Origin of the sequence: Vulgatibacter sp., from assembly GCF_041687135.1 — a bacterium.
Lineage (GTDB): Bacteria > Myxococcota > Myxococcia > Myxococcales > Vulgatibacteraceae > JAWLCN01.
Genome location: NZ_JAWLCN010000003.1, coordinates 1 through 226,984, shown reverse-complemented (window position 1 = coordinate 226,984; position 226,984 = coordinate 1). Strand labels below are relative to the sequence as shown.

Genomic DNA, 226,984 nt, shown 5'->3' with positions numbered 1-226,984 from the left:
CGAGAAATCGACGAGGTTCTGCAGGAGGAGCGCGAACGCGCCCGCGGCGGCGCCGGCCTCCGCCCAGGAGAGCCGCCCGCGGCGGACCAGCCCGAGCCAGGCAGCGGCGAAGCCGAGCACCAGAAGCGCGCCCACCGGCAGGCCGAGCTCGGCGAGGGCCTGGAGTGGCTCGTTCTCCGCGTGGGTGAAGGTCACGCGCCAGGGCTGGGAGAGGTAGAGCGCCTGCACGCTGTGGAAGGCGCCGCGGCCGATGCCGAAGAAGGGATGGGCGAGGGCCGCGTCCCAAGCGATCTTGTAGGCCTCGAGCTTGCCCTGCTCGTCGGCGACGTTGAAGTCGAGGAGCGAGGCCACTTCGCGCAAGAGCCGCGGAAATTCGCTGTAGAGCCACCACGCGATCGCCGAGGCCACCGCGGTGGCGCCGCCGATGGTGGCCCAGCTCCGCCAGCTCTCCGCGCTCCCCTCGCTCTTCCGGGCCCGGGATCCCCAGCCGAGGATCGGCAGGAGCAAAAGCCCTGCGAGCAGCGCCATCGCGCCGCCGCGCGAAGCGGTGAGGATCGAGCCGCCGACGCAGGCGAGGAAGACCGCGCCCCAGGCGACCCGCCACTGGATCCGGTCGGCCTGCGCCGCGAGGCCGAGCGCGAGGAGCCCGCCGAGGTTCAAGAAGCCGGAGAGGTTGTTGGTATTGCCGAAGGTGGAGAGGAAGGGCTTCGTGCCGGAGAACTCGTAGAGCCCGAGGAGGGACTGCTTCTCGCCCACCACCCAATTGCCGAGTCCGACGAGCGCCACCAGCGCTGCGGCGCCGGCCACGTAGGCGAAGATTCGCTTGCGCGCGCGCTTCGACTCCCCGGCGCGGTGCTGCAGCACGACGAAGAGGCAGAGCCAGCCGATCCCCTTCGCCACCTCCGCAGCGGTCGCCGCGGCGTCGAGGGAGAGCGGATGCCAGCCCTTCACCCCCGCCGCCTGGTAGAGCGCAGCGGTCTCCGGGGCGAGGAGGCCGACGAGCCCGGGCGGCAGCGGCAGGAGCTGCAGCGCCGCCACCACGTTCACCAGGAGGAGCAGCGGCGCGAGCCAGCCCACGTGGAGCCGGCGGCCGCGCAGCGAGAGCGCGAGCAGGAGGAACGAGAGGCAGCCGAACGCCGCCACCACGAGCGAAACGGAGAGATGCACCGCCCCAAGCGCGAGCGGCGCCCCGACGAGCACCGCTGCTGCCACCGCTTCTGCCGCCGTCCCGAGGTTCTTCTGCTGCGCTTCCACGGCTACCCCAAGCGGCCAGCCGGCCGCCTGCTCGTTCGCTTCCGACGAGAGACGCCGGACCGCCGCATCGCTACCACGGCGGGCGCAGGAGCCAAAGAGGCGAGGGAGCGTGGTTCAGCCGCAGGCTTCGGGGCCGACATTCACTCGTCGAGCCGTTCCTCTGGCTTCTTGTTCCGCTTCTTCTTCTCCTCGACCAGGTCGAGGTCCGCGTCGGGCCCGCCCTCGGCCCTGGGGCGGGGCGGCTTGCGCACGAAGCGGTAGGCCACGAGCATCGTGCCGAAGGAGAGCAGCTTGTTGTCCGAGAGGCCCAGCGGCACGAAGATCTGCTGCAGATCGCCCAGGTCCGGTCGCGCCTCCGGCGGCGGCAGCCCCTCCACCTCGGCGATCTTGCGGGGCACGGCCACCCACAGCGAGGAGACCTCCGCCAGCTCGTGGGCATAGGCGGCCAGCGCCGGCACGTCGTCCTTGGAGAGGGCGAGGACGATGGTGAGCGACGCGCTTCCCACCGGCTCCCGGGCGGAGACGACGCGGCATCCGGAGATGCGCAACGGCCCAGCGAGCAGGAAGAGCTCGGGCGCCAGCGCAACCTTGCAGCCGGGACCGACGCCCAGCTTCGGCACCAGCTCCGATGGATCCCTGTCGATCAAGCAGCCCTCCGCAAGCGGCCCCGAGGGGCACGCAAGAGGTGTGAAGCTTGCACATCTTCGCGAAAGCGCAAGGGGCCGCTGGCATCGCCTGCCCGGATGCGTTGGCTTCAGAGCACGGCGTCACCAACCCGAGCAGCGGAGCGTGATTGCGGCGGCGGGAGACCCGGCCGACGGTGGTCGGATCACTTCGGGCGCGGGGCCTTCGTCGGGGTGGCGGTGGTCTCGCCGCTCTCGGCCTTGGCGGGCGTCGCCTCCAAAGGCGCCGTCGTCGTCTCGGCGGTAGCTGCGGTCGAACTGGCGGGCTTCTTCCGCTTCTTCTTCGTCGCCTTCTTCTTCGACTTGAGCCCCAGCTCCTCCGCAGCGCGATCGGCGGCGCCGTCGAGGGTGCGATCGGCGGCGTCGTCCAGGACCTCGCCCGCCTTGCCCCGGGCCTTGTCGGCGAGGCCGTCGAGGCCGCTGGCGCCGGCGGTCGGCGCAACGAAGAGAACGGCGGCGAGAACGAGACCGAAGGGGCGGGGCATGGCTTGGCGCTCCGGGTAGCGGGAGAGCCCAGCCTGCGACGGCCAGCGGCGGCTGGCAAGCGGTTGCGCTACGGCGATGGCGCCCAGAGGTGGCGGAGCTGGAGCTCGAGATCCGTGAAGGGAGCCGCCCGAACGGTCTCGTTCTGCTCCCAGGCACCCAGCCTGTTCCAGCCCGATCCCTCCCGCCGATAGGCCTCGAGGGTCCGCGCCGCCGGGTCGACCAACCAGATGAACTCCACGCCGTTCGCAGCGCAGCTTCGCATCTTGCTGATGCGGTCGAGCCGGGCCGTGGAGGGCGAGAGGATCTCGCACAGCCAGTCGGGCGGGAGCTCGAAGTACTTGCCGGTCGGGGAGGGAAGCCGCTCCCGTCGCCAGCCGGCAAGATCGGGGACGAGCACGTCCGCGGCGAGGTGGAGCTCGGGCTCGCCGATGAGCCACCAGCCGCCGATTGGCCCCAGGTCGAAGGGACTCAGCAGTTGGGTGAGCCGGGAGGCGGCGAATCCGTGCTCGCCCGACGGGCGCGGCAACGCGATCAGCTCGCCGTCCACAATCTGCCCGACCTGGTTCTCGGGCAGTGCTTCGATGTCCTCGTAGGTCGCTGGCCTGGCCATATCGCCCCAAAGATTAGCACTCGTTTCCATTACCACCCCTCCCGCCGACGAACCCTATCGCGGGGGTCCGACACTGGCCGGTTGGGCAGCGGCGAACGCTTCGCGCCTCCCGCCCATTGACCTGCAGCGAGGCAGGGCGCTGATTGGCCCCATGGGCGTCAACGTCGGCCAGATCCTCCGCCAGAACGCCGTCCGCCATCCCGCGCGCGTCGCGCTCGTGGAGGGCCGGGGCGCCTCGCGCACCACCAGCACCTACGGCTCGATCGACGAGCGGGCCCGCCGCATCGCCGGCGGCCTCCTCGCCAGCGGCGTCGGCGAGAACGACCGCGTCCTCCTCTGCGCCGGCAACCACGAGGGTTTCGTCGCCGCCTTCTTCGGCATCGTCTACGCCGGCGCGGTGGTGGTGCCGGCGCCGATCCTCTCGGCCCCCGACGAGATCGCGCTCCGCGTCGACCGCGCCGGCTGCCGCCTCGCCCTCTGCGATCCCGAGCGCGAGGCGCTCCTCCGCAGCGCCGGCACGCACGGCATCACCATCGATGCCCTCCCCGAAGCAGCGCCCCTCGATCTACCGCGCGAGCTCGATCCCGGCGCCGACGCGATGATCCTCTTCACCTCCGGCACCACCGGCGAGGCGAAGGGCGCGCGGATCTCGCACGCCTCGCTCCTCGTCCACACCGCGACCCTCGTCCACCACACGCTCCGCCTCGACATCGACGATCGCGTGCTCGGCGCGCTGCCGCTCACCCACTCCTTCGGCTGCAGGATGGCGCTGCTCGCGCCCTTCTTCGCCGGCGCCGTGGTGCAGCTCGTCCCCCGCTTCGACGCCGCCGCCACCCTCGCCCTCCTCGACGAGGAGTCGATCACCTGGGCGCCGGTGGTCCCCACCATGCTCGCCGCCTGGCTGCGGCAGCCGAGAGGCCCGCCGCCCCGCGCGCTCCACTGGGTGCTCTCCGCCGGCGCGCCGCTCCCCGCCGAGCTCGCCTGCAGCGCCGAGCACCGCCTCGGCGTCCCGGTGCGCCAGGGCTACGGCCTCACCGAGGCTACCTTCTCCACGGTGGACGGGCCACCCGACGCGCCGGTGCTCGGCTCGGTGGGCCGGCCGGTGTGGGGCGTCGAGGTGCGCATCGTCGATGCCGACGGCGCCACCGTGGGCCACGAGACCGACGGCGAGATCGAGGTGCGCGGCCACAACGCGATGACCGGCTACCTGGACGATCCGGAGGCGACCGCAGCGGTGCGCGACGGGGCGTGGCTGCGCACCGGCGACGTCGGCCACCTCGACGCAGCGGGCCGCCTCTACGTGGTCGATCGCAAGAAGGACCTCATCCTCCGCGGCGGGAACAACGTCTATCCGGCCGAGGTCGAAGAGGTGCTCTGCAGGCACCCGGGCGTCGCCGAGGTGGCGGTGGTGGGCAGACCCGATCCCTACTACGGCGAGGAGGTGGTGGCGGTGGTGGTGCCGCACGACGGCGCGGACCTGCGCGACCTCGGCAGCTTCGCCGCGGCGCACCTCGCGCGAACGAAGGTGCCTCGCGAGCTGGTCGTCATCGACGAGCTGCCGCTCGGGCCGTCGGGCAAGGTGCTCAAGCGCGTGCTGCGCGATCGGATCGCGCAGGGCGCCCTCGCACCTCGGCCTCTACCGCATCAGAGCTGATCGATCGCGCCGCTCGTCGCCCGGGCGAGGGCGTCGGCGTCGTCGAAGCGGTTCTGCAGGGTGACGATGGTGTTGCCCTCGTCGGTGACGATCCACTGGGCCATCCAGCCCGGCACCGCGCCGTCGTGGCCGATCCAGCCGTCGCCGATGATGATCCCGTAGCCGTACCGGAAGGAGCCTGCGTCGCCGACCGGCGTGATCATCTCGCCCAGCGACGTGTCGGTGAGGAGCTCGCCCTGGAAGAGGCCGTGGCTGAAGCGGAGCATGTCGGCGGTGGTGGAGACGATCGCGCCGGCGGTCCAGGCAGGCGTGCCGTTCCAGTAGGGGATCATGTCGAGCTCGCCGACCGTCTGCGGAACGTACCCGTGGACCTCGAGGCTGCCCTCCTCCTCGCCCTGGAGGAAGGAGTCGGCCATGCCGAGGGGCTCGAAGATCCGCGCGCGCAGCTCGGTCTCCACGGGTGTACCGGTGACCGCTTCGATCACGAGGCCGAGGAGGACGTAGTTGCTGTTCGAGTAGGCCCAGCGGGTGCCGGGCTCGAAGAGCGGCGCCTGCTCGGCGGCGAGCTCCACCATCTGCGCCGGCGTGACCTCGGCGTGATCGAGGAGCCAGCCGTTGAGCGTGTTTGCCTGCAGGTATTCGGCGATGCCGCTGGTGTGGCTGAGCAGGTGGTGCAGGGTGATCCGCTCGGCGCGGGGAAAGTCGGGCAGCCAGGTCGAGAGCGGATCGGAGAGCGCGAGCTTCCCCTCGTCGCGCAGCTGGAGGACGAGCACCGCGACGAAGCTCTTGGTGATGCTGCCGATCGGGAAGCGATCGCCGGGGAGCAGGGCGCGGCCGTCCACTGCCACCGTGCCGCTGGCGAGGGTGGCGACGCGGTCGCCTTTGGTCTCGATGCCGAGGGCGAGGGCGCCGACCTCCGAGCCGCGGGCCTCGTCGAGTTTTCCCTGCAGGCCCGCTGCGAGGACGGGGCCCACCGCGCAGTCGCTGTCAGCGAAGTCGTCGGCGCCGTCAAGGTCGTTGTCGATCCGGTCGCCGCAGATCTCGGGGACCGGCTCCTGCCCGCCACCGCTCCCTCCGCCGCCGCCGCTGCCGCCGTGGCCCGCGTGGCCGCCTGGCGTCTCCGCTCCGCAACCGGCGCCAGCAAGAAGCGCCGCAATCACCACGAGATACCGCATCGAACCGAACATGGACCGTCCCCCCGGGAAGCCAGACGGCGGAACCTACGCCGCTCGAGGGGAAGTGGTTCGTTCGTTCGGGCGACCGCGCGCGGACGACCGAGCGGGCAGGGGGTTACTGGAAATTCTCCAACTCTGTTGTAGAGTCGGCGCCATGCGCATCCCATCCGCCCTTCTCGCCGCTCTGGCCCTGCTTCTGGCCGCTCCCGCCGCACAGGCGCTGACGCAGCCCGACGGCAGCCCGATCCCCTCCAACCAGAACCTGAAGAACTACCTGGCTGGGGAAGGGGAGTCGATCGAGCCCGCCACCGCCGCGGCGATCACCCCGGAGACTTTCGACCCCAACTGCGAGCTCACCTTCAAGGTGATCGCCCGCGGCGGCGGCCAGAAGAACTCCTTCGGTTGGTACAACGTCACGGGCTCCAAGCCGGCGCCGTCGGAGCTCTACGAGTTCCTCGGCTGCAACGACGGCGTGGGCACGGTGAAGTCGCTCCACATCAAGGACGATCCCCGCTACGAAGGCGGCCGGATCGGCTTCTTCATGGCGAGCACCGAGGGCAGGACCAACGTCAACTGCGTGCGCTTCACCGCTGCCGGGCCGGATGCCTCCACCCTCGGCTACCTCTACTACTCCGAGCGCCAGTACAACGACGACAACGAGGGCGAGGACAGCTACATCCACCTCGTGACCATGGATTCCGGCGTCTACCCCCAGGCCTTCTACTTCGGCTGGGAGGATCTCTTCGGCGGCGGCGACAACGACTTCGAGGATCTGCTCACCCGCGTCGAGGGGATCACCTGCGCCGGCGGCGGCGGCGATTGCGACACCGGCACGCCGGGTGTCTGCGCGGCGGGCACGATGCAGTGCCACAACGGCGCGCTCACCTGCATGCCGCAGGTGCAGGCCGGCGCCGAGAGCTGCAACGGGCTCGACGACGACTGCGACGGCGCGGTGGACGACGGTGAGGGCTTGTGCGGCGCGGGCAAGGTCTGCGACCGAGGCCAGTGCGTGAACGGCTGCTTCGGCGGCGAGTTCGACTGCCCGGCGGGCCTCGCCTGCAACGACCGGAACTTCTGCGTGGAGCCGGCCTGCGTCGACGTGGAGTGCCCCGCGGGGCAGGTCTGCCAGGCGGACGGCAGCTGCAAGGCGGCGTGCGACGGGATCAGCTGCCCGCTGGGGCAGGTGTGCCGGGTGGGCGCGTGCGTCGACCCGTGCGACGGCGTCGCGTGCGACGCCGGCCAGGTCTGCGACGCCGGCGTCTGCAAGGGCGATTGCGATTGCACGCCGTGCCCCGACGGCGAGGTCTGCATGGCGGATGGGCGCTGTGTGGACGCGGGCTGCGAGAGCGTGAACTGCGACGGCGGGCAGATCTGCATGGGCGGCGCGTGTGTCGATCCCTGCGAGGGCGCGGTCTGCCCGGCGGGGCAGAGCTGCCAGGGCGGCTCGTGTGTCGACGGCAGCGGCGGCACGGGGGGCAACGGCGCCGGTGGCAGCGGCGGTACGGGCGGCAACGGTGCTGGCGGCACCGGCGGCTCGGGCAACGGTGGCTCTGGCAGCGGCGGAACCGGCGCAGGCGCAGGCGCAGGCGGCGGCGAGAAGAAGTCCGGCGGCGGCTGCAGCGCGGCAGAGGGAATGGCGGCGCTGGGCTTCGTGGCAACCGGGCTCGCGCTGGTGCGCCGGCGGCGCTGAAACGCCCGCCCTGCCCTGCAAACGAAAGACGCCCCGGTCGCCTCTGCGATCGGGGCGTTCGTCCTGGTGGCGCCGGGCGCGTCGGCGTGTCCAGACGGGGGGCGGGGGTTCACGCCAGCGGGAGAGCCCCCGCCTTTTAAGCATCTTTTAGGCGGCCCCTGCGTGACGGCCCTGCGAGCATCGAGTCTTCTGCAATCGAGAAGGCGAGGTGCGCGCATGATCACGCGATCTGCAGGGCTGGCAGTGCTGTCGGCCATGATGTTGGCAGTGGGCTGCGGCGGCGAGTCCGGGCCCGGTTCGGTCGGAGGCGGCGGCACGGGCGCTACCGGCGGCGCTGGCGGCACCGGAGGCAGCGGTGCCACCGGCGGCAGCGGCGGTGAGGCGACCGGCGGCGCCGGCGGCTCGGTGATCGAGGAGCCGGAGCTCCTCGTGGTCGCGGTCCGGGTGCACGACGACGTGGTCTGCATCCAGGACCCCTGCAACAATGTGCCGCGGGGCTACACGCTTCCGCTCTCCGTGCGCCTCATCGACGTCGACGGCCAGGTCCGCGAGGACGTCGCCGTGCGCTGGAGCAGCGCGGACGAAGCGATCGCCACCGTGGACCAGAGCGGCCTGGTGAAGGGCCTTCGCACCGGCTCCGTGGACATCGTCGCCGAGGCCGGCTCGAACGACCTGCAGGGTTCCCTGCGCGTCTCCATCACCCCCGGCATCGTGCTCCGGATCGAGATCGTCGAGCAGAACGTCGCGGTCGCAGCCGGCGAGTCGGTGCAGCTCAGCGCCATCGCCTACGACGAATGGGACGAGCCGATCGACGACGCCGTCTTCAGCTGGTTCGTCGGCAACCCGCTCCTCGCCTCGGTGGACGAGCAGGGCGTGGCGACGGGCATCGCCAGCGGCAGCACCGTGGTCCAGGTGGCGGCCGACACCGGCACCGCCACCGGCTGGACCCGCCTCGACGTCACCACCGGCGACGCGCCTCCCGCTCCCTTCGCCCTCACCGTGGCGCAGCCCGGCGGCTGCGGCCTCGACGCAGCAGGCCAGGCCTTCTGCTGGGGCTACAACCACTTCGGCGAGATGGGCGTGGGCCGCCGCGATCCCGGCCACGTGCACTTCCCCTTCCCCGAGGCGGTGCACACCGAGGTGCGCTTCCGCTCCCTGCACAAGGGCCGCTACAAGACCTGCGGCGTCGACCTCGACGGCCTGCCCTGGTGCTGGGGTACCAACGCCCGCGGGCAGATCGGCATCTCGCTTCCCGGCGACGCGATCGGCGGCTCGATGGTCCCGGCGCCGGTCTATGCGGACACGGTGACGGAGCTCACCCTGGGCGGCTCGCACAGCTGCGCGATCTCCACCGAGGGCGACACCTACTGCTGGGGCATGGGCCAGGAGGGCGCGCTCGGCAACGGCACCACCGTGGACCAGTGGACCCCGATGCAGATCGAGGGCTTCGACTTCGTGCGGATCAGCGCCGGCGAGAGCCACACCTGCGCGATCGACAGCGCGGGCGCCGCCTGGTGCTGGGGTGACAACAGCCTCGGCAACCTCGGCAACGCGGCGGAGCGCGACGGCGTGAACCTGGGCGATCTGCTCATCCCCGCCCTCGAGCCCTCCCTGGTGGTGGGCGGCCACACCTTCGTCGAGATCGACGCCGCCAACCACACCTGCGGGATCACCACCGCCGGCGAGACCTGGTGCTGGGGCCACAACATGCTCGGCCACCTGGCCGACTCGGCGCTGCAGGAGATCACCACGCCGATCCAGGTGCCCACCGACATCGTTTTCGTGCAGGTCGAGGCCGGCAACTTCCACACCTGCGGCCGCACCGCCGCCGGCGAGGCCTGGTGCTGGGGCCTGAACGAATACGGCCAGCTCGGCGACGGCACGCTGGTGCCGAGCCGCACGCCGGTGCGCGTCGACTTCGATCTGCCCTTCGAGCGGATCGAGGTGGTGGACAGCGCCACCTGCGGCGTCGTGCAGGGCGGCGGCGCCTATTGCTGGGGCAGCAGCGCCCACGCGAATCTCGGCGGCGGCTTCACCCCCGGCGTGAGCGCGGTGCCGTGGCCGGTGGCAGAGCCGCTGCCGGTCGAGGTGATCGAGTGAGAACACATCCGAGCGAGGAGAGCGTCATGCGCAAGCATTCGAATCGGACCGCGACGAAGTTGGTGTTGCTCGCGGCCTGCACCCTGGCCCTGGCGGCCTGCGGCGACGACACCAAGCCGAGCGGCCAGCCGGGCGGAAGCGGTGGCAGCGGCGGCAGCGGCGGCACCGGTGGGACCGGCGGAACGGGAGGCACCGGCGGCACCGGTGGGACCGGCGGTACGGGTGGTACCGGTGGCAGCGGCGGTAGCGGCGGCGAGGCGGCGGTCCTCGAGGAGATCCTCGTGGGCGGCGCCTCCCTTGGAACCGCGACGGCGAGCGTGCTCGACGGCACGGTGGTCCACGAGCAGATGCTCGACGCGGGCGCCGAGCTGAAGCCCACGGTCACCTTGCGCTTCGGCGGCGATCCCTCCAGCGTCGCCGTGCAGCTCGCCTCCGCCGACGGATCGCTCTCGGTCTTCGACGGCGAGCTCGCCGTGGAGGATGGCGAGGCCAGCCTCGAGTTGGACGCCGACCTGCTCGTCGACATCCCCTACCGGCTGCAGCTCACCGCGGCAGGGGAGGCTCTCCACTACGGCGCCACGGAGATCGACGGCGCCAACTTCTGCTTCTTCGTCCAGGACGGCTACACCACCTCGCCCGGCGCCGACATTTTCGGCCCCGCGGTGAGCCACGCCGCCTTCCTCACCGCCGTCTCCAACGGCGGCGCGCCCTTCGGCGTCGAGGCGGCTGCCGCCGATCCGAGCGGCGTGGAGAGCGTGATCGTCGGGATCGGCACCGCCGACCAGGGCGCCTGGGGCCCGACCGTCGACGTGGCGCTCGCCTACGATCCCGCGAGCTGCCTCTTCCGCGGCGAGGGCTCGATCCCGACCCACCTGCCCAACGGCACCTGGCAGATCCACGGCGTGAGCGCGGTGGACGCCATGCAGATCGGACCCAACGCCAGCGCCGTCTACGGCGAACCCTACTCCTCGAACCTGTCGCTCGGCGGCGCGATCGCCTTCGGCCTTCCGACCATCGAGGTGGTGGGCGGCGTCACCGACCACGAGCCGCCGGTGCTCGAGGGCGTCACCGCCGCCTACGCTGGCGGCAACGTGACCGTCGGCATCGATGCCACCGACGCGGGCAGCGGCCTCTCGCGCGTCACCGCGGTGGTCGCCTCCGATCTCGGCGGCTGGCTCGAGCTCGTGCTCGAGGAGACGGGCGGGAGCTGGAGCGCCACCCTGCCGATCCCGTCGTGGAGCCCCGGCACGAACTGGTACGTGAGCGCGCTGTCGATCGAGGATCACGCGGGCAACCGCCTCACCTACGAAGGCCTGCCCGGCGGGACCTTCTACACCTTCGTCTGCAACCTCGGCTGCACCGAGATCTACACCGAGGTGGACGTGCCCACCTTCGAGCGCACCGACGGCGTGCCCGACCGCGACATGCCCGAGGTGAGCGGGATCGACCTGATCGTCGACGGCGCCATCACCCACGCGCCGGCGGAGGTGTCCTTCGAGGTGCAGGCCACCGACGTGGGCAGCGGGCTCTACTCGGTGAGCGCGCTCTTCGTCAGCAACGCCGATTGCTCCACCGCGGGCATGGCGACGCTGCGCAGCGTGGAGATGGCCGAAGAGGAGGCCGGCAGGTGGACCGGCGTGCTGCGGCTCTGGGGCACCGACGTGCGCGGCACCTGGACGCTCTGCCAGGTGCGGGCGATGGACGAGGCGCGCAACGACGTCCAGCTCGACGCGCGCGGGGAGACCTACGTCATCGCCGGCGGCGCGGCGACGACCATGCCGGTGCAGTCGTTCGAGTTCTCGGCGCCCGAGAACACGGTGAAGACGACCATCGACGCGATCGCGTTCTCCTCCACCGGGATCGAGGGGCAGGGCGTGGTCGGGCTCTCGCTCGACGTGACCGAGGGCGGGGCCGGCGTGGTCCGGGCCACCGTCACCGTGTCGACGGTCGCCAACGACGGGGCCTCGTACGTCGCGGTGCGGCCGGCGCTGCACCGGGTCACCGAGGGGGAGTGGGCGGCGCGGTTCTCCGTGCTGCCCGGCTACACCGCCGGTGAGTGGACGGTGCGGCAGATCGAGTTCGTGCACGCGGATGGATCGATCGTCCGCTACGCGCGCAACGAGACGAGCGGCAACTTCGACCGCACCGACGAGAACTTCCGGCAGGAGGCGACCGAGCTGGCCGTGCCTGTTTTCGTGAAGGATTGAAAAGCCCGGCGCGCGGGATGGGGGCGTTTCCCATCCCGCGCGATCGCTCCCCGGCCGAAGGTGCGCTACCGTCGCAGGTATGGCCACCATCGCTGCCTGCAACACCGAGCGCCTCCGCCAGTTCCTGCTCGACGCCGGTTACACCGTGCTCGAGCGGGAGCTGGGCTGGAACGAATGCCTGATCGTCGGCAACGACGAGCGCTTTGGCGGCGCCGGCCGGAGCGCGGAGGAGGCCCTGCTCTATGCGGCAGGGGCCCTCTTCCCCTCGGCGGCGGCGCGCCGGCTCCTGCTCGCGGCGCTCGAGCCGGCGCCCGAGGCGCCGGTTGCGGACCAGCCGCCATCACCCCCACAGCCCGAAGTCGTCCTCGCGGTGACGTGGACCGAGGAGGAGGACGCGCCTGCGCCCGCCCCCGAGCTGCTCGCCGAGGTGGAGGCGCTGCGGGAGCGGATCGAGCGGCAGAAGGACGAGCTCGCCCTCGTGGCCCCGCAGCGGCAGCGTCTCGTCATCCTCGGCTGGCTCGCCCTGGCGCGGGCCTGCCAGGAGGAGGCGCCCGGCGATCTGGAGGTCGGCGCTGCGGTGCGGGAGCTGATCAACACCGTGCTCCGGGCCCTCTGCGATCGCTGGTGGCCCGGCCACATCGCCGCGTTCGGCAGGGACGCACGGCCTTCGGATTCGCGGCGCGACATCGGCGTCGGCCCCGAGCCGGAGAGCTGGCGGGAGGTGGCAGCGCTCGCAGCGGAAGCGCTGGTGATGCTCGAGGAGGCGGACGACGGCGCAGGCCGCGATCCTGCGGGCTGGGCCGACGCGGCGCAGCTCGTCCCGTCGGCGGCGGAGCCCGAGGTGGTGCTCGCCCAGCTGCGCACGGCGATCGAGGCCCGGGGCGGGCCGGTCCTGGGCAGGCAGCCCAAGCACCTCGAGCGCCCGGAGGCAACGCAGCTCCTCGATTGGGCCCGGCGGCTGCGCTGGCTGCGCGGGGGCACCGAGCCGCAGCTGTGGGCGGCGATCGCCGGCAGGCTGCGCTTCTGGACCCAGAACGGCGCCGATTGCGCTGCGGCGCGGGAGGCGCTCGATCCGGCTTTCGTCCCGGCGAAGAGCTGGGCGAGCCTGGTGCGGACCGCCGTGGAGGAGGAGCGCGAGACGGCGGCGCTCGCCGAGGTGCTCCGCACCGTGCCCGCTGCTGGCGCGCTCGAGGACGAGGTGGTGGGCTGGCTGCGCGCGGCGCTGCCCCTGACCGGCGCGCACCAGCGGGCGATCGTCGAGGCCGCCGGCCACCTCCGCACGGCGATCGCGTCGGTGGAGGAGGTGCACTTCCCCGGCGCCGAGAACAAGCTGCGCAGGAAGCGGCTGCACAAGCTCAAGGCGGCGCTGGCCGAGCCCGCGCCGGGGCAAGAGCCGCAGCCTGCGGCGCCGGAGGACGAGGTCCGTGAGCCCGAGCCGGCGCAGCCGGTGGCCCCCGAGGTGCTCGCCAGGACCCGGGGCAAGCGGGTGCTCTTCGTGAGCAACCGGAGCGAGCCGCGGCTGCAGGAGGTGCTGGTGGAGCGGCTCGAGCTCGCCTGCATCGACTGGCGCGAGGCCTCGCCCCGGCGGCTGGACGCTGCGGTGGAGGCGATCGTCGGCGGCAGCTACGACGTGGTGCTCGCGGCGACGGGCTTCCTCGACCACGCGGCAGACGGCGTGCTCAAGCGGGCGTCGAAGCGCGTGGGCGTGCCCTATCTCGCGGTGGAGAAGGGCAAGCCGGCGCGGGTGGAGGAGCTGATCGGGCAGTTCCTGCCGGGCGCAGCCCCGGACGCCGAGCGCTGCGTGCGGCGGTGACGCTGCCCACCGCCGCCGCCATCCTCGCGCGGTCGCTCAGCGATCGGCGCGGTGGACGCCGAGCGGCAGATCGGCCCGCTCCGACACCGCGTTGAAGAGCAGGTAGGGCCCCACGTCCCAGAGACCGTCCACCGCATCCGCCTCGGCGATCGGCTCGACGCCGGCGTCGGTCTCCGCCAGCACCTGGCCCTCGCCCACGTAGACGAAGCGATCCCCTGCGGTCGAGAGCGCGCCCACCGACGCAGGCCCGAGCACCCGCCGCCCGCTGCCGTCCACCGGCACCGAGACCAGCTGCCACGTCCCGTCGACCTTCGCGTTGGCGAGGATGCGCTCGCCGTGCTGCAGCCACGCGCCGGTCGCCATCACGTCGTGGGCGAGCGAGGTCACCGAGCGCGTGTAGGGATCGACGAGCACCAGCTCGCCCGTCCCCGCCAGCTCGTCGATGCCGCGGGCGAGCACCAGCTCGCCGCTCCAGGCGTAGCTGTAGTTGCTGCCGAAGGCCGGCCCGAACTCGGCGAGGCCGCCGGGCACGCCGAGGTCGATCCGCACCAGCCTGCCCTGCTGCCCGTCGAAGTCGGCGAGAAGCAGGCCCTGCTCGAGCGCACGGACGTTGCTCGCCGCGACGTGCAGGCCCGTGGCGTCGATCCGCAGGATCTGGCGACCGACCTCGTCGAAGCCGAGGCCCAGGGCTGCCTCGTAGTCGACGTACATGGAGTAGCTCATCCCCGGCGGCAGCTCGTCGAAGTCGCCGTCGGTGAGATCGACCATGCCATCGCCGACGAAGTACTCGTCGCCGCTGCCCAGCTGCATCCACATCGGCACCGACCGCACCGGCGTCACCGTGCCCAGCTGCACGAGCGAGGTCCCAGCCCCGTTCCAGGCGAAGGCGTAGTTGCCGCCGTCGCCGATCACCTGGAGCTGGAGCGACGGATCGAGCTGCTGCACCGCGACCGAGATGTTTCCCACGGCGCCGAAGCCGAGGATGCTGCCCTGGGTGGAAGAGTAGGTGCTGAAGACGTGGCTCTCCGACGCCGACCAGACCGGCGTCATCGTCCCCTGGAAGAAGAGCTTGCTGCTGGTGCCGACGGCCCGGTCGAGGGTCACCACGCACTGCATCGGCCCGCTGGCTCTGCAGCCCCACGGATGTGCCGTCTGCGTTTCGAGGCCGTAGGTGCAGAGGATCCGGTTGCCCGAAGGCGAGACGGTGCAGCTGGTGACGTGGGGCCCGCCGAGCGGCAGCGTGCCCGCAGGCGCGAGCAGCTGGGCGCCCGCGCCGGTGGCGAGGTCCATCCAGGCAGGCGGCGTGTACGCGCTGGCGCAGCCGTAGGCCACCACCGGCGCATCCCGGGCGGCGGAGAGCGCGTTCAGCCACGACGAGGCGCAGAGCGTCCGCTGCTGCGCCGGGTGATCGATGTGGGCGGCGCTGGTGGCGCCGCTCGTCGCGCTCCGCCAGGCGATCACCGGCCCCATCGGTGCCGCGACGTCGGCATCGCTCGCCAGCTGGGTGATCGTGTCGGTCTGCGCATCGTAGTGGTGCACTTCGCCGCCGCCGATAAAGAAGACATCGTCGAACGAGGCGCCGAACCAGCTGGACGGCACGGTCCCCACCGGGCGAACCGCGCCGGTGCTGAAGTCGGCGACGTACTGCATGCCGTCGGCGCCGGAGACCACGCCGTGGCGCCCGTCGCCCAGCGGGATGCTGCTCGGGCTGTCGGCAACGAGCAGCACCGGCTGCAGGGTGGCGAAGGGCAGGGTGTAGCGATCGCCGTCCACCTTGTAGCGGGCGAAGTCCGACTCGTAGTCGTACTCGAATTCCTCGACGTCCGAGACGATGGTGCGTGCGGTGGCGACGTCGAGAGCGACGTGGATCACGTCGCCCCCGGGGAGCCAGCTGAAGATGTCGACGAGCACCAGCGCGTCGGTGTCCGAGACCCGGCGGACGTCCGTGCCAGCGGCGGAGACGAAGCCCGTCTCCGCGTCGAAGAGGCGGAAGGTGCGCCGCGAGGAGCCGTCGCTGCAGGTGGCGAGGTTCATGATCCGGTACCAGCCATCGCCCCACCCGAAGATCCCGTGGATCAGGGACGTGGCGGAGCAGGCCGGGGCGCCCAGGGAGATGCCGGCGGTCTCGCCGGAACGGACGACGAAGAGCTCCCGCCCCTCGGTCTCGTAGAAGACGAGATCCCCGCGGACCCGCACCACGGCGGCGGAGGGCGGCTCCACCCGGTCGAAGGCGAGGGTGGTGCGATCCATGCGGTAGAGGCGGTTGCCGATCGAGACGTGGGCGTGGAGCTCGCTCGAGGCGTGCAGCGTCACGCGGCCGGGCAGCTCGGTGAAGCTGCCGTCGGCGGGGCGGTAGAGCACGCTGTGGAGCTGGCCGGCGAAATCGAGGATGGCGTCGTCGCCGAGCGGCTGGGCGTCCGCGATCCGGCCCTCGCGCAGGAGCGCGCCAGGGCGCAGGACGAGATCGGGAACGAGCAGCTCGCCGGCGGTGACCACGAGGCCTGCGCGGCGGACGTCGGGGTAGCCGTCGCGCGCGGCGGTGAGCTCGTAGCGGCCGGGCGGCAGATCGGCGAAGGCGAAGCGGCCGTCGGCTGCGGTCACCGCGGTGCGGCTCGCGGGGCCGGTGAGGCTGAGCGCGATGCCGTCGTGGGCCGCGAGGCCGAAGAGGCGGGCGGTGCCGGCGATGGCGTGGGCGCTGCCCTCGGCGCGGTCGAGGTCGAGCGCGGGCAGGGTGCGGGTGGCGCCTGCGGCCACCTCGACCGGCGTGGTGGCGGTGAGGAAGCCCGGGTGCGCGGCGACGAGCTCGTAGGCGCCGGCGGGCACCTCGGGGAGAAGGAAGCTGCCGTCGCCTGCGGTGTGGGCGGCGAGCGAGGTGCCGGCGAGAAAGACGGTGACGCCCGCCTGCGCCTGGCCTGCGAGGGTGACGCTGCCCTCGATGGTGCCGGTGGTGGGGGCGAGGCGCTCGAGGTGGATCTCGTCGAGGTGGGCCGTGCCGGCTGTGACGGGGAAGGCGGGGAGGCGGTGGTCGGCGTAGCCGTCGTGGCGGGCGACGAGCTCGTAGGTGCCAGGCTCGACGGTGAAGGTGAAGCCGCCGTCGGCGGCGGTGGTGGTGGCGAGGTGGCCGAGGAGGACGACGGTGCCGGTGTGGTCGGTCTCGCCGGCGAGGAGGACCCTGCCGCTCAGCGTGGCCTCGGGGGCGTCGCGCTCGAGGCGCTGCTCGGGGACGGTGACCACGCCGTTGCCCTGCACGGCGACGCTGGTGCGGACGGCGCGGTAGCCGGGGGCGCGGAGCTCGACGGTCCAGCTGCCGGCGGGCACGTTGCGCAGGGAGAAGAGGCCGGTGTCGTCGGTCGCGCCGACGCGGTCGGTGCCGAGCACCAGCACCGAGATGCCGCCGTGCGCGGTCTGGTCGGCGAGGCGGGCGTTGCCGGTGAGCGTGGCGCCGTCGAGGAGGCAGACGTTGCCGTCGGCGGTGAAGCCGGTCGGGCAGCTGGGCGCTTCGGCCTCGTCGGAGCAGGCGGCGAGGCCTGCCACGAGGGCGAAGGTGGCGAGACTGAGGCGAATGGCTGCGCGCATGCGGACCCCCCCGGGACGCTGTAGAGGCGCGCAGTTTTGGAGGGCAGGGGGGCGGGCGTCAAGCTATCGAGCGGTCGAGCCCGCATCCGAATGCCGGCGACTGTCGCCGGGAGATGTCCGCCAGCAGTGCCTGTCCTGCGGATGCGGACAGGGCATCGTGGCGGACATGCGCGCCGGCGAATCTATCGAAGGCTAGCTCGAGGAAAGGTGGTCGAAGTCGAGCAGATCGCTCTCGACGTAGTCCTGGGCAGTCATGTCGGCCAGTGAGACCACCTCTCCGAGGATCGGGTCGTACGGGGCGCCGGACGGAGGTACGAGCGCCAACCACGCGTCACGCTGTGACTCCCAGGCGATCCCGTGCTGCTCGCTGTTTTCGTCCTTCACGAAAAAGAAGGTGATGTCGATGGCTTCGGCGTCCCAGGATGGCGCGGCTCGCACGCGGATCTCGCGCAGCGCACGGAGTGCCTGCCCTTCCGGCGTGTTCTTGTCGTGCTTCCCGAGAATGCGCCTCTGCAGATCATGAACGCGTTCGACGAAGGACTCCGGAAAGGCTGGACGCAGACGTTTGCGAGCGAGGGCTCTCGCAAAGTCGCGCACCTCGGTGTCCGAGCGGCATCCGTCGATTCGCTCCAGGTGGAGCAGGACGGACTTCTCCAGCGTCATCGTGCGGTCGAGGTCCGCGACGAGCGAGCGGCCCTCGAGCGCGGGGACGAGAGCCCTCGCTGGCCGGCGTCCCCTCTTGATTTCGTGAAGCTCTTCGGGGGGCCGACCTGGACGAGTGGCGCTACCTCTACGAAGGGACGTACACCGCAAGAGCGCACGATGTCGCAGGTCTGTGTCAAGATCACGATCCCAGCGACTTCACTCTCGACGTGGTGCAGGCCCGCTGCGTTCCCCTGCTGGGCAACCGCCTCTGCTGGTGGAGTCAGTGGCTTCGTGCTGTCTGCGAGGTGCGCAAAGACGGTGAGGTCGAGCGAGGCGTCGCCCTGACGCCAAGCTCGCACCGCAAGGTCGATCGCCGCCACGGCATCCGGATCGAGCCCGGGCACCTACTTCCCCTGCTTGTCCTGGCGGAGCCACGAGCCCGCCGGTCGGCTGGCGACCAGGCGACCCGTCTCCATATGCGGGCGATCAGGTGCCGTGTTCAGGAGACGTGCAGGCGATGGCGGCCTGCGAGAGGCGCGCTCCTGCCGGGACAGGGGCTTCCTCGGCGCCGGGGAGGGGGTCGCTCCAGTCGTTGCGGACTTGGCGAGCACCTCCTCGTAGCGCCCGTGCGCCAGCAGATCGAGAAGACTTTCGCCGCCGCTGGCAGAGAGCAAGAGTGCGCGAGTAGCGTCGCCGCTACCGCGGTCGAGCTGCCTTACCGCCCCGAGCGTCCGGAAGAGATGCTCTTCGTGTGCAGCGTTCAGCGGTCGCCCGGTGGCCCAGAAATGGATGGTTCGGCGGCTCACGGAGAACAGCCGCGCCAGCTGATCCCACGTGAGACCCGAGCGGCTTCGCAGCTCGAGAAGTGCCTCCTGCGAGCGCCGGTCCGCCTGAAGCACTGCACCGCTACTCGTGCCCCGAATCGCCTGCGCGTGCTGCAGCAAGGGATTTGCGGACGCAGCGCTGCTGGTCCCGAGGCCCGCGACGAGCATCCCGGCGACGATTGTCGCTCGCGCGGGCGACCAAACCGCCGTACCGGTGGACGTGCCCGCTGCTACATAGTTCATGGCTGCCCCCCGAATCGCCGCAGAAAGTCGTCCGTAACCGCCCAGCGGAAGAAGGTGTAAATCCGCTCGGCATACCGCTGCGCCTCGCCCAGCACGTCCTCGACCCGAAACTCCCTCGGCTCCTTCGAGAACATGTCGAGGTCGAGGATCCAGCTCGGCTCCTGCACGCTTCCGAGCACACCGGGGTCGATGGTAGCGCCAGGCGGCAGCCGTCCCCACCGTGCGACGAATCCATCCGAGCCGATCGCAAAGACGTTCTCGGCGACGGAGCTCTCCGCATGCCGGTCCAGCGGTGTCCCCGTGACCCCGAGAACGTGCGGGTTGACGAGCGTCGCCAACTCCTCGAGTGCGTCGCCGGTGATCCGGTCTACGTAGCGGACGCCGACGCGGTCCACCGTGCCGGGGTGGATGGTAATCGCGAGAGCCTGAAGAACCTCACCGAGTCGCTCGAGAAAGTCGGCCCTGCTCCGGTAGGCGGTCGTCTCGAGCGCGACGAAGTCGGGAGCGAGGGAGACCCTCCACTCGCCACCGCCGTCGTGGAAGCGCCAGAGCGCCTGCGGGGCAACCTGCTGGGGACCTGTCGGGCCGACCACGAAGCCCTGCAACTGCTCGGGACGGAGTACCGGGTACCTCCCACGGATCGCCTCCTGAAACGGAGCGATGAACCCGGACTCGTTCACCGAGAGTACGATCGGAAAGCGGACCTGGCCGATGACGCGCACCAGAGGCGCGTTCGGCAGAGGTACCTCAGCGGGCGGCTCCGCGCGGAATGGATCGGCGTGGGTTTCCACGCATTCCAATCTAAGTCAGCATTCCTCGCTTGTGAAGTAGAGTGTGAACCGAGCCCGACTCGCTCCCCTGAACGGGGAGCGACGCCAGGTGGGTAAGTGCCCACTGAGCGGTTCTCATGGCCACGAGCCTTTTCGTGGCCACGAGCTCCGGCCGCTATCGATCGGCGCGCCAGGTGCCGCGGGGCAGGTCGGTGCGCTCGCTGGCCACGGTGAAGAGCAGGTGGCTCTCCGCGTCGACCACCGTGCCCAGCGCGTCCGCCTCGGCGATGGCGTCGGCGCCGGCCGGCGTCTCGGCCCAGAGCAGCCCGCCGTCGCCCACGTAGACGATGCGGCCAAAGGCGTCCGAGACGAGCTCGGTCATCGCCGGCCCGATCTCCGTGGCGCCGCTGCCGTCCAGGGGCACGGAGACGAGGCGCAAGCTCCCGCCGCTGCGGGTGGTGGCGAGGAGGCGCTCCCCGTGCTGCGTGAGCGCCAGCTCCGGCACCACCCCTTGCGCGAGGGGGGTGAGGCTGCCCGCGCTGCGCTCGTAGCGCACCAGCTCTGCCGTGCCGGTGAGCGGGTCCCGATCGCGGAAGAGCACGAAGCGCTCCGCCCCGAGGGCGAGGAGCTCGGTGCCGATCCCCGTCGCCACCTCGACGAGCTGCGCCGCCTGCCGGTCGAGGCGAAGCAGCCGTCCCTGCCCGTCGGTGGTGTCGGCGAGGTAGAGGTCGTGGCCCAGCTCGATCACACTCGAGGCGACCGTCGTCGCGTAGCTCGGCGTCACCCAGAGGAGCCTGCCGTCGTACGCCAGGGCGGCGCTGCCGTCGTCGGCATACCAGCGCAGCGCAGCGGCGCGGGGCAGCGTCTGGAAGACGCCGTCGGTGAGCCGGATGAGGGTCGTGTCCAGGATCCACTCGTTCCGCGAGGAGAAGGGCCACGCGCTCGCGCCGTGGACGATCACGGTGTCGGCAGGCAGATCGATCCAGTCGATCCCGCCATCCGCCGCGTGGGCCAGCGCCCAGCGGCCGCCGTCGCCGAGGGCGAAGACGTCGGGAGCGCGGCTGCCGGCGTAGCTCCCGTTCGTTGGCGAGGCGCCGAAGCCCACCACCAGGCTGCCGGTGGGGTTCAAGGCGAGGTGCGCGTCCTCCGACGGCGACCAGATCGAGGTGGGCAGGCTGTCGCCGCGGAGGACCCGGCGGCTCGAGGTGGCGGTGTCGTAGGCCACGGTGCAGAACTGCGTGGCGCCCGCATAGCAGCTCCACGGGTGCCCGCCCACCACGTAGGCCTCGTAGGAGCAGACCACCCGCGTGCCCGACGGCGAGAGGCTGCAGCCGTGGACCGAGAGGAAGGTGCCGGAGGCGGCGCTGGCGAGGATCCCGTGGCTGCTGCCGGTGTCGAGATCCCGCACCTGCGGCACGGGGCTGGGACCGCAGACGTAGCCCAGCACCGGCGCGTCCCTGGCGCGGAAGAGGCGGGCGGCGCTGCCCGTGCAGAGGAACTGGTCCTGCCCCGGCCTGCCGAAGCGGGCCACGTGGGTCTCGCCGGCGGAGACGTAGGTGGCGATGTCGCCGAGGACCTGCACGTCCGAGACGCCGCCCACGTAGTCGAAGAAGTCGCCGGTGGCGGCGTCGTAGCCGGAGAGCACCTGCGCGCCGTCGTCGGCGACGAGCCAGAGCCGGTCGGCGGTGAGGGGGTGGGCGCTGACCGGATCGCTGCCCAGCGAGCGGGCGGTGCCTGCGGCAAAGTCCGCGATCCAGCCCTGGCCCGTGGCGCTCGTGAGCAGCGCGCGCTCCCCGCCCGGGAAGACCGTCTCCACCGCGGCGGCGCTGGCGAGGAGCACCGGCTCGAAGTCGGTGAAGGGCATCGCGTGGATCTCGCCGAAGGCGTCGCCCTCCGCGCCGACGCGCCAGCGCGCGAAGGTGGAGCCGACGAAGAGATCCCGCACCCCCACCGCCCGCGAGGCGACGAAGCCCCCGGAGAAGCTCGCCCACTCGATGTCGAAGGTGCCGGGCTCGGTGCCGGGGAGGGCGAGGATCGCGCCGTCGGGGACGGGGAAGACCTGCGCCGCTGCGGGCAGTGCGATGCCGCTGGCGAGATCGACGAGAGCCGAGCGGCGCTGGGTGCCGGCTACGCCCTCGCAGCTCCCCTCCATTTCCACCGTCCACCAGGTCCCGGTGAAGGGCGCAAGGGTGAAGGTCCACGGGCCGGTGGTGGCGCAATTCGGCGCGCCCACCGAGATGCCCTCGGTGGAGCCGGGGCCGACGCGGAAGATCCGGTTCGGCTCGCGCAGGTAGAAGACGTGCCCTTCCGCCTGGCCGATCACCGCGGCGGAGCGGGGGAAGACCGGCACGGCTTCGCCGGTGACCCGGTCCATGCGGTGGAGCACGCCTGCGATCGAGACGTGGGAATGGTGGGCGCTTGCAGCGTGGAGCTCGGCGCGGCCGGGGAGCGCGGCGAAGGTGGAGTCGGCGCCGCGGTAGAGGGTGGTGGCCACCTCGTGGGCGAAGTCGAGGAGGAGATCGCCGTTGCCCAGGGGCTGGCTCCGTTCGATCGCGCCGTCGTGGATCGGGCGGGCGGGGCGGAGGAGCAGATCGGGGAGGGTGAGGGTGCCGCCGGCGACGACGAGGTTGGTGCGCACGACCTGCGGGCCGCGGGGGATGATGGCGGTGAGGGTGTAGGTGCCGGGCGAGAGCTCGTCGAAGCGGAAGGCGCCGTCGGCCGCGGTGTCGAAGGTGGCGAGGATCGGGCCCTCGAGGGCGAGGGTGATCCCTTCGTGGCTGCCTTCGCCGAAGCGGCGGGCGTGGCCGACGAGGCTGCCGGCGAATGCGTCCGGGGCGTGGGCGAGGTTGAGCTGGCCGATGTCGGTGGTGGCGCCTGCCTCGGCGATGACCGCGGAGGTGGCGGTGACGTAGCCGGGGTGGGCGGCGACCAGGGTGTGGAGGCCTGCGGGAACTTCGTCGAGGGTGAACGAGCCGTCCGCCGCGGTGTGGGCGGCGAGCGAGGTGCCGGAGAGGAAGACCGTGGCGGCTGCCTGCGGCAGGCCGCCCAGGAGGATGGTGCCGGTGATCTGGCCGGAGGTGGCGGGCGCGGGCTCGAGGAGCTGATCGTCGAAGGTGAAGGTGCTGCCTCCGATCTCGACCTCAGGGAGGCGGAGCTGCTCGTAGCCGGGGTGGCTCGCCACGAGGCGGTAGCGGCCCGGGGGCGCGAGGAGGAGGAAGCTGCCGTCGGCGCCGGCGAGGCCGACGTGCGACGTGCCCTCGAGGAGGACGGTGGTGCCGGCGTGGGAGGCGGCGTTCCTGAGGCGGATGGTGCCGCGGATGGTGACCGTGGCGGGGGTCTCGCGCTCGAGGGTGCGGGGCTCGAGGACGACGGTGCGGCCCTGGGCCACGGCTACGCCTGCGTGGCGGATGGGGGCGTAGCCGGGGGCGCGGAGCTCGACGTCCCAGAGGCCCGGGGGGACGGAGCCGAGCTCGAAGAGGCCGGAGTCGCTGGTGCTGGCGGAGCGATCGGTGCCGAGGACGCGCACCTCGATGCCGCCGTGGGCCTGCTGATCGGCAAGGTGAGCGGTGCCGGCGATGGTGCCGGCCTCGGCGACGCAGGCGCCGCCCTGCTCAGTGAAGCCCGTGGGGCAGCTGGTGGCTCGCCGCGCCTCCTCCCCCTCTCCACAGGCGGAAGCGGTGAGGAGAAGAGCGAGGACGACAGGAAGACGAAGTACCGCGCGCATGGAGGTCGCTCCTTGGGAACGCTGCGCAGTTTCGCTGCAATGCGACCAAATCTGTCAAGCGGGCGGCGCGACCTCTGGAGAAGCGGCACGCTGGGACGACCTGCCGTCACACGATAGGGCTCCCGTCGGTGCGGAGATGGTTCCCGCCGGCGTCGGACGAAGCGAGCCGAGAGTCCTACGCGGCACCGCGCCCAGATCGGCCGTGCCACGCCAGCCAGGGGAGCGTGACAGCGAGCAGGTAGAATTTGGAGGCATGCAGCTTGTTTCCAAGGTATCGCCTGTTCGCTTCGAGCCAGGATCGTGCGCCGGGAAGAAAATCCGAGAGCTCACAAGCCAGCGCATGCACTTGGTCGAAGCGTCTCGCCGCGAGCCCTCGGACGTCGAAGCGGAAGGAACCCTTGCCCTCGACGTACGGAAGCGAGTGGAAGTGCCGGGCGATGTGTTGCCGCACAACCACCTTGTTGGTGCCACTATCGGCGTCCATTCGCAGATCGTCGGGGAGTTCCCTGTGTACCCAATCGATGAGGTTCCGATTGCAGTAGGGGTAGGCACTGCGAATGCCGAGCGCGGACGCTGTGTAGATGCCCTTTGCGAAACCAGCGCCCGCCTCGACCAAAGCGACGGCGATTGCCCGACGCGCTTCAATCGATTCGGCGCCTGACCAAGCCTCTTCGACGATGGACAGGCGAGCTCGGGATCGCTCCGCGATCGGTGACCCGAAGAGGAGATCGACCTCGGAATCAGCGAAGCGCGAGCCTGGGAAGAATCGCTCGAGCGGAAACATCTGGAGCGAGTTCATCGCATACGAGAGTGCGAAGCTAGATCGCATGAGCGGGGCCCTGGAAAGCGCGGCAGGGAGGCGAAAGCCCCGCGCGATTGCCGACAGCATTCGCTGCTGCCGGCTCACCGGTGTTCCGAAGTACACGTCTGAGCCCAGGCCATCGAAGACTCCGTCGCCCCCTTGAGAGGAGAGTTCATGGAGCAGGTCGGCGTAGGAGAGCGTCGCGAAGTCGCCAGTAAGCAGCGGCAGCGCGGGAACTAACGCGAGATAGCGCTCGTAGGCTCTCTCGGGATCGCAAACGAGGGATTCATGGCGGAGGCCCAACTTCCTTGCAACGGCGCGCGCCGATTCAACCTCGTCTTCCTCACGACCTCCTAAATAAGTGAGGCAGGTCGTTTCCGGGCGGGCCTCCGCTATTGCGATGGCGAGAGATGTTGAGTCCTTGCCACCACTCTGAAGCATCCATGGGGCCGAGATGTCGCGCGACGATTCCGTTACAGCAGCGCAGAGCAGCCGGTGGTACTCCGCGACAGGATCAGCCCGGCACTTGCTGGGGCGAGGGGTAGCTGGCGGTTCGAACTCGAAACGGAAGGACGGGCGGTCAAATAGGTCATCGTAGACACTAAATCCCAAGCTGGCCACTTTGGTTCGAAGGAAGATCGAATGAGGTGGACAGACGAACGCGTATCGCAGCAGATCGGCGATCGATATTTTATCGATCGGCTCCTTCGCGGCGGCCTGCTGCGGGCAATCGATGCTCGTCCTGTCGGCGTACGGGGAGAGGACTATCTGCCGCTTCGCCTCTAAGTTTGGTGCGTTGTTCATACGTACGGAGAGGCGCGTCGCCCGCCTAGATGATGATCGAGTTGGTAACCAAGAAATAGAATATGCAGGTCGCGGCAGCCAGGCATAGGCGGAGAAGCAGTGGGTGTCTGAGAAAAGGAGCGGGGCTGTCCTGGAGCAGGGCGGCGAGTAGCAGCGAGACGCTTAGCCATGCAGGTAGCAACAAGCGGTTCGAAAAGTTGCCCCAGCCCAGCGCGAAGAACGGCAGCATCAGTACCAGATAAACAGCGGCAGCGTCGCGGATGCGCTCACGGGCGCGTGGCTGCATGAACGTGGAGAGGGCGTAGGGAAGCGTGAACCAAAAGATAGAAAAGATGGCGAAATCGATGCGGACGCCAGCTCGATAGTCTGTCTGCGCATGGTAATCCATTACTGTCGCGTAAACGGCGGGAGCAAACGACGCGACGAGTGCCATCGACACGCCGGAACAGTACAGAAAGAAGGCGATGATCGATATCGCAAGCCGAGTTCGCTGTTTGAGCAGCAAGACCGGTGCGCACGCGACGTAAAGTATTGCAGAGTAGTGGACACTTACGGCCATCGCTCCTAGCCCCACGAACCATGCCCACCTGCGTTGGTGGAAGCAAAGCAACGCAGAGAAGACGACGAGAGAGGCGAGTCCTTGCCTGATTGCGTTGATCGACGCGTTCACGAAAACGGGCGAGACGAATAGGAAGGCCAACGTCGACGTCAGGAACGTTAGGTAAGATCGTCTGTACGGCAACTCTCGGAAATACGTCCTGGTCGCCAACCCCACCGTTCCCAGCAAGAGGCCGAAGAGCGCAGTTTGATAGCCCACCACTCCGAGGCCCAGCGTGCGCAGGGCCTGTGCGATCAGAACGAAGCCGGGCTCCAGTCGAGTCGACACCGACCCGTAACCGAGCGACAGGAAGAACTGGGCGTAGTTCCTCGTGTCAGTCCCGGTGTCGGCACTGCGTGTGCCGATGATGAAACTGGCAGATAGCATCGCGGCTCCGAGCAACAAGGCGCTCGAGAACGTCCACAAATATGTGGTCGACCGCGTGCCTGCATAGTTCTGCAGCCGGTGCTTCACCGTAATGGCTCCCGGTCGACGCCACTTGGCCGCGGCGCCCTGTAGCGGCAGTATTGGAGTATTACGCGCCGCCGGGCATGTTTCAGCGCGGCAATCGCGTGCGCCACCTTGGCCTGGACCGGCGTCAGGAGGCCCGCCGCAGCGAGCTGGTTGCGAACCTCTCGCCCCGCTTGATACATCGCTTCTATGTCGCCGCTAAGGCCTGCGGACCCGAATGCCGGCTTGTGCAAGTGGGCCAGCGCAAGGTCGAGAACCGCGGCTCGATGGCCCGTCAGCACGATTTGGGCCCAAAGGAGATAGTCTTCGACGCGCCTACGGCCCTCATCAAAGCGAAAGGGAAGATCGCGCCGCAAGAGGACGGAGGGCGTCGGAAATGGATTGCGGAGAAGCAACTCCGGCAGGCCGACGAATCGCAAACTCCCGGGCAGGAGGAGGGGGGCAGGAGCTGTATCTACCTGCCGAATGTCGGCCCGGTGACCGAGCAGTGCGATGGTTGGATCCGCACGAATGGCTGCAAATTGCAGTTCCAGCTTGCGAGGATGCCACGAGTCATCGGCATCAAGAAAGGCGAGATACGGCTGTGTGCTTGCCTCCCAACCGCGGTTGCGAGCCCTCGATGGACCGCAGTTCATGCCAAGCGCAATTACGCGGATCCAACCTGGCGCGTATGCCGAAGCCAACTCTTCGAGAATTTCGAGTGTGCCATCTCCGCTCCCGTCGTCCACGAGAATGACCTCTGCCGCGGGGAGGGTCTGGCTGTGGACCGACGCGATTGCGCTACGAATGCTCGCCTTGCAGCGGTAGCACGGCACGACGACAGAGACGGGGGCTGGCGATATTGCTCCCGGCATCGCCATCAACTCCTCCACCATGGGCTTTGCCGAAAGAGATCGAGCGCCTCCTCTCCGTAGCGCTCGGCGGAAACGGCCGGCGTCAGTTCACGGCCGAGCAGGACTTCTACTGCGGACGCCAGGTCCGAGTGTCGGTCAGACGTGATCCGAAGTACGCTTGGCAGGCCAATATCGTCTGCGAAGTCTCGGCACTTGGGGTGATAGTCGACGATCGCGAAGGGAACCCCTTGCATGTAAGCTCCGAGCGCGCCGTGAAGCCTCGCGCTCACAAACGCATCGCATTCGCCGATGCGCCTCACCATCTCCAATGGCCCCTTGTCATTGTAGAAATGAGCCTGTGTTGGGACGCTCTCCTTCCGCAACGCCCGCTCGAGCGCGAGGCTCAACTCCATGTCGCCATGACGCGGGTGCTGGTTAAGGCTGAAGATTGCCACCTCAAGGCCTCGAGCTCTCGCCAAGGGCACAACGCAGGCCTCAAGGTTGCCCAGGAACCGGATCGGGTCCGGGGCAGCGTACTCCGGACCTACGCGATAATTGCAGAGAGCTATCCCGAGTCGCCTCGGCCCCGCGTCGACGTAAGGACGATGCTCCGGTGCTGCCTCCGGCATGTAGGCCAGGAGACCAGCTAGGTCTCTTCCGAGCGCGGTGATGTGACCGAGTCCCATCTCGGTGGCCAGTTCGAACGACCTTCGGTCGCGCACTGCTATGTACGAAAAATTCGCGAGAAAGTCGGCGGCCGCCTGCTTGCTCTCGGCAGAGTCGAATGGCCCGATCGAGATGCCTACCGCTGCGAGCATGAGGCCACATCTCCGCTTTGCAGAGATCATGATAGGCTGCCGGAACGATTTCCTCGAGTGGATGACCGAGCCGCCGCCGAGGACGAGCAGGTCTGTGGGCCCGTACGCAGCGCGAAGGAAGCTGTAGACACGGCTCACCTGGCCCGGCAGTCCAGAGCTTCCATAGGCCGTGATGGGGAACCACCGAGGCATTGTGTATTTTGCGCTGACGCCGGCGATGGCTGGGCCGACGAGTGTCGCGCTGCTGCCCCAGAACCTCGCGGCGGATGAAGTACAAATTGCGCCAAAAAGGTCGTCGCCGAAGTTCCCCATTCCATAGTAGCCCGAGAAGGCAGATAGCAGCTGGCGTGTCATCGAGCGACTCCGCTCGCCGGTCTTCTCGGCGCAGCGTTGGTGTACCGTGCGCCTGCGTACAAGAGAGCAAGCAGCACGACCTCTGCAGCGAGAGTAGACAGTGCCGCTCCTGTTACGCCGAGACGTGGTATGAATATAATATTCAAGCAAGCGGCGGCTGCCGTCGCGATGCCCATCGCGAGCACGCGAAAGCGCATCTGCTGCTCATTCAAGAGCGCTGACCCGACCGCCGAGGCGAGGAATCGAACGGGCACGCAAATGGCCATCAGCGAGAGGATTCTAGCTACATCAGAATAGGCGACGCCGAAGACGACGGGGACTACCACTGGCGCGATGAGAGCCAGGAGTCCCCCCACGCCGATGCCTGCGGCGAACATCAGAATGATGCCTTGGCGGTAGACCGTCTGAAAGCGCGCCTGATCGTGTGAAGCCCAGCGATGCAATTTGGAAAGCAGATATTTCTGATAAACCGTAGCAGGAAGAAGATAGATCGCTGCGAGGACTGCAACGGCAATGCCGAACATGCCCGCATCGGCGTCGCTCCCGAGGTACTTGAGCAACACAGTACCCACCTGGAAGAAGACCGGATACAATGCGGCCAGAAGACCGTAGGCCCATGCACCAGACCACAGCTCCATCGCGCTTGGTTGCGAAGAACCTGCGATCTCGATTGGCGCCGCGCCGTGTCCACGAAGAGCGAAGTCGCCGCGGGCCATGACCCTTAGCTGTGGCAGCGCCAAGGCGGCCATCGCGAGCGAAACCAGCCCGTACCCGACCACCGCAAAGGCCCAACCGAGCGTCGGGACTGCAACGAGGAAGAGCACGAGGACCAACCGGCTTCCGGGTGTACCAAGTTGCCAGAGCGCTAGCGCACGATAGCGTTCCTCGAGGCGGAGCTTGCTGCTAGCAAGTTCGGTACCCAGTACGCCCAGTACGACCGGCGACAAGCCGAGCAGGGAAAAACGAGTCGCGGCGTCGCCTGCGCCGAACAGCGCCCAGAACAGGAGCGCCGCGAGCGAGAGCGTCGTTGTGACTCCCACAATCCGGATGGAGGGGCGCAGCCATCTAGCGGCCCGCCAGCCCTCGACGCCGTAGGCTCTCAGCCAGAACTGCGCCAGACCGAAACCTGCGAAAGGCGCCACGATCGATACCGTGGCGAGAGACGATGCGAACAGCCCGTAGCTTGTCGGCCCGAGTTCACGAGCCAGAAGCACACTCGAGAGAAAGCTCGCACCAGCCCCGCCGAAGGTCGCTATCGATAGCGTTGCGAGGGCCGAAAATGCGCGCCGCCACCTCGGAAGCGCTTCCTCTGCTGACTGCTGAGCCGCATCCATTACGCAACGTCCCTCGCAACGGCAACGGCGACGGCGTTCCCGTGGAGACGCGCGACCACACGCGCGAGCGCTGGCAGGAGTTGCTCGATTGCGATTTCTTTATCGCGCGGCAATCCAATGGAACCGCACCACTCGGTCGTAAGGCAGAGCGAGTCAAGCCTGCGTACCGACGACAGCGTTGGTCCCGTGTTCGCTCCCCCCAGTTCACACGCGAGAATTGTCTCGTCGCCAAGACGCAGGCTGAAGCGCATAGAGCCGAGGCTCTCGAGGAAGTATCGCAGGTGACGCTCGACCTCCCCGGTGTCAGGAGCTAATTCGATCGCTCCCCGCACAGCCTTCGTCTGCTGGTGCAGCAGCAGATTTCGCGGACGGGCCTGGGCACCTGCGAGCAAGCCCATCCCATATCCCAACCGGTTGAATAGCACCGCAATCGTGATGCTCGCACCAAGCAAGATGAGCAGCGCCTCCACCCCTCGACTGGAGGCTAGAAGAAGCCCAGCCAATGCGAGCAGCACGCAGACACCGTACAGGACCAGAACCGAGGCCCGATGACTCAACCCCGCGGACATGAGCAGATGGTGCACGTGCTCCCTATCGGCAGCGAACACCGGGCGACCTGCGACGGCACGCCTGACGAACGCGAGCAACGTGTCGGCGATCGGCAAACCTAGCGCGATGATCGGCACAAGCAGCGAGACCGCAGTCGAACTCTTCGTGTTCGACATGATCGCCGTCGTCGCGAGTGCGAATCCGAGAAACATGCTGCCGGTATCACCCATGAAGATCGACGCGGGATGGAAGTTGTAGACAAGGAATCCGATTGTCCCACCTGCGAGGCATGCCGTGAATAGCATGTTGAAGTGGAGACCGCCGGAGAGGGCGAGGATGAAGTTGGTGGCCAGACCGGCGATTGCGACTCCTGAGGCCAAGCCATCGAGTCCATCGATCAGATTGATCGCGTTGATCAGCCCGACAATCCAGAGGACTGTAAGTGGGAATCCGAAGAGACCTAGCTGGATAGCCTCGCCGAAGGGATTGGCGAGGATCTCGATTCGTACGCCGACGGCCCATACCCAGAGCGCGATCAGGCATTGAGCGGCGAGCTTGATCCTCGCTGGCACGCCGCGCAGGTCATCCCATAGCCCAAGAGCGGCGATCGCTGCACCGCCGCCGAACAGCGCGAGAACGTGGCTCCGGTCGCCGGCGAACCTGTGACCCAAGTCGGTATGCACGACAAACAGGCCAGCAAGTGGAACGAAGAACGCGAGGACAATCGCAATTCCACCGAGCCGAGGAACGGGCTGGTCATGGACCTTTCGCGAACTCGAGCCGTCGTCCACTAGCATACGCCCAATGGCGAAGTCGCGGATTCGAGGCGTCAGAGTAACGCTGACAGCGAATGCCACCAGAAATGCAACAACAATGGTCGTCATGTCGTCACCGGGTCGTCGGAGAAGAGCTCTTCGTACAGAGCCAGCGTCCGCGAAACTACCGAGTCGAGAGAGAACTCTCGCTGAACAAAACGGCGACCGGCTGCGCCTAAATGCCAGCAGCGCTCCGGATCGCCGAGGAGCTCAGCGATTGCCGAAGCGAGGCGCTCGACGTCTCCAGGCGGGACGAGGAGTCCGTTCTGTCGGTCCTTCACGATTTCGCGGCATCCCGCTACGTCGCTGCTAACGAGCGCACGACCACACGAGGCCGCCTCGATCAAGACCTTCGGAACGCCTTCTCCGTACGAGGACGGCAAGCATACGATCGTCGCCTTGTTCAGCACCGCGTGCATATCGGTGCGACGCCCCCACCACTCGATTACACCCTCATCCTGCGCGGCTGCCAGTTCCGCCTCCGTCATCGAGGTCGGGTTACCATGATCCGGACTGCCCACTACAACGAATCGAGCCTGGTTACCTCTGGATCGGAGCACACGAGCGGCTTTGATGAACTCGGGCACACCCTTCTCACGTAGCAGGCGGCACGCAATCAAGACGATAGGTGTACCTGTCGGTCGCGGGCCCACGGTGTAGACGCTCGGGTCTACCCCCGATCCCCTGATTAGGCGGGTACGCGAAGGAGGAAGAATCCCCGCATCGAGCAGGGTGGAGCGGTCATCGGGATTCTGGAAGAGTGCTACTCTACGTCTGCCTGCAAGCGCGATTCGATAGCCGGCGCAGACGGCACGCCGTCGGAGCCTCGCAAGCGTTCCCTGTGCCGTGAATACATAGCCTAGCCCGCAGAGCGCGCTTACGCTACGGGGCACACCGGCCAATCGAGCCGCGATTCCACCGTACAGGATGGGCTTAATTGTGATCAGGTGCACGAGCTCCGGCTTCAGGCGGCGGAGGAGCCGTAGGAGCGCCATGAGCGAGCGCAGCTCAGTCAACGGGTTCGTGCCCTTCCTCGTCAGCGGAATGGAGTGGTGTCGCAAGCCGAGGGCTTCGACCTCCGTTGCTCTATCGGACGAGGGCGTAGCGACGTGCACGCGGTAGCGAGCGGCCTTCGCCGCCAAGGCAACCGGAAGCCTGTGCGAGAGGAAGAAATCGAGATCATTAACAACGAACAACAGAACGCGTTCTTCGCGCTCGATCGCCTGACCGCGTGGCCGTTCCACGCTGGTGAGAGCGATTTCGTCTGTCCTAAGGTTCTGTGCCACCGCCTAGCCTCTTTGGCCGCATCCATACCATATTATCGGCGAGTGAACATACTCGGGGTCCTGATCGTGGTGGACCTTCGAGAATGTCGGTGGCACTCGGGACCTGTTGACAGGCCCGGGGCGACTGGGCATGAAGGGCCCCCAGCGCCGCGATGTCCGAACGGGCGAGACGCTTCGCGGGCGAGCAGGTTGCCGCGAGCCTCCAATATCCGAGCGTGAGGCCTTGGCTAGACAGCAGACCCGATCTGCCCTCACCTCCCGCCGGTTCGGCGTATCGACGCTCCGAGGGAATCCACATGACCGCAGCTCGCGCACGACGCTCGAATAAGTTCATTTTCGTAACCGGCGGGGTCGTCTCCTCGCTCGGCAAGGGCCTGACCGCCGCCTCGATCGGCGCCCTGCTCGAGAACCGGGGGATGAAGGTCACCTTCATCAAGCTCGACCCCTACATCAACGTCGATCCCGGCACCATGAGCCCGTTCCAGCACGGCGAGGTCTTCGTGACCGACGACGGCGCCGAGACGGACCTCGACCTCGGTCACTACGAGCGGTTCACCTCCGCCCACATGACCAAGGCCAACAACTACACCACCGGCCGGATCTACAACGCCGTCATCCAGAAGGAGCGGCGGGGCGAGTACCTGGGCAAGACGGTCCAGGTCATTCCCCACATCACCGACGAGATCAAGGGTGTGGTCCGCGAAGCGGCCGAGGGCAACGACGTCACCCTGGTCGAGGTCGGCGGCACCGTGGGCGACATCGAGTCGCTGCCCTTCCTCGAGGCGATCCGGCAGATGCGCTACGACGTGGGCGCGGAGAACTGCCTCTACCTCCACCTCACCTACGTGCCCTACATCGCGGCCGCAGGCGAGGTGAAGACCAAGCCCACCCAGCACTCGGTGATGAAGCTCCGCGAGATCGGCATCCAGGCGGACGTCCTCGTCTGCCGCTCGGAGAAGCCGCTCGCCAAGGAGCTGAAGGACAAGATCGCGCTCTTCTGCTCGGTCGATCCCGGCTCGGTCTTCTCCGCCCAGGACGTCTCGACCATCTACGAGCTGCCCCTGGCGCTTCACAAGGAAGGGCTCGACGACAAGATCGCCGAGCTCCTCAACATCTGGTCGCGCGCCCCCCAGCTCGACAACTGGGAGCAGGTCTTCGAGCGGATCACCCGCCCCAGCCGCGGCGAGGTCCGCATTGGCGTGGTGGGCAAGTACGTGGAGCTTGCCGAGAGCTACAAGTCGCTCAACGAGGCCCTGACCCACGGCGGCGTGGCCAACGACGTCAAGGTGAAGCTCGAGTTCGTCGACTCCACCGAGATCGAGCAGTCGGGCGCCGAGAAGAACCTCGCCGGCCTCGACGCCATCCTCGTCCCTGGCGGCTTCGGCATCCGCGGCACCGAGGGCAAGATCGCCGCCGTCCGCTACGCCCGCGAGAACAAGGTGCCCTTCTTCGGCATCTGCCTCGGGCTCCAGATGGCGGTGACCGAGTTCGGCCGCAACGTGCTCGGCCTCGAGGGTGCCAACTCCCTCGAGTTCGACGAGAAGGCCAAGCACCCGGTGATCACGCTGATGGAGGCGCAGAAGACCGTCCGCGAAAAGGGCGGCACCATGCGCCTCGGCGGCTACGAGTGCGCACTCAAGGAAGGCACGCTCGCCCGCAAGCTCTACGGCCAGGAGACGGTCCTCGAGCGCCATCGCCACCGCTTCGAGTTCAACAACGCCTACCGCGAGCAGTACGAGGCGGGCGGCATGGTCTTCTCCGGCCTGAACCCCGAGCTGAACCTCGTGGAGATGATCGAGCTGCCTGACCACCCGCACTTCATCGGCTGCCAGGCGCACCCCGAGTTCAAGTCGAAGCCCACCGAGCCGCACCCGCTCTTCTCTGGCTTCGTCCGCGCCGCCCTGGAGTTCCGCGACCGCAAGGCCGCCCAGCCCTCGAACGTGGTCCCGGTCCGCCCGGACAACAAGGTGAAGGCGTGAGCGCCATCTCCTGCCGCATCCGCGACGACGTGGTGGCAGGCGACGGCCAGCCCCTCGTCCTCATCTGCGGCCCCGACGTGGTTGAGACCGAGGAGCAGGTCCTCGCCACCGCCCACGAGGTGAAGCGGGTCAGCGAGAAGTACGGCGTTCCCGCCGTCTTCAAGTGCTCCTTTGACAAGGCGAACCGCACCTCGATCACCAGCTACCGCGGCCCCGGCCTCGAGAAGGCGCTGCCTCTCTTCGAGCGGGTGAAGCGGGAGACGGGCCTGCCGCTCACCACCGACGTGCACGAGTCGTGGCAGGCTGAGCCGGTGAGCCAGGTCGCCGACCTCATCCAGGTGCCCGCCTTCCTCTGCCGGCAGACGGATCTCCTCGTCGCCTGCGCCAAGACCGGCCGGGCGGTGAACGTGAAGAAGGGCCAGTTCGTCGGCCCCCGCGACATGCGCCACGTCGCCAGCAAGCTCCGCGAGGCAGGCGCCACCGAGATCATGCTCACCGAGCGCGGCGCCTCCTTCGGCTACAACAACCTCGTGGTCGACATGCGCTCGCTGCCCTTGATGCGGGAGCACGGCGCGCCGGTCTGCATGGACGCGACCCACGCGGTACAGCTCCCCTCGGCGGCTGGCGGCACCTCCGGCGGCGAGCGGCGCTTCGTCGCGGCCCTTGCCCGCGGCGCTGCGGCGGTAGGGATCGACGCGCTCTTTCTCGAGATCCACCCGGATCCCGACAAAGCGCTCTGCGACGGGCCCAACTCCCTCGACTTCCCGCTCTTCGAGCGGGTCGTGTCCGAGGTGGTGGCGATCCGCAAGGCGCTCGGGCAGGCTTGAGCCGTCCCGGCATGCACCTGCAGGCGCTCGCACGCCGATCGGTCCTGTGTTAGCTAGGGACCGATCGGCCCTGCGTGGCACGGGCCAGCAAGCATGCGTTCCCTCGGGGGGACACCGGGAGAGCGGCCGCCCAGCGTGCCGCTGCTGTCTCTATGAGCGAAAAGATCGGCGTCGTCGGGTTGGGCTATGTGGGACTCCCCGTAGCGTTGGCGTTTGCGCGGAAGTTCGAGACGATCGGCTTCGACATCAGCGAGAGCCGGGTCGCCGCGCTCCGCGAGGGCCGGGATCCCAACGGTGAGACCGAGTCCGAGGAGCTGAAGGGCTCGTCTCTGCGCTACACCACCAGCGCCTCGGACCTTGCCGACTGCAGCTTCTTCGTGGTGGCGGTGCCCACGCCTGTCGATGCGAGCAACCGTCCCGACCTCACCCCGGTGATCAAGGCCTCGGAGACCCTCGGCAAGGTGCTCAAGCCCGGCGCCGTGGTGGTCTACGAGTCGACCGTCTTCCCGGGGTGCACCGAGGAGATCTGCGGGCCGGTGCTGGCGCGCGTGTCGGGGCTGCGCCAGGGCGTCGACTTCAAGCTCGGCTACTCACCCGAGCGCATCAACCCGGGCGACAAGAAGAACACGTTCGAGACGGTGACCAAGATCGTCTCGGGAGAGGACGCCGAGACCCTGGAGCGGGTCGCGGCGGCCTACGGCGCCATCGTGCCGGCGGGCGTCTTCCGGGCTGCGAATCTCAAGGCCGCCGAGGCGGCGAAGGTGATCGAGAACGCCCAGCGCGACATCAACATCGCCTTCATGAACGAGGTGGCGCACATCTGCGACCGCCTCGGCGTCCGCACCGCCGACGTCATCGCCGGCATGAACACCAAGTGGAACGCTCTCCGCTTTACCCCGGGCCTGGTGGGCGGCCACTGCATCGGCGTCGACCCCTACTACATCACCTCCAAGGCGGAGGAGCTCGGCTACTTCCCCGAGGTGATCCTCTCCGGTCGCCGCATCAACAACGGCATGGGCGCCTTCATCGCCCAGCGCCTGATCAAGATGCTGGCGAAGGGGGGCAAGCCGATCACCGGGGCGAAGGTCGGCGTGCTGGGCCTCACGTTCAAGGAGAATGTCTCCGATCTCCGGAACAGCCGGGTCCCCGACATCATCACCGAGCTGCGAGCATTCGGGGTCGAGGTGGTGGTGACCGACGCCTTCGCAGATCCGAGGGAAGCCCAGCACGAGTACGGCCTCGAGCTCTCCCCGCTCTCGGCGCTTCGCGACCTCGATGCGCTGGTACTCGCCGTTTCCCACCAGCCCTACCTCGACATGCCCCGCAGTGATCTGCTGGGGATGTTGAAGGGTGGGGGCGGCGTGCTCATCGACGTGAAGTCGCTCTTCGAGCCGGCATCGCTGCCGAACTCGATCGCCTACTGGAGCCTCTAGCCGTGCAGGTCGCCGTAATCATCCCCGCCCGGCTGGCGAGTGAGCGCCTGCCCGAGAAGCCCCTCGCCGACATCTGCGGCAAGCCGATGGTGGTGCGGGTGCTCGAGCGGGCGAAAGGAGCCCGCGGGGTGGGGCAGGTGGTGGTGGCGACCGACTCCGAGCGCATCGCCCAAGCGGTGAGCGCTGCAGGCGGCACGGCGGTGATGACGCCGGCCGACTGCGCCTCGGGCTCGGACCGCTGCGCCCACGCCGCCAGGCAGCTCCCCGCCGCCGACGTGGTGGTGAATGTCCAGGGCGACGAGCCGCTGCTCGCGCCCGAGGCGATCGAGCAGCTGCTCTCGGCCTTCGAGGACCCCTCGGTGGAGATGGCGACCCTCGCCCGCCCGCTTGCGGAGGGCGAGTTCACGAACCCCAACGTGGTCAAGGTGGTGAGCGCGGCAAGCGGCGACGCGCTCTACTTCTCTCGCGCCCCCATCCCGCACCAGCGCGGCGGCGGCGTCCCGCCCCTGGCCCGCGCCCACGTCGGCATCTACGGTTTCCGCGCCGCTTTCCTGCAGGCCTTTACGAAGCTTGGACCCACGCCCCTCGAGCAGACCGAGAAGCTCGAGCAGCTTCGTGTGCTCGAGCACGGCCACCGGATCCGCGTGGTCCACACCGCCTACCGTGCGGTGGGCGTGGACACGCCCGAGGACCTCGAGCGCGTCCGGGCGATTTTCGGGGGCGGCTGATCAGAGCTGCGCGCTGGCCTCTACCGGCCGCGACCAGCTGCGCCCCTCGCGCTGAATGAGCTCGACGATCCGCTCGCTCGTCCTGCCATCCCAGAGCGCCGGGCACCGCCCCCGCTTGCCCTTGCCGGCGAGCACCTTCTCGAGCTCCGCCACGATCCGCGCAGGCTCGGTGCCCACGATCGTGTTGGTCCCCTCGCTCACCGTGATCGGCCGCTCGGTCTCCTCACGAAGCGTAAGGCAGGGCACGCCCAGCGCCGTGCTCTCCTCCTGCAGGCCGCCGGAGTCGGTGAGCACCACCGCCGCATGGGCGGTGAGATCGACCATCTCCAGGTAGCCCTGCGGTCCGACCCGCTTCACGTGCGGCATCCGCTCCATCCGCTCCATAAGCCCGAACGCCTCGAGCTGCTTCTTCGTGCGCGGGTGGATCGGAAAGACGATCGGCAAGCGCTGCTGCACCCGATCCAGCGCCTCCACCAGCCGCTCCAAGGTGGCCCGGTCGTCCACGTTGCCGGCGCGGTGGATGGTCGCCACCGCGTACTTGCCGGGCGTAAGGCCGAGCTTTGCCACCGTGCCGCTCACCTTCGCCCGGGGCAGGCAGGAGAGCAGGGTGTCGATCATGATGTTGCCGACGAGGTGGATCCGCTCCTCGGGCAAGCCCTCGCGCCGGAGGTTCTCGTTCGCGTCCTCGGAGGGCGTGAGCAGCAGGTCGCTGATCCGGTCGGTCAGCACCCGGTTGATCTCCTCCGGCATCGACATGTCGTTCGAGCGCAAGCCCGCCTCGACGTGCGCCACCCGCACGTGCTGCTGGGTGGCGGTGAGCGCCGCGGCGATGGTGGAATTCACGTCGCCCACCACCACCACCAGATCGGGACGGTGCTCGCGCAGCACCTTCTCGAAGCCGATCATCGCCTGGGCGGTCTGCTCGGTGGGGGTGCCGCCGCCGACGCCGAGGAAGACGTGGGGCCGGCGCAGGCCGAGCTCCTCGAAGAACACGTCGCTCATCGACGCGTCGTAGTGCTGGCCGGTGTGGACGAGGATCTGCTCTGCGATCCCCGCACGCTCGATCGCTGCCATGAGCGGCGCGACCTTCATGAAGTTGGGACGGGCTCCGACGACGTGGACGATCTTCATGCCCACGAAGGTGGTGCCCGCCCGCCGGGCGAGCAATTCGGTGCCACCCTATCGAGGGGACGCCCCGGGGCGCCTACTCGGCCAGCCCGCAGGCGGTTGAGTTAAGCCAACCGCTGTGGTCCTTCTTGGCGCCTCGAGTGGAAACCGTAGACCAGATCATTACGAGGTTGGCCGGGGATCCCAGTGACCGGGCGGATCAGGGCGAGCGCGAGGCAATCGTCTCCGCACTCGCTTGCGCTCGTTTTTCGGCGCAGGTGCGGGCTGCCGAGCGTTGGAGCAAGCCCCGCCGCTCCATTGTTGGAGAGCCCCGTCCAGGGAGTCCGCAGGAGCGGATCGAGCCAGGGACCATGCTCAATAGTCTCGAGGCACACGTGGCGGGCAAGATCGTGGAGAGAAAGTGGCGCCAAGGAACTTCTCCGGCACAGTATCTTGCCGACCTCCATGCGGCGGTCCAAGACCCTCTTGCCGAGGTTTGGGTCGGCTTCGATGATCTGGCGGGCTCTCCGGTTGCGGCGACCCTCACGCCAGTTCCCGTGGGCGGGGGCGGCTCGCTTCACCTGGTGCCCCCACGGGAAGCCGCTTGCTTGTTCGTGGTTTACGATGCGAAAAGGGCGCACCTTGCCACGGGGTACGTTGTTCCTTGGAGGAGCCGCGAGCATTTCGTTAGGCAGTGGAGGAATGCTCGGCCGGTTCCCCTCCGTTGATGAGGCAGCAAATGAACGTTAGCGAGATCGCCAGCTTCGTCATCGAGTTCGAGCGTGCGGTTCGTCACGAGCTCCCAGCGCTGCTCTCCGAATGGGAGCTCCTCGACGGAGAAGAGCGAAGCGACGCAGCCACACAGTTGCGGCTCCTACTCGTCGATGAGGAGGAGGCAACCGCGTCGGCAATCGCGAGCAAGCGCCGAGACCTGGCCGACCGGCTGGTGGAGACCCGCACGCTCTTCGTCGCCCTGAGTGCGCGCTATGCCGCCGTACATCGTTGGCTGACTGAGATTGCGGCACTGGCGGCGGTGCGCTCGCCCGATCGCGCATCCTGCGAGGCCCGGGCAGGCGACTCTGACCTCGCTTGGGCAGCGTGATGCGATCCCGCCTCGTTGCCACGATTCTCGCAGAATCAGCAGCGCTCGATGCTTTCTCGAATCGCTGGACGGCCTTCAATATGCTCGAAACGGTCTTTGCGCCGCGGGTACCCGCGGGCCTGGCAAAGCTCGCCGTCTTGAGCGTGTACGAGCCCGGCGACGAGGATGAGCGGTTCCTTGAGCGCGTCGAGATCGTCGAGCCAGACGGCAGCCAGATGCTCGTCTCGAATGCTATCAGCATTTCCATTGGTGCCGCTGGTCCCGAGGCACCTGTAGCGCACCGCAGCCTGCACATGTTGTGGGGCGTGCGCTTCAACAGCTTCGGCGACCACCTCCTTTCGATTCAGAAAGCGGCTGACGAGAGTGGCCCCTGGGAGTCGGTCGGACGGCGCGTTATTCGCGTGTCGCCGGGCTCCCTGCCACTTCAGCCACAGGGTCAGCAGCCGAGCGAAATCGCGAATGCTGCCAGCGTCGAACAGCCCCCCGGCGCCTGAGCGATCGCGATTTGGCCCGGGTTGCCTACTCGGCCAACCCGCAAGCCCGCTTGCCCGCCGCCGTATCGAGCTCGTTGCAGTCGCAGCTCTCGAGCAGGGCCTCGCAGCGGTCCTGCTCGGCCTGGCTGGGCTCGTCGACGTCGCTCTGCTGCTTCGCCCGGCGCTCGCAGGCGTCCTCGGCGGAGCGGCTGTCCTCGCAGGCGCAGATCTCGGCTGCCAGGTCCTCACAGGGCGTGGTGCACCCGCCCAGGAGCAGAGGGCCAACGAGAGCTGCGGCGAGGACGAGAGCGCGCTTCATGACGTGAGCCCCTTCTAGACCGGCGCGAGCGGCAGCTTGGCCTTCCGGGGCCGCCGCCGCTTCCAGACGTACTCCATCGCCACCTCGGGACAGTTGGTCGGTCCGGGGTAGCGGGTGCAGTTGATGCAGCCGGTATAGATCTTCGAGAGGATCTTTGCCTTCGGAATCTCCACGAACCCCAACTTGGTGAAGAAGGGGGGGGAGAAGGTAAGGCAGATGATCTTGTCGGGATCGAGGGCCCGGAGCTTGCGGAGCATGTGCTTCACGAGGCCTGAGCCGATGCCAAGCTTCTGGTACTCCGCGCGCACCGAGAGGCTGATCACCTCGATCCAGAGCTCGGGATTCTCGATGTCGGTCTGCTCGGGCAGCACCTTCCAGGAGGCCACGCCCCGCAGCACGGAGGGCTGCTCGGGATCAGCGTCGACGTAGAAGCGGTCGATCTGGGTGAGGATGTCGGGGAACGAGCGGGGGACCACCTCGCGCGGGTTCGAGCGGATGATCTCGTAGATCTGCTTCACGTCCTCGACGCGGGCCCTGCGGATTGCCATAGGGGGCGCGATCTACTCCTCGCGCGACTGTTCTGCAATGGGCAGACAGGCGTCCGCCCATCGCCGTCACGCCTGCTCGCGGAGCCAGCTTCCAAAGCGCCGGATCCCTTCGCGAAAATCCGTCCGGGGAAGCGTCCCCAGGAGCTCGTTGCAGCGCTCCATGCTCGCCCAGGTCTGGGGCACGTCGCCGGGCTGATTGGGGAGGCGGTTCAGCTCCGCCTTCACGCCCAGCTCGTCCTCGAGGATGGCGATGAGCTCCCGCAGGGTGATCGTGCGGTCGTTGCCGAGGTTGATCACCTCGAAGAGCGAGCGGTCATAGTGGATGGAGCGGACGATGCCCTCGACGATGTCGTCGACGTAGCTGTAGTCGCGCCGGGTGCTGCCATCGCCGAAGAAGGGCAGCGGCTTTCCGGCGCGCATCAGCCGGGCGAATTTGTGGATGGCGAGATCCGGGCGCTGCCGCGGGCCGTAGACAGTGAAGAAGCGCAGGCCGACGAAGCGCATGCCATAGAGGTGGCTGTAGACGTGGCCGAGGAGCTCGCCGCTCAGCTTCGTGCTCGCGTAGGGGCTGATCGGGCGCAGGTCGTGGTCGTCCTCACGCCAGGGCACACGGGGATTGATCCCGTAGACGCTGCTGGAGGAGGCGAAGACGAACTGCTTCACGCCCCACTCACGGGCGAGCTCGAGCAGGTTCTGGGTGCCGCGTACGTTCACCTCCTGGTAGCCGACCGGATCCAGGATGGAGGGGCGCACGCCGGCCCGGGCGGCCAGGTGGACGATCGCGTCGTACTCGGTGGGGAGCTGGCTCCGCATTCCATCGAGGTCGCGGATGTCGAGCTCGTGGAGGCGGTAGTTGGCGCTTTTGCCATGCGCTGCGACGAAGGCCCGCTTGATCGCTGGATCGTAGAAGGGGTCGAAGTTGTCGACGGCGGTGATCTCGTGGCCTTCGCGCAGAAGGCGATCGACGAGGTGGCTGCCAATGAAGCCGGCTGCGCCGGTGACGAGGTAGTGGGCCATGTCGTTCCTCTAAGCGGCGGGGTTTCCCGCCTCGTTTCGAATGCCGTTCGCCAGGGCGGCCATGTCGGCGGGCAGGGGCGCCTCCACACGCAGGGCTCTGCCGTCCCGCGGGTGGGGCAGGGTGATCGCCGCTGCGTGGAGCGCGTGGCGCGGGAGCACCAGCTCGGCGCGGGCCTCGTCGGCGAGCACGCCGTCGGCGAAGTCGGCGAAGTAGCGGTCGGAGGGGCCGTAGATCTTGTCGCCGACGATCGGGTGGCCCACCGCCGCCAGGTGCACGCGGATCTGGTGCTGGCGTCCGGTGCGGGGAAAGCAGCGCACCAGCGCCAGCTCCGGCCCTCGCCACGGCAACCCCTCCACACGGAAGCGCCCCTCCACCTTCATCCCGGTGAGCGAGGGCTTTCCCTCCGGCTCCGGCACCACGCCCATCTTCACCCGCAGCGGGTGATCGAGGAGCGCCAGGGGCAGATCGATCTCGCGGTCGGCAGCCGGCCACCCGTGCACGATCGCCAGGTACTCCTTGCGGATGGTGCCCGCCCGCTCGAAGGCCATCTTGAGCTTGCGCGAAACCTCGGGCCGCTTGCCGCAGACCACGATGCCGCTCGTCTCCCGGTCGAGGCGGTGGGCGATGTCCCACTTCTCGCCTTCGGGCTGCCGCTCGCGGAGCAGGGTGGTCAGCGTGTTCAGGTAGTAGCGGGCGCTGGGATGGATGGCGAGGCCCGCCGGCTTGTCGACGACGAGAAGATCCTCGTCCTCGTAGACCACGCCGAAATCCCGCGGCCCGTCGGGCTCGGGGTCGCGCCTGCGGCGGAGGCGAAACTCGAGCCCCGGCCACACCTGCGTCGAGGCCTTGAGCGTGCGCGGCTCGTCGTGCACCAGGTGGGTCTTGATGATCTCCTGCACCTTGGTGCGGGAGAGCCTGCGGATCTTCTCGGCCAGATAGCGGTCGAGGCGCCACCCCGCGTAGTTCAGCTCCACGCGGAACGGCACCTCGTACTCTTCGCTTGCCTCGTCGATGGGCTCGTCGCTCATCAGCCGTTGGCGGGCGTGTCGCCGTAGTAGCCGTAACGCTCGTAGGAGGAGTAGCCGTAGGCCCGGCTCTGCAGATCGACGTCGTTGAGCACCGCGCCCAGCACCGGCGCGTTGATGTCGCGCAGGGTGCGGAGCATGCGCTTGGCCAGATCCTTGGTGGTCTTCTTGAAGCGGGTGACGAAGATCACCCCGTCGACCACGGTGGAGAGCACCGCCGCGTCGGCTGCTGCCAGCACCGGCGGCGAGTCGAGGATCACCAGGTCGAACTGCTCGCCCAGCTGGTCGAGGAGCGCCTGGAACTTCTCCGAATGGAGGAGCTCCGCCGGGTTCGGGGGCACCGGGCCGCAGGGCATCAGGTAGAGGCCGTTCACCTCGGTGTTCTTCACCGCGTCCTGCACGGCGGTCTCGCCGAGGAGCACCGTGGAGATCCCCACCTCGTTGGCCACGCCCATCGAGCGGTGCAGGCGCGGGCGGCGCATGTCGGTGTCGACGAGGAGCACGCGGTTGCCCGCAGAGGCCATCGCCGAGCCGATGCCGATGGCGGTCATCGACTTGCCCTCCTGCGGCGCCGAGGAGGTGACCATCACCCGCTTCACCTTCCGGGCGGTGGACATGAAGAGCAGGTTGGTGCGGATGGCGCGGAAGGCCTCGGCCTGCGAGGAGCGGGTGTTGCGGGCGGCGAAGAGATCGCGCTCGTGATCGACGCTGCGGTCGTCGGCCTTGGCGTTGGCCAGGGCGACGGAGGGCACCAGGCCGAGGAAGGGGAGCTGGAGCACGCTCTCGATGTCGTCTTCCTGCTTGAGCGTGTTGTCGAGCATCTCGACGAGGTAGGCGAGGCCGACGCCGCCCAGGGCGCCGAGCAAAAGCGAGAGCGCCGCCACCAGGGCAGGGCGGGGCTTCACCGGCTTGTCGGGCGTGGTCGCCTTGTCGAGGAGGCGGACGTTGTTGTTCTTGAGCATCACCGCCAGGTCCGAGTCCTTGAGCCGGGAGAGGACCAGGTCGTAGAGGCGGCGGTTGTTCTCGGTCTCGCGCTCGAGCTTGCGCTGATCGATCTCGCGCTTGTTGATCTCGAAGGCCTCGTTCTTCAGGCCGTCGATGAGCGCGGTGAGCTCGGTCTCGGTGGTGGCCACCTCGCGGTACTGCGAGCGCAGGCTCGCGACCACGTTCTTCAGCTCCTCGGCCAGGTTACTGCGCAGCTTGGCGAGCTTTTCCTTCGAGGCGAGGAGCTGCGGGTGGTTCTCGAGGTAGCGCTCGGTGAGGCCCGCGTGGGCGCTCTCCTGCTTGACCACCTCTTCGCGGAGTTTGGTGATGGTGGGGTGGGTGGCGACGCGGCCGAGGCCCAGCGCCCAGTAGGGATCCTTCTTCGCGCCCTTCTCGACCCGGTCCACCTCGGCGAGGGCGCTCTGCAGCTCCACCCGCTGGGCCATCACCTTGGTGAGTGACTCGTTCAGCGCCACGAGGCGCTGCGAGTTGATGTTCTGGCGGTCCTCGATCGAGGTGGCGAGGATGTCGTTCTCCCGGCGGAAGGTGTAGAGCGCGACCTCGGACTGCTCGAGCTTGCCCTTGAGATCCAGGAGCTGATCGGAGAGCCACTGCGAGGCGGCGCGGGTGCCGTCCTGCTTGGTGTCGAGGCCCGCCTCGATGTAGGCCTCGACGATGGCGTTGGCGAGCTCGGCGGCGCGCTCGGGGTTCCTATCCTCGACCACGATCTTGGCGAGCTGGGAGTTCTTCACCGGCTCGACGCGCATCATTTCCGAGAGGACGAAGACCGGGTCGATCTCCTCGAGTCTCTCGGCGCGCTTTTCCTCGTTCTCGATCCCGGCGACGCCGAGGAAGTCGAGGTCGCGGGCGAGCCCCTTCTTCTCCACCACGCGCGAGAGCACCTCCTTCGACGCCAGCACCTTGTACTGGGTCTCGAAGTACTCCTTGTTCGACCAGTAGTCGGTGGGGCCGAAGTCGACCGCCTCGGTCTTGTCGCCGAGGATCCGGCCGCCGGAGGCCTCGATGATGATCGAGGCCTCGGCCCGGTAGACCCGGGGCGCGAGCAGCAGGTAGACGGCGCCGATCGCCACCACGGAGGCCGCCACGCCGACGATGAGCCAGAGGCGCTTCCGCAGGATCTTCAGGTGCTCGCGAAGATCGATCTCGAATTCGGGCCCGCCCTGCTGCTGGGCCTCTTCGAACTGCGGCTCTGCTGCTCTCATTGCACGTCCTTGCACCCGATGCCCCTGGCATCGGCGCGGAGTCTAAACGGAGGGGCCCTTCTGTTCAATACACGAAGAGTTTCGCCGCTTTACAGTCGGTTCCCCACCCGAGGGCCGGCGCCGGCGGGTCCTGCTTGACCCGAGAGGCGGCTTCTGGCCCGTGGGGGCGCTCTGTAGCGGTTCTTCTTACGGGGTGCAACTTCGTGGGCAGAGGGGCCTTGTGGTGGCTATAAGACGCCGCATGGCCGAACTCCCCTCCGCCGCCTGGCTCGCCGACGTCACCCGCTTCGATCCACCCAAGCACATCGACGCCCCGCCCGACTGGGACGAAGCGGTGCAGGTGCTGGCGCACCACGGCCTCGCGCCGATCGCCGCCTACAACCTGAACTACCGGATGCCGGAGACGGACTGCCCCGATTTCGCCAAGGAGATGCTCCTCGGCTTCTTCCAGGGGATCTCGAGCGACAACGTCTTCAAATTCGTGATGCTCAAGAACCTGGTGGGCAGCCTGGGCGTGCAGGTGGCGATGCTCGACGGGGCGGCCTTCGCCGAGAACCTCTACCCCCACATCGCTTTCCGGCCGGTGCCGGAGCTCAAGCTCCTGGTGCCCCGGGAGGACGTGCCGATGATCATGGAGGCGATGCGCGAGGAGCGCTTCGTCGACGTGGAGCCGGACGAACCGGATCCGGAAGCGCCTGCGGTGACGCTCTTCAACGAGCGCTTCTACACCAAGCTCTTCACCTCGATTCTGCCCAACGAGAAGGCGATGCCCGGCCTCTTCGAGCGGGCGGTGGCGGCGAAGGCCTATGGCGCGTCGGTCACCAGGCTGGCTGCGGAGGATGCGCTCGTGGTCCATGCGCTCACCCTCGCGCGCCACGGCTTCGCGGTGCCGCTGGTGCAGCTCATCGACCTGCGGGAGATGGTGAAGGGCGAGTCGCCGATGGCGTTCCGGGGCGGGCCCGGGGCGGCGATCGATCCGAAGGTGGTGAAGGAGCGGGCGAAGGCGTTCGGCGCGGAGCGGGCGCTCTGGGCGGCGCTGGAGATCCTGGTCCACTACCACCCCGAGGTGGAGGACCAGGCCCGGGCGATGCAGCCAGATCTCTCCTTCGCCAGCCGCAAGCTGCTGGAGACGGCGGTGGTGGTGCCGGCCTACGACTACATGCGCGACCGGCAGCTCAAAGCCGTGGGCAAGCTGCAGCAGCTGCTGCTCGGCTGATTCCGCGATGCTCGTCCTCGTCGCCGGTGGCGCCGGCTTCATCGGCTCGCACCTCTGCGAGCGGCTGCTCGCAGGCGGCCATGCGGTCGTCTGCCTCGACGACTTCTCCACCGGCTCGCGCTTGAACGTCGCGCATCTCGAGGGCCTGCCCGGCTTCGAGCTCCTCGAGCGGGACGTGACCGGGCCGGTCGAGCTGCTGGGCGTGGATCGCGTGTTCAACCTCGCCTGCCCGGCGGCGCCGGCCCGCTACCAGGCCGATCCGGTCCGCACCTGGAAGACCTCGGTGCTGGGGACGATGCACCTGCTCGATCTCGCCGCGGCGAACGGCGCCCGCTTCGTCCAGGCCTCCACCAGCGAGGTCTACGGGGATCCCCAGGTCCACCCGCAGCGCGAGGATTATTGGGGCCACGTGAACCCCATCGGCCCGCGGGCCTGCTACGACGAGGGCAAGCGCGCCGCCGAGACGCTCTGTTTCGACACCGCCCGCACCAGAGGCCTCGATGTGCGGGTTGCCCGGATCTTCAATACCTACGGGCCGCGCATGGCCCGGGACGACGGGCGGGTGGTCGCGAACTTCGTGGCCCAGGCGCTGGAGGGCAGGGCGCTCACCCTCTACGGCGCCGGCTCGCAGACGCGCTCGTTCTGCTACGTGAGCGATCTGGTCGAGGGGCTGGTGCGCCTCATGGATTACGAGGGGCAGATCCCCGGCCCGGTGAACCTCGGCAACCCGGCGGAGTTCACGGTGCGGGAGCTCGCCGAGCTGGTGCTCGAGCTCACCGGCTCCTCCTCGCCGATCGAGGTGCAGCCCCTGCCGGTGGACGATCCGGTGCGCCGCTGCCCCGACATCACCCGGGCGCGGACCCTGCTCGGCTGGGAGCCCGCCGTGCCGTTGGTGCAGGGCCTCGGCCGCACCATCGCCGCGGTCCGCGCGCTGCGCTGAACGGCAGGAACGAAGAAGGCCCGGTCGGCATCATCCGCCGCCGGGCCTCCGTCATGCTTCGCGCGGCGCCTACTGGTCCTTGCCGCGACCGATGCCGAAGTATTTGAAGCCGCGCTCCCGCATCTTCTTCGGGTTGAAGACGTTGCGGCCGTCGAAGACCACCGCCTGCTTCATCAGCGACTGCATCCGGTCGAAGTCCGGGCGGCGGAACTCGTTCCACTCGGTGACGAGGAAGAGCCCGTCGACCCCCTCGACCGCGCCGTAGGGCGTGTCCGCGTAGGCGATGCGGTCGCCGAAGATCTTCCGCGCCGACTCGTGCGCCACCGGATCGTGGGCGACCACGCGGGCGCCCTTGCCGAGCAGCCCTTCGATCAGCGTGATCGACGGCGCCTCGCGCATGTCGTCGGTCTTGGGCTTGAACGCCAGGCCCCACACGCCGAAGAGCTTGCCCTCGAGGTTGGTGCCGTAGTGGCGCAGGGCCTTCTGGAGCAGGATCCGCTTCTGCTCGGCGTTGACGCTGTTCACGGCGCGGAGCAGCTCGAAGTCGAGGCCGTTCTCGCGGGCCGTGCCGTACAAGGCCTTGATATCCTTGGGGAAACAGCTCCCCCCGAATGAGGCGCCCGCAAAGAGGAAGGATAGCCCGATGCGGCTGTCGCTGCCAATCCCCTGGCGGACCATCTCCACGTCGGCGCCGACCCGCTCGCAGAGCCGGGCCATCTCGTTCATGAACGAGATGCGGGTCGCGAGCATCGCGTTGGCGGCGTACTTGGTCAGCTCGGCCGACCGGGTGTCCATGAAGATGATGCGGTCGTTCTTGCGGCAGAAGGGCGCGTAGAGCTCGCCCATGATCTCCCGGGCCTTCTCGGTCTCGGCGCCGATGACCACGCGGTCGGGGCTCATGAAGTCGTCGATCGCCGCGCCTTCCTTGAGGAACTCGGGGTTCGAGACCACGTCGAACTCGACGTCGGTCACCGCCGCGATCTCCTTGCGGACGAGGTCAGCGGTGCCGACCGGGACGGTGCTCTTGTCGACCACCACGGTGTAGCGCTCGATCACCTTGCCGATGTCGCGGGCGGCGGCGAGCACGTACTGGAGGTCGGCGTCGCCGTTCTCACCCTCGGGCGTGCCCACGGCGATGAAGACCACCTCGGCGGGCTTCACGCCCTCGGCGAGATCGGTGGTGAAGGAGAGGCGGCCCGCCTTGGCGTTGCGCTCGACCATCTCCTCGAGGCCGGGCTCGTAGATGGGGACGATCCCGTTCTTGAGCCCGTCGATCTTGGCCTTGTCGATGTCCACGCAGACGACGTCGTTGCCGCCCTCTGCGAAGCATGTCGCTGCGACGAGACCCACGTAACCCGAACCGATGACTGCAACTCGCATCTCAATCGTCCCCACTCGGCCATCACGGCCCTCGTGTGCCCTCTTAGCACAAGACTTCGCTGTGCGTGATCCACCGAACATCGTGGGGCCTGCTCGGCCGGCCGCTTCCGCGGTGCGCCCCCGCGCCGCGCCCTGCTAGGCTCCGGCCCCATGCCCGTCCGCCTGCTCCTCCTCTGCGCCCTGCTGCTGCCCGGGGCCCTCGCCCTCGCGCAGGCGCCGGCGCAGGACTTCCCCCTGCTCCGCGCCTGGGCAGGCGGCGCCGAGCTCGACGGCGAGCCTTCCGGCCCGCCCCCGGGCAGCCACGAGGAACGCCTCGCCCGCGGCAAGGAGCTCTTCGGCCCCACCTGCGTCCGCTGCCACGGCTTCGACGCCCGCGGGGGCGGCGCCGCCGGCTACGGGATGGAGCCCCGGCCCGCCAACCTCGCCGACCAGCCGGTGAAGTTCCGCTCCACGCCTGCCTCCGCGAAGCCCACCGAGCTCGACCTCTTCCGCACCATCACCCGCGGCCTCCATGGCACCGGCATGCCCGCCTACGCCGATCTGCCCGAGGCCGACCGCTGGGCGCTCGCCGCTTACGTCCGCTCGCTCCAGCCGGGCAGCGATGCTGAGCCCCTCGCGCCCACGCCGCCCCCGGACCTCGACACCGCGCCCCGCATCACCCGTGGCGGGAAGCTCTTTGCCGCGGAAGGCTGCGCCGCCTGCCACACCGGCGCCGCCGCCCCCGATCTCGCCAAGCGGATCCCCAAGCGCAGCCGCGCGCCCGCCGAGCTCTACGCCACCATCACCCTCGGGCTCCCTGGCACCGCCATGGCCCCGCGCGCACTTCCCGCAGGCGACCTCTGGGATCTCGTGGCATACGTCCGCTCGATCCTCCCCGCCCCCGGCTCGCAGGGCATCCACACCCAGGAGCAGGAGGCGATGACCCAGGTGATCGACTCCTGCGCCAACAACCTCTGAAGGGACGACCGATGGCCAGCCTCCACAAGCGCGCGCAGGGGATCTCGCTCCTCGTCATGGACGTCGACGGCGTCCTCACCGACGGCGGCCTCTACTACGGCCCCGACGGCGAGGTGATGAAGCGCTTCGACGTGAAGGACGGCCACGGTTTGGTCATCCTCCGCCACCTCAAAATCGCCTCGGCGATCCTCACCGCCCGCAGCTCGAAGATCGTCGAGACCCGTATGCGCGAGCTGGGCGTGGCCCACATCATCCAGGGCGCCCGGGACAAGAACGCAGGCCTGGAGCAGATCCTCGCGGCAGCAGGCGTCACCCGCGAGCAGGTGGCCTACATCGGCGACGACATCAACGATCTGCCGGTGCTCACCCAGGTCGGCCTCTCCGCCTGCCCCGCCGACGCCCGCCCCGAGGTCCGCGAGGCGGTGCACTACGTCTGCGCCACCCCCGGCGGCCGCGGCGCCGTGCGCGAACTCGTCGAGGTGATCCTCCACGCCCAGGGCCGCTGGGAGGAGGCGCTCGAGATCCACGCCCGCCACCCCGACACCGCCCGCAGCGCCGACCTCAAGGCCGCCGAGGCCAAGCCGACCAAATAGCCCCGCGGTGACGACGGCCTCCCTGGTGCTGCGTGTCAGCCGGGAGGGATCACCACTTCGCGTGAGCCTCGACTTTCGGGCCACGTTGCGGCACTTGCCTGCCTGACGAACCGCGGTCGGTTGGCCGTGGTCTACGAATGGAGCAATGCATGGCAATGCGACCGCCGGAGAACCGCCCCAAGCTCACTCGCCACGACATCCTCCGCTTCGCACGGGCTTGCGCCGCGGCGAAGCAGGGCCTCTTCCATGCCGGGAAGGATGACCGCCAGCAGCCCAACCTTCGCGACTGGGCTGAGACCGAGAAGCTGGACGTGGGCGGGGGACGCATGGGGTACGGCAAATTCTTCTCCGAGGAGGTCGCCGCCTTGATGCGCCGGGGCTTCATCGTGCGTTGGCGCGCGGGCGAGCGCCCCACGGACAAGGTCTGGTACTCCCTGGCCGAGCAGCAGGATCCCGAGGCCTTCGCCCTGGCCCAGGCTGAAGCGAAGGAGCTTGGCCTGCGCCTCGAGACTTCGCCGGCCGCCCGCTGACGCACGGGCGCGACGGTTCGGGCAACGGAGAGGGGCAGGGCGCGAGCGCGCCCGCCCGCCTGTTGCCCGCCACCGCCCGCACCGCCGACCTCGAGGCCGCCGAGGCGAAGCCGGACAAATAGCCCGCCGCCTGGATGCGGAAGGCTTGCTCTTCCGCATCCGTCGATCAGCCGGGGCTTGCCGCGAGCGGCTCCGCACCCTCGCCAAGCAATGCCACGTAAGGCGTATAGACAAAGACCTTGTCGCGCTTCCGCCCGGTGATTTCCGTCACCAGCCGATCCGACTGCATCTTCTCGAGCGCCTGCGTGACAGCGGGGACCGAGAGAGACGTCGCCTCCGCCGCTGCGGCGATCGTAACGACGGGCCGCCGCTGCAAGGCCTCCTGCAGCCGGAGCACCGAGCCCGCTGCCCTACCGTGGCGTTCGAGGGTCCTACGGTGCGCTGCGAACATCTCGACGATGCGGCGCGCTGTCGCGACCGCCTGGTCCGAAGTCTCGAGAACGCCCTGCAGAAAGAAGCGGACCCAGCTTTCCCAATCGCCTTCGTTTCGCACGCGCTGGAGGAGGTCGTAGTACGTCGAACGATGCTTCTTGAAGAACAAGCTCAGATAGAGCACGGGCTCACCAAGAGCACTTTCGGCGCAGAGCAACAGGGTGATCAGCAGGCGGCCCAGTCGCCCGCTGCCATCGAGAAAAGGTAGTTCGATACTTCCTGAACGTCGCTGAGCGGGACGCCGCGGAGCTCGTCGCTTTCGTAAAGAAGGAGATCCGAGAGAGAAGATTGGGTGCCCTCGATCTGGGAGGACAGGACCGCTTCCTTTCGTACGTAGAAGTAGATGAAGAGCGAGGTATCGGGCAGCAAGATCGACAATCCGTCCAACCGGCCGAGCGCTCGATTCGCACGCTCGAGGAGATCCTGATCGCTGCCTGTTAGCGAAAGGGGCGGATTGGGGGGAAGCGGGCTGGGGACGAACGCCCGTACAGCCTCGCCGGCCGTCGCCGTCGGAACGAGAATGCCCGTTTCCCGAGTCATTTCCGAAGCCTCCACGCTAGAGCGTGTCGACACTTCGGCGGCTCAATCGGGGCGCACGGCTGCACTTGACGGACGTTCAGTGCGCCGCCATGCTTTGGGTGTGACCGACCGAAGCGCGATCTCGAATGAGCAGTGGGAGCGCATGGCACCGCTGGTAGCCTCCCTGCACCGTCGGGGCACGCGAGGAAGAAGCGACCGACGCTTCGTCGAAGCCGTCGTCTGGTTGCTACGTACAGGCTCTCCCTGGCGGGACCTGCCAGCCTCGTTCGGCAGGTGGGGTTCCGTGTACCAGCGCTTCCGCCGTTGGGCTGCGGCGGGCCGTTGGGAGGCGCTACGCCAGGCGCTTGGAGCGGATCGCGCGGTCGACGAGCTGCTGCTGATCGACAGCACAATCGTAAAGGCGCATCCGCATGCGGCGGGAGCGCGAAGCGGACAGAGCAGCGAGGCCCTCGGCCGGTCGCGCGGCGGGTTCACGACCAAAGTGCACGCCGTGGTTTCGAGCGGAGGGCGTCTCGTGCGCTTCGTGCTGACTGGGGGCCAGGTGAACGACGTTACGCAGGCCACCAGGCTCGTGCCTGGTCTCCAGGGCCGAGCGGTGGTCGGCGATCGCGCCTACGACAGCGACGAATTCCTGGCGTGCATCAGAGAGCAGGGCATGGCAGCGGTCATCCCGTCACTAGCGAACCGAAAGATCCAGCGAGCCCTCGAGGCGAGGATGTACGCGCTCCGAAATGTGATCGAACGATTCTTCGGGCGCCTGAAGGCCTTCCGCCGGGTCGCCACCCGGTACGACAAGACCGCAGCCTCGTACGCTGCAGCGTTGGCGCTGGCCGACTCGATGATCGTGCTCTCGGGGTGGGCCGCATGACGTCCCTCCGCCACACGACCTTCCGCTTCACGCTGCTGCCCACCGCTACGCAGGAGCAGACGTTGTGGCGGCACGCAGGCGCGGCGCGCTTCGCCTTCAACCAGGCGCTCCGCCTCGTGAAGGATGCGCTCGAGGCGAAACGGCGCGGAGAAGACGTCTTCGTCCCCTGGACTGGCTTCGATCAGATCAACTCCATCAACAAGTGGAAGCGCTCGGCCGCGGCGGGCCTGGGCGAAGATGGCAAGCCGGGCCTTGCGTGGCGCGGCGAGGTGCTCCAGCAGGTCTTCGAGGAAGCCGCGGTGGATCTGGGGCGTGCCCTCGCGAATTTCTCTGCACGCCGGACCAACGGAAGTCGGGGGGCCGGCTTCCCGAAGTTCAAGAAGCGCTCCGACGCGCGGCAGGCGTTCCGCATCCGGAACAAGACGAGCGGCGGGAGATCCGCCGTCGAGGTCGGCGACGCTGGCTCTCCGCGCAGCATCCGGCTGCCGAAGCTGGGCTTGCTGGCGGTACGTGAGGACACACGGAAGCTGCGCCGCATGATCGCCAGGGGCCGGGCGAAGATCCTCTTCGCCACCATCTCCCACGAGACCGGCGGCCGGTGGACGGTAAGCCTCAACCTCGAGGCGGCAGCGCTGCATCCTGCGAATCGACACGAGGTGGTGGCCAATCCCATCGGTATCGACCGTGGGCTGCAGACATTCGCCGTTCTCGCCGACGGGATGGGACGCGAGGTCGAGCGAATCGAGGCTCCACGGCCGCTACGGCGTGCACTACCGAAGCTCCGCAGGCTGAGCCGCGACTTGAGCCGCAAGAAGAAGGGTTCGCGCAACCGTCACCGTGCACGGCTGCGCCTATCGAAGTTCCACCAGCGGATCGGGAACGTGCGCCGCGCGTTCGTGCACCGCGTATCGAGCCGGCTGGCCAAGACCCACAGCCACCTGGTGGTCGAGACGCTGTCCACGGCGGGGCTGATGCAGACCCGCATGGCCCGCTCCCTCGCCGACAGCTCGTGGGCGAAGTTTGCCGATGCGCTTACGTACAAATTGCAGTGGCGGGGGGGAGCTTTGCAGCGGGCCAACCGCTTCTACCCGAGCACGCGCCGCTGCAGCGCGTGCTCGGAGGTAGGCGAAGCGATTCCACTGTCGGAGCGGACCTTTCGCTGCCGTTTTTGCGGTCACGAGGCCGATCGCGACACCAATGCGGCCGCGTGCCTCGCGCAATACCCGGGGGTGCAGTGGCCTCCCGTCGCCGCCAAGCAGGCGGAGACGAAAAACGTTTGCCGAGAGGAGAGCGCTGGCGCGTGGGCTCGTCCCACGCGTGGAACTGTCCTCGTTGAAGCAGAAAGGGCTTCGGCCCGACGCCCGAGGAGGGCGGTGTTGGCAGCCTGAAACTGTCAACACGCTTTAATAAGCTCTTCTTAGTTCGGCACGGCGCTATTAAGATTTAGGCGCAAAGATTAAATAACACGGCGGCGGTCCATAAGCCCGCCCGCCTGTTGCCCGCCACCGCCCGCTCCACTACGGTGCGCCGCGTGGTAGCCCCAGCCTCCGCACCCCCCGCCCCAGCGGCCCCGCCCCTGCGCAAGCGCGTAAAGCGCGCCCTGCGCTACCACGCGGTGCGCGCGCTCCTCGGCCTGGTGCAGCTGCTGCCGCTCGCCTGGGGTCTCGCCATCGGCCGCGCCCTCGGCGGCCTCGCCTACCACCTCTTCTCCCGCGACCGCGGCCTCGCGCTCGCCCACCTCGCCAAAGCCTTCCCCGACAAGCAGGCGCACGAGCGCGAGGCCATCGCCCACGCGATGTTCCGCCACCTCGGCATGCTCGGCGCCGAGATCGCCCTCATCGCCAAGATCGATCCCGGCACCTACGTCGAGGTCACCCCCGAAGCCCACGCCGCCCTGGAAGGCGCCCTCACCGGCAACGGCGCCATCGCCGTCACCGGCCACATCGGCAACTGGGAGCTCCTCTTCCGCCGCTTCGTCCACACCGGCTGGCGTGCCTACGCGGTGGGCAAGGAGCAGCCCGACCCCCGGGTGACCGCGATCATCGAGGGCCTGCGCGGCCCCGGCCGCACCATCTGGCGCGGCGCCGAGGGCTCGACCCGCAAGCTCCTCCGCGCCTTCCGGGAGAACGCGCTCCTGGCGATGCTCATCGACCAGGACACGAAGGTGCAGGGCGTCTTCGTCCCCTTCTTCGGGGAGCTTGCCTTCACCCCCAGAGCCGCCGCCGACCTCGCCCTGCGCACCGGCGCCCCGGTGGTGGCCGTCTTCATCCACCGCAAACCCGAAGGCGGGCATCGGGTCGAGGCCCGCCGGGTTCCCTTCACGCCGGGCGAAGACGCCGAGGCCGACACCGTGGCCCTCACCGCCGCGATGACCGCCGCCATCGAGGCCGACATCCGCCGCGTCCCCCATGAATGGGTCTGGATGCACCGCCGCTGGAAGACCCGCCCGCCCCTCGCCTGAAGGCAACCCAAATCGGATGGCCCGCGAATTGCGCGGGATCCTCCGCGGTTGCTTAGCAAACTCCGTGCCCCCTTGCCCCACTGGCCTTTACGACCAAGGGGTCGGGTGCTACCGTTTCAGGCGAATGAGCGAGCCCTTGCGCCCAAAAATCACGAAAAAGCGCACCCTTGCCGGGCTTGGCGCAATCCTTGCGAGCTTTGCCGCCTCCGGGCTGCTGGCAGCCTGCGGCGTGGAGAAGCCCGAAGGCGGCAAGCCCCCGGCCATCGTCTTGGACGAGGTCACCCTCCGCCACTACGCGGCCGACGGCACCGTGCGGGTGGCCCAGGCGGACGAGGTGATCTACGACCGCAAGGGCGGCCGCCTCGACGCCCATTCGCTCTCCGTGGACACGCCCCCCACCGAAGGGATGAAGCGGGGCGGCGCCCATCTCGAGGCAGCCCGGGGCAGCGCGGATCTCAAGGGCAAGGGCGCGAGCCTCGAGGGCGGGCTCACCCTGCGCACCGGCGTGGGCGACTTCGGCAGCACCGAGGCCGCCACCTGGGACGGGACCACCGAGACCTTCGAGGGCGACGAGCCCCTCGAGGTCCAGGGCCCCGGCTACCGCGCCAGCGCCGACGGCTTCCGCTTCCAGGTGCCGGGCCAGCGGCTCGACCTGAAGGGCAACGTGAAGATCCACACCGAGCCGGACACCGCCCGTGCCGCAGCCGAGGTGGCCGAATGAAGAGCCTGCTCCTCGCCGCCGCCCTCGCCGCAGCCCCGGCGGCGAAGTCCCCGGCACCGATCGACATCCGCTCCGAGACCCTCACCGTGGAGCACGGCAAGCGCCGCGCCGTCTTCGCCGGCGGCGTGGTCGCCACCCGCGGCGATCTCACCCTCGAGTGCCCCGAGGTGGTGGCCACCTACGACGCCCAGTCGCAGGTCCGTGAGGTCACCTGCGTGGGCGCGATCACCGCCAACCAGGGCGAGCGCCGGATGACCGCGCAGCGCGGCGTCTTCGACAACGCGACCGGCCTGCTCACCCTCGAAGGCGAGCCGACCCTCACCGAGGGCGACCGGCGCCTCGTCGGCGAGCGGCTGATCTACGACGCCAACCTGGCGAAGGCCGAGCTCACCAACGTCCAGGGCGAGCTCCCCGCAGCCGAGGCCCCGAACCTCCCCGGCGCCGCGGGCCGCGGCCCCCTGCGCGTCAGCGCCGCCACCGTGACCCACGACTTCGCTGGCCAGCGCACCGTCTTCAGCGGCGGCGTCACCGCCACCCGCGGCGACCTCGTCCTCCGCGCCCCGCGCCTCACCGCCAGCTACGACGACGAGGGCCAGCTCGCAGGCGCGATGACCTCGGGCGGCGACGTCACCGTGCGCCAGCGCGATCGCAGGGGCCAGGCCAAGCGCGCCGTCTTCACCGCCGGCGCCCGCACCCTCGTCCTGCAGGGCGAGCCGCAGATCACCGAAGGCGCCTCCTCGCTCACCGGCACGAAGGTCACCTTCCTGCTCGGCCAGGATCGGGTCGAGGTCGAAAAGCCCCGCGCCGTCTTCCCCCTGGGCGCGGCACTTCCCGGGAGGTCGCCGTGAGCGTCGCCGCCCACATGCAGCCGAAGCCTGTCGCCGTGCAGGCGCCGCCCCTCGTCGCCGAGGGATTGGCCAAGGTCTACCGTGGCCGCCGCGTCGTCGACGGCGTGAACCTCTCCATCCGCACCGGCGAGGTGGTGGGCCTGCTCGGTCCCAACGGCGCCGGCAAGTCGACCACCTTCAACATGGTGGTGGGCATGGTGCGGCCCGACGCGGGCCGGGTGCAGCTTGGGCAAGCCGACCTCACCGGGATGCCGATGTTCAAGCGCGCCCGCGCCGGGATCGGCTACCTGCCGCAGGACGCCTCGATCTTCCGCAAGCTCACCGTGCGCGAGAACTTCATGGCGGTGCTCGAGGGGCAGAAGCTCACCCGCGCCGAGATGCGCGAGCGCTGCGACGAGCTCATCGCCGAGTTCGGCCTGCAGAAGGTCGCCGACTCCAACGGCGAGACGCTCTCCGGCGGCGAGCGGCGGCGCTGTGAGATCGCGCGGTCCCTCATCCCGCGGCCGACCTACATCCTCTTCGACGAGCCCTTCGCCGGCGTCGATCCGATCAACGTCGGCGAGATCCAGAAGCAGATTGCAGACCTGAAGCACCGCGGCCTCGGCGTGCTCATCACCGACCACAACGTTCGGGAGACGCTGGGGATCTGTGACCGCGCGTACATCATCGCCGCCGGGAGGATTCTCGAAGAGGGGACGCCTGCACAGGTTGCTGCCTCCGAGCGCGCCAGGGCGATGTACCTCGGGGAGAACTTCCGCCTCGATTAGGGCGGGCCCCGGATTCGTTTGTGTCGCCCGAGGGGCGAGGATCTAGACTCGAAGCATCAGCACCGGCTTCGACGAGAGAAGGGTAGGCGATGGGCCTCGAGCTGAAGCAGAACCTCCGCATGCAGCAGTCGCTGGTGATGACGCCGCAGCTGCAGCAGGCGATCAAGCTCCTGCAGCTGTCGCGCATGGAGCTGGAGAGTCTGATCCGCGACGAGATCGAGCAGAACCCCGTCCTCGAGGAGAACACCTCGAGCCTCGAGCAGGACCGGATCGAGGCCGTGGCGGAGAAGCCCTCCATCGACCGCTTCGAGGAGGCGCAGCTCGAGCCGCCGAACGTGGCCCGCGACGCCACCGCGCAGGTGAGCACCGACGCCCAGCCCAACGAGATCGACTGGGAGAACTACCTCAACAACTACCAGCTCGCGCCGCCCACCACCTCGAACAAGGGCCTCTCCGACGACCTCCCCTCCTTCGAGGCGAACCTCACCCGCTCGACCACGCTCGACGAGCACCTCCTCGGGCAGGCGCGCCTCGCCGACTTCACCGAGGAGGAGGGCCGGGTCGCCGAGTACATCCTCGGCAACCTCGACGACGACGGCTACTTCCGCATCGAGGTCGAGGGCGATCCGCTCATCCTCGCCGCGTCGCAGGCGGGCGTGTCGCTGGCGGTCGCCAACCGGGCGCTGCAGAAGCTGCAGAAGCTCGAGCCGATCGGCGTCTGTGCCCGCGACCTGCAGGAGTGCCTGCTCATCCAGGCGCGCCACTGGGGCGAGGAGAACTCGCTGGTGGGGCAGATCATCCGCCACCACCTCAAGCACCTCGAGACCCGGAACCTGAAAGCGATCGCCCGCGATCTCAAGGCCGAGCTCGAGGACGTGATCGAGGCGGTGAAGACCATCGCCGAGATGAACCCGAAGCCGGGCCGCGAGTACGCGAGCGACGACGCGCAGTACATCACCCCCGACGTCTACGTGCACAAGGTCGGCGACGAGTACGTGGTCGTGGTCAACGACGACGGCCTCTCCAAGCTGAAGATCAGCTCGCACTACCGCGATGCGCTCAAGAGCGGGGAGGCCAAGGCCAACGGCGCCAAGGACTTCATCCAGGAGAAGCTCCGCTCGGCGCAGTGGCTGATCCGCTCGATCCACCAGCGGCAGCGCACGATCTTCAAGGTCACCGAGTCGATCGTGAAGTTCCAGAAGGACTTCCTCGACAAGGGGATCAAGCACCTCAAGCCCCTCATCCTCCGCGACGTGGCCGAGGACATCGGGATGCACGAGTCGACGGTCTCCCGCGTCACCACGAACAAGTACGTGCACACGCCGCAGGGGATCTTCGAGCTGAAGTATTTCTTCAACTCGGGCATCGCGAAGACGGGCGGCGACGAGGTGGCCAGCGAGGCGGTGAAGGACGAGATCAAAAAGATCTGCGCCGCCGAGGATTCGTCCAAGCCGTACTCCGATCAGAAGATCGTGGAGCTGCTCCACGACCGCGGCATCGAGATCGCGCGGCGCACGGTGGCGAAGTACCGGGAGATGCTGGGCATCCTCCCCTCGAGCAAGCGCAAGAAGCTCTATTGATGGATGGACGCGCCCCTGCAACGGGCGCTTACAGGTGGCCGGGATCGGGGCTAGGGTGGGGGAATCGGGGCTTGATCCCTTCTCCTTCACGGGTGTAGGACGCCGCCCCGAGCGTCGTTCCTCCAGGGCGGTCCAAATGAAGATCACCGAGTTTCTCAGCCCCGACGCCGTGATCGGGTCCCTCGATGCGAGGGAGAAGAAGGACGTGCTCGAGGAGCTGTGCAGGCCCCTCGCTGCGCGAAATCCCCAGTACACCGCCGAGCGGCTTCGCGAGGTGCTCGAGGACCGGGAGAAGCTCGGCTCGACGGGCATCGGCGAAGGCGTGGCGATCCCCCACGGGAAGCTGCCCGGCCTGCCGGCGCTGACCGGCACCTTCGGCCGGTCGGTGGAGGGGGTCGACTTCGAGGCGATCGACGGCAAGCCCACCCACTTGTTCTTTGCGCTCTTTGCGCCGGAGAATTCGGCGGGGATCCACCTGAAGGCTTTGGCGCGGATCAGCCGTCTCTTCAAGAACGCGCAGCTTCGCAACGCGATCCTGAAGGCATCCGACGAGCGGGAGATCTTCCGGCTCATCGCCGACGAGGACGCGAAGTACTAGCAGGGCCGGGTGGCGGGGGGCGCCGCCCGGAGCGTTTGGGGGAAAGAGTGCAGCCCGCAACCAGCACGAGCAGCGTCCTGTCCGATCGCATCCTCGTGGTCGACGACGATGTGAACTTCCATCGGTTCGCGGAGGCCTCCCTCGGCGAGCTCGGGCTGAAGTGCGTCTGCGTGCGCTCCAGCGAGGAGGCGCAGCGGCTGCTCACCGGCTCGGTGCCGAAGGCGGTGCTGGTCGACGGTCTGCTCCCCGGCCTGCGCGGCGACGAGTTCGCGAGGCGCCTGCGCCAGAAGTACCCGCAGGGCGTGCTCCCGATCATCTTCGTCTCCGCCTTCTACCGGGACATGAAGAGCTACAAGCTCCTCACCCAGGAGTGCGGCGTCGATCTCGTCCTCCACAAGCCGATCACGCCGCCGCAGCTGCGCGGCGCGGTGGAGAAGCTGCTCAAGACCGAGCCCGCGGTGACCGCGGAGGAGGAGCTCTCCCTCGACGACGAGATCGATCTCGTCATGGAGTCGCTCTCCGAGGCGGCGGACGAGGACGAGCGCGAGAGCCCGGAGATGATGCAGCTCCGGGCCGAGTACCTCGTCACCTCCAAGGAGCGGGCGCTCGAGCTGCGCAACGCGCTGGGCGCGCTCTCGGGTCCCGGGGCCGAGGACGCGCTCCACATGATCCGGGTCGAGGGCCATCGCTTCCGGGGCTCCGGGGCCTCCTTCGGCTTTCCCGAGATCTCGCGCCTCGGCGGCGCGGTGGAGGAGCTCATTCTCCAGAACGACGACCTCCACCGTTCCGGGCAGCTCAAGGCGCGGCTGATGGGCCTCGTCGACGCCCTCGCCGACAAGGTGCTGCAGGTGGCGGGCTCCGCGCCGATCCCGCTCGAGCGGAAGGTCGGCGGCAAGCTGCGCCGGGTGCTGCTCGTCGACGAGGCGGATTCGAAGCTCCTCGCCGACGCGAGCGCCGCTGCGGAGCGGAACCAGCCGATCGATGCGGTGACCGGCATCGACGCCGCGCTCAAGAGCGCGATCGAGCTGCGGCCGGACGTGATCTTCCTCGCTGCCGCTGCGGGCGAGATCGCCGGCGCGATCCAGCGGCTGCGCGCCGGTACGACCGCGCCGGTGGTGGTGCTGGGCAGCAAGGACCAGTTCGAGGATTGGCTCGGCGCGCTGCACGCCGGGGCGGTGGGCTACGTGGCGCCGCCGCCGGACGTGGAGTCGCTCTTCCGGATCGCGGGGATCTACGCGCGGCCGCGGGTGACGGGCAGTGTGCTCGCGGTGGGCGGGGATCGGTCGAGCCTCTCGGGGCTGGCGGAGATCCTCGCGCCGAAGGGCGTGGCGGTGGAGCCCTGCGCCTCGACCGAGGAGTTCTTCGCGTCGCTGGAGCGGGCGGCGCCTTCGCTGGTGATCCTCGACGGGGATCTGCCGAAGGCGAAGGGGATCGACCTGCTCCGCGTGCTGCGGGCGGACCTCAACTTCCGGCGGGTGCCGGTGATGATCTTCTCGCGCCTCGGGGCGATGCAGGAGCGGATCGCCGCCTACGAGGCGGGGGTGGACGACTGGGTCGCCCGGCCGATTCCGCCGGACGAGCTGGTGGTGCGCATCCTCGCGCAGCTGGCGCGTGCCGGGGCGGGGATCGAGGAGCAGGTGCGGCGCGGGCGCGAGCCGGTGACGGGGCTCTTCGACCGGAGCTATCTGCTCGAGGCGACGACGCGGGCGCTCCAGCTCGGCCGCCGCGAGGGTCGCCAGGTGACGCTGCTCGGCATCGACCTGCGGCTGGACGGCCTGCGCAAGGAGCGCGGGCGGCTGGCTGCGGACGAGGTGCTGATGTCGATCGCGGCGCGGCTCATGGAGTCGTTCCGGACGAGCGACGTGGTCGCGCGGGTGGGGCCGGGACGGATCGTGGCGCTGCTGCACGGGGCCGGGAAGTCCGACGCGGAGCGGCTGCTGGCGGTGGAGCTCGAGGAGATCGCGGGGCGGTCGTTTGCCGGGGGCTGGAAGCCGCAGCCGGCTGGCGCCGTGGCCGTGTTCCCCGAGATCGCCGGCGGCGCCGAGGCGCTGCTGGATTCGGTCGAGTCGCAGCTGGGGAAGTGAGCGGGGCGGCCGGGGTGCCGGCCGCCGTTCGCTCCGCGATTAGTCCGCGCCGACGACAGCGATTCGATTCTCTTCAGTGCAGCCGATCACAAGAAGGTCGTCCGCGGTCCGAGGGATGGTGCCAAGCGGCTTGCCGACGCTGCAGTGAGGAATCGCCGTCCGTACCAGCGTGCCATCCTCCGCATCTCCAGCCTCCGTCAGCGAGAGCTGAAGTACCTCTCCGCGACAGTCGAGAGCGTAGAGCCGCTGTGTGCCCACGGTCACTGCCGTAGGACAGGCTCCCTCCCCGAGGGAAGTCACGAGCGGCGCACCATGCGACGCAAGGTCGTTTCCGGTAGTCAGCGTCGCAAGGAATCCGCCGCTCTCAGACACGCCCGCAACGTAGAGCAGTGATTCATCATGCGAAAGGGCGAGGGCAGTTGGCGTCGAGTCCTCTGCGACCTCGAGCAGACCGGAGGTGCCGGCAGGTAGCGAACCATTGCTCCGATTGACCTGCGCGACAGCGAGGCGATCGTCTCCCTCGAAAATCGCGTACGCCTGCGGGTTTGCGATGGAAGAAGTATGACGCACAGCCATTTGCGCAATCAGGGCGCCGCTGTTCAGGGCGGTCGAACCATCTGAAAGCATCGAGAGATCGACCGGTTTGCACGCTGCAATGGGGCTGCAGCTTACCTCGCCGAGGCCGCCTCCAATGCCAGAGGGTGAGAAGAACTCCGCACCCACCACATCTCTATAGGGGACAAAGCCCGCGGTACCGGCGTGCGAGATTGCAACGGCGCCATGCATGACGCTGCTCGGGACCATGGCTCCGGCTTTGCTGTCTCCGCTTGGGGAAAGCGCGCGCACGCGATTCGCCACTCGGTCGACGAGGTAGAGTCCCGACTCGGAGAGGCCACCTGCGCCGAACGCGAGACCCGCCGGAGCGTCGACCGTCAAGTCGGTCAGAACCCTTGTCGAACCAAGATGCGAAACCTCGTAGAGGGCTCCGGCCGCCTCGGGCGAGTCAACTGCTGCGACGCAGACGCCGCCCTCGCAGTCCAACGAGGTGACCAGGTTGCCCTCCGGCAACATCACAATGCAGACGCCATTGGGCGCGCAATCCGCATCCACCCCATCACAAATATCCAGCGCCCCCGGGTACACCGCCGCGTCGTCCGGCGCGCAGTCGAGGCCATCCGCCGCCTCGTCACCGTCGTAATCGAACGCCGTCACCAGCGCCGCCACGACGACCGCCTCGACGATCTCCCCGTCGACCGCCTCGACTTCGACCGTCCCGCTCGCCACCGCAAACGGCGCCAGCGCGCCATCCGCCAGCAGCGCCCGGGCTTCGACCTCCACCGCGAACACCGCCGCCCGGCCCTCGGCCGCCTCGGCATCGACCACGAAGCGCAGCGGATCCCCGCCCTCCTGCCCCTGGAGCACGTAGCTCTCGAAGGGCGGATCCGCGAAGACCTGCTCCACCGGCTCCCCGTCGCCGACCCGCACGCGCACCGTGATCTCGCGCACCTGCCGCTCGTTCGCCGCGAGGAACGCCGCCAGGCCCGCATCGGCGAAGACGTCCACCCCCACCGGCACGCCGATCGGCATCACCGCGCCGCCGCTGCCACCGGTGCCGCCCGCTCCACCCGTACCGCCCGTGCCGCCGCTGCCGCCCGTGCCGCCCGCCCCCCCGGCCCCGTCGGCCACGCAGATCTTCACCCCGTCGAGCACGCAGCGCGCCCCCGGGCCGCAATCCGCGTCGGTCTGGCAATCGCTCGGAATGTCGTCGAGGCATCCGGTCCCGAGCACGACGGAACCGGCGAACCCGAGGCCGAACAGGACCTGCACGAATCGGCGCATCTCTCCACCTCGGCAGCGGTTGTGCAATTTGCACCTGCTGTAGCATGGCCCCCCACGTGCGCTCAATCGGCCGGTTGCCCGATGGCGGCACGAACTGCCGGCCTCTCACACGCTGTGCGACACTTGACTCGATTGGCCGAGACGTGAAAGGGAGGCGCAGTGAACTGGATCAAGGTGGGCAGGCTCCTCGACGAGGGCGGCGACGACCTGAAGCTCGAGCTCATCGCCGGCGCCGCAGGCCTGGACCGCAAGATCACGCACAACCGGGTGCAGAAGCACGGCCTGGCCCTCGCCGGCTTCTTCAAGCACATTCACCCCGAGCGAATCGAAGTCTTCGGCAACACCGAGCTCGAGTTCTTCGGGGGCCTCTCGGCGAGCCGCCAGGTGGAGATCGCCGACGGCTTCTTCGCGCAGCCCCTCGCCTGCGTCGCGGTGACCAAGGGCCTGCCCATCCCCGAATGCATGGTGCGGGCGGCGGAGCGGAACGGCGTGCCGCTGATGCGGACGACGCTCCTCTCCTCGACCTTCATCGTCCGGGTGCAGGACTTCCTCGCCGACGCCCTCACCGCGCAGGCCTCGATGCACGGCGTCCTCATGGACGTCTTCGGCGTGGGGATCCTCCTCCTCGGCAAGAGCGGCATCGGCAAGAGCGAGTGCGCCCTCGATCTGGTGATGCGCGGCCACCGCCTCGTCGCCGACGACATCGTCGACATCAAGCGCAAGAAGCTCGATGCGGTCTACGGCTCGGGCTCGGCGATCATCAAGCACCACATGGAGATCCGCGGCCTCGGGATCATCAACATCAAGGACCTCTTCGGCGTCGCCGCGGTCCGCGACCGCAAGAAGGTCGAGCTCGTGGTCGAGCTGGTCGAGTGGGATCCGGTGATGGAGTACGACCGCCTCGGCATCGAGGAGCGCTACTCCACCATCCTCGACGTGGAGATCCCGCTGATCACCGTCCCCGTCCGCCCCGGCCGGAACATCACCACGATCATCGAAGTCGCCGCCCGGAACCAGCTCCTCAAATTCCAGGGCCACCACTCGGCACAGGCCTTCCAGGATCAGCTCAACCGCGAGATCGCGGAAGTGCGTACCCGGCGTCTGCTGGGGGACGAGGTCGAATGAGCTCCGCCACCGCCACCAGCAGCAGCAACCCGCGCGTCCTCCTCATCACCGGCATGAGCGGCAGCGGCAAGTCGACGACCATCCGCGCCCTGGAGGACGCGGGCTGGTTCTGCATCGACAACCTCCCGGTGCCGCTCCTGCCCAAGCTCCTCGAACTCGCCTCGCACGCCGGCGACATGCAGCGGATCGCGGTGGTCACCGATGCCCGCGAGTCGCGCTACCTCGAGCTCTCGCCCCGCGCGGTCCACGACCTGCGGGCGCAGGGCGTGAAGGTCGAGGTCCTCTTCCTCGACGCCTCGGACGACGCGCTCATCCGCCGCTTCTCCGAGACCCGCCGCCGCCACCCGCTCTCGCCGGACGGCTCGGTCCCGGCGGGCATCGCCGAGGAGCGGCGCCGGCTCAAGGACCTCCGCAACCTCGCCGACGAGGTGATCGAGACCTCGGCGGTCACGGTCCACGAGCTCAAGCGCATGGTCCAGGCGCGCTTCGCCGACGTCGCCGGCACCCAGCTCAACGTCTCGGTCCTCTCCTTCGGCTACCGCTACGGCCTGCCCCCGCAGGCGGACCTCGTGGTGGACGTGCGCTTCCTCCCCAACCCCTACTTCGTCGAGGGGATGCGGCACCGCACCGGCCGCGAGGCGGACGTGGCCAGCTACGTGCTCGACCGCGAGGAGGCCCAGGGCTTCCTCGACCGCGTGGCGGACATGGTGCAGTTCCTCCTCCCGAAGTACCGCAAGGAGGGGAAGAGCTACCTCACCGTCGCGATCGGCTGCACGGGGGGCAAGCATCGGAGCGTGGCCTTCGTCCGCGCCCTCGCCGAGCGGCTGCAGGGCGACGAGGCCCTGGTGCGGGTCTGGGATCGGGACATCGAGAAGGAGTGACCCGCCCCGCCAGGGCCCGAAGCGCCGGCACGCCTCGAGAATCTTTCCCATCGGGCAACGGTCGGATAGATCGCTCGGGCAAGGGATCTGTTCCGGGCGGTCCGGTTGTTATGGTAATTCGGGCGTGCCGATCCGGGGGGTAGGCGCAAGGAACCGGGGTTGGCGGTTGCACTGCCTGCCCTACGGAGCTGGACCATGGTGGGCGTCGTCGTCGCTGCACACGGAAAGATGGCGGAAGCGCTGGTCGCAGCCGCCGAAGGGATCGTGGGCCGGCTCGAGAACCTGCAGGTCGTGAATCTGCTCGCCCACGAAGGCATGGAGTGCGGGCAGGGCAAGATCGTCGACGCGATCAAGGCGGTCGACACCGGCTCCGGCGTGGTCGTGCTCGCGGACATCTTCGGCGGCACGCCGTCCAACTGCTGCCTGCAGCTGCTCGGCGCCGGCCAGCTCGAAGTGGTCACCGGGGTGAACCTTCCGATGCTCTTGCGGCTTGCTACCAGCCGTCTGGAAGGGCAGAACCCCAAGCAGGTGGCCGAGAACCTGGTGCAGTACGGTCGCCAGAACATCACCAACGCCAGCGAGCTCCTCCGGTCCCGCTGCCAGGTCGCCCGGGGCTAGAGCCTCCCTGCGAAAGGGCGTCGAAGCCATGATCGCCCTCGTCCGTGTCGACAACCGATTGATCCACGGGCAGGTGGTCTCCACCTGGATCCCGCATCTCAAGGTCGACAAGGTGGTGGTCGTCGACGACGACGCCGCCGCGTCGCCGCTGATCCAGGCGGCGATGACCATGGCGCTTCCCCCGCATCTCGAGGCGGAGATCGTGCCCCGCGCGCAGGCGGATCTGCCGGCGCTCGCCCGCTCGTCCAAGCGGATCCTCGTCCTCGTCCGCGACGTGGCCAACGCGGAGGCGGTGGTGGGCCAGACCCCGATCGCCGTCCTCAACCTCGGCAACGTCCACTTCGGCGAGGGGCGCAAGGCGATCTCGGCCTCGGTCTTCCTCGCGGAGGACGAGGTGGAGGCGCTCGGCCGGATCGCCGCCGGCGGCACCGAGATCGAGGCGCGCGCCGTCCCCACCGACCACAGGGTCGGGCTCGAGGAGCTGCGGGCCCGCTACCGGGCGGCGTCGTGACCCAGGTCGCCCAGCTGCTCCTGGCTGCCCTGGTGGCGGGACTGGCGGCGGTGGAGCGCAAGGGACTCCTCCAGGCACAGCTCTCGCGGCCGATCGTGGTGGCGCCCCTCGTCGGCTGGGCGCTGGGCGATCCGCTCGCCGGCCTCTACGTGGGCGCGCCCCTCGAGCTCATCTGGATCGGCGCCGCCAACCTGGGCGCTGCGCTCCCGCCCCACGAGACCGCTGCCACCGCCGCGATCACCGCCGCCGCGGTCGCCGCCGGCGGCTGGCTCACCGACTTTCCCGGCGCCACCGCGGCGATGGCCTTCGTCGTCTTCGGCCCCGTGGCCGTGATCGGCAGGCGCCTCGAGGGCGTCGGCGAGCGGGCCAACGAAAACCTCGTCGCCCACGCTGCCGTCGCGCTGGGCGAGAGCCTGCCGCGCCGCGCCTTCCGCCTCCACCTGCTCGGCCTCTGGCGCCCCTTCGTCACCAGCTTCGCCCTGGTGCTGGTCGCCGGCGGCGTGGTGGGGCCGCTCCTCCGCCTCGCGCAGAACCGCCTGCCGGATTGGAGCCTCGCCGGCTTCGAGATCGGCTGGATGCTGCTCTGGGCCGTCGGCGGCGCTGCGGCGGTGCGCGCGGCGCGCCTGCCCCGGGGCCTCGGCCTCGCCGCCGCCGGCGCTGCAGGCGCCATCGCCCTCTGGGCCGCCGCCTCGTGGTTCGGCTGGGTGGGGGTGATCGGCTGATGGAGCGCGCCGAGGCACAGCACAGCGCCACCGTCGAGCGCGTCCGCCTCGGCAAGGCCGTGCTCCTCCGCATCTTCCTGCGCAGCCTGCTCCTGCAGGCGACGTGGAACCGGCGCGGCATGCAGAACCTCGGCTTCGCCTACGCGATCTGGCCCGGCCTCAAGGCGCTCTATCCCGACGAGGCGAGCAGGGCCCGTGCCGCCGCCCGGCACCTCGCCTTCTTCAACACCCACCCCTATCTCGCCTCGGCGATCCTCGGCGGCGCCCTCTTTCACGAGGAGCGGGTGGCGCGGGGCGAGGAACCGCCCGAAGCCGTGGAGCGTTTCAAGAGCGCGCTGATGGGGCCCTTCGCCGCGGTGGGCGACTCCTTCTTCTGGCTCTCGCTGCGCCCCTTCGCCGGCATGATCGCGGCGCTGCTGGCGCCGTGGATCGGGCTCTGGGCGGTGGCCGCCTTCCTCGCCCTCTACAACGTGCCGCACGTCGCCTTCCGCCTCTCGCTCTTCCTCGAGGGCTACCGCCGCGGCGATCGCGTGGTGGAGCGGGTGGCGCGGGCCTCGCTGCCGAAGTGGGGCGCGCGGCTGCGCCGGGTGAGCGCCGTCGGCGGCGGCGTCGCGGTGGTGGTGGGCGCCTTCCTCGTCACCGGCCCCGGCCTGCCGGTGGATGGCGCCGTCTGGCTCGCGGTGATCGGCGGCGTCTCGCTGCTCGTCTTCCTGGGCACCTGGGCGCTGCTCGCCCGCAGGGGATCGTTGTGGGCCGGCCTCGTGGCCATCGGAATTGGACTCGTGTTGGCGCTGCTCGGCGCCGGATGGTGACCCGACTGATGAAGACCGCCGAACGCACGTTCACCATCGTCAACAAGCTGGGCCTCCACGCGCGCGCAGCAGCGAAGCTGGTGCAGACCGCTGCGAAGTTCCGCGCCGACATCCACGTGGAGCGCGAGGGCCAGCAGGTGAATGGCAAGAGCATCATGGGGGTGTTGATGCTTGCAGCAGCCCAGGGCACGCAGATCACCGTCAGCACCGAGGGCGAGGATGCCGACGAGGCGCTCGCTGCGATCGGCGCCCTGGTGGAGGACGGCTTCGGCGAGGACAGGGGCTGACCGCCAGGGGCCCCGCAGCAAGCAACTGGATCACCGGCCGCCGTGGTCGGATAGGATGGAACGCGAACCTTGAGCAATCGATCCGCCATCGTCCTCACCGGGATCGGCGCCTCCGGCGGCGTGACGGTGGGGTCCGCCTTCCTGCTGGACAGGCGGCGGCTGCGCACGCCGCGCTACCACCTGCCGCCAGGGCAGGAGGAGGCGGAGCTGGCGCGGCTCAGGGCGGCGCTCGAGCGCTCGGACCAGCAGCTCGCCGAGATGAAGGAGAAGGTCGAGGCGCTGCAGGGCGACGAGCACACGCTCATCCTCGAAGCGCACCGGCTGATGCTCCAGGATCCCGCCTTCATCACCGAGGTGCGGCGGCTGATCGAGGTGGAGCACGTGAACGCCGAGTGGGCCGTGCGCCGCTCGGCGCGCAGGATCCGCAACGCCTTCGGCAAGATCAGCGACGAGTATTTCCGCGAGCGCAAGCAGGACGTCGACTTCGTCGCCGACCGCGTCGCTCGCAACCTGATGGGCGAGACGGTGGACGCGGAGCCGGGCGAGGTGCCGCACGGCGCCATCGTGGTGGCGCGGGACCTCTCGCCTGCGGACGCGGCGGTGCTTCTCCAACCGGGCCGGATCGCGGGCCTGGTCACCGATCGCGGCACCAAGACCTCGCATACGGCGATCGTCGCCCACGCCCGCGGCATCCCCGCGGTGGTGGGCGTGGTGAAGGCGAGCGAGCTCGTTGCCGGCGGAGACGAGCTGGCGATGGACGGCGACCGCGGCGTGGTGGTGCTCCGGCCCACGCCCGAGCAGGTGCGCCGCTTCAAGGCGGCCAGGCGCAAGGCGCAGGCGGTGGAGCGCACCCTCGAGGAGGAGCGGCTCCTCCCCACGGTGACGGCGGACGGCCACGAGCTCCGCCTCCTGGCGAACATCGAGTTCGAGGAGGAGGTCGGCGCGGTGGAGCGGGTGGGGGCGCAGGGCATCGGCCTCTACCGCACCGAATTCCTCTACCTCGGCCGCCGCACCCTCCCCACCGAGGAGGAGCACGTCCACGCCTACCGCTCGGTGCTCTCGTCGATGAAGGGGCTGCCGGTCACCATCCGCACGCTGGACGTGGGTGGCGACAAGGTGCCGCTCGAGCCCAGGGGCCGCCGCAAATACGAGCCCAATCCGGCCCTCGGCCTGCGGGCGATCCGCTACTGCATGCGCCACACCGCGGTCTTCCACACCCAGCTGCGCGCGCTGCTGCGCGCCTCGGTGCACGGGAAGCTGCGGATCATGTTCCCGATGATCTCCGGCCTCACCGAGGTCCGCGACGCGAAGGCGGCGCTCGAGCAGGCGAAGGAGGAGCTCCGCACGGAGGGCGTGCCCTTCGACGAAGAGGTCGAGATCGGCGTGATGATCGAGCTGCCGTCCGCAGCGCTGATGGCGGATCGGATCGCGCAGGAGGTCGACTTCTTCTCGATCGGGACGAACGACCTCATCCAGTACTCGCTGGCGATCGATCGGCAGAACCGCGACGTGGCCTATCTCTACCGGCCGCTCCACCTGGCGATCCTCCGCATGCTCCAGTTCGCGGTGGAAGCGGCGCACGCCCACGGCAAGCGGGTCTCGATCTGCGGCGAGATGGCGGGCGAGCCCCACTACGCCATGGTGCTGCTCGGGCTGGGGGTCGACGATCTCTCGATGGCGCCGTCGTCCATTCCGCTGATGCGGCGGATGGTCCGGGCGGCGACCCTCGAGGCGGCGCAGGAGATGCTCCGGGAGGCGATGGCCTTCGACACCGCCGACGAGATCGAGCGCCACGTGCGCGGGGTGATGCTCGACCGCTTCGCCGACGTGCTGGGGATCGGCGAGGAGCTCGAGGATCTGCTGCAGCAGGCCTGACCGGGGTCCCGAAGCCGGCCCGCTGTCACCACCTTCGTTGGGCGAGGAGGGCGCACGATGACGACTTGGACGATGCGGTTCCGTGGCAAGGACGAGCGCGACACGCTCGCCAAGGCGGACCTCTTCTACATCGAGAACAAGCAGGCCCTCGGCCTCGACCGGGCGGAGTTCTTCGCCCGGCTCGTGATGAGCGACGAGGGCACCGAGGCGGCCTTCGTGGCCACGGCCGAGCCGCTCTGGAACGTGCGGCCGGACAGCGGCGCCTACGGCCAGCGGCCGGTGGGCACCGAGCCTGCGGTGGGCGTGGGGCCCCGGGATGCCGAGGAGGGCTGGCTGGGGGCGGAAGCCGCGTCCGAAGGAGAGGGCGGCTGGTCCGGCGGCGAGGTCGGCGGCGCGGAGGACGAGGGCGAGCTCCGCGGCAGTGGCCCCGAGTCGGCGCAGGAGGAGGACGCGCTCTGAAGTTCTGCTGGCTGCGGGACGAATCCCCGGCGGGGTGGCGTGGCTCCAATTGCCGTGCGAGGGGGCAGCGCGGTAAAGCGCATCGCAGGAGGACCTACCCAATGCCGAAGCGGATTTCGCCGAAGGAAGCCCACGAGCTGATGAAGCAGGGCTACGTCTACGTCGACGTGCGGAGCGAGCAGGAGTTCGAGGCGTCGCATCCGGAGGGGGCGGTGAACATCCCCTTCATGCACAAGGGCGCCATGGGGATGAGCCCGAACCCGGAGTTCCTCCCGGCGTTCAAGAAGGCGTTCAAGCCGGGGGACAAGGTGATCCTCGGCTGCGCCGGCGGGAACCGCTCGATGCGCGCGGCGGAGGCGCTGGAGCGCGACGGCTACGACGAGCTGGTGGAGCAGCGCGCCGGCTTCGGCGGCGCCCGCGACATGGCGGGCCAGCTGGTGGAGCCGGGCTGGGAGAGCTGCGGGCTGCCGTGTGAGGCGGGCGCGCCCGAGGGGCGCAGCTGGAAGAGCCACCAGGCGCAGCTTTAGTTCGATTGGCCAGCTGGAGCGGGAGCGACAACGAGGGATTCGTCCCCGGTCGCTCCCGTTTCGATCCAGGCGACGCGGCCGCCGGACTTGTCGGCGGCGAGGGTCCAGGGCCTGCGCGCGGCGCTGAGCGTCTCGGCAGCGCCGGTGGTGCGGTCGATGCGGTGCAGCGCCTGGCGGTCACCGACGATCAGCGTGGTGCCCGCCTCCTCCAGTTCGTTGGCGGTTCCGGGGACCGTAACCTGCACCGTCCCGGTGGGATCGGCGAGCCAGGTCGCAGGGGTGGCGACGGCGGTCCTGGTGGCGACGAAGGAGCCGTCGTCGCCGAGCCAGCGCACCCAGCCGTCGACCTCGAGCCAGCCGTGGTCGGGGTGGTGGACGAGCTCGCCGCCCTGGCTGGTGAAACTCCAGGCGCTGCCGCCGGGGCTGGGGGTGGCCGCGAAGAGCCCCTCTACCTCGATCGGCGTGCGTTCGCCGGTGCGGAGATCGAGCCAGACGAAGTTCGGCCTCCCGTCGACGAGCTGGCCCTCCTCGGCGACCACGCGATCGGTCGCGATCGAGAAAATCTTCGCTTCCTCGAAGAGTGGCGCCGGGGATGCGAGGTCCCGGAGGAGAGCCGAGCCGCCGCCGTTCTGTACGACGAGGCCGCGCCCGAGCTCGGTCGCGTCGAGCACCGTCACCGGCGCTTCGGCGAAGGGGCGATCGTCCTCGAACGCGAGCGGGAGCCCGGTGGCGACATCGCGGACCGTGACGTTCGAGAGCGCCCGCCAAATGCCGCCCGCGGTCGAAGCCGCCTGGTGCACGAGGAGGCGGCCGTCGTTGGAGAGGTGGACGAGGTCGCTGCGTCCCTCGTCTACATCGCTCGCCATTCCCGTGGTCGCGACGGAGCCGTCCTCCAGATCGGCGACATGGAGGGTGCCCGCTCCGTCGGCGAAGACGACCACGGGCGCGGAACGGGCGCCGCCCAGGCGCCGATCGCAGGCCACGTTGGCGGAGACGACCTGCGGCTCGGCTCCGCGGTGTTTCGCGAGGAGGAGTCCTTCGGCGCACCACCAGAGGATGGAGCTGGTGCGATCGCGGCGGGGGACCCAGCCGGCGGTGGCTGCGTCGTCGACCGGCAGCGATCGGGACGTCCACGTTGCCAGGTCGACCAGTGTGAGTGACGGGCTCGTGGTGGAGCCGAGGAAGACGGCCTCCCCGGTGGGTGCGAAGAAGATCACGTTGCCCGGCTCGTCGCGGAAGGTGTGGATCGCCGTGGCGGCGGGATCGGCGAGGCGCTGCGCGTCGATGACGAGGTGGCCGCAGGGGCCGAAGTGGAGCCAGCCGGCGGTGAGCTCGTGGCGCTGCGTGCCTGCGGGCTGCGGCGCGTCGAGGACGCAGCGCGGCGGGGCGAGCGCTGCCGGCCAGGGGCCGGGTGGGGTGGATGGGCCGGTGGCGGCGGTGTCGCCGCAGGCGGCGAGCGCTGCCGCGAGCAGGAGCGAACGGGCGAGGGTGGGCATCGGCGCAGTCTACGGGGCTGTCGCTCGGCGTGAAAGCGGCAAGGCCGGCTGCCGCGTGGGCGCCGGCCCTGCCGGTGTGGATTCAGATGGTCTCGTCGTCGTCGTCGTCGTCCGAGTCGTCGTCGTCGTCATCGTCGTCGTCGGAGTCGAAGCTGCAGGCGTCGTCGAGTCGGTCGCGGATCATGCCCTCGAGCTCGCTGCAGCCGGTGTCGTCGTCGATGGAGAGCACGCCGTCGACCACCGCGAGCCCCTCCTCGTCGACGCAAGCCTGCAGCGGGATGCCGTCGAGCCAGGTGGTGGCGTCGAGGAGCAGGAGGAGATCGGCGCCGGCCTGCAGGGCGACGCCCTCGGGCCGCTCGATCTCCACCTCGAGCGTGCCGTCGAGGCGCAGGTCGAGGGTGGCGGGAGCGCCGCCGTCGTCGAAGGTGGCGCGCAGCGCCAGGGCGTTGCCGTCGAGGGCGCCGTCGCCGGGGCCCTCCACCAGATCGAACTCCACCTCGCGGTAGGTGAGCGCGGGGACGCGCACGTCGGCGAGGCTCGGGGTCGAGGTCCCGGCGAGGAGGTCGACGACGAAGGGGCCGGCGATCTCGATCTCGTCGTCGTCGTCTGCCTCGTCGTCGTCCGAGTCGTCGCAGCGGGCGCCGCCGGCGAGCTCGGGTTCGATGTCGGAGCAGCGCACACCGTCGGGGAGCTTCAGCTCGATGTCGCGGACGCGGACCAGGAACTCGGTGGCGGTGAAGGTGCGGCCGGTGTCGTCCTCGAAGGTGACGGCGCCGGCGGAGGCTGCGGGCGTTGCCTCGGTGACGGCGCGGATCGCGATGCCGGCGCCGGCGCCGGGGGCCTCGGCGCCACAGGCAGCGAGGGTGAGGAGGGCTGCGGGGATCCAGCGGGTCGTGGTCATCTTCGTTCTCCTTCTCGGCGGTTTTTGCGCTGGCGGGGTCGGGAGGGAAGGTGTCCGACCAGCGCATGCCCAGAAGATACGAGCGGCAGCCCGCCTGGCTACGGGGCGGGAGGGCTTTCCGTATACGCGTAGAATGCAACGCTCCCGGTGAAGTGCTGGGAAATCGGAGCGTCTAGGTGGCGGGGATTCGGGCGCCGGTATGCGACCTGCGCGCCTTTCGTCCCACATGCGCGGCGGAACGGTGCGCGGGGCGGGAGGGCTGCCGATCCACCGCGTGCGATCGGGCCGCGGGCGGCCCTCGAGGCTACGTGCGATCGCGGCGCAAGCCAACGGATCCACGGGTGATCTCCTGTGGATAAGCCGCGCTTGTACCGGGGATCCGTGTCGTGTAGTTTGGCACCGATATCATCCCGCCCGCCCCGCCGATCATGATCTCGGCGCAGGCGGGCGTTGACGATCTTGGGGGACGAACGGTTCCGATGGAGCGAGCCCGCACCAGCGAGACGGAAACCGCGCGACCGGATCGCGAGGGAAGACCGATGCCGTCTTCGGCACGTGGTACCGCCGAGGCGCTGGAAGCGGCGCTGTCCCGGATCGCCTTGCTGGAGCGCCGCGAGCTCGCCTTGCGCGCCGCGCTCGCCACCGCAGGGGTCGATCCCGACGCCGTGCTGGCGCGCCTCGATCTCCTCGAGTCGGCGCGTGCGCCTGCACCCGTCGTTTCTTCGCTGCCGGAGCGCCAGCCTGCGTGGACGGCGCCGCCGCCTGCCCCTGCGCCCGCACCCGACTTCGCCGGGATGCCGACCGACGCATCGCGCTCGCTGGCGCGGCGCCTCGCCGAGGAGGTCGTCTCGGGTCCCGCCACCTTGCGCCTGCGCGCGGCGATCCGTCTCGTCGAGGTGGCGGGGCAGGGCGCGGTGCCTGCGCTGCTGGCTGCCGCCCACGAGGCGGAGGGCGCGGTGCGCGCTTCGCTGATCGAGCAGGTCGGCCGCTGCGGCGATGCACAGGCGGCGGAAGAGCTCGCGGAGTTCCTCGCCGACGAGACGGCGGAGGTACGCGCCGCAGCGATCGAGGCGATGGTGCGGCTCGTCTCCGGCGCGGAGCTCGAGGCGGTGCTGCGCATGGGCCTCGAAGACGGCGACGCGCGGGTGCGGCGCCGCACGGCGCTCTGCGCTGCGTCGGCGCGCAACTTCGACGCGGGGGCGCTGCTGGTGCCGCTGCTCTCCGATCCGGATCGGCAGGTGCGCCGGGTCGCATGCACCGCGCTCGGCGGCAGCCGGGATCCGATGGCGGCGCTGGCGCTGGTGGGCGCGCTCCTCGACGACGAGGCGGCGGTGCGCACCGCTGCGGGGACGGCGACGGAGCGGCTCTTCGGCGAGCAGGCACGGGGCATTTCGCAGCTGCCGGCGGGGCAGCGCCCCCGTGCGGTGGCGCGGCTCCGCTCCTGGGTGGCGGCGAACCTGGTGCGGCTCGCGCCCGGCGGCAGGATGCTGCCGGCGGAGGAGCCGAAGCAGGCGGAAGCTGCGCCGCTGGAGAGCGTGCTCGACGAGCTGATGGCGACGGGGCATGCCGGCGCCGGCTTCGAGGACGATCTGCCGGGCTGGACCGAGGAGAACGATCCGGAGCTGCACGCGGCTTTCGCCAGGATGGCGGGGGCGGTGGAGCCCTGGGCGGAGACGCAGTGGGCCGAAGCGCCGGCACTCGAGGACGAGGCTGCGTCGATCTACGCCGAGGCCGAGGAGGCCTGGGAGGCAGCGGGGATCGAGGCGGCGCCGGTGGTCGCGTTCGAGCCGGCGGAGGCGATCGACGAGCCTGTGGCCACCGACGCGATCGACGAGCCCGAGTTCGCCGAGACGCTGCAGACCGAGCCCGACGAGGAGCCTGCTGCAGCCGAAGCCGACGACGCGCTCGCCGCTGGGCCCACCGAGACGCCAGGCGACGACGCTGCCCCCGCGCAGCTCGAGCTCGGCACCGCGGACGAGGCCGCGCCGGTCGAGCCCGAGCCGGCGCCGGAAGACGAAGCGCCTGCGGCGGAGGCCGCCGCACCGGAAACGATCGACGAGGGGGAGGCTGCACCGGAAGAAGTGGTGGCAGCAGAAGCAGAGGCAGGCCCGGGCCTCGAGGCGATCGAGGAGGTGCTGCGCGCAGCGCTGCGCGGCTGCACCGACGCCGATCTCGCCGGCGAGCTGGGCTGGAACGAAGCGGATCTGGCGCCCGTGGTCGAGGCCTACCTCGCCGACGGTCGCCTGGTCCGCAGGGGCAGGAAGCTATTTCTGCCCTGAGGGTGGAAGGGAGACGCCGTGGAAGAAGTCCGCTACCCCCGCAAGCGCTTTGCCGAGCTGCTCGGCTTCTCGGAGTCGGAGCTCACCATCGCCGACAACCTCGAGGGGCTCGTGGAGCTGGGCGGTCGCCGCGACTCCTACGGCCCCGGTGATCTCTCCGCCTACCGCGCCGCCCTGGGCGCGCACCCGCCGCGCCGGCAGATGCGGCGGCAGCTCTTCCTCAACTTCAAGGGCGGCACCGGCAAGACCAGCCTCTCCACCTCCTACGCCTACCGCCTCGCCGAGCTCGGCCACCGGGTGCTGCTCCTCGATCTCGACTCGCAGGGCCACGCCACCAAATGTGTCGGCTTCGAGGGTGAGGAGCAGAAGTACACGCTCTTCGACGTGCTGGTGAAGAAGCTCCCCATCGCCGACGCGGTGATCCACACGCCGCTCGCCGAGCTCGATCTCGTCGCCTCGAACCTGCGGATGAGCACCATCGATCTCGCGCTGATGCCGATGTCCGGCCGCGAGTTCAAGCTGCGCAAGGCGCTCGAGGACGTGGCGGATCGCTACGACTTCTGCGTGCTCGACGCGCCGCCGTCCTTCGGCCTGCTCAACTTGAACGCGATCATGTCGAGCGACGATCTCTTCGTGCCGGTGCTCCCCGACTTCCTCAGCTTCCACGGCCTCAAGCTCCTCTTCGAGACCGTGCACGAGCTCGAGGAGGACCTCGAGCACTACCTGCAGAACGTCACGATCCTCCTCAACAACTTCAATCCCACCACGCGGATCGCCCGCGAGGCCCGCCAGGCGCTCGAAGAGCACTACGGCGAATACCTCTCGAAGACGGTGGTGCGGCAGTGCACGAAGTTCGCGCAGGCCTCGAGCGAGGGCACGCCGATCTTCGCCTTCGATCCGTCCAGCAAGGGCGCCGAAGACATCCAGTCGATCATCGACGAGTTCATGCCGCGGCTCGCGGCAAGGGCACAGGAGCGGAGCGCATGAAGCGCGCGTTCGATGCCAATGTTTCCAAGGCCCGTCCCCGCACGCGCACCACCTCGGTGCTCGAGGTGGAGAAGGAGCCGCCGCTCTCGAAGGATCTGGCGGCGGCCCTGGTCGGCAACCGCAGGCCGAAGCCCTCCCGCGGCGCCGACGTGGCGCGGGCGGTGGCGGAGGCCGCCGGCGCTGCTGCCGCCACGGTGGCGCGGAGCACGACCGAGGCGCCTGCGCGCCGCGACGGGCTGGCGCACACCGAGGACGAGCTCGCCCACCAGGCAGGCAGCGCCGCCCACGTTGCGGCCCGTGCGCCTGCTGGCAGCGCGCGGAGCGAGGGGCTCGCCCGCGCGCTGCGTTTTGCCGCTGCCCGTGCGGCGGAGGCGGGCGCGGAGAGCAGCGCCGCGCCGCAGCAGCGCAAGGCCGAGGCTGCAGCGGGGACGCCGGCGTGGGTGGTTCGTGCGGCGGTGCCGGTGGATGCCGACGACATCCTCGACGAGGAGCTGCTGGCGGAGGAGGCGGCGCCGGTGAAGGCCGCTGCGGCGCGGCTCGAGGCGGCGAGGACTGCGGTGGCGGCGAAGCAGCCTGCTGCCGAGGCGCCGCGGGCAGCCGTCGAGGCGAAGGCACCGGTCCGGGCGGAAGCAGCAGCGGCGGTGGCGCCGGCAGCGAAGCCCGCTGCGGCAGAGCAGCAGATGGCCCGGCAGGGCCCCGTGGCGGAGGCGCCCTCCGCGGATCTGGCGGCGACGATGAAGCAGGATCTGCGTGCAGCGGCGCCGAAGGCCCGCACCCTCGAGACCACGGCGCAGCCCGCCCGCGAGGAGGCGATCTCCGCCGACCTCGCCCGCACCCTGGCCACCGCCCACGCGGCGCGGCCGCGGATGGCGGCGCCCGGCGAGGAGACGGTCCACCAGGGCCGCGCCCGCATCGCCGAGCTGCGCGGCAGGCTCGCCGCTGCGTCGCGGCCCAGGCCCACCGCCGAGGAGGTCGCTCCCGAGAACGCCACCGCGGCGGTCCGCCGGGCGGTGGAGGAACTCCGGGGCAGGCTCTCCGCCGCCATCGCCGACCGCGACGCCATGGCCCGCACCCTCGAGCTGACCCGGGACGAACTCGCCGCTGCGAACCGCGAGCTCACCAGCCGCACCCGGGCCCTCGATTCGGCGCAGGCCCTCGCAGCAGAGCGCGCCGGGGTGGCGGAGGAGCTCGCCGCCGAGGCGGAGGCCCTCGCCGAGGAGCGCGACCAGGCCCTGGCCCGGATCCTCGAGCTCAAAAGCCTCGACGAGCAGCAGACCCGCCTCCTCGCCGAGGCGGAGGCGGCGCTGGCCGAGCGCGACGGCCTCCTCCAGGCGGCGGAGGCCGAGCTCGGCGAGCTGGCTGGGACCCTCGACGCCAGGGCGGCGGAGATCGAGGAGCTCGGGGCCCTGCTCGAGGAGCGCACCCGCGAGCGCGACCAGCTCGGCCGCAAGGTCGAGCAGCTCCAGGCAGAGGTCGCCCGCCTGGCGGGCACCCGCGAGGCCCTCGCCGAGATCCAGCGGCTCGTGGCCACCTCGCCTGCGCGCTGAGGCGGGGCCTGCCGTGCAGCCGGGCAGGCGCCTTCTCCCCCAGGTCCCCGGCATAACGCCGGGGCCTGTCACGATTTCCCTCCTGCGGACTCTTGCGTAGGCTGCCCCGGTCGCGTGGGTCCGTCGTGCGCATGGATCCCTTGCAACCGCGGTCGATCCGAGGCATCGGAGGGGGCGCGCAACGGAACGTGCCCTTGCCCGGGAGGAGAGCCAGAACATGCAGCAGCCGAATCACCTCCCACCGTTGACCGCCCTCGCCCGCGCCGAGCTGCCCACCGAGCAGGGGCTCTTCGAGGCGATCGTCTTCACGGTCGGCGACGATCCGCGCGAGCACGTGGCCCTGGTCCACGGCGACGTCGAGGGCGGCGAGCGGATCCCGCTCCGGGTCCACAGCGAGTGCCTCACCGGCGAGGCCTTCGCCTCGCTCAAATGCGACTGCGGCGCCCAGCTCGACAGCGCGATGCGCGAGGTGGTGCGGCGGGGCGCCGGCGTGGTGCTCTACCTGCGGCAGGAGGGCCGGGGCATCGGCCTGGCCAACAAGATCCGGGCGTATGCGCTGCAGGCCCAGGGCGCCGACACGGTGGACGCGAACCGGCTCCTCGGGCTGCCGGACGATGCGCGGACCTACGAGGCGGCTGCTGCGGCGATCGAGCACCTGGGGATCCGCTCGGTGGAGCTGATCACCAACAACCCGGCGAAGGTCGAGGCCCTCGAGGCGCTCGGCGTGCAGGTGGAGGGCCGGGTGCCCTCGCTGGTGCCGGTGGGTGAGCACGCGCGCCGCTACCTCGACGTGAAGCGCGAGCGGATGCGGCACCTGCTGCCGGAGCGGCCCGCGGTGCCGCAGAGCGTGGCGCACGCGGGCTCGCGGCGCGGGAAGAGCTGACCCACGCACGGCAGCGCAGAACACGAAGGGCCGCACCGGAGAGCCGGGCGGCCCTTTCTCGTCGCGGCGCCCGCAGGCGATCAGAAACGGTCGATCCGCTCGGCCCGCCGCGAGCGCAGGGTGCGGTCGATCACGCCGCCGAGCTCGACGACCAGCTCGACGAGCGCGGCCACGTCCTCCGGCGTGCTGTTGAAATTCACGACGCAGGGGCGGAGCACGTAGCGACCCCGGACGATCGCGTTGGAGACGAAGGCCTGCCCCGAGCGCTGGATGCGATCGAGGAGCGCCTCGTTGAGGCGATCGAGGTAGCGCTCGATCGCTTCGCCGCGGGGAGCCTCGGCGAGATCCTGCGGCACGTAGCGGAACGTGGTGATGCTCAGGTATTGGGTGAAGAGTTCCAGTTCCGCCTCCTGCCGCACCAGCGCAGCGAGCGTCTGGGCGAGGCGGATGTCGTCGCCGATCATCTGCACGTAGCCCGCGCGCCCGACCTGCCGCAGCGCGAGCCAGACCTTGAGGGCGCGGAAGCCGCGGGAGTTCTGCGGCCCGAAATCCACGTAGTTCGTGGCCTCCTGGCCGAAGTGGTAGTAGGGCGGGTGGTAGGAGAAGGCCTCCCTGAGCCGTTCGCGATCACGGACCAGCACCGCGCCCGCCTCCAGCGGCGCGTAGAGCCATTTGTGCGGATCGAGGGCGACCGAGTCGGCGAGGCCGATGGCGCCCAGGTCGGCTGGCGTCCCCGGGACCGCGGCGGCGAAGCCACCGTAGGCCCCGTCGACGTGGAGCCAGGCGTCGTGCTCCGCGCAGATTGCGGCGATCGCGTAGAGCGGATCCACGGCGCCGGTGCTCACCGAGCCCGCGGTGGCGACCACCGCCACCGGCACGTCGCCGTTGGCGCGGCCCTCGGCGAGGGCGCCGCGCAGCGCCTCGGGATCCATGCGCCCCTCGTCGTCGGTGGGCAGCCAGCAGATCGCGTCGGTCCCCAGGCCGATGAGGTCGGTGGCCTTCTGGATCCAGGTGTGGGTCTCGCGGGAGGTGTAGACCCGGAGCCGCTTCGCCCCCTGCGCTGCGACGCCCTCCTTGCGGAGGTCCCAATCCGCGGCGCGCTTGCGTGCGGCGAGGAGCGCGATGGTGTTGGCCATGTTGCCGCCGCTGGCCAGCAGCCCGCCGCAGTCGGTGGGAAAGCCGACCAGCTCGGCGAGCCAGCGCACCGTCTGTGCTTCGATTTCGCTCGCCATCGGTGCGAGCCTCCAGGCGCCGACGTTGGCGTTGATCGCTGCGGCGAGGAAGTCGCCGAGGATCCCGATCGGTGCCGGTGATGCGGTGATGTACCCGAAGAACCGCGGGTGCCCGTTGAAGAGCGAGTGATCGAAGAGCAGCCCGGCGGCGGCGCGCAGTAGCACGCCCGCCTCGGTCCCGGCTTCGGGCAGCCGGGCCTCCGCCCCCAGGATCCCGCCCAGCTCGGCGGGGGATTCGTCCGGCGTCACCGGACGCGCGGACAGCGTGAAGAGGAAGTCGGTGACGACGTCCACGAGCTCGTGCGCCGCAGCCGCGAACGCTTCCCGGCTCATCGCGAGCGGTGCGTCGCGACCGCCGCCAGGGCCAACGTCTCTCTCGGCCATCTCGTCCCTCCTCTTTCCACTGCACTTCGTGTGACGAATCCCCCGCCAGCCGCCTACCTCCGCACTTCGTAGACGGCGTGGAGCGGCGTCTCGCTCGCGCGCCGGAACCGGCGGAAGCCCATCCGGTCGGCGATGGCGCGGATCGGCGCCTCGCCGGCCTGCGCGCCGAGGGCGAGGCCGACCTCCTGGCTCAGCGAGCCGGGGGTGCAGACCAGGGTGGAGGCGGCGTAGTAGACGCGGCCCACCGGGTTGAAGTTGTCGGTGACGCGGTCGCCGGCGCGGGGCTCGACGATCATCCAGGTGCCGTCGGCGGCGAGGCTGTCGCGCACGTGCCCCGCGGCGCCCATCGGATCGCCGAGGTCGTGGAGGCAGTCGAACATGGTGACCAGGTCGAACTGGGTCCCGGGGTAGTCCTTGGCGGTGGCGCGCTGGAAGGTGACCCGCCCGAGCAGGCCGGCACTGGCGGCGGCGGCGTTGGCCGCTGCCACCGATTCCTCGTGGTAGTCGAACCCGATGAAGGTCGAGCGCGGGAAGGCCTTGGCCATGAGCAGGGTGGAGACGCCGTGGCCGCAGCCCACGTCGGCCACCAGGGCGCCGGCGCGGAGTTTTGCCTCCACAGCCTCGAGTGCCGGGATCCAGTTGGAGACGAGGTTCGCCCGGTAGGCGGGGGCGAAGAAGCGGGCGGTGCCGCAAGGCACGCCGTCGTCGTGCTCGTGCCAGCCGATGCCCCGACCGCTGCGGAAGGCGTCACCGAGCCGCGGCTCGATCTTCCCGGCGGCGAGCGCGATCTCGAAGCCGCCGACCAGGTAGGCCGGCCCCTCCTCCATCGCGAAGAGCAGGGCCTGCTCCGGGCTGAGGTGGAAGCGGTCGTTCGCGCTGTCGTAGGTGACGTAACCCGAAGCCGCCTGGCAGCGGGCCCACTCCCGGACGTAGCGCTCGGTGCAGCCGGTGCGCGTTGCCAGCTCGGTGGTGGTGAGGGGCCCTTCCGCCAGCGCGGCGTAGAGGCCGAGCTTGTAGCCGAGCACCACGAGCGGCGCCTGCATCGCCGCCCCCAGGTCGACCACCGCGCGGCCGAGCAGCTCGTTGAACTTCCCCTCGTCGAACATCTGCGTCGTCATTCGTCTCTCCGTTCATCGGTCGCGTGCCGCGCGACCCGCGAAAGCCTCCGTGGCTTCCGGGGACGAATACGAATGGGCGGTTGCGCCCGGCTGCCGGGGGCATCTCGCGGGGATTTCAAGACCGTTTCATGCTGCCGGGCCGGCGACGGAATCGACGACGTCGGCAAGGGTGAGCGCACGTCCCTCCTCCCACAGCACGCGGTGGACCTCGGGTTCCAGCGCTTTAGCGACGGCGCAGGTGGCAGCGCGGTGGCGGGATTCCTCGAAGGAAAGAAGGGGCGCGCCGATGCGCTCGCGGATCGCCTCCGCAGCGCCGAGGAGGCGCGCCGCGTCCGCCGCCTCGCCCTTGTGGGCGAGCACGCTGGCGAGCCCTTCGATGCTTCGTGCGATGAAATGGGGCTCGCCGGCGCTGCGCAGGAGCCCGACGGCCTCCCTGCAGAGCTGCTCCGCGCTGTCGAGCGCGCCGCGCTCGAGGTCGAGCATGGCGAGGCCGTGGAGGATCATCGAGAGGCCCCAGTGATCGCCCGTTCCCTCCCACAGCGTGCGCGCCTCGCTACCGGCTGCGCGGGCCTTCTCGGCGAGGCCTGCAGTGATCGCGGCGGACATCTGGATCCAGAGGGCAAAGCCTAGATCGCTCGCGGGCAGGGCGTTGCTGCGGGCCACCTCCACGCACTCGTCGGCGTGGGCGTTGGCGCCGTCGTGATCACCCAGATCGCGCAGCGCCCAGACGGCGGCGCTCGAGGTGACCATGAGCAGCGCCGGTTCGCCGACACGGCGGGCGAGCGCGATCGCCCGCTCCGCGTGGCGCACCGAAGCCCGCGGATCGCCGACGAGCCAGCAGGCCATCGCCGCGGTGAAATGCGTGCGGGCACGGAGCCGGTCGGGAACGTCGCCGGCGACGGCGAGGGTCGACTCGGCCCACTGCCGCGCCTCGCCGAAGCGTCCCACCGCGTGCCAGTACCACCACAGGGAGCCGGTGAGCCGGTACGCCTCGAGCAGTCCATCGCGTTCGGTGAGGGCCCAGGAGAGGGCAGCGCGGATGTTCTCCTGCTCGAGCAGGATCCGGCGGGTGGTGGCCGCCCGCTCGTTGCGGACGAGCCAGGGCTCCGCCTCCTCGGAGAAGGCGGCGTAGAACGCCGCGTGGCGGGCGAGGAGCGCGGGCTTCTCGCTGCGGACGAGGAGCCGCTCCCACGCATAGCTGCGCACGGTCTGGAGGAGCCGGTAGCGCGCCACGCCGCCGCGGGGCTGGGGAACGACCAGTGATTTGTCGACGAGGGCGGTGAGCAGGTGGAGGACCCGCGACCTGGTGATGGTGCGGCCGTCGCCGCAGACCGCCTCCGCCGCGGCGATGGTGAAGCCGCCGGAGAAGATGGCGAGGCGCTCGAGCAGGCGGCGCTCCGGATCGGAGAGGAGATCGTAGCTCCAGTCGATCGCGGTGCGGAGGGTCTGGTGCCGGGGGAGCGTGGTGCGGCTGCCGCTGGTGAGCACGTCGAGATCCGCTTGCAGGCGGGCAGCGATCTCCTCCGGCGGGAGGATCCGGACCAGCGCCGCGGCGAGCTCGAGGCAGAGCGGCATGCCGTCCACCTGCCGGCAGATGTCGGCGACCGCCGCCGCGTTCTCGGGCTCGATCGCGAAGCCGGGGAGCGCGTGGCGGGCGCGGTCGACGAAGAGCTGCACCGATTCGCAGGCGCAGATCTCGTCCAGGCCCGTCGCCTCTTCGGCGGGGGTACGGAGGGAGGGGACGGGCCAGGCGGTCTCACCGCCCACGCCCAGGGGCTCGCGGCTGGTGGTGAGGATGGTGACGCCCGGGCAGCGCTGGAGCAGTGCCTGTGCCACCACGGCGCAGGCTTTGATCAGGTGCTCGCAATTGTCGAGGACGAGAAGGAGCGTGCGCCTGGCGAGGACGTCGATGAGCGCCTGGGTGGCGGAGCGGCCGGGCTGTTCGCGGATCCCCAGCGACGCTGCGATCTCCTGGGGGACGAAGGCGGGATCGGTGATCGAGTCGAGCGCGACCCAGACGACCTCGGTACCCGCTTGCTGGATCCGCTGGGCGGCTTCGAGCGCAAGGCGCGTCTTCCCGGTGCCGGCGACGCCGGTGAGGGTGAGGAGGCGCATGCCCTGCACGAGGCGCAGCACGTGGGCGAGGTCCGCTTCGCGGCCGATGAGGCTGGTGAGGGGCAGGGGGAGCGGCGAGTCGGGCTGGGGCGGCGCGCCGTGGGAGAGATCGGGGGCGAGGGTGCCGTCGGTACCAGCGCCGTGCTTGAGGATCTCGGCCTGGAGCCGGACCAGCGCAGGCGAGGGCTCGAGCCCGAGCTCCTCGGAGAAGAGGCGCCGGAACTCCTGGAAGGCGGAGAGCGCCTCGTGCTGCCTGCCGGCGCGGTAGAGCGCCTCCATGTAGAGGGCGCGGGGGCGTTCGCGCAGGGGATCGAGGCGGAGCAGGGGCTCGACCGCGACGATCGCGTCGCCGGTGCGGCGCAGGGCGATGAGGCATTCGACCCGGCGCTCGGTGGCGCCGTTGCGCAGCGCCTCGAGGCGGTTGGTCTCGCCGGTGAAGGCGGGGTGATCGGCGAATTCTTCGAAGGGGCGGCCGCGGAAGAGATCGAGCGCGCCACCGAGGAGATCGAGCTCGTCGGTGGGCGAGGCCGATTGGCGCGAGCGGGCGAGGAGCGCTTCGAAGTGGGCGATGTCGACGGTTTCGCGGGGGAGGACGAGGCGGTAGCCGTGGGGCTCGCTCTGCAGCGCCGTGGCGCCGGGGCCGATCTCCTTGAGGTAGCCCCGCAGCCGGGAGAGTTGGGTCCGCAGCGAGGCGGCGGGATCGTCGGGGAGCTCGTCCTCCCAGAGGAGCTCGATCAGCCGCTCGGTGGAGACCACCCGCGGCGCTTGGAGCAGCAGGATCGAGAAGAGGAGGCGCTGCTTTCGTCCTTTCGGCAGCTGGAGGGTGCCGGCGGACGTCTGCACCTCCAGGGGGCCGAGAACGCGGATCTGCATGATTCGGATACGGTACGCCCGCATCCGCGCCTGCGGAACCTACGGGGAGCGGAGTTCAGGGTCAGCGCCGGGCGGCGGGCCAGGCTTCGATGCGGGTGCCGGTGGGGAGGCCCATCGCGCGGAAGAGGTGGGGGCCGATCCGCCAGGCGTTGACGCTGGTGGCGTCGCGACTGGCTGGCGGGAGGTGGCGCTCGTCGAGGAGGGCGCCGGTGCGGTCGAGGGTGCAGAGGGCGGTGGTGCCGAAGGTGAGCTCGACGGCGTTCTCCGCCTCGAGGGCACGCAGGTTGCGCGGGCTGCCGGGGAGCCGGAAGAGCACCTCGCCGGTGGCGAGATCGAAGGCGCGCAGGTCGCGGGCGGACATGTCCTGCCAGCGCACGGTGAAGCCGGTGTCGGCGGTGTGGACGAAGTCGATACGCACCGCGCCGGGCGCCTGGTAGCGCGGCGTGCCGGTGCTGCCGTCGAGGGCGGTGCCGTCGTCGGTGAGCACGGCGTGGGGCAGGAGGTGGATCGGGCCGTTCACCGCCTGGCCGGGGTGACCCCAGGTGCCGGTGTTCGCGCTCCAGAGGCGCGAGCCGGTTTCGTCCCAGCCGTCGACGTGGCCGGCGCGGTAGCCGTCCCAGGCGCCGACGAAGGTGCGGCCTTTCGCGTCGACGAGGAGGCGCTGCGCGCTGCCGTCGCCGCTCGCTGCCCAGCGTTCGTTGCCGGTCGCGGGATCGAGGGCGAAGAGCGCGTAACGATGATCGCCGGTGGGATTCGGAGAGCTGCCGCTCACCGCGAGGCGGAGTTCGTCGCCGTTCAGGGCGACGACGATGCCGCCGGGATAAAGCCTCTCGCGAAGCACCGACCAGGCGCGGGCGCGCACCTCACGGCTCCAGCGCGGGGCGCCGGTGGCGGGATCGATTGCGTCGAGGTGGAGGCCGCCTTTTCCGTCGCCGCGCTCGAAGATCAGGAGGCCCGGGTCGACGAGCAGCTGGTAGCCGCGCTCGCCCTCGAGGCTCCAGGCGGTGGCGCCGGTGCGGACGTCGATCGCCATCCAGGTCTCGGTCTCGGGATCCTTGCCGACGAGGAGGTGGAGCTCGGGGAGGTCGCGCTCGAAGTAGAGCCGGGTGGCGGGCATGCGCCACAACACGTCGCCGCTGGGGCCGAGGCGGATCCAGTCGCCCTGGGCCTCGACGAGGAGCGTGCCGGTCTCGTCGCTCTGCCTGGCGTAGAGGTAGTGTGCGGGGCTCTCGAAGCTCCACAGCTTTCCGTCTTCCGAGGGCTTGGTCGGGGCGCAGGCCTCGGCGGCGCAGGCGCCGCGCGAGCCGCACATCGTGTCGCAGGCGGCGCCGTCGCGGAGCGGGGCGGGGATGCAGGCGCCCGCGCTGCAGAAGGCGCCGTCGCTGCAGTCGTGGGCGTTGCCGCAGGCGGTGCCGTCGGGGGAGGGGAGGCAGCTCTCGCCGTCGGGGCCGCGGACGGTGCAATCGTCTCGGCAGCCGATCTGGCTGCTGCCCCGCAGCCAGATGGCGAAGGTCTTGCCGGCGGCACGCACCGTGGCGAGGCCGTCGTCGGGCTGGGTGGGATCCGGACTCCAGTGGGGCCGGTAGAGGAAGCGGAGCTGCCTCGTCTCGCCAGGCGCAAGGGTGAAGCGGCGCAGCTCGGGACCGAAGGGCGGGCGGGCCTCCACCTCGACGGTGAGGGCGGTGGGGCCGGCGTTGCGGATCGGCCCTTCCGCCGCGGCGCTGCGGTGCTGCTGCGTGGGCGGGAAGTCGATGCGTGCGGGGAGGTCGAGCGGGAGCGCCGGCTCGGGGCGCGGCTCCAAGGCGGAGGGGCCGGCTTCGCTGCAGGCGGCGAGCAGCAGGAGGATGGCGGCGGCGCGGCGCATGGGGCCTCCCTGGGGGGAAGCGGCTCAAGCTGCGGATCGGGCGCCGGTGGGGCAAGCCCTTCAGAGCTGGGGCGGCTTTTCGCCGGCGAAGCGGAGCAGGAACGCGCCCCAGCTGCGCATCGGCCGCCACCGCTCGCCGACCTGCGCGAGGCTGGCGCCGGGGCCGTAGGCACGCTCGGCTGCGTGCTGGGCGCGGGCAGCGGCGAGGGGGAGCAGGTCGGGGGCGCCGGCGCCGCGGATGAGCACGAGCTCGGCGCTGAAGGCCCCGATGCCGGGGAGCTGGCGCAGCGCCTTCACCGCCTCGTCGGTGGGGAGGGCGCGGAGGCGGGCTGCGTCGAGCTGGCCCCGCAGCGCGGCGTGGGCGTCGTCGTGGAGCCAGTCGAGCTTCTGGGCGACGACGCCGGGGATGCCGCGGATCCTGAGGAATTCCTCGGGGCCCGGGAAGGCGTGGAGCGTCTCGCCGGCCACCTGGACTTTGGCGCCGTGCTCCTCGGCGAGGCGGCGCATCTTCGTCGCGGCCTGCGCCATCTGCACCCGCTGGGTGAGGATCGACCAGACCGCCGCCTCCCAGGGCGAGCCGAAGAGCACGGGGCGCAGGCCCGGGTGGCGGGAGGCGATCCGGCGGAGGACGGGGTCGTTGGCGAGGATCCGCTCGAAGGCGGTTGCGTCCTGATCGAGGGAGAAGATCCGCTCGAGCGCCGGGCGGGCCTCGGCCGGCGCGTCGACGTGGACGGCGCTGCCGTCCTGCGTGAGCGCGGCGCCCACCGCCTCCCAATTTCCTTCGAGGGCGAAGGCGATGCGCAGGGTGGTGCCGTCCCACGTCGAGGTGGGAACCGGGAAGCTGGCGAGGACCCGCGCCGCCTGCTCGAGGGAGAAGGGACCTCTGGGGTGGAGCGTGAAGCTCACGGGAGCCAGGGCGCGAGGAAGGCCCTCGTCTCCTCCCAGATCGGCTCGGTGACGTCGAGGAGGCCGTGGTCCGAGTCGTATTCGACGAGGCGCACGTTCGGCATGCCCTCGGCGAATTTGCGCGAGGTGCCGACCGGCACGTCCTCGTCGTTCACGCCGTGGAGGATGAGCGTGGGGGCGTCGACCGGCGGGTAGGGCGAGTGGCCGAGGGCGTCGATGTAGAGGCCGAAGCCGATCGGCTCCTTGCGGCCGAAGGCGTGGTGATCGACGGGGAGCTCGCGGGCCTTGCGCCACAGCGCCATGCCCTCGTCGCCGAGCTTGCTCGTCCAGCGGGCGGGCAGATCGAAGGCGGGGCAGAGGAGCACCAGCGCCTCGACCCGCGGATCCTTCGCCGCGGCGAGGGCGGCGACGTAGCCGCCGAGGGAGGAGCCGATGAGCACCGCGCGCTCGGCGCCCTTCGCGTCGAGGATCGCGCGGACCTGGGCGAGGGAGCGGGAGAGGGTGAGGCCGCGAAAAGCCCCTTCGCCCTCGTTGAGATCGGGGAGCTCGAGGGGCACGCCTGCGGCGGCGAATTTCTCGGCGAAGAAGCGGGCCTTGTTCGAGCCGGGACCGGAGGCGAAGCCGTGGAGGTAGACGAAGACCGGCTCAGCCACGGAGCCGCTCCCGGAAAGCCTTCGCCCGCTCGCGCAGATCGTCGTCGTCGGCGGTGAGCTCGAGGGAGCGCAGCTGCTGATCGAGGGAGGGAGGGACCTTCTTGAGCTCGCCGGCCTCGTGCATCGCCTCGAGCTTGCCCATCGCCTTCTCGGCGACGCGCTCCTTCGGGTGGCCGAGGAATTCGGTGAGCAGGTAGGGATCGGGGGGCAGCTCGTGCTCCTCGACGAAGGCCTTCACCAGCTCCGACCACTTCTTGCGGTCCTCGGCGGACGCCTTCTGGATCGCCTCGATCGCCTTGGCCCTGGCGCTCTTCTCGCCGGAGGGATCGAGCAGGGCCTTGAGGCCATCGGGCGCTGCGGTGGCGCCGCCCTCGAAGAATTTGTCGAGGTTCGACTTGTACTGGCGGTACGCCTGCGACTTCTCGAGGCGCTCCTGCTGGCGGTCGGTGCGGTCGCTGGAGGTGTGCCGCGACTTGCCGCGCGCCTTGTCGATCTCCGACCAACTCTTCCTGGGACGATCGCCGTCCCCATCGCCGCGGCGGGGCATTGCCACACTCCTTCCTTGCGGAAACGTTTGGCCTTTCTACCATGCAGAGAACTCAAACGTAGTGCGAGGAGCACCATGGCGCGTGGAAAGCAGGGGCAGAAGGATGGAGCCGGGCGGGAGCGTGGCGAGGTGGCCGAGGCGCCCTCGCTCGGCCGCGTCTACGAGGGGCCGGAGCTCCTCGGGAAGCTCCTCGAGAAGGCGGGCGCCACGGTGGACGTCGCCGGGCTGGTGGAGCGCTTCCGGGCGGCGATCGCCAAGGACCAGTTGCCGCCCGAGGTGATTCCGGGGCTCTTCGAGAAGGAGCCGCGCTTCGGCGGGCCCGGCGACGCGATGCGCTTCTATTCGAACCTCTTCGGCGTGTGGGACCTGCTCGTCTTCGGGGCGTCCACCGAGGAGATCCTCAGCTGGGTGCCGGCGGAGCACGGCGCCCACGAGGAGGCGCACGAGGAGGAGGCGGCTGCCCGCGAGGTGGAGCTGCCGCCGCGGGGGAGCGTCGCCGGCATCGAGCTGCCCTACGAGATCACCGAGGTGACCTGGCAGGTGCTCGCCGACATGCAGCCGCGGGAGCGGACGCGCAGGCAGGATCGCTACGCCAACATGCAGAGCGAGCTGGCGGAGTGGGCGCGCACGGTGGATGGGCTCGACGGCGCGGCGCAGGAGACCCTCGAATACCTCTGCTTCGAGCTGGCGGAGATGTTCGACAACGCGTTCGGCGATCGCTTCGGCGCGGTTCGACTGCGTGATCTGCTCAACGCGGAGCCGGCAGCGGCGGACAAGCTCCAGCCCTACGCAGCGGACTACGTCGCCGAGTCGCTCGAGGAGGCGGAGGAGGACGAGGAGGAGCCGATCGGGCCGGACGAGCTCAAGCTCCTCGAGCGGTACGCGCGGCAGGCGCTGGTGGCGATGACGGCGGCGACGAAGGGCTAGGTCAGCGCTTCGGCCTCGGTTTGGAGGCCCCCGTCCCGGCCTTCCTCCTGCGGGGGGGCTGGGGCGTTTCCGCGGAAACGCGGCTGGACTGCCGGGCGGGCGGCTTGCTTGCCTTCGCCGTCTCCGCGGAGACACGGCTGCCCTTTCGGGCCACGCCCGCTGCGCCCTTCACCGTTTCCGCGGAAGCGCGCGCCCCCTTCCGGGCTGCTGCCGCTGCGACCTTCCCTGCGTCCGCCGCGTACTCCGCCGCCGTCTCCGCCGCGGCCTTCGCCCCCGATCGTGCCGGCGCCGCCACCCCGCGGGTGGTCACCGTCGCCACCTTGCCCGTGCGCCGCCCCGTCTCCTTCGCCGCCTCCGCGGCGACGCGGGTGCCGACGCGGCCCGTCTGCGTGGCGGCGACCGCTGCAGCCACCGCCCGCTTGCCCGCCTTCGCCGCCTTGCCGCCGATCGCTGCAGGCGCCTCCTCGATCGCAGCGGGTCCCCGCCGCGTCACCTTGCCCGGCCGCCTGCCCCCTGTGATCTCCCGGGTGGTCTCCGCCAGGCTCTCGCCAGCGCGCTGCAGCACCTCGGTCGCCTGCTGTGCCACGCGCAGCAGCGCCTCCCGCGCCGCCTTCGCGAAGGCGCCGGCGAAGCCCTGGGGGAGGAGCACGCCGGTGGCGATCTCGTCCGCCACCTCGTCCGCCTCCTCGAAGAGCTCCATGTCCTCCTCGTCGGTGCGGGCCGGGACGTGGCGCACCCTGCCGTCCGCCGGCGCCGGCACCGCCTCCTGCACCGCGGTGGCGAGCTGTTCCTCGGTGGCGAAGCGAACGTGGGGCACCCGCCGCTCCGTCTGCTCCCTCGCCGAGTCGAGGACCCGGAGCAGCACCAGCGGGAGCGCCGCCGTCGCCTTGCTCTCCCGCAGGCCGAGCGCCGTCTCCCTGCCACGGGAAGCGCGGATCCCGCAGTCGACCACCAGCACCTCCGGCCGCTCGCGCTTCGCCTGCTCGTAGGCAGCCGGCCACGACGGCTCGCCGACCGCCACCTGGTGGTCCTCTGCGGCGAGGAGGCGTGCCTGCCTCTCGCGGAGCGCTTCGTCGAAGGAGAGGAGCAGGACCCTGGACATCTTCGGTTCTCCGTGGCTTTCGCTGCAGGGCGGGGGTTCGCGGATGGTGCCCGCGGGCCCAAACTAATGCGCGTAGGGTGCTGCGGCGACGCGGCTTGCAAGACATGCGGGCCCCGGTAGGGCTCCATTGCGAGGGGGACGGGGCACGGACAGATTCACTACGAGCCAACAGGAGCCCACGTGCCCAGCGATCCCCTCGAGCTCAGTAGAGAGGCGCGCCATGTCGCGCTGCTCGACGACGTCTTCGGCTACCTCCGCGGCCGGGTCCGCTACGCCGACGCGCTGATCGAAGAGGTGAGCCGCGCCGAGTTCAGCAGGCTCTTCGGCGGCGACGAGGTGGTGAAGCCCCTCAATCGCAAGGGCGCCCTCGCCTTGCGCCTCGTCGGCGACGAGGGGCGCTCCCTCGACGTCTCGCTCGGCCTGCTCCCCTTCGAGCAGATCCGGCCCACCCTCGACGCGGCGCTGAAGCTCCTCGCGGTGCAGGTTCCCCACCCGGGCTTCGGCCTCGCCCCCGTTCCCAACCGGGAGCGGCGGCGCTACGGCGTGCCGGTGGAGCGCCATCCCGCCGAGGAGGTGGTGCTGCGCTTCGCCGAGCTCACCGCGGAGGTGGCGCGCCTCGATCGCGCCGCGGCGGAGAGCGTCTCGGGCCTCCTCGTCGAGTCGGAGATCTGGGCGTGGACGCAGGTCGAGGAGAAGCTCGTCGCCGACATCGACGGGCTCTTCAAGACCCAGGTGCTGCCGGCGACCTTCCTGCAGGTGGTCTCCCGCGCCAAGGATCCGGAGACCGGCAGGATGACCGAGCACCGCACCCGCATCGGCGACGTGCACGGCCTCGACATGCTCTTCGCCGGCGCCGGCATGCGCCCCGATTTCCGCGAGCAGATCGGCCAGAGCGCAAGGCGCGCGGTCCTCCTCCACGGTGCACGCACCCTCGCGCCCGACGAGCTGGAGAAGCTCAGCCACTACGTGCTCGGCACCAGCGCGATGGTCTTCGTCCACGAGGCGGAGGGGCACAACTTCGAGGCGGACACGATCAAGGAGGGCGGGAGCGGGCTCTTCCTCCGCGACGGCACGCCGGCGTGCGTTCCCTTCGGCAGCGAGCAGGTGGACGTCTGGGACGGACCGATCCGCAACCCCGACGGCACCTTCGCCTCGCTGGCGGGCTTCGGTTTCGAGTTCATCGACGACGAGGGGGTCGAGCTCCAGCCCGCGCAGCTGGTCCGCCGGGGCGAGATCGTCGGCAAGCTCCACAACCGCGAGACCGCCCACCACTTCGGCGAGACGAACAACGGCCGCGGCTTCTCCGAGCTGGGCGACAGGCGGCTGGTTCGGATGACCAACACCTACCTCCATCCGAGCGAGGGGGCGCGCTGGGAGGATAGCTTCGAGCGGCTCGTCGCCGACGTGCCCTTCGGCGTCTACCTCGAGGGGAGCCGCGGCGGCGCGGTGAGCAAGGGCGGGATGAGCACCACGATCCAGTTCGGCAGGCTGATCGTGAACGGCAGGCTCACCGAGGAGCGCCTCCTTCCCTCGAACCTCGCGGTGGACACGCGGCGGAGCCTCGAGGGGATCGAGGGCTTCGCCGGGCCCTTGCGCTGCGACGACCCCGGCTTCTGCGGCAAGGGGCAGACGAAACACGTGACCGACGGCGGGCCGATCACGCGGATCCGGGCGGGCGCCGGGATCACGCTGGGATTCTGATTGCTATGGGGTGCGGGCTGGAGGAGCGGTGAGCGAGGTCTTGGGCGCGCTGGTCGATGCGGGACGAAGGATCGCCGATGCGGCGCGGCAGCATGGTGACGACGTCGAAGTCTTCCTCGTTCGCCACGACGCCTATCCGATCGCGGTGCACGACGACGAGATCCGGCCCGAGATGCGGGTGGGAAGGGTGCAGGTCGGCATGCGGCTCATCCGCGACGGGCAGATGACGCTCGCCTCCACCGCAGGCCTCGATCCGGAGGAGAACCTCGACGCGCTGCGGACCGCCCTCGCGGTGGGCAAGCCCAGCGGCGTCCCCTCGTTCTCCGCGGCGCACGTGCCGCTCCAGGACGGGATCGACATCAGCCTGCAGCCCTACGTGCAGGATCCGGCGCTGGTGCAGGACCTTGCCCGCGCGATCCGGCGCCGCTTCCGCGAGGCGCCGAAGGCGGCGCTGATCGGCTCCTTCGATGCGGGATGCGAGCTCCGCCTCGTCTACCGCGCGGTGGTGACCACGAGGGGAGAGGGCGGGGGCGCGCGGGGCGGCCTGCTCTCCCACGCCGATCTCGACTCGAACCAGCACGACGTCGTCTATCGGCCGGTCATCGACGAGGCCGCGGTGCACGCGCTGCAGCACGTCGGCGTGCGCCTCCTCGAGGACTATCCCGACCGGGACGTCACGCCTGCGGAGCTCGGCATGCGCGGCGGCAGGATCCGCGCGCTCCTCGCCCCCCGGCTCGGCGAGGGGATCCTGCGCACCGTGCTCCAGGAGAAGCTCATCGCCACCACCCTCGCCAACGGCAACACGCACCTGCGGCAGGGGCTGCCGATCTTCGGCGCGCAGTTCACCCTCGATTCCCTCGGCGACGACCCGCACCTGCTCAACTGCGGCCCCTGCGACGACGAGGGAACGCCGACGCGGCGGACCCGGGTGATCGAGGGCGGCGTCTTCCAATCCTTCCTCTCGAGCCGCCGCTCGGCGCGGCGCACCGGCCTGCAGGAGACCGGGAACGGCATGCGCACGCCGATCTTCGACGAGGACATGAGCGAGGCGCTGATCCGCGACCGGATCGCGGGGATGGAGATGGCGCCCGGGACGCGGTCGATGGAGGAACTCGTCGCCTCGATGGAGCGCGGCGTGGTGCTCTTCTCGCTCCTCGGCCTCCACAGCGCCGACAAGGCGCGGGCGCAGTTCTCCACCACCGCCCGCGGTGGCTACGCCGTGAAGGAGGGGAAGGTGATCGGCCGCCTCGCGCCGGGGCATTGGTCGATCTCCGGTAGGCTCTTCGACGGGCCGCCGGGGCGGTCGATCTTCGCGGACGTGGAGCCCTCGCGGGAGCGCGTGCTCACCGGCACCGGGCGCATGCCCTGGCTCCTCGCCCACGTCGACGTCGCCTGAGCCATGCGGCGGCGCGAGCGAGGAACGACGATGGCGCCGCACCCCGGAGGTTGCGGCGCCGCTCTTCGCTCTCTCGGTCGTCCGTCCGCTACTGCGCGCGGATCACGTAGAGGCCGCTGTTCGTGCCGACGTAGACCGCGCGAGGCGACACCGTGGTGTCGAGGTAGACGTCGTGGATCCTGCCGTCCGGCACGTGCGGGCTCTTCTCCCACGCCTCGGTGGCGGGGTCCCAGCGCCACAGGCCCGCGTTCGCCGTGCCGACCCAGAGCTTCCCGTCGGTGGGATCGAGCTCCAGCGCGTTGATGTGCGTGTCCGGGGTGCCGGCGATGTTCGTCCACTTGCGCGGCGCGAAATCCATCGCGGCGAGGCCCTTGCCCCACGAGCCCACGTAGATGCGGCCCGCCTGCGTGTCGCCGGCGATGGCGTGCATCTCGTCGGGCTCCTCCACCGAGCCCCAGACCTCGGGGTGGGTGTCGGCGATCCACTTGGTCCGGTGGTGGTCGAGCCAGACCAGAATGTCCTCACCCACCGGCGGCGGGGGCACGGCGGCGAGCTTCCAGTGGCCGGCGAAGAGGGCGTTGCCCGCGGTGTCGACGTTGACGCCCCAGATGTAGCCGATCGCCTGCGAGCCGTTCTCGTCGCGCCACACCGAGTGGCGGTGATCGGCGTAGTCGTCGCCGCGGATCACGGTGAGGCCGTGGTTCGAGCCGACGAAGAGATCGCCGTGGTTGGGGCCGCCCACCACCCGCGCGCAGTCGAGGATCGAGCGGGTGTGGTCCATCCACTTCGCCGTCGAGTTCTGCAGGCGGTGGTGGAATTCGAGGGAGAGGGAGCCGTCCTCCTGCAGCGCGAAGCGATCGAGATCGCCGAGGAGCTTCTCCTCCTCGGTGAGCTCGCTCGGCTCCTTCTCGTAGCTGAGGTAGCCCACGTAGACCCTGCCCGGCGCGCCGCCGCAGACGCTGTAGGCGACGTGGCCGGTGTCGAACTGGCCGCCGCTCCCGGTGCGGGTGAACTGGCCCTCGCCCGCCTTCGCGGCGTAGACGGCGTTGCCGTCGATCACGTAGACGTTCTGGCCGTCGTCGACGCCGACGCCGGTGACGCGGCCGGGAATGCCCTCGCCGGGGCCGTAGCGGACGACGTCCTGCACCGGCCAGGGGCCCTCCGGATCCTCGACCTCGATCACCGGGCCGTTGCCCCCGCCGGGAAGCCGGGGCAGCTGGCCGGTCGAGGGACGTTCCGGGGTGAGGACGTTGCCGTCGTCCCCGCCGCCGCCACCCGATCCGCCGTGGCCGTCGGGCTGGGGGTGGAGCCGTCCCGGCTTGTCCGTTACTTCATCGCTGCTGCAGGCGGACGTGGCCAGCAGGGCTGCCGCTACGACCCACGCGCTTTTCGTGCTCAAGGTTCGCACCTCCTCGTGCAGCCGAAGAGCAAGGCGCGGGCCGCCTGCTCCTGCGGGCGCCATGGGCGATTTCGGCACGCCCCGGTGGGAAAGCGCTTTCCTCGGCGGGGCAGCCGGCTGTCCCGAACCGGCCACGCGTTGCCCTCGCTCCTGCGGCTGCGGTGCAGGCAGGCCACGACGCTACGGCAGGTGCACTTTCCAGTCTGACGGGCTTGACGCGAGAGAACGAATGCGGTCCCTTGCGCGCGCCGTGCGCCCCGACCCTGGGGCGCCCCATCAGCAACAGGAGTTTCCCGTGGCACACCATCCGTGGCACGACGTGGAGCTGCCGACGAATCTCGACGAGCCGGTTCCGGCGATCATCGAGATCCCGATGCACTCCAAGGTGAAGTACGAGCTCGACAAGGCGTCGGGCCTGCTCAAGGTCGACCGCATCCTCTTCTCCGCGGTCCACTACCCCGCCAACTACGGCTTCGTCCCCCGCACCTACTGCGACGACGGTGATCCGCTCGACATCCTCGTCTTCTGCCAGGAGCCGATCGCCTCGATGGCGGAGATGCGCGCCACGATCATCGGCGTGATGAAGATGCGCGACGACAAGGGCGAGGACGACAAGCTCATCGCCGTGCACTCGGACGATCCGGAGTACTCCTCGTACACCGATCTCTGGCAGCTGCCGCCGCATCGCCTGCGGGAGCTCAAGCGCTTCTTCGAGGACTACAAGGTGCTCGAGCGCAAGAGCGTGGTCGTGAGCGATCCGATGGGCCGCGACGAAGCCCTCAAGGTCCTCCGCGACGCGATCAAGCTCTACAACGACAACGTCGACGCGCTCATCGCCGGCTCGTCGATCAAGCCGGCCATCATGCCGGAGCCTGTCACCGAGGTGATGCCTTCGGTGCCCGCGGACGTCGTGGCCAAGCCGCGGCGCCCCCGGAAGAGCAGCCCCGCGCCCGCCGCCAGGGCGCCGCGCGCCGGCCGTGCCAAGGCCGCGAAGGCCGCCGCCGAGGAGAGCGCTCCGAAGCGGACCAGCCGCCGCAAGAAGAGCTGAGGCTGGTGGGGGGCGAACGCCGCCCCGCTGCCTCGCTGAAATGGGCCCGGCCCCGGCGCATCGAAGCCGGGCCGGGCCCGTTTCGTTCCTGCGCGGCGGCCGGAGCTACGCGGGCCGCGGGGCGATTCAGCGCGGCTCGCTGGCGATCCGGTTCGGCCCCGCCACCGGTGCCGGGAGCCCGTCGGCGTTCCACTGCACGCCCACCGGAACCACCCGGGGCAGGCCGCGGGGATCGCGCTTCTCCACGGCGATCGAGCCGGCGCTCCTGCCGTGGTCGAAGAGGTCGCGGGTGAGACGGACGTCCTCGCGGCAATACTGTTCGAGGAGATCGCGGCGGCCCTCGCGCCACCAGGTGATCGCCTGCAGGCCGTGGCCCGACTTCTTCGCCGCGAGGGTGGCGCGGCAGCAGCTGTCGAGGCTCACCCGGTGGCCGAGGCGGGCGTGCAGATCCTCGAGCAGATCAAAGAGCGGGATCTGCTCGAGAGGGCGCCCGGCAGCGTAGGGGCGGAGCACCTCGAGATCGAATTTGCGGTGGTTGAAGCCGATGACGAGGTCGGCTGCGAGGAGCCGGTCGAGGAGGGCGTCGACCTCGTCCTCCCAGTAGCTCGTGAAGGTGCCGCGCTGGTAGGACCAGAGGACGCAGATCGAGAGCCCGAGCCTGTCGGCCCGGCGATCCGGAACCTCGTCGAAGGCGCGCTGGGTCTCGAGATCGAGGACCAGCACTTCGCCGCCGCCAGGGACGAAGTCGATCCCCGGCGTGCCGGTGCTGCGCCGGGGCGGGGGCTCGACCGAGGCCTTGCTGCCCGCACGAAAGAGCCGCGCGGCCTCGACGTGCTTGCAGGTGCCGAGGCGGGCGGTGCGGAAATCGGGGCAGGAGCAGGTGGCGAGCAGGCCGGTGAGATCCGGCAGCACCAGGTAGGTGTTGCCGCTTCCCGAGCGGACCTGCACCCCGTTGCGCTCGCCGGCGGTGAAGGCGAACGCCTCTTCCTTGCCGGCGAGCTTGCGCCGCTCGACCTCGTCTGCCCACGCCACGCCCGCCTCCTTCCGTCGCACGCCGCAGCTGCGGCGCTACTCTACACCAGCCGGCTCTCCCAGCAGCGCCGCTTGAAGCCGCAGTCGCCGCAGGCAGCGGGACCCTCGAGCTTCCTCCAGGTCCCCTCGGCCCGGGCCCGCCCCAGCCGATCGCCGAGCATGGCGAGACGCGCGGCGTGGTCGTCGAGGTCCCCGCGATCGACGGGCTGCAGCTGCGCCTCGGCGCCGCGGTCCTTGAGCCAGGCGATGCCCACCCGCAGCGGCGACGCGCCGGGCAGGATCCGCGCCGCCGCGAGGGCATAGGTGCGGAGCTGGAAGCCGTAGGCGTCTGCAGGCTGGCCCTTGCCGCTGGCGTGTTTGTAGTCGACGAGGTGGACGGTGCCGGCGTCGTCGACGAAGAGCAGATCGATCTGGCCGCGGAGCGCGAGCGCCGAGCCGCCGGGCCCCTGGAGCTCGAGGGCGAAGGGAAGCTCCCGGTAGATGCGGCTGGCCGGCGTCGCCGCCAGCTTCCTGCCGAGCGGCCCCTGGACGAAGGCCACCGCGTCGGCGGCGATCGCCTCCACCTCGGGCTGGGCCGGATCGAGCCCCTCTGCCAGGACCACCTCGCGCACCGCCGCCGCCGCGTCCTCCGCGGAGCGGGCGTAGTCGACGCATTCGAGGAGCCGGTGGGCGAGCTGCCCGCGGGCGAGGCGATCGATGCCGGGCAGGTCGGCCTCGTCCGCCTCGGCGATCTCGGCGAGGGGACCTGCGGCGGCGTGCTCCTCGAGGCCGGCGACGATCTTGTAGAAGTAGCGGCGCTCGCAGCGGAGCAGCTCCGCCAGCTCGGTCACCGCGGCGACGAAGCGCCCCGGCGCGATCCGCAGCGGCGCCACCTGGTCGAGGAGGCGCTGCGCTTCCGCGGAAGGCGACGGTCCCACGTGGGACGAGCCCCGCGCTTCACCGTCCGGTCCCACGTGGGACGAAGCCTCGGCAAGCTCCATCGTCCCCGGTGCCGGCAGCAGCGGCGGCACCACCTCCACCAGCCCCTGCACCTCGCCCATCGCCTCGTCGAGGAGATGCCGCCAGGTATCCTTCGTGCCCCCCTTGCCCTTCTCGCCGCAGAGCACGAGCAGATCCCGGGCCCGGGTCACCGCCACGTAGAAGAGCCGGCGGCTCTCCGCCGCGCGCCGCGCCTTGAGCTCCTCGAGCACCTCCGCCGCATGCTCGTCGGCAATGCGCTCGTGGAGCGGATCGGTCGGCTTGATCGCCAGCCCCTTCTCCCGATCGAAGACGACCGCGTCGGTCTCGTTCTTCGAGCCGGCGGAGAGCTCCGGCAGCACCACCACCGGGAACTCGAGCCCCTTCGATGCGTGCACGGTGAGGATGCGCACCGCCCGCGCATCGGCGAAGGCGGCCACATCTGCCGGCGCCTCGCGATCGTCCGGATCGTCCGCCCGCTCGAGCATCTCCTCCACCGCTGCGAGGGCGCCCAGGCCCTGCTGCGCCTCGAGGCGCCGGAGCAGCTTCTCCACGTTGGCGAGGCGCTGCTCGCCCTGCGGCGCAGCAGCCCAGATCGGCCGCAGGCCCAACGCATCGATGGCGAGCCGCAGCACCTGCGCCGGACCGAGGCGATCGATCTCCCGCGAAAGCCGCCGCACCAGCGCCCCGATCCTGCCCACCCGCGCCGCTTCGTCCGCCGGCAGCTCCGCTGCGCAGCCCTCGCCGTGCTTGCCCAGCTCGAGCCTGCCCTGCGTCTCGAGCAGCACGAGGGCATCGTCCCCGACGCCGCCCAGCGGCGAGCGGAGCACCGCCGCCGAGGCGAAGCGATCCCACGGATCGCAGATCGCCAGCAGCAGCGCGGCGAGATCGCGGATCTCCCTGGCGCCGAAGAAGCCCCGTCCGCCCACGACGAGCGAGGGGATCCCGCGGGCGGCCAGGGCCTCCTGGTAGATCCCGACGCTCGCGAAGCTGCGGAAGAGGAGCGCCACGTCGGCGCCCACCAGCTGCCGCACGGCGCCGCCTTTTTCCTCCACCTGCCGCCCCGATCGGAGCAGCGCCTCGACGTGGGCGGCGACGAGCCGCGCCTCGTAGGGCCTGCGCTCGTCGGCGTTGAGCCCCGGCTCGCCGCAGAGGAGCTGCACCGCCGGCCGGTCCGCGTAGGCGGGACCATCCGTCCGCTGCGGCGCCAGCGCGTCCTCCTCCGGGAACCAGCCCACCTCGTAGGCCCGGGCCGACGGGGCGAGGACCTGCCCGAAGATCCCGTTGGCGAAGTGGACCAGCCCCGGCCGCGAGCGCCAGGAGCGGGTGAGCGCCTCGAGCCGCAGCTCCTTCCCCGCGCGGGCCCTCGCGGTGAGGTCGGCGAAGAGCGCCACGTCCGCCCCGCGGAACTCGTAGATCGACTGCTTGCGGTCGCCCACCGCGCAGAAGACCGCAGGCTCCAGGGGCAGCGCCGCACACGAGCCACCCGGCGCCACCGGCCGCTGCTCGTCGCGGGCCTCGGCCAGGAGCCGGACCAGGTCGAGCTGCACGCCGTTGGTGTCCTGGAATTCGTCGACCAGCAGCGCGGAGATGCGCCGCTTGGCCTCCCCCCGCACGTCGTGATCGTCCCGGAGCAGGTCGCGGGTCTGCCGGATGAGGTCGGCGAAATCGAGCCCGCCTGCCCGGCGCTTCTCCGCGGCGTAGCGAGCGGAGACCTCCTCGAGCACCTCCACCAGATCGGCGGCGATCGAGGCCTGCCGCGCCGACGCCCAAGCCGACTGGAGCCGCTCCCAGCTCGCTTTGGCGTCGCCCCACGGCTCCTTGGCTCCCTTCGGCAGCGGGCCCCGCCCGGTCGAGCAGCCGAGCACCGCCGCCACCGCCGGGTACCAGACGGCGATCGCCTCGGGAAGGCAGCGGCCGATCCGGCTCCGCTCCCTGGCGAGGGTCTGCACCGCCTGCTGGAGCCTTGGAGCGTCGCTCCCTGCGACGCCCTGCAGCGCGAGCGAAAGGAAGCCGCAGGCATCACCGAGGCGCGCGCTGGCGCGCTGCCGATCGAAGGCCCCGTTGGTGAGGAGCGAGCGCGCATCGCGGCCCTCCTCGGCGAGCTTGCCGTGGAGGAAGCCGAGGGCGTCGCGCACGGGATCGAGGCCGCCGAGCTCGGTGGCCAGGCGCCGCGCGGCGCCCGGGGTACCGACGCGCTCGAGGAGCACCTCCTCCCGCGCCCGCTCGAAGAGGGCGCTGCCCTGCCGCTCGTCGAGGATGGCGAAGCGCGGATCGAGCCGCGCCTCCGCGGCGAAGGCCCGGAGCAGCTGGCCGCAGAGCGAGTGGAAGGTGCCGATGGGCGCCGTCGAGAGGGCCCGCGCGATCCGCTCCCAATCGCCGGCGGAGGGGCGCCGCGCGCCGAGGAGCGCCGCCAGGTCCGGCTCCTTCGCCAGGTCGCCGCCGTTGTGCGCGAGCTTGAGCGCCCGGTCGGCGATCCGCTGCCGCAGCTCGGCCGCAGCCTTCTCGGTGAAGGTCACCGCCCAGACCCGCCCGGGATCGACGGGGGCGCGGCCGCCGGCTCCCGCGTAGAGGCCGAGGGCGACTGTGACCAGCGCGTGGGTCTTGCCCGATCCCGCACCAGCCGCGAGCACCAGGTTCCGATCGAGGACGAGACTCATTCATCACCTCCCACGCCGCCGTCGACCCGGCACACCGTCGCGAACCTGCAGAAGGAGCAGCCCTTCTTCGGGCCGGGACCGCCGTGGGGCCTCACGTCGAAGCGTCCCGCCCGCATCGCGTAGAGGAAGGCCCAGGCCGCGTCGGCGACGTTGGGATCGCCGTCGACCGGCAGGGCGCCGGCGCCCGGGGCCGCTTCGACCTTCTCGCCGTTGCGTGCCGCCGCGCGCCGATCGGGATCGAGCTCCAGCAGCGCCTCCAGCGGCACCTGCACCTTCTCGCAGGCCTGCCGCAGCGTCTTCGACGTGCCGCCGTCGCGCAGCGAGCGCAGGCCGGCGTCGACGTGCGGAGCGCCGGTGTGCTGCAGGGCCCAGACCGCGTAGATCGGCAGCTGGAAGCTCGACCGTCCGATCTCGGCGGCGTCGACCTTCTGGTCGACCTTGCCGGATTTGTAGTCGATCACCTCGACGGCGGTTCCGTCCGGCGCACGGTCGACGCGATCGACCCTGCCGCGCACGGCGATCCGCTCCCTGCCGTCGGGCGAGGGGAGGAAGAGCGCATCGGCCCCCTCGTCCCCGAAGGGCGCCTCGAACTCGCTCGGCACCAGCTCCGATCCCCGGCGCCGCTCGCTCTCGAGCAGGCGGCAGACGGCGCCGGCGACCTGCTCCCGCCGCAGCGTCCAGAGCGCTGCGGGTCCGGTCCGCTCCCGCTGCTGCCAGCGATCGAGGGCGCGCTCCGCAGCTGCCAGGGCGACCTGCTCCTCGCGTTCGCCAGCGGCGCCGCCGCGCAAGGGAAGGAGCCCCTCGTCCCGCAGCGCCGCGAAGACGTCGGCGACCACCTCGTGCTGCAGCGTGCCGCCCTCGCGGGCGTCGAGCTCGTCGCCCGCTGCCTCCGGCTCTGGAAGCGAGAGGATCCGCCCGGCGAAGAAGCGGTAGGGACAACCCGCAAAACTCTCCAGCGCCGACACCGAGGCGGCCCAGGCCACGTTTTCGCCGAAGCGCTCGGTGCCCCGGCGCAGCCGCGCCTCGATCGCCGCCAGCGCAGCAGGCGAGGAGATCCTGCCGACGCGCCCGGCGCCGCCGTAGGCCGAAGCGCCGGCGTGCACCGCGGCGGCGACCGGGTCGGCGCCTGCAGCCTCCCGCACCGCCTCCGCCCCGACGTCCCCCGGCGCAGGCGCCGCCCCTGCAGCGAGGAGCGCCGCCCTGGCGAGGAGATCGCCCGGGCTCGCGCACCGCGTCGCCGGCGGAACGATCGCCGCGCGCTCCCGCACCGGCTCCTCGATCCCCGCAGCCGCGAGCGCCTCGGCGAAGAAGGGCGAGCGCACCGACTCCTTCCCCGCCTCGTCGAGATGGGACGCGGTGAGGGTGAGGCTCTCCCGCGCCGCTGCCACCGCCAGCGCGAAGAGCAGCGGCTCCTCCGCCGCATGCCATCGGAAGATCTGCCGCCCCGCAGCAGCGCCGATGGCCTCCCGATCCGCCTCGTCGAGGAGGGGCTCGCTGCTCTTGCGGGCGGGGAAGCTCCCGTCGATCACGTTGCACAAGACCAGATGCGCGCAGCTGCGCCCCGGCAGCTCGCTCACGTCGAGCAGCCGCACCGCGCCGCCACGGGCGCCGCGCGCAGGCAGCGAGGTCTGCCCGAGCGCCGTTTCGAGCAGATCCCGGAAGCGCGAGAGCTCCACCTGCCGATCGGCGAGGCCCGCCCGCCGCGCTGCCCCTGCCACCGAGGCCAGCGCCGCCGAGAGCGCCCGCAGCGCCGCCTGGTCCCGGGCCACCGCCCGCGCCGCAGCGACGTCGATGGCGCCGAAGCCCTCCTCGCGCTCCTCCGCAGCCCGGCTCCTGCCATGGAGGCCAATCGCCTCCAGCCCTGCGGCGAAGCGCTGCGCGTGGGCGACGAGGGTCGCCTGCTCCTCCATCCGCACCTGGCCGAGGAAGGCGCCGAGGTGCTCCGCCGCACGCGCCGCCTGCTCCCCCCGCCGCTCGCCGCTGGCCAACAGCCGCTCCGCATGGGCCCGCAGACGGCCCGCGTGCCCCTCGCCCCGATCGTCGCGAGAGGCCGCCTCGCGAAGCAGCCGCGCCACCTCGCGGGGCGGCACGTAGCCCGCCTCGTCGGCGATGCCGCCGGCGACGTAGCGGGAGAGGAGCACCGCGCAGAGCTCCTCCCGCGGATAGGCGCGCTCCGCCGCCCGCAGGAGCTGCAGCGCCACCGCCACCGGCGGCGCCTCCGCGGCGGCCTGGCCCCGGCGATCCCGCCAGGGGATCCCCGCTGCGTCGAAGGCCGTCACCATCCGCTGCCGGACCGCCGGCAGCCCCCGCGCCGCCACGAAGAGATCGTCGGGCGAGATGCCCGCCCGGAGCTTCTCGCGCACCGTGGCCACCACCGCCCGCAGCTCCGCATCCGGGTCGTCGCCCTGGACGAGCTGCACCGGCGCCTCCGCCACCGGGGGAAGATCCGGATCGAAGAGACGGCGCTGGAACGCCTCGAGCGCGCCGCCGCCATAGGCCTTGGGCGCCACCTCGATGCCGCGCCCCTCGCCTTCGAGGGGCCGCTGCAACATCTCGAGCGATGCGGCGAGGCCCGGCCTGCCCTCGAAGGCGGGGAGCCGGTAGATCACCCGCAGCCCCCGCCGCGCCAGCGCCGCGAGGAAGCGGACCCGGACCACGGGAAGCGAGACGAGATCCTCGACCTCGATCCCCTCGGCCCGGGCCAGGTCGGCGGGAAGCTCCATCACCTCCAGCCGATCGAGGAGGGCGAGCCGCGCCCCCGCCATGTCGATCAGCCCCCGCTCCTCGCAGGCGCGCTCGTAGGCCGTGGCGATCCGCTCGATCCCGGCGAGGCGCCGGGCCGTGAGCCCCGTCACCCGCCGCGCCAGCTGGGCGAGCTCGGCCCTGCCGCAGCCGCCCTCGCGCAGGCCGTCCCAGGCCGAGAGGAAGGCCCTGGCGAAACCCGCCTCGCCGCTCACCCCGGCAAAGCAGGTCCCCGCCGCCGCAGCGGGGGCGACCTCGCCGACGAGGAGCTCCGCCGCCAGCGGATCGATCGGCGCGAGCCCCGCGGCGGCGAAGAGCCGGCGCTCCAGATCGCGCACGGTGAGGAGGCCGACGCCGAGGGCGGCGCCGCCGCTCGCACGGGCCCGGGAGAGGATCTCCTCCTCGACGCGGTCGGCGACGGGGAGGACGCGGAATGGCAGGGCAGGGGACGGGTTGGTTCGCACGCCCGTCGTCTTACCTCACCCCTCCGACATTGGCGAAGCGCGCCCCGGAGGCGGCGCTTGCCCGATGGCGCTACCGGCCCGAGATTCCGGCGGAAATGGGATCCCGAGGAAACGACTCCGTGGTGAGGCGGGCGCTGCGCTGGTGGTTCGCGCCGCCCTTCTCGCCCTCGGTGAGCTTCAACGTCGCCATCGACTTCGGGGCTGCACGAGCCTATCTCGCGCAGCTCCGGCAGCAGGGCGTCCCCGCGACGGTCCACCACCTCCTCGTCGCCGCCATCGGGCGCGTCCTCGCCGCCCACCCGGAGGCCAACGCCCGCCTCGTGGGCAAGCGGGTGGTGCGGGTGGACGAGGTCGCCCTCGCCATGCCGGTCAACCTGGTGGGGCATCCGAGCGAGGCGCTGCGGGAGACCTCGCTCGCCTTCCTCCGCGGCATCGACCGGCTTTCCCTCTCCCGCATCGTCGAGCGGGCCCGCACCCGCGTCGCCAGCGAGCGCCAGGGTCGGGCGTCGCAGCCGGTGCTGCGCGCGTTGCTCCGCCTCGGCGAGCACCTGCCCGACCCGATCTTCGACGGCACCCTCGATCTGCTCGCGGCGGGCCTCGACCATCCGCGCCTCGCCAGGGCCTTCCACCGTCTGGTGCCGATGAGCACCGCGCTGACCAACCCCGGCGCGGCGATCCCGGCGGACGATCTCCGCAGGAGCGGCATGCTCTTCCGCGGCGCATCGCTGGAGGTCCCCAGCCGGCCGCTCCACTTCAGCACCCTCTGGGGCATCTCCACCGTGCAGGACGAGGTGGTGGCGCGGGACGGGGTGCCGGAGGTGCGCCCGCTCCTTCCCGTGGTCCTCGTCTTCGACCACCGGGTCTTCGACGGGGTGGTCGCCGGCCGCCTCCTCACCGGGCTGGCGGCACTCCTCCAGGCGCCCGCGGCGCATTTCGGCGCGCGGGGCGAAGCGGGCGGCTGATGCGCACCTTCGCAGGGTGATCCTCGTCGGCACCAGCGGCTACAGCTACGCCCACTGGAAGCGGATCTTCTACCCGCCCGGCCTGCCGGCCAGGCGCTGGCTCGCCTTCTACGCCAGCGTCTTCCGCACCGTGGAGCTCAACGCCACCTTCTACCGCCTGCCCACCGAGACGGCGGTCGAGCGCTGGCGCGACGAGGCGCCGCCTGGCTTTCTCTTCGCCGCAAAAGGGAGCCGCTACCTCACCCACATGAAGCGGCTCACCGACGCGGAAGCGGGCCTCGACCGCTACTTCGAGCGGATCGACCATCTCCGCCCGAAGCTCGGCCCCATCCTCTGGCAGCTGCCTCCGCAGATGGACAAGGCCGATCCCGCGAGGCTCGAAGGCTTCCTGCGCCTCCTGCCGCCGGGACGCCACGTCTTCGAGTTCCGCGACGCCGCCTGGTACACGGCGGCGATCTGCGATCTCCTCGACGCGTACGGCGCCGCCTTCTGCGAGCACGATCTCGTGGCGAAGAAGCCGCCGCGCCACACCGGCAACTTCCGCTACGTGCGCTACCACGGCGCCACCGGCAGATACGGCGGGCTCTACGGCAAGAAGGCCCTCTCACCCATGGTGAGAAGCCTCCGCAGCGGCGCCACCGACGCCTACGTCTACTTCAACAACGATCTGCAGGGCCACGCGCTGGTCGACGCCCTCGACTTCCTCGAGCTCCTCGGCGAGGACCGCAGGCCCGCGCTCGAGGAAGCCGTCGCGTCGCTCCAGTAGCTACCGCGCCTCGGGCTTGCCCAGCTCCGCCGCGAGGTACCGCTGGATCTGCCCGTAGAGCCGGGTGGTCACCAGCGGATCCGGCACCATGTGCGTGAAGCCCGCCAGCGGCAGGAAGTCGTGCTTCTTGCCGGCGCGGAAGAGCGCGTCGCTCATCTTCAGCGCGTGGCTGAAGTAGACGTTGTCGTCCGCGGTGCCGTGGACGATGAGCAGCGGCCGCTGCAGATCCTTCGCCCAGGTGAGCACCGAGCTCTTCTCGTAGCCCTGCGCGTTGGCCTCCGGCATCCCCATGTAGCGCTCGGTGTAGTGGGTGTCGTAGTCCATCCAATCGGCGACCGGCGCACCGGCCACGCCGACCTTGAAGGTCTCCGGCGCGCGCATCACCGCCATCGCGGAGAAATAGCCGCCGAAGCTCCAACCGAAGATGCCGACGCGATCGCCGTCCATCTCCGGGTACTTCGCCGCCAGCGCCTTCACCCCCGCCACCTGATCGGCGAGGGGCACGTCGATGAGGTTGCCCTTGATCACCCGCTCCCATGCCCGCCCGCGGTTGGGCGTGCCGCGGCCGTCGATCGAGACCACCACGAAGCCGTGGTCGGCGAACCACTGCTGCAGCAGCCAGCGATCGCCGGCGGCGGTCACCGTCTGGTAGTGGGGGCCGCCGTAGACGTAGACGATCACCGGGTAGCGGAGCTTCGGATCGAAGTTGCGCGGACGCAGGATCCCCGCGGCGAAGTCGTGCTCGCCGCCGAGGCGCACCAGCTCGAGGTTGGGCGCGAAGGGCGCCTTCTCCGCCTTCGACTGCAGGGCGCCCGCGACCGTGCCGTCCGCCTTCACCACCTGCCAGCGGGTCTCGCCGGAGGGCGCCGCGGTGGTGCGCACCGAGAGGCCGCCCTTCGCCGCCCAGATCGCGTCGTGGAGCCCGTCGCCCACGCTCACCGCCTCGAGCTTCCCGTCGGCGAGGCCGAGGCGGAAGAGCTGCCGCTGCGTCGGATCCTTCGCAGCCGCCACCACCACGTGGTCGTCGCCGGCGAAGGAGAGCCCCTGGTAGCCGAAGCCCGGATCGGTGATCGCCCGCACCAGCTTGCCGTCCCTGCCGCGCAGCTCGAGCTGCCACGCGCCTTCGCGCTCGGTGGTCCAGAGGAAGCCCGAGCCGTCGGCGAGCCAGCGCGGCATCTCCTGGTCGATGTTGAGCCACGCCTCGTCGCGCTCGACCAGCAGCTCCCGCGCAGCGCCGGTGGCCGGATCGATCGCGAGCAGGGCCTCCTCGGTCTGCGTGCGGTTCTGCACCAGCACCGTGAGCGGCGCGCCCTTCGCCCACTTCACGGTGGCGAGGTAGGGGTAGCGCTCCCGATCCCACTGCGCCCACACGGTCTTGCCGCCTGCCACCGGGACGATGCCGAGGCGCACCTCGGCGTTCTTCTTCCCCGGCCGCGGGTAGCGCCAGGGCTGCGCCGGCGCCTGCGGGTTCATCGGATCGGAGATGAAGTTGGTCTCGACCTGGGAGACGTCGGTCTGCTGGTAGGCGAGGAGCCTGCCGTCGGGGGAGAACCAGCTCCCCTCCATCCGGCCCATCTCCTCCTGCGCCACGAACTCGGCGAGGCCGTTCTCGATCGTCTCGGTCTCGCGCACGGTGAGGCGCTTCTGCTTCCCGGCCGCCACGTCGATGACGAAGAGGTCGCCGTCGCGCACCACCACCACCTTCGTGCCATCCGGCGAGAAGCGCGGATCGATCGGGTGGCCGCCGTCGGAGGGCAGCTCCGTCACCTTGCCGCTGGCGCGCTCCGCCACGAAGAGCCGGCCCGAGAGCGGCACGAGGATCTGCTTGCCGTCGGGGGAGAGGGAGTAGCCGGCGATGCCCCGGGCAGCGAGGCGCATCCGCTCGCGGCGGGCGAGCTCCTCGGCGGTGAGCTTCTCCTCCCCGCCCTCGAGGATCTTCTCGGCGGTGAGGAGCACGCGCTCCGTGCCGGTGGCGGGATCGAAGAGCCAGAGGTCCTGGACGAAGGAGCGCGGCCCGGAGCGGAGGAAGAGCACCGCGTCGCCGTCGGGCGTCACCTTGATCTGCGACGGGCGGCCGAGGCGGAAGCGGAAGGTTTCGGCGTAGTCGGTGAGGAAGGAGTCGCTCGCCAGCGAGGGCGGCGCCGCCGAAGGCGCCGGCGCCTCGGGCTGGGTGCTCTGGGTGCAGCCGGTGGCGAGGGCTGCAGCGAGGAAGATCGTCCGCAGGGAGTTGCGCATCGTCGCTCCTGGGGTAGGTGCGGACCTCTCTAGCCCAGAAGCGGCGGGCGTGTCACTCGGCGGCGACCACCTGCCGCGCCGCGGCGGCGGTGCGCCCGTGCCAGGGGCCGGGGAGCACCGCCTCGACGCCGGTGGGCTGCGCCTCCTCGCCGGCAGGCAGCTCGCGGTGGACGTTCTCCGCCGGCGCGAGGACCGCGTCGCGGCCCCGCACGAAGCTCTGCTCCTCCACCACCAGCTTGTAGGTCTTGTCGAGCTGCAGGGCGCGCGCGGCGCTGGGGAGAAGCAGCGCCTCCACGTCGCGGCGCAAGGTCGCCCGGGCCTCGGCCGTCAGCTTGCCGGTCTCGTCGAAGAAGCGCGCCCGCACCTCGGCGTTCGAGCGGAACTCGTCGCCTGCGCCGTTGTGCTCGAGGTAGTGGGCGTACTCGCCCTGGCCGTCGCCGCGCACCGGCTCGCCCACGCCCGCGAGCCCCCGCTGCGTCCAGTGGTACCAGCCGCCGCGCCACGAATCGGCGGGGAGCTTGCGCACGAAGGAGAAGACGCTGTCGGTGGTGGCGCCGATGCCGGAGTGGCAGCCGATGCAGCTGGCGTGCTCCTCCCGGGACTGGGGGCGCAGCTCGCCCCGCGCGTCCTCGATGAAGGCCGTCATCGTCCAGCCGGCCCGGTTGCCGATGCCGTATTCCGCGGTGCCGCCGAAGCGCCGCACCGCCTCCGGCGTGTTCTCCTTCTCCACCGCCTCGTTGTGGGCCTGCGACTCGAGCCGCGCCCAGGTCACCCAGCCCGCCTTGCGCATGTAGCGCAGCTCCTTCATCCGCGCCGCCATCCGCGGCTTGCCGTCGACGACGTCGAGGTAGCGCACGGAGTGGGCGAATTCGGTGCCCTGCGGCAGGAGGCCGGGGGCGACCCGCGTCGGATCCCGCGCGCCGATCGCCTGCGCGCCGCCGAGGTAGTTGAGGTCGAGCCGCCCCGGCGTGTGGCGGTAGCGGACCAGGCTCGCCACACCGAGCGCGCCGTCGCCGTCGAGATCGACGCCGTGGCGGCGCTCGTCCGTCGGCGGGATCGCGACGTCCCGCCGCGCGGCGAAGGCCTCGGCGATCGCCAGGTTCACCTCGTAGATCCCGCGGTCGTACGCCCCCGTCTCGTCCTGCCGGTAGGCCGCGGGCAGGCGCACCAGCGCGTCGCCGAACGAGCCGTTGGTGGGCCAGAAGGTCCCGGGGAAGGGGTGGTAGGCGAAGGCGCGCCAGCCGGTGGGCACGCCATCGGCGCCGATGTCGAAGCCGCGCTCGTCGAAGCGGAAGGCGACGTCGGGGATCCAGCCGCCCCACCTGCCGTCGCCGTCCACGTCCCACGCCGCAGGCGGCGCTGCCAGCTTCGCCGCCAGCAGGTTCGAGCCCCGCTCGTCGAGATAATTGGACGTGCGCACGTAGGAGAGGATCGCCTCGTCGGAGATCCGCGCCATCGCGGGGCGCCTGTCGACGAAGAGGTTGGACCAGCGGTTCACCCGCGTGGTCTCGCTGAACGCGAAGGTGAGCTGCAGGTCCGCGTCGTCGACGAAGTTGGGCGGGATCGACGCCTGGTGGCAGACGTAGCAGGGATTGTGGGCCTCGCCCGCCGCGTCCTCGGTCTTCGTGTAGCACTGCGGCGGCACGAAGGCGGCGCGGTTGTAGAGGCGGTCGCTCTTCAGATCGACGACCGGCTGCTGCACGGGGCGGGCCTCTTCGCAGCTGCAGGCGGCGAGGAGGAGCGTTGCCAGGATGGGAAAGATGCGGCGCATCGGCGTCACCTCGGTGGTTGGCCGCGCCGGTATCCGATCCTTCGGTGACAGCCGTGCCGCTCGCCCGCGAAGTTCCGCGGGCCACCAGAACGCAAAAACGCCGTGGCCCACGAGGGACCACGGCGTCGGCGAACGGGGGCGCGACTACTCGAGCGCGAGGCTGGGGAAGGGGCCGACCACGCCCATCCAGCTGCCGGTGCCGGTGGCCTCTGCGTCGCCGAGGCGATCCCGATCCGACTCACCGTAGGGGTGCTGGATCACGCTCATCAGGTAGCCGAAGCCGTTCACGTCGGGGATCCAGTAGGGCGAGGTCGTCTCCGAGCCGTAAGGCGTGGTGAAGATGCGGGTCATCTTCCGGTCGACCACGTTCACCGCCCAGATCGCGTCGTTCTGGTGGCTCGAGGTGTCCTCGCCGATGACGAGCACGTCGTAGCCGGGCAGGTAGGTGACGTTGTCCGGGCTGGCGATGCCGTTCACCGAGCAGCGGTTGCCGGCGTAGGGGCTGTCGTCCGGATAGGTCATCGGGGTGCCGGAGACGAAGGGGTAGACGTTCTGGATGGCGTACTCGCTCACCAGGTTGCCGTCGATGTCGACGAGGGGCGCGACGTCGAGGGCGTAGACCACGCCGCAGTCGTTGCGGAGCACGTCGAGGTGGTCGATCGCCGACTGGGCGCCCATCGCTCCGCTCACCGCGGACATGGCGAGGTACATCCTGCCGCGGTCGGCGTCGAAGGTGATGCCCTCCTCCTTGTTGAACTCGAGGGTCGCGCCCAGGTAGGCGGCGTAGCGGCGGGTCTCGAGGCGCGAGGCGGCCATCGCCATGCCGGGCTGCAGGCGAAGGCACTCGAGGGTGCTCGAGGCGGCGCCGCGGGTGAGGGTGAAGCCTGCCGAGCAGGTGTCGCCGGCGGCGGGGGCCTCGACGTCGAAGATGTCGGAGAAGGTGATGCGCGCGCCTGCCTGCGGGTGGAGGAGGCCGCGGATCTCGTTGCTGGTGGCGTGGCCGAGGCTGATCCACTGCACGTCGCCGGTGAGCTCGCCGCCGACCGGAGAGGTCTGGTAGACCCGCGCGGCGTAGAGGGTGCCGGCGTCGAGGTTGCCGGCCTGGTCCGCCACGAACATGTAGAGGCCCACGTTGCCGCCGTCGTCGGTGATGTAGGCGGTCTTCTGGTCCGGCATCACGTAGGCGAGCTCGAGGGCGACGCGGCCCATCGCGTAGTGCTTGGTGACGGTCGGGGTGCCGTCCTCCGCCAGCGCGACCTCCACCGGGTAGCCGTGGAAGTAGGGGCTGTAGGCTGCCTTGAGCGCGGCGAGGCTGGCCTCGTCGGTCACCTCGGCCACCGCCTGGAATTTGCCGGCGTTGTTCAGGTCGCGGCGGGTGCCGCTCGACGCAGCCTGGAAGGCGGCGAGATCGGCGAGGGCCGCCTCGACGGTGCGGGCGTTGGGCGGGTACTCCTCGGAGGCGAGGTGCGTGCCCCAGGGCGTGATCGAGCCGGCGCAGGAGAACCACATGCCGTCGATGGGCGCGAGGTCGATGGCGCGGGTCCACTCGGCGGTGAGGTCGCCGGTGGCGGCGTCCTGGTGCACCTTGGTGACGAACATGCCCGAGGGGTTGGTCTCGAAGCTGTTCACGGCGAAGAGGTTGCCGCCCACCTGGAGCAGCGAGCTGAAGTCGTTCGAGGAGGCGATGAAGGGGGCGCCGTCGCCGCCGACGATCGGCTGGTAGTTCTTGTCCATGATCAGGCCGAAGCAGCTCTCCGGCGCGTTGGTGAGGTCGCACTCGACCGTGCCGCTGCTCACGTCGGTGGCGATCCGGGGATCCTTGCCGGAGCGGAGGATCACGTCGTAGCCGATCGCGTACTTCTCGCCGTCGATCGTCACGCTCTTCGAGGCGCGGGCCTCGTGCTTCTCGGCGTTGGTCCAGGGGAAGCCCACGTCGTCGAAGTGGAGCGAGCGCTCGCCGCCGTCCTTGCCGGGGGGGCCGTCCTGGCCATCGGCGCCGTCGCCGCCATCGCCGCCATCGGTGCCATCGGTGCCATCGGCGCCATCGGCGCCGTCCTGGCCGGCGTCGCCCTTCGGCCCCCGGGCGCCGGGGGTGCCCTGGTCGCCGGGAACGCCCTGCAGGCCGGCAGGACCCTCGGGGCCCTCGCAGCCGGTGAGCAGGGCCATCGTTGCGAGCGCGCCGACCACGCAGGCGCGGCGCAGGAAAATCTCACGTGCCATCTGTCCATCTCCTCGCTGGGAAGCGGTGGCGAAGATGGACGAGGAAGGGGACGAATCCCTGCCCGCCCCGTGACATCGGCGGAGCGGTGGACGCGCTGCACGGCGCGGGCATGGCGGTCGCGTGGCCGGCCGCCCGGAAACGCGAAGACCCCGGCCTGCCGAAGGGCAGCCGGGGTCTTCGAGCAGGCGAAGAGCTTCGATCAGCGCCAGCCTTCCGCCTCGATCAACGCCTGCACGCGCTCGCGCACCTCGCCGCGGATCTCCCGGACCCGCTCGATCGGCTGCCCCTTGGGATCCTGCAGCGGCCAGTCGTCCCTGCGGATCCCCGGCACGTGGGGGCAGGCCTCGCCGCAGCCCATGGTGATCAGCATCTCGGCCTGCGCCGCGAGCTCGTCGGTGAGCAGCCTCGGCTTCGCGCCGGCGAGATCGATCCCGACCTCGCCCATCGCCGCCTGGACCTCGGGGTGGACCCGCTCGCCGGGCTGCGTGCCCGCCGAGATCGCCCGGGCCTTCTCCGGCGCCGAGAGCGCGTTGAAGAATGCCGCCGCCATCTGCGAACGCCCGGCGTTGTGCACGCAGGCGAAGATCACCGTCTTCATGCTCCCTCCACACGACCGTCGGGCGAGCATTCGATGCGGTCCTTCACCGCGGGCTCCGACGGGAAATACCTGCGCTTGAGCCACAGGGCCACGCTCACCAGACCGATGAGCACCGGCACCTCCACCAGCGGCCCGATCACCGCGGCGAAGGCGGCGCCGTGGTGGATGCCGAAGGTGGCCACCGCCACCGCGATCGCGAGCTCGAAGTTGTTCGAGGCGGCGGTGAAGGAGAGCGTCGCCGACTGGCCGTAGGTCGCGCCGACCTTCTTGCTCATGAAGAACGAGACGAAGAACATCAGCACGAAGTAGATGAGCAGCGGGATCGCGATGCGCACTACGTCCAGCGGCAGCTCCACGATCGTCTCGCCCTTGAGCGAGAACATCACCACGATGGTGAAGAGCAGCGCGACGAGGGTGAGGGGGCTCACCCGCGGCACGAACTCCCGGCGGTACCATTCCTCGCCCTTCGCCTTCACCAGCACGAAGCGGGTGAGGGCGCCTGCGAGGAAGGGGATGCCGAGGTAGATGAAGACCGCGGTGGCGATCTCGCCCATGGTGATGTCGACCACCGCGCCCGAGAGCCCGAAGACGCCGGGAAGCACGGTGACGAAGACCCAGGCGTAGACCGAGAAGAAGAGCACCTGGAAGATCGAGTTGAAGGCCACCAGGCCTGCGCAATAGTCGTTGTCGCCGCGGGCGAGATCGTTCCAGACCAGCACCATCGCGATGCAGCGCGCCAGGCCGATGAGGATGAGGCCGATCATGTACTCGGGCTGGTCGCGCAGGAAGAGGATCGCCAGCGCGAACATCAGCACCGGGCCGATCACCCAATTCTGCACCAGCGAGAGGCCGAGGACCTTCTTGTTGCGGAAGACCTGGCCCAGGGTCTCGTAGCGCACCTTCGCCAGCGGCGGGTACATCATCACGATCAGGCCGATGGCGAGCGGCAGCGAGACGCTGCCCAGCCGCATCGAGTCGAGGGCCGCGGGCACGCCTGGGGCGGCGAAGCCGAGGAGCACACCTGCACCCATCGCCAGGAAGATCCACAAGGTGAGGTAGCGGTCGAGGAAGGAGAGGCGCTTCGTCACCGGGACGGGCGCCGCTGCGGTGAGGCTCATCGGGTCGACTCCAGCTGGGATGCAGCGTTCTGGGAGGGGCGGGGTCCTGTGGTGACCAGCGCCCGCAGGCGGGAGAGGCCCACCGGCGGCTCGGGGACCCAGGGGACGAGCACGGTGCGCTGCGAGAGGCCGCGGACCTCGTCGATGTAACGCGTCTCGCGCTGCTGCCGCTGGCGGAGCACCGGATCGCTCGTCTCCACCGCTGCGAAGCTCTGCTCGATCACCCACGCGAAGGGCTCGATCGAGGCGCGGCGCAGATCGGCCTGGAGCTTCGCCGCCTCGTGGACCGGCGTCGCCTCCGGCAGCGTCACCACCAGCACCCTGGTGAAGTCCGGATCGCGGAGGCGCGGCAGCAGCTGCCGGACCTCCTCCGGCATGTTGCTCCCCTGCCGCAGCACCTCGCGGTGGTAGGCCTCGGTGGCGTCGAGGAGGAGCAGGGTGTGGCCGGTGGGCGCGGTGTCGAGGAGCACGAAGCCGTCTCTGCCCTCGTCCACCGCCCGGGCGAAGGCGCGGAAGACGGCGATCTCCTCGGTGCACGGCGAGCGCAGATCCTCCTCGAGGAGGGCGCGGCCCTGTGCGTCGAGGCCGGCGCCTGCGGTGGCGAGGACCTCCTCGGTGTAGAGGCGCGTCTCCTCTGCCGGATCGATTCGGCTCAGCCGCAGATGGGCCACGTTGTCGCCCAGCGTCTGCGCCACGTGCGCGGCGGGATCGGTGGTGGTGAGGTGGACGCGGTGGCCCCGGGCAGCGAGCTCCGCGGCGAGGGCAGCAGCGACGGTGGTCTTGCCGACGCCGCCCTTGCCCATGGTGAGGATCACGCCGTGGCCTGCTGCCTCCAGGGTGGGCAGCAGCGAGGCGAGGGCCGGCGGAAGCGCGGCGGCATCGACGTCGCCCTCCGCTGCTGGCGCCGTGCCGCCACCGAGGAGCGCCCGCAGCGCATCGCTGCCGAGGAGGGCGTGGGCGGCGAGGGGCACCTCGGTGCGCGGCATGAAGATGAACTCGTCCTGCATACGTGCCAGCGCGTCGGCACAGCGCCGCTCCAGCGCCCGAGCGATCGCATCGTCCGACTGGGCGCGGAACACGCCGTTGACCACGAGGTGCTGGTTCTTGATCCCGAGGGCATCCAACTCCGTGCTGGTCCTCGCAGCCTCTGCGAGCGCTGCCCGCTCCGGCCGCGTCACCAGCACCAGCGTGGTGGCAGCGCCGTCGGCGAGCGCGCGCAACGTCGCCTCGTAGAGCGCCCGCTGCTTCTCGAGGCCTGCGAGCGGCCCCAGGCACGAGGCGCCGTTCTGGCTCCCCTCGAGGAAACCCGACCAGGCGGAGGGCAGGGTGAGCAGCCGCAGCGTGTGACCGGTGGGCGCGGTGTCGAAGACCACGTGGTCGAAGTCGGCGGTCGCGGACGGATCGCCGAGCAGCCGCGAGAATTCGTCGAAGGCCGCGATCTCCACGGTGCAGGCGCCGGAGAGCTGCTCCTCCATGCTGGTGATCGTGGCGGCGGGGAGGAGCTCGCGGTACGGCCCAACGATCCGTTCGCGGTAGGCGTCCGCCGCAGCGACCGGATCGAGGTTGAGCGCGTGGAGGCCGGGAACGCCGGCGACGGGCCGGGGCACGGGGGCGAGCTCGGTCTGCAGCACCTCGTCGAGGTTCGAGGCGGGATCGGTGCTCACCAGCAGCACGCGGGCGCCGTGATCGGCGAGGGTGATCGCCGTGGCGGAGGCGACGGAGGTCTTGCCCACGCCGCCCTTGCCGGTGAAGAAGAGGTGGCGCGTCGGCCGGTCGAGGAATTCCATGACGGCTCCCCTCAGCAGCACTTGCTGCCGTCGGCCTTCGGCGCGCACTTCGGCGCGCTCTCGCTGCGGATCACGATCCCGGCGAGGGCGGCGAAGACGTCGCGGCTCGGGTAGGTGCCCTCGGCGACGATGCGGCCGTCGACCAGCACCAGCGGCAGGCATTCGTTGCCCTTCGCGTGGAGGGCCTGGCGGACGGTCTCGTTGCCGGCGAAGTCGCCGGGCTGCTGGGCGAGGTTGAAGCGGGAGACCTGCACGCCGTTGGTCTTCAGCCACTCGAGGTCGGCGGAGACCCGGGCGAGCTCGGGATCGATCGCCGGGCCGCAGACGCCGGTGGGGCAGCAGAGGGGCGGGTCGAAGATCTGGACGTGGGCCATGGCTCGTTCCTTCGTCTATCGCCGATAGGCGATTGGTTGGGGGCGGGCCCGCGAAGGCCCGCCTCTACGTAGGGGCTAGAGGTTCCCGATCAAGGCCTTGAGGCGGCGCAGGGTCCTGGGCTCGAGGCAGTAGCAGACCCGCGGCCCGTCGATGGTGCCGCGGACGAGCCCCGCGTCCTTGAGCACCTTGAGGTGCTGGGAGACGGTCGACTGTGCGAGGGGCAGCTCGTCGACGATGTCGCCGCAGACGCACGATTCCCTGCGGGCGAGGATGCGGAGGATCTTCACCCGCACCGGGTGGCCGATCGCCTTGGCCAGGGCGGCGAGCTCCTCGTCGGCCTCCTGCCCTTCCACCGGACGCAGGTCGGGGGCATCGGCGGCGGGGGGGCAGCAAGCTTCGGGGGCGGCGGCTTTCATCGTCATCTGACGATAGAAGTTGGCGGACCATCGGTCAATTCCCGATGTAGGCCACTCGGATCTTGGAACACAAACTAGTCCGTGGTAGGTTCCACCCACGTCAGCCTCCCGCGTCGTGCGCGGCCCCACGGGCCGCCTCCTTCTCGTTGGGGAATGCTGGCGTCGGAGCCAGGTCGGCAGCGCCGACGGCACCGTGCGCAGGGAAGCCGCACCACATTGCGGTCGGCCCGAGAGGGCCCGCAGCGCCCCGCGCAAAGAGGTCACAGATCGCCGCTCCGGCACAGCCGGGATTTCGCGGCGGCGATCTACCGCATTCGTGTTCGCTCCGAGCGCCCCCGGGTGGCGGAGCAAGCGGGCCCTTCGCGCCCGCACTGCGAGGACTCCGGGTCCCGGCCACCTCCTCGAGGCGGTCCTGGGGCCCCATCGCCTTTGCGAGGGCTCGATCATGGAAAACACCGCCCGGCAGCTCGATCCTGCCAAGACCAAGGTCACCTACGTCCGCGACATCGACAAGGTGGCGAACATCCCCGAGGACGTTCGCGAGCAGCTCAAGAAGGTCGCGGAGAAGTACGTCTTCCGCGCCAACGACTACTACCTCGGCCTCATCGACTGGAACGATCCCCTCGATCCGATCCGCCAGCTGATCATCCCTCGCCTCGAGGAGCTCAGCGACTGGGGCAAGCTCGACGCCTCCAACGAGGCGGCGGTCACGGTGACCAAGGGCGTGCAGCACAAATACCGGGACACGGTGCTGCTCCTCTGCAACGAGGTCTGCGGCGCCTACTGCCGTTACTGCTTCCGCAAGCGCCTCTTCATGGACGAGAACGACGAGGTGTCGATCGACGTCTCCAAGGGGCTCGACTACATCGCGGCGCACCCCGAGGTGACCAACGTGCTCCTCACCGGCGGCGATCCGCTGCTGATGGGCACCCGCCGCCTGGTGGATATCTTCGAGCGCCTCCGCCAGATCGACCACGTCGGCATCATCCGCATCGGCTCGAAGATGCCGGCCTTCAATCCCTGGCGCATCCTCGACGATCCCTCGCTCCTCGAGGCGATCGCGAAGTACAGCACGCCGGAGAAGCGCATCTACCTGATGGCCCACTTCGATCACCCGCGCGAGCTCACCGAGCCCGCCGTCGAGGGGATCAACGCCATGCTCTCCGCAGGCGCGATCGTGGTGAACCAGTGCCCGATCATCAAGGGCGTGAACGACGACGCGGACACGCTGGCGCAGATGTTCCGCAAGCTCTCCTTCGTCGGCGCGCCGCAGTACTACATCTTCCAGGGCCGCCCGACCGCGGGCAACGAGCCCTACGAAGTGCCGATCGTCCGCGGTTACGAGCTGGTGGAGGCGGCGAAGAAGCAGGTCTCCGGCCTCGCCAAGCGGATGCGTTTCTCGATGAGCCACGAGACCGGCAAGATCGAGATCTGCGGCATCGACGAGAAGTACATGTACATGCGCTACAACCGGGCGAAGCACCCGGCGAACGAGGGCCGCTTCATGGTCTTCCACCGCGACGACAACGCCTACTGGCTCGACCAGCTGAAGCCGGTCGAGGGCATGGGCTCGCCTCCGCCGCAGCTCTGATCGCGCAAGCGCGGCAGTCGATCGAGAAAGCCCGCGGCCGGTCCCGCGGGCTTTCTCGTGTCCGGCGCTATTTGTAGAGCTCTGCCGCGAGCAGCGAGCGGTACTCGTCCGCCAGCTCCGACCGCGCGCCGATCACCCCGAAGACCTCGAGCATCGCCTTGCGCGCCTCCTCGCCGGCGCCGGCCTTCGGGCTCTTCTTCACCACCTCGAGGAAGAGCTGCAGCGCCTGTTCGTGCTGCCCGGCGGCAGCGAGGCCGCGTCCGTACGCCACCTGCGCCTCGAGATCGTCGGGCCGCTTCGTGGCCAGCAGCCGCAGCTCCTCGAGGCTGCCCACGGCGCCGGCCTGCAGCTCGAGCCGCAGCTGTGCGATCGCGGCGGCGAGCCGCTCGCTCTCCGGCGGCAGGATCTGATCGAGGTGCCGCTCGGCGTTCTCCCGTTCCCCCGCCGTAGCCTCGAGCCGCGCCAATCCCAGCAGCGCCTCGCCGTGGCGCTGCTTGATCGAGAGCGCCCGTTCGTAGGCGGCCCGCGCCTCGGGAAGCTTGCCCGCCGCCTCCAGCGAGCGGGCCTCCTCCACCGCCTCCTCCGCCGGGCCGGGGACGAAGCCCTCCAGCCAGCTGCGCAGCTGCGGTTCCGGCAGCACGCCGACGAATTGCTCGACCAGCTGGCCCTTGTGGAAGGCCTTCACCGACGGGATGCTCTGCACCGAGAAGAGCGTGGCGAGCCGCTGGTTCTCGTCGACGTTCACCTTGGCGAGGCGCCAGCTCCCCTCGCCCTCCGCCGCGAGCCGCTCGAGGAGCGGACCCAGCGTCCGGCAGGGCCCGCACCAGGGCGCCCAGAAATCGACCACCACCGGACGGCGCTGGCTCTCGTCGAGGACCTCGGCGTGGAAGTTGGCCTCGTTGGCGTCGATGCTGCAATCGGTCGAAGCGGTGGTCTGCACTTGGCTCTCTCCTGGTCTTCCACTCCTGGAGCCGGCGTCGCCCCGAGAGTTTCGCCGGCGGGGCCGCCGGCCGCCCGGTAGGATGGGCACCGATGGACGTCGCCACCACCCACCTCGCTGCGGATCTCGACGGCGTCGCCTCGCTGGTGGCGCTCTGCCTCCTCGAAGCGCCGCTGCAGCTGGTGCTGCCCGGCTCGATGGACCCTACCACCCGCCGCTTCTGGGCGGAGCACCGCGAGGAGCTCCCGCGGCTCCTGCCCCTCGCGCAGCTGGAGGAGCGCCTCGCGGAGGAGGGAGCGGGACGGCTCCTGGTCGCCGACACCTCCGATCCGGCGCGGATCGGCCCGATCGCGGCGCTCATCGATCGCTTCGCCGAGGTGCGCACCTTCGATACCCATCCTCCGGCGCCCACCGACCTCCCCCGGGAGCCGATGCCGGTGGCCGGCGCCGCCACCAGCGCACTCGTGCTCCGGATCGCCGAGCGCGGGATCACGCCCTCGCAGGTGGAGGCGGGGCTCTTCCTCCTCGGCATCCACGTCGACACCGGCCACTTCACCTTCCCCGGCACCAGCGACCTCGACCACCGGGCGGCGGCGCAATGTCTCGCCTGGGGCGCGCCCCTGGACTACCTGCCGCGCTACGTGCCCAAGGGCTACACCGCCCACCAGCTCGCCCTCCTCGAGCGGATCGCCCGCTCCCGGGAGATGGTGGAGGTGCCGGGTACGGTGGTGGCGCTCCTCGCCCTCGAGACCGAGAGCTACGAACCCGACCTCTCCGTGCTCCTCGAGCAGCTCCGGGCGGCGGAGGGCTGGCCTGCGGCGATCCTCCTCGCCAGCTCCGGCGAGCGGATCGACGTGATCGGCAGGAGCGAGGGGCGCATCGACGTGGCGCAGGTGGTGCGGCCGCTGGGCGGCGGCGGCCACGCCGAGGCGGCGAGCGCCTCGCTCAAGGGCATGACCCTCCACGACGCCAGGGCGCTGGTGCGGCAGATCCTCGTCGAGGAGCTGGGGCGCCGCCGCGTCGCTGCCGACGTGGCGGTGCGCCGCTTCCATGCGATCCCCTCGACCTCGACCGTGCGCGAGGCCGCCGATCTCCTCCACCAGCGGCGGATCAACTCGCTGCCGCTGGTGAAGGGCAGGAGCCGCAAGATCGTGGGGCTGGTCTCGCGGCAGGAGGTGGAGGCGGCCTTGCGCCACGGCCTCGGCGACAGGCCCGTAGGCGAGATCAGCGCCGGTCCGCCGGAGTGGGTGGCGCCGGAGAGCTCGCTGGCCGATGCACGCGAGCGCCTGCTCTCCGGCCCCAAGCGGCTGGTGGTGGTGGGGGTGCCGCCGGACGAGGTGGTGGGGATCCTCACCCGCGGCACGCTCTTCCGCGCCCTCGAGGAGCCGGCACTCGCAGCGCCGGTGAAGGCGCCGCCGCCGAAGCAGGTCCTCGCCATGGCCCGCGACGGCCTCGGCGATCGCTGGCCGATGGTGGAGGCGCTGGGGCGGATCGGCGGCGAGCTCGGGCTCCCCGTGCACCTCGTCGGCGGCACGGTGCGCGATCTCCTCCTCGGCCTGCCGGTCCGCGACGTCGACCTCGTGGTGGAGGGGCAGGGGCCGCGCCTGGCCCGGGAGGCTGCCCGCCGCTTCGGCGGCGAGGTCCACGTCCACGAGGCCTTCGGCACCGCCTCCTGGACCGGGCCCGACGGCAGATGCCTCGACCTCGCCTCGGCGCGCTCGGAGCATTACGAGGCGCTCGCCGCGCTGCCACAGGTGGCGCTCCACGCAGGGCTCCGGCAGGACCTCTTCCGGCGGGACTTCACCCTGAACGCCATCGCCATCTCCGTCGACCCGGTGGAGCTCGGGCGGGTGCACGATCCCTTCGGCGGCCTGGGTGATCTGCGCGGCGGCGTGCTCCGCGTGCTCCACGGCCTCTCCTTCCACGACGACCCCACCCGCGCCTTCCGCGCCGCCCGCTTCGGCGCCCGCTTCGACTTCGTCCTCGCCCCCGAGACCCGTGGTCTCCTCGACGCCGCCCGGAAGGCGGGGGCCTTCGACCGCCTCTCGAAGGAGCGGATCGGCACGGAGCTCGAGCTCATCCTCGGGCAGCACGAGGTGGTGCAGTCGTTCCGGCTCCTGCGCTCGTGGGGGCTGCTGCAGCTCCTCCACCCGCAATTCGCCTCGGGCCGCACCTTCCTCTCCCGCCTCGGCGAGGCGCGGGTGGCGCACCACCGGGCGGAGGGCTACCTGCCCGACGCACCGCTGCAGTCCGACGTGCTCTGGCTCTGCGTGGGAGCGGCGATCCCGCGCAAGGATCGCGAGGCGCTCGAACGGCTCGTGCCCGGCGGCGCTGCGCGGCGCAGGCGCTTCCGCGAGGGGCCGGAGAGGGCGAAGGGGGCGGTGGCCGCGCTCGCCAGGCCGAAGCGCAACGCTGCGGTGGCCCGGCTCCTCGAGCGGCTCGACGTGGTCGAGCTGCTATACGCCCAGGGGATCGCGCAGCGGTCGGAGGTCGAGGAGCGGATCGGCTGGTGGCTCCGCGAGGGCCGGCACGTGCGCAGCGCCGTCGACGGCAGGCAGCTGCTGGCCCTCGGCGTGAAGCCCGGTCCGCAGGTGGGCAGGGCGCTGGAGGTGGCGCTGGACGCAGCCCGCGACGGCGCCGATCCGGCGGCGCAGCTCGCCGCAGCCCGGCGCTCCCTCGGGCAGAAACGCGAACGCCGCTGACCGGCAGGGGCCCGGTTGCGGCGCCGCGCTTCCCTGGGGAGGAAGACTTCGAATCTAGGGATGGCGGTTGCCCGAGGGAGCCTCCCGCCGTGGATCGCGCTGGTAGGTGTGCGGCAGCGGTTCGCGGACGATCGCTGCCATGTCGCGGACCTCGACGGGCTCGTGGCTCGCGAAGAGCACCTCCTCCTGGCCGTCGCGGGTGACCACGTCGCGGATCTTGTCCTCGAAGACCGTGCCGTCGAGCAGCTCCACGCGCACGCGCGTGTGCATCAGGACGGATTCCTCGAGCACGTCGATGAAATCGCAATTTCCGAGTTCGTTTCGATCGTAGCGGCTCATGAGCTTAGAGGTGGGGATCTTCCGGGGCGCCGACAAGAGGGAGTCGCCAGCGACCGGTGGGGCGCGTTGCCCGGCGCTCGGCAGGCGGAAAAAGCGAACGCCCGGCGGAGGGCCGGGCGTCCTGGTGCTGCGCAGCTCGGCTCGGAATCAGAGCGAGAGGCCGCCGTCCACGTCGATGGTGCGGCCGTTGAAGTAGTCGCACTCGAGCACGAACTTCACCGCCTGCCAGATGTCCTCGGGCTGCCCGGTGCGGCCCACGGGGATCATCTTGATCATCGCCTCGCGGGCCTTCTCGTTCATGCCGGCGGTCATCGGGGTCTCGACCATGCCCGGGGCCACCGCGCCGACGCGGATCCCGTAGGGAGCGAACTCCTTCGACCAGGTCACGGTGTTGGTGGCGAGCGCCGCCTTGGCCGCGCTGTAGTTCGACTGGCCGCGGTTGCCGTGGCGGGCTGCGGACGAGAGGTTCACGATCACGCCGGGGCGGCTCTCGGTCTCGAGCATCTTCGCCACCACCTCGCGGACCATCATCGTCGCGCCGGTGAGGTTGACGCCGATCACCATGTCCCAGTTGGCCTTGCTCAGCTTGGAGATCGCGCCGGTGGCCCGGTCCTTCTTCACCAGCAGGCCGTCGCGGAGCACGCCGGCGTTGTTGATCAGGCCGTTGAGGCCGCCCATCTGCTCGTGCGCCCAGGCGACGAAGGAGATCACGTCCTCCTCGTTCGCCACGTCGAGGCGCCGGGTGAAGATGTTCTGCTTCGGGAGCTCGGCGAGGCCTGCCTCGTTCACGTCGCCGACTGCCACCTTCGCGCCGGCCTCGGCGAGGCGGATGGCGAAGTGCGCGCCCATGCCCTGGGCGCCGCCGGTGACGATGACCTTCAGATTGGAGAGCTGCATGTGTCGCTCCTGGTTGCGGGCGGCGAAACGCGCCGCCGGGGCCCGATCTCATAGCAGCCCCGGCGGGGCCTCGGAAACCGCGGAGTGGGCCGGACCGCGAGGGGCTGTGCGCCGTTGTAGCGGGCGGCTATGCTCGACGTGATGCGGGAGGGGACGACGATGCGCACCAGCCGATTGGCGATCGCCGCGTGTTTGCTGCTGCCTGCCACGGCGCAGGCCGGGGAGATGCCCTACTACGAGGCCTTCGTCGTCGAGGCGGACCCCGCCGACACCACCCCGCCGGCGACGCCCCGGGTCGAGCTGCTCGAGGTGAAGCGCGGCGTGGGGCCGCGGGACGAGGGCTGCGGCACGACCATTTCGAGCACCGACGACTTCGGCTCGGTGCGCCTGGAGCTCGGGGAGGCGGGGGGCGACGAGGTGGTGGGCTACCGTTTCCTGCCCATCGACGGTTCCGTGCCCTTCGGCAGCGCGTACGCAGGGCCCGTGGTGGTGCGGGAGCCGGTGGTCTACCTCGGCTGGATCGACGGCGCGCAGGACGATCAGGAGCCGCTCGACTTCACCTTGCACGTGGTCGCGGTCGATCGCGCCGGCAACGAGAGCGAGCCGGTGGCGATCCACGTGCGCGATCCGGGCCGTAGCGAGGGCGGTTGCTCGGTGGGCGGGGCTGGATCGGGCGGTCTGCTGCTCGCTGGCGTGGCGCTGCTGCTGCGCCGCAGCAAGAAGGGACGGAACGGATGAAGCCATTGGTGATCCTGGCGGGAGCCTGCTGCGTCGCCGCAGCCCTCGCGCTGCCGGCGGAGGGCAGGGCCTGTTCGCCGATGCCGATCATGCCCTTCGAGATCGACGGGAGCTCGAGCGACGCCACGCCGCCCGGGCCGATGTCCGCCCGGGTGGATCGGATCCTTCGCGGCAAGGCGGAGGGTGACTCGGCGATGTGCAGCGATCTCGGCGTGATCACGCTGCACGTCGGCGCTCCTGCAGGCGAGGATCCCGCGGAGACCGGTTACCTCCTCGAGATCGTCGCCGGCGCCTCGCCCCGCGGGGCGATGTTCCCGCCGCTGCCGATCGCGCCCTTCCCGGACGACGAGACGATCGTTCTCACCTTCATCGACGGGATCTGCGAGGAGCAGGAGCCGATCGCCTTCACCTTGCGCTTCGTGCCGCTCGACCGGGCGGGGAACGAGGGGCCGCCCTTCGATCTCGCCATCACCGACCCGGGCCGGTCACCCGGCGCCGGCTGCGGCGGGAGCGGGGGCACCGGTGGCAGCGGTGGCGGTGGTGGGGCCGCCGGGGGGAGCGAGGCGCCGCCCGTCGAGGGGGAGAGCGATCGCAGCCTGCGCGAAGCGGAAGGCGGGGACGAGGCGGCCAGCGGCTGCAGCGCCGCGGGCTCGGCGGGCGTCTACTCCCTCGCCTGGCTGGCGCTCGTTGCCGGCGGGATCGGCAAGCGCCGCCGCAGCGCTGCATGAGTCCAGCTGCGCCGCGTCCGATCGTGCGGCGGTCCCCGGAGGCCGCCCTTAGCTTCCGGACATGCGCCACGTACTCGTCGTCGGAGGCGGATTCGGCGGGCTCATCGCCGCGAAGGAGCTGGGCAAGCTGCCGGTGGAGGTGACGCTCGTCGACCGGGCGAACTACCACCTCTTCCAGCCGCTGCTCTACCAGGTGGCGATGGCGGGCCTCTCCCCTTCGGACATCGCCGTCCCGATCCGCTCGATCCTCCACCGGCAGAAGAACGTGCAGGTGCTCCTCGACGAGGTCACCGGCGTGGACCTCGCGAAACGGCGCATCCACCTCAAGGCGGGCCGCGACAAGAGCTTCGACACCCTGATCCTCGCGGCGGGCGCCCGGACCAACTTCTTCGGCCACGACGAATGGTCCCGCTACGCCCTCGGCCTCAAGGATCTCGACGAGGCGGTCGAGATCCGGCGCCGCGTTCTCCTCGCCTTCGAGGCGGCGGAGCGCGAGCCCGATCCGGTGCGCCGCAAGGATCTGCTGCGCTTCGTGGTCATCGGCGGCGGCCCCACCGGCGTGGAGCTGGCCGGCTCGCTCTCCGAGCTGGCGCGCTTCGTCCTCTCGCGCGATTTCCGCGTGGTCTGTCCGGCGGACGCGGAGGTGACGCTGCTGGAGGCGGGGCCGCGGATCCTCCCGCCCTTCGAGCCGGCGCTCTCCGATAAGGCGGTGGAGCAGCTCCACGAGCTCGGGGTGAAGGTCCGCACCGGGGCGATGGTGACGAAGGTGGACGAGGCGGGGGTGCACCTCGGCGACGAGCTCCTTCCTGCCTCGACGGTGCTCTGGGGCGCAGGCGTGGTGGCCCGGCCGCTGGCACAATCGCTGGGGGTCGAGCTCGACCGCGCCGGCCGCGTGATCGTCGGCGAGGATTGCGCGGTGCCCGGCCACCCCGACGTCTTCGTCATCGGCGACATGGCCCATTTCCGCGGGGCGGACGGCAAGCCGCTGCCCGGCCTCGCGCCGGTGGCGATGCAGCAGGCGCGCCTCGTCGCCGCGAACGTGCGCCGCGATCTCGAGGGCAAGCCGCGCGCGCCCTTCCGCTACCGGGACAAGGGGATGATGGCGACCATCGGCCGCTCCCGCGCGGTGGCGGAGAAGGGCCGCCTGCGCTTCAGCGGCTTCCTCGCCTGGATGGCGTGGCTGGTGGTCCACCTCTGGTTCCTGGTCGGCTTCCGGAACCGCTTCCTCGTCTTCTACAACTGGGCCTACGGCTATTTCACCTACCGCCGCGGCGCCCGCCTGATCACCGGCAGGCGCCTCGAGGCCGGGGTGCCGGATCGGCTGGTGGCGCCCTCGGAGGTGGAGATGGAGGCGGAGATGCGGGCGGGACGGGAGCCGCCGGTGGAGGCGGCCGCCGACAGATCGCAGGTCCGGCACTGAGATGGCACGGCACTGGTACGAGGAGCAGGCGCGGCGCAGGGGACCGAGGCCGCCGCGGGTCCCCGCGGAGGCGAGCATCTCCCGGCGGCAGCAGCTGGTGGCGCTCCTCGAGCTCCGTGCGATGGACTTCGACGAGCTCCGAGAGGCCTTGCGGATGTCGGTCCGCGGTCTCGACGAGGCCCTCGGCCACGTGGAGAAGAGCCTGAAGCACACCGGGCAGGAGCTGGTGGTCGATCCGGCGGTCTGCTCCACCTGCGGCTTCGTCTTCACCGGCAGGGAGCAGCGCCACTTCCACCCGCCGGGACGCTGCCCGCGCTGCCGGGGCGAGCGGATCGAGGCGCCGCGTTTCTCGATCCGCGGGTAGCCTCACCTATCGGCCCCGGGCCTTGGTCACCGCGCGATCGTAGAGCGCGTTGGGCAGCAGCCGCCCCGCGCGGACCGCCGCGACCAGCGGCGCCGGGAAGGCCACCACCGCGTCGCCGTTCTCGATGCCCTGCACGATCTCGTCGACGGCGTCCTCGCAGTCGACGAGGAAGGGCATCTTGAATCTGTTGGCAGCGGTCATCGGCGTGCGCACGAAGCCCGGCTGCACGTCGGTGACGGTGACGCCGGTGCCGCGCAGATCCACCCGGAGCGACTCGAGGAAGGTGGAGAGGAAGGCCTTGCTCGCGCTGTAGGCGGCGCTGCGGGGCAGGCCGCGGAAGCCGGCGAGGGAGGAGACGCCGACGAGGTGGCCGCGCTTGCGCTCGACCATCCGCGGCAGCACCGCGGTGAGCGTCGCCGCTGCGCCAGCCACGTTGACGGCGATCGAGGGCTCGACGTCCTCCCAGCGGAGCTTGCCCGCCCAGCGCTCGTTGCCCACGCCGGCGTTGGCCACCACGAGATCGAGACCGCCCATCTCGTCGTCGGCGCGCTGCACGGTGGCGACCGACTCCGGCGCGTTGCCCACGTCGCCCTCGTAGATCCGCGCCATGCCACCGGCGTGGGCGATCTCCTCGGCGAGGGCTTCGAGGCGGTCGCGCCTGCGGGCGAGGAGGGCGACCTCGACGCCGGCGCGGGAGAGACGATGGGCGAGCGACCAGCCGATGCCGCTGGAGGCGCCGGTGATGAATGCGGTGCGGATGTCCAAGTGCGCTCCTCGTATCTTGTCCACTCGGCCCCGCTGGCGCGGAACCAAGCGGACAAGAGGCGCGCTTCGCGCGCAATGTTCTTTGCGTTGGAGCGCCCCACTGGGCGCTCCTCAATCGATCGGCGTGGTGAAGGGCGGTTCGAAGGTGTGGCGCTGCGCCGCGGGATCGTAGGCGAGGTGGACGAGCACGGCGGCGAGGTGGGCGGCGTCGATCGAGTGGAAGCGATCCCGCACCGTGCCGAGGCCGAGGGCCCCGGCGACGCCGAGGAGGGCGTCGCTCACCTTCGCACCGACCTGCTCCAGCGGGCGCGGCTCCGGACGATCGGGACCGCTGATGAAGGAGGGGCGGACGATGACCCAGGGCATGCCGCCCTGGCGCACCGCCTCCTCCGCCTTGCCGCGGGCGCGCAGGTAGGCGTTCGAGGAGGTGGCCGACGCGCCCAGGGAGGAGAGGTAGGTGAATTGCACGTCGCTGCGGGAGCGGGCGGCGGCCCGCACCAGCAGCGCGGTGAGGCCGTAATCCACCTTCTCGTAGCTCTCCGTGGCGCTCTGTCCCACCGCCTGCGCCCGCTTCTTCGTGGTTCCGACGAGGTGGAAGAGGTGGCTGATCCCGCGATCGGAGAGCTGCTCCGCGAAGGCGTCCTCGTCGTCCCAGGCGGTGCTGTCCACCTCGGCGCCGAGGGCGGCGAAGCGCTCGCGCCACATCGCCAGCTCGGGTGAATCGGGGCGCACGTGGGCGACCACGTGCTCGCCGCGCTTGCGGAGCTGCTCGACCACGGCCCTGCCGGTGTAGCCGGTGGCGCCGGTGACGAAGGCGGTGCTCATCGCTTCCCCCCCTTTCGTTTCAGCGGCTCTGGATCAGCTCGACCTTGTAGCCGTCCGGATCCTCGACGAAGGCGATCACCGTGGTGCCGTGCTTCATCGGCCCCGGCTCGCGGACCACCTTGCCGCCCGCCTCGCGGATCTTCTCGCAGGTCCCGTAGATGTCCTCGACGCCGAGGGCGATGTGGCCGTAGGCGTTGCCGAGCTCGTATTTCTCCGTGTCCCAGTTGTGGGTGAGCTCGAGGGCGGGGTGGGTCTCCTCGGGGCCGAAGCCGACGAAGGCGAGGGTGAAGCGGCCGTCGGCGTAGTCCTTCTTGCGGAGGAGCTGCATCCCGATCACGCGGGTGTAGAAATCGAGGGAGCGGTCGAGGTTGCCGACCCGCAGCATGGTGTGGAGAAAACGCATCGCCTCTGCTCCTTTGGCGCTGCCCCGTGGGCAGGAGAGGGGCAGCGCTATCGGATCCCGGTGGGGCATGTCCACCGGGAAGGCGGCGGGCGATCGGGCGGCTCGTTGGTCGGCCAACGTGCCTCCCCAAGGCGATTCATCGCCGCTCCAGGAGGAAGTCGTCCCAGGTGGTGCCGGCGAAGGTGGCCTGCAGGCCTGCGCTGCCGGCGGCGCCGAGGGCCTCGCTGCCGGTGTCGACGAAGTCGATGATCGTGCGGCCGTCGATGCGCACGACGAGATGCACGGCGCTGGAGCCGGTGGCTTCGAGCTCGACGTGGACCGGCGCGCCCGGGGTGATCGCGCGGGTGCGCAGGGCGAGGGTCTTGATCTTCGTGCCGCGGTAGCGGCGGAGCAGGACGCGGTCCTTCGAGAGGAGCACGAGGTAGCGATCGTTGCCCGCTGCGCGCAGGGTGAGGCCTGCGCCGTTGCCCTGGAGGCGGGCGGCGACGCTGCAGTCGAGGCAGGTGGCGCCGGTGCGGGCGACGCTGCTGCCGAGGTCGGCGACGGCGGCGCCGTCGACGAGGAACCTGCCGCGATCGGTGATCCAGCCGGGGCCGAGGTCGGCGGCGGTGCGATCGAAGGCGTCGGCGAAGAGGGTGAGGGGCGTGGTGCCGCCGGTGCCTCCCGCACCGCCGCTGCCTCCGGTTCCGCCCGTGCCTCCGGTACCACCGCTGCCGCCGCTGCCTCCGGTACCGCCCGTGCCGCCGATACCACCGCTGCCGCCGCTACCTCCGGTACCGCCCGTGCCGCCGATGCCACCGGTGCCGCCGCTCCCGCCCATCTCCGCCCACGCCAGCGCCAACGTCCCCCAATCCGCAGCGCTCGGCGCATCCCCGAAGAAGACCGGCACCCGCCCGCTCCCCACCGGCAGCTCCTCCGGCGCAGCCGGGTAGCCCTTGAAGCTCATGCTCCCGTCGAGCAGCACCGGCGTGCTCCACACGCCGCCCGCAAGGCGCCGCGTCCAGAGCTCGTGGTGCAGGTTGAGCGTCACCACCCGGTTCCAGAAGACCACCAGCTCCCCGCCGACCCGCGTCGTCGCCGGCAGGAGCGCCCAGTCCTGCCTGCCCTCGAGGAGCGTCGGCGCCGAGAAGGCCCCCGCCTCCCAGCGCCGGTGGCGCAGCCGCTCCGCCTCGTCCTTGTAGACGAGGTCCACCACGCCGCCAGGGCCCGGCGCCAGGCTCAGCGCCGCCCCATGGTAGATGCCCTCGGGGATCGCGCGCTGCACCGCACCCCAGCTGCCGAGCGGCGCCGTGTCGCTGCGCACCCGCAGGCGCGCGGCGCTGCCGGCGTCGTGGGCGTCGTAGAGGAAGCCGAGCCGCTGCCCGTCGTGGAAGAGCGCGCCGCCGCTGCGGGTCGCGAGCCGGTCCAGCGACGCCTGCTCCACGAAGCTGGCGCCGCCGTCGCTGCTCACCGCGATCACCGCGGTGGCGCCGCCGTCGCTCTCCAGCCGGAACGCCTGCACCCAGAGCCGGTCCTGCGAGTCGACCGCGAGATCGCCTCGGTAGTAGCCGCCGGAAGAGCTCGTGGAGTCGAAGACGCGCACCGGCGCCTCCGGCTCCCACGCGCCGGCGTGGTGCCGCCACCACTGGAAGAAGACGTCGTGGCGGGTCGACCCGGCGAGGGTCGGACCCTCCCAGGCATAGACCAGCGCGACGTCGTCCCCCACCCGAACCAGGTCGGCGCGATCCGCGTGGCTGGCGTCCCCCTGGATCGGCGCGTAGAAGCGCCAGCTCGCCCCCTCGTCGTCGCTGCGCCAGAAGGAGAGGCCGTTGCCGTCGCGCCCCTCCTGCTGCACCGCGAGGAGCCACACCGGCGGGCCGCCTGCAGGTGCGAGCCGGACCACGTGGCGCTGCGAGGGGAGGGTGAGGGCGTTGCCGCCGCCGATGGGCAGGAGCGGCGTCGAGGCCAGGAGCGCCAGGCTGCCCAGCAGGGAGGCGAAGAGACTCATGCCGCAAATCTGCGCGTCGCCCCCGCAGGCAGCCATGGACCAGGGCGCACCCGAAGCGCTGCACCGACCGGGCGGGTACTTCACCCGCCGTCCGTCACGTGCCCCGCTTCCGCTTGTACGGGAAGAAGCGCTCCTTCTCGCCGCGCTGCCAGGCGGCGCGGAGCTCCGGTGCGGTGGGATCCCAGTCGCTGCGGTAGCGCCTGCCCATCTCGCGGAAGTCCCGCCACAGCTCGTCCCGCGAGGGCCTGCCGAAATACCAGTAGCCGTTGTAGATGCGGAAGAGCCGCAGTCCCGGCTCGAGCAGCACCGCGTGCGGGATCATCGGATTGCGCACCGGATCGGTGTACTCGGCGATGTCGAGATCCTGCTGCACCGTCCGCTCCGGATCCGAGAGGAAGGTCCAGTGGGCCCCGAGCGCGCGGCGCCACTCCGCGCTCTGGAAGACCGGCTCGGTGCTCAGCGTGACGATCTGCACGTAGCCCACCACCAGCTGCGGATGCCACGCGACCATCTCCCGGTGGAAGAGCATCTCCTTGGGGCAATAGCCGCCGCGGGCGAGCAGGAGCAGCATCGGATCCTGCCCCTGCAGCTCGGAGAGCCGGCGCTGCTTCCCGTCCTGATCCGCCAGCTGGTAGTCGGGAAAGGTCGCCCCGGGCTCGATCCCTGCACGCATGGGCGGCACCGTGCGCATCGAGGGCAGCTGCCGCACTTCCCCAAAAAGGCTGGAAGCTGCGCTACCCTGCACCGCCCGCACGACCACCGCGCTTTTTGGAGGAGACCCTGGATTTCTCCATCGTCGATGAGTTCTTCGGCCGCTTCGTCGTGGAGCCGCTCGCTCGCGTACTCTTCCTCGACGCGGCCTTCTGGAGCGACCAGGTCACCGTCCCGATCGTCGTGGCCTGGCTCGCGCTGGGCGCCATCTTCCTCACCCTGCGCATGGGCTTCGTCAACCTGCGCGCCTTCCGCCACGCGATCGCCGTCACCGCCGGCCACTACGACGATCCCCGCGACGCAGGTGAAGTGAGCCATTTCCAGGCGCTCTCCGCTGCGCTCTCCGCCACGGTGGGCCTCGGCAACATCGCGGGTGTGGCGCTGGCGGTGAGCACCGGCGGCCCCGGCGCGACCTTCTGGATGATCGTCGCGGGCTTCCTCGGGATGACCTCGAAATTCGCCGAGTGCACCCTTGGCCAGCAATTCCGCCACGTCCGTCCCGACGGCCACGTGATGGGCGGCGCGATGTACTACCTGTCGCAGGGCCTGGCGGAGCTGGGCTGGGCCCGCTTCGGCAAGGTCCTCGCGGTGCTCTTCTCGGTGCTCTGTATCGGCGCCGCGCTCGGCGGCGGCAACGGCTTCCAGGTGAGCCAGTCGCTGGGCGCGGTCCAGGAGGTGGTTCCGGCGCTGCGCCAGGCGCCCTGGGCCTACGGCCTGCTCATGGTGGTGCTCGCGGGCCTCGTGATCCTGGGCGGCATCAAGCGCATCGCCCACGTCGCCTCCGCCGTGGTGCCGATCATGGGCATCGGCTACTCGCTCACCTGCGTCTTCGTCCTCGTCTGGTTCTGGGAGCGGGTCCCCGGCGCCTTCGCCGAGATCTTCGCCGGCGCCTTCTCGCCCGAGGCGGTCGCCGGCGGCGCCCTCGGCGTGCTCGTGATCGGCTTCCAGCGCGCCGCCTTCTCCTCGGAGGCGGGCATCGGCTCGGCGCCCATCGCCCACGCGGCGGCGCGCACGCCCTATCCCGTCCGCGAGGGGATCGTGGCGCTCCTCGAGCCCTTCATCGACACGGTGGTGATCTGCACGCTCACCGCGCTGGTGATCGTGATCACCGGCGCGTGGTCGAACCCCGACTACGCGCACCTCGTCTCGGCGAGCAAGGGCGCCGCGCTCACCTCCGCCGCGCTGGGCGAGGTGATCGCCTTCTTCCCCTACGTGCTCGCCGTCGCGGTCTGGCTCTTCGCCTTCTCGACGCTGATCAGCTGGTACTACTACGGCGATCGCTGCTGGACCTGGCTCTTCGGCGAGCGGGCCATCGTCGTCTACCGGCTGCTCTACCTCGGGGCCACGTTCCTGGGCGCCGTGATCACGGCGGAGAACGTCCTCGCCTTCGGGGACCTGATGCTCCTCTCGATGGGCTTCCCCAACCTGATCGGCGTGGTGCTGCTCTCCGGCAGGGTGCGCGAGGAGCTCGACGCCTACCTCACCCGGCTCCGGGCCGGGGAGCTGCCGCGCTACAAATGAGAGAGCGCGCCCTCGCGAGGCGCGCTCCCCGGGGGCCCGATCAGCGGCGGGGCAGCTGGTCCGCCGGCACGCTCGGGTCGAGATATTTGCCGAGCTTGTGGGTCAGGTAGTCCTTGGCCTTCTTGCGCCAGAGCATGCCCGGGTCCTTGCCGTCGAAGACGACCTTGTCGGCCCCGACGTCGACGGTGCCGTCGATCGAGACGACCATGTAGCGACCCTGGATCCGGGCGCTTTCGCCCTGCCAGGTGACGCCGATCCCGTGTTTGTTCTGGAGGTAGTCGCCGAGGGCCTGGAGCCGTGCCTTCGCCTCTGCCTGGGAGAGGCGGTGGGGGAAATCGATGTGCATGCCCACAAGCTACCAAAGCCCGTCGGGAGCCGCGACGTTCTCCTCGCGTGGACCGTGGGAGGGCGTTTAGGCTTGTCGGCATGAGTGAACTCAGCCGCACCCTGACCGACCTCAAAGACGCCTACCTCGCCCTCCACACGCGGAAGGAGGACCAGTTCTGGATCGCCAAGATGGGCCTGGCCGACGACAACGAGCAGGCGCAGCGCGCGCTCGGGGAAGCGGAGATCGCCCTCAACGAATTCCTGCAGGACACCGGCAGGCTCCAGCAGCTCCGCCAGCTCGAGGCCTCTGGCGAGGGGAGCGAGGCGGACCGCGCGGTGCTGCAGGGCTGGATCGCGCTCTTCGCCGCCCACGGCGTCGAGGACCCGGCGGCCCGCGCCCTATCCGCCAGCACCGTCGCCGCCGAGCAGGAGCTGCAGGTGGCCCGCGGCGGGCTGCAGCTGGGCTACGTCGATCCCGCGAGCGGCAAGCTCGTCCCCGCCTCCAGCGTGAAGCTCGGCACGATGATCCGCACCGAGCGCGACGAGGGTCGCCGCAAGGCGGCCTGGGAGGGCCTGCGCTCGATCGAGGGCTTCGTCCTCGAGCGCGGCTTCCTCGAGATCGTGAAGATGCGCAACCGCTTCGCGCGGATGCAGGGCTACGAGGACTACTACGACTACCGGGTGCAGACCGTCGAGCGGATGAGCAAGCGCGAGCTCTTCGCGGTGCTCGAGGATCTCGCCGACAGGACCGAGGCCCACACGAAGGCGGAGCTGGCGAAATTCGAGAAGGAGCACGGGGCGGGGAGCCTCGAGCCCTGGAATTTCGTCTTCCTCCGCTCCGGCTCGATCACCCGGGAGATCGATCCCTACTTCGGCTTCGCCGACGCCCTGGAGCGCTGGGGCCGCTCCTTCGCCGCCCTCGGCGTGAAGTACCGGGACGCGACGCTCACCCTCGACCTCGTCGACCGCAAGGGCAAATACGAGAACGGCTTCATGCACGGCCCCGGTCCCGCCTTCTTCGACGAGGGGAGATGGCGGCCGGCGCGGATCAACTTCACCGCCAACGCGCTGCCGGGGCAGGTGGGCAGCGGCGTCCGCGCGATGCAGACCCTCTTCCACGAAGGGGGCCACGCCGCCCACTTCTCCAACATCCTCGCGCCGGCGCCCTGCTTCAGCCAGGAGTTCGCGCCGACCTCGGTGGCCTACGCCGAGACCCAGTCGATGTTCATGGACTCGCTCCTCGGCGATGCGGATTGGCGCACCCGTTACGCCAGGGATGCCGAAGGCCGGCCGATGCCGTGGGAGCTGATCGAGCGCTCCATCCGCGAGGAGCAGCCGCTCCGCGCCTGGGACGTGCGCTCGATGCTCACCGTGCCCTTCGCCGAGCGGGCGATCTACGAGATCCCCGACGACGAGCTCACGCCGGAGCGCGTGCTCGAGGAGATCCGCGCGGTGGAGCGCCGGCTCACCGGGCTCACCTCGGCGGCGCGCCCGACGCTGGCGGTGCCGCACCTCCTCGCCGGCGAGTCGAGCGCCTACTACCACGGCTACGTGCTCGCCGAGATGGCGGTCTACCAGACCCGCCGCTTCTTCCTGCAGCGGGACGGCCACCTCGTCGACAACGCTCGGATCGGCCCCGACCTCGCCGCCGCCTATTGGGCGCCGGGCAACGCCGTCTCCTTCAACGCCACCCTCGAGGCGCTCACCGGGCGCAAGCTCGAGGCCGATGCGCTGGTGGAGGAATGCCTGCGCAGCGTCGACGGCGCGCTGGAGCTGGCCCGGACACAGGTCGAGCGCCTCGCGCAGGTACCGGTCTTCGACGGCCCGGTGGAGCTGGAGGCCAAGGTGCGGGTGGTCCACGGGCGCCAGATCGTCGCCGACACCGAGGAGGGCGGGTTCGCTGCTGCCGCCGCGCGCTTCGCCGCGTGGGTGGACGAGCAGGCCCGCGCCGCCTCGTGATCGTCGAGGAGCTCTGGTCGGCGCGGGACGAGGCGACGCTCAAGGCCTTCCGTGCCGCGCTCCTGCGCAACGATCTCGCCGGCGCGCTCTTCGCGGTGGAGGGCGCCGGCCCGCAGGCAGTGGAGCAGAGCCGAAGCCGGATGCTCGGCTGGGCCCGCGCGATCGCCGGGCGGGTGCCGCCCTCCGGTGATCCGACCGCGCAGTGCGAGGCGCTGGCCGAGGTGCTCGCCAGGGAGAACGACCTGCGGGGCTCCCCGGCCACCTTCCAGAACGAGTGGGCGAGCCATCTCGGCGAGGTGCTCGAGCGCCGGCGCGGCCTGCCCATCCTGCTGGCTGCGGTCTGGATCGAGGTGGGCCGCATGGCAGGGCTCGAGGTGGCGGGCATCGGCCTGCCCGGCCACTTCCTCGTCCGGGTGGGGGGCCGGCAGGGCGTCTTCGCCGATCCCTTCAGCGGGGGCCGGATCCTCTCGGTGGACGAGTGCCGGACCATCGTGCGCCGGCTCTCCTCCGGGCGCGCGCCGTGGCACGCGTCCTATCTGGCGCCGCGGAGCCTGCCGCAGATCACCGAGCGGGTCCTCAACAACCTGGTGAAGCTCTACGAGGCGAGGGAGGCGCGGGCGCCGCTCTACCGGACCCTCTCCTTTCTCTCGGTGGCGCGGCCCGACGCGCCCGGGCCCCTGCTGCAGCGGGGCCTGGTGGCCCTGGAGCTGGGGGCGATCCCCTGGGCGCAGCGGGACCTGGAAGAGGTCCAGAAGCGTTATGCGGGGACCTCGGAGGCCGCCACCGCGGCGGAGCGGCTCGCCTCCCTGCGGGGCTCGCTCCTCCACTGACCGCGCAGCCGGCGGGGGCTGCCACCTGGATGCCATCGGATCGCCATGCACCTGTCGCATGGCGGACACGATCCATGGTAGGGGGGCAGCAACTGCTGGAGGTGCAACATTCGCCCCGTCTTCGTCGTCCTCGAGCTGCTCGGTGCCCTCGGCGTCTTCCTGCTCGGCATGAAGATCATGTCCGAGGCGCTGCAGCGTGCTGCAGGGAGTCGCCTCAAGGGCTGGCTCGGCAAGATGACCGCGAACCGCTTCGCCGGTGTGCTCAGCGGCGTCGCGATCACCACGATCGTCCAGTCGAGCTCCGCCACCACCGTGATGGTGGTGAGCTTCGTCTCCGCGGGGCTGCTCTCCCTCGCCCAGGCGATCGGCGTGATCATGGGTGCCAACATCGGCACCACGCTCACCGGCTGGATCGTCTCGATCCTCGGCTTCAAGGTGAAGCTAGGCGCCTTCGCCCTGCCGGCGATCGGCATCGGCACGCTCCTCGGCTTCACCCGGGGGCAGCAGAAGCGGCAGTGGGGCGAGGTTCTCCTCGGCTTCGGCCTCCTCTTCCTCGGCATCGCGCTGCTCAAGGATTCGATCCCGCCGATCGACGGGCCGGAGCAGATCGCCTTCGTCAAGGAGCTGGGCGGCTACGGCTTCCTCTCGGTGCTGATCTTCGTGGCGATCGGCACGCTCCTCACCATCGTGCTCCAGTCGAGCTCGGCGACGATGACGCTGACGCTCACCATGGCGGCGATGGGCTGGCTGCCCTACGACGCTGCGGTGGCGATGGTCCTCGGCGAGAACATCGGCACCACCGCCACCGCCAACCTGGCGGCGATCGGCGCGCCGGTGAACGCGCGGCGGGCGGCCAGGGTGCACCTCATCTTCAACCTGCTCGGCGTGGCCTGGGCGCTGGCGCTGCTCAACTTCTACCTGCTGCCGGTGGTCGACGCGCTGGTGCCCGGCGATCCGGCGGCGACCGGGGAGGCCGCAGCCGGCGTGATCACCACCCACCTCGCCGGCGTGCACACGCTCTTCAACGTCACCAACACCCTGCTGATGATCCCCTTCGTGCGGCAGCTCGAGTCGATCGTCACCCGTTGGGTCCCGGAGCCGGCGGTGGCGCCGCGTCCCTCGCGCCTGCACTACCTCAGCCCCGCGGGGATCGAGACCCCGGAGCTCCTCCTCGTCCAGGCGGGCCGGGAGATGCAGCACATGACCGAAGTGGTGCGGGAGCTCTTCGGGGACGCGATGCGGATCATCACCCATCCCTCGGCGAAGCTGGGGACGCTGGTGGAGGAGACCCTGCAGCGCGAGGAGGTGGTGGACGACCTCGAGCGGGAGATCTCGGAGATCCTCACCGACTCCACCTCCGCCGGGACCTCGTCTGCCACCGCCCGGCGGATCGGCGAGATGATCCAGAACACCCACCGGCTCGAGCGGATCGGCGACCATTGCGCCGTCCTCGTCCGGATCGCCCGGCGGGTCTACGACAGCGGCAACCGCTTCGGCGACGACGACGTGCAGGATCTCGCCAGGCTCGGGGCGCTGGTCGACGAGGCCCTGGCCAACCTGGGGGCCTACCTGGCCGGTGACGCGAGAGCCGCGGCGAAGGCCGAGGCGATCGAGGGCCGGATCGACGCGACCCGCCGCGAGCTCCGGCAGGGACACGTCGAGCGGATGAAGATGATGACGGGCGAGCAGATCCAGGCGCAGCTCGCCTTCCTCGACACGCTCACCCACCTCGAGGAGGCGGGCGATCGCGCGGTCGGGATCATCCGCCTGGCGGAGTCGACCCGGAAGGCGGCCTGAGCCCGGGCGGCGGCACCTGCGTCGCTGCGGGTCCCACGTGGGACGGCGCGGGACGTCGGAGCCGACCCGCCAGGGGCGATCGGTCCCACGTGGGACGAGTGTGGGACGTCCGCGCCGACCCACCGGGGGTGAGCGGTCCCACGTGGGACGAGTGTGGGACGTCCGCGCCGACCCACCGGGGGTGAGCGGTCCCACGTGGGACGAGCGTGGGACGAACCTGCAGCCCGCCTACTGCGGCGCGTAGGTCGTGCAATCCGCGTGGCCGGCGTGGTGGCGCACGTGGATCGACTTCGCGTGGCAGCTCAGGTCCTTGTTGTGCTCGCAGTTGCCCACGTGGCACGCGCCTACCAGCGCCTTGGTCCGCCCGTGCACATGGGCGCCGTTGGCGATGTAGGTATCGCACTCGGGATGGTTGCCGCCGACGTTGATCGCCGGCGCGTGGCAGTCTTTGTCCACGTTGTAGAAGCACTCGGTGGCCTCGCAATCCGAGACCTTCGGCATTCGCAGCTGGGTGAGCATCGCCCTGGCCTCCCGGCCGCCTCCAGAGGGCGGCCTGCACGAAACGGTCGACGTCCGTCGTCGCCGGACGCAGGACAACGCTAGGGTTCGTTGGGGTCACCGTGCCTGCACCTTCGTCCGGAGGCCATGCGGGCAGCCGCGGCCCAGTCCTGCGCACAGGCCACAGGCCGCGTTCGCGACGAAGTGCCGCCGGGCCCTCTTTGTGGCTAGCGTTCCCCCGGATCGGAGCTACGAGTCGCGTGCCTGAAGGGAGCAACGACGGAAATGTGGAACGACAAGTACAAGAGCGCCGCAGAGGCCGTGACCGCGATCAAATCGGGAGACCGGGTCTTCCTCCACGGCGTGGCGGCGACCCCCTTGCGGCTCATCGAGGCGATGACCGCCCGGGCCCCCGAGCTGCGGAACGTCGAGGTGACCGCCCTGCACACGGAGGGGCCCGCCCCCTACGCGGACCCGGGCATGGAGGAGAGCTTCCGACTCAACGCGCTCTTCGTCGGCGCGAACGTGCGCAAGGCGGTGCAGGAGGGGAGGGCGGATTACCTGCCCGTCTTCCTCAGCGAGGTGCCGCTCCTCTTCCGGCGGGGCATCCTGCCGATCGACGTGGCGCTGATCCACGTCTCGCCGCCGGACGCCCACGGCTACTGCTCCCTCGGCACCTCGGTCGACGCAGCACGGGCCGCGGTGCAGGTGGCCCGGCACGTGATCGCGCAGGTCAATCCCAACATGCCCCGGACCCACGGCGACGGCCTCATCCACGTCACCGAGATCGACTCGCTGGTGCGGGTGGACGATCCCCTGCCGGAGCACCAGCCGCCAGCCCTCGGTGCGACGGAGTTGGCCATCGGCCGCCACGTCGCCAGCCTGGTGGAGGACGGCGCCACCCTGCAGATGGGCATCGGCGCCATCCCGGACGCGACCCTCGTCGCCCTCAAGGACCACAAGCGCCTCGGCGTCCACACCGAGATGTTCTCCGACCGGGTGATCGAGCTGGTGGAGCGGGGGGTGATCACCGGCGAGGCCAAGCGGATCCACCCCGGCAAGATCGTGACCGGCTTCGTCAACGGGACGCGGCGCCTCTTCGACTTCGTCGACGACAACCCGCTCGTGGCGATGCTGGACATCAGCTACGTCAACGACACCGCCGTGATCCGCAGGAACCCGAAGGTCACCGCGATCAACAGCGCGATCGAGGTCGACTACACCGGCCAGGTGGCGGCGGACTCGATCGGCGAGAAGCAGTTCTCGGGGATCGGCGGCCAGATGGACTTCATCCGCGGCGCGGGCCTCTCCGAGGGCGGCAAGCCGATCATCGCGCTGCCTTCGGTGACGAAGCGGGGCGAGTCGCGCATCGTGCCCTTCCTCAAGACCGGCGCCGCCGTCGTCACCACCCGGGCCCACGTCCACTACGTGGTCACGGAGCACGGCGTCGCCCATCTCTACGGCAAGAACCTGCGGCAGCGCGCCCGGGCGATGATCGACATCGCGCACCCCGACCACCGCGAGAGCCTCGCGCGCGAGGCCCACCGCCGCTTCGGCAGCATTTGATCGGCGCTCCCACGTGGGACGGAGGGGCCTCGGCGCACGACGTGCCGGGGCCCTTCTCGTCGCAGGGGAGCCAGGAGGGGAGCCAGGGGAGCCACCACCGTTCGTCCGGTTCGCCGACCCGGACGGTCCGGTTCTGCATCCCGAACCACCCCCAGGAACGACGATGCCGGCCCATGGCTGGGCCGGCAACGGAGCGCGCCTGGCATCGCGCTCTCTCGCTTCTCTACCTGCGTCGCGACAGCTGCCGCTTACGCCTTGCGGCGGCGCCGGAGCAGCGCCCCTGCGGCGACCACCAGCGGGAGCAGGCCCGCGGGACCGGTGGCAGCGGAAGCGCCGCCGCAGCCGGCCTGCGCCTCTTCCTCGCTGATCAGGCCTGCCTGGATCTGCTCGATCTCGTAGGCGTCGAACGTGGCGTCGGCGTCACTCGAGGTCGGTGCGGAGGTCGGTGCTTCGCCGGCAGGCTCGGCGGTCTCGCTGGAGCCTGCGCCCAGGGATGCGGAAGCGGAGCCGTAGCCGCCCCTGCCTCCGTGGAAAGCTGCAGACCCGCCCTCGCCGTTCCAGCTGGGGTGGAAGAAACCGACGTGCCGGATGCGGCCGTCGATCACGACACCGCCTGCGGATGCCTGCAGGGGGGCGAAGAGCCCCACGGCAGCGACGGCGGCGAGCATCATGTTCCGCTTCATTTCGATTCTCCAGCATCACGCTGCAGGTCCGCCCGGAACCCGATCACCAGCGTGTAGTTGGGCTTGCGACCTTCGACCTGGCCGGACGCGACCTTCTCCAGCGCGCGCCGCACGAGGGCCTCGGCCTCACCGAGGCGATCGGCAGCGTACATGGCGCTGTAGAAGGTCAACACGGCCCGCTCCGCCTCGGACGCCACGGTCCGCTGCCTCGCGCAGCGCCGCACCGTCTCGAGGATTCGATCATCTTCCGCTGCTGCCGGCGCCGGGACGTTGGACGTTCCCACCACCACCAACGTACCTGGCCGCCTGGGGCCACCGGGCACGTCGGACAGCGCGTTCAACTCCTTCAGCAATTCCTGTACCAGCCCGCCGCGAAGCCCCCGCTGCGCCTCGGCGTCGAGGACGAGGTCGAGCTGCGCGATGAAGCCCTGGTTCGGCTCCCGCACCAGCTGCACGAAGCTCGGCAGCATGTAGCGCGAGAGGAAGGTGACCATGCCCTCCTGCCGGGAGGAGACCACCATCCGCGCCACCGGCTGCCACCTGCCATCCTCGACCTTGAGGATGCCGGCGCGCTCGAGCCGGCGGAGCCGCTTTTCGACGGTCGCACGATCCGCATCCCCCTCCAGCACCAGCTCCTCGACGGAAGCGGGCTCGGAGAGCACGCGCACGACCAGCGACAGCCCATCCTGCAGGGCGTCGTAGGCCGTCTCGCTGCGGAACTCTGCAACCTCGGAAGCCATGGGCTAGTTCGATTCCTTCGTCTCGTCGCCGAAGACGTCGTGGTAGAGCTGCCAGGCCACGCTCTTGGGCGGCATCTCGTGGTTCTTGCTGCCGAAGAACTTCCGGAACTCGCTCTGGTTGTTCGCGCCGCTCAGGACCCAGAGGGCCGCCTTGGTTGCAAGGCTCGTGCGCGACATGAGGTTCCGGTAGCTGTCCGGCACGGGCTTCTCACCGGCGGTGAGCGAGTCGCGGAGCTCCCGGAGCACGCGGGTCAGCTTGAGCAGCGTGGCGTCGGGGATCCCGTGGAGGCCGGCGATGTGGCGCACCACCTGTGCCTCGACGGCGAGGTCGAAGCGATCCTCGATGTCCTCGCGATCCCACGCGCCGCGCTCCGCCAGCGGGTTCGCGCCGTAGAAATCGGCGAGCACCTTCTCGACGGCGGCGCTCTCGAGCAGCTCGGGCGCGGGCTCGCCCGCGGCGAAGACCGCGTCGCGCACCATCTCGCGCAGGCGCCGGACCGAGCTCTCCTCGTTGGCCACCACGGCGCCTTCGATGTCGGCGAGGGCGCGGCGGGTGAAGCCCTCGAAGCCCTCCCAGCCCCGATCCTTCGCAGCCTCGAGGGCGAACTGCTGCGCCAGCTCGCCCACGTCCTCGCGGCGCTGCCAGAGGGGCAGGAGCGCGATCTTCGCGGGGGCGCGGTCGAGGAGGTCGCGGCGGAACTTGCCGTCGCCTGCGAGCTGCACCAGGTCGAGGTTCGAGACCAGGACGATGAGCGCGTCGGTGCGCTGCAGCGCGGTGGACCCCACCGGCCGGTACTCGCGCTCGCCGATGAGGCGGAGCAGCCGCCCCTGCGCCTCGACCGAGAGGTTCTGCACCTCGTCGAGCACCAGGGTGCCGCCCTTCGCCCGTTCGAGCAGGCCCTTGTTGTCGGCGGTGGCGCCGGTGAACGCGCCCTTCTTGTGGCCGAAGAGCGCGCTTTCGAAGAGCTGGTCCGGCAGGTTGCCGCAGTTGACCTCGACGAGCTCGCCGTTGCGGCCGAGCTGCTCGCGGGCCACCTCGTGCACGAGCGCGGTCACGAGCTCCTTGCCCGTGCCGGTGGAGCCGGTGACACGCACGGTGTCGCGGCCCCTGCGCGCGAGAACCGAGGCCTGGACCTGCGCCGCGATCTCCTCGCGGAATCGCGTGCCCACGATGCCCAGCCGGTCGCACGTCTGGAGGATTGGATCCATCCGTTGCCCCTTCCCGACGGCCTTGCAGCGCATGCAGGACCGCCAGAGGATCAGCCTACCATCAACCCGTGGACGATTCCCGGGTTCGGATTTCCGAACCCCAGTCCACTACCTCGAACCGGGAGGTTCGAATGAGCGAAAGACCTACCCCGGATGAGCCTGACGAAGCAACCGAGCCCCTGGAGGTCCCGATCGACGGGACCCTGGACCTCCACACCTTCGCGCCGCGGGACCTGCCCGACGTCCTCGACGGCTATTTCGACGCCTGCAGGGAGAAGGGGATCCTCTCGCTCCGGGTGATCCACGGGAAGGGAAGCGGGATGCAGAAGGCCCGGGTCGAGAAGCTGCTGGCGAAGGACCCGCGGGTCCGCTCCTTCCGCACCGCCGGGATCGGCGCCGGCGGGTGGGGCGCCACCCTGGTCGAGCTCCACCCGCTCTAACGGCAGGAACGGCGACGGCCACCCCGGGATCGCCGGGGTGGCCGTCGCTACGGTTCAGCTACCGATCAGGCTGCGATCAGTAGATGCCCTTCATGCCCGGACCGCCGAGACCGAAGGCGCCGATCGCCTCGCGGAGGAAGTACGGCACCGCGGTGTACTTGGAGAGGGCGTCGCAGGCGACGTTCTCCTCGCAGGTGCAGTTCATCTCGTCGAGGGCGGTCGCGTCGCCACCGTCGTAGCGGGCCATCAGGGTCTCGTTGCAACCCTCGCGGTTGCGAACGAGGTTGCCGTTCTCGTCGATGCCCGCGATCTGGGGATCGAAGCGGATGACCGGCTGGCCAGCGCTGTCGAAGACCGGCTCGTACCAGTCGGCGACGCCGTCACCGGTGTTGTCGACCGGGGTCACGACGTAGGCCTTGGCGAGGAGCTCGTTGGCGTACTCGAGGACGCGAGCGGAGATGCCCTTCTCGACGACCTTGCCGTAGATCTCCTCCTTGCCGAAGGTCTTGGCCACGTAGATGCGGCCGACCGGGTCGTGGAACTCGATCCGGTTCTGGAAGCCCGGATCGTTGTCGGTGCCCAGCTCCCAGACCCACATGCGGTTGAGCCAGTACTGCTTCTGGTTCTCCGGCAGGAACATCAGGGTCGAGGCGATGAGGAACTTCTGCTGCTCCCAGCCGACCTGGGGATCGATGACCGCGGTGTTCACCGGAGCCTGGTCGCAGGCCAGGTAGTTCCCGGAGCCCTCACCGGGCAGACCGAGGGTCGCGCTGGTGAAGCAGGTGCGGGGACCATCCACCGGCCACCACTGGGTCCAGCCAAGGCCCATCTTCGGGAACTTGCTGGTGCCGTCCTCGAGGACCGGACGACCGTTGTCGTCGGCTGCCACGCGGACGCCCTTGAGCTGGTCGTCACCGGTCAGGTTGTTGCCGAGCCAGCGACGGAAGCCCTCGGGGAAGAGGTCGGCCATCGAGACGGCGCGGTAACGCGGGTCGGTGAAGTCGCGGCGCGAGTCGGAGATGAAGTTGTCGTACGACTCGGTCATCAGCATCGGGGTGAAGACCTTGTCGTAGTACGAGCCGGCGTTCAGCGTGTACTCGGCAGCGTACTCACCCTTGTCGCGGTCCTCGGCCAGCGTGTTCTCCACGAGCTTGCCGCCGTAGGAGACGTTCATCCCGTAGACGCCGGTGGCGCCGTTCGGCACGACCACGCGGGTGCGGCCCGGGTTGGAGATGGTGTCGAGATCCGAGCGGAGCACGCCGTCCTCGGCGACGTTGAAGTTGCCGCGGGTCGGGAGGTAGTGCGGGCCCGGCTCCGGACGAGCGAGCTGGCGGGTGAAGTGGTCGAACGCCAGGGCCGAAGCCATGATGTTGTCGCCGAAGTTCAGGTCGGCGATGAACGGCCACAGCGTGTTGAAGTCCCAGCCGTTCTCGAGGGCGAAATCACGGTAGATGTTCGCCATCAGGCCGAGGCCCTTCGCACCGTCGCGCATCTTCTCGTTGTACCGACCGAGGGTCCGGTAGGCCGCGCCCTTGATGGAGAACGTGGTCCGGTTCCGGCGGTAGTTGTCGAAGATGTGGTTCATCTCCTGGCTGGTGATGAAGAAGTCGAAGAGCTCGTAGGCGTCGGCGCCGTTGTCGTGGCGGTAGACCGAGAGGTTGCCGAGGTCGGCCCAGCGGTCGGTGGCGAAGCCGTAGGGGACGCGGGTGCGGCCGTTCTTGTCGACGGTCGGACCCTCACGGTTGAAGCCCGACTCCACCCGCGGCACGGCGGCGCGCAGGGTCTGGAAGGGGACGTAGTCCACCGGCTGCTGCTTGCAGCGGGTGTACTCGCCGCCGACCTGCACGATGTAACCGTCGAAGGTCGGGTGCCACTCGCCGTCGAGCTCCTCGTTCCAGGTGCTGGGCTGGAACTTGGAGGGATCGACCGGCTCGCAATCCTTGATGAGCTGGAAGGCGTTCTGCAGCGCCGAGTAGTGCATCGAGGTGCTCGACGACGGGTCGTTGTCCTCGCCGATCGAGTACTGGATGCCGACGGTGCCGCCGAAGTTGTCCGCCTTCTCGATCATGCCGGTGCCGCGGGGGGTGCCGACGTTGTACGAGGTGTCCGCGTGCACGGCGATGGTGTGGCCGTAGAACATGCGGGTGGCGGCGAAGTCGTAGACGCCGAGGCCGATCATGTCCTGCAGGTACTCACCGGCGTAATCCATGACGGTGGACTGCATGAACATCTGGAGGAAGTTGTCCTTCTCGTCCTGGGTGATCGGGTCGAAGTAGCGGGGGCCGACGCACGCGCCGTCCGCATCGTAGTCGGAGCAGAGCTCGGTCTGCGTGCCGTTGGCGGTGCGGAGCTGCCAGTACTGCGGGCGGTAGGAGTACGCGTCCGAAGAGCTGACGAAGTTGTGGCGGAGACCGACCGAGTGGCCCATCTCGTGCGCCATCACGTTGTAGTGCATGCGGCGGGCGAGGAACTTCCGCATCCGCTCGGCACGCTCGAGCTGCACGGCCTTGCTGTCGTTCGGGTTGAACGCGCCGAACTTCGCCTCGAGGAGGTTGGCGATGTCGGCGGTGGCGATCGGCGCGGGGGCCTCCGCCATCGAGAGCATGCAGGCGTTGCGATCGGCGAGGGCGAGCTCCTTCATGCGGCGGAGCTCACGCATCATCACCGGGTTGTTGCCGCGCAGGGGCGACGAGAACGCGCGGTTCATGTCGGTGAGGGGCAGACCGGCGGTGCCGGCGAGCTGCTGCATGTAGATGTTGGAGAGCTCCGCCTCGACCTGGCTGCCGAGGGCGCGCTCGCGGCGGGCCTCGTAGTGGATCGCGTTGGTGGTCGGAGCGTAGGCGTCGGCCACGATGTCCGTGCGGAGCATCTGGTCGAAGTCGCGGATCTGCTGGCGCAGGTTCATGTCCTGGCCGATGGCGGAGGTCTTGATGGCCTCGAGCTGCTCGACGTCGACCTTCGAGAAGTCGGCGATCGCCTTCTCGCGGTCGGCCTTCGAGAACTTCGGGGCCATGCCGTTGCCGTTGCCCACGGCCTGCATCGCGCCGACCCAGTCGCCGACGAAGGTGCCGTCGGTGACGTCCTGCGCGGTGAGCTCGCCCTTGATGAAGCGGGCGGTGTCGACGAGCGACTGCGAGATGAAGTCGTTGACGTGCGACCAGACGTTGACGCTGGCTGCGACCTTCTCACCGGTGAGCGGATCCTCCGCGTCGACCATGATGCCCCAGGGCGACGGGGTCTGCGGCGCCTGGATCACGTTGACCTGGTGGTAGCGCAGGTCGCCGATGCGGGCGTTGAGGGCCTTGCGGCACTCGGGCATCGCGTTGCCGGTGGCGGTCATCGCCTCGGTGCACTGCTCGGCGGTGATGCCTTCGGGCAGGCGGGGGCCACCGCAGGCGGCGGGGTCCTTGGCCTCGACGGGGCTGTGGCAGAGGACGAGGGCCTCGGGGCGCTTGGCGAGAGCGATCACGCCGGCGCTGAAGCCGCGGTCCTGGCCGATGCTCTCGGCGAGGGCGACGCACTCCGCCTCGGGCTTGCCGCTGTCACGGCAGAAGTCGACCTCGTTGGCGAGGAAGGTGGCGTTGTCGTTGTCGATCTGCTGGCCGTCGAGGACCGGGAACTCGGCCTTGCAGGCCTCGGCCTCGCCGCCGGTGGCGACGCACTCGGTGTACTTCGCCACCATGCCCGCGGAGCGGAAGGCGACGTCCCAGTCGTGGGTCGCGCGGTGCGAAGGCTCGAAGAACTCGGGGTTGGAGCCGGTGGTGTAGTACCAGGCGATCGGCTTCTGGGTGCGCGCGCGGTAGGGCAGCGTGCACTTCTGGTTGAAGGTGTCGCACTGCGAGCCGGCGAGGCCGGTGGCGGCGGTCACACCCTCGCACTCGTCGGCGGTGCCGTTGGCATCGTCGTCGAGGTTGGGGATGGAGCTGCGATCGGTGTAGCACTCGATCGCGCCTTCCATGTTCACGGGGTCGGCGTAGAAGTGGCTGCGCTCCCAGATGTTGTAGCGCGCGATGAAGCGGTGCCACTTGTCGTCGGTCATGCCGTACCGACGGGTGTAGCCGTAGCGCTCGGCGGTGAAGGCACCGAAGGCGCGGAAGCGGTGGCCGTCCCAGTCGGCGGGCTCGTAGTCCGTCGGCTCGATGCGACGGAACGAGTGGCGAACCGTGAGCTCCACCGGGTTGCAGCTGCCGGCGGGGGCGGTGCCACCGAGGAAGTCGGCGGGAAGGAAGCAGGAGGGGAAGGAGTCGATGCCCCAGCCGAAGCGGCGGAGATCGATCTCGCCCGGCTCGGCGAAGACCTTGGTGGTGACGTCGAAGTAGCCCTCTTCGGTGGCGAAGTGGGGCGCGTTCGGGTCCATCGGGTCGTTGATGAAGTACTTCATCGGCGTGTACTTCACGCCGCCGAAGATCCCGAGCATCGAGAGCATGTCGAAGTCGTAGGCGTCGACGTTCTCGTTGCTCGACCAATCGACGCGGAAGTACTTCCGCTCGTTCCAGGGCCGGTCGGTGGTGTTCTCGACGATGACGTTGAGCTCTTCACCGGTGGTCGGGTTGTACTGCTTCTGGATGTCGAAGTGGCTCTGGATCTTGAACGAGGCGACGACCACGCCCTCGTTCTGGAGCGCGGACTCCTTGATGCCCTTGCCGTCCGAACCCTCGATGCGCTCGTGGGTGAGGCGGGCGACGAGGCTGTCCTCGGTGATCACCCACTTCATCCGCGACGTCTGCTGGGCATAGGTCGAGGTGAAGAGGCCGTTCTGCGAGGCGCCGTAGCCGACGTCGATCAGGGTGCCCTGGGTGTAGAACTCGGGATCGTCCGCAGGATCCTGGAGGTCCTTGCCGACGAAGAAGGTCTTGTCCAGCACGTTGGGCTGGACCCAGCTGATCGGCTCACGCTCTTCGGCGCAGCCGCTCGCCAGCGCCGCCGTACCGACGGCCGCGACGAGAGTTGCTCGCTTCCACATGGTGGTCTTCCTGCTCATCTAAGAGGTACCTCCGTACCTTCCCTACGAACGCCTTCGGGCTCGACACCCGCGGGCGCAGCTCTCGAAAACGAAACGAAACGACTCGAAACGGATCAATTCCGCTGCAGCACGCGTGCCGCGAGCGGATCGAGGTTCAGCGTCAGGCCGACGCCGACCTGCGTGAAACGGTTGAAGAAGGGCGAACGCCGCGTGCCGTCCGGTGCCAGCTGCGGCGAGGGGGTGGCGACCGTTGCGGAGACGGTGGCCTCGTCGACGATGTCGTAGCTGGCGCCCAGGCCGAAATAGCTGCCGTAGCGGCCGTCGAAGCCGGCGGCGAAATCGGACGCGCCGTAGCTGCGCTCCACGTCCATCACCTGCTCGGTGCCGGTGGTGTTGTCGTAGAGGAACGACTCGCTCCAGCGCATGTCCGCGAAGAGGTTGAGCTGCGGCATGACCGTGTAGACGACGCTCGGGCCCGTGCTGAAATCGCCCCAGGCGTTGAGGTAGCCGAGGCTCTTCGGATTGCTGCAGTCGCCGCAGTCGTCGCGAACGGGGCTGGTCTCGCTGTGGAAGCGCTGGGTCCACCGGCCGTTCCAGGAGACGTTCAGGTTCCCGCCGACATCGAAGTTGCGCGCGATGCGGATGGCGGGCGCGACCGAGAGGATCTGGGTCGAAGCCTGCGACACGAGGGAGAGCGGCAGCGCCACTGCGAGCGAGCCGGTCACGCGGATCTGGCTGACGGGCTCCTGCCAGCCGCTCCAGCCGGCGCTGAGGTTCAGGTCGCTGAACATCCACTGCCGGTAGTCGGTGGTCCAGTCGGAGTTGGTGAGCTCCTGCTGGAGGGAGAGCGCGGCGCCGACGTAGAGGTCGTCGCGCAGGTAGTAGCGCGGTGCGACGCCCAGGGTGTGCGCGTAATAGGGGTTGTAGGTCAGCTCGGCACCCTTGTCGAAGCTGATCGTGCTGGTGACGTGCTCGTAGGTGAGCGAGCTGCCGCGCCAAGGAGAGTTGGCGTTGCCGCGGATCACGCTGCCGTCGGCAGCGAGCTTGGTGGCCGCTTCGCCCTCCTTCGCCTCCTCCTCCGCGTAGGCAGGGAGGGCAAAGGCGAGAATCGATGCAGCGACGAGGAGCTTTCTTGCGGTCATTCTTTCCTCAGCCGGATGGACATGTGGCGGCGTCACGAGACTGCAGCGCACGTGCCATGGGTGGGCGGCGGCGGAGTAGAGCCTACAATCCGAAGTTTGGCAAGAACGCCTGCCCCGCCCAAGAGACGGCCGGGCAGGGACTCGTTCGGATGGCCGAACCGAAGCAAGTTCAAGCGGTTCGAAAATCCGAACGGCACCGGCCCCCGACCTCCGGAGGTGCAGGTCGGGGCCCTGCGTACATCAGCTGACGTTCACTTTCCGTGTAGGCTTGCGATCACGGGCCCTGCGTCCGCCGTATCGCACGTGGAAGCGATAGCGATATCGCGTAGCAGCCGGGGCAGCCCCCGGGCTGCTACACGATCCCTCTACTTGAGCCAGGGCGATCCCAGCCCGGATGCGGGCGGAGAGGGCCCGGTCGCAGGTGGCGAGGAGCTTCTCGTCGCGATCGGCGCGGGAGAAGCCGCACTCGGTGCCGAGGCGCTCCGCCAGCGCGTCGCAACCCTCGCCGGCCCAGGCCTTGCCCACGCGGCACCGTGCTCACCGGCCAGCAGGTCGAGGTCGCTCTCCTCGGTGAAGTACCAGGCGACATGGCGGCTCCTCCTCGGTCGGTGGCTCCCTTGCCACCTGCGAGAAGGGTCTTGCGCAGCGCTCGTGCCACGCTCGGGGGGGGAAGAGTTCCCCACCTCGGGTGCCTCATCGCTCTACGCCACGCAGAAACGTTCGGCCGCCCGAAACCGGGTGGTTCGGCCCGCCGAACGGGACCGGCGCGCCGAACGGGAAGCGAAGAGGTCAGTCGCGGGGCCAGCGCTTCCGGTCGCGATCGCTCTCGAAGCAGTCGCCGAACTCGGGATCCCTGCAGGAGAGGTCGGCGATGCAGGCCTTCTCCTCGTCCTCGAGGCGCATGTCGCGGCAGACGTCGACGCACTGGTCGAAGCGGTCGTCGTCGTTGCCGTCGTTGAACCAGCCGCAGTCGTAGACGGTGTGGGCGCAGGCGTCCTCGCAGTCGGCGCCGCTGCAGGCGCTGGCGAGGAGGGGCAGGGCGAGGGTGGCAAGGAGCAGCAGGCGGGTCATGGGTCGATCCTCCGGGAAATTGCGTTGGAGAATTTGCACAACTGCCCGGTGGGAGAAAAGGCGCTCGCTCGCCTGCACGCAAAAATGAAAAAGGCCCGCCGGAGCGGGCCTCGTTCGGCGGGACGGCCTGGCTTCAGAAGCGCAACTGCAGCCCGGCCCCCAGCTCGAGGAGCGGGGCGGGCTGGTCCACGCCGCTGGCGAGCATCGCGCCCATCGCGGGGCCGAGGCCCAGCTGCGCCAGCTGCTCCTCGGAGGCGCCTTCCAGCTCGGCGACCCGCGGCACCTGCATCGCGAGCCGGAACTCGCCGGCCTCGCCGAAGTGGGAGGCCACGAAGGCGTTGAAGTCCAGGTAGGTGAGGAGCCGGACCCGGTAGTCGAAGCGCCCGACGAAGGAGCGGTCGGTGAGGTTCCCGAGGACGCTGGCGGTGAAGCTGGTGTCGTTCCAGCTCCCGGGGGCGGTGGCGTTGGCGTAGACGGCGCCGTAGTGCTGGCCGAGGTAGAGGGGCGAGAAGCCGTTGGAGAGGAGCCAGGGGTAGAGCGCCGGATCGTCGGTGCCGGCGCCGTTGTAAAAGTACTCGGCGCCGAGGACCACGTTGTCCTCGTCGGAGTATTTGATCGCCAGGTCGGCGCCGAGCACCGCCTGTGGGATCCACTCGTCCGATCGATCCCACGCCTCGGGCAGCTTCACGCCGGCGACCCGCTCCTGCAGCGTCGCCTCGCCGTTCTCGAGCGACGAGAGATCGAAGTCGCCTCGCCAGTAGCGCTGCTCGTCGCCGTAGAGCATGGCGACCTCCGCCCGCACGTCGAACTCCCAGAGCGGGAAGGAGAGGTCGGCGCCCACGCGCCAGGGCCGGTCCTTGCGCAGCGCGGTGGAGAGGGTGACCTCGGTGGAGCCGATCAGCTTCTCCACCCGGAAGGCACCGCCCATCTGCTCGACGGTGGAGGCCTCCTCCAGGTCGGCGATGGCGTAGAGGTTCCAGCCGCTCGACTCGATCGGCAGGTGGACCTTCACCAGCGAGACGCCGAGGCGCTCGTCGAAGATCGCCAGCGGATCGCGCACCCGATCGTTGACGAAATCGGTGGGATTCCAGAAGCGGCTGGCGCCCCAGCGGATCGGCTGGCGGCCTGCGGTGACGAAGAGCCGGTGCTCGAGGTTGAAGTTGATCCAGAGCTGGTCGAGGTCGGCGCCGCTCGCCTCGCCGCCGAAGCCGGTGTCGACGCCGGTGGCCTGGCCCTCGGCGAAGGTATGGGTGAGGCGGCCCCGCGCGAAGGCACGGAGGTTGTCGTTCGGCCTCGCGTCGAAATAGACGTCGAGGAGGTTGGGGCTCGCGATCGGATCCCGCTCGACCAGCGTCCCCTCCGCGCCGCTGTACTGGGCGCGGAGGTAGAGGAGGCCGCCGATGGCGAGCTTGTCGCCGGCGAGGTCGAGGCGCTGATCGATCTGCGAGGAGGAGAGCAGGCCGTCGCCGCCGCTCCCCTCGCTACGGGTGGAGGCGGGGACGACGGTGGAGCCCTCGCTCTCGCCGAAGATGTCCTCGTCGCGGGAGGCGTCGTCGGTGGAGCCCGTGCTCTCGCCGAAGATCTCCTCGTCGCGGGAGGCGTCCTCGGTGGAGCCCGTGCTCTCGCCGAAGATCGCTTCGTCCCGGGCCTCGTCCTCCGCCGCTTCGGTGGCGCCTGCAGCAGCGGGCAGGGCGAGGAAGGCCGCCCATGCGGCGGCGAGCAGGCGCTGCTTGCTCATCGCGACTTGCTCTCCAGCCACGCCTTGGTGAAGTAGGCGTCGCTCACCGGCTTCAGGTCCACCGAGCGGATCACGATGGTGGTCTTGTTGCCCTTCTCCACCTCGTCGAAGATCCGCTGCTCCTTCGGGATCCAGACGTCGCCCTTCTTCGACTCGGAGTAGAGCTTCGTCCACTTGGGGAAGTACTGGGTGCGCATCAGGCGGCCGGAGAGGGCGAACTCCTGGCGCTTGAGCAGGTTGTGGTCCTTCTTGTCGATCCACAGCTGCAGCACCGGGTAGGCCACGTCGACGCCGGGCTTCGCCTTGAGCTCGAGGTGGTGGGCCTCGAGCCGCCCGAGCTTCACGTCGCCGATCCACTTCGCGTCGTATTCCTCGGCGAGGCGGGACTCGTCGAAGTCCTGCCGCCGGGAGTCGGTGCCGGCGATCCGCTCGCGCTCGGTCTTGCGCTCCCACTTCCCCACGGTGGGGTCGTAGAAGAACATGCTCTTGTCGATGCGGAGATAGCCCTTGCCCGCCTCCTCCTTCGGCTGGAGGAAGAGGATGACGAGCTTGTCGGTCTCGTCGCGGCGGTAGACCACCGCCTCGTAGACGAGATCGTTCTTGTCCTTCTCCTTGCGCTCGATGAAGGCCAGCGCCTGGTAGTCGCCGGTCTGCTGCTGCCGCAGGTCCTGCTCCTTCAGCAGCGCGAGGGTCTCCGCCGGCGTGAGCGCCTGCACGGTGGTCGGGAGCGCGACGGCGAGTGCCGCCAGGGCGAAGAGGAGCTTGTGCATCGTTCGTTTCCTTGCCGCGGTTCTCGTGCGGCCGTTCAGCTCACGTGCTGGATGGCGGTGACGGGGCGCATCTTCGCCGCGCGGTACGCGGGATAGAGCGCGGAGAGCGCGGTCACCAGGGTGAAGACGAACACGGCCCCGACCACGTGAGCGACCTGCGCGGAGAGGTGGATGGTGTCGCTGAGGAGCACCATGCGCGCCGCCTCCGAGGGGACGGAGAACGCGGCGGCGTCGAGGGCGAGCGCGAGGCCGCCGCCCACGAGCGCGCCTGCGGTGGAGGCGGCGAGGCCGAGGATCAGCGCCTCGGTGAGGAACATCCCCAGCACGCTGGCGCGGCCCATGCCGATGGCCCGCAGCGTGCCGACCTCGCCGGTCCGCTCCCGCACGCTCATGAACATGGTGTTCATGATGCCGATCACGATGATGAGCAGGAGCACGCCGACGAGGAAGAAGGAGATGCCGTTGAAGGCGGTGATGATCCACTTGAGGAAGGAGGCTTCGTCCTCCCAGGTGGTGAGGTCGAGCCGCGCGCCGGTCCAGTCCTCGTGGGGGAGCTGCTCGAGCTTCTGCCAGAAGGGTTCGGCCTTGTGCTCGAGCACGGTGTAGCCGCGCGCCGGCAGCACCTTCTGCAGCCGCGCCAGCACGGTGTCGGTCTGGGCGATGTCCTCGAGGAAGATCATCACCGCGCCGGTGGTGTCGCTGGCGGTCCGATAGAGGTCGTGGAGCGCGCTCTTCGGCACGAAGGCGTTCCACTGGCTCATCATCCCCATGTCCTCGGCGATCGCCACCACGGTGAAGTCACCGGAGTTGGTGGCGCCGCGGGTGGTCTCGGCGACCACGGTGATCTGGTCGCCGATGCCGACCTCGAGCTTCTTCGCCTGGGAGGCGAAGAGCACGATCGTCCCCTCCTGGCCCATCTTGCCGAGGTCGCCGGGCGTGGCGGCGCCGCCGTCCTTGCGGTAGGCGCTCTCCCGCGCCGGCTGCAGCGCGGCGATGAGCTGGCCCTCCTCGGCGGGGTCGATGCCCACCGGGCTGGTCCACATCGCGCCCGTCTCGCTGACGAGCTTCGACCAGCCGCGGATGCGGTCGAGGACCATCACCGACTCGGGGACCTCCTCCTTCACCAGCGCGCGGATCTTCGGGACGTCCTGCACCAGCGGCGCCACGTCGCCGGGGCTGAGCTTGTAGTAGCCGCCGATGTTGACGTGGCCCGAGGCGAGGGTGGTCGCGTAATGGACCATGTTGTCGGTGAGCCCCTGCGCCAGCGAGAGGAGCAGCACCAGCAGCGCCGCCACCATGGAGAGCGCCGCGCCGAGGAAGAAGGTGCGCCGCCTGGCCTGCAGCAGGTTGCGGAGCGCCACGACGAAGTAGATGCCCATCGGCTACTCCCGGGACTGCATCGCGACCACGGGGGCGATGCGGGCGGCGATGCGCGCCGGATAGAGGGTGGAGACCAGGCTCACCGTGACGATGGCGGCGAGGCCGAGGACCAGGTTCGATCCGACCAGCTCCGGGTGGAGCGCCGGTCCGCCGAAGAGGAAGATCAGCCCGTCGTTGCCGGCGGAGGGGATGCCCACGTTGCCGAGGAGCACGATCAGGCCGCTGGCTGCTGCGGCACCGACGCCGCCGGCGATGAGCGCGAGCACCAGCGTCTCGAGCAGGAAGAGGGTGAGCACGAAGCGCCGCCTCGCGCCGATGGCGCGCATGGTGCCGATCTCGCCGACCCGGTCCATGGTGGCCATCACCATCGAGTTGTTGATGATGACCAGGGCCACGGCGAAGATGATCGCGATCGCCACGTAGAGGACCACGCGCATCACCAGGATGAACTGGCCCACGATCCCAGCCACCTGCTGCCAGGTGAAGGGGCGGACGCCGAGATCCTGCTCGTCGCTCGCCTTCTCGATCGCCGCCATCGTCTCGGTGAGGCGCGCGGGATCCTTCAGCAGCAGCGCTGCATGCAGGGTCATCCCCCGCTCCAGGTCGGCGGGATCGAAGGTGTCGGTCGCCCGGGCCTGGGCGCTCGCCGCAGCAGCCAGCGCCGCGTCCACGTCGATGGTGCCGCCGGCGAGATCCGCCTCCACCACCATCTCCTCGTCGCCGCCGAAGAGCGCGTCCTCGGCGGAGGCGCGGTCGATGTCGGCGACGCCGACGTCGGCGCGGATGGCGTCGAGTTCCTTGCGCTTCTCGGGCGTCATCAGGCCGTAGAGGTCGCGGAAGCTCATCAGGTCCACCAGGTTGTAGACCGAGGCGAGGACGGAGCGCTCCAGCCCCTTGAGCTTGAAGGTCCCGTAGACCTTCACGTTGATCGCGCGCATGTAGCCGTCCTGCGAGAGCGCGCGGATGGTGACCGTGTCGCCGACCTTGACCCGGTAGAGACGGACGCGCGGCGCGATCACCTCGTAGAAGAAGGCGTAGCGCTCCGCGAAGTTGGCGTCGTCCACGTCGAGGAAGGTGGTGAGCAGCGCGTCGAGATCGCCCTTCACCTCGGGCAGGAGCTTGCGCAGCTCCGCCTCGACCAGCACCGCGTCGGCGGGGCCGAGCTGTTGGGTGACGTGGCGGGTCTGCTTCTTGCCCCGCTCGATCTGCTCCTGGAGGAGCGGGTCGCCGGCGATGGTCTTGCCGTCGAGCTCGATCGCCTCCTGGATCTTGTCGAGGTGGCGGGCGACCTTGTTCTTCGCCTGCTCCTCGAAATAGGTCTTGTTGAAGAGGAAGCCCTTGTGGCCCCGCGGCACCATCTCGCCGTCGGCGATCTCGAAGTGCTCGAACTTCTCCGCGTAGGCGTCCAGGTCGGTGGCGATGTAGGGGAGGAAGACCGCGGTCGACGTGGTGGAGAGCGGCGCCACCTTCGTGTCGAGGAATTCGAGCGCAGCGATCGGATCCGCGCCGAAATCGGCCCAGAAGGCGTCGCTCGAACCGCGGCGCAGGTGCCCGATGCCCTCCTCGAGCTCCGCCGGATCGGAGGCGATCTCGGCGGCGTTCTGCTGCTCCACCAGGAGCAGCGAGACCATCCGCTTCACCCGCCCGGAGAGATCGGCGACGCGGGACTCGTCTTCCGCCCGCACCGCTTCGCGCAGGGCCTCGAGGTTCTCGTCGAGCTCGTTGCCCACCACGCCCTGCGCCATCTGCCGGCCCATCGGGATCACGGCCTCGACGTTGTCGAGGGCGAGCATCGCCTTCTTGACCCGGTCGTAATCGGCGATGACCGATAGATCCTGGTCGGAGGCTGCGGCGGGACCGAAGAAGGCGAGCTCGTCCTTCGCGTTCTTCGAGACCAGCTGGATGTGGCCGGTGAGGGACCCGGTGATCGACTCCTCCATCGAGCGCTCCACGTTGTCGAGGAGCGTGGTGCCCAGCACCACGAGGAAGGTGCCGAACGCCAGGATGGTCCCGACGATGAGGCCCTTGATCCGGTGGCCCACCAGGCTGCGCATCGCGATGCGCAGGAGCAGGCCCAGGGAGATGCCGCCCATCACGCAGCTCCCACGCGGGCGCCGGTTCCGTCGTCGACGATCAGGCCGTCCTGCAGCCGGATCACGCGGTCGGCGCGGTCGGTCACCTTGGGGTCGTGGGTGGAGAAGATGAACGTGGTCTTCTCCGCCGCGTTGATCTCCTTCATCAGCTCGATGATGTTGGTGCCGGTCTTCGAGTCGAGGTTGGCGGTGGGCTCGTCGGCGAGAACGATCTCGGGACGCGTGACCAGCGCCCGGGCGATGGCCACGCGCTGCCGCTGGCCACCGGAGAGCTCGCTGGGGCGCTGCCGCAGCTGCTTGGTGAGCCCCACCTTCTCCACCATCTCGCGCACCCGGCGGTCGCGCTCGCCCTTCGTCAGCCCGCCCTGGAGCAGGAGCGGGAATTCGACGTTCTGGTAGAGGTCGAGCACGGCGATCAGGTTGAACGACTGGAAGATGAAGCCGAGCTTGTGGAGGCGGAGGGCGGTGAGCTTTCCGTCGTCGAGCTCGCCGGTGGACTGGCCCGCCACCCGCACCGTGCCGCTGGTGGCCACGTCGACGCAGCCGATCAGGTTGAGCAGGGTGGTCTTGCCGCTGCCGGAGGGGCCGGCGATGGCGGCAAACTCGCCCTGCTGCAACTCGAGGGAGACGCCGCGGAGGGCCTGCACCACCAGGTTGCCCAGCGGGTACTCCTTCACCACGTCCTTCACTTCGACGATTGCGCCCATCTCTACCTCGTGGCTCCGGCCTGGGCCGGAGCTTCGAACCATCAGGAATTCGAGTTGCCCCCGGCGCGCTTCTCCGCCTGGCGCTTGCGCCACTCGCTCTCCAGCAGCGGCGACATCTCGAGGAGGAATTCGTAGATCGCGTGCATCTCCTGCAGACGCCCGCGGCGATCCGGCTGCGCGTCGGCGAGGAGGGCGAGCCCCTCCGCGGCGAGGTCGCGCATCATCCGGCTCTCCTGCTCGAAGCGGTTCATCATCTTTTCCCAGGCGCCGGAGATCATCCGCACGTAGTCGCGCCGGTCGCCCGGGAAGGTGACCCGTTCGATCACCTTGAATTGCTCGAGGAGGCGGGTGGAGGTGCTGATCGAGCCCTTGCTCGCCTGGAGCACCTCGGCCAGCTCGACCAGGGAGGTGTGGGCGGGATCGCAGACCAGCAGCCACCCCACCACCCTGCCTGCCATCCGCGGCAGGCCCAGTTGTTCGCAGAGGAGGCCGGTCTTCTCCGCGAAGGCGAGAGCGCGCTGCTTTTCGTCGGTGTCGATCGTCGCTCGCATGGGACCTCGGCTTATGATTCGTTTCGAGCGTTCAGTCAAGATTGAACCCTGGCGGCAAAAAGAGGCCCCGACGTGCCGGTTCCCCCACCGGCGCGCCGGGGCCTGTACGACCGCGCGGCCCCCGGCCACGCGGCGTCCCCCCTCGTTTTCCGCGGCGCCACCCCCTCGCGGCTCGAGCCGTCTCCGGCGAGTCCCGCACGTGGCGCCGCGGAAAAGCGCGAACGCGAACCAATCGTGCCGCGAAGCCCGGGAGCGGAAGTAGTGCGGTTTTCTGCACGGGCCGTACGCAAGATGGTTGCAGGGCCGACGAGCGGTGCGGGCGGAGGTTACCGATCGCCGTCGCTTGTATCTGGACCACTCGGCCCCGCTGGCGCGGGACCAAGCGGTCCAGAGGCGCGCTTCGCGCGCAAATTGCTTTACGTTGGAGCGCCCCGCTGGGCGCTCAGTGCAGCGGATGGGGCGGGGGCAGGCGTGCCACCGCTGCGTGATACTCGCGCTCGAGCTCGTCGAGGATCCGGGCGAGGGGCTGCACCGCGCCGACGAGGGAGGCGGAGTGGCCCGCGCTCCAGAGCGCCCGCTCGCCCCTGCGGATCCGCTCCATCTTCGTCGCCGCCAGCGCCATCATCGCCTTGCGGGTGAGGCGCGCCGTGCGCTTCGAGCGGAGGAGGATCTGCAGCGGCAGGCCGAGGGAGGCGCCGAGCCGCTCGAGCTCCGGCGTGCGCAGGTAGTTGGCGGTGACGCCGGAGACGCGCTCGGTGGAGAGGACGTCGTCGGGGCCTGCCTGCAGGATCGCCTCCTTCCAGCCCGGCGCAGCGGCGCACTCGCTGGCGGCGATGAAGCGCGTTCCCATCTGCACGCCGGCAGCGCCCAGCGCCAGCGAGGCGGCGAGCCCCCTGCCGTCGGCGACGGCGCCTGCCACCACCACCGGCAGATCGTAGCGATCGACGAGCCAGGGCACGAAGGCCAGCGGCGAGAGGTGGCCGGTGTGGCCGCCGGCGCCTGCCACCACTGCGACGAGGCCGTCGGCGCCGGCGCGGGCCACGCGCTCCGCGTGGGCGGCGGTGGTCACGTCGCAGAAGACCTTCGCGCCCCTGCGATGGGCCTGCTCGATCACCTCGGTCGGATCGCCGAGGGAGGTGACGAAGAGGGGCGTGTGGTGCTCGAGGGCGACCTCGAGCTGGCGCCTGCGCAGCGGGTTCACCCGGTTGACCACCAGGTTGACCGCGAAGGGCCCCTGGGTGGCCTTGCGGATCCGCCCGAGGGCGGCGCCGAAGGCGTCGGTGCCCGGGTAGTTGTGGGGCGGCACGCCGGCGATCACGCCGGCCTCCGCCGCAGCGACGAGGAGGTGCTCGTCGGAGACGGCGGTCATCGGCCCCACGAGCACGGGGAGGCGCAGGCCGAGGAGGTGGGTGAGGGCGGTCTCGATCATCTACGGATTCCGCCAGGCGCTGGCGGTGGCGAAGCTCGCTGCCTGGTGGAAGCGCAGGGCCTCGTCGCCGTAGCGGGCGTCGGCGCCGACCGGGCAGGCGAGGCGGGCGTGGCAGCCCGACGCGCAGGGGTCGCCGTGGTCGACGCGGTGGTTGCTGCAGCCTGCAGCATCCCAGCCCCCCGTGGCCACGGCGCCTGCAGGGCACGCCGGGATGCAGGGCGCGGCGCAGCTCTCACATGGGGTGAAGGCCGGGAGGGGATGCTCCTCGACCGGGCAGGAAAGGAGGAGCAGGGCCCGGTACGCGATCCAGGAACCGTGCACCGGGTGGAGGGTGAGGCCGATCCGCGCGGGGGCGCCGAGTCCCGCTGCAGCGCCGATGCGCTGGAAGGGAAGGGGCGCCGCCTCGCCGACGAAGGGATGGCGGGCCTGCGCCTCGATCCCCGCCGTGCGCAGCGGGACGAGGAGGCGCTCGACCAGCGCGCGGGTCCAGTCGTCGAGGGGATCGGCGCCTGCGTGGGGACCCGCCGCTGCGAAGCGGTCGAAGAAGGCCGGCCCGCCGGAGAGGAGGAGGAGGCCGCCCCTGGCGAAGGGGGCGAGGTCGCGCAGCCGCAGGCCGGCGCCTGCCCGCTCGTCGTAGCGGGGGCCGAGGCCGAGCTGGATCTGCAGGCCGAGGCCCGCCGCTTCCGCGCGGAGGATGTCCAGGGGGGCTGCCATGCTTCTCCCGATGTAGCGCCTGCGGCAGGCGAAATCATCCTCCCATGGCGGCGGGGCAGGCCGCGCGATAGAAGTGCGGTTGATGCGCGCACTTCCACTCGTCGCCCTCCTCGCACTCCTCGGCGCCTGCTCCAGCGAGGGCGGGCTCTGCTCCGACGATCCGGCCTGCGAGCCTTCGGGCGGCTGCGGGCCGAGCGGCTGCGTCGGCGACGGCGTCGGCGACGGCGTCGGCACGGGTGGCACCGGCGGCACCGGCGGGGCGGGCGGCAGCGGTGGTGGTATGGCAGGTGCCGGCGGTGGCGGCGGAGCGAGTGATTCCGACTGGTGCACGCCGATGTGCGACCAGATCTACTTCACCTGCGGCGGCCTCCTCACCGACGAGAACGGCGGGGCCCTCTCCTACGAGCAATGCCGCGCCGGCTGCGAGGACGGCAGCCCCTCGCAGGCGCAGGCGGCCTGCGTCGCCGGCGCCAACTGCGCCGAGGTCCCGGGCTGCCTCCAGCCCGTCCCCGCGTCGACCTGCGACGCGGTCTGCACGAAGGTCTACGAGACCTGCGCCAACGGGGCCCTGGAGATGGACGGCATCCTGGTCGACGAGGCCTCCTGCAGGACGCTCTGTCCCGCGGGGCTTTCCAACCGCCAGGCAACCTGCATCCTCGGCGCCGACTGCACGCAGTGGGTCCACTGCGCGCCGTGAGAGTTTGTAGAACAAACTCTCCAGCGAAGCCGAAGGCGGAGCGATCGCAAGAAGGAGCGCTTCTCGCGCGAAGCGCGAGCGAAGAAAGCGGGCCGGCGCTTGCCGGACCGATTTCTTCACACGCTCGACCTCAACCCTTGCACGGCCGCCGGAAGACGCAGCGGGCACAGGCCTTCTCGTCGTCCGTCGGCGGGAAGTTCTCGGCGGTGGCGACGTTCGCGTCGCGGTCGACCAGCAGCGAGAGCATGTTCTCGATCGAGGCCTTCATCCGCTCGGAGAAGGCGGCGACCTCCGACTCGTCGACCCGGACCTCCACCTCCTCCAGCGAGGGGAGATAGACCACGCGGCACTCGATCCGATCGAGGGGCACGCCCCAGGTCTCACGGGCGTAGATGGCGTAGCCGCGAAGCTGCTCCCTGTCGCTCTCGCGCTTCTGGCCGGTCTTCCAGTCGACCACCACCACGCCGCCGTCGGCGGTGCGGAAGGCGAAGTCGGGAGCGGCGAAGATCTTCGTCCCCTCGAAGGAGAAGGAACCGAGCTCGTCGATGGGGAGCCAGCGCTCCGGCTGCAGGTCGGAGGCGATCGAGAGCCACCGCGAGGCGAAGAAGGCCTCGATGCAGCGCTCCACCAGCGCCCAGTTGTCGCGCCACACCTCGTCGGGCAGGGGCTCGTCGTATTCGTGCTCCACGAGGCCGAAGGCCTTGCGCTGCCGGTAGGCCTTCTCCCGCGACTCGCGGAACTCGGCGCGCATCCGCGCCCGGGTCCGGTCGACGAGCTCCCGGGGATCGGCGGGCTGCCCGTCGCGGACGAGGGTGAGCGCCCGCTTGATCGTGTCGTGGACGGTGGAGCCCGCCCAGGGTGCCCGGGCGGTGAGCTTCTTGAGGGTGTAGAGCTCCTTCACCTCGGGAGCGGCGCCGCGCTCCCACCCGCCCCAGCTCGCGTAGTAGTGGAAGAAATACTGCCGCGCGCACTCCGCCAGCTTCTCGTGGCGGCTCTTCGACCAGGAGAACTCGTTGCGCAGCGGCTGTCGCCCAAAGGCCATCGACCACCTCCGCCGGCCACCGTAGCACAGGGTCGACTGTTGCCGGCCCGACAGGCACGGCAAATGTCTCCTTCCCCAAACGGGGGAAGAGGCAGAGGCTCTCGCGCCGCACGCAGGGAGGAAGGGATGGCGGAGCGACCGACGCAGATCCGGCACGTGGAGGACGATCCCGTGGAGGCGGAGAGCTCCGCCCGCAGGTGGCGCTTCCTCGCCGAGGCGAGCCGCGTCCTCTCCTCCTCGCTCTGCTACGAGACCACCCTGCGCACCGTCGCCGAGCTCGCGGTGCAGGCGGTGGGCAATTATTGCTTCGTCGATCTGCTCGAAGGCGAGGAGCTCCGGCGCGTGGCCGCAGCCGACGTGGACCCGGGCCGGTGGGCCGCTGCGGAACGGGCCCGGCGTTACCCGGTGCTCCGCAGCAGGCGCACCAACCCCTCGATCGTCGCGCTCGAGTCGGGCAAGCCCGTCTTCGCCCTGCTCGACGAGGGGGGGCGGGCGAGCTACGCGCAGTCGGACGAGCACCGGGCCGTGATGGAGGAGCTGGGCGGCCGGTCGATGCTCAGCGTGCCGCTGGTCGCGCGGGACCGGACCCTGGGGGTGATGATCTTCGCCGACCGCTCGCCGACGCCCCGGCTGGAAGCGGGCGAGGACCGCGCGCTGGCGGAGGAGCTCGCGGGCCGCGCCGCCCTCGCGGTGGACAACGCGCTGCTCTACCAGCAGGCGCAGGCAGCGGCCCGGCGCAGGGACGAGGTGATCGGCATGGTCACCCACGACCTGCGCAGCCCCCTGAACGTGATCCTGATGGTGCTCGCTGCGCTGCGGCGCGATCTCGGCCCGACGGCGGAGCGCGTGCAGAAGCGGCTCGAGGCGATGGAGCGTTCCACCGACCGGATGACACGGCTGATCCAGGACCTCCTCGACGCCACCCGCAGCGAGGAGCAGGAGCCGCCGGTCACTCCAGGTATTTGACGAAGCCCTTGTTGAGCCAGGCGCCGCCGTCGACGGTGAGGCAGGCGCCGTTGACGTAGGCGGCGTAGTCGGAGGCGAGGTAGGCCGCCGCCCACGCGATCTCCTCCGGCGTTCCCAGCCGCTGCAGCGGAACGTCCCTGCGCACCGCCTCGGCGATCTCGGGGACGCCGAAGAGCCTGTCGGCGCCGCCGGTCCGCTCGATCGGTCCGGGGGCGATGGCGTTGCAGCGGATCCCCGCCGCAGCCCACTCGACTGCCAGCGTCTGGGTCATGGCGAGGACGCCCGCCTTCGCCGCCGCGGAGTGGACGGTGCCGGGGCCGCCGGTCCAGGCGTAGGTGGCGATCATGTTGATGATCGAGCCCTTCCTGTCGGCGTCCATCATCCGCTGCCCGAAGGCCTTGGTGCAGTAGAAGGTGCCGTTGAGCACGATGTCGATCACCGTGCGCCAGCCGTTGGGCGAGAGCTGCGCCGCGGGGACGACGAAGTTGCCGGCGGCGTTGTTGACGAGGATGGTCGCTGGGCCGAAGCGCTCGGCGACCTTCGCCGCCACCTCCTCCACCGCCTCCGGCTGCCGCACGTCGAGGACGAAGTGGGTCACCTCGGCGCCCTTCGCAGCCTGCTCGCGGATGGTGGCGCAGGCCTGCTCGAGGACCTCGGGCTTGCGGGAGGCGATCACCACGTTGGCGCCGAGCCGCGCGAACTCCGCGGCGATGGCGAGGCCCATTCCCGTGCCACCGCCGGTGACCACGGCGGTGCGTCCCTGGAGCGTTCCCGGTGCGAGCATCTTTCCTCTCCTCGTCGCTGCAGCGCGAAGCGGGGACGATAGCCGCGGGGGAGCGGTCGCGCCACCTGCGCCGCCTGCTCGGGCACGCTGGTCCGGCGGCGGACACATGGTAGAAGGGCCCGCATCCCGGAAGGAGCGAGCGATGGATCATCGGGCAAGGCGGAATGCGCTGGCGGCACGGATGGAAGCGGGGGCGGTGGCGATCTTTCCCGCCGCACCGGAGCGGCTGCGCAACAACGACGCCCACCACGCCTACCGGCAGGACTCGGACTTCCACTGGCTCACCGGCTTCGACGAGCCGCAGAGCCTGCTCCTGATCAAGGCGACGAAGGAGGGGCACGAGTCGGTGCTCTTCGTGCGCCGGCGCGATCCCGCCCGGGAGATCTGGGACGGCAGGCGGGCAGGGGTCGAGGGCGCGGTGCGCGACTTCGGCATGGACGCGGCCCACGTGATCGACGAGCTGGACGAGGTGGCGCCGAAGCTCCTCGAGAGCGCCACCTCGATCGTCTTCCGCCTCGGCGCCGACGAGGCCTGGGATCGCCGGGTGATCGGCTGGCTCGGCAAGCTCTGGCAGCGGGCGCGCCTCGGGGTGACGCCGCCGCTGGCGGTGGTCGATCCCCGGCCGCTCCTCCACGACCTCCGCCTGCGCAAGGACCCAGCGGAGATCGAGGCGATGCGCACCGCGGCGCGGATCACCGGCGAGGCCCACGCCGCGGCGATGCGAGAGGCCCGCGACGGTACCCGCGAATACGAGCTGCAGGCGACGATCGAGGGGATCTTCCGGGGGCGGGGCGGCAGCGGTCCCGCCTACCAGACCATCGTCGCCGCAGGCGAGAACGGCACCATCCTCCACTACCGCGCGGGCGACGAGGTGCTGCGCGAAGGCGCGCTCTGCCTCATCGACGCAGGCGCCGAGTACCGGAGCTATGCCGCCGACGTCACCCGCACCTTCCCGGTGGGCGGCCGCTTCTCCGCGGTGCAGCAGGAATGCTACGAGTTGGTGCTCGCCTCGCAGGAGGCGGCGATCGCCGCCGTGCGCCCGGGCAGCACGATCGAGGCGGTGCACGACGCCGCGGTGCGGGTGCTCACCGAGGGCATGGTGCGGCTGGGCCTGCTCGACGGCGACGTCGACGCGCTGATCGAGAGCGGCGCCTACAAGCGCTTCTACATGCACCGCACCTCGCATTGGCTCGGGATGGACGTGCACGACGTCGGCCTCTACCACGTGGGCGGAACGCCGCGGCCCCTCGAGCCGGGGATGGTGCTCACCGTGGAGCCGGGGCTCTACGTGCAGGCGGACGACGAGGCGGCGCCGGAGCGGCTGCGCGGCATCGGCATCCGGATCGAGGACGACGTGCTCGTCACCGAGGCGGGGCACGAGATCCTGAGCGCCGGCACGCCGAAGACGGTGGAGGAGATCCGGCAGGCATGCGGCGGCTGAAGGAGAAGGTGGCGCTGCCCTTCGCGCCGGCAGCCGTCGCCGATCTGCAGGAGCGCCTGCTCGCATGGTACCGCGCCGAGAAGCGCGATCTGCCCTGGCGGCGCACCACCGATCCCTACGCGATCTGGATCAGCGAGGTGATGCTGCAGCAGACCCGCGTGGAGACGGTGAAGCCCTATTGGGCGCGCTTCCTCGCGCGTTTTCCCACGGTGCTGGCGCTGGCGGAGGCGCCACTCGACGACGTGCTCGCCCATTGGAGCGGCCTCGGCTACTACGCCCGCGGCCGCAAGCTCCACGAGGCGGCGCGGGTGATCGTCGAGCGCCACGGCGGCGCGCTCCCTGCCGACGCTGCGGCGCTGGCGGCGCTGCCGGGCTTCGGCCCCTATACGGTGGCGGCGGTGGGATCGATCGGCCTCGGCCTCGACGAGGCCGCGGTGGACGGCAACGTGGCCCGGGTGCTCACCCGCTGGCTCTGCCGCGAGGGCGATCCCCGCGAGGCGAAGGCGCTGGCCTTCTTCCGCGAGGTGGCCTCGCTCCTCCTGCCGCCCGGGGCGGCGGGCGATTGGAACCAGGCGATGATGGAGCTGGGCGCCACCCGCTGCGGGCCCGGTGCGCCTGCATGCCTCGGCTGCCCGGTGGCCACCCACTGCCTCGCGTTTCGCGCCGGACGGCAGGCGGAGCTGCCGCCGCGGCGGAAGGCGAAGGCGCGCCCCGAGCTCCACCTCGCGGCGGCGCTGGTGGTGCGCGACGGCGAGACGCTGCTGGCGCGCAGGCCCGACGCGGGGCTCTTCGCCTCGCTCTGGGAGCTGCCGGCGGTGACGGTGGAGGCCGGCGAGGGCACCGCATTGCTGCAGCGCCTCGTCGACGAGATGGTGGGCGGCGGCGCGGTGGTGGGCGAGGCGATCGGCACGGTGGAGCAGACCCTCACCCACCGGGAGCTCAAGCTCACCGTGCACGCGGTGGCGGCGCAGGCGCAGGCGCCCCGGATCGCCGCACCCTACGTCGACGTGCGCTTCGCCGATCCGGCAGCGGCGCTGCCCGGGGGCCTCTCCTCGGTGACCCGCAAGGCGCTGCGGGCCTCCAGGCAGGAGCGTTAACGAACCGCCCGGGCGAGGAGCGCGTGCTCCTCCCAGCGCAGGCGGCCCTCCACCGTGGCGAAGCCCGCGCCTTCGAGCAGCGCTTCCATCTCGGCAGGCGTGAACCGGCGGTTGTTGTCGGCGGAGCGGCCCCATCCCGCGAGCATCTCGGCGACGGCCGCGCCGTGCTCGCGCTCGAGGAAGGCGCGGAGCGAGGCCTCGCCCATCCGCGGTCCGGGCACGATGGCGAGGAAGAGGCCGCCGGGGCGGAGGACGCGGAAGGACTCGGCGGCGACGGCTGCAGGGGCGGACACGAGGTGGAGCACGTTGGTGACGAAGACCGCGTCGCAGCTCCCCGCGCGCAGCGGCACCTGCATCGCGTCGCCCTGCACGGCGGCGTGGCCCAGCGCCTGCGCCCGGGCTGCCATCGGCAGGGAGAAATCGATCGCCACGCCCCGGGCCTCCGGCAGCCGCCGGAGCAGGCCGCCGGGACCGGCGCCGAGATCGGCGACCACCGCCCCCGCCGGGCAGGCGGCCCAGGCCACCAGCTCGTCGAGGAGCCCGGCGAAGGGGCTCTGCTCCTCCATGGCGTAGAAGAAGTCGACCTTGTCGTCGAAGAAGGTGGTCGTCATTCGGTAGGCTCCGTGGCTTCGGGGGATGGATACCCCACGGGAGGCGAGCATGCCCAGCGTCGAGGTCGAAGGCAGGCGGATCCATTGGCGGGAGCAGGGCAGCGGGGCGGCGATGCTCCTGCTCCACGCCTTCCCCCTCGATTCGCGGATGTGGCAGCAGCAGCTGGACGGACTCTCCGATCGCTACCGGGTGATCGCCCCGGACCTCTCCGGCTTCGGGGCCTCCACCGTGCCCGCCGATCCCGCGGCCTATTCGGTGGAGCGCTGGGCGGAGGAGGCCCGCGCGGTGCTCGACGCCTGCGGGATCGAGCGCGCCATCGTGGGCGGCTGCTCGATGGGCGGCTACGTGGCGTTCGCCTTCCTCCGGCGCTGGCCCGAGCGGGTGGCGGGGCTGCTCCTGGCGGATAGCCGGGCAGGCGCGGACACGCCCGAGGCCCGGAAGGGGCGGGAGCAGACGCAGGCGGAGGTCCGCTCCCAGGGCAAGGGCCCCCTGGTGGAGCGGATGCTGGGGCTCCTCCTCTCGCAGCGCGGGCAGGGGGACGCGGCGCTGGTGCAGCGGGTGCGGGCCCTGATGGATCAGCGCGAGGCCGGCATCGTCGGCGGGCTCGAGGCCCTGAAAAACCGCCCGGATTCCGCCGACCTGCTCCCCGGCGTCCGGGTGCCCGCGGTGGTGGTGGTGGGCGCCGAGGACGCGATCACCCCGCCGGCGCTCGCCGAGGAGATGGCAGCCGCCATCCCGGGGGCACGCCTGTCGGTCTTGCCGGCGGCAGGCCATCTCGCCAACCTTGAGGTGCCGGAAGCCTTCGACCGGGCCCTCGATTTTCCGCAGGCACCCCGGTAGCGGACGGCAACGCGTACGGCGGGAAGGCCCCCGGGCAGTCGGGGGTTCTCGTCGCGTCTTCACAGGCGGGTTTCATGTCCAGCAAGTCACGACGATCGACGGTTGCGAAAGCAGAGATCCTGGCAGGCGAAGCGGCGGTGAGCGCCGCGCCCTCTTCCTCCCTGGCTTCCCCCGGGGAGGAGGGCCTCGCAGAGGTCCTCGAGGCCCAGGCCGGGGCCAACGAGGCGGCGGGGAACGTGGCGGTGGCGGCGGCGCCGGTTCCCGCTCCGAAGGGCAAGGCGACGAAGCGCGCCGCGAAGGGCAAGGGCGAAGGTCAGCCGCCGTCGCTGGTGGTGATCGATTCCGCCGGCGAAGAGGACGAGGAGGCCAGGGCCGCCCGCGCCCGCAAGGATCACGTCGAGGTGAAGGTCCGCAGGCTCCACCGCCGCGACCTCAACCGGACCTGGGAATTCCTCAAGCTCGTCTTCCGCGACGTGAACCGCGAGACGGTGGAGTACCAGCGCCCCCGCTCGAAGAACCGCTTCCTCGACGTCTACGAGGAGAAGGGCGAGCAGCTCCTCTTCGAAGTGGGCGATCAGGTGGTCGGTTACGCCGAGTGCGCCTTCGACGCCACCGGCGCCGACAACTGGATCAACCCCCGCTACTTCGAGAAGCGCGGGATGCGGCCCCTCTACGTGGAGGAGCTGGCGGTCCACCCGGACTACCAGGGCAAGGGCGTGGGCGGCTTCATGCTCGACCAGCTCCAGCACCTCGCCCGCGTGCGCGGCTGCACCCACCTCGTGCTCGAGGTGGCGGAGAACAACGAGAGCGCGCTCACCTGGTACCGCCGGCGCAACTTCTTCAAGCTGGATGCGGCGATCTTCCTCGCCCAGAAGGTGCCGGCCGAGCCCGAGCTCCTGCCGCCCCGCAAGCTGCCGCTCAAGAAGGTGGCAGCAGGCGTGAAGGGCAAGAAGCCCAACGGCGGTGCCCGCCGGGCGCCCCGCTCCCCGGGGGCCGGCAAGGCGGCGAAGCGCCGCTAGGCCCCGCACGCTGGCGCGATCCCGCGGTGGATCGCGCCAGCCCCGCAGCTCTCCAGGCGGGCAGGCGAGGCGCCGGGGTGCACCCCGCCGTGGATGCGCCGGGTGCACCAAGGCCTGCTCCAACCCCAGATTGGGACATGAGAGCTCGTCATCAGCTGCTGACCATCGTCGGCGCCGTGACGCTGCTGGGCGCCCATGCGGTGCGGACGGCGGAGCACGGCCTTCTCGCCCGTGCGGCGCAGGCCCAGGACGAGGCCGCCACCGAGCTGCCCTACGACGGGCTGAACGTGCCCGATCCCGACGTGGCGGAGGAGGCCGAGGAGGCTGCAGGTGCCGCTGCCGCGGAGGACGTGGCGGCAGCGGAGGCGGAGGCCGAAGCGGCGGAGGAGGCCCGCGCCGCTGCGGAGGAGGAGGCTGCTGCGGCCACGGACGACGCGCCCCGGGGCGCGGAGCTGGTGGGCGACCGGCTGGTGCTCGAGGGCGACGACGAGCCGGCGCCGGAAGCAGGCGCGGAGGCGGAAATCGCGGCGCAAGCGGCGGCGCCTGCAGACCCCACAGCGGATCTGCTCGACGTCCCCGCGCTCGGCGAGGAAGCGGACGCCGCCGCGCAGGCGGAGGCTGCCGCTGCTGCGGCGGCGGAGGCGCCCTCGCCGGTGGACGAGGCGGAGGCTGCCGCTGCGGCAGAAGCCGCCGCCGACGCCGAGGCCGAGGCTGCGGCAGAAGGCGTGCCGGCGGAGGAGCTGGCCGCAGAGGCGCCCCCCGGCGCCGAAGCGCCGCCCCTCGCCACCGAGCAGCCGATCGAAGGCGAACCCGCCCTCGCCGCGGAGCCGCCGCCACCGACCCCCGAGCAGCAGCAGGCGCTGGAGGAGCAGGCCGCAGCGGAGGAGCGGGCGCGGCAGCTCGGTGATCTCGTCGGCGCCGTCAACACGCTCAACGAGAACCAGCAGCTCCTCGACGAGCGCACCCAGGATCTCGAGGACGAGATCGCCGACATCGAGGACCAGGGCACGGCGATCGAAGAGGCGCGCGTCGCCCGGATCGCCGCCTATTCGCGGCTCCTCGAGCAGGCAGAGGATCTCGACGCCTTCCTCGCCACCGGCGGCGGCACCGGCGCGGACGCGGGGTTCGCCCAGCTCGCGCAGAGCCTCGGACAGCTCGCCGGCAACGCCTACCAGACTGCCGGCGAGCGGGAGGCGGCCCAGGCGATCGCGGCGCAGGAGGCCCTCGTCGAAGCGAGGGCCTCGCTCGCCCAGGCCGACATCTGGGGCGCGCGCTCCTTCCTCAACGGCGCGACGCTGGCGATCCGGATGGCGCTGGGCGAGGCGCAGAGCACGCCGATGCCGCTCTTCCGCCAATAGCGCCGCCAGAAACGAGGAGGCCGCCGTGCCCCGGGGGGCAGGCGGCCTCTTCTGCACGGGGATTGCGCGGTCAGGCGGGCTTCGGCGCAGGGCGCGGCTTGCCGGCCTTGTAGGGATCCGGCCACGACTGCCCGTCCCAGCCCTGCTCCGCCGCTGCCCGCAGCGTCCAGTTCGGATCGGAGAGGTGCGGCCGCGCCAGCGCGCAGAGGTCCGCGCGCCCTGCGGCGAGGATGGTGTTCACCTGGTCGGCGCTGGAGATGTTGCCCACCGCGATCGTCGGGATGTGCGCCTCGTTCTTCACCTGGTCGGAGAAGCGCGTCTGCCACATCCGCCCGAAGATCGGCTTCGCCGCTGCGGTGGTCTGCCCGGTGGAGACGTGCACGATGTCGCAGCCGGCGGCCTTGAGCACCTTCGCCAGCTCGACCGCATCCTCCGCCTCGAAGCCGCCCTCCACCCAGTCGGTGGCGGAGATGCGCACCGACATCGGCTTCTCCTCGGGCCAGACCGCACGCATCGCCCGGAAGACCTCGAGGGGATAGCGCATCCGGTTCTCCAGCGAGCCGCCGTATTCGTCGGTGCGGACGTTGGTGAGCGGCGAGAGGAAGCCGGAGAGGAGGTAGCCGTGGGCGAAGTGGAGCTCGACCATGTCGAAGCCCGCCGCCTCCGCCAGCTCCGTGGCACGCACGAAGTCGTCGCGGACCCGGTCCATGTCGGCTCGGTCCATCGCCTTCGGCACCTGGCTCACCGGCAGGTAGGGCAGGGCCGACGCAGCGAGGATCGGCCAATTTCCCTCGTCGAGGGGCTGATCGATCCCCTCCCACATCCGCCGGGTCGATCCCTTGCGGCCGGCGTGGGCGAGCTGCAGGCAGATCTTCGCCGGCGAGCGGGCGTGGACGAAGTCGACGATCCGCTTCCAGGCCGCCACGTGCTCCGGGGCGTACATGCCGGCGCAGCCCGGCGTGATCCGCCCGTCTGCAGAGACGTCGGTCATCTCGGTGATCAGCAGGCCCGCGCCGCCCATCGCCCTGGCGCCGTAGTGGACGAGGTGGAAGTCGTCGACGGTGCCGTCCGTCGCCGAGTACATGCACATCGGCGAGACGACGACGCGGTTGGCCAGCTCCATCGAGCGCAGCCGGAAGGGCGTGAACATCGGCGGCGGCAGCGGTCCGTCGGTGGGAACGCCGGCCTCCCGCGCGAAGGCGGCGCCGACCCTGGCGACGAACTCCGGATCGCGCAGCCCCATGTTCTCCCAGCCGATCCGCTTGCTCCGCGTCATCAGGCTGAAGGCGAAGCGATCGGGATCGTGCTGCACGTGGCGCCTGGTGTTCTCGAACCAATCGAGGCTGTCCTGCGCCGCCTTCTGGATCCGCGCCACCATCGGGCGGCGCTCCTCCTCGTAGGTCTCGAGGGCCTGCTCCACGTTGCCGGGATGGCGCTCGATCGCCTCGGCGAGGAGGATCGCGTCCTCGATGGCGAGCTTCGTCCCCGAGCCGATCGAGAAATGCGCGGTGTGGGCGGCGTCGCCGATGAGGACGATGTTGCCGTGGCGCCAGCGCTCGTTGCGCACGGTGGCGAAGTTGATCCAGGTGGAGGCGTTGAGGAGCAGGGGATTGCCGTCGAGGTAGCGGGCGAAGACACCCTCGAGGTATTTCGCCCCTTCCTCCGGCGTCATCCGATCGAGCCCCGCGTTCCTCCACGACTGCTCGTCGCACTCGACGATGAAGGTGCTCGTCTCCGCGTCGAAGCGGTAGGCGTGGACCTGGAAGAGCCCGTGCTCGTTCTCCTCGAAGAGGAAGGTGAAGGCGTCGAAGATCTTGTTGGTGCCGCACCAGATGTACTTGCACTTGCGCACGTCGAGGCTGGGCCGGAAGACGTCCGCGTGCGCGGCGCGCACCTTGCTCCGGATCCCGTCGGCGCCCACCACCAGATCGTAGCCGGCGAAGGCGGCGAGGTCGTCGACCTCGGTCCGGTAGCGCAGCTCCACCCCGAGCGACGCGGCGCGCTGCTGCAGGATGCGGAGGAGGTGCTTGCGGGCGATCCCCGAGAAGCCGTGCCCGCCGGAGCGGATCACCTCGCCGCGGAAGTGGATGTCGATCGCGTCCCAATGGGCGAAGGACTCCACGATCTCGGCGTGGGTGGCGGGATCGGCCTCGAGCAGGTTGCCGAGGGTCTCGTCCGAGAAGACCACGCCCCAGCCGAAGGTCTGATCGGGCGCGTTGCGCTCGATCACCGTGATCTCGTGGGCGGGGTTCGCCTTCTTGAGCAGGATGCCCAGATAGAGGCCGGCAGGCCCTCCCCCGATGCAGACGATCTTCATCCCCGGGCTCCTCCAGCGAAAATTGGAAGGGCCCGTTGTACCACGGGGCGCCGGGGCACCGCCCGCCGGCGCGGATGACGCAGCGCTTCAGCGCCGCTTGCCGCGCCCGAGCTTCACCACGTGGTCGAAGTGCTCCTTCGCGACCGGCTGCACCGAGAGGCGCGAGCCCTTGCGGAGCAGCTCCATCCCCTCGAGCGCAGGCTCGCCCTTGAGCAGAGGCAGCGGCAGGACCTCGGGGAAGCGCTCGACGAAGCCCACGTCGACCATGAACCAGCGGGGCTTCTCCTCGCTGTGGCCGGGGTCGTGGTACTTCGACTTCGGGTCGGCGGCGTGGTGATCGGGGTAGGCCTCCCGCACCACCTCGGCGATGCCCGCCACCCCGGGCGGCTCCGCGTTGGAGTGGTAGAAGAGGACGCGATCGCCCTTCTTCATCTCCTGCATGAAGTTGCGCGCCTGGTAGTTGCGCACGCCTTCCCACGAGGTGCTGCCCTCCGCCTCGAGCCTGTCGATGGAGTAGACGTCGGGCTCGCTCTTCACCAGCCAGTAGCGCTTCGCCAAGGGAGATCCTCCTTCGGGAAGGCGTGGTAGCCCCGGAGCGATCCGCGGCGCAAGCGCCTTGACCCGGTGCCGTGCCGCTTCCATCCTCCGCCCGATGACGGACTCCTCCCTGGCGCGCGAGCTGCGGGGCAAGCGCGTGGGCCTCGTGCTCTCGGCTGGCTTCTTCGGATTCTTCGGACACGCGGGCTTCCTCGCCGCGGTGGAGGGGGCAGGGCTCTCGCCCACCGCCTACGCCGGCACCAGCGCCGGCGCCCTGGTGGCCTCCCTCGCTGCGGCGGGGCTCGACGCCCACGACATCGCCACGCTCCTGGGGCGGGTTCGCAAGCAGGACTTCTGGGATCCGGCGCCGGTGAGCGCGCTGCTCGATGCGGCCCGGGGGCGGAGCTTCACCGGGCTGCTCGCCGGCCTGCGCTTCCGGCGGCTCCTCGACGACGCCCTGCCGGTGGAGCGGATCGAGCAGACGCCGAAGAAGCTCGTGCTCGTCACCACCGACGTGACCGCAGCGGCGCCGCGGATCCACACCGAGGGGCCGCTCTCCGAGGTGATCCACGCCTCCTGCGCCTACCCCGGCCTCTTCCGCGCGGTGCCCTTCTCCCGGGCGCAGCTCTGGGACGGCGGCCTGGTGGACAAGGCGCCGATCCTCGCCCTGGCGGGGCAGGTGGAGCTCGACGCGATCCTCGTCCACTACCTGCCGGGCAAGGGACGGACGACCCTCGAGCAGACGCCGGAGGATCGCTGGCACGGCTACGTGCAGGCGATGGCCCGCGGGCTGCTGGCGGTGCGCCACGAGAACTACGAGCTGCAGGGCCGGCTCTGCGAGGCGCGGGGGCTGCCCGTCTACGTGGTCTCGCCGCAGCTGCCGCGGCTCTCGCCGGGCAGGCTCAAGGAGGGGCGCAACGTGATCGCCGCCGCCACCGCTGCAGCGGCACGGGCCCTGGCGGCGCCGGCGGCGGAGAGCCGCCCCTTCGCGAAGGCAGGAGGCGGGACGTGGAGCTGAAGCTGCGGCGGATCGAGGTGCGGGTACCGGGCGAGGCGAGCCGCTTCGGCCTCCTCGCCGAGGGCGAGGACGGGCGGATGCTCGTCGGGCTCTTCGCCGCGAGCGAGGCGGAGCTCGCCCAGCAGATCGACGATGCTGGTGGCGAGGCGGCCTGGCTGCGGCGCTTCGGTGCGCCGCCGCTCGATCCCGAAGGGATCGCGGCTACGGCTGCAGGTGCGGTCTGGGTGGAGCCGGGCGCGAAGACCTAAGCGACGCGGCGGGGGCCGGCGGCCTGCACCGCGGTGATGCGCTGCGCGGGGCGCTGCTCGCGCCACTGGCGGTCGCCACGCAGGATCGAGAGCACCAGCGCCTCGGCCTCTGCTGCGGCGCGGGCCGCGTCGTCGGCGAGGCGATCGGCCTGTGCCTCGAGGCCGCCGATGGACACGTCTTCCGGGAAGGTGAGCAAGCGCATCGCCGGCCACTCTACCGGCCGATCGATCGGCGGCAAGGAAGCTGCCGGGCAGGCCCTGTGGAAAAAGCGGAGCGCTCCCGCCCACCGCCACCGCTTCGTCCGCCGCCTGGGGCACCGCGCGCAGGCGCTCCACCTCGGTCCAGGCCAGCGCCGAGAGCCCGAGGAGGAGCAGGGTGAGCGCCACGGGACCCAGAGGCCCCGGGGTGCCGCTCGCCTCGAGGACCCGGGCGACCTGCGCCCGCACCGCGCCGCTCTCGCCCACGCAGCGCACCGCCAGCGCGAGGTTGTGCCTGCGGGAGGAGCGCGCGTGGAGCAGCAGCCCGACGAGGAGCGCCACCAGCACCGCGCCGGCAGCGCCGACCTGCGCGCCCACCCGGAGGATCTCCGCCCCTGCCCGGGCCTGGAGGCTGCCGACCACGGCGGCGCCGCTGCCCAGCGCACGGGCGAGGGCGAGATCCTCGAGCCCCCGTGTGCCGGCGAGGTGGAGGGCGAGGGAGGGAGCGCCGATGGGCAGCACCGCGGCGAGCAGGCCGATCGCCGCGCCGGTGCGCGGCAGTCCGGTGCGCTCGATCCTCGCGGCGAGCTCGGCGCCCACCGCCCGCTGCCCTGCAGCGGCAGCGGAGAGCCGGGCCCGCTCACCGGCCTGATGCACCCTGCGCCCGCCGGCGATCCCGGCCCAGAGCAGGGAGGAGAGGCCCACCGGCAACGCGAGGAGCAGGCCGGCGAGTCCTGCCTGCATCCGCTGCTGCAGCGCCGTCGTCGCTGCGGCGAGGGGATCGCCGCCCGCTTCCGGCACGGCGAGGAGCGCGCCGGCGATCGGCAGGAGGAGGGGAAGCGCGAGGGCCACCGCCACCAGGATCGCATGCCGCGGGTTGCCCGGCGCGTGGCGCCTGCGCCACCCGAGGCCGCCCACGACGAGGCAGGCGAGCGCACAGACGGTGGCCGCTGCTGGCAGGAGCAGGCCCGTCGGGTTCATGGCGAGGAGACCGAGGGCTCGTTCCACAGCTGGCGGTCTCCTTCCGCGATCCGTTCCGCCTGCAGGACGAGCAGCGCGCCGGCGAGCAGCCCCCCTGCCACCCAGGCGCAAACCACCGCGATCTGGCGCATCCGGCCCTTCTCCATGGCGCGCAAGCTAGCAGAAAAGCGGGCGCTCCCGTGCTGCCGGCTGGGGGGCGGGGCGCTGCCCGCAAGCTGCACGAGGGAGCCTTGCGTGTGCGCAACCAGGCGAAATATGAGCACCTTTCCGCTGTTGGTACGGGCGGAGGCATGCATGGACAAACCAACCGTCCTGGTGATCGACGACGATCTCGACGCGCTCGTCCTCGCCACTGCGGTGCTGGGGAGCGCTGGCTACCAGGTCTTCAGCGCGGTCGATGTCGGCCAGGCCCTCGAGCTGGCCCGGGCGCATCGGCCACAGGTCGTGTTGCTCGATCACCACCTGCCGGTGGTGGTGGGCCTCGACGCGGTGGAGGCGCTCCGCCACGAGCCGGCCTTGCTCGGGGCGGCGATCGTGCTCGTCACCAGCCGCCAATTCGCGGGATCGGAGGTGGCCCATCTCGACGGCTACGTCCGCAAGCCCTGGGTGCCGGAGCAGCTCCTCGCAGCGGTGGAGCGCTCCCACGGCCTTTCCCTGAACAACGCGATCTAAGCCGCTCCGGGCTCCACGGGCCTGGTGGGGAGGAGCCCGCGCTGGAGCAGATCGAGCTTCTGGAAGGCGATCCCCACCAGCGCATGGCGGATGCTCCCCTCGGCGAGGAGGCTACCCACCTGCTCCAGCGGAATCGTCTCGATCGCGATCACCTCGCGCTCGTCGAGCTGCTGGCTCCCGGCCTTCGTGGCGCGCTGCGCGAGGAAGGTGTGGCAGCGGTTGGTCTGGAAGGCCGGGTTGGGCTCGATCGATCCGAGGTCGAGCCAGCGCTTCGCCACGTAGCCCGTCTCCTCGCGGAGCTCGCGGGCCGCTGCAGCCAGCGGGCTCTCGCCCGGGTCGACGATGCCGCCGGGGATCTCGAGGGTGACGTCGCCGCTGCCGTGGCGGTACTGCCGGATGAAGATCACCTCGGCGTCCTCGGTGAGGGCGATCACGTTGACCCAATCCGGCAGTTCGAGGACGAAGAAGGGCCAGGTCTTTCCGGTGCGCGGCGAGACCGAGCGATCCTCGCGGAGCCGGAAGATCCCCGCGTCCTGCAGCACCTGCGATCCGACCGTCTTCCACTTCTCGGGCATCCGACGCCTCCACACGGGAGCGTCCATTCTACGCGTCGACGACCACCGGCCGCATGCCCGCGAAACGGAACCCCTCCAGCCCCACGTCGAAGGCGACGCCGCGGAGGAGCACCCCTGCGCCCTGGGCCTCCGCCAGCGCCAGAGCGAAGCCGGGATCGACGGGGTGGGGCCGGATCTCCTCCACGTCCGCCCGCTGCGCCACCAGCACGATCGCCGCCGGCTCGCCGGCACGGACGTGCGCCGCCAATTCGCGGCAGTGGCGGGCCGCGCGCTCGGAGGGGGCATCGGGAAAGAGCGCGGCCCTGCCCCGCGCCACCGCGACGCTCTTCACCTCGAGCAGCAGGCGCCTGCCGTCGTCGAGGGCGAGGGCGAAATCGAAGCGCGAGGCGCCGACCTTCACCTCCGGACGCACCGCGCCGAAGGCGGGCAATCCCTCGATCGCCTTGGCCTCGAGGAGCGTCCGCACGAGTCGATTGGCGCCAGCGGGATCGAGGCAGCCCAGCGGTCCGAGGGGCGCGTCGCCCAGCGGCGGGCAGCGGGCGCAGACCAGGGTGAAGGCGGTGCGGCGGGTGGGGCCTGCGGCAGGCACCACGTAGACCTCGGCGCCGGGGAAGAGGATCTCCTCGAGCCTGCCGCGGTCCGCGATGTGCGCCTCGACGACGGCGCCGCTCTCCAGCGCGACGACGCCGAGGAAGCGGTTGGGTCGTTCGACGAGCCTGCCCCGCTGCAGCGAGCCGGCGATCCGGTGGGGAACGAAGAGGCCCTTCAGAACAGCTCCTTCTCGAGGCCCGCGAGATCGAGGTCGATCAGCCGGGCGGCGTGGCTCTCCGCTGCAGCGAGGCGATCGAGTCGCTGGGTGTGGGCCACGGCGGCGACCTTGCAACCCGCGCGCTGCGCCGCGTGGATCCCCGCCTCGGTGTCCTCGAAGACGAGAACGCTCCGGGGCGTGATCACTTCCCCGCCGTAGCGCCGTGCCACTTCGTCCAGCGCGGCGATGCAGGCCGCGTAGCCCTCGGGGGAGGGGGTGGGCCGGGAGAGCTCATCGGCGGTGACGAGCGCGCTGCAGCGGCGGAAGAAGCCCGCGCCCTTGAGGGCCGCCTGCGCGTCGGCGCGGAGCGAGCCCGCCACCACGCCGACGGGCAGGCGCCGGCTCGCCTCCTCGAAGAGCGAGCGGGCGCCGGGAAAGAGCGGCACCTCCTCGGCGAGCGCCGCCGCGTAGCCGCGGCTCTTCTCGGCGAGCAGGCGGCGGAGCTCGTCCGGCGGGAGGGGCCGCTGCGCCTCCGACCAGAGGAGGCGGAAGGTGGTGCGATCGTCGAGACCGGCGAAGCGGGCCGGGTAGCTCGCCTCGTCGAAGGGGACGTCGTGCGCGGCGCAGCGCTCCTGGAGCAGGCGCAGCCGCAGCGCCTCGTCGTCGAGGAGGGTCCCGTGCAGATCGAAGATCACCGCGCGCAGCACCGGCGCAGCATACGGATTCGGGCCTGCCCGATCACGCGCCGAGCGCTGCAGCCGTCGCGCTCGCCACCAGCGCGAAGCGGGCTGCCTTGCCCACGCCGGTGAAGATCACGAACGGGAGCAGGCGCACGCCGACGAAGCCCGCGGCGATCACGAAGAGGTCGCCGACGATCGGAACCCAGGTGAGGAGAAGGAGCGGCGCGCCGAAGCGTCGCAGGCGCGCCTGCGCGCGCTCGAAGGCCTGCGGATCGCGCTGGATCCTGCGCTGCAACGCGCGGCCGAGGGCGCCTCCCGCGCCACGCGAGAGGGCGGTGCCGATCCAGAAGAGGGTGGCGGCGCCGAGCAGGTTGCCGGCGGTGGCGACGGTGACCAGGGGCAGCGGGGCCAGGCCGCCGCCGAGCAGGGCCACGAGCACCGCCTCCGACGGCAGCGGGACCACCGAGCCGGAGAGGAAGGCGGCGAGGAAGAGGCCGGGCAGCCCCCAGGTTGCCAGCAGGACGGGATCCACGGCGCTCCAACGGCGGACGGGCGCGGCACCTTCCCGCTTTGGCGACTTCAGCCCGCCTGGCGGCGGCCGTCGCCGGCCTTGAGCCACTGCACGTAGTGGGTCTGGCAATAGCCGCGGGTGCGCGAGGGCTTGTTGCAGCCGGCCCTGCCGCAGCGGGGCGGCGGATCGCCGGCGCGGCGGCGGCGGCCGGTGAGGCCGGGCAGGATCTTGCCGGCTTGCGCCGCGGCGGGCTCGGGCGGCGATGCGAAACCGCCGTCCGCTGCAGCGCGCTCTTCGAGGAGGCGCGCTGCGAGGGCACGGCCGAGCTCGCGGCCCAGCTCCCGGAAAAGCGCCTCGTACTGTGTCGTGATCTCGTTCACCTGGCCCTCCTCGAGGGGGAGAAGCGCCCCGAAAATAGCAAGAAGGACCCGCCTCTTGTCTTGTGGAAAATGAAAACCGTTGCAATTCAAGCTGGTTGCGCGGTGGCGTGACGTGACCATACGTGGCCATGGGCGCCAAATCGCGCGGCGAAACGACGAAGCGCCGCCTCCGGCAAGCGGAAGGCGGCGCTTTCGGCGGTGCGGATCCGGAGCGGCGGATCAGTACTCGGGGCGGGTGGTGCGGGTGAGCACCGGCACCTGCTTCCAGAGCTCCGGGAAGAACGACTCGTCCACGCCGAAGCGGAGCTGCGAAGCCGGCACGTCCTGCAGGCTCTTCACCTCGAGGCCGATGATCCGCTTCACCATCTCGTAGTGCTTGAAGCGCCAGGTCTGGAAGCCCTCGTCGACCTCCATCATCCCCTGCACGACGAGCCAGAGATCCCAGTTCTGCCGCGGGTTGCGGAAGAGATCCTGGAGGTCGACGCCGGTCTTCGCCAGCGCCTTCTCGAACGCGGCCCAGACCGGCTCGCCGGTGCGGAGCATCTGGTTGAAGCCGGGGCTCTGCTGGCCGCTGCCCCGGCCGAGGGCGTTGAGCCGGATCACGTGGTAGTCGGCGGGCGCCATCGTCTCGATGATCGGGATCTGCTGCACGAGCGAGGCCTCGATCGTCGAGATGCGGCGCAGGTGGTGTGCCGCCTGCCCGAGCTCTCCCTCACCGAGAAGCTGTGCCACCCGGCCGGTCTCCCGGACCATCACCTTCATCCAGAGCTCCATCACCTGGTGCATCACCTGGAAGAGGAGCTCGTCGGGATCGACGCACTCGTTCGCTTCCTTCTGCAGGGAGAGGAGCTCTTCGGTGCGGATGTACTTCTCGTAGTCGGTGAGGGTCTTGGCCTCGAGCTGGGACATGGATTGCTCCGTCGATCGGGGGATTGGGCCGCAAGGTAGCAGGGCCTCGGAGTGGGGTCCATGTGGCGCAAAGGAAGCGAGGAAGCAGGCGCCTTGTCTGCTGGCGCACAGGACGCCCCCGCTTGCAGGGCCCCCGATGCGTGGTCACCCCTTTTAGCGGGGAGGAACACCACAGGGGAGGAGGTTCACTGATGACGAAGCTTCGTTGGATTCTCGGGGCACTTGGCGCGGCGGCTCTCGCCGTCCCGGCAGCTGCCTCCGCACAGGATTGGGATCAGGAGTACGAGTCGGAGCCCGACGTCCAGATCGAGACGGACGAGGGCACCGAGATCACCGTCGAGGGCAATGGCGAGGCGGACGACTTCTACGCGGAGCGCGAGCGGGCCCGCGAGGAGGCGAGCAAGCCGGACCGCGGCGTCGAAGTGCAGGCACAGGGCGGTATCGTCGGCTTCCCCGGTGAGCTGGCCAGCCAGCTGAGCCCCGGCGCCCTCTACGGCGTCACCGTGGGCATCGAACCGGGCATCCCGGTCCTCGAGCTCGAGCTCGGCTACATGGGTGCCGCCTACCAGACCGACGAACGGCTGACCGGCGCCCAGGAGAACGCGATCGAGAACGGCGGCCAGGCGCTGCTCATGGCCAGCCCGAAGTTCGGCGCGTGGGAGCCGTACGTCTTCGGCGGCTACCAGCTCAGCCGGTTCAACGTCTACGAGCGCGACAACAGCACCGGCGCCCTCGAAGACGACACGATCAACAAGGCGCCCGTCGGCGCGGGTCTCGACATCCACCTCGGCGACGTGCTCGTCGGTGCACGCGGTAGCTACAACTTCGTCTTCGACGACGACGCGTTCACCAACCTGAACGACGAGGACAACGTCGACCAGATCACCGGTTCGCTCCTCGTCGGTGGCCAGTTCTAGGGCCCCACGGGAAAGCGCCAGACCCGGGGGGGGGGGGGGGGGGGGGCGGGCGCCCCCGAGGGGCGGGGGCTGGCCGGCGGGAGTGCGCCCCGGGGGCGCGGGAGAGCTCGCCCGCGCCGCTTCTTCGTCCGGAGGGCTCCATGAACGAGGACACCGATCTCAAGGCCGGCATGTACGTGATGAGCGTCGACGGACAGAAGCTCGGCCGGATCGCCAGGCTCGGCGACGAGGTTTTCGAGGTGGTGCTCGGCAACCGGCACCCCAGGGGCTTCGCCGTCGCCTACGACGAGATCTGCAGCAAGCTGAAGGCGGAGATCTTCCTGCTCCGGCGCTTCCGCGACTACCAGCCGCTCTACCGCCCATGGCAGGGGCCGGCGCCGGAGCCGCACATCGCCAAGGGCGGCGCCGGGCGGCGCTTCTTCCTCTTCCGGCGGGTCGACGCCCGCTGGTGATCAGCGGCGGAGCAGCACGTAGACCGCGCCGGCGCCGCCGTCGTGGGGGCGTGCGGTGGTGAAGGCGAGCACCTGGGAGGCGAGGCGCCCCCGGGAGAGCCAGCCCTGCACGCCCTCCTTGAGCACGGGGAGCTGCTCCCTGGAGTGGAGCCCCCTGCCGTGGACCACGAGGACGCAGCGCAAGCCCTTGTAGCGGCTCTGCTCGATGAACGAGAAGAGCGCCTCCTTCGCCTCGCTGCGGACGAGGCCGTGCAGGTCGAGATGGGCCTGCACGGCGTAGTCGCCCTTGCGGAGGCGGCGGAGGATCCGCTTGTCCAGCCCCTCGACCGAGCCCTCGATGAACTCGTCGGAGTCGGCGACGTCGAAGGCGCCGGTCCCTGCCACCAGCTCCGCCAGCGTGTCGAGGACCTCTTCCTCCTCGTTCACGATGCGGCGCACGTGCTCGGGCGGCGGCGGCGGGCGCTCGACGATCTGCGGCCCGCCGCGCACCGGCTCCACCTGGCCGACGAGCTCGAGGAAGAGCGAGTCGTCGTCCGGCTCCTGCACGGGCGCCTTCTTCGCCTGCTGCACACGCGGCGGCGGCTGCGGGGCCGGCTTCTTCTCCGGCGCCGCTTCGGCCTTCTTCAGCTTCAGGCCGGCGAAGGGATTGTTGAAAGGCTTCGGTTTGGCCATCCCACCGTTCTACCGCGGGGAGGAGCGGAGCCTTCCGGCCCCGGCCGTTTTTCGCCGCCGTTGCGGAGCTTTCAGGCGAAGAGCGAGCCGAGCCGCTGCTCCAGCTCGGTCCGGACCCGCTCGCGGATCGACTTCGGAATCAGCATGCCGAAGTCGAGATCGGCGGTGAGGAGCTCCTCCACCACGGCGAACTTCACGTCGACCATGCCCTTGCGGTGGACGCGGCCGGCCCTGGTGGCGGGGGCCGCATCGAGCTTCAGCCCGTACTCCTTCGCCACGATGCCCAGCTGATCGACCAGCCGCTCGTAGATCTCGTTGGCCCCGTGCCCGTTGAAACGCTGCTCGATCCGCTCGGCCATGCTCGTCACTCCAGCTGCAAGAGGTGCAAGGGAGCCGCCGAACATAGGTGCGGCCCCCCGCCTGGTCAACGAACGTAGCGCGTCGGATCGGCGACGCCCGCATCGGCGAAACCCTTCGCCCGGAGGAGGCAGGCGTCGCAGGCGCCGCAGGCGAGGCCGCCCGGCGCCGGGTCGTAGCAGGAGTGGGTGATGCCGTAGTCCACGCCGAGGGAGACGCCGAGCCGGATGATCTCCGCCTTGCCGAGCTGGAGGAGCGGCGCCTCGATCCGCGGTGCGTGCCCCTCGAGCCCCGCAGCGGTGGCCACCTTCGCCAGCTGCGAGAAGGCCTCCACGAAGGCGGGCCTGCAGTCGGGGTAGCCACTGTAGTCGAGGGCGTTGACGCCCAGGTAGATCGCCTCCGCCTCGAGGACCTCGGCGAGGCCGAGCGCCACGGAGAGGAAGACGGTGTTGCGGGCGGGCACGTAGGTGATCGGCACGCCGGCCCCGATGCTCGCCTCGTCGCGCCCCTTGGGCACCGCGATCGAGTGGTCGGTGAGGGCGCTTCCGCCGATCGCCTCGAGGTTCATCCGCACCACCCGGTGCGACGCGGCGCCGAGGCGGCCCGCCACCTGCCGGGCCTGTTCCACCTCGTCCGCGTGGCGCTGCCCGTAGGCGAAGGAGAGGCAATGGGCCTCGTAGCCGTCGCGTCTGGTGGCGATGGCGAGGCACGTCGTCGAGTCGAGGCCGCCCGAGAGCAGCACCACCGCGCGCTTCAACTTCAACCTCCGATCCGGGTTCCCTGCAGCGCCCACACGAATTGGCAGACGCCGGCGACCTGCTCCTGCACGCCGTCCACCTCGCAGGAACAACCGCTGGCTTCGAAGCGCACTTCTTCGCGGAGGGTGCCGCAGATCCCGCCGCAGCTGTCCCAGGCGAGCTCGCCGTCCTCGCCGAGGCGCGGGCAGGTCGCCGGACCGACCTCCACCGGTTCCTGTGGCGGTCTGCAGCCTTCGGTGGAGCTCTCCACCAGCGCGCCGTCGATCTTCTCGACGAAGAGCAGATCGCAGGTGCAGGCGGGGAGCCGGCGGGGCACGCCGCGGATGCTGCCGTCCGGCTCCCGGGGCAGGGAGAGGTCGAAGGTGGCGCCCTCGAGCGTTCCCTCCCGCAGCGTGCCGTCGATGAGGAGCCAGGCGGCGTCCCCCTCGGGATCGTGGGAGAGGGAGCCGTCGAATTCGATCCGGTCCGGCGCCCCTTCGAAGCGGCAGCGCGGCGTGGATTCGGGGGGATCGAGGATGGCGCCGCCCTCGTCGAGCGAGGCCACGAAGGCGAAAGTGCCGATCGCATCGCCGGGTGGTGCATCCTGCGTTCCACAGGCGAGCAGAGGCAGCAGGGCGAGGAGCGGAAGACGGGACATCGGCGGCAGCCTACTGCCGCGGGTCGGCGCAGGGCAATCGTGCGATGAACCGGCAGGCGCCGGGACGCGTACCGGGATCGCGTGGACGCTGCGGGCGGTTTCCCCCCGGCGAGGATGGACGGCAATGGCCAGGTGGAGCGAGCAGACCAGCGACGAGACGCTGTGCCGGGCGGTGGCCCGGGGCGACGAAGCTGCGCTCGCCTGCCTGGTCGAGCGGCACCGCCGCAGGGTCTACGCGCTGCTGCTGCGCTCGACCGGGAGCAGCGCCGACGCCGACGACCTCTTCCAGGAACTCTGGATTCGGGTGGTGCGGGCGGCGGGCTCCTTCGACCCGACGCAGCGCTTCTCTCCCTGGCTCTACCGGATCGCGGTCAACCTGGTCCGGGACGCTGCCCGGCGACGTATCGCCAGGCCCTGGGACGTGACCGGGGACGGCGAGCTGCCGGAGTCGGGGGAGGCGGGCCCCGCGCCCGACCTCCTCGCTGCTGCGGGGCAGGAGGCGCAGGCGCTCCACGAGGCGATCGCCGCGCTGCCGGCGGGACAGCGCGAGGTGCTGGTGCTGCGCTATCTGGAGGGATTGGGCGAGCGCGAGGTGGCGGAGGCGGCGGGGATCCCGCCGGGCACGGTGAAGAGCCGGCTCCACCACGCGATCAAGAATCTGCGCGCGCGGCTCGCGGGGCTGCGGGGCGCGTCGTCGTCTTCTTCGGAGGAGGTGGTGGGATGAGCCGGCTGCGCAAAGCCGAATGCGTGGTGGCCGAGGAGCGGCTGCTGGGCTGCACCGCGGCGGACGTCGCGCGAACGTGCGAGGAGGAGGCTATCGCCGCGCACCTCGCCGCTTGCGCCACGTGCAGGACGCTGGCGGCGGATCTCTCCACCCTGGCCTCGCTGCCACCTCTCCCTGGGGTCCGGGCGGAGGTGGTGGCCCGGACCCTCGCCGCCGCAGGGGCGGAATTGCGCCGGGTCGCTGCGGAGGGGCGCCGGACGGTCCGCCGGGCCGCGATGCAGATCGCCGCGATCGCCGCGGTCTGCCTGCCCCTCTCGGCAGCCTGGATCGCCGCCGTCTGGAAGCTCGGCTCCAGCTGGCTCGCCCCGGTGCTGCCCACGCCGATCGCCGCGGCCTTCGGCGTGGGCTTTGGCCTCTTCTGCCTGGCGGCGCTCTCCGCGCTCGCCTTCACCCTCACCCTGCTTGCAGGCGCCGCGGCCAGGCCGCCGCGCGCAGCCGCATCCGAGGTCTGACCATGGAAACCCGCACCTGTCCGTTCTGCGCCGAGACGATCAAGGCCGAGGCGATCAAATGCCGCTACTGCGGCTCGCGCCTCGAGCGCAGCGTCTTCGCCCGCTCCTGGTACCGGCAGCGCGAGGGGAAGATGATCGGCGGCGTCTGCGCCGGCCTCGCCAACGAGTGGGGGCTGTCGGTGACCCTGGTCCGGCTCGCCTTCGTGGTGGCCTTCCTGCTCGGGCTCTGGTCGCTGCCCATCTACATCGCCCTCTGGATCATCATGCCGGAGGCGCCGCGGCAGCTGCCCGTGCCCTTCGAGGCGGCACAGGGCCGCGAGACGATCCCGCCCGAGGGGCGGCGGCCCTATCTCTGACCGCTGGGGCGACGGGGCCACCTTCGGGGGCTGATCTCCGTGGGGGCAATGGCCAACCTTCCCGCTGCGGGGGGTCGCCGTGGTCCTGCCTGGACGCGACATCAAGTGGAAGGCCTTCCTGCTCGAGCTCAAGGAGGAGTTCGAGCGGGACGACCTCATGGACGTGGCGGGCTCGCTCACCTTCTTCGGCATCCTCGCGATCTTTCCCTTCCTGCTCTTCCTCGTCTCCCTCGCCGCGCTGGTGATCGATCCCACCCAGGCGCAGCTGCTCATCGACGAGCTGGGCAGGGTCGCCCCACCGGCGGTCGTCGAGATCCTCGGCGGGCGGCTCGAGGCGCTGGGCGAGGGCGGCAGCCCCGAGCTCCTCACCTTCTCCGCCGTCGGCGCGATCTGGTCCGCATCCACCGGCATCGCCGCGCTGATGCGGGCGCTCAACCGTGCCTACGACGTGCGCGAATCGCGGCCGATCTGGAAGGTGCGCGGCATCGCCGTGGCCACCACGCTGGTGGCGGCGACGATCTCGGTCCTCGCCACCGCCGCTGCGGTGGCGGCGCCTGCGGTCGCGGGGGCGATCGGGGGCTGGCCGGAGCAGGTGATCCTCTGGCTGCGGCTGCCGGTGGCGGGCCTCCTGATCATGTTGGTCTGGGCGCTGCTCTACTACTTCCTGCCCGACGTGGAGCAGCGCTTCCGCTTCATCACCCCCGGCTCCGTGGTCGGGGTGATCATCTGGCTGCTCGCCTCCACCGGCTTCTCGATCTACGTGGCCAATTTCGGCAACTACGAGGTGAGCTACGGGGCGCTGGGCGGGGTGATCATCCTGCTCTTCTGGATGTGGATCTCGTCGATGGTCGTGTTGCTCGGCGCGGAGATCAACGCGGTGCTCGAGCACCTTTCGCCGGAGGGCAAGCGGGTGGGCGCGCGGCGGATGGACCAGACCGGCAGCGATCTGCCCAAGACCGAGCGCCACAAGGTGCGGGAGGCCCGGCGGCTGCCGGCGCCGTCGGCGGTGGGGCCCGCCTCCTGCGTGGACGAGAAGCCGGGTGCCGGGCTCGTGGTGCGGCGGCGCGAGCCGGTGGTGCGCCGGCGCTCCCTGGCGCTGCCCGGCGCGCTCTTCGTCGTCGGTTTCCTCCTAGGGCGACGCAGGCGGTAGCGCGAGGTCAGTGGCAGACCGGCCGGTATTCGATCGCGAGCTCGCTGCCCGGCGGTGGGATGTCGGCCTGCGTGAAGCGCACCTCGTTGGTCGATGGGTTCCAGAGCCAGCCCGAGGTTTCCGGGAGGCGTTCGCCGTCCACGCGCACCTCGATCTCGGTGCCGTCCTCGAGATGTCCGTCGGCGTCGGTGTCCTCCGGCACGCCGCGGAGCGGGAAGTCGGTCCGGCCCTCGTCGACGACGAAGAGGTCGACCGCGCGATCCGCCGTGGCGGTGGCGCCGACCGGGATGACGACGGGGCCTTCGGCGCCGCCCGCCTCGATCAGCACGGCCGCAGCGCGATCGCCCACCAGGGAGGCGACGCCGAATTGGTAGCCGACCTCGAGGAAGGCGCCGGGCTGCAGGTTGGCGGGAAGGAGCGAGCGGCTCCAGGCGCTGAGCTGCCCATCGCCGCCGCTGCCGGTGGTGACCGAATCGATGCGGAGGACGATGTCGCAGGTGTTGTGGACGCGGGTGGTGGCGCCGGCGGAGCGGCAGCCGGTGCGGAGGAAGCCGAGATCGCTGGTCTCGGGCTCGAGGGCGATGCAGCTCGGGTTGCCGCTGCCGGTGAGACGCACGGTGCGGTTGCCCTGGAGGGTGGCGAAGGTGAGATCCGCCTCCCGGGGCGCCGTGCCGGTGGGCGCGAAGGTGAGCGGGACGAGGCGGGTGCTACCCGGCGCGAGGAACTCACCTGCGGGCAGGTCGGTCGCGGCGAAGGGGCCGGCTTCCGGCAGGTGGGCGGGACCGATCCAGCAGGGCTGCTGGCCCGGGTTGCCGATCTGCAGCGCGAGCGCGCGCACGGTACCCGGCTCCACCAGGCCGAATGCGAGCGCGGTGGGGATCACGCAATCGCTGGCTGGCGTTCCCCCGCCGCGTACGGTGAGCGGCAGGCGGGGCGTGCGCAGGTCGTCGGTCTCGATGACCAGCCGTGCCTCCACCGCGCCTGCTCCCTGCGGGGTGAGGGTCGCTTCGATGGTGAAGGTCGAGCCCGCCGCGTATTCGCTCGGCGTTTCGTGGGTGACGCGGAGCGCCGGGTGCTCGCCGTAGACCTCGACGACGCGCAAGGGACCCTCGTTGCCGAGCCGCGCCTCTGCGGTGCAGGTGAAGCGCGCGGTGGCGGCCAGGCCGACGGGCATCGCGCCGAGATCGATCGATCCGGGGCTGCAGGTGAGCGATGGGCCGGCGCCGTTGCCGCGGAAGCAGAGCTCCACCGGCGGCACGCCGGCTGCGTCGGGGGTGAGGCGCAGCCACGCTTCGCTGGGGCCGAGTGCATCGGGAGCGAAGGCGATCACCAGGTTGGCCTGCTCGCCGGGCCCCAGGGTGAGGCTCGCCGGCTCCACGGTGAAGGCCGGGTTGGAGAAGGCGAGGTCGCCGAGGGTGAGGGGAGACGGCCCGATGTTCTCGACGGCGAAATTCGCCGTGCGCTGGAAGCCCGGCCCCACGTGGCCGAGGAAGTGCCCGCCGGTGTCGCACGACGCTGGCGGCTCGACGGTGAGGAAGCTCGTCACCGAGGGGGCGCGCAGCGCGGCGGTTCCGAGAAGGCGGTCCTCGCCGTCGAGGAAGGGGAGCGCCGCCACGGCTTCGCCAGGGGCGCCGGCGCTGAAGGAGACCGGCCAGGTGAAGGTGGAGAAGGCTTCGATGTCGCGCGAGCCAGCAGCGGCGCGGAAGCTGGTTGCGCCGCTTCCCTCCGCGTCGCCGGCGCGCACGGTGAGCTCACGATCGAGGCGGCTCTCGCAGACCACCTCGGCGCTGCTGCCGGTGCCGGCGATGGCCGGGGGGAAGGTCACCTGGCCGCAGCGCAGCGCGCTCGCCACCGCCTCGCCCGTGAGCTGGACGGTGGCGTCGCCTGCGGCGGTGCGCACGGTGAGGGGCTGTGCGTAGCTGCCCGCCTCGTGGGGGACGAAGGCGATCGGCAGGGTGGCGATGCCGCCGGGGGCGATGCGGCTCGGCATCGCGCCGTCGAGCCGGAAGGGCTCGTCGAGCCGGACGGTGACGATGTCGAGGGGGGCGCCGCCGCCGTTGCGGAGCTCGAGGGTGGCGACGGTGCGGGTGCCGCTGGCGGTGATCGGGAACGCGATCGCTTCGCTGCCGAGCTCGAGGGCGGCGCCTCCCTTCGTGGCGGGATCGCTGGAGGAGGTGCAGGCGGCGAGCACCAGCGGTGCGGCGAGGAGGAGGCGGCGCATGGGCTCCAGCATAGCGGGGGTGGGGGCGTTCGGCCTATCGGCCTTCGCAGCCGCTGCCGTCGGCGGCGGTGATGCAGGCGCGGACGCGAATGGCGACCGGCTCGGTTCCGTACTCGTTCTCGTACGGCACGAAGCGGAGGTGGTCGTAGAAGCTGCCGGGGGACTCCGCTTCGAAACGGATGTTGACCTCCAGGCGGGCCCTGCCGAGGAGCATCTCGTCGTACGTCGCATCGAATCCGTTTCCACCGACCGCCCACGTGCTCGAGAGGCGGATGGCGAGCTCGCTCGTCGAATCGCAGGCGAGCCGGGCCTCGAGCGTCTCGCCCACCGCGCCGGTACCCAGGTCCAGCGCGGCGGTCTCGCAGACGAGAAACGGCTCGACACCCCAGCCGGCCAGCTGGAGCTTCAGCCCGGCAACCTCGACGTCGACCGCGTACTCGCCGAGGGAAGTGGGTGCGAAGGCGAAGATCACCCGGGTGGAGGAGCCCGGCGTAACCTCCTCGCCGTCAGGGAGCCTGGCGGAGAATGGGGGCGGAATGGAGAGGAGAGAGCGCAGGGAGACGGCTTCCTCGACGCTGCCGATTTCGAGTGCAAGCTCGCGACGGGCGCCCACGACGACGGAGCCGAACGGCACGAGATGGGCGGCCTGCGGCGCCACGCATACCGCCATCGCCGTGTCGTTGCAGACGTCTTCCTCGGCAGCAGGAGGAAGGGCGAGCGGTTCGGCGGTCCCGCCGCAGGCGGCGAGGAGGAGCAGGGCAGCGATTCGGCGCATGCGGAAGCGATGTGCGTTACGCCGCCGCCGGATCACCGCCGCCTGGGATCGAGTCGATCCCGGAGCCCGTCGCCGAGCAGGTTGAAGCCCAGCACCGACACCGCGATCATCAGCCCCGGCACCAGGGCCACGTGCGGCGCGATCATCAGGTATTGCGTGCCCTGATCCACCAGCGCGCCCCAGGACGGCGTGCCCGGCGGAACGCCGAGGCCGAGGAAGGAGAGCGAGGCCTCCGCCAGCACCGCCGCCGGCACGCCGAAGGTGGCCTGCACCACCACCGGTCCCAGCAGGTTGGGCAGCAGGTGGCGCACCACGATCCGCGCATCCGAGGCGCCGAGCGCCCGGGCCGCGTGGACGAATTCGCGATCCCGCAGGCCCAGCACCTGGGCCCTGGCGAGTCGCGCGTAGCCCGTCCAGCCGGTGGCGCAGAGGGCGATGATCACGTTCCAGAGCGAGGGGCCCAGCACCGCCGTGATGAAGATCGCGAGCAGGATGCCGGGGAAGGCGAGGAGCACGTCGACGACGCGCATGAGCACGTCCTCGACCCAGCCGCCAGCGTAGCCGGCGCCCGCGCCCAGGAGCGTGCCCACGGTGGCGGAGATGATCGTGGCGAGGAGCCCCACCACCATCGAGACGCGGGCGCCGTGGATCACGTGCGAGAGCACGTCGATCCCGTTCTCGGCGGTGCCGAGGAGGTGCTTCGCGCTGGGCCCGAGCAATTCGTCGGGCAGCGAGATGGTGCGCGGGTCGTGGGGGCTGAGCAGCGGCGCGAAGATCGCGAGCAGGGTGAGCGCGCAGACGATCCCGGCGCCGAGCCAGGGGCCCACTCCCTTCAGGATCGGGCGGCGGCGCCGCGGCGGCAGCGGCTCCGGCGAAGCGGCGATGGTGGCAGGCGCCGGTGGCGGCGCTGCGAGCTTCCTCATCGCCGCGCCCTCACCCGCGGATCGGCGGAGGCGTAGGCGATGTCGGTGAGCAGGTTCACCAGCACGTAGGCCAGGGTGAAGGTGAGCACGCAGGCCCGCACCATGTTGTAGTCGCGCCGGTCGATCGCCTGGAGGAGCAGCGTCCCCATGCCGGGATAGTTGAAGACCTTCTCGGTGACCACCGCGCCGCCGAGGAGCGCGCCGAGCTGCAGGCCGAGCACGGTGAGCACCGGGAGCATCGCGTTGCGCAGCGCGTGCTTGAGCAGCACCACGTGGCCGGGGAGCCCCTTGGCCTTCGCGGTGCGCACGTAGTCCTCGCCCACCGCGTCGAGGACCGAGGCGCGGATCATCCGGGCGAGGAAGGCGGCGAGCGCCGTGCCCAGGGTGATCGAGGGGAGGATGAGCCCCGCCGGCTCCTCGAGCCCCGAGACCGGGAGCCAGTCGAGGGTGATCGCGAAGACGAGGATGAGGATCGGTCCCAGCCAGATCCGCGGCAGCGCCGCGCCGAGCACGGCGAAGCCGCTCGCCGCAGCGTCGACGCGCCCGCCCGGCTTGCTCGCGCCGAGCACGCCCAGGGGAAAGGCGAGGAGCAGCGCCACCACCAGCGAGGCGAAGGCGAGCAGGGCGGTGTTGGGCAGCGCGTCGGCGATGCGGGAGAAGACCTGGTCCTGGAAGGGCGGCACCGAGGTCCGCAGCTCGAGGGTCGCCGCGTCCCTGGCGAAGTACCAGAGGCGTGCGACGAGCGGCTCGTCGAGGTGCAGCGCCTCGCGGAGCGAGGCCCGGTCGGTCTCGCGGGCCTGCTCGCCGAGGATGGCGTCGATCGGATCGCCGGGGACCAGATCGAGGAAGACCGAGACGAGGATCACCGCGCCGAGGGCGGCGACGAGGGTTCCGAAGGCCTTGCGCAGCGCTTCCTTCACTCCACCCTCCGCGCTGCGGCCAGGCTGTGCAGGCTGCCCTGCGGATCGACGACGACGCCTTCCAGGTCGGTGGCGACGACGCCCACCGCATCCTCGTGGACGAGGGGCAGGGTGGGGAGGTCTCTGGCGAGGACCCGCTGCACCTGGGCGTAGGCCGCGCGGCGCGCCTCGGGATCGGTCGCCTCGCGTCCCTGCGTGAGCAGCGCGTCGACGGCGGCGTTCCGATAGCGCATCCGGTTCATGCCGCCCCACGCCGTCTCCTCGCTGGGGATCGACGCCGAGTGGGAGATGAGCCGGAAGAGATCGGGATCGATCACCGGCGTCACCTTGAGCGTGGCGAGCTGGAAGTTGCCGCGCTTCACGTCGCCCATGAACGTACCCCACTCGAGCGGAGCGACGTCCACGCCGATGCCTACCGCGGCGAGCTGCGCCGCCATCACCAGCGCCACGCTGCGGCGAAAGCGATCGGTGGAGGTCTTGAAGCTCAACCGGAACCGCGTGCCGGGGCCGTCGCCGTCCGGATCGGTGTAGCCCGCTGCGTCGAGCAGCGCCTTCGCGCGCGCCGGATCGTGGGGCCACTTCGCCGTCTCGTCCTCGTAGGCCCAATGTTCGGGGCGCAAGAACGTGTCGGCGATCCGCGCGGCGCCCTTGAATTTGTAGCGGGCGATCGCCTCGCGATCGAGGGCGAGGGCGATCGCCTCGCGCACCTCGCGCCGCCCGAGGAGCGGATCCTCGAGGTTGAACATGAGGTAGGAGACGCCGGCGCCGGGGCCGACGGTGACGGAGAGGTGCTGCTCTTCGCGGAGCGCCGGGAGGAGCGCGGCGCTCACCGCGTTGAGGAGCACGTCGACCCGGCCCTTGCGCAGCTCGAGGACGCGGGTGGTCTCGTCCCGCACGGTGCGGATCTCGAGGGGCAGCGCGGGCGCGCCGCCGTGGTAGCGCGGGTTGGGGGCGAGGAGGAGCTGCTCGTCGCGCTCCCACTTCTCCACCACGTAGGGACCTGCGCCGATGGGCCGGGCCCGGAGCGCTTCGCGGTGCTCGGGAGCGACGAGCCGCGACGGGAGGATCCCGAGGCTCGCGTCCACCGGGAAGGCGCCGAAGGGCGCGGCGAGCCGGAAGATCACCGTGCGCGGGTCCGGCGCCTCCACTGCCTCCAGGTAGCCGTAGCCGCCGCGGTGGGGCGAGCCGGTTGCCGGATCGAGGACCGAGCGCCAGGTCGCCACCACGTCGGCTGCGGTGAGCGGCGTGCCGTCGGAGAAGAGGAGGCCCTCGCGGAGGACGAAGCGCCAGCTGCGCGGGTCGTCGGCGGTGAAGGAGGCGGCGAGATCCGGAACGGCCCGGCCCGCAGCGTCGATCCGGGTGAGGCCGGGGGTGACGAGGTGGGCCACGCGCATGGCGGTCGCGCCGAGCGCCATGCGCCGGTCGAGGGTCTCGGGCGGCGACTCCACCGCGACCACGAGGCGGTTCTCGCCCCGCTCCGCACTGGTGCAGGCGGCGAGGAAGGCGAAGGCGATGGCGAGGAGAAGCGGGAGGCGAGTCATCGGCGAGGCGGCCACTGTAACGGCCCGGTGCCTCCGGTCCAACAGGCGAACGGGCGTGCCCCCACTTCTGGCGCGGTGCCCGGTGTGGGTTCAGCGCCAGACCGGTGGACCGAGCGCCGCCGAGATCTCGTCGAGGAACTCGTCGAGGTCGAGGGGCTTGCGGAGGAGCCGGACCCCCTGGTCGACCACCGGCTTCGGATGGGCGGTCATCAGGATCGCCGGCCCGGCGAGCCTGCCGCATTGCGCCGCGGCCCGGAGCATCGCCGTCCCGGTGCGGCCGGGCAGCGAATAGTCGCTCACCACCACGTCGAATTGCTCGTCCTGCAGCCGCCGCAGTCCCTCGTCGCCGCAGCCCGCTGCGACCACCTGGTAGCCTTCGTCGACCAGCAGCTCTCCCAGGACGTCCCGGATGTCGGGGTCGTCTTCCACCACGAGGATCCGCAACACGAGCTCCTCCCGCGTGGGTCGTGGGATGCGAACGCGGCGAAGGCTATGCACCGGCGCTCGTGGGGGCCACGGCAGGGGCAGCACCCACACAGGGCGTCGCTCGCCTGTCCGGGGGCGAAAATGTGCGGGTTTTCGCCAACTTGCTCCTCGAGCGGTCGACACCTACAATCGTCGCATGTGGGCACCCGGCAAGCGGGCAAGCCTGCGCCGAGGCTCCTCTTCGTCTCGCGCTCCGAGGTGAATTCCGTGACCGCCGCTCGTCTCTGCCGTCCCGCGGGTTGCGCCCGCTGGCTCGCCGCCGCTTTGCTGCTGTTCCTCCTCGTGGGGCAGCGACCCGCCCGGGCGGCGGTGCCCGAGGAGCGGGAGCTGCGGGAGGCCGTGGAACGGATCCTCGACTCCACCCCGCTGGGCAGGGCGCGGACCGGGGTGCTGATCTACGACCTCGAGACGAAACGGCCGGTCTACGAGCACAACGCCGACGAGCTGCTCAACCCCGCCTCGAACATGAAGATCCTCACCACCGTGGCGGCGCTGTCGCGGCTCGGGCCGGGGTTCCGCTACGCCACCGAGTTCTACGTGGACCAGGAGCCGGTGGGGGGCGTGGTGCAGGGCAACCTCTACGTGCGCGGCAAGGGCGATCCCTCCCTCGACACCGAGCGGCTCTATCGGATCGTGCGGCAGCTGCGGCTGCTCGGGCTGCTCGAGGTGAAGGGGAGCATCGTCGTCGACGATACCTGGTTCGACCCGCAATACGACGGCCCGGGTTGGGAGCAGGACGACTCCGACAGGCCCTACATGGCGGGGGCGGGAGCGGTCTCGCTCAACTTCAACGCGGTGGCCGTCCACGTCCACCCGGCGGAAAAGGTCGGCGCCAGGGCGCGGGTGGAGCTCGATCCCGCTTCCGACTACCTCGTGCTCGAGAACCACGGCGTGACCACGCCTGCCCGCTCGCGGCGGCGAATCGCGGTGCAATCCCTCGACGAGGGGAAGCGCCAGCGGATCGTGGTCGACGCGCGGATGCCCGCCGGCAGGCGCGGCGGCCCGGTGTGGCGGCGGGTCTCCAACCCGCCGATCTACGCCGGCGAGACCCTGAAGGCGATGCTCGGCGAGCAGGGGATCAAGGTCCGGGGCAAGGTGCGCCTCGGCAAGGTGCCCGACAGGCTGCGGACCTATTTCGTCGACTGGTCCGAGCCCCTCGCGGTGCTGGTCCACACCGTGAACAAATGGTCCCAGAACCACATGAGCGAGATGCTCCTCAAGACCCTCGGCGCCGAGGTCGAGGGGGCGCCGGGGACGTGGGCCAAGGGCGTCTCGGTGGTGGAGGACGTGCTCGCCGGCCAGGCGGGGATCCCGCGGGGATCCTTCGTGATGAAGAACGGCAGCGGCCTCAACGACACCAACCGCATCAGCGCCCGGCAGATCGTTCGGGTGCTGGCCTGGGCGCGGCAGGAGCTGCTCGTGGCGCCGGAGCTCCTCACCTCGCTGCCGGTGGCAGGTGTCGACGGCACCGTCCGCAACCGCATGGGCGGCACGCCGGCGCAGGGGCGGATCCGGGCCAAGACCGGCACCTTGCAGAACGTCACCGCGCTCTCGGGCTACGCCACCTCGGTGGGGGGCAGGGAGTTGGCCTTCGCCGTGCTCGTCAACGACTACCCGGGGCGGTTGTCGCGGGTGATCCCCGGGGTCGACGCCATCGGCGCAGCGGTGGCCACGGTGGACGTTCCCGGCGGCGGCGACGCCGCGGTGGCGCTGGCGCAGCCGCCGGCGTGGGAGCCGAAGACGCCCATCGACGTGCTCGGCGCGCGGATGGTGACCTACCACAACCTCGGTAAGGCTGCCGACGCGCGGAATGGCCTGATGCTGCGGACGGCGCTCCGCTCGGAGCCCGATCCGGCGGTGCGGGCGGTGGTGGCGGAGGCGCTCCACCTCTCGGAGCCCGAGGACGGCTCGGCGCGGGTGGCGGTGCTCGAGGCCTTCTCCGCTGCGCCGGAGGTCTACGGCAGGCTCCGGGAGGCTGCCGAGCGGGTTTCGCTGCCGCTGCCCCTGGTGAACACGCTGGTCGATCTCGCCGCGGACGGAAGCGCGGACGCGCTCGGCCTGCTGCTCGGGCTGGCTGCGCAGCGGCCGGAGGACGAGGTGCTCCTCGCCGAGGTGGCGGTGGGGCTCGCCGAGGTGGGCAGCGCCGCACCAGGCGACCTCCTCGCGGCGCTGAACGGGGCCAGCGGGGAGACGCAGGCCGTCGCCGTCCAGCTCCTCGGCAGGGCGCTGGCGTCGCCGGCGGCCGAGGAGGCGCCCACACCCGAGCCGAAGCGCGAGATCCATCCCTTCAAGACCGCCCTCGCCTCTGCTGCGGAGGGGCAGGACCCGGTGCTCGCGACCTTCGCCAGGAGCCTCGAGAGCCGGCTCACCGCCAGCATCGCCGCTGCGGCATCGACCGCTGGCGGCGCCCTGGACCCGGAGAAGAACGCCAACCCGTGAGACCGTTGACCGTTCGACTCTCGACGGGGCAATGTCAGCCCCCCGTGCTAGAGAGCCGGATGGTGGGGCGCGCGTGGTGTGCGCCTCTTCGATGGGAACGGGTGGTGTGTCATGGCCAGCGTCAATAAGGTGATTTTGCTCGGGAATCTCGGTGCGGATCCGGAGATCCGCTTCACGCCCGGCGGGCAGGCGGTCGCCAACTTCCGCATGGCGACGACCGACTCCTGGATGGACAAGAACGCGGGGCAGCGCCAGGAGCGCACCGAATGGCACCGGGTGGTGGTCTGGGGCAAGCTGGCCGAGCTCTGCGGCGAGTACCTCAAGAAGGGCCGCCAGTGCTACGTCGAGGGCCGGCTGCAGACCCGCGAGTGGCAGGACAAGGACGGCCAGAAGCGCTTCACCACCGAGATCGTGGCGAACCAGGTCGTCTTCCTCGGCGGCGGTGGCCGTGAGGGTGGCGGCGGCTTCGGTGGCGGTGGCGCCGGTGGTGGCGGCTTCGGCGGAGGCGGTGCCGGTGGTGCCGGTGGTGCCGGCGGTGGCGGCTTCGGCGGCGGGGGCTACGGCTCCGGCGGTGGGGGCGGCGGCTATGGGGGCGGCGGCGGTGGCTACGGTGGCGGTGGCGGCGGCAGCGGCTACGGCGGCGGTGGCGACTTCGGCGAGGGCGGCGGCCCGAACGACGACATCCCCTTCTAGCCGATAGCGTGGTGGCGCCCGCCGCTCGTCCCACGTGGGAGCGGCGGCGTCACTGCGACAGGATCGTCCCACGTGGGAGCGTGGGACGGAGCTGCGACAGGATCGTCCCACGTGGGACGACCGGCGGTCAGGGTTGGAGCGCAGCCTCGGTCGGCTCGGCGGCTTCCGCTGCGGGCTCCACCGGCAGCGGGCCCCCCTCGATCGAGTCGATGGTCCAGACGCCGTCCGTGGCGACGCCGCCGCCGATCCGCTTCCACTGGATGAAGACGTTCTCCGTCTTCACCACCGTGGAGGGGAGCTCGTACCAGGAGAGCCGCGTCACCATCCGGGCGCTCTCGCCTTCCGGCGCGATCTCCGTGCCGATGGTGGTGAACTCCAGCACCGAGAGGCTCTTCTCCATCCCGAAGGCACGGGCGAGGTAATCGGTGCGGGCGTCCGCGCGCAGGTAGCGCGCGATCACCTGGAAATCACCGTATTGCAGGGCGTCGTGGTAGTCGCGCGACGCGAGGGTGAGCTGCTCGGTGGTGCGGGCCGGGCCGGAGGCGCAGCCGGCGGCGGCGAGCACGAGCAGGGCGCAGAAATGGCGGGCGAAGCGCGTCATGCGGCGAACACTAGCAGAGCCTTGCGGGGAGCCTCAAGAAAGGCCCAATCATCCGGCAGGCTTAGCGATCGTTGCCCAGATTTTCACCTTTGATAGATTCGGCCGCCTGATTCGTGAGGGACGACGACGATGGCCGACTCGAGGCTCGAGCAGTACCAGCAGCTGCTGGAGGCGGATCCCGCTTCCATGGTCTTCGTCGATCTCGCCAGCGAGCTGCTGCAACGAGGCAAGGCCGCGCGGGCGGTGGAGGTCTGCACCGCGGGGCTCGCGCACCACCCCGAGCACGTCGAGGCGCGGATCCTCTGCGGACGGGCGCTCCTGCGCCTCGGGCGGGCGACCGACGCGCGGACGCATTTCGAGGCGGCCCTCGCTGCGCGCCCCCGGGATCCCGAGGTCCACGCCACGGTGGGCGAAGCGCTCCTCGACCGCGGCTTGCAGCGCTCGGCCCTGCAGCTCTTCAAGAAGGCCCGCGCGCTCGCGCCGGGGGACGAGCGGATCGAGGCGCTCCTCGCTCGCGCAGAGGGCGGCGCCGCTTCGTCGCCGTCTGCATCCAAAGCCACCGCAGCCGACCCCGCTGCGGCACCGACGACCGGTGCGGCAGAGGCCAGCGTTCCCGCGCCGGAGCGCGTCGCTGCAGCGGCGCCTGTTCCCGTCGAGGAGAGCGCCACGACGCCGCTCCGAGCGACGACGCCGCCGCCCCCCGCGTCCGACTTCGCCGAGGGCGTGCCGCCCCCCGAAACCACCGCCGTCGACGAGCTCTCGGGCTGGCCCAACGATCAGCAGCCGGTGCGCAAGGAGGCTGCCGCCGCTGGTGGCGACGACGCAGCGCCATCGGCAGAGCAGGCCGCAGCGGAAGACGACACCGCTCCCGCTGGCGCCAGCGAAACGCCGGCCCGTCCCGCCGGCCCGCCGCCCCTCACACGCGCCCCAGCGACGCCGCCTCCAATTCGTCGCGAGCCCACCGGCGAGCAGCCTGCCGACGATCTTCTCGGCGCGCTCCCCGCCCCGCCCCAGGAGCCGCCAGCGCCACCGCAGCCGGAGCCGAGCGTCGTCGCCGAGGAGGCCGCGAACGTCGCCGCCGTCTACGAGCGCGAGTTGCGCGAGCGCCTCGCCGCGGAGCAGGCCCGCCCGCCCTCCTGGCTCCGTCGCCACCGCCTCGGCATCAGCCTCGGCCTCCTCCTCGCCACCGGCGGCGGCGCCGCCTGGGCCGCCTACGAATACCGCCGTGCCGCCACGCACGCCGACGACGTGGCGCGCTACACCGCCGCCGCCCGCAACGGCCTGCTCCGCGACACCCGCGCCGCGTACGAGGCGAGCCTCACCGCCCTCGACGAGGTGCTCGATCGCGAGGAGCACAATCCGACCGCTCGTGCGCTGCGGGCGCAGGTGATCGCCACGCTGGCCAAGCGCTACGGCAGCGAGCGGGTCGATGCGGCGGAGGCCCCACGGCTCCTCGGCCCCGCCGAGGTGGCGGCGGAACCGGAGGTCGTCCTCGCCACGAGGCTCCTCCTCGCGGAGCCCGCAGAGCGGAAGTCGATCGAGGAGGCGATCCTCGCCGCCGATCCCGGCAAGGCGGGAGCCACCGTCCACAGCCTCGCGGGTGCGATCCTCCTCGAGCGGGGCGACTCCGCCGCCGCCATCGAGCGCTTCAACGCGGCGGTCGCCAGCGTTCCCGGCCACGTGCCCACTCTCGTCCACGTCGCCGACTACTACCGCGAGCGCCATGAGCACAGCGAAGCGCTCCGCTACGACCGCCTCGCCCTGGCGGTGGTGGAGGATCATCCCCTCGCGCTCCTCGGCGCCGCCGAGGCACAGCTCGCGCTGGCGAAGGAGCGGGCACCGCTGGAGGAGGCACTCGCCGGCCTTTCCCGGGTGGGCACCGACGCCGTTCCCGCAGCGGAGCGCAGCCGCTACGTGCAGGTGAAGGCGCGCCTGCTCGCATCGCTCGGACGGCGCGAGGAGGCGCTCGCGGTCCTCGAGCCGCTCCGCGCCGGCGCCGCCGGGGACGCCGAGCTGCTCCCCGCCCTCGCCGACACCTTCGTCGCGGTCGGTGCGCCCGATCGCGCCGAGGAGCTCTTCCGCGTCGACGCGGTCGGGAGCGATTCGCCGCTCCGCCACCGGGAAGCGTGGGCCCGGGCGCTCCTCGCCCGGGAGCGCTACAAGGCGGTGACGGCGGTTCCCGCCGGCAAAGGCGAGCGCAGCCTCCAGCTCCTCAAGGGGATCGCCTGGTACCGCTCGGGCTCCCTCGATCGCGCGCGCAGCACCCTGCGCCGCACCGCCACCAGGCAGGCGGGGAAGATGCCGGTGGAGGCCGTCGTCTATCTCGCGCTCGCCGATCTGCAGAGCGGTCGTCTCGACAAGGCGCGGCGCAACCTCGAGCGTCTCGGCACCGGCTCTCGGGCGAAGACCACCGGCCGCTGGGCGTACGCGGCGCTCCTCGTCCGCGAGGGCCGCCTCGACGAGGCGGAGGCAGCGCTCCGCGAAGCCGTCGGCCTCGACCGCGACTCGGTGGAGGCCCGCTGCGCCCTCGGTCGCCTCCTGCTCCGCAGGGGTGATGCCGCAGGCGCCCGGGCCGCGCTCGAGGAGGCGCTCGCCCGCAACCCCTTCCACGCCGAAGCCCGCACCGCCCTCGGCGCCGCGGCTCTCGCCGCAGGCGATCTCCCCGGCGCCCGCAAAGCCCTCGCCGCCGCCGTCGAACAGGCCCCCGACGACGCCGAGGCCCTCGCTGCGCTCGCGCTGCTCGAGGCACGGGAGGGGAAGGCCGAGGAGGCGCAGCGCCGCATCGCGCAGGCGAAGCGCCGTGGCCCCCGCGAGGCCGCCGTCCTCGCCGCCAGGGCAGAGCTCGCCCTGCGCGACGGGGAGAGCAGGGCGGCCATCGCGCTCCTCGAGCAGGCGACCAGGGCCGACGGCAGCGACCCGCGCCTCTGGATCCGGCTCGGCGAGCTCCGCCTCGCCGCCGGTGCAGCCCGCCCGGCCAGGCTCGCCTACGGCCGCGCCCTCGACCTCCAGCCGGCCTCTGCAGCGGCGCAGCTCGGCGCCGCCCGGGCACAGGTCGCCGACGGGCAGGCAGCTGCTGCTGCGAAGCGTCTCGAGGGCCAGGTGGCACGGCTCGGCGACGACGCGGCGCCCGCGCTGCGGGGCTCGCTCCTCGTCGCCCTCGCTGCGGTCGAGCGCTCCCTCGAGCGGTCCGGCGCAAGGGCCCACGCCGAGGAGGCGGTCGCGATCGCACCCGACTCGGCCACCGCCCACCTCGCCCTGGGCGAGATCCTCGCTGCGGCAGGTGATCAGGCAGGCGCCGAGACCCACCTGCGCAAGGCCCGGGAGCTCGACGGCGAGTCGCCCGAGATCCTTCGGGCCCTCGGCCTCCACCTCCTCGCGCACGGCGATCGGCCGGAGGGCGAGAAGCTTCTCGCCCGCTACCTCCGGGCCTCCCCCGACGGTCCCTCGGCGCGCGAGGTCCGCTCCCGTCTCGGCACGGGCAAATAGGGGGCTTTCGCAGGGGATCGCCCGGTTGACTTCGCCGGCATCGCAGGCCCATCGTCCCCGGCTTTCCCGGAATCGATCGGGCGCCGCCGCGCGTTGAAGCGCACCGGACCGCCGGCCCACCGCCCGCGGGGGCGGTCGCGAGAGAGCCCGGTACGCGACGAGGAGCGACGTGACGGACAGCCAGCGCAGCAAGCAGGTATTTCGAGCGATCCTGCTCCAGGGCTTCTACCTGGCGGTGCTTTACGCGAGCCTGGGCCTGGTCCTCGAGCTCCTGCACCAGCGGCTGCCCGGTCCTGTCTACGAGCGGGCAGCCGGGGCCATCTACGGGCTGCCGATGCGCCTCATCATCGAGCTCGGCCTGCAGGGGGAGCTGATCGGCGCCGTCGCCCAGGGCAGGCTGCCGGGCTGGCTCGCCGGCGCCGTGGTACCGGCGGTGGGCGTGGTGGTGATCCTCTGCGCCTCGGTGCTGATCGCCTCGGCGTTCCGTTTCACCGCCAGCGTCTTCGCCCTCCGCCAGAGCTGATTCGCCCGGAGCGATTCGACGGAGCCGGCGTCGCCTTACGCCGAGCGGCCCTGCGCCTGCGCCACCGCCGCGAGGACGTGGACGCCGTAGCGCTCCCACTTGGCCGGACCCGCACCCGCCACCGCGAGGAACGCCTCCTCCGTTTGCGGCAGCGCCCGGGCGAAGGCGCGCAGGGTGCGATCGTTGAAGACCACGTAGGGCGGAACGCCCTCCGCCTTCGCCAGCGTGGTCCGCATCTCCCGCAGCGCCTCGAAGACCGCCCCGTCGTAGGGACCGTCGTCGACGATGGGCGACGAGGCACCACCCCTGCGCCTGGTCCGCCGCTGTTCGAGCTCGTGGGGCGGCGGTGGATCCTTCGGGCCGGAACAGACGTCGCAGCCCGAGCAGGAGGTGCCCCTGTCGCCGAAGTAGGCGAGGAGGTAGGCGCGTCTGCAGCCCTGGTGGTAGGCGTAGTTGGTCATCCGGCGCAGCATCGAGAGCTCGCGCTCCCGCCGTGCCGACATCCCCTCGAAATCGACCCGCAGCTCCGCGCCGGGATCCTGCACCAGGAGCGAGCGCGGCGTTCGAACCACGTGACCCGCACGCTCGAGGTGCTTGAGCGCCGAGCCGACCTCGATCGGGCTCGCGCCGATGCTGCTCGCCAGCTCGCGCTCCGTCAGCCGCAGCTCGCCGCCACCGAGGTGGCCGAGCCGCTCCCAGAGATCCGCCAGCAGCTTCGGGCTGGGGTGGTTCCCCTCGATCATCCGCTCCTGGAGCCGGACGTCGGCGTGGTTGAAGAGGAGCAGCGCCCTGCCGGGCTTGCCGTCACGACCGGCGCGCCCCGCCTCCTGGTAGTAGGCCTCCATCGTCTTCGGCACCGCGAAATGGGCGACGAAGCGGATGGTCGGCTTGTCCACGCCCATGCCGAAGGCATTGGTGGCGCAGACCACGGCGTCGTCCCGCTCCATGAACGCGTCCTGCACCCGGTGCCGCTCCTCGTCGGTCATCCCGGCGTGGTAGGCGAGGGCGGGGACGCCCCGCTCGTCGAGCAGGCCCGCCACCTTCTCCACGTCGCGGCGGGTGGCGCAGTAGACGACGCCGCCGCCGTCCTTGCAGGCCCGCGCGATCCGCACGAGCTTCTCGTGCTCGTTGGCGACCTGCGCCACCTCGAAGAAGAGGTTCGGCCTGTCGAAGCCCGCCACCGAGACCTGCGGATCCTTGAGGCGCAGCACCCGGACGATGTCGTCCCGCACCTCCGGCGTCGCGGTGGCGGTGAGCGCCAGGGTCCGCGGCGGCCGCAGCACCCAGCGCACCTGCCCGAGCCTGGTGTAGTCGGGTCGGAAGTCGTGGCCCCACTGGGAGATGCAGTGGGCCTCGTCGACCGCGTAGAGGCCGAGCTGCACCTCGCGGATCGCGTCGAGGAACGCGCCGGAGCGGAAGCGCTCCGGTGCGACGTAGACCAGCTTGAACGCGCCGCGCCGGACGCCGTCGAGGCGCCGGGCCTTCTCCCCGTCGTCGATGGACGAGTTGATGAAGGTCGCCGGGATCCCGCGGGCCTGGAGCGAATCGACCTGGTCCTTCATCAGGGCGACCAGCGGGCTCACCACCAGCGCGGTGCCTGGCAGGAGCAGCGCCGGGAGCTGGTAGCAGAGGCTCTTCCCCGCGCCGGTGGGCATCACCGCCACGGTCGATCGCCCTTCGAGCACCGAGCGCACCACGGCTTCCTGGCCGGGCCGGAAGCCGTCGAAACCGAAGTGCTGCTGGAGCGAGGCGCGCAGGCCGTCGGGGGAGAGATCCATGAGCGGCGGCTCTTCTACCACGAGGGCCGTCATCGCCAACCCCCGTCCGCCGCTGGCGCCGCAGCGAGCCGAGGCGCGGCGCCCGCCCCAGGCTCGAAGCGATCGCCCACCAGCGCACCGGCGGGCAGCGCCGAGCGCGGCACCATGCCGAAGGTGCCGTCCCCGTAGGCGAGGAGCGCCGCGTGGGGGAGGATGCGGGCCACGCTCGCTTCGCCGCGTACCGCCTCCTGCCGGAGGAGAAGGCCGAGGAGGACGAGGAGGGCCGCCGCAGCCAGGGCCCCGATGGCGAGGAACCGGCTCATAGCTTCCCCATCTCCGCGAGGCTGGCGAAACCGCCGTCGGCGACGACCACGTGGTCGATGAGGGAGATGCCGAGGACCCGCGCCCCCTCGGCGAGGCGGCGGGTGAGCTCGATGTCGTCCCGGGAGGGTGTGGGATCGCCGCTCGGATGGTTGTGGAGGAAGACCAGCGCCGGCGCCGCCTCCCGGATGGCGGGCTCGAAGACGTCCCGTGGCGCGATCGCGCAGGAGGCGAGGCCACCTGCGGCGACCCGGCGATCGGCCACCAGCCGGTGCCGCGCGTCGAGCAGGAGCACGTGGAAGACCTCGTGGGTGAGGTGGCCCAGCCGCGGCCTCGCGTAGCGGTAGACGTCCTCGGGCCTGGTGAGCGAGAGCTCCCGGCTGCGAGGCTCGAGGGAGCGCCGCCCCAGCTCGAGCGCCGCGACGAGCCGGGCCGCCCGGACCCTGCCGACGCCGCCGGCCGCCAGCTCCCCCGGCGTGCACCGCGCCATCTCCGGCAGCGAGCCGTAGCGCCCCAGCAGCCCCTCCGCCGCCCGGACCGCCGGCACCGGCCCCGCCGCTCCCAGCACGATGGCGAGGAGCTCGACCTCCGAAAGCTGCGAGGCGCCTGCCTCGAGCAACCGCTCCCGCGGCCGCACCTCGAGGGGCAACCGCACCACCGAGAGCGCCGGCGCATCTTCCGTCGCTAGCGATCCCACCGTCGACGACGTTGCGAGGTCCTGCCGCATCCTTTCCTCCTCGTTCGGGCTCTCAGCGGGAGGAAGGAATCGGCTCCGCGAGGACGGGACCGTTTCCTTCACTCGCGCTCCGCGCGAGAGCGCCCATGCCTGCGCTTGCTCGCCTCCGGCTCGCAGAGCGGCGGGGTGCAGCGGCGGTGCCCCGAGGCCCGGCCCGTGATGACGGGGGGTTCTGCAACCGGGGGCCTGCAGTGGAGGCGGACCGGGCCCGAGCGCCGGACCGGCGGCCACGCGGACGGAGGCCGCGCTGCAGCGATGGGGAAGCGGGAAGAATCTCGCAACACGCCCGAAGGCAGCGCATCAGTGGCGCTTGGGGCGAGCATCGGACGGGCGGTGTGTTAGTCTCCGCCGCCACTGAAGCAGGGAGATGCACGGATGGCAGACAAGAAAGCGAGCGTGGTGATCATCGGTTCGGGGCCCGCGGGCTACACCGCCGCGATCTACGCGGCCCGCGCCAACCTCGAGCCGGTTCTCATCTCGGGCCCGCAGCCCGGCGGGCAGCTGACCATCACCAGCGACGTCGAGAACTTCCCCGGCTTCCCCAAGGGGATCATGGGGCCGGAGATGATGAACCTCTTCCGCGAGCAGGCGGAGCGCTTCGGCACCCGCTTCGTGGAGGGCATGGTCACCTCGGTCGACCTGAGCCGCCGCCCCTTCCTCGTCGAGGTGGACGAGGGGCGCGACTGTTGGAGCGCCGAGACGCTGATCGTCTCGACCGGCGCCTCGGCGCGCTGGCTGGGCATCCCCGGCGAGAAGGACTACTGGGGCCGCGGCGTCTCCGCCTGCGCCACCTGCGACGGCTTCTTCTTCAAGGGCCAGGAGGTCGTGGTGGTCGGCGGCGGCGACAGCGCGATGGAGGAGGCGACCTTCCTCACCAAATTCGCCTCCCGCGTCACCGTGATCCACCGCCGCGAGGAGCTGCGCGCGTCGAAGATCATGCAGGACAAGGCGAAGAACAACCCGAAGATCTCGTTCATCTGGAACAGCGCGGTGAGCCGCGTCCTCGGGAACGAGCAGGGCGTCACCGGCGTGGTGGTGAAGAACCTCCACACCGGCGACGAGGCCGAGGTCCACTGCACCGGCTTCTTCGTCGCCATCGGCCACGACCCCAACACCCAGATCGTGAAGGGGCAGCTCCCCCTCGACGAGGCGGGCTACATCAAGACCCACCTGGGCAGCACCAAGACCGACGTGGCCGGGGTCTTCGCCTGCGGAGACGCCATCGACTCGGTCTACCGCCAGGCGATCACCGCTGCGGGCACCGGCTGCATGGCGGCGCTCGACGCGGAGCGCTTCCTCGAGCATTGGGTGGACGACCGCCCGTGAAGATGATCGACGTGGGGAGCAAGGAGAGCACCCACCGCATCGCCCTGGCGAGCGGTGCGGTGCACCTCTCCCCTGCCACGCTGCGGAAGATCGCCGCCGGTGAAATCGAGAAGGGCGACGTGCTCGCCACCGCGCGCCTCGCGGCGATCATGGCCGCCAAGCGCACGCCGGACATCGTGCCCCTCTGCCACCCGATCGGCCTCACCGCCGTGGTGCCGGAGCTCACCCTCGACGAGGCGGCTTCCGCCGTGCGGGTGCAGGTGCGGGTGGAGACGCGGGATCGCACCGGCGTGGAGATGGAGGCGCTCACCGCCGTCTCCGCCGCCTGCCTCACGGTCTACGACATGTGCAAGTCGGTGGATCCCGGCATGACCATCGAGGCGGTGCGCCTCGAGGAGAAGCACGGCGGCAAGAACGGCAGCTGGATCCGCAGCACGCCGCAGCCCGGCACCTGAAGCATCCGTGGCGCGGCACCTCCCCGCCGCGCTACGATCCCGGACGAGCGGCAGACGCCGCCACCGAAGGGATCCCAAACATGACTGCCCGGTCGGGGACGAGCGCGTCGGTCTACGACAAGCCGCTGCTCTACGACATCGCCTTCAGCTACCGTGACTATCCCGCGGAGGTCGACGCCCTCTGCGCCTGGTTCGCACGGGTGAGCGGCACCGGCCGCCAACCCCGCTCCTTCCTCGAGCTGGCTGCGGGCCCGGCCGACCACGCCATCGAGCTCGCCCGGCGCGGCGCCAGCGCCACCGCCCTCGATCTGGCGCCTGCCATGTGCGACTACGCCAGGCAGAAGAGCGAGCTGCTCGGCGCCCCCGTCGACTCCGCCTGCGCCGACATGATCGACTTCGAGCTCCCCGCCCGCTTCGAGCTGGCGGCGCTGATGATCAACTCGGTCGCGCATCTCTACGATCTCGACGCCCTCGTCCAGCACCTGCAGGCCGTCGCCCGGCACCTCGAGCCCCACGGCGTCTACGTGCTCGAGGTGCAGCACCCCGCCGACTTCGTGGGCAGGGGACCCCGGCCCGCCGGTACCTCGCAGCCCTGGACGGTGGAGCGCTTCGGCCTCGAGGTGCGCACCCGCTGGGGCACGCCCGACGATCCCTACGATCCACTGCGGCAGATCTTCGAGGCCCACGTGGAGCTGCAGGTCCGCGGCCCGGAGGGCGAGGAGACGATCCACGAACGCGTGCCGATGCGCGATTGGACGCGCACCGAGCTCGAGGCCGGCGTGCGCCTCAGCGGCGCCTTCGAACTCGCCGAGATTCACGGCGCCCTCGAGGCGGACGCGCCCTTCGACAGCTCGCCGGAGAGCTGGCGGATGGTCCTCGTCCTGCGCAGGAAGGCTTAGGCGAAAGCCGCCGCCGGATCGATGCCGAAGAAGGCGAGGGCGTTCTCCCGCGCCACCCGCCGCACGATCTCCGGCGAGAGCCCCGCCTGGCCCAGCAGCCAGGCGGTGCGCGGCAGCGCGAGGAGATCGCCGGGCCCGGCGCCGACCTCGGAGGCGAGGACGAGGTCGCTCGAGCCCAGCTGTCGCACCAGCGCCACCGCATCCTCTGCACGGATCCGCAGCGGGCTCACCGAGATCGACGCGGCGTAGCCGCACGCCCGCACCAGCCGCACGGTCTGCGCGTTCACCTGCCCGACGAGCACCCGCGCAGGCTCGATGCCGCTCTCGCGGAGCAGCCCGAGGAGCCGACGCGTGTGCCGCGCCTTCTCCCGCGACGGCGTGCGCACGATCACCCTCGTCCCGAGGCTCTGCGCCAGCTCCAGCTGCCGGAGGAAGGCCTCCTCCTCCAGCGGCCCGCCCTCCTCGAGCCCCACCGGCCCCACCGCCACCACCCGCGCCTCGTCGAAGAGCGCGGGCAGCTCGGCGATCACCCGCTCGAGGCCGTGGGCGGGGATCCGGCGCGGGTGGATCCCCAGGGCGACGAAGGGCGTGATCCCCGCCCGCCGCAACCGCAGCGGTTCCTCCCGCACCAGCCGGGCGAAGGCGGCGAGCAGATCCTCGGGCTCCTGCCCTTCGATCTCGTCGCCGACCACGGCGACGGCGCCCCCCACGCCGAAGAAGGCGAGGTCCCGCAGATCCTGTTCGGGCAGGAAGAGCGGGTGGATGCTCGCATCGAAGATCGCGGGGCCGCGCTCCATGGTCGTTCTACTCGGCAACGGCCACGCCGATCCCGCGGGGATCGGCGGCGCCGGTGCGGACGCCGGTCTCCGGATCGACGGCGACGACGGTGGCGTTGCCCCAGGGCTCGCGCTCCTTCACCACGTGGCCGCGGAGCTCGAGGAGGTTCCTGGTGGTGACGTCGAGGCCCAGCGGCTCCACCCACGTCACGTCGGGCAGGTGCTGGTGGTGGACGCGCCCCAGGGCCACCGCCTTCTCCACGTCGGCGCCGAAGGTGAAGTGGTTGTGGATCGCCTGGAGCACCGTGGTCGGGATCGTCGGCCCGCCGGGCGCACCCACCACGAAGCGCACCGGCGTGTCGGTGGTGGCGCCGGCGAAGACGATGGTCGGCGCCATCGACGACACCGGCCGCTTGCCCGGCTGCACCGCGTTGGCCTCGGCGCCCACCACGCCGTAGACGTTGGGAACGCCGGGCGCGATCGCGAAGTCGTCCATCTCGTCGTTCCAGAGCACGCCGGTGCCCCGGGCCACGATGCCGGCGCCGAAGCCGTAGTTGACGGTGGTGGTCATCGACACGGCGTTGCCCTCCGCGTCGACGGCGCTGAGGTGGGTGGTGTCCGTGCCGGCGGAGGCGGGCTCGAGCCCCTTCGTCTCGATCCCCTCCACCGCCGTGGCGGGCTTCACCTCTGCTGCAGGCGTCGCGCGGTTCTTGATCCGCTCGCGCAGGCGACGGGCCCGATCCTTGGCCACCAGCTGCTGCATCGGCACGTCGACGAAGGCCGGATCGCCGAAGAGCGCCCGGTCGGCGTAGGCGTATTTGAGCGCCTCGACGTAGACGTGGAGCGCGGCCGGATCGCGCCACTTCGTCTCCTCGGGCAGCGTCTCCAGCACGTTGAGCACGGTGAGCACCACCTGGCCCCCGGCGGAAGGCGCGGGCGCCGTCGCCACCGCGTGGCCGCGGTAGCTGCCCACGAGGGGATCGCGGTTCACCACCTCGTAGCTCTTCAGGTCCTGCGCGGTGACGAGCCCCCCGCGCCGCTTCATGTCGGCGTCGAGCTTCTGCGCCACCTCGCCCTCGTAGAAGCCCTTCGCCCCCCGGGCGGCGATCGCCTGCAGCGTCGCCGCCAGATCCTTCTGCACGATCCGGTGCCCGAGCGGCGGCACCTCGGGGCCGTTCTTCCCCTGCACGAGGAAGATCCGCGTCGCCTCCTCGTCCGCAGCGAGCATCTCGAAGCGCCAGCGCGCGTAGCCCTGGTAGCGGTCGCTCACCGGGAAGCCCTCGGCGGCGATCCGGATCGCCGGCGCGAGCACCGTGCGCAGCGGCAGCTTCCCCCACCGCCGGTGGAGATCGAGATAGCCCTTCACCGCGCCGGGCACACCTGCTGCGAGGGCGCCGTCCCGGGAGAGCTCCGGCACCGGCTTGCCGTCCCGCAGGAACATGTCGCGGGTGGCTGCGGCGGGCGCGGTCTCGCGGAAGTCGACGAAGGCGAGCTCCTCGCCGAAGCGCACCAGGGCGAAGCCGCCGCCGCCGATCCCGGAGGAATAGGGTTCCGCCACCGCCAGGGCGAAGGCGGCCGCGACCGCTGCGTCGACGGCGTTGCCACCCTGGCGCAGCATCGCTGCGCCTGCTTCGGACGCAGCGGGGTGCGCGGTGGAGACCATGCCCTTGCGACCCGCCGCGGGCAGGGCCGCTGCGGGGAGGGCGAGGAGGAGGCCGAGGAGAAGGACGAGAGAGCGCATCCCCCCCGCATAGCGGGGCGAAGGTGCGCGGGCAACCACGAGGGAAGCCGATCCGTCCGCTTGCACGCCAAGCCGGCTGGTGCCGAGAGGCCGCTACGGCCCTACGGCCAGGTGAGCCCGCGCCGCACCGCTTCGGCAGCAGCCTCCGCCTTCGAGGAGACCTCGAGCTTGCGGTAGAGGCTCTTCACGTGGCTCTGCACGGTGCCGAGGCTGATCCCGAGGAGGCGGGCCGCGTCCTCGTAGGTGGCGCCCTTGGCCAGCAGCGCCAGCACCTCCCGCTCGCGGCGGGTGAGGGCGGGGCGCTCGTCGTTGCGATCGTTGGCATCGCCGCCTGCAGCCCTGCCGACGTCGCGCAGCGAGGCGTTGCCCTCCTGGCCCGGCACCCGGACCTCGTCGAGGAGGTAGCGGGCGATGGCGGGCGCGATGGTCGAGCCGCCACCGGCTGCGACGCGGACCGCGTCGACGACCTCGCTCGGCGAGCCCTTGAGCAGGTAGCCGGAGGCGCCGGACTTGAGCGCCTCGAGGGCCATGCCCCGCTCGCCGTGGGCGGTGAGCACCACCACCTCGGGCGGATCGGCGAGGGAGGTGAGCTGCCGCGCCACCTCGGCGCCGGCGAGGTCGGGCAGGCCGAGGTCGACCACGACCACGTCGACCTGGCGCGGGCCGGAGGTGAGCTCGGCGAGCGCACCGCGACCGGTCTCGTACGCGCCCACGACCATCATGTCGCCGGCTGCGCCCAGCACCTGGACACAGAGCGCGCGCTGCAGGGAGTCGTCCTCGATGACGGCCACACGAATGCGATTCGCCACGGCGTTGGTGCTCCAGTTGAAGAGGGCCAGACGGGTCTAGCAGAGAACGCGGCGCTGCTCCATGTAGTGTGTCACTTTGTACGCGATCGAGGGAGGATCGCCGCGGCAACGTTGCACGCGCCTCCCATGACCGAGGGAGACCGGCCGCCCGTTGACCACCTGCGGGACGGTCCCTATGGTGCCCGACCATGAAGAAGAGCGCACGAGCAGCGATCGTTCTGGCAGCTGGCAAGGGCACGCGGATGAAGAGCGGGCTCTCCAAGGTCCTCCACGAGGCGAACGGCAAGCCCCTGGCCTGGTATCCCGTCCGCCGCGCGCTGGAGCTCCGCTGCGACCCGGTGGTGGTCGTCGTCGGCCACCAGGGTGACGAGGTGCGCGCGCGACTCGAGGCGCTCTTCCCCGGGGCGCCGCTCAAATTCGCGGTGCAGAAGGAGCAGAAGGGCACGGCCCACGCGGTGCTCGCCGCCCGCCGCACCCTCGCCGGCTACGAGGGCCGCGTGCTCATCCTCTCGGGCGACGTGCCCCTCCTCACCGGCGAGACGATGCGCACGCTGACGCAGGCGGGCCGCAAGAATCCCGTCGCCTTCCTCTCCATGCGCCCTGCCGATCCCACCGGCTATGGCCGCGTCGTCCGCGACGAGCGGGGCCGGGTCGGCGCCATCGTCGAGCACAAGGACGCGAGCGCCGAGCAGCGCGCCATCGGCGAGTGCAACGCCGGCCTCTACGATTGCGATGCGGCGTTCCTCTGGAAGGCGCTCAAGGGCGTCGGCACCGCGAACGCGCAGGGCGAGTACTACCTCACCGATCTCGTCGCCGCTGCGGCCCGGACCGGCAAGCCCGCGGTGGCGGTGGAGGCGAAGGTCGAGGAGGTCTCCGGCGTCAACGACCGCGTCGAGCTCGCTGCTGCGGCGCAGGTGCTGCGGCGCCGCCTCGCCGAGCGCTGGATGCGCGAAGGCGTCACCATGCTCGATCCCGTGAGCACCTACATCGACGAAGAGGTCGAGCTCGGCGCCGACGTCACCCTCGAGCCGAACGTGCGCCTGGTCGGCGCCACCCGGATCGGCGCCGGCAGCCGCATCGGCTTCGGCTCGGTGATCGAGGCGAGCACGGTCGGCGCCTCCGTCACCGTGAAGCCCTACAGCGTCTTCGAGGATGCCGTGGTCGGGGATCGGGCGCAGATCGGCCCCTTCGCCAGGCTCCGTCCAGGCACCGTCCTCGCCGAAGAGGTGCACATCGGCAACTTCGTCGAAACGAAGAAGACGACGATGGGCAGGGGCTCGAAGGCCAACCACCTCGCCTACGTCGGCGACGCCACCGTCGGCGCGCGCTGCAACATCGGCGCGGGCACCATCACCTGCAACTACGACGGCGTGAACAAGCTCCCCACCGTGCTCGGCGACGGGGTCTTCATCGGCAGCGACACGCAGCTGGTGGCCCCGGTCACCGTCGGCGACGGCGCCTACGTGGGCGCCGGCTCCACGGTGGTGAAGGACGTGCCCGCAGGGGCCCTCGCCCTCTCGCGGGCGGAGCAGGTGGTGAAGGAAGGCTGGGTGGAGCGCCGCAAGGCCGGGCAGGGCAGGGCGAAGGGCCGCAAGACGGCGCAGCCCCGCAAGGCGGCGAACCGGCGCACCCGGCGCAGCTGAACCCACCCGAACGAACGAGTCGACGGCCCGGCCCTCCCCGCGCGTGCCGGGCCGTCTTGCGTCAGGTGTCGGACGCATTGCTTGCGACGAAGCGGCCTTCTCCTGCAAAGTCGCGGCGCAACGCCGCCTGCATGGCGGAGGGGAATTCGAAACATGTGCGGGATCGTCGGGTACGTCGGGGAGCAGGATGCAGCGGGCATCCTCGTGGAAGGGCTGCGCAAGCTCGAATACCGGGGCTACGACTCCGCCGGCGTCGCGGTGCTCGGCGCCCAGGGGCTGCAGATCGCCCGGGCCAAGGGCAAGCTGAAGAACCTCGAGAACCGCCTCGCGATCGAGCCCGTCGAGGGGAGCACCGGCATCGGCCACACCCGCTGGGCCACCCACGGCAAGCCCTCCGACGAGAATGCCCACCCGCATCGCTTCGAAGGCGTGGCGGTGGTCCACAACGGCATCATCGAGAACCACCTCGCCCTCCGGGAAGAGCTGCGCCAGCAGGGCCACACCTTCACCAGCGAGACCGATACCGAGATCTTCGCGCACCTGATCGCCCGCGAGCTCCGCGCCGCAGGTGATCTGCCCACCGCGGTGCGCAAGGCCCTCGCCGCGGTGCGCGGGGCCTTCGCGCTCCTCGTCACCTCCGAGGCCCATCCCGGCGAGCTCGTCGCCGCGAAGAACGCCTCGCCGATGGTGGTGGGCCTGGGCGAGGGCGAGAATTTCATCGCCTCCGACGTCCCCGCGCTCCTCGCCTACACCCGCAACGTCATCTTCCTCGAAGAGGGCGACTTCGCCGTGGTGACGAAGAGCGGCGTGACCCTCACCGACCTCGCCGGCCATCCCGTGGATCGCAAGGCGCAGCGGATCGACTGGTCGCCGGTGATGGCGGAGAAGGGCGGCCACCGCCACTTCATGCACAAGGAAATCCACGAGCAGCCCCGGGCCCTCGCGGACACCTTGCGCGGCCGCTGCCTCCTCGAGGAGGGCGACGTCCTCCTCGACGACGTCTCCATCGACGCGAAGGCGGCGCAGGCGATCGCGCGGGTGGTGATCCTCGGCTGCGGCACCAGCTGGCACGCGGGCCTCCTCGCCAAGCACCTCATCGAGCGTCTCGCCCGGCTCCCGGTGGAGGTCGACCTCGCCTCCGAGTTCCGCTACCGCGAGCCGGTGATCGACGGCTCGGTCCTCGCCGTGGCGATCTCGCAGTCCGGCGAGACCAGCGACACCCTCGCCGCGCTGCGCGAGGCCAAGCGCCTCGGCGCCCGCACCCTGGCGATCTGCAACGTCCTCGGCGCCGCGATCCCGCGGGAAGCAGACGACGTGCTCTACACCCACGCCGGCCCCGAGATCGGCGTCGCCTCCACCAAGGCCTTCACCACGCAGCTGGTCTCGCTGGCGCTCCTCGCGGTGCGCCTCGGCCGCCTGCGCGGCACCCTCGACGTGGAGAGCGGCCGCCGCTGGCTCGGCCAGCTGGTGGAGCTGCCCACCATCGTCGAGGAGGCGCTCCACACCGAGAAGCACGTCCTCGAGGTGGCGAAGTCGCTCGTCGACGCCCGCGACGTCCTCTTCCTCGGCCGCGGTCCCCAGGCAGCCAGCGCCCTCGAAGGCGCGCTGAAGCTCAAGGAGATCTCCTACATCCACGCGGAGGGCTACGCCGCAGGCGAGATGAAGCACGGCCCGATCGCGCTCATCGACAAGGATCTGCCGGTGGTGGTGATCGCCACCCTCGATCCCACCTACGAGAAGACCGTCGGCAACATCGAGGAGGTCCGCGCCCGCGGCGGCCACGTGATCGCGGTGGTGACGAAGGGCGACGAGCACGTCGCACGGATCGCCGACCACGTCCTCGAGGTGCCCGCCTGCGACCCGCTCCTCGCGCCGGTGGTGGTGAGCATCCCGCTCCAGCTCCTCGCCTACCACGTCGCCGATCTGCGCGGCACCGACGTGGACCAGCCGCGCAACCTGGCGAAGAGCGTGACGGTCGAGTAGCCAGAAGGGCGACGCCGATCCATTCGCTTGCGGCCCTTGCACCTGCAACTTCTTGCGGGTAGGGATGCCCGCAAGCGAATGGATCATTCTTCAGAACGAAGCTCCCGCCCCCCCTGGCTGCACCCGTCCACCTGGGCCCGTCTGCGCACGGCGTCCGACTGGAAGGTGCGCCTCGCGACCCCCGGCGAACCGACGCTGGTGCTGGTCGTCGCCGCGATCGTCGGCGTCTACGCCGGTCTGGCCACAGGCCTCTTCGCCAACGCCATCGCCTTCTTCCACCTGCTCTTCTTCCGGACGAGCACCTTCGCGGTGATCTTCTCCCTGGGCGAGCGGGGCGATCTGTGGCGGAGCCGTTTCCTCGAAGAGCTGCTGCGCGCGCGCTGGCACCTCGAATACCTGGTGGTCGGGGGCGCGGCGATCGCCTTCGCGCTGATTCTCGACCGGATCGCGCGGCTCACCCCGCTCACGCCTGGTGAGAAGGTCCCCGGCGGCGCCCACCCGTTCCGCACCATCGCCGAGCTCCTCGCGGTGGGCCTCGCCCTCTTCTACCCGCTGACGTTGCTCGCGGCCTTCAACCGCTCCTTCCCGCAGACCCACGTCGGCCTCGCCACGATCCTCGAGCAGGCGCCGTGGTTCCTCGTGCTGCTCATCCCCACCATCGGCGGCCTCGCCGTGGGGCTCCTCGTCCACCACCTCTCGCCGGAGTCGAAGGGTCACGGCGTCTCCGAGGTGATCGAGGCGGTGGCGGTGCACGGCGGCCGCATCCCCGCCTCGGTGGCGATCTGGAAGAGCCTCACCGCCGCGATCACCATCGGCAGCGGCGGCTCGGTGGGCCGCGAAGGGCCGGTGGTGCAGGTCGGCTCCGCGGTGGGCTCTGCCATCGGGCAGAAGCTCGAGTTCTCCCGCTCCAGCCTGCTGGTGCTGGTGGGCTCGGGGGCAGCAGCGGGCATCGCCGGCTCCTTCAACGCGCCCATCGCCGGCGCGATGTTCGCGGTCGAGATCATCCTCCTCGACTTCGGCGTGCGGACCTTCACGCCGATCGTGCTCGCCTCGGTGACCGCGGTGATCACCTCGCAATCGCTGATCGGCGGCGTGCAGGAGATCGTTCGCCCCACCTACGAGATGGTCTCCGGCCTCGAGATCTTCGCCTACGCGATCCTCGGCGTGCTCGCCGGGCTGGTCTGCCTCGGCTACGTGCGCGCGCTCCTCCTCGGCGAGGAGATCTTCGCCGGCGAGGCCTGGGGCCGCGTCGGCGCCTGGCTGGGCAAGCTCCCGCCGCCGGTGAAGCCCGCCGTCGGCGGCTTCCTCCTCGGTATCATCGGCCTCATCCTCCCCCGGGCCCTCGGCACCGGCTACGAGACGATGAACGCCGCGCTGATCGGCGAGCTCTCCTTCGGCGTGCTGGTGGCGATGCTCTTCGCCAAGACCGTCGCCACCTCGCTCACCCTCGGCTCCGGCGGGTCGGGCGGATCCTTCTTCCCCTCGATGGTCCTCGGCGCGATGCTCGGCGGCGCGTTCGGCACCGTGGTCCACTCGCTCGCGCCGGAGCACACCGCCGTCCCCGGCGCCTACGCGCTGGTGGGGATGGGCGCGCTCATCGCCGGCTCCACGCTGGCGCCCCTCACCGGCATCGTGATGCTCTTCGAGCTCACCGGAAACTACGAGATCATCCTGCCGCTGATGGTCACCTGCGTGATCGCCTCGACGATGGTGCACCGCATGCTCGGCGAGTCGATCTACACGGTGAAGCTCTCCGCCCGCGGGATCTCCGTGCGTTCCCACCGCGAGCAGGTGGTCCTGCGCTCGATGCACGTCGAACAGGCGATGACCCGCGAGCTCGCGACCATCGCCGAGTCGACGGCGCTCAAGGAGATCCTCACGATGCTCACCACCACGACCTACTCGACCTTCCCGGTGGTGAACGCGCGCAACGAGCTCTACGGTCTGATCACCGTGCAGGACGTCCGCGGCATCCTCTACGAGGAGGGGCTCTCCGATCTGGTGGTGGCCAAGGAGCTCGCCAGGCCGGCGACGGCGACCCTCACCCCGGACGACGATCTGGAGACGGCGCTCAAGAAGCTCGTCGCCTCGGACGTGGACATCCTTCCGGTGGTGTCGCGGGAGAACCCCAGGGAGCTGGTGGGGCTCCTCTCGCGGCGGGACGTGCTCCGGGCCTACGGCAGGGCGGTGGCGAAGAGCCCCGGCCACACCACGCTGCACGGGGCCTGAAGAACCGGGGTGGGCCGATGCGCCTCTTCGTTGCAGTGGATCCCTCGCAGGCGGTGGCGGACGGGCTCGCCCGGCTGATCGAGCAGGGCCGCAAGCTGGCGCCCGACGCCAAATGGGTCCGGCCGGAGAATACGCACCTCACCCTGGCCTTCCTCGGCAACGTCGAAGGCGAACTCGCCCCTGCCATCGCCGGCGCGTTGCGCACCGTGGCGCCGGCCCACCGACCGATCGAGCTTCGGGCCAGGGGCGTGGGCAGCTTCGGCGGCCAGCGCAGGCCCCGGGTCCTCTGGGTGGGGCTCGAGGGGGAGAGCGAGGCGCTGGCCTCGCTGCAGCGCGACGTGGAGGCGGCCCTCGTGCCCCTCGGCCACCGGCCGGAGGAGCGGGCCTTCCACCCGCACCTCACCCTGGCCAGGAGCCGCGAAGGGCGCGGCGATCCGGCCCTCGGCGCCTGCCTGGAGGGGCTGAAGGAAGCCGATCTCGGCGCGTTCACCGTCGGCGAGCTGGTCCTCTACCAGAGCCACCTCTCGCCCCACGGCGCGACCTACACGGCCCTCGCCCGCCTGCCTCTCGGTACTTGAAAAGACGATTCCCCGGAAAGGTTCGGCCTGCCGACCGGGTTGGAGGATGTCCCGGGGGCGTATGCTGCACGTGCGCCCGACCGACCGCCCGAAGCTAAAAGCTCTGGAGCCAAGCCACGATGCGCCGTCTGCTCGTCCTCGTCGCCGTCCTCACCGCCACCGCCTGCGCCAGCGGGCCCCGCGCCACCCTGGAGCCCCTGCGCGAGGCAGCCGCCAGCGTCGAGGGCGGCTCGCAGGAGGCCTCGGCCCTCGCGCTCGCAGGCTGGCACGCCCTCTTCGACGGCGGCGACGCGAAGCGCGCCGCGGCCCTCGCCGATCGCGCGGTGCAGGAGCAGCCCGGCGACCCCTGGGCCCGCTTCCTCCGCGCCGACCTCGCCCGCCGCCGCCTCGATCCGAAGGGGGAGGCGGAGGAGCTCCTCACCCTGGTGGAGCGCGCCCCCGGCCATCCTCTCGCGATGGTCGCCGCCGGCAGGCTCGCGGTCTTCGCCCGGCGCTCCCCCGCCATCGACGGCATGCTGGAGACGCGCCTCGGCGCGCTCCTCGAGAAGGACCGGGTCGCGGGCGAGGTGCGCGCCAGGGTCCGGGGCGCGCTCCGCGTCCTTCGCGGCGGCGACGGCGTCCAGGCCGCCGCATCGCTGATCGCCGACAGCGGGATGCTCACCGCTGGCTCGGTGGTCGGTCCCTTCTCCGATTGGCACACGCTCCAGGCCGACGAGCCTTTTCCGCCGGAGCGGCGCGCGCCGGTCGAGGCGTCGTACGGCGAGCGCGGCCTGCGCCCCTTCTCCTTCCCCGGCGGCGGCATCTCGCTGCGGGGCGAGGAGTCGACCGGCGACGTCTACTACGTGCTCGCGGTGGCCGACGTCCCCCGCGGGGGACGCTACGCCGTGCGCCTCGCCACCACCGACGCCACGACCGCCGCGGTGGTGATCGACGGCAAGGAGGTGGTGGAACGCATCGCCTTCGCGGGGCCGAAGAGCTCGCAGGTGGTGCAGGCGATCGACCTCGCTGCAGGCGAGCATCTCGTCGCCGTGCGAGTCGTCCGGGGCCGCGGCACCGGCGACGCCTGGGTGGCGCTGGCGCCGCTCGACGGCTCGCCCTCGCCGGTGCGCTTCCGCGCCGCCGGCCCCGGCGATCGTCCCGGCGCGGCCCCGGCGCTGGTAGACGCCGAGGCGCTGCGCCGCGGCAACGACGCCGCCGCGCTGGCCAGCGCCCTCGCCGGCGAGGGTGGCGTGGTCGGCCTCTACGCCGCAGCCCTCGATGCGGCGCGCCGCGACGGGCAGGGCGCCCGCGCGCTGGTCGACAGGGCCCTCGCCCACGCCCCCGCCGCGACGCCGCTCCTCACCCTGCGGGCGGAGCTCCTCGAATCCGACGACACGCTGCCCTCGAAGATCGCCGTGGCCCGCGCGGGCAGCGATTGGGAGGCGGTGCTCGCCCGGGATCCGGGGCACGGCATGGCGCTCCTCGCCGGCGCGCGCATCCTCGCCGACGCCGGCCGCCACGAGGAGGCGCTCGCGCGGATCGCCGAGGTGGCGGAGGCCGCCCCGGGCAGCACCGCCCCCGAGCTCGCCAGGGCCCGGGTGGCCCTCGCCCGCGGCTTCGACGCGCAGGCCCTGGGCCTCGCCCGCAAGCTCGCCGACTCCGAGAGCGATCGCTGCACCGGCCTCTCGATGATCCACGACCTCTCCCGCCGGGTGGACGCCGTGGCGGCGGTGGACGCAGCGGTGGAGGCCCTCGACGCCTGCGGTGACGGCCGCTCGCGCCTCGCCTCCCACCGCGCCGGCCGCGGCGATCTGGACGAGGCGATCCGCCTCTCCGCCGAGCTGCGCGCCGAGGATCCCCAGGACACGGGCACCGCGCTGCGCCTCGCCGACCTCCTCGTCGCCACCGGCAAGATCGACGACGCGGTGGCGATCCTCGAGAGGCAGGAGGCCTACTGGCCCCGCAACGCCTGGCTGCCCCGGCGCCGGGCGGAGCTCCTCGAGCGCAAGGGCGACGCAGCCGGCGCCGCTGCCGCGCGGGAGCGGGCGCTCTCGCTCTACGGCGGCGATCTCTCGCTGCGCCGCATGGCCGCCCTCGAGGCCGGCACCGATCTCCTCGCCGACGTCGATCGCGACGGCCTCGAGGTCATCCGCAGCTTCGAGAAGAACCCGCGCTCCTACGACAGCCCCGCGGTGCTGCTCCTCGACCTCGGCGCCGTGGAGGTCTACCCGGACGGTTCCTACGTCGAGAAGATCCACGTGGTCGCCAAGGTCCTCGACAAGCGCGGCATCGACGAATTCGGCGAGGTGCACCTGCCCCGCGGCGCGGAGGTGGTCCACCTTCGCACGATCAAGCCCGACGGCAGGATCCTCGTCCCCGAGGAGATCGACGGGAAAGAATCGATCTCGATGCCCGGCCTCGCGGTCGGCGACTACGTCGAGCAGTCCTATCTCGTCGCCCGCGGCGCGCCGTCGCCGGCGATGCAGGGCTGGAACGCCGATCCCTTCTACTTCCGCTCCGCCGGCATCCCGATGCTCGAGTCGATCTACGTCGTCCGGGCCCACGAGAAGGCGGGCCTCGAGCTCGACGTGCACAACGGCATGGAGGGGGCGGCGATCGAGAGCCGGGGCGGGTGGAAGACCCTGACCCTGCGCCGCACCGACGTGCCGGCGCTCCTGCCCGAGCCGGTGGCGCCGTCGCGGCGCGAGTACCTGCCCTGGGCGCAGGTCGGCGCCGGCGCCGACGAGAGCCGGCTCTTCCCCTTCTTCGCCGACAACCTCGCTGGCGCCGCCGCGCCCACCCTCGAGATCGAGCGCTGGGCGAAGGAGATCGCCGCCTCGGTGCCGCAGGGCGAGAAGCCGCAGGTGGTGCGGGCGGTCTACGACCGGGCGATGGCGGAGATCGAGGGGAGCGATCGCAACTTCTCCGGCTCCGCGGCGCAGGTCCTCGCCAGCAAGCGGGGCAACCGGCTCCTCCTGCTCAAGGCGGCCTTCGCCGCGCTGGGGATCGACGCGCGTTATGCGGCGGTCCGCACCTTCGACGTCGACCCCGATCCCTACCGCTTCCCCGACGCCAGCCGCTGGGGCCACCTGGCGCTGGTGGTGCGGCCCGGCCCCGAGGCCGACTGGATCTGGCTCGATCCCACCACCCGCTGGGCCCCCTTCGGCGCCGTCGCCCCGCAGGCGCAGGGTGCCACCGCCTGGATCCTGCCGGAGCCCGGGAGCACCGTGGCGCAGCGGACGACCACGCCGAAGCACGGCGGCAGGCAGGGGCGCGACACCGAGCTCCGGCTCGTTCTCGACGCGGAAGGTGCCCTCAGCGGCACCGGCGTCGAGCGCTACCTCGGTTTCGAGGGCGCCGCAGCGCGGGCGGGGCTCGAGCGGATGGATCCCGAGCGGCGCAAGCAGGTGATCGAGGCTTCGCTGGCGCGGATCTTCCCGGGCCTGACCCTCGAGTCGCTGGAGCTGGAGAACGAGGCGGACGGGGTGGCGGTGCGCTACGCCTTCCGGCTCCCCGGCTTCGCCCGCGACCTCGGCGAGGGCAGGCAGCGGCTGCAGCTCGAGATGTTCCAGGCGAACCTCGGCCGCCGCTTCCTCGCTCGCGGCAGCAGGGAGACGCCGCTCCTCGTGGCGTCGGCGGAGCAGGCCCGGATCTCGGTGCAGCTCGAGCTTCCCGAGGGGGCCACGCTCGTCGGCGGCGTCGAGGCGGCGCGGGAGCACGGGCCCTTCGGCGACTACAAGCGCGACGTCGCCGTGGACGGGAGGACGATCGCGATTCGCGAGGCGCTCGATCTCCACCGCAACCGGGTGGAGCCTGCGGCCTACGGCGACTTCGCCGCCTGGGTCTCGGCGGTGGATCGGGCGCAGTCGGTGGAGCTGGTGATCCAGCGCTGATCCGCGGCCTCGGGCGACGGGCCCCCGCACCAGCTGTGGCCCGCCCGCGCCTCGGTCAGCCCACCACCGGCAGCGCCACCGTCTCGTCCGGCAGCAGCTGCACCGCCACCTCGGTGTGGTAGTCGAGGCCGCGCTCGGTGCAGCGCAGGGAGCTGCCCTCGCGCACCACCAGCCCCTGCGCCACGAGCTTCGCCAGCCTGCGCTCCATCTCCGCGGGGAGCGCGCCCACCGTCTCCCGTGCAGCCGCTTCGAGATCGAAGCCCGCGGTGAGGCGCAGGCCGAGGAAGATCCGCTCCTCGAAGAGCTCCGCCGGCGAGATCGTGTCCCGCTCCACCTCCGGTGCGCCGCCAGCCTCCGCCGCCGCGAGATAGGCTTCGGGTTTGCGCGGGTTGCCGTAGCGGTAGCCGCCGCCGCCAGCGGTGCGGCGGAAGCCGTGGGCGCCGCATCCGGCGGCGACGTATTCGCGCCCGAGCCAATAGAGCGAGTTGTGCCGCGACTCGCGCCCCGCCTTGGCGTAATTCGAGATCTCGTAGCGCTCGTAGCCTGCTGCAGCGAGGGCCTCGCGCACCAGCTCGCCCATCTCCGCCTGCGCCGCGTCGTCGGGCACCTGCACCCTGCCGCGCTTCACGTCCTTGGCGAGGCGCACCTCCTCGGCCAGGCCCTCGAGGGTGAGGCCGTAGCAGGAGAGGTGCTCGGGCCCCAGGGCGATCGCCCGCTCCACGTCGGCGCGGGCCATCGCCGGGGTCTGCCCCGGGCCGCCGAAGATGAGGTCGAGGGAGAGGTTGTCGATCCCCGCCGCCCTGGCGCTCCGCAGCGCCGCCACCGCTTCCTCGGGCGAATGCTGCCGTCCGAGACCGGCGAGGATCGCCGGCTCGAACGATTGCACGCCGATCGAGAGGCGGTTCACGCCTGCGCTGCGCAAGGCGCCGAAGCGGGCCGCGTCCGAGGCGCCGGGGTTCGCCTCGAGGGTGATCTCGCAGCCGGGGGCGATGCCGAAGAGCCGGTCGACCGTCTCGATCGTCGAGGCCACGCAGGCCGGGTCCCAGAGCGAGGGTGTGCCGCCGCCGAAGTAGAGCGACTCGACGCCGCCTGCGGGCCTGCCGTGCTCGGACGCGCGGAGCGCGAGCTCTCTCGCCACCGCGTCGCGGTAGCGGGCGTGCGGCACCTCCGCCGCCACCACCGACGCGAAGTCGCAGTAGGGGCATTTGGAGAGGCAGTAGGGGAAGTGGACGTAGACGCCGAAGCGCGAAGCGAAGGAGACCAAGGCGTCCCTTTCAACACCCGGGTCGTGGTGGCCTTCCAGCTCGCAGCCCGGGGCGTTGCTTCTTCGCCTGCATCGGAGGCAGGCGCAAGCTCTGGTGATGCGCAAACGGTGGCGCGCTTCGTACGAAGAAGGGCGCGCCGCCTCTGGCAGCACGCCCTCGTCCAGCTGCTCGCTTTTCGCGCGCTCAGCGGCGGGTCGCCGCCACCTGCGCCGCGAGCCTGTCGATCTCCGCCTGGAGGAAGCCGTTCTCCGCCTCGAGGTCCTCGACCCGCGCTGCGAGGGCCTCGTCGCCTCCGGCCTGCGCGGGCCCGCCCGCCTTGCGCTGCACCGCAGCGAGCTCGGCGTCCCGGGCGGCGAGCTGTCCGGCGAGGTTGGCGATCTGCGCCGCGAGGTCGTCCTGGATCGCCTCGCGATCCGCCTCCACCTCGGCGAGCTGCGCTGCGAGACGCTCCCGATCCGACTGCGCCGCGGAGAGCTCGGCGTGGAGCATGGAGAGGAGCGTCGCGTTGCCGCCGCCCTCCGCCCGCGGGGCCTCGCGGCTGGCGAGCTGCGCCTGCAGCTCCTCGATCTCCTGCACGTGCAGCGCCTCGGTCTCGCGCAGCGCCTCGACCTCGCCCTCGAGCTCGGCGAGCCGCGCGCCGAGCTCGCCGCGGGTGTCGGCGAGCAGGGCCTCGAGCCGCGCGGTCACCTCCTCGACGGTCTCGCCACGGGGGCCTGCGGTGGTATCGCTCACGAGGACCACCTCGTTCGACTCGATCTCGGGCAGGGCCTCGTCCGCGTCGGCGAAGGGCAGGTGCTTCTCCATCGCTTGCATCTCCCGGAAAGAACAGGGGTTCGGAGAGTAGCACGCAAGCGCCTTCCCGATCACGGCAAGCCCCGCGGATGGCGTTGACAGCCCCGGCCGGGAACCGCACCTTCGGTCGGTTGCACGCCTGCCCGTCCCGCTACGCCCCGGACGGCCCGCGTCCCATCGCTTCTTCCCGCCGCAAAGGCTTCACCGCCCGTGTGGCAGACCCTCCGGAGGGCACCTTGCGCCACCAGCTCGACAACGGCCTCACCGTCATCCTCCACCCCAACCACGCGGCGCCCGTCGTGGCGCTCCAGGCCTGGGTGCAGGTCGGATCCGCCGACGAGACCGAACGGGAGGCGGGCCTCGCCCACCTCCACGAGCACATGCTCTTCAAGGGGACCGCGAAGCGAGGGCCCGGCGAGGTGGCGCGGGACATCGAGGCCCGGGGCGGCGAGGTCAACGCCTGGACCTCCTTCGATCAGACGGTCTACCACCTCACCATCGCCTCGCGCTTCTTCGAGCAGGGCCTCGACGTCCTCGCCGACCAGGTCCTCCACTCGGTCTTCGACGCAGGCGAGCTCTCCCGCGAGATCGAGGTGGTCCTCGAGGAGATCAAGCGGGCGAACGACATGCCCTCGCGCCGCGCCTCCCGCGAGATGTTCACCCTGGCCTACGGCGCCCATCCCTACCGGCGGCCGGTGATCGGCTACCCGGAGACGGTGCGTTCCTTCGAGCGCGACGACGTGCTCTCGTTCTACCGGCGCTATTACACGCCCGACAACATCTGCCTCGTCATCGCCGGCGACTTCGACGAGGGGAAGGCGCTGCGGCAGATCGAGTCGCTCTGGGGCTCGACCAAGGCGACGGTGGGCCAGCGGCCCGGCCGTGCTGCCGAGGCGCCGCAGGAGGCGATGCGGGCGAAGGTGACGAAGGAGCCGCTGCAGGAGACCCACCTCGCGCTCGCCTTCCCGATCCCCGACGTGCACCACGACGATCTCGCCGCCCTCGATCTCGCCGCCGCGCTCCTCGGCCACGGCGACAGCGCCCGGCTGGTGATGGAGGTCAAGCGCGAGCGGCGCCTCGTCAACGAGGTCTACGCCTACGCCTACACGCCGAAGGATCCCGGCCTCTTCGTGGTGGGCGGGATGCTCCGCCACGAGCAGGTGGAGCCCGCCACCGCGGAGATCCTCCGGCAGGTCTACCGGATGCGCCGGGAGCCGGTGGGCGCCCACGAGCTCGAGGTGGCCAAGCGCCTGCTCGAGTCGGAGTCGATCTGGCAGCGGGAGACGGTGCAGGGCACCGCCCGCAAGCTCGGCTTCTACGAGACGGTGACCGGCTCCCTCGACTTCGAGAAGCGCTACTACGAGCGGATCCGCCAGGCGACCGCCGAGGAGATCCGCGCCGCCTGCGATCGCTACCTCCGCTCCGAGCGGCTCAACGCCGTGGTGCTCACCGGCAGCGAGGGCCCCGCGAGCGAGGAGATGCTGCGCAAGGTCGCCGACGAGGCGGAGGCGGCGGTGCAGGGGCAGCAGCCTGCAGCTGCGGCGGAGGCGCCGCGGCAGCAGGAGGCGCCGCAGCCCGGCCGCCGGGCTTCCACGGTGCAGCGCCGCAAGCTCGGCGCGGGGATCGTGCAGGCCCAGCTCCCCTCCGGCGCCCGCGTGCTGGTGAAGCAGGAGCCCGCGGTGCCCATCGTCGCGGTCCGTGCAGCGTATCTGGGCGGCCTGCGCTACGAAGACGCGGCGGTCAACGGCATCCATCATCTGCTGGCGCGCTCCCTCACCAAGGGGACGAAGCGCCGCAGCGCCCGCGAGCTGGCCGCCTTGAGCGACGAGCTGGTCTGCTCCCTCGCCGGCAACTCCGGCCGCAACTCCTTCGGCCTGCGCGGCGACTTCCTCGCCAGGAATTTCGACGCCTCCTTCCGCCTCTTCGCCGAGTGCCTGCGGGAGCCCGCCTTCGATCCGAAGGAGGTGGAGCGGGAGCGGGCGCTGCAGCTCGAGGAGATCCGCGCCCGCGACGACAACCCGAGCGGCGTCGCCTTCGACCTCTTCTCCCAGACGCTCTACGAGACCCACCCCTATCGCCTCGATCCGATCGGCGAGCTCGACGTGGTCCAGCGCCTCGGCCCCGACGATCTGCAGCGCTGGTACGGAACCCACTACGGCGCGGACAACCTCGTCCTCACCCTGGTGGGCGACGTCGATCCCGACCACGCCTTCGCGCTGGCGGAGGAGCTCTTCGGCGAGAAGGGCGCCGCCAGCCACCCGCCGCCGCAGGTGGCGCCCGAGGCGCCGATCGAGGCCCCGCGCCGTGCAGAGCGGCACATGGAGAAGCAGCAGGCGCACCTCATCCTCGGCTTCGCGGGGGCGCGCTTCGCCGATCCCGATCGGCACGCCCTCGAGCTCCTCGCCAGCGTCCTCGCCGGGCAGGGCGGGCGGCTCTTCGTCGAGCTGCGCGACAAGCGGTCCATGGCCTATTCGGTCACCGCCTTCAACCTCGAGGGGATCGACCCGGGCTACTTCGCCGTCTACATGGGCACCTCGCCGGAGAAGCTCGACGACGCGGTGGCGGGGATTCGGGCGGAGCTCGACAAGGTGGTGCAGCAGCCGATCACCGAGGAGGAGCTGCAGCGGGCCCGCCGCTACCTGGTGGGCAGCCACGCCATCGGCCTGCAGAAGAACGCCGCCCGCGCAGCGGTGATCGCCCTCGACGAGACCTACGGCATGGGGGCGGAGAATTTCACCCGCTACCAGGAGCGGATCGAGAGCGTCACCCGCGAGCAGATCCTCGCGGCGGCGCGGCGCCATCTGGTCATGGACCGGAGCGTCCTCGCCATGGTAACGCCGGCTCGTTCGACCTGACGGCGGGGCCCTCGCGCTCCGCCAGAGAGCACCGGCATGCGCACCTACCTCGCCCTCACCTTCGACGTGCCCAACGAGCTGGCCGATCTGGCAGCGTGGCTCCTCCACGAGGAGGAGGCGGGCGGGGTCGAGCTCCGCGACCACGAGATCCTCCCGCCCCCCGGGATGAAGCCGCTGCCCGAGGGGCGCTCGCAGGTGATCGGCTTCTTCGAGGGTGAGGTGGACGGCGAGGCGATCGCCGACGCCGTCCGCTCCCGCCTCGAGGAGGAGGCGATGGGCCACGAAATCCGCGTCGGCGTCTCGCGGCTCAAGGACGAGGATTGGGCGGAGACCTGGAAGCTCCACTTCCAGCCGCTCCACGTCGCCGGGAAGATCTGGGTGCTGCCGCCCTGGGAGAAGGTGCCGGCGGGCTCGCTCGCCGTGGTGATCGAGCCGGGCATGGCCTTCGGCACCGGCGGCCACGCCACCACCTCGCTCTGCCTCGAGGGGCTGGTCGAGGTGCTGGAGCGGCGCCCCGGCGCTGCGGTCCTCGACGTGGGCTGCGGCAGCGGCATCCTCGGCATCGGCGCGAAGCTGCTCGGCGCCGGCCGGGTGGTGATGATCGACAACGATCCCGTGGCCGTGCAGGTCGCGAAGGAGAACGCCGCCAAGAACGGCGTGCCGGAGATCGAGACCTCGGGCACTGGCATCGAGGCCGTCGCCGAGCGCTTCCCGGTGGTGGTGGCGAACATCCTCGCGGTGACGCTCATCGACCTGGTGCGGCCCATCGTCGCCACGGTGGAGGCGGGCGGTGAGCTGCTCCTCTCCGGCATCCTCGTGGGACAGGCCGACGACGTGATCGCCGCCTACGAGAAGAACGGGATGCGCCTGCGGGATCGCCGCACCCGCGGCGACTGGGCGCTGGTCTGGATGGAGCGGGCGTAGGGCCGATGCGCAGGCTCCTCGTCCCACCGGAGCAGATCGCCGCTGGCAGCGCGGTGGTGCAGGGCGATGCGCTGCACTACCTGCTGCGTGTCCTGCGCCTCGGGGTTGGCGACGAGCTCGAGGTCTTCGACGGCAGCGGCAAGGTCTATCCCGCGCGGATCGTGCAGGTCGGCGACGACGCGGCGACGCTCTCCCTCGGCGAGGGGCACGAGCGCGCCCGCGCGCCGCGGATCACGCTGGCGCAGGGACTGGCCAAGGGCGACAAGCTCGACCTCGTGGTGCAGAAGGCCACCGAGCTGGGCGCCGCGCGGATCGCGCCGCTGCAGCTCGAGCGCTGCGTCGTCCGCCTCGACGCGGTGAAGGGGGCCGACCGCGCGAAGCGCTGGCGCCGGATCGCCGAAGAAGCAGCCCGGCAGTGCGGCCGCGCCGACGTGCCGGCGGTCGACGAGCCTTCCGGCCTGCAGGCCTTCCTCGCCGCTGCCGCCTCGCGCGGCGAAAAGGTCGCCGTGCTCTGGGAGGAGGAGGGGATCGTGCGCCTCGGCGCCTGGTCTGCCGCCCACCTGGGCGAGCCGCTGGCGCTGGTGATCGGGCCGGAGGGTGGGCTCACCGCCGCCGAGGTCGAGACCGTGCGCGCTGCCGGCGGGGCGGTGGTGGGGCTCGGCCCCCGCATCCTTCGCACCGAGACCGCGGGGCTTGCTGCGCTCGCCGTGGTGCTCCACCTGGCCGGTGAGCTGGGCTGAAGACCCGCGTGCCGGCGGAACGCGCGGGGGCGCCCGCCGGTTGGATCGCCGCATCGGGAGGACGGATGGACGAGCTGAACGAGTACCGAGCCGCCGTGGCGCGGGTGGAAGCCTTCGCTGCCGGGATCGCCGGGCGCCGGTCGGCCGACATGGCATGCCGCGCCGGATGCGACGCCTGCTGTCAGGTGGAGCTCGAGGTGGCGCCGGTGGAGGCTGCAGCGGTGGCTGCCCATCTGGCCAGCCTGCCTGCGGCGCAGCGCGACGCCATCGCCGCCACGGCGGAGGCCCGCCAGGCAGGGCGCTGCGTGATGCTCGGAGACGACGGGCGCTGCCGCATCTACGAAGCGCGGCCCCTCGTCTGCAGGACCCAGGGGCTCCCGCTCCGCTACCCGCCGGGCTTCGTGCCTGCAGGCGCCGTGGGGCTGGACCTGGGCGAGAAGGGCCAGGCGACCTGGTGCCCCCTGAACTTCACGGAGCGCCTCCCTGAGGGCGCGGACGTTCTCGACGCCGAGCTGGTGGACCGGCTCCTCGCCGTGGTGAACCACCGCTGGTGTGCGCAGCGGGGATTGGACCCGCTGGCCCGCTTTGCCCTGGCGGAACTGGCCCGAAGCGAAGCGCCGGGCCCCGTTTGATCAAATCGCCGCTGCGTCGAACACACGGAAGTTGACAGACCACGGACCCGAACCTACTGTTCGCAAACCTTCGCTGCTGCGCTTTGCGCCGTGACGGAGGAACTCCCCTCGGATCGAGGTCGGGCAACCCCGCAGAAAAACTGCGGCAACGCTCGCGCGTTCGCCCGGCGGGAGGCGGTGGAAGGCGGGGCCTCGGCCTACCAGCTGCCGTGCCGATCGCAAGATCGGCAACCGGAGAGCCTTTCGAAACGAAACGCTTGACGGTGACGGGACGCGGATCGTAAAAGCCGCGCCCACCTCGACGGACGGCATCGCCGGCACGCCGAGAGAGGAACCCGAATCGGCGAATAGCCGAATGGTTCCGACCGGTTGGAAGCAGCCGGAGCCGAACGGTGGTTGAAAGAAACCGCTTGACGGCAAACGGCGCGGCGGGATAGAAGCCGCGCCCACCTCGACGAACCGGCGCTGCCGGCAAGGTGAGGGCGGGGCTCCGAAGTTGGGGCGTCCGCGGGATCGGACTCGGCAAATAGCCGAGAGGTTCCAGCCGGTTGAAGAAGCCGGCGCCGAAAGGCGGCTGAAAAAAGCCGCTTGACGGAAAAGCGGCGGCGAGCTAAAAGCGCCGCCCACCTCGACGGACGGCCTGGCCGGCCGGCGGGGAAGCGGAACAGGTTGGTCTCTGAAAACTGAATAGCAAGCCAGTAACGTCGAATTGCGGAGCAATCGCAATTCCATCGAGCCAGCGACTCCCCCCGGGAGCGCAGCT

At 70.9% G+C, this 226,984-nt stretch carries 192 protein-coding genes (1 of these 192 cut by a window edge); 88 read left to right on the top strand and 104 right to left on the bottom strand.

Annotated features, from left to right (window positions below):
• The 4 genes from ACESMR_RS08425 to ACESMR_RS08410 all read right to left on the bottom strand — a co-directional run.
• On the bottom strand, positions 1–1,254 hold the 5' portion of the coding sequence (locus tag ACESMR_RS08425; RefSeq protein WP_373046609.1) for an O-antigen ligase family protein. The gene continues 1,230 nt to the left of window position 1, outside the view; the window shows 1,254 of its 2,484 coding nt (coding positions 1–1,254); its start codon is at positions 1,252–1,254; the stop codon falls past the left edge of the window.
• A 140-nt stretch (positions 1,255–1,394) separates the two neighbouring features.
• Positions 1,395–1,901, bottom strand: a complete 507-nt coding sequence (locus ACESMR_RS08420) for a hypothetical protein (RefSeq protein ID WP_373046608.1) — start codon at positions 1,899–1,901, stop codon at positions 1,395–1,397.
• A gap of 182 nt (positions 1,902–2,083) precedes the next feature.
• Complete coding sequence (locus ACESMR_RS08415) at positions 2,084–2,422, bottom strand: hypothetical protein (protein ID WP_373046607.1); 339 nt, start codon at positions 2,420–2,422, stop codon at positions 2,084–2,086.
• A gap of 68 nt (positions 2,423–2,490) precedes the next feature.
• Entirely contained in the window at positions 2,491–3,033 is a 543-nt protein-coding gene (locus tag ACESMR_RS08410) for a Uma2 family endonuclease (protein ID WP_373046606.1), read from the bottom strand.
• A 151-nt stretch (positions 3,034–3,184) separates the two neighbouring features.
• On the opposite strand from ACESMR_RS08410, the gene ACESMR_RS08405 reads away from it, so the two are divergent.
• A complete protein-coding gene (locus tag ACESMR_RS08405; RefSeq protein WP_373046605.1) occupies positions 3,185–4,687 on the top strand; it encodes a class I adenylate-forming enzyme family protein in 1,503 nt (500 codons plus the stop codon).
• Here ACESMR_RS08405 and ACESMR_RS08400 read toward each other — a convergent pair.
• Positions 4,678–5,874 carry a serine hydrolase gene (locus ACESMR_RS08400; RefSeq protein ID WP_373046604.1) on the bottom strand — a complete coding sequence of 399 codons (1,197 nt, stop codon included), beginning with the start codon at positions 5,872–5,874 and terminating at the stop codon, positions 4,678–4,680. The genes ACESMR_RS08405 and ACESMR_RS08400 overlap by 10 nt on opposite strands.
• A 142-nt stretch (positions 5,875–6,016) precedes the next feature.
• Between ACESMR_RS08400 and ACESMR_RS08395 the strand changes: the two genes are divergently transcribed.
• The 4 genes from ACESMR_RS08395 (at position 6,017) to ACESMR_RS08380 (ending at position 13,672) form a co-directional block, all read left to right on the top strand.
• Entirely contained in the window at positions 6,017–7,552 is a 1,536-nt protein-coding gene (locus tag ACESMR_RS08395; protein ID WP_373046603.1) for a DUF4114 domain-containing protein, read from the top strand.
• 216 nt (positions 7,553–7,768) lie between these two features.
• Positions 7,769–9,652 (top strand): Ig-like domain-containing protein, encoded by a 1,884-nt coding sequence (locus ACESMR_RS08390; protein ID WP_373046602.1) that lies wholly within the window; start codon positions 7,769–7,771, stop codon positions 9,650–9,652.
• 26 nt (positions 9,653–9,678) lie between these two features.
• A complete protein-coding gene (locus ACESMR_RS08385) occupies positions 9,679–11,859 on the top strand; it encodes a hypothetical protein (RefSeq protein ID WP_373046601.1) in 2,181 nt (726 codons plus the stop codon).
• Positions 11,860–11,938: 79 nt separating this feature from the next.
• The gene (locus tag ACESMR_RS08380; RefSeq protein WP_373046600.1) at positions 11,939–13,672 is read left to right on the top strand and encodes a hypothetical protein; all 1,734 of its coding nucleotides are present in this window, start codon (positions 11,939–11,941) and stop codon (positions 13,670–13,672) included.
• Positions 13,673–13,708: 36 nt separating this feature from the next.
• On the opposite strand, the gene ACESMR_RS08375 is transcribed toward ACESMR_RS08380, so the two are convergent.
• From ACESMR_RS08375 to ACESMR_RS08325, 11 genes are all read right to left on the bottom strand, one after another.
• Entirely contained in the window at positions 13,709–17,248 is a 3,540-nt protein-coding gene (locus ACESMR_RS08375) for a carboxypeptidase regulatory-like domain-containing protein (RefSeq protein WP_373046599.1), read from the bottom strand.
• 192 nt (positions 17,249–17,440) lie between these two features.
• On the bottom strand, positions 17,441–17,911 hold the full coding sequence (locus ACESMR_RS08370; RefSeq protein WP_373046598.1) for a hypothetical protein: 471 nt from the start codon (positions 17,909–17,911) through the stop codon (positions 17,441–17,443).
• A 1,045-nt stretch (positions 17,912–18,956) separates the two neighbouring features.
• Positions 18,957–19,751: a TIGR04255 family protein gene (locus ACESMR_RS08365; protein WP_373046597.1), complete on the bottom strand. Its 795-nt coding sequence runs from the start codon at positions 19,749–19,751 to the stop codon at positions 18,957–18,959.
• Between the two features lie 154 nt (positions 19,752–19,905).
• Positions 19,906–23,454 carry a carboxypeptidase regulatory-like domain-containing protein gene (locus tag ACESMR_RS08360; protein ID WP_373046596.1) on the bottom strand — a complete coding sequence of 1,183 codons (3,549 nt, stop codon included), beginning with the start codon at positions 23,452–23,454 and terminating at the stop codon, positions 19,906–19,908.
• A 175-nt stretch (positions 23,455–23,629) separates the two neighbouring features.
• The gene (locus ACESMR_RS08355; protein WP_373046595.1) at positions 23,630–25,060 is read right to left on the bottom strand and encodes an asparagine synthase-related protein; all 1,431 of its coding nucleotides are present in this window, start codon (positions 25,058–25,060) and stop codon (positions 23,630–23,632) included.
• 25 nt (positions 25,061–25,085) lie between these two features.
• Positions 25,086–26,132, bottom strand: a complete 1,047-nt coding sequence (locus ACESMR_RS08350; RefSeq protein WP_373046594.1) for an EpsG family protein — start codon at positions 26,130–26,132, stop codon at positions 25,086–25,088.
• Positions 26,129–26,989: a glycosyltransferase family 2 protein gene (locus tag ACESMR_RS08345; RefSeq protein WP_373046593.1), complete on the bottom strand. Its 861-nt coding sequence runs from the start codon at positions 26,987–26,989 to the stop codon at positions 26,129–26,131. The genes ACESMR_RS08350 and ACESMR_RS08345 overlap by 4 nt, the downstream gene beginning before the upstream one ends.
• Entirely contained in the window at positions 26,989–28,134 is a 1,146-nt protein-coding gene (locus ACESMR_RS08340; RefSeq protein WP_373046592.1) for a polysaccharide pyruvyl transferase family protein, read from the bottom strand. The genes ACESMR_RS08345 and ACESMR_RS08340 overlap by 1 nt, the downstream gene beginning before the upstream one ends.
• Entirely contained in the window at positions 28,131–29,468 is a 1,338-nt protein-coding gene (locus ACESMR_RS08335) for a lipopolysaccharide biosynthesis protein (protein WP_373046591.1), read from the bottom strand. The genes ACESMR_RS08340 and ACESMR_RS08335 overlap by 4 nt, the downstream gene beginning before the upstream one ends.
• A complete protein-coding gene (locus tag ACESMR_RS08330; protein WP_373046590.1) occupies positions 29,468–30,901 on the bottom strand; it encodes a glycosyltransferase family 4 protein in 1,434 nt (477 codons plus the stop codon). Before ACESMR_RS08330 ends, ACESMR_RS08335 begins: the two co-directional genes overlap by 1 nt.
• Positions 30,898–32,118 (bottom strand): glycosyltransferase family 4 protein, encoded by a 1,221-nt coding sequence (locus tag ACESMR_RS08325; RefSeq protein WP_373046589.1) that lies wholly within the window; start codon positions 32,116–32,118, stop codon positions 30,898–30,900. The genes ACESMR_RS08330 and ACESMR_RS08325 overlap by 4 nt, the downstream gene beginning before the upstream one ends.
• 296 nt (positions 32,119–32,414) lie before the next feature.
• Here ACESMR_RS08325 and ACESMR_RS08320 point away from each other — a divergent pair, with 296 nt between their 5' ends.
• From ACESMR_RS08320 to kdsB, 4 genes are all read left to right on the top strand, one after another.
• Positions 32,415–34,097, top strand: a complete 1,683-nt coding sequence (locus ACESMR_RS08320; RefSeq protein ID WP_373046588.1) for a CTP synthase — start codon at positions 32,415–32,417, stop codon at positions 34,095–34,097.
• Positions 34,094–34,924, top strand: coding sequence for a 3-deoxy-8-phosphooctulonate synthase (kdsA, locus tag ACESMR_RS08315; protein WP_373046587.1), 831 nt, complete (start codon positions 34,094–34,096; stop codon positions 34,922–34,924). Before ACESMR_RS08320 ends, kdsA begins: the two co-directional genes overlap by 4 nt.
• A gap of 152 nt (positions 34,925–35,076) precedes the next feature.
• On the top strand, positions 35,077–36,357 hold the full coding sequence (locus tag ACESMR_RS08310) for a nucleotide sugar dehydrogenase (RefSeq protein ID WP_373046586.1): 1,281 nt from the start codon (positions 35,077–35,079) through the stop codon (positions 36,355–36,357).
• A 2-nt stretch (positions 36,358–36,359) separates the two neighbouring features.
• On the top strand, positions 36,360–37,085 hold the full coding sequence (gene kdsB / locus ACESMR_RS08305) for a 3-deoxy-manno-octulosonate cytidylyltransferase (RefSeq protein WP_373046585.1): 726 nt from the start codon (positions 36,360–36,362) through the stop codon (positions 37,083–37,085).
• Here kdsB and wecB read toward each other — a convergent pair whose 3' ends face one another.
• Positions 37,086–38,216 carry a non-hydrolyzing UDP-N-acetylglucosamine 2-epimerase gene (gene wecB, locus ACESMR_RS08300; RefSeq protein ID WP_373047105.1) on the bottom strand — a complete coding sequence of 377 codons (1,131 nt, stop codon included), beginning with the start codon at positions 38,214–38,216 and terminating at the stop codon, positions 37,086–37,088.
• Between the two features lie 715 nt (positions 38,217–38,931).
• Here wecB and ACESMR_RS08295 point away from each other — a divergent pair.
• The gene (locus tag ACESMR_RS08295; RefSeq protein WP_373046584.1) at positions 38,932–39,294 is read left to right on the top strand and encodes a hypothetical protein; all 363 of its coding nucleotides are present in this window, start codon (positions 38,932–38,934) and stop codon (positions 39,292–39,294) included.
• Positions 39,294–39,788: a hypothetical protein gene (locus ACESMR_RS08290; RefSeq protein ID WP_373046583.1), complete on the top strand. Its 495-nt coding sequence runs from the start codon at positions 39,294–39,296 to the stop codon at positions 39,786–39,788. The genes ACESMR_RS08295 and ACESMR_RS08290 overlap by 1 nt, the downstream gene beginning before the upstream one ends.
• Before the next feature lie 25 nt (positions 39,789–39,813).
• On the opposite strand, the gene ACESMR_RS08285 is transcribed toward ACESMR_RS08290, so the two are convergent.
• The 5 genes from ACESMR_RS08285 to ACESMR_RS08265 all read right to left on the bottom strand — a co-directional run bounded on the left by ACESMR_RS08285 (position 39,814) and on the right by ACESMR_RS08265 (position 44,884).
• Complete coding sequence (locus tag ACESMR_RS08285) at positions 39,814–40,086, bottom strand: hypothetical protein (RefSeq protein WP_373046582.1); 273 nt, start codon at positions 40,084–40,086, stop codon at positions 39,814–39,816.
• Positions 40,087–40,100: 14 nt separating this feature from the next.
• On the bottom strand, positions 40,101–40,634 hold the full coding sequence (locus ACESMR_RS08280; protein WP_373046581.1) for a GNAT family N-acetyltransferase: 534 nt from the start codon (positions 40,632–40,634) through the stop codon (positions 40,101–40,103).
• Positions 40,635–40,700: 66 nt separating this feature from the next.
• On the bottom strand, positions 40,701–41,651 hold the full coding sequence (locus ACESMR_RS08275; RefSeq protein ID WP_373046580.1) for an NAD-dependent epimerase/dehydratase family protein: 951 nt from the start codon (positions 41,649–41,651) through the stop codon (positions 40,701–40,703).
• 9 nt (positions 41,652–41,660) lie between these two features.
• Positions 41,661–42,680, bottom strand: a complete 1,020-nt coding sequence (locus ACESMR_RS08270; protein WP_373046579.1) for an RluA family pseudouridine synthase — start codon at positions 42,678–42,680, stop codon at positions 41,661–41,663.
• Positions 42,680–44,884 (bottom strand): GumC family protein, encoded by a 2,205-nt coding sequence (locus ACESMR_RS08265; RefSeq protein ID WP_373046578.1) that lies wholly within the window; start codon positions 44,882–44,884, stop codon positions 42,680–42,682. The genes ACESMR_RS08270 and ACESMR_RS08265 overlap by 1 nt, the downstream gene beginning before the upstream one ends.
• 241 nt (positions 44,885–45,125) lie before the next feature.
• Here ACESMR_RS08265 and ACESMR_RS08260 point away from each other — a divergent pair, with 241 nt between their 5' ends.
• Positions 45,126–46,100 (top strand): nucleotidyltransferase family protein, encoded by a 975-nt coding sequence (locus tag ACESMR_RS08260; RefSeq protein ID WP_373046577.1) that lies wholly within the window; start codon positions 45,126–45,128, stop codon positions 46,098–46,100.
• Positions 46,101–46,107: 7 nt separating this feature from the next.
• Positions 46,108–47,040 (top strand): UDP-glucuronic acid decarboxylase family protein, encoded by a 933-nt coding sequence (locus ACESMR_RS08255; RefSeq protein ID WP_373046576.1) that lies wholly within the window; start codon positions 46,108–46,110, stop codon positions 47,038–47,040.
• Between the two features lie 69 nt (positions 47,041–47,109).
• On the opposite strand, the gene ACESMR_RS08250 is transcribed toward ACESMR_RS08255, so the two are convergent.
• On the bottom strand, positions 47,110–48,420 hold the full coding sequence (locus tag ACESMR_RS08250; protein ID WP_373046575.1) for a UDP-glucose dehydrogenase family protein: 1,311 nt from the start codon (positions 48,418–48,420) through the stop codon (positions 47,110–47,112).
• Positions 48,421–48,570: 150 nt separating this feature from the next.
• Between ACESMR_RS08250 and ACESMR_RS08245 the strand changes: the two genes are divergently transcribed.
• The 3 genes from ACESMR_RS08245 (at position 48,571) to ACESMR_RS08235 (ending at position 50,500) form a co-directional block, all read left to right on the top strand.
• Positions 48,571–49,377, top strand: coding sequence for a c-type cytochrome (locus ACESMR_RS08245; protein ID WP_373046574.1), 807 nt, complete (start codon positions 48,571–48,573; stop codon positions 49,375–49,377).
• Positions 49,378–49,388: 11 nt separating this feature from the next.
• A complete protein-coding gene (locus tag ACESMR_RS08240; protein ID WP_373046573.1) occupies positions 49,389–49,970 on the top strand; it encodes a KdsC family phosphatase in 582 nt (193 codons plus the stop codon).
• Positions 49,971–50,125: 155 nt separating this feature from the next.
• The gene (locus tag ACESMR_RS08235; RefSeq protein ID WP_373046572.1) at positions 50,126–50,500 is read left to right on the top strand and encodes a hypothetical protein; all 375 of its coding nucleotides are present in this window, start codon (positions 50,126–50,128) and stop codon (positions 50,498–50,500) included.
• 166 nt (positions 50,501–50,666) lie between these two features.
• On the opposite strand, the gene ACESMR_RS08230 is transcribed toward ACESMR_RS08235, so the two are convergent.
• On the bottom strand, positions 50,667–51,116 hold the full coding sequence (locus ACESMR_RS08230) for a Fic family protein (protein ID WP_373046571.1): 450 nt from the start codon (positions 51,114–51,116) through the stop codon (positions 50,667–50,669).
• Positions 51,117–51,157: 41 nt separating this feature from the next.
• Positions 51,158–51,532, bottom strand: a complete 375-nt coding sequence (locus tag ACESMR_RS08225) for a Fic/DOC family N-terminal domain-containing protein (protein WP_373046570.1) — start codon at positions 51,530–51,532, stop codon at positions 51,158–51,160.
• Between ACESMR_RS08225 and ACESMR_RS08220 the strand changes: the two genes are divergently transcribed.
• From ACESMR_RS08220 to ACESMR_RS08180, 9 genes are all read left to right on the top strand, one after another.
• Complete coding sequence (locus ACESMR_RS08220) at positions 51,513–52,400, top strand: IS5 family transposase (protein WP_373046569.1); 888 nt, start codon at positions 51,513–51,515, stop codon at positions 52,398–52,400. The two genes, ACESMR_RS08225 and ACESMR_RS08220, sit on opposite strands and share 20 nt — an antisense overlap.
• The gene (locus tag ACESMR_RS08215; protein ID WP_373046568.1) at positions 52,397–53,788 is read left to right on the top strand and encodes an RNA-guided endonuclease InsQ/TnpB family protein; all 1,392 of its coding nucleotides are present in this window, start codon (positions 52,397–52,399) and stop codon (positions 53,786–53,788) included. The genes ACESMR_RS08220 and ACESMR_RS08215 overlap by 4 nt, the downstream gene beginning before the upstream one ends.
• Before the next feature lie 143 nt (positions 53,789–53,931).
• The gene (locus tag ACESMR_RS08210) at positions 53,932–54,861 is read left to right on the top strand and encodes a lysophospholipid acyltransferase family protein (RefSeq protein WP_373046567.1); all 930 of its coding nucleotides are present in this window, start codon (positions 53,932–53,934) and stop codon (positions 54,859–54,861) included.
• A 229-nt stretch (positions 54,862–55,090) separates the two neighbouring features.
• Positions 55,091–55,582 (top strand): LPS export ABC transporter periplasmic protein LptC, encoded by a 492-nt coding sequence (gene lptC, locus ACESMR_RS08205; RefSeq protein WP_373046566.1) that lies wholly within the window; start codon positions 55,091–55,093, stop codon positions 55,580–55,582.
• Positions 55,579–56,430: an LptA/OstA family protein gene (locus ACESMR_RS08200; protein ID WP_373046565.1), complete on the top strand. Its 852-nt coding sequence runs from the start codon at positions 55,579–55,581 to the stop codon at positions 56,428–56,430. The genes lptC and ACESMR_RS08200 overlap by 4 nt, the downstream gene beginning before the upstream one ends.
• A 14-nt stretch (positions 56,431–56,444) precedes the next feature.
• Positions 56,445–57,197, top strand: coding sequence for an LPS export ABC transporter ATP-binding protein (gene lptB, locus ACESMR_RS08195; protein ID WP_373047104.1), 753 nt, complete (start codon positions 56,445–56,447; stop codon positions 57,195–57,197).
• An 89-nt stretch (positions 57,198–57,286) separates the two neighbouring features.
• Entirely contained in the window at positions 57,287–58,777 is a 1,491-nt protein-coding gene (rpoN, locus tag ACESMR_RS08190) for an RNA polymerase factor sigma-54 (protein WP_373046564.1), read from the top strand.
• 136 nt (positions 58,778–58,913) lie between these two features.
• On the top strand, positions 58,914–59,375 hold the full coding sequence (locus tag ACESMR_RS08185) for a PTS sugar transporter subunit IIA (RefSeq protein WP_373046563.1): 462 nt from the start codon (positions 58,914–58,916) through the stop codon (positions 59,373–59,375).
• A 47-nt stretch (positions 59,376–59,422) separates the two neighbouring features.
• Entirely contained in the window at positions 59,423–61,459 is a 2,037-nt protein-coding gene (locus ACESMR_RS08180) for a response regulator (protein ID WP_373046562.1), read from the top strand.
• 39 nt (positions 61,460–61,498) lie between these two features.
• Here the strand turns inward: ACESMR_RS08180 and ACESMR_RS08175 are convergent, their stop codons facing one another.
• Complete coding sequence (locus ACESMR_RS08175) at positions 61,499–63,298, bottom strand: putative metal-binding motif-containing protein (RefSeq protein ID WP_373046561.1); 1,800 nt, start codon at positions 63,296–63,298, stop codon at positions 61,499–61,501.
• A gap of 159 nt (positions 63,299–63,457) precedes the next feature.
• On the opposite strand from ACESMR_RS08175, the gene hprK reads away from it, so the two are divergent.
• The 10 genes from hprK (at position 63,458) to ACESMR_RS08125 (ending at position 71,115) form a co-directional block, all read left to right on the top strand.
• Positions 63,458–64,423 (top strand): HPr(Ser) kinase/phosphatase, encoded by a 966-nt coding sequence (gene hprK / locus ACESMR_RS08170; protein WP_373046560.1) that lies wholly within the window; start codon positions 63,458–63,460, stop codon positions 64,421–64,423.
• Positions 64,420–65,304: an RNase adapter RapZ gene (gene rapZ / locus ACESMR_RS08165; protein ID WP_373046559.1), complete on the top strand. Its 885-nt coding sequence runs from the start codon at positions 64,420–64,422 to the stop codon at positions 65,302–65,304. The genes hprK and rapZ overlap by 4 nt, the downstream gene beginning before the upstream one ends.
• A gap of 195 nt (positions 65,305–65,499) precedes the next feature.
• Positions 65,500–65,922, top strand: coding sequence for a PTS sugar transporter subunit IIA (locus ACESMR_RS08160; RefSeq protein WP_373046558.1), 423 nt, complete (start codon positions 65,500–65,502; stop codon positions 65,920–65,922).
• 28 nt (positions 65,923–65,950) lie between these two features.
• The gene (locus tag ACESMR_RS08155; protein WP_373046557.1) at positions 65,951–66,433 is read left to right on the top strand and encodes a PTS system mannose/fructose/N-acetylgalactosamine-transporter subunit IIB; all 483 of its coding nucleotides are present in this window, start codon (positions 65,951–65,953) and stop codon (positions 66,431–66,433) included.
• Entirely contained in the window at positions 66,430–67,155 is a 726-nt protein-coding gene (locus ACESMR_RS08150) for a PTS sugar transporter subunit IIC (protein ID WP_373046556.1), read from the top strand. Before ACESMR_RS08155 ends, ACESMR_RS08150 begins: the two co-directional genes overlap by 4 nt.
• Positions 67,155–67,967, top strand: a complete 813-nt coding sequence (locus tag ACESMR_RS08145) for a PTS system mannose/fructose/sorbose family transporter subunit IID (protein ID WP_373046555.1) — start codon at positions 67,155–67,157, stop codon at positions 67,965–67,967. Before ACESMR_RS08150 ends, ACESMR_RS08145 begins: the two co-directional genes overlap by 1 nt.
• A gap of 8 nt (positions 67,968–67,975) precedes the next feature.
• Positions 67,976–68,254 carry an HPr family phosphocarrier protein gene (locus ACESMR_RS08140; RefSeq protein WP_373046554.1) on the top strand — a complete coding sequence of 93 codons (279 nt, stop codon included), beginning with the start codon at positions 67,976–67,978 and terminating at the stop codon, positions 68,252–68,254.
• A gap of 69 nt (positions 68,255–68,323) precedes the next feature.
• Complete coding sequence (gene ptsP, locus ACESMR_RS08135; RefSeq protein WP_373046553.1) at positions 68,324–70,129, top strand: phosphoenolpyruvate--protein phosphotransferase; 1,806 nt, start codon at positions 68,324–68,326, stop codon at positions 70,127–70,129.
• 57 nt (positions 70,130–70,186) lie between these two features.
• Entirely contained in the window at positions 70,187–70,588 is a 402-nt protein-coding gene (locus ACESMR_RS08130) for a hypothetical protein (protein ID WP_373046552.1), read from the top strand.
• A gap of 101 nt (positions 70,589–70,689) precedes the next feature.
• Positions 70,690–71,115 (top strand): rhodanese-like domain-containing protein, encoded by a 426-nt coding sequence (locus tag ACESMR_RS08125; protein ID WP_373046551.1) that lies wholly within the window; start codon positions 70,690–70,692, stop codon positions 71,113–71,115.
• Here the strand turns inward: ACESMR_RS08125 and ACESMR_RS08120 are convergent.
• Positions 71,112–72,611 (bottom strand): hypothetical protein, encoded by a 1,500-nt coding sequence (locus ACESMR_RS08120; RefSeq protein WP_373046550.1) that lies wholly within the window; start codon positions 72,609–72,611, stop codon positions 71,112–71,114. The two genes, ACESMR_RS08125 and ACESMR_RS08120, sit on opposite strands and share 4 nt — an antisense overlap.
• An 82-nt stretch (positions 72,612–72,693) precedes the next feature.
• Entirely contained in the window at positions 72,694–73,512 is an 819-nt protein-coding gene (locus ACESMR_RS08115) for a hypothetical protein (RefSeq protein ID WP_373046549.1), read from the bottom strand.
• Between the two features lie 539 nt (positions 73,513–74,051).
• On the opposite strand from ACESMR_RS08115, the gene ACESMR_RS08110 reads away from it, so the two are divergent.
• The 4 genes from ACESMR_RS08110 to ribA all read left to right on the top strand — a co-directional run bounded on the left by ACESMR_RS08110 (position 74,052) and on the right by ribA (position 79,208).
• Positions 74,052–75,791 (top strand): HEAT repeat domain-containing protein, encoded by a 1,740-nt coding sequence (locus ACESMR_RS08110; RefSeq protein WP_373046548.1) that lies wholly within the window; start codon positions 74,052–74,054, stop codon positions 75,789–75,791.
• Between the two features lie 18 nt (positions 75,792–75,809).
• On the top strand, positions 75,810–76,778 hold the full coding sequence (locus tag ACESMR_RS08105) for a ParA family protein (protein ID WP_373046547.1): 969 nt from the start codon (positions 75,810–75,812) through the stop codon (positions 76,776–76,778).
• Positions 76,775–78,325: a hypothetical protein gene (locus ACESMR_RS08100; protein ID WP_373046546.1), complete on the top strand. Its 1,551-nt coding sequence runs from the start codon at positions 76,775–76,777 to the stop codon at positions 78,323–78,325. Before ACESMR_RS08105 ends, ACESMR_RS08100 begins: the two co-directional genes overlap by 4 nt.
• 217 nt (positions 78,326–78,542) lie before the next feature.
• On the top strand, positions 78,543–79,208 hold the full coding sequence (ribA, locus tag ACESMR_RS08095; protein WP_373046545.1) for a GTP cyclohydrolase II: 666 nt from the start codon (positions 78,543–78,545) through the stop codon (positions 79,206–79,208).
• A gap of 80 nt (positions 79,209–79,288) precedes the next feature.
• On the opposite strand, the gene ACESMR_RS08090 is transcribed toward ribA, so the two are convergent.
• The 7 genes from ACESMR_RS08090 to ACESMR_RS08060 form a co-directional block, all read right to left on the bottom strand.
• Positions 79,289–80,824, bottom strand: coding sequence for a pyridoxal phosphate-dependent decarboxylase family protein (locus ACESMR_RS08090; protein WP_373046544.1), 1,536 nt, complete (start codon positions 80,822–80,824; stop codon positions 79,289–79,291).
• 53 nt (positions 80,825–80,877) lie between these two features.
• Positions 80,878–81,942, bottom strand: coding sequence for a class I SAM-dependent methyltransferase (locus ACESMR_RS08085; RefSeq protein ID WP_373046543.1), 1,065 nt, complete (start codon positions 81,940–81,942; stop codon positions 80,878–80,880).
• A gap of 126 nt (positions 81,943–82,068) precedes the next feature.
• The gene (locus tag ACESMR_RS08080) at positions 82,069–84,930 is read right to left on the bottom strand and encodes an AfsR/SARP family transcriptional regulator (RefSeq protein ID WP_373046542.1); all 2,862 of its coding nucleotides are present in this window, start codon (positions 84,928–84,930) and stop codon (positions 82,069–82,071) included.
• A gap of 61 nt (positions 84,931–84,991) precedes the next feature.
• Positions 84,992–86,794: a PQQ-binding-like beta-propeller repeat protein gene (locus tag ACESMR_RS08075; protein ID WP_373046541.1), complete on the bottom strand. Its 1,803-nt coding sequence runs from the start codon at positions 86,792–86,794 to the stop codon at positions 84,992–84,994.
• 60 nt (positions 86,795–86,854) lie between these two features.
• Entirely contained in the window at positions 86,855–87,700 is an 846-nt protein-coding gene (locus tag ACESMR_RS08070) for a DNA-3-methyladenine glycosylase family protein (protein WP_373046540.1), read from the bottom strand.
• Positions 87,697–88,353 (bottom strand): alpha/beta hydrolase, encoded by a 657-nt coding sequence (locus tag ACESMR_RS08065; protein WP_373046539.1) that lies wholly within the window; start codon positions 88,351–88,353, stop codon positions 87,697–87,699. Before ACESMR_RS08065 ends, ACESMR_RS08070 begins: the two co-directional genes overlap by 4 nt.
• Positions 88,346–88,900: a hypothetical protein gene (locus ACESMR_RS08060; RefSeq protein ID WP_373046538.1), complete on the bottom strand. Its 555-nt coding sequence runs from the start codon at positions 88,898–88,900 to the stop codon at positions 88,346–88,348. The genes ACESMR_RS08065 and ACESMR_RS08060 overlap by 8 nt, the downstream gene beginning before the upstream one ends.
• Positions 88,901–88,975: 75 nt before the next feature.
• On the opposite strand from ACESMR_RS08060, the gene ACESMR_RS08055 reads away from it, so the two are divergent.
• A complete protein-coding gene (locus ACESMR_RS08055; RefSeq protein ID WP_373046537.1) occupies positions 88,976–89,827 on the top strand; it encodes a hypothetical protein in 852 nt (283 codons plus the stop codon).
• A 1-nt stretch (position 89,828) separates the two neighbouring features.
• Here ACESMR_RS08055 and ACESMR_RS08050 read toward each other — a convergent pair whose 3' ends face one another.
• A complete protein-coding gene (locus ACESMR_RS08050) occupies positions 89,829–90,929 on the bottom strand; it encodes a hypothetical protein (RefSeq protein ID WP_373046536.1) in 1,101 nt (366 codons plus the stop codon).
• 180 nt (positions 90,930–91,109) lie between these two features.
• On the opposite strand from ACESMR_RS08050, the gene ACESMR_RS08045 reads away from it, so the two are divergent.
• Both ACESMR_RS08045 and ACESMR_RS08040 read left to right on the top strand, forming a co-directional pair.
• A complete protein-coding gene (locus ACESMR_RS08045) occupies positions 91,110–92,630 on the top strand; it encodes a metallopeptidase TldD-related protein (RefSeq protein WP_373046535.1) in 1,521 nt (506 codons plus the stop codon).
• Between the two features lie 28 nt (positions 92,631–92,658).
• Positions 92,659–94,026, top strand: a complete 1,368-nt coding sequence (locus ACESMR_RS08040; protein WP_373046534.1) for a metallopeptidase TldD-related protein — start codon at positions 92,659–92,661, stop codon at positions 94,024–94,026.
• A gap of 88 nt (positions 94,027–94,114) precedes the next feature.
• Here the strand turns inward: ACESMR_RS08040 and ACESMR_RS08035 are convergent, their stop codons facing one another.
• Entirely contained in the window at positions 94,115–95,425 is a 1,311-nt protein-coding gene (locus tag ACESMR_RS08035) for a hypothetical protein (protein WP_373046533.1), read from the bottom strand.
• Positions 95,426–95,720: 295 nt separating this feature from the next.
• Here ACESMR_RS08035 and ACESMR_RS08030 point away from each other — a divergent pair, with 295 nt between their 5' ends.
• Complete coding sequence (locus ACESMR_RS08030; protein ID WP_373046532.1) at positions 95,721–96,473, top strand: inorganic diphosphatase; 753 nt, start codon at positions 95,721–95,723, stop codon at positions 96,471–96,473.
• Positions 96,474–96,599: 126 nt separating this feature from the next.
• Here ACESMR_RS08030 and ACESMR_RS08025 read toward each other — a convergent pair whose 3' ends face one another.
• Genes ACESMR_RS08025 through ACESMR_RS08015 form a run of 3 tightly spaced genes read right to left on the bottom strand, consistent with a single transcriptional unit; the run spans position 96,600 to position 104,328 of the window.
• Positions 96,600–97,505, bottom strand: a complete 906-nt coding sequence (locus tag ACESMR_RS08025; protein ID WP_373046531.1) for a ribonuclease H-like domain-containing protein — start codon at positions 97,503–97,505, stop codon at positions 96,600–96,602.
• Between the two features lie 41 nt (positions 97,506–97,546).
• Positions 97,547–101,122, bottom strand: a complete 3,576-nt coding sequence (locus ACESMR_RS08020) for a UvrD-helicase domain-containing protein (protein ID WP_373046530.1) — start codon at positions 101,120–101,122, stop codon at positions 97,547–97,549.
• Complete coding sequence (locus ACESMR_RS08015; RefSeq protein ID WP_373046529.1) at positions 101,119–104,328, bottom strand: PD-(D/E)XK nuclease family protein; 3,210 nt, start codon at positions 104,326–104,328, stop codon at positions 101,119–101,121. The genes ACESMR_RS08020 and ACESMR_RS08015 overlap by 4 nt, the downstream gene beginning before the upstream one ends.
• A gap of 122 nt (positions 104,329–104,450) precedes the next feature.
• Here ACESMR_RS08015 and ACESMR_RS08010 point away from each other — a divergent pair, with 122 nt between their 5' ends.
• Positions 104,451–105,290 (top strand): 2-oxo acid dehydrogenase subunit E2, encoded by an 840-nt coding sequence (locus ACESMR_RS08010; RefSeq protein ID WP_373046528.1) that lies wholly within the window; start codon positions 104,451–104,453, stop codon positions 105,288–105,290.
• Positions 105,291–105,306: 16 nt separating this feature from the next.
• Positions 105,307–106,056 (top strand): DUF72 domain-containing protein, encoded by a 750-nt coding sequence (locus ACESMR_RS08005; protein ID WP_373046527.1) that lies wholly within the window; start codon positions 105,307–105,309, stop codon positions 106,054–106,056.
• Here ACESMR_RS08005 and ACESMR_RS08000 read toward each other — a convergent pair whose 3' ends face one another.
• The 8 genes from ACESMR_RS08000 to ACESMR_RS07965 form a co-directional block, all read right to left on the bottom strand.
• Positions 106,057–108,291 (bottom strand): DPP IV N-terminal domain-containing protein, encoded by a 2,235-nt coding sequence (locus ACESMR_RS08000; protein ID WP_373046526.1) that lies wholly within the window; start codon positions 108,289–108,291, stop codon positions 106,057–106,059.
• A 52-nt stretch (positions 108,292–108,343) separates the two neighbouring features.
• A complete protein-coding gene (locus tag ACESMR_RS07995; protein ID WP_373046525.1) occupies positions 108,344–110,062 on the bottom strand; it encodes a hypothetical protein in 1,719 nt (572 codons plus the stop codon).
• Positions 110,063–110,206: 144 nt separating this feature from the next.
• The gene (locus ACESMR_RS07990; protein WP_373046524.1) at positions 110,207–112,282 is read right to left on the bottom strand and encodes an alkaline phosphatase PhoX; all 2,076 of its coding nucleotides are present in this window, start codon (positions 112,280–112,282) and stop codon (positions 110,207–110,209) included.
• A gap of 200 nt (positions 112,283–112,482) precedes the next feature.
• Entirely contained in the window at positions 112,483–112,881 is a 399-nt protein-coding gene (locus ACESMR_RS07985) for a low molecular weight phosphatase family protein (protein ID WP_373046523.1), read from the bottom strand.
• Positions 112,878–113,999, bottom strand: a complete 1,122-nt coding sequence (gene arsB, locus ACESMR_RS07980; RefSeq protein ID WP_373046522.1) for an ACR3 family arsenite efflux transporter — start codon at positions 113,997–113,999, stop codon at positions 112,878–112,880. The genes ACESMR_RS07985 and arsB overlap by 4 nt, the downstream gene beginning before the upstream one ends.
• Complete coding sequence (gene arsA, locus ACESMR_RS07975; protein WP_373046521.1) at positions 113,996–115,786, bottom strand: arsenical pump-driving ATPase; 1,791 nt, start codon at positions 115,784–115,786, stop codon at positions 113,996–113,998. Before arsA ends, arsB begins: the two co-directional genes overlap by 4 nt.
• Positions 115,787–115,797: 11 nt before the next feature.
• Positions 115,798–116,160, bottom strand: coding sequence for an arsenite efflux transporter metallochaperone ArsD (gene arsD / locus ACESMR_RS07970; protein ID WP_373046520.1), 363 nt, complete (start codon positions 116,158–116,160; stop codon positions 115,798–115,800).
• A gap of 75 nt (positions 116,161–116,235) precedes the next feature.
• Positions 116,236–116,514 carry an ArsR/SmtB family transcription factor gene (locus ACESMR_RS07965; protein WP_373046519.1) on the bottom strand — a complete coding sequence of 93 codons (279 nt, stop codon included), beginning with the start codon at positions 116,512–116,514 and terminating at the stop codon, positions 116,236–116,238.
• 508 nt (positions 116,515–117,022) lie between these two features.
• Between ACESMR_RS07965 and ACESMR_RS07960 the strand changes: the two genes are divergently transcribed.
• A complete protein-coding gene (locus ACESMR_RS07960) occupies positions 117,023–118,168 on the top strand; it encodes a KamA family radical SAM protein (protein ID WP_373046518.1) in 1,146 nt (381 codons plus the stop codon).
• A 67-nt stretch (positions 118,169–118,235) separates the two neighbouring features.
• Here ACESMR_RS07960 and trxA read toward each other — a convergent pair whose 3' ends face one another.
• Positions 118,236–119,108 carry a thioredoxin gene (trxA, locus tag ACESMR_RS07955; RefSeq protein ID WP_373046517.1) on the bottom strand — a complete coding sequence of 291 codons (873 nt, stop codon included), beginning with the start codon at positions 119,106–119,108 and terminating at the stop codon, positions 118,236–118,238.
• Positions 119,109–119,200: 92 nt separating this feature from the next.
• Between trxA and ACESMR_RS07950 the strand changes: the two genes are divergently transcribed.
• Positions 119,201–121,810: a CBS domain-containing protein gene (locus ACESMR_RS07950; RefSeq protein ID WP_373046516.1), complete on the top strand. Its 2,610-nt coding sequence runs from the start codon at positions 119,201–119,203 to the stop codon at positions 121,808–121,810.
• A 54-nt stretch (positions 121,811–121,864) separates the two neighbouring features.
• Here ACESMR_RS07950 and ACESMR_RS07945 read toward each other — a convergent pair whose 3' ends face one another.
• Both ACESMR_RS07945 and ACESMR_RS07940 read right to left on the bottom strand, forming a co-directional pair.
• Entirely contained in the window at positions 121,865–122,149 is a 285-nt protein-coding gene (locus ACESMR_RS07945) for a Rho-binding antiterminator (protein WP_373046515.1), read from the bottom strand.
• A gap of 147 nt (positions 122,150–122,296) precedes the next feature.
• Positions 122,297–123,046 carry an SDR family oxidoreductase gene (locus tag ACESMR_RS07940; protein ID WP_373046514.1) on the bottom strand — a complete coding sequence of 250 codons (750 nt, stop codon included), beginning with the start codon at positions 123,044–123,046 and terminating at the stop codon, positions 122,297–122,299.
• Positions 123,047–123,175: 129 nt separating this feature from the next.
• On the opposite strand from ACESMR_RS07940, the gene ACESMR_RS07935 reads away from it, so the two are divergent.
• The 4 genes from ACESMR_RS07935 (at position 123,176) to ACESMR_RS07920 (ending at position 126,296) form a co-directional block, all read left to right on the top strand.
• Positions 123,176–123,784, top strand: a complete 609-nt coding sequence (locus ACESMR_RS07935) for an MYXO-CTERM sorting domain-containing protein (RefSeq protein ID WP_373046513.1) — start codon at positions 123,176–123,178, stop codon at positions 123,782–123,784.
• Complete coding sequence (locus tag ACESMR_RS07930; protein ID WP_373046512.1) at positions 123,781–124,512, top strand: hypothetical protein; 732 nt, start codon at positions 123,781–123,783, stop codon at positions 124,510–124,512. The genes ACESMR_RS07935 and ACESMR_RS07930 overlap by 4 nt, the downstream gene beginning before the upstream one ends.
• 61 nt (positions 124,513–124,573) lie before the next feature.
• The gene (locus tag ACESMR_RS07925) at positions 124,574–125,932 is read left to right on the top strand and encodes an NAD(P)/FAD-dependent oxidoreductase (RefSeq protein ID WP_373046511.1); all 1,359 of its coding nucleotides are present in this window, start codon (positions 124,574–124,576) and stop codon (positions 125,930–125,932) included.
• A 1-nt stretch (position 125,933) separates the two neighbouring features.
• Positions 125,934–126,296, top strand: a complete 363-nt coding sequence (locus tag ACESMR_RS07920) for a hypothetical protein (protein ID WP_373046510.1) — start codon at positions 125,934–125,936, stop codon at positions 126,294–126,296.
• Positions 126,297–126,302: 6 nt separating this feature from the next.
• Here the strand turns inward: ACESMR_RS07920 and ACESMR_RS07915 are convergent, their stop codons facing one another.
• From ACESMR_RS07915 to ACESMR_RS07895, 5 genes are all read right to left on the bottom strand, one after another.
• Entirely contained in the window at positions 126,303–127,061 is a 759-nt protein-coding gene (locus ACESMR_RS07915) for an SDR family NAD(P)-dependent oxidoreductase (protein WP_373046509.1), read from the bottom strand.
• Between the two features lie 111 nt (positions 127,062–127,172).
• A complete protein-coding gene (locus tag ACESMR_RS07910; protein ID WP_373046508.1) occupies positions 127,173–127,886 on the bottom strand; it encodes an SDR family oxidoreductase in 714 nt (237 codons plus the stop codon).
• A gap of 19 nt (positions 127,887–127,905) precedes the next feature.
• Complete coding sequence (gene gloA / locus ACESMR_RS07905) at positions 127,906–128,289, bottom strand: lactoylglutathione lyase (RefSeq protein WP_373046507.1); 384 nt, start codon at positions 128,287–128,289, stop codon at positions 127,906–127,908.
• A gap of 136 nt (positions 128,290–128,425) precedes the next feature.
• On the bottom strand, positions 128,426–130,276 hold the full coding sequence (locus tag ACESMR_RS07900; RefSeq protein WP_373046506.1) for a hypothetical protein: 1,851 nt from the start codon (positions 130,274–130,276) through the stop codon (positions 128,426–128,428).
• Positions 130,277–130,370: 94 nt separating this feature from the next.
• Entirely contained in the window at positions 130,371–130,949 is a 579-nt protein-coding gene (locus ACESMR_RS07895) for a redoxin domain-containing protein (RefSeq protein ID WP_373046505.1), read from the bottom strand.
• A 95-nt stretch (positions 130,950–131,044) separates the two neighbouring features.
• On the opposite strand from ACESMR_RS07895, the gene ACESMR_RS07890 reads away from it, so the two are divergent.
• Positions 131,045–132,508, top strand: a complete 1,464-nt coding sequence (locus ACESMR_RS07890) for an alanine/glycine:cation symporter family protein (protein WP_373046504.1) — start codon at positions 131,045–131,047, stop codon at positions 132,506–132,508.
• 40 nt (positions 132,509–132,548) lie between these two features.
• Here the strand turns inward: ACESMR_RS07890 and ACESMR_RS07885 are convergent, their stop codons facing one another.
• Positions 132,549–132,854 (bottom strand): polyhydroxyalkanoic acid system family protein, encoded by a 306-nt coding sequence (locus tag ACESMR_RS07885; RefSeq protein WP_373046503.1) that lies wholly within the window; start codon positions 132,852–132,854, stop codon positions 132,549–132,551.
• 80 nt (positions 132,855–132,934) lie between these two features.
• Here ACESMR_RS07885 and ACESMR_RS07880 point away from each other — a divergent pair, with 80 nt between their 5' ends.
• The 3 genes from ACESMR_RS07880 (at position 132,935) to ACESMR_RS07870 (ending at position 137,421) form a co-directional block, all read left to right on the top strand.
• Positions 132,935–134,794, top strand: coding sequence for a M3 family metallopeptidase (locus ACESMR_RS07880; protein WP_373046502.1), 1,860 nt, complete (start codon positions 132,935–132,937; stop codon positions 134,792–134,794).
• The gene (locus tag ACESMR_RS07875) at positions 134,791–135,624 is read left to right on the top strand and encodes a transglutaminase family protein (protein WP_373046501.1); all 834 of its coding nucleotides are present in this window, start codon (positions 134,791–134,793) and stop codon (positions 135,622–135,624) included. The genes ACESMR_RS07880 and ACESMR_RS07875 overlap by 4 nt, the downstream gene beginning before the upstream one ends.
• A gap of 108 nt (positions 135,625–135,732) precedes the next feature.
• Positions 135,733–137,421: a Na/Pi cotransporter family protein gene (locus tag ACESMR_RS07870; RefSeq protein WP_373047103.1), complete on the top strand. Its 1,689-nt coding sequence runs from the start codon at positions 135,733–135,735 to the stop codon at positions 137,419–137,421.
• Positions 137,422–137,649: 228 nt separating this feature from the next.
• Here ACESMR_RS07870 and ACESMR_RS07865 read toward each other — a convergent pair whose 3' ends face one another.
• Positions 137,650–137,940 carry a DUF1540 domain-containing protein gene (locus ACESMR_RS07865; protein ID WP_373046500.1) on the bottom strand — a complete coding sequence of 97 codons (291 nt, stop codon included), beginning with the start codon at positions 137,938–137,940 and terminating at the stop codon, positions 137,650–137,652.
• A 264-nt stretch (positions 137,941–138,204) separates the two neighbouring features.
• On the opposite strand from ACESMR_RS07865, the gene ACESMR_RS07860 reads away from it, so the two are divergent.
• Entirely contained in the window at positions 138,205–139,485 is a 1,281-nt protein-coding gene (locus ACESMR_RS07860; protein ID WP_373046499.1) for an acetyl-CoA hydrolase/transferase family protein, read from the top strand.
• Between the two features lie 248 nt (positions 139,486–139,733).
• On the opposite strand, the gene ACESMR_RS07855 is transcribed toward ACESMR_RS07860, so the two are convergent.
• Genes ACESMR_RS07855 through ACESMR_RS07845 form a run of 3 tightly spaced genes read right to left on the bottom strand, consistent with a single transcriptional unit; the run spans position 139,734 to position 142,117 of the window.
• Positions 139,734–140,168: an MYXO-CTERM sorting domain-containing protein gene (locus ACESMR_RS07855; RefSeq protein ID WP_373046498.1), complete on the bottom strand. Its 435-nt coding sequence runs from the start codon at positions 140,166–140,168 to the stop codon at positions 139,734–139,736.
• Entirely contained in the window at positions 140,165–140,908 is a 744-nt protein-coding gene (locus ACESMR_RS07850) for a hypothetical protein (protein ID WP_373046497.1), read from the bottom strand. The genes ACESMR_RS07855 and ACESMR_RS07850 overlap by 4 nt, the downstream gene beginning before the upstream one ends.
• A 3-nt stretch (positions 140,909–140,911) precedes the next feature.
• Positions 140,912–142,117 (bottom strand): sigma 54-interacting transcriptional regulator, encoded by a 1,206-nt coding sequence (locus ACESMR_RS07845; RefSeq protein WP_373046496.1) that lies wholly within the window; start codon positions 142,115–142,117, stop codon positions 140,912–140,914.
• A gap of 131 nt (positions 142,118–142,248) precedes the next feature.
• Between ACESMR_RS07845 and ACESMR_RS07840 the strand changes: the two genes are divergently transcribed.
• Positions 142,249–142,557 carry a Smr/MutS family protein gene (locus ACESMR_RS07840; protein WP_373046495.1) on the top strand — a complete coding sequence of 103 codons (309 nt, stop codon included), beginning with the start codon at positions 142,249–142,251 and terminating at the stop codon, positions 142,555–142,557.
• Positions 142,558–142,633: 76 nt separating this feature from the next.
• Here the strand turns inward: ACESMR_RS07840 and ACESMR_RS07835 are convergent, their stop codons facing one another.
• The 12 genes from ACESMR_RS07835 to ACESMR_RS07780 form a co-directional block, all read right to left on the bottom strand.
• On the bottom strand, positions 142,634–147,538 hold the full coding sequence (locus ACESMR_RS07835; RefSeq protein ID WP_373046494.1) for a hypothetical protein: 4,905 nt from the start codon (positions 147,536–147,538) through the stop codon (positions 142,634–142,636).
• A 95-nt stretch (positions 147,539–147,633) separates the two neighbouring features.
• A complete protein-coding gene (locus ACESMR_RS07830) occupies positions 147,634–148,662 on the bottom strand; it encodes a hypothetical protein (RefSeq protein ID WP_373046493.1) in 1,029 nt (342 codons plus the stop codon).
• 240 nt (positions 148,663–148,902) lie between these two features.
• The gene (locus ACESMR_RS07825) at positions 148,903–149,187 is read right to left on the bottom strand and encodes a hypothetical protein (protein ID WP_373046492.1); all 285 of its coding nucleotides are present in this window, start codon (positions 149,185–149,187) and stop codon (positions 148,903–148,905) included.
• 264 nt (positions 149,188–149,451) lie between these two features.
• Positions 149,452–149,733: a hypothetical protein gene (locus ACESMR_RS07820; protein WP_373046491.1), complete on the bottom strand. Its 282-nt coding sequence runs from the start codon at positions 149,731–149,733 to the stop codon at positions 149,452–149,454.
• Positions 149,734–149,866: 133 nt separating this feature from the next.
• On the bottom strand, positions 149,867–151,471 hold the full coding sequence (locus tag ACESMR_RS07815; RefSeq protein ID WP_373046490.1) for a hypothetical protein: 1,605 nt from the start codon (positions 151,469–151,471) through the stop codon (positions 149,867–149,869).
• Positions 151,468–152,241, bottom strand: coding sequence for an outer membrane lipoprotein-sorting protein (locus ACESMR_RS07810; protein WP_373046489.1), 774 nt, complete (start codon positions 152,239–152,241; stop codon positions 151,468–151,470). The genes ACESMR_RS07815 and ACESMR_RS07810 overlap by 4 nt, the downstream gene beginning before the upstream one ends.
• A gap of 35 nt (positions 152,242–152,276) precedes the next feature.
• Positions 152,277–153,620, bottom strand: a complete 1,344-nt coding sequence (locus ACESMR_RS07805; protein ID WP_373046488.1) for an ABC transporter permease — start codon at positions 153,618–153,620, stop codon at positions 152,277–152,279.
• A gap of 3 nt (positions 153,621–153,623) precedes the next feature.
• Complete coding sequence (locus tag ACESMR_RS07800; protein ID WP_373046487.1) at positions 153,624–155,714, bottom strand: ABC transporter permease; 2,091 nt, start codon at positions 155,712–155,714, stop codon at positions 153,624–153,626.
• A complete protein-coding gene (locus ACESMR_RS07795) occupies positions 155,714–156,421 on the bottom strand; it encodes an ABC transporter ATP-binding protein (RefSeq protein ID WP_373046486.1) in 708 nt (235 codons plus the stop codon). Before ACESMR_RS07795 ends, ACESMR_RS07800 begins: the two co-directional genes overlap by 1 nt.
• A gap of 41 nt (positions 156,422–156,462) precedes the next feature.
• Positions 156,463–156,972, bottom strand: a complete 510-nt coding sequence (locus ACESMR_RS07790) for a GbsR/MarR family transcriptional regulator (protein WP_373046485.1) — start codon at positions 156,970–156,972, stop codon at positions 156,463–156,465.
• Positions 156,973–157,414: 442 nt separating this feature from the next.
• Positions 157,415–158,401, bottom strand: a complete 987-nt coding sequence (locus tag ACESMR_RS07785) for an NAD(P)H-dependent flavin oxidoreductase (protein WP_373046484.1) — start codon at positions 158,399–158,401, stop codon at positions 157,415–157,417.
• A complete protein-coding gene (locus ACESMR_RS07780) occupies positions 158,402–159,115 on the bottom strand; it encodes a hypothetical protein (RefSeq protein ID WP_373046483.1) in 714 nt (237 codons plus the stop codon).
• Positions 159,116–159,197: 82 nt separating this feature from the next.
• Between ACESMR_RS07780 and ACESMR_RS07775 the strand changes: the two genes are divergently transcribed.
• Positions 159,198–159,812, top strand: coding sequence for a hypothetical protein (locus ACESMR_RS07775; RefSeq protein ID WP_373046482.1), 615 nt, complete (start codon positions 159,198–159,200; stop codon positions 159,810–159,812).
• A gap of 130 nt (positions 159,813–159,942) precedes the next feature.
• Here ACESMR_RS07775 and ACESMR_RS07770 read toward each other — a convergent pair whose 3' ends face one another.
• The gene (locus tag ACESMR_RS07770; RefSeq protein WP_373046481.1) at positions 159,943–160,854 is read right to left on the bottom strand and encodes a PD-(D/E)XK nuclease family protein; all 912 of its coding nucleotides are present in this window, start codon (positions 160,852–160,854) and stop codon (positions 159,943–159,945) included.
• Positions 160,855–160,980: 126 nt separating this feature from the next.
• Here ACESMR_RS07770 and ACESMR_RS07765 point away from each other — a divergent pair, with 126 nt between their 5' ends.
• Positions 160,981–161,820 (top strand): histidine kinase dimerization/phospho-acceptor domain-containing protein, encoded by an 840-nt coding sequence (locus ACESMR_RS07765; protein ID WP_373046480.1) that lies wholly within the window; start codon positions 160,981–160,983, stop codon positions 161,818–161,820.
• Here ACESMR_RS07765 and fadH read toward each other — a convergent pair.
• The gene (fadH, locus tag ACESMR_RS07760) at positions 161,804–162,604 is read right to left on the bottom strand and encodes a 2,4-dienoyl-CoA reductase (RefSeq protein ID WP_373046479.1); all 801 of its coding nucleotides are present in this window, start codon (positions 162,602–162,604) and stop codon (positions 161,804–161,806) included. The two genes, ACESMR_RS07765 and fadH, sit on opposite strands and share 17 nt — an antisense overlap.
• Positions 162,605–162,746: 142 nt before the next feature.
• Here fadH and ACESMR_RS07755 point away from each other — a divergent pair, with 142 nt between their 5' ends.
• Positions 162,747–164,045, top strand: coding sequence for an aminopeptidase P N-terminal domain-containing protein (locus ACESMR_RS07755; RefSeq protein WP_373046478.1), 1,299 nt, complete (start codon positions 162,747–162,749; stop codon positions 164,043–164,045).
• On the top strand, positions 164,033–165,142 hold the full coding sequence (gene mutY / locus ACESMR_RS07750) for an A/G-specific adenine glycosylase (RefSeq protein ID WP_373046477.1): 1,110 nt from the start codon (positions 164,033–164,035) through the stop codon (positions 165,140–165,142). Before ACESMR_RS07755 ends, mutY begins: the two co-directional genes overlap by 13 nt.
• On the opposite strand, the gene ACESMR_RS07745 is transcribed toward mutY, so the two are convergent.
• Entirely contained in the window at positions 165,139–165,753 is a 615-nt protein-coding gene (locus ACESMR_RS07745) for a class I SAM-dependent methyltransferase (RefSeq protein ID WP_373046476.1), read from the bottom strand. The genes mutY and ACESMR_RS07745 overlap by 4 nt on opposite strands.
• A 49-nt stretch (positions 165,754–165,802) precedes the next feature.
• Here ACESMR_RS07745 and ACESMR_RS07740 point away from each other — a divergent pair, with 49 nt between their 5' ends.
• From ACESMR_RS07740 to ACESMR_RS07730, 3 genes are all read left to right on the top strand, one after another.
• The gene (locus ACESMR_RS07740; RefSeq protein WP_373046475.1) at positions 165,803–166,594 is read left to right on the top strand and encodes an alpha/beta fold hydrolase; all 792 of its coding nucleotides are present in this window, start codon (positions 165,803–165,805) and stop codon (positions 166,592–166,594) included.
• A 137-nt stretch (positions 166,595–166,731) separates the two neighbouring features.
• Positions 166,732–167,613: a GNAT family N-acetyltransferase gene (locus tag ACESMR_RS07735; RefSeq protein ID WP_373046474.1), complete on the top strand. Its 882-nt coding sequence runs from the start codon at positions 166,732–166,734 to the stop codon at positions 167,611–167,613.
• 137 nt (positions 167,614–167,750) lie between these two features.
• On the top strand, positions 167,751–168,971 hold the full coding sequence (locus ACESMR_RS07730) for a hypothetical protein (protein ID WP_373046473.1): 1,221 nt from the start codon (positions 167,751–167,753) through the stop codon (positions 168,969–168,971).
• Between the two features lie 70 nt (positions 168,972–169,041).
• On the opposite strand, the gene ACESMR_RS07725 is transcribed toward ACESMR_RS07730, so the two are convergent.
• Both ACESMR_RS07725 and ACESMR_RS07720 read right to left on the bottom strand, forming a co-directional pair.
• Positions 169,042–171,288 (bottom strand): bifunctional salicylyl-CoA 5-hydroxylase/oxidoreductase, encoded by a 2,247-nt coding sequence (locus tag ACESMR_RS07725; RefSeq protein ID WP_373046472.1) that lies wholly within the window; start codon positions 171,286–171,288, stop codon positions 169,042–169,044.
• Between the two features lie 87 nt (positions 171,289–171,375).
• On the bottom strand, positions 171,376–171,846 hold the full coding sequence (locus tag ACESMR_RS07720; protein ID WP_373046471.1) for an EVE domain-containing protein: 471 nt from the start codon (positions 171,844–171,846) through the stop codon (positions 171,376–171,378).
• A 94-nt stretch (positions 171,847–171,940) separates the two neighbouring features.
• On the opposite strand from ACESMR_RS07720, the gene ACESMR_RS07715 reads away from it, so the two are divergent.
• On the top strand, positions 171,941–172,843 hold the full coding sequence (locus ACESMR_RS07715; protein ID WP_373046470.1) for a patatin-like phospholipase family protein: 903 nt from the start codon (positions 171,941–171,943) through the stop codon (positions 172,841–172,843).
• Between the two features lie 1,423 nt (positions 172,844–174,266).
• Here the strand turns inward: ACESMR_RS07715 and ACESMR_RS07710 are convergent.
• Positions 174,267–174,401: a hypothetical protein gene (locus ACESMR_RS07710; RefSeq protein ID WP_373046469.1), complete on the bottom strand. Its 135-nt coding sequence runs from the start codon at positions 174,399–174,401 to the stop codon at positions 174,267–174,269.
• Positions 174,402–174,564: 163 nt separating this feature from the next.
• On the opposite strand from ACESMR_RS07710, the gene ACESMR_RS07705 reads away from it, so the two are divergent.
• On the top strand, positions 174,565–174,942 hold the full coding sequence (locus tag ACESMR_RS07705) for a response regulator (RefSeq protein WP_373046468.1): 378 nt from the start codon (positions 174,565–174,567) through the stop codon (positions 174,940–174,942).
• On the opposite strand, the gene ACESMR_RS07700 is transcribed toward ACESMR_RS07705, so the two are convergent.
• From ACESMR_RS07700 to ACESMR_RS07675, 6 genes are all read right to left on the bottom strand, one after another.
• Positions 174,939–175,517 (bottom strand): NUDIX hydrolase, encoded by a 579-nt coding sequence (locus tag ACESMR_RS07700; protein WP_373046467.1) that lies wholly within the window; start codon positions 175,515–175,517, stop codon positions 174,939–174,941. The two genes, ACESMR_RS07705 and ACESMR_RS07700, sit on opposite strands and share 4 nt — an antisense overlap.
• Positions 175,518–175,545: 28 nt before the next feature.
• Positions 175,546–176,400 carry a DNA/RNA nuclease SfsA gene (gene sfsA / locus ACESMR_RS07695; protein ID WP_373046466.1) on the bottom strand — a complete coding sequence of 285 codons (855 nt, stop codon included), beginning with the start codon at positions 176,398–176,400 and terminating at the stop codon, positions 175,546–175,548.
• On the bottom strand, positions 176,283–176,960 hold the full coding sequence (locus tag ACESMR_RS07690) for an HAD family hydrolase (RefSeq protein ID WP_373046465.1): 678 nt from the start codon (positions 176,958–176,960) through the stop codon (positions 176,283–176,285). Before ACESMR_RS07690 ends, sfsA begins: the two co-directional genes overlap by 118 nt.
• A 43-nt stretch (positions 176,961–177,003) precedes the next feature.
• Entirely contained in the window at positions 177,004–177,477 is a 474-nt protein-coding gene (locus tag ACESMR_RS07685; RefSeq protein WP_373046464.1) for a YqaA family protein, read from the bottom strand.
• Between the two features lie 47 nt (positions 177,478–177,524).
• Positions 177,525–177,836 (bottom strand): hypothetical protein, encoded by a 312-nt coding sequence (locus tag ACESMR_RS07680; protein WP_373046463.1) that lies wholly within the window; start codon positions 177,834–177,836, stop codon positions 177,525–177,527.
• A gap of 219 nt (positions 177,837–178,055) precedes the next feature.
• A complete protein-coding gene (locus tag ACESMR_RS07675) occupies positions 178,056–178,745 on the bottom strand; it encodes a tryptophan 2,3-dioxygenase family protein (protein ID WP_373046462.1) in 690 nt (229 codons plus the stop codon).
• A gap of 191 nt (positions 178,746–178,936) precedes the next feature.
• On the opposite strand from ACESMR_RS07675, the gene ACESMR_RS07670 reads away from it, so the two are divergent.
• Together ACESMR_RS07670 and ACESMR_RS07665 are read left to right on the top strand one after the other, a co-directional pair.
• Positions 178,937–179,662, top strand: a complete 726-nt coding sequence (locus ACESMR_RS07670; RefSeq protein WP_373046461.1) for a hypothetical protein — start codon at positions 178,937–178,939, stop codon at positions 179,660–179,662.
• Between the two features lie 140 nt (positions 179,663–179,802).
• Positions 179,803–180,114, top strand: coding sequence for a hypothetical protein (locus ACESMR_RS07665; protein WP_373046460.1), 312 nt, complete (start codon positions 179,803–179,805; stop codon positions 180,112–180,114).
• Here ACESMR_RS07665 and ACESMR_RS07660 read toward each other — a convergent pair whose 3' ends face one another.
• The 4 genes from ACESMR_RS07660 to ACESMR_RS07645 all read right to left on the bottom strand — a co-directional run bounded on the left by ACESMR_RS07660 (position 180,115) and on the right by ACESMR_RS07645 (position 182,538).
• Complete coding sequence (locus tag ACESMR_RS07660; RefSeq protein WP_373046459.1) at positions 180,115–180,786, bottom strand: Smr/MutS family protein; 672 nt, start codon at positions 180,784–180,786, stop codon at positions 180,115–180,117.
• 71 nt (positions 180,787–180,857) lie between these two features.
• Positions 180,858–181,145, bottom strand: a complete 288-nt coding sequence (locus tag ACESMR_RS07655; RefSeq protein WP_373046458.1) for a hypothetical protein — start codon at positions 181,143–181,145, stop codon at positions 180,858–180,860.
• A 65-nt stretch (positions 181,146–181,210) separates the two neighbouring features.
• The gene (gene queC / locus ACESMR_RS07650) at positions 181,211–181,900 is read right to left on the bottom strand and encodes a 7-cyano-7-deazaguanine synthase QueC (protein WP_373047102.1); all 690 of its coding nucleotides are present in this window, start codon (positions 181,898–181,900) and stop codon (positions 181,211–181,213) included.
• Between the two features lie 2 nt (positions 181,901–181,902).
• Positions 181,903–182,538 (bottom strand): hypothetical protein, encoded by a 636-nt coding sequence (locus ACESMR_RS07645; protein WP_373046457.1) that lies wholly within the window; start codon positions 182,536–182,538, stop codon positions 181,903–181,905.
• A gap of 124 nt (positions 182,539–182,662) precedes the next feature.
• On the opposite strand from ACESMR_RS07645, the gene ACESMR_RS07640 reads away from it, so the two are divergent.
• The 4 genes from ACESMR_RS07640 (at position 182,663) to ACESMR_RS07625 (ending at position 185,280) form a co-directional block, all read left to right on the top strand.
• A complete protein-coding gene (locus ACESMR_RS07640; protein WP_373046456.1) occupies positions 182,663–183,262 on the top strand; it encodes an RNA polymerase sigma factor in 600 nt (199 codons plus the stop codon).
• A complete protein-coding gene (locus ACESMR_RS07635; RefSeq protein ID WP_373046455.1) occupies positions 183,259–183,774 on the top strand; it encodes a hypothetical protein in 516 nt (171 codons plus the stop codon). The genes ACESMR_RS07640 and ACESMR_RS07635 overlap by 4 nt, the downstream gene beginning before the upstream one ends.
• Positions 183,775–183,776: 2 nt before the next feature.
• Positions 183,777–184,130, top strand: coding sequence for a PspC domain-containing protein (locus tag ACESMR_RS07630; protein ID WP_373046454.1), 354 nt, complete (start codon positions 183,777–183,779; stop codon positions 184,128–184,130).
• 79 nt (positions 184,131–184,209) lie between these two features.
• On the top strand, positions 184,210–185,280 hold the full coding sequence (locus tag ACESMR_RS07625) for a YihY/virulence factor BrkB family protein (RefSeq protein WP_373046453.1): 1,071 nt from the start codon (positions 184,210–184,212) through the stop codon (positions 185,278–185,280).
• Positions 185,281–185,287: 7 nt separating this feature from the next.
• On the opposite strand, the gene ACESMR_RS07620 is transcribed toward ACESMR_RS07625, so the two are convergent.
• The 6 genes from ACESMR_RS07620 to ACESMR_RS07595 all read right to left on the bottom strand — a co-directional run bounded on the left by ACESMR_RS07620 (position 185,288) and on the right by ACESMR_RS07595 (position 192,107).
• Complete coding sequence (locus tag ACESMR_RS07620) at positions 185,288–187,501, bottom strand: choice-of-anchor D domain-containing protein (RefSeq protein ID WP_373046452.1); 2,214 nt, start codon at positions 187,499–187,501, stop codon at positions 185,288–185,290.
• Between the two features lie 34 nt (positions 187,502–187,535).
• Complete coding sequence (locus ACESMR_RS07615) at positions 187,536–188,276, bottom strand: hypothetical protein (protein WP_373046451.1); 741 nt, start codon at positions 188,274–188,276, stop codon at positions 187,536–187,538.
• 32 nt (positions 188,277–188,308) lie between these two features.
• Positions 188,309–189,199: an ABC transporter permease gene (locus ACESMR_RS07610; protein WP_373046450.1), complete on the bottom strand. Its 891-nt coding sequence runs from the start codon at positions 189,197–189,199 to the stop codon at positions 188,309–188,311.
• Positions 189,196–190,119, bottom strand: coding sequence for an ABC transporter permease (locus ACESMR_RS07605; RefSeq protein ID WP_373046449.1), 924 nt, complete (start codon positions 190,117–190,119; stop codon positions 189,196–189,198). Before ACESMR_RS07605 ends, ACESMR_RS07610 begins: the two co-directional genes overlap by 4 nt.
• Positions 190,116–191,660: an ABC transporter substrate-binding protein gene (locus ACESMR_RS07600; protein WP_373046448.1), complete on the bottom strand. Its 1,545-nt coding sequence runs from the start codon at positions 191,658–191,660 to the stop codon at positions 190,116–190,118. Before ACESMR_RS07600 ends, ACESMR_RS07605 begins: the two co-directional genes overlap by 4 nt.
• 90 nt (positions 191,661–191,750) lie before the next feature.
• Complete coding sequence (locus tag ACESMR_RS07595) at positions 191,751–192,107, bottom strand: response regulator (RefSeq protein ID WP_373046447.1); 357 nt, start codon at positions 192,105–192,107, stop codon at positions 191,751–191,753.
• Positions 192,108–192,353: 246 nt separating this feature from the next.
• Here ACESMR_RS07595 and dacB point away from each other — a divergent pair, with 246 nt between their 5' ends.
• Positions 192,354–194,585 carry a D-alanyl-D-alanine carboxypeptidase/D-alanyl-D-alanine-endopeptidase gene (dacB, locus tag ACESMR_RS07590; protein WP_373046446.1) on the top strand — a complete coding sequence of 744 codons (2,232 nt, stop codon included), beginning with the start codon at positions 192,354–192,356 and terminating at the stop codon, positions 194,583–194,585.
• 111 nt (positions 194,586–194,696) lie between these two features.
• A complete protein-coding gene (locus tag ACESMR_RS07585; RefSeq protein ID WP_373046445.1) occupies positions 194,697–195,278 on the top strand; it encodes a single-stranded DNA-binding protein in 582 nt (193 codons plus the stop codon).
• 127 nt (positions 195,279–195,405) lie between these two features.
• On the opposite strand, the gene ACESMR_RS07580 is transcribed toward ACESMR_RS07585, so the two are convergent.
• Positions 195,406–195,879, bottom strand: coding sequence for a hypothetical protein (locus tag ACESMR_RS07580; protein ID WP_373046444.1), 474 nt, complete (start codon positions 195,877–195,879; stop codon positions 195,406–195,408).
• 129 nt (positions 195,880–196,008) lie between these two features.
• On the opposite strand from ACESMR_RS07580, the gene ACESMR_RS07575 reads away from it, so the two are divergent.
• Together ACESMR_RS07575 and ACESMR_RS07570 are read left to right on the top strand one after the other, a co-directional pair.
• A complete protein-coding gene (locus ACESMR_RS07575; RefSeq protein ID WP_373046443.1) occupies positions 196,009–199,365 on the top strand; it encodes a tetratricopeptide repeat protein in 3,357 nt (1,118 codons plus the stop codon).
• Positions 199,366–199,534: 169 nt separating this feature from the next.
• The gene (locus ACESMR_RS07570) at positions 199,535–199,888 is read left to right on the top strand and encodes a hypothetical protein (RefSeq protein WP_373046442.1); all 354 of its coding nucleotides are present in this window, start codon (positions 199,535–199,537) and stop codon (positions 199,886–199,888) included.
• 35 nt (positions 199,889–199,923) lie between these two features.
• Here the strand turns inward: ACESMR_RS07570 and ACESMR_RS07565 are convergent, their stop codons facing one another.
• From ACESMR_RS07565 to radC, 3 genes are read right to left on the bottom strand one after another with little or no spacing between them, the layout of a single operon-like run.
• On the bottom strand, positions 199,924–201,699 hold the full coding sequence (locus ACESMR_RS07565) for a RecQ family ATP-dependent DNA helicase (protein ID WP_373046441.1): 1,776 nt from the start codon (positions 201,697–201,699) through the stop codon (positions 199,924–199,926).
• On the bottom strand, positions 201,696–201,968 hold the full coding sequence (locus tag ACESMR_RS07560; RefSeq protein ID WP_373046440.1) for a hypothetical protein: 273 nt from the start codon (positions 201,966–201,968) through the stop codon (positions 201,696–201,698). The genes ACESMR_RS07565 and ACESMR_RS07560 overlap by 4 nt, the downstream gene beginning before the upstream one ends.
• Positions 201,965–202,693 carry a RadC family protein gene (gene radC, locus ACESMR_RS07555; RefSeq protein ID WP_373046439.1) on the bottom strand — a complete coding sequence of 243 codons (729 nt, stop codon included), beginning with the start codon at positions 202,691–202,693 and terminating at the stop codon, positions 201,965–201,967. The genes ACESMR_RS07560 and radC overlap by 4 nt, the downstream gene beginning before the upstream one ends.
• Before the next feature lie 384 nt (positions 202,694–203,077).
• Here radC and trxB point away from each other — a divergent pair, with 384 nt between their 5' ends.
• From trxB to ACESMR_RS07540, 3 genes are all read left to right on the top strand, one after another.
• A complete protein-coding gene (trxB, locus tag ACESMR_RS07550) occupies positions 203,078–204,028 on the top strand; it encodes a thioredoxin-disulfide reductase (protein ID WP_373046438.1) in 951 nt (316 codons plus the stop codon).
• On the top strand, positions 204,025–204,483 hold the full coding sequence (gene moaC / locus ACESMR_RS07545; RefSeq protein ID WP_373046437.1) for a cyclic pyranopterin monophosphate synthase MoaC: 459 nt from the start codon (positions 204,025–204,027) through the stop codon (positions 204,481–204,483). Before trxB ends, moaC begins: the two co-directional genes overlap by 4 nt.
• Positions 204,484–204,563: 80 nt before the next feature.
• Positions 204,564–205,382 carry a class I SAM-dependent methyltransferase gene (locus tag ACESMR_RS07540; RefSeq protein WP_373046436.1) on the top strand — a complete coding sequence of 273 codons (819 nt, stop codon included), beginning with the start codon at positions 204,564–204,566 and terminating at the stop codon, positions 205,380–205,382.
• Here ACESMR_RS07540 and ACESMR_RS07535 read toward each other — a convergent pair.
• The 3 genes from ACESMR_RS07535 to ACESMR_RS07525 all read right to left on the bottom strand — a co-directional run bounded on the left by ACESMR_RS07535 (position 205,379) and on the right by ACESMR_RS07525 (position 208,708).
• Positions 205,379–206,179 carry a TatD family hydrolase gene (locus tag ACESMR_RS07535; RefSeq protein WP_373046435.1) on the bottom strand — a complete coding sequence of 267 codons (801 nt, stop codon included), beginning with the start codon at positions 206,177–206,179 and terminating at the stop codon, positions 205,379–205,381. The two genes, ACESMR_RS07540 and ACESMR_RS07535, sit on opposite strands and share 4 nt — an antisense overlap.
• A gap of 7 nt (positions 206,180–206,186) precedes the next feature.
• Complete coding sequence (ggt, locus tag ACESMR_RS07530; RefSeq protein WP_373046434.1) at positions 206,187–207,899, bottom strand: gamma-glutamyltransferase; 1,713 nt, start codon at positions 207,897–207,899, stop codon at positions 206,187–206,189.
• A 101-nt stretch (positions 207,900–208,000) separates the two neighbouring features.
• Complete coding sequence (locus ACESMR_RS07525; protein WP_373046433.1) at positions 208,001–208,708, bottom strand: response regulator; 708 nt, start codon at positions 208,706–208,708, stop codon at positions 208,001–208,003.
• A gap of 188 nt (positions 208,709–208,896) precedes the next feature.
• On the opposite strand from ACESMR_RS07525, the gene glmU reads away from it, so the two are divergent.
• The 5 genes from glmU (at position 208,897) to ACESMR_RS07500 (ending at position 219,013) form a co-directional block, all read left to right on the top strand.
• Positions 208,897–210,351: a bifunctional UDP-N-acetylglucosamine diphosphorylase/glucosamine-1-phosphate N-acetyltransferase GlmU gene (gene glmU, locus ACESMR_RS07520; RefSeq protein ID WP_373046432.1), complete on the top strand. Its 1,455-nt coding sequence runs from the start codon at positions 208,897–208,899 to the stop codon at positions 210,349–210,351.
• A gap of 153 nt (positions 210,352–210,504) precedes the next feature.
• Complete coding sequence (gene glmS, locus ACESMR_RS07515; RefSeq protein ID WP_373046431.1) at positions 210,505–212,334, top strand: glutamine--fructose-6-phosphate transaminase (isomerizing); 1,830 nt, start codon at positions 210,505–210,507, stop codon at positions 212,332–212,334.
• A 165-nt stretch (positions 212,335–212,499) separates the two neighbouring features.
• On the top strand, positions 212,500–214,563 hold the full coding sequence (locus ACESMR_RS07510; protein ID WP_373046430.1) for a chloride channel protein: 2,064 nt from the start codon (positions 212,500–212,502) through the stop codon (positions 214,561–214,563).
• A gap of 17 nt (positions 214,564–214,580) precedes the next feature.
• Entirely contained in the window at positions 214,581–215,141 is a 561-nt protein-coding gene (gene thpR, locus ACESMR_RS07505) for an RNA 2',3'-cyclic phosphodiesterase (RefSeq protein WP_373046429.1), read from the top strand.
• Positions 215,142–215,260: 119 nt separating this feature from the next.
• A complete protein-coding gene (locus tag ACESMR_RS07500) occupies positions 215,261–219,013 on the top strand; it encodes a tetratricopeptide repeat protein (RefSeq protein WP_373046428.1) in 3,753 nt (1,250 codons plus the stop codon).
• A gap of 55 nt (positions 219,014–219,068) precedes the next feature.
• On the opposite strand, the gene hemW is transcribed toward ACESMR_RS07500, so the two are convergent.
• Both hemW and ACESMR_RS07490 read right to left on the bottom strand, forming a co-directional pair.
• Entirely contained in the window at positions 219,069–220,277 is a 1,209-nt protein-coding gene (gene hemW, locus ACESMR_RS07495) for a radical SAM family heme chaperone HemW (RefSeq protein ID WP_373046427.1), read from the bottom strand.
• A gap of 184 nt (positions 220,278–220,461) precedes the next feature.
• The gene (locus ACESMR_RS07490; RefSeq protein WP_373046426.1) at positions 220,462–221,082 is read right to left on the bottom strand and encodes a hypothetical protein; all 621 of its coding nucleotides are present in this window, start codon (positions 221,080–221,082) and stop codon (positions 220,462–220,464) included.
• A gap of 224 nt (positions 221,083–221,306) precedes the next feature.
• Between ACESMR_RS07490 and ACESMR_RS07485 the strand changes: the two genes are divergently transcribed.
• The 4 genes from ACESMR_RS07485 to ACESMR_RS07470 all read left to right on the top strand — a co-directional run bounded on the left by ACESMR_RS07485 (position 221,307) and on the right by ACESMR_RS07470 (position 226,221).
• On the top strand, positions 221,307–223,925 hold the full coding sequence (locus ACESMR_RS07485; RefSeq protein WP_373046425.1) for a M16 family metallopeptidase: 2,619 nt from the start codon (positions 221,307–221,309) through the stop codon (positions 223,923–223,925).
• Positions 223,926–223,961: 36 nt separating this feature from the next.
• A complete protein-coding gene (gene prmA, locus ACESMR_RS07480; RefSeq protein ID WP_373046424.1) occupies positions 223,962–224,849 on the top strand; it encodes a 50S ribosomal protein L11 methyltransferase in 888 nt (295 codons plus the stop codon).
• A gap of 5 nt (positions 224,850–224,854) precedes the next feature.
• Positions 224,855–225,589, top strand: coding sequence for a 16S rRNA (uracil(1498)-N(3))-methyltransferase (locus ACESMR_RS07475; RefSeq protein ID WP_373046423.1), 735 nt, complete (start codon positions 224,855–224,857; stop codon positions 225,587–225,589).
• A gap of 65 nt (positions 225,590–225,654) precedes the next feature.
• Positions 225,655–226,221 carry a YkgJ family cysteine cluster protein gene (locus ACESMR_RS07470; RefSeq protein WP_373046422.1) on the top strand — a complete coding sequence of 189 codons (567 nt, stop codon included), beginning with the start codon at positions 225,655–225,657 and terminating at the stop codon, positions 226,219–226,221.
• Positions 226,222–226,984: the final 763 nt, after the last annotated feature.

What these genes read in the sequence shown, in the direction of transcription:
- ACESMR_RS08415 (WP_373046607.1), bottom strand. Translation starts at nt 2,422, where the DNA reads ATGCCCCGCCCCTTCGGTCTCGTTCTCGCCGCCGTTCTCTTCGTTGCG.
- ACESMR_RS08410 (WP_373046606.1), bottom strand. Translation starts at nt 3,033, where the DNA reads ATGGCCAGGCCAGCGACCTACGAGGACATCGAAGCACTGCCCGAGAAC.
- ACESMR_RS08405 (WP_373046605.1), top strand. Translation starts at nt 3,185, where the DNA reads ATGGGCGTCAACGTCGGCCAGATCCTCCGCCAGAACGCCGTCCGCCAT.
- ACESMR_RS08400 (WP_373046604.1), bottom strand. Translation starts at nt 5,874, where the DNA reads ATGTTCGGTTCGATGCGGTATCTCGTGGTGATTGCGGCGCTTCTTGCT.
- ACESMR_RS08395 (WP_373046603.1), top strand. Translation starts at nt 6,017, where the DNA reads ATGCGCATCCCATCCGCCCTTCTCGCCGCTCTGGCCCTGCTTCTGGCC.
- ACESMR_RS08390 (WP_373046602.1), top strand. Translation starts at nt 7,769, where the DNA reads ATGATCACGCGATCTGCAGGGCTGGCAGTGCTGTCGGCCATGATGTTG.
- ACESMR_RS08385 (WP_373046601.1), top strand. Translation starts at nt 9,679, where the DNA reads ATGCGCAAGCATTCGAATCGGACCGCGACGAAGTTGGTGTTGCTCGCG.
- ACESMR_RS08380 (WP_373046600.1), top strand. Translation starts at nt 11,939, where the DNA reads ATGGCCACCATCGCTGCCTGCAACACCGAGCGCCTCCGCCAGTTCCTG.
- ACESMR_RS08375 (WP_373046599.1), bottom strand. Translation starts at nt 17,248, where the DNA reads ATGCGCGCAGCCATTCGCCTCAGTCTCGCCACCTTCGCCCTCGTGGCA.
- ACESMR_RS08370 (WP_373046598.1), bottom strand. Translation starts at nt 17,911, where the DNA reads ATGACGCTGGAGAAGTCCGTCCTGCTCCACCTGGAGCGAATCGACGGA.
- ACESMR_RS08360 (WP_373046596.1), bottom strand. Translation starts at nt 23,454, where the DNA reads ATGCGCGCGGTACTTCGTCTTCCTGTCGTCCTCGCTCTTCTCCTCACC.
- ACESMR_RS08355 (WP_373046595.1), bottom strand. Translation starts at nt 25,060, where the DNA reads ATGAACAACGCACCAAACTTAGAGGCGAAGCGGCAGATAGTCCTCTCC.
- ACESMR_RS08345 (WP_373046593.1), bottom strand. Translation starts at nt 26,989, where the DNA reads ATGGCGATGCCGGGAGCAATATCGCCAGCCCCCGTCTCTGTCGTCGTG.
- ACESMR_RS08340 (WP_373046592.1), bottom strand. Translation starts at nt 28,134, where the DNA reads ATGACACGCCAGCTGCTATCTGCCTTCTCGGGCTACTATGGAATGGGG.
- ACESMR_RS08335 (WP_373046591.1), bottom strand. Translation starts at nt 29,468, where the DNA reads ATGGATGCGGCTCAGCAGTCAGCAGAGGAAGCGCTTCCGAGGTGGCGG.
- ACESMR_RS08330 (WP_373046590.1), bottom strand. Translation starts at nt 30,901, where the DNA reads ATGACGACCATTGTTGTTGCATTTCTGGTGGCATTCGCTGTCAGCGTT.
- ACESMR_RS08320 (WP_373046588.1), top strand. Translation starts at nt 32,415, where the DNA reads ATGACCGCAGCTCGCGCACGACGCTCGAATAAGTTCATTTTCGTAACC.
- ACESMR_RS08310 (WP_373046586.1), top strand. Translation starts at nt 35,077, where the DNA reads ATGAGCGAAAAGATCGGCGTCGTCGGGTTGGGCTATGTGGGACTCCCC.
- wecB (WP_373047105.1), bottom strand. Translation starts at nt 38,216, where the DNA reads ATGAAGATCGTCCACGTCGTCGGAGCCCGTCCCAACTTCATGAAGGTC.
- ACESMR_RS08295 (WP_373046584.1), top strand. Translation starts at nt 38,932, where the DNA reads ATGAACGTTAGCGAGATCGCCAGCTTCGTCATCGAGTTCGAGCGTGCG.
- ACESMR_RS08290 (WP_373046583.1), top strand. Translation starts at nt 39,294, where the DNA reads ATGCGATCCCGCCTCGTTGCCACGATTCTCGCAGAATCAGCAGCGCTC.
- ACESMR_RS08285 (WP_373046582.1), bottom strand. Translation starts at nt 40,086, where the DNA reads ATGAAGCGCGCTCTCGTCCTCGCCGCAGCTCTCGTTGGCCCTCTGCTC.
- ACESMR_RS08280 (WP_373046581.1), bottom strand. Translation starts at nt 40,634, where the DNA reads ATGGCAATCCGCAGGGCCCGCGTCGAGGACGTGAAGCAGATCTACGAG.
- ACESMR_RS08275 (WP_373046580.1), bottom strand. Translation starts at nt 41,651, where the DNA reads ATGGCCCACTACCTCGTCACCGGCGCAGCCGGCTTCATTGGCAGCCAC.
- ACESMR_RS08270 (WP_373046579.1), bottom strand. Translation starts at nt 42,680, where the DNA reads ATGAGCGACGAGCCCATCGACGAGGCAAGCGAAGAGTACGAGGTGCCG.
- ACESMR_RS08265 (WP_373046578.1), bottom strand. Translation starts at nt 44,884, where the DNA reads ATGAGAGCAGCAGAGCCGCAGTTCGAAGAGGCCCAGCAGCAGGGCGGG.
- ACESMR_RS08260 (WP_373046577.1), top strand. Translation starts at nt 45,126, where the DNA reads ATGGCCGAACTCCCCTCCGCCGCCTGGCTCGCCGACGTCACCCGCTTC.
- ACESMR_RS08255 (WP_373046576.1), top strand. Translation starts at nt 46,108, where the DNA reads ATGCTCGTCCTCGTCGCCGGTGGCGCCGGCTTCATCGGCTCGCACCTC.
- ACESMR_RS08250 (WP_373046575.1), bottom strand. Translation starts at nt 48,420, where the DNA reads ATGCGAGTTGCAGTCATCGGTTCGGGTTACGTGGGTCTCGTCGCAGCG.
- ACESMR_RS08245 (WP_373046574.1), top strand. Translation starts at nt 48,571, where the DNA reads ATGCCCGTCCGCCTGCTCCTCCTCTGCGCCCTGCTGCTGCCCGGGGCC.
- ACESMR_RS08240 (WP_373046573.1), top strand. Translation starts at nt 49,389, where the DNA reads ATGGCCAGCCTCCACAAGCGCGCGCAGGGGATCTCGCTCCTCGTCATG.
- ACESMR_RS08235 (WP_373046572.1), top strand. Translation starts at nt 50,126, where the DNA reads ATGCGACCGCCGGAGAACCGCCCCAAGCTCACTCGCCACGACATCCTC.
- ACESMR_RS08220 (WP_373046569.1), top strand. Translation starts at nt 51,513, where the DNA reads ATGCCCGTTTCCCGAGTCATTTCCGAAGCCTCCACGCTAGAGCGTGTC.
- ACESMR_RS08225 (WP_373046570.1), bottom strand. Translation starts at nt 51,532, where the DNA reads ATGACTCGGGAAACGGGCATTCTCGTTCCGACGGCGACGGCCGGCGAG.
- ACESMR_RS08215 (WP_373046568.1), top strand. Translation starts at nt 52,397, where the DNA reads ATGACGTCCCTCCGCCACACGACCTTCCGCTTCACGCTGCTGCCCACC.
- ACESMR_RS08200 (WP_373046565.1), top strand. Translation starts at nt 55,579, where the DNA reads ATGAAGAGCCTGCTCCTCGCCGCCGCCCTCGCCGCAGCCCCGGCGGCG.
- lptB (WP_373047104.1), top strand. Translation starts at nt 56,445, where the DNA reads ATGCAGCCGAAGCCTGTCGCCGTGCAGGCGCCGCCCCTCGTCGCCGAG.
- rpoN (WP_373046564.1), top strand. Translation starts at nt 57,287, where the DNA reads ATGGGCCTCGAGCTGAAGCAGAACCTCCGCATGCAGCAGTCGCTGGTG.
- ACESMR_RS08185 (WP_373046563.1), top strand. Translation starts at nt 58,914, where the DNA reads ATGAAGATCACCGAGTTTCTCAGCCCCGACGCCGTGATCGGGTCCCTC.
- ACESMR_RS08175 (WP_373046561.1), bottom strand. Translation starts at nt 63,298, where the DNA reads ATGCGCCGATTCGTGCAGGTCCTGTTCGGCCTCGGGTTCGCCGGTTCC.
- rapZ (WP_373046559.1), top strand. Translation starts at nt 64,420, where the DNA reads ATGAGCTCCGCCACCGCCACCAGCAGCAGCAACCCGCGCGTCCTCCTC.
- ACESMR_RS08160 (WP_373046558.1), top strand. Translation starts at nt 65,500, where the DNA reads ATGGTGGGCGTCGTCGTCGCTGCACACGGAAAGATGGCGGAAGCGCTG.
- ACESMR_RS08155 (WP_373046557.1), top strand. Translation starts at nt 65,951, where the DNA reads ATGATCGCCCTCGTCCGTGTCGACAACCGATTGATCCACGGGCAGGTG.
- ACESMR_RS08145 (WP_373046555.1), top strand. Translation starts at nt 67,155, where the DNA reads ATGGAGCGCGCCGAGGCACAGCACAGCGCCACCGTCGAGCGCGTCCGC.
- ACESMR_RS08140 (WP_373046554.1), top strand. Translation starts at nt 67,976, where the DNA reads ATGAAGACCGCCGAACGCACGTTCACCATCGTCAACAAGCTGGGCCTC.
- ACESMR_RS08130 (WP_373046552.1), top strand. Translation starts at nt 70,187, where the DNA reads ATGACGACTTGGACGATGCGGTTCCGTGGCAAGGACGAGCGCGACACG.
- ACESMR_RS08125 (WP_373046551.1), top strand. Translation starts at nt 70,690, where the DNA reads ATGCCGAAGCGGATTTCGCCGAAGGAAGCCCACGAGCTGATGAAGCAG.
- ACESMR_RS08120 (WP_373046550.1), bottom strand. Translation starts at nt 72,611, where the DNA reads ATGCCCACCCTCGCCCGTTCGCTCCTGCTCGCGGCAGCGCTCGCCGCC.
- ACESMR_RS08115 (WP_373046549.1), bottom strand. Translation starts at nt 73,512, where the DNA reads ATGACCACGACCCGCTGGATCCCCGCAGCCCTCCTCACCCTCGCTGCC.
- ACESMR_RS08110 (WP_373046548.1), top strand. Translation starts at nt 74,052, where the DNA reads ATGCCGTCTTCGGCACGTGGTACCGCCGAGGCGCTGGAAGCGGCGCTG.
- ACESMR_RS08100 (WP_373046546.1), top strand. Translation starts at nt 76,775, where the DNA reads ATGAAGCGCGCGTTCGATGCCAATGTTTCCAAGGCCCGTCCCCGCACG.
- ribA (WP_373046545.1), top strand. Translation starts at nt 78,543, where the DNA reads ATGCAGCAGCCGAATCACCTCCCACCGTTGACCGCCCTCGCCCGCGCC.
- ACESMR_RS08090 (WP_373046544.1), bottom strand. Translation starts at nt 80,824, where the DNA reads ATGGCCGAGAGAGACGTTGGCCCTGGCGGCGGTCGCGACGCACCGCTC.
- ACESMR_RS08085 (WP_373046543.1), bottom strand. Translation starts at nt 81,942, where the DNA reads ATGACGACGCAGATGTTCGACGAGGGGAAGTTCAACGAGCTGCTCGGC.
- ACESMR_RS08080 (WP_373046542.1), bottom strand. Translation starts at nt 84,930, where the DNA reads ATGCAGATCCGCGTTCTCGGCCCCCTGGAGGTGCAGACGTCCGCCGGC.
- ACESMR_RS08075 (WP_373046541.1), bottom strand. Translation starts at nt 86,794, where the DNA reads ATGCGCCGCGCCGCCGCCATCCTCCTGCTGCTCGCCGCCTGCAGCGAA.
- ACESMR_RS08060 (WP_373046538.1), bottom strand. Translation starts at nt 88,900, where the DNA reads ATGCCCCGCCGCGGCGATGGGGACGGCGATCGTCCCAGGAAGAGTTGG.
- ACESMR_RS08055 (WP_373046537.1), top strand. Translation starts at nt 88,976, where the DNA reads ATGGCGCGTGGAAAGCAGGGGCAGAAGGATGGAGCCGGGCGGGAGCGT.
- ACESMR_RS08050 (WP_373046536.1), bottom strand. Translation starts at nt 90,929, where the DNA reads ATGTCCAGGGTCCTGCTCCTCTCCTTCGACGAAGCGCTCCGCGAGAGG.
- ACESMR_RS08020 (WP_373046530.1), bottom strand. Translation starts at nt 101,122, where the DNA reads ATGAGTCTCGTCCTCGATCGGAACCTGGTGCTCGCGGCTGGTGCGGGA.
- ACESMR_RS08000 (WP_373046526.1), bottom strand. Translation starts at nt 108,291, where the DNA reads ATGCGCAACTCCCTGCGGACGATCTTCCTCGCTGCAGCCCTCGCCACC.
- ACESMR_RS07995 (WP_373046525.1), bottom strand. Translation starts at nt 110,062, where the DNA reads ATGCGCCGCATCTTTCCCATCCTGGCAACGCTCCTCCTCGCCGCCTGC.
- ACESMR_RS07990 (WP_373046524.1), bottom strand. Translation starts at nt 112,282, where the DNA reads ATGGCACGTGAGATTTTCCTGCGCCGCGCCTGCGTGGTCGGCGCGCTC.
- ACESMR_RS07985 (WP_373046523.1), bottom strand. Translation starts at nt 112,881, where the DNA reads ATGAAGACGGTGATCTTCGCCTGCGTGCACAACGCCGGGCGTTCGCAG.
- arsB (WP_373046522.1), bottom strand. Translation starts at nt 113,999, where the DNA reads ATGAGCCTCACCGCAGCGGCGCCCGTCCCGGTGACGAAGCGCCTCTCC.
- arsA (WP_373046521.1), bottom strand. Translation starts at nt 115,786, where the DNA reads ATGGAATTCCTCGACCGGCCGACGCGCCACCTCTTCTTCACCGGCAAG.
- arsD (WP_373046520.1), bottom strand. Translation starts at nt 116,160, where the DNA reads ATGGCCCACGTCCAGATCTTCGACCCGCCCCTCTGCTGCCCCACCGGC.
- ACESMR_RS07960 (WP_373046518.1), top strand. Translation starts at nt 117,023, where the DNA reads ATGGAAAACACCGCCCGGCAGCTCGATCCTGCCAAGACCAAGGTCACC.
- ACESMR_RS07950 (WP_373046516.1), top strand. Translation starts at nt 119,201, where the DNA reads ATGGACGTCGCCACCACCCACCTCGCTGCGGATCTCGACGGCGTCGCC.
- ACESMR_RS07945 (WP_373046515.1), bottom strand. Translation starts at nt 122,149, where the DNA reads ATGAGCCGCTACGATCGAAACGAACTCGGAAATTGCGATTTCATCGAC.
- ACESMR_RS07940 (WP_373046514.1), bottom strand. Translation starts at nt 123,046, where the DNA reads ATGCAGCTCTCCAATCTGAAGGTCATCGTCACCGGCGGCGCCCAGGGC.
- ACESMR_RS07935 (WP_373046513.1), top strand. Translation starts at nt 123,176, where the DNA reads ATGCTCGACGTGATGCGGGAGGGGACGACGATGCGCACCAGCCGATTG.
- ACESMR_RS07930 (WP_373046512.1), top strand. Translation starts at nt 123,781, where the DNA reads ATGAAGCCATTGGTGATCCTGGCGGGAGCCTGCTGCGTCGCCGCAGCC.
- ACESMR_RS07925 (WP_373046511.1), top strand. Translation starts at nt 124,574, where the DNA reads ATGCGCCACGTACTCGTCGTCGGAGGCGGATTCGGCGGGCTCATCGCC.
- ACESMR_RS07920 (WP_373046510.1), top strand. Translation starts at nt 125,934, where the DNA reads ATGGCACGGCACTGGTACGAGGAGCAGGCGCGGCGCAGGGGACCGAGG.
- ACESMR_RS07910 (WP_373046508.1), bottom strand. Translation starts at nt 127,886, where the DNA reads ATGAGCACCGCCTTCGTCACCGGCGCCACCGGCTACACCGGCAGGGCC.
- gloA (WP_373046507.1), bottom strand. Translation starts at nt 128,289, where the DNA reads ATGCGTTTTCTCCACACCATGCTGCGGGTCGGCAACCTCGACCGCTCC.
- ACESMR_RS07900 (WP_373046506.1), bottom strand. Translation starts at nt 130,276, where the DNA reads ATGAGTCTCTTCGCCTCCCTGCTGGGCAGCCTGGCGCTCCTGGCCTCG.
- ACESMR_RS07895 (WP_373046505.1), bottom strand. Translation starts at nt 130,949, where the DNA reads ATGCGTGCAGGGATCGAGCCCGGGGCGACCTTTCCCGACTACCAGCTG.
- ACESMR_RS07885 (WP_373046503.1), bottom strand. Translation starts at nt 132,854, where the DNA reads ATGCACATCGATTTCCCCCACCGCCTCTCCCAGGCAGAGGCGAAGGCA.
- ACESMR_RS07880 (WP_373046502.1), top strand. Translation starts at nt 132,935, where the DNA reads ATGAGTGAACTCAGCCGCACCCTGACCGACCTCAAAGACGCCTACCTC.
- ACESMR_RS07865 (WP_373046500.1), bottom strand. Translation starts at nt 137,940, where the DNA reads ATGCTCACCCAGCTGCGAATGCCGAAGGTCTCGGATTGCGAGGCCACC.
- ACESMR_RS07860 (WP_373046499.1), top strand. Translation starts at nt 138,205, where the DNA reads ATGTGGAACGACAAGTACAAGAGCGCCGCAGAGGCCGTGACCGCGATC.
- ACESMR_RS07855 (WP_373046498.1), bottom strand. Translation starts at nt 140,168, where the DNA reads ATGAAGCGGAACATGATGCTCGCCGCCGTCGCTGCCGTGGGGCTCTTC.
- ACESMR_RS07850 (WP_373046497.1), bottom strand. Translation starts at nt 140,908, where the DNA reads ATGGCTTCCGAGGTTGCAGAGTTCCGCAGCGAGACGGCCTACGACGCC.
- ACESMR_RS07845 (WP_373046496.1), bottom strand. Translation starts at nt 142,117, where the DNA reads ATGGATCCAATCCTCCAGACGTGCGACCGGCTGGGCATCGTGGGCACG.
- ACESMR_RS07840 (WP_373046495.1), top strand. Translation starts at nt 142,249, where the DNA reads ATGAGCGAAAGACCTACCCCGGATGAGCCTGACGAAGCAACCGAGCCC.
- ACESMR_RS07835 (WP_373046494.1), bottom strand. Translation starts at nt 147,538, where the DNA reads ATGAGCAGGAAGACCACCATGTGGAAGCGAGCAACTCTCGTCGCGGCC.
- ACESMR_RS07830 (WP_373046493.1), bottom strand. Translation starts at nt 148,662, where the DNA reads ATGACCGCAAGAAAGCTCCTCGTCGCTGCATCGATTCTCGCCTTTGCC.
- ACESMR_RS07820 (WP_373046491.1), bottom strand. Translation starts at nt 149,733, where the DNA reads ATGACCCGCCTGCTGCTCCTTGCCACCCTCGCCCTGCCCCTCCTCGCC.
- ACESMR_RS07815 (WP_373046490.1), bottom strand. Translation starts at nt 151,471, where the DNA reads ATGAGCAAGCAGCGCCTGCTCGCCGCCGCATGGGCGGCCTTCCTCGCC.
- ACESMR_RS07810 (WP_373046489.1), bottom strand. Translation starts at nt 152,241, where the DNA reads ATGCACAAGCTCCTCTTCGCCCTGGCGGCACTCGCCGTCGCGCTCCCG.
- ACESMR_RS07805 (WP_373046488.1), bottom strand. Translation starts at nt 153,620, where the DNA reads ATGGGCATCTACTTCGTCGTGGCGCTCCGCAACCTGCTGCAGGCCAGG.
- ACESMR_RS07800 (WP_373046487.1), bottom strand. Translation starts at nt 155,714, where the DNA reads ATGGGCGGCATCTCCCTGGGCCTGCTCCTGCGCATCGCGATGCGCAGC.
- ACESMR_RS07795 (WP_373046486.1), bottom strand. Translation starts at nt 156,421, where the DNA reads ATGGGCGCAATCGTCGAAGTGAAGGACGTGGTGAAGGAGTACCCGCTG.
- ACESMR_RS07790 (WP_373046485.1), bottom strand. Translation starts at nt 156,972, where the DNA reads ATGCGAGCGACGATCGACACCGACGAAAAGCAGCGCGCTCTCGCCTTC.
- ACESMR_RS07785 (WP_373046484.1), bottom strand. Translation starts at nt 158,401, where the DNA reads ATGATCGAGACCGCCCTCACCCACCTCCTCGGCCTGCGCCTCCCCGTG.
- ACESMR_RS07780 (WP_373046483.1), bottom strand. Translation starts at nt 159,115, where the DNA reads ATGGCAGCCCCCCTGGACATCCTCCGCGCGGAAGCGGCGGGCCTCGGC.
- ACESMR_RS07775 (WP_373046482.1), top strand. Translation starts at nt 159,198, where the DNA reads ATGCGCGCACTTCCACTCGTCGCCCTCCTCGCACTCCTCGGCGCCTGC.
- ACESMR_RS07770 (WP_373046481.1), bottom strand. Translation starts at nt 160,854, where the DNA reads ATGGCCTTTGGGCGACAGCCGCTGCGCAACGAGTTCTCCTGGTCGAAG.
- ACESMR_RS07765 (WP_373046480.1), top strand. Translation starts at nt 160,981, where the DNA reads ATGGCGGAGCGACCGACGCAGATCCGGCACGTGGAGGACGATCCCGTG.
- fadH (WP_373046479.1), bottom strand. Translation starts at nt 162,604, where the DNA reads ATGCTCGCACCGGGAACGCTCCAGGGACGCACCGCCGTGGTCACCGGC.
- ACESMR_RS07755 (WP_373046478.1), top strand. Translation starts at nt 162,747, where the DNA reads ATGGATCATCGGGCAAGGCGGAATGCGCTGGCGGCACGGATGGAAGCG.
- mutY (WP_373046477.1), top strand. Translation starts at nt 164,033, where the DNA reads ATGCGGCGGCTGAAGGAGAAGGTGGCGCTGCCCTTCGCGCCGGCAGCC.
- ACESMR_RS07745 (WP_373046476.1), bottom strand. Translation starts at nt 165,753, where the DNA reads ATGACGACCACCTTCTTCGACGACAAGGTCGACTTCTTCTACGCCATG.
- ACESMR_RS07740 (WP_373046475.1), top strand. Translation starts at nt 165,803, where the DNA reads ATGCCCAGCGTCGAGGTCGAAGGCAGGCGGATCCATTGGCGGGAGCAG.
- ACESMR_RS07730 (WP_373046473.1), top strand. Translation starts at nt 167,751, where the DNA reads ATGAGAGCTCGTCATCAGCTGCTGACCATCGTCGGCGCCGTGACGCTG.
- ACESMR_RS07725 (WP_373046472.1), bottom strand. Translation starts at nt 171,288, where the DNA reads ATGAAGATCGTCTGCATCGGGGGAGGGCCTGCCGGCCTCTATCTGGGC.
- ACESMR_RS07715 (WP_373046470.1), top strand. Translation starts at nt 171,941, where the DNA reads ATGACGGACTCCTCCCTGGCGCGCGAGCTGCGGGGCAAGCGCGTGGGC.
- ACESMR_RS07710 (WP_373046469.1), bottom strand. Translation starts at nt 174,401, where the DNA reads ATGCGCCAGATCGCGGTGGTTTGCGCCTGGGTGGCAGGGGGGCTGCTC.
- ACESMR_RS07705 (WP_373046468.1), top strand. Translation starts at nt 174,565, where the DNA reads ATGGACAAACCAACCGTCCTGGTGATCGACGACGATCTCGACGCGCTC.
- ACESMR_RS07700 (WP_373046467.1), bottom strand. Translation starts at nt 175,517, where the DNA reads ATGCCCGAGAAGTGGAAGACGGTCGGATCGCAGGTGCTGCAGGACGCG.
- ACESMR_RS07675 (WP_373046462.1), bottom strand. Translation starts at nt 178,745, where the DNA reads ATGTCCCAGCTCGAGGCCAAGACCCTCACCGACTACGAGAAGTACATC.
- ACESMR_RS07670 (WP_373046461.1), top strand. Translation starts at nt 178,937, where the DNA reads ATGACGAAGCTTCGTTGGATTCTCGGGGCACTTGGCGCGGCGGCTCTC.
- ACESMR_RS07665 (WP_373046460.1), top strand. Translation starts at nt 179,803, where the DNA reads ATGAACGAGGACACCGATCTCAAGGCCGGCATGTACGTGATGAGCGTC.
- ACESMR_RS07660 (WP_373046459.1), bottom strand. Translation starts at nt 180,786, where the DNA reads ATGGCCAAACCGAAGCCTTTCAACAATCCCTTCGCCGGCCTGAAGCTG.
- ACESMR_RS07655 (WP_373046458.1), bottom strand. Translation starts at nt 181,145, where the DNA reads ATGGCCGAGCGGATCGAGCAGCGTTTCAACGGGCACGGGGCCAACGAG.
- ACESMR_RS07645 (WP_373046457.1), bottom strand. Translation starts at nt 182,538, where the DNA reads ATGTCCCGTCTTCCGCTCCTCGCCCTGCTGCCTCTGCTCGCCTGTGGA.
- ACESMR_RS07640 (WP_373046456.1), top strand. Translation starts at nt 182,663, where the DNA reads ATGGCCAGGTGGAGCGAGCAGACCAGCGACGAGACGCTGTGCCGGGCG.
- ACESMR_RS07635 (WP_373046455.1), top strand. Translation starts at nt 183,259, where the DNA reads ATGAGCCGGCTGCGCAAAGCCGAATGCGTGGTGGCCGAGGAGCGGCTG.
- ACESMR_RS07630 (WP_373046454.1), top strand. Translation starts at nt 183,777, where the DNA reads ATGGAAACCCGCACCTGTCCGTTCTGCGCCGAGACGATCAAGGCCGAG.
- ACESMR_RS07620 (WP_373046452.1), bottom strand. Translation starts at nt 187,501, where the DNA reads ATGCGCCGCCTCCTCCTCGCCGCACCGCTGGTGCTCGCCGCCTGCACC.
- ACESMR_RS07615 (WP_373046451.1), bottom strand. Translation starts at nt 188,276, where the DNA reads ATGCGCCGAATCGCTGCCCTGCTCCTCCTCGCCGCCTGCGGCGGGACC.
- ACESMR_RS07610 (WP_373046450.1), bottom strand. Translation starts at nt 189,199, where the DNA reads ATGAGGAAGCTCGCAGCGCCGCCACCGGCGCCTGCCACCATCGCCGCT.
- ACESMR_RS07600 (WP_373046448.1), bottom strand. Translation starts at nt 191,660, where the DNA reads ATGACTCGCCTCCCGCTTCTCCTCGCCATCGCCTTCGCCTTCCTCGCC.
- ACESMR_RS07585 (WP_373046445.1), top strand. Translation starts at nt 194,697, where the DNA reads ATGGCCAGCGTCAATAAGGTGATTTTGCTCGGGAATCTCGGTGCGGAT.
- ACESMR_RS07580 (WP_373046444.1), bottom strand. Translation starts at nt 195,879, where the DNA reads ATGACGCGCTTCGCCCGCCATTTCTGCGCCCTGCTCGTGCTCGCCGCC.
- ACESMR_RS07575 (WP_373046443.1), top strand. Translation starts at nt 196,009, where the DNA reads ATGGCCGACTCGAGGCTCGAGCAGTACCAGCAGCTGCTGGAGGCGGAT.
- ACESMR_RS07565 (WP_373046441.1), bottom strand. Translation starts at nt 201,699, where the DNA reads ATGACGGCCCTCGTGGTAGAAGAGCCGCCGCTCATGGATCTCTCCCCC.
- ACESMR_RS07560 (WP_373046440.1), bottom strand. Translation starts at nt 201,968, where the DNA reads ATGAGCCGGTTCCTCGCCATCGGGGCCCTGGCTGCGGCGGCCCTCCTC.
- radC (WP_373046439.1), bottom strand. Translation starts at nt 202,693, where the DNA reads ATGCGGCAGGACCTCGCAACGTCGTCGACGGTGGGATCGCTAGCGACG.
- trxB (WP_373046438.1), top strand. Translation starts at nt 203,078, where the DNA reads ATGGCAGACAAGAAAGCGAGCGTGGTGATCATCGGTTCGGGGCCCGCG.
- ACESMR_RS07540 (WP_373046436.1), top strand. Translation starts at nt 204,564, where the DNA reads ATGACTGCCCGGTCGGGGACGAGCGCGTCGGTCTACGACAAGCCGCTG.
- ACESMR_RS07535 (WP_373046435.1), bottom strand. Translation starts at nt 206,179, where the DNA reads ATGGAGCGCGGCCCCGCGATCTTCGATGCGAGCATCCACCCGCTCTTC.
- ggt (WP_373046434.1), bottom strand. Translation starts at nt 207,899, where the DNA reads ATGCGCTCTCTCGTCCTTCTCCTCGGCCTCCTCCTCGCCCTCCCCGCA.
- glmU (WP_373046432.1), top strand. Translation starts at nt 208,897, where the DNA reads ATGAAGAAGAGCGCACGAGCAGCGATCGTTCTGGCAGCTGGCAAGGGC.
- glmS (WP_373046431.1), top strand. Translation starts at nt 210,505, where the DNA reads ATGTGCGGGATCGTCGGGTACGTCGGGGAGCAGGATGCAGCGGGCATC.
- thpR (WP_373046429.1), top strand. Translation starts at nt 214,581, where the DNA reads ATGCGCCTCTTCGTTGCAGTGGATCCCTCGCAGGCGGTGGCGGACGGG.
- ACESMR_RS07500 (WP_373046428.1), top strand. Translation starts at nt 215,261, where the DNA reads ATGCGCCGTCTGCTCGTCCTCGTCGCCGTCCTCACCGCCACCGCCTGC.
- ACESMR_RS07490 (WP_373046426.1), bottom strand. Translation starts at nt 221,082, where the DNA reads ATGGAGAAGCACCTGCCCTTCGCCGACGCGGACGAGGCCCTGCCCGAG.
- prmA (WP_373046424.1), top strand. Translation starts at nt 223,962, where the DNA reads ATGCGCACCTACCTCGCCCTCACCTTCGACGTGCCCAACGAGCTGGCC.
- ACESMR_RS07475 (WP_373046423.1), top strand. Translation starts at nt 224,855, where the DNA reads ATGCGCAGGCTCCTCGTCCCACCGGAGCAGATCGCCGCTGGCAGCGCG.
- ACESMR_RS07470 (WP_373046422.1), top strand. Translation starts at nt 225,655, where the DNA reads ATGGACGAGCTGAACGAGTACCGAGCCGCCGTGGCGCGGGTGGAAGCC.